General features: G+C 61.5%; 212 protein-coding genes, 1 tRNA gene, 5 pseudogenes and 3 riboswitches (2 of these 221 only partly in view). Of the genes and pseudogenes, 108 read left to right on the top strand and 110 right to left on the bottom strand.

The window, feature by feature from the left end; translation table 11 throughout:
* Positions 1-1,869, top strand: partial view of an OmpA family protein gene (locus N2A41_RS11575; protein WP_260110986.1) — the 3' portion only. 360 nt of this gene lie to the left of the window's left edge; the window shows 1,869 of its 2,229 coding nt (coding positions 361-2,229); its start codon lies beyond the left edge, outside the window; its stop codon occupies positions 1,867-1,869.
* 87 nt (positions 1,870-1,956) lie between these two features.
* On the opposite strand, the gene N2A41_RS11570 is transcribed toward N2A41_RS11575, so the two are convergent.
* Positions 1,957-2,715, bottom strand: a complete 759-nt coding sequence (locus N2A41_RS11570) for an alpha/beta fold hydrolase (protein ID WP_260110985.1) — start codon at positions 2,713-2,715, stop codon at positions 1,957-1,959.
* Between the two features lie 54 nt (positions 2,716-2,769).
* Positions 2,770-4,545 (bottom strand): cytochrome c biogenesis protein DipZ, encoded by a 1,776-nt coding sequence (locus N2A41_RS11565; RefSeq protein WP_260111044.1) that lies wholly within the window; start codon positions 4,543-4,545, stop codon positions 2,770-2,772.
* A 350-nt stretch (positions 4,546-4,895) separates the two neighbouring features.
* Between N2A41_RS11565 and N2A41_RS11560 the strand changes: the two genes are divergently transcribed.
* The 6 genes from N2A41_RS11560 (at position 4,896) to maiA (ending at position 9,619) form a co-directional block, all read left to right on the top strand.
* Positions 4,896-5,942, top strand: a complete 1,047-nt coding sequence (locus N2A41_RS11560) for an alpha/beta fold hydrolase (protein ID WP_260110984.1) — start codon at positions 4,896-4,898, stop codon at positions 5,940-5,942.
* 127 nt (positions 5,943-6,069) lie between these two features.
* Positions 6,070-6,810 carry a response regulator gene (locus N2A41_RS11555; protein WP_260110983.1) on the top strand — a complete coding sequence of 247 codons (741 nt, stop codon included), beginning with the start codon at positions 6,070-6,072 and terminating at the stop codon, positions 6,808-6,810.
* Positions 6,807-8,129 carry an ATP-binding protein gene (locus N2A41_RS11550; RefSeq protein ID WP_260110982.1) on the top strand — a complete coding sequence of 441 codons (1,323 nt, stop codon included), beginning with the start codon at positions 6,807-6,809 and terminating at the stop codon, positions 8,127-8,129. The genes N2A41_RS11555 and N2A41_RS11550 overlap by 4 nt, the downstream gene beginning before the upstream one ends.
* 190 nt (positions 8,130-8,319) lie before the next feature.
* Positions 8,320-8,736, top strand: a complete 417-nt coding sequence (locus tag N2A41_RS11545) for an organic hydroperoxide resistance protein (protein WP_260110981.1) — start codon at positions 8,320-8,322, stop codon at positions 8,734-8,736.
* Positions 8,737-8,802: 66 nt separating this feature from the next.
* Positions 8,803-8,964, top strand: coding sequence for a hypothetical protein (locus N2A41_RS11540; RefSeq protein ID WP_260110980.1), 162 nt, complete (start codon positions 8,803-8,805; stop codon positions 8,962-8,964).
* 19 nt (positions 8,965-8,983) lie between these two features.
* Positions 8,984-9,619: a maleylacetoacetate isomerase gene (maiA, locus tag N2A41_RS11535; RefSeq protein WP_260110979.1), complete on the top strand. Its 636-nt coding sequence runs from the start codon at positions 8,984-8,986 to the stop codon at positions 9,617-9,619.
* A 90-nt stretch (positions 9,620-9,709) separates the two neighbouring features.
* On the opposite strand, the gene N2A41_RS11530 is transcribed toward maiA, so the two are convergent.
* Both N2A41_RS11530 and N2A41_RS11525 read right to left on the bottom strand, forming a co-directional pair.
* Complete coding sequence (locus N2A41_RS11530; RefSeq protein WP_260110978.1) at positions 9,710-10,699, bottom strand: aldo/keto reductase; 990 nt, start codon at positions 10,697-10,699, stop codon at positions 9,710-9,712.
* 14 nt (positions 10,700-10,713) lie between these two features.
* Complete coding sequence (locus N2A41_RS11525; RefSeq protein WP_260110977.1) at positions 10,714-11,109, bottom strand: (R)-mandelonitrile lyase; 396 nt, start codon at positions 11,107-11,109, stop codon at positions 10,714-10,716.
* 120 nt (positions 11,110-11,229) lie between these two features.
* On the opposite strand from N2A41_RS11525, the gene N2A41_RS11520 reads away from it, so the two are divergent.
* From N2A41_RS11520 to N2A41_RS11510, 3 genes are all read left to right on the top strand, one after another.
* A complete protein-coding gene (locus N2A41_RS11520; protein WP_260110976.1) occupies positions 11,230-12,123 on the top strand; it encodes a LysR family transcriptional regulator in 894 nt (297 codons plus the stop codon).
* Between the two features lie 107 nt (positions 12,124-12,230).
* Positions 12,231-13,742, top strand: a complete 1,512-nt coding sequence (locus tag N2A41_RS11515; protein ID WP_017964592.1) for an ATPase domain-containing protein — start codon at positions 12,231-12,233, stop codon at positions 13,740-13,742.
* Positions 13,717-15,885 carry a hybrid sensor histidine kinase/response regulator gene (locus tag N2A41_RS11510; protein WP_260111043.1) on the top strand — a complete coding sequence of 723 codons (2,169 nt, stop codon included), beginning with the start codon at positions 13,717-13,719 and terminating at the stop codon, positions 15,883-15,885. The genes N2A41_RS11515 and N2A41_RS11510 overlap by 26 nt, the downstream gene beginning before the upstream one ends.
* On the opposite strand, the gene mobB is transcribed toward N2A41_RS11510, so the two are convergent.
* From mobB to N2A41_RS11495, 3 genes are read right to left on the bottom strand one after another with little or no spacing between them, the layout of a single operon-like run.
* Complete coding sequence (gene mobB, locus N2A41_RS11505; protein ID WP_260110975.1) at positions 15,817-16,338, bottom strand: molybdopterin-guanine dinucleotide biosynthesis protein B; 522 nt, start codon at positions 16,336-16,338, stop codon at positions 15,817-15,819. The genes N2A41_RS11510 and mobB overlap by 69 nt on opposite strands.
* On the bottom strand, positions 16,335-16,964 hold the full coding sequence (gene mobA / locus N2A41_RS11500) for a molybdenum cofactor guanylyltransferase MobA (protein WP_170255724.1): 630 nt from the start codon (positions 16,962-16,964) through the stop codon (positions 16,335-16,337). The genes mobB and mobA overlap by 4 nt, the downstream gene beginning before the upstream one ends.
* 26 nt (positions 16,965-16,990) lie before the next feature.
* Positions 16,991-17,899: a DMT family transporter gene (locus tag N2A41_RS11495; RefSeq protein WP_260110974.1), complete on the bottom strand. Its 909-nt coding sequence runs from the start codon at positions 17,897-17,899 to the stop codon at positions 16,991-16,993.
* A 338-nt stretch (positions 17,900-18,237) separates the two neighbouring features.
* Between N2A41_RS11495 and N2A41_RS11490 the strand changes: the two genes are divergently transcribed.
* Positions 18,238-19,005, top strand: coding sequence for an SDR family oxidoreductase (locus tag N2A41_RS11490; protein ID WP_260110973.1), 768 nt, complete (start codon positions 18,238-18,240; stop codon positions 19,003-19,005).
* Between the two features lie 377 nt (positions 19,006-19,382).
* Here the strand turns inward: N2A41_RS11490 and ribB are convergent, their stop codons facing one another.
* The 6 genes from ribB to N2A41_RS11460 form a co-directional block, all read right to left on the bottom strand.
* Positions 19,383-20,018, bottom strand: coding sequence for a 3,4-dihydroxy-2-butanone-4-phosphate synthase (ribB, locus tag N2A41_RS11485; RefSeq protein ID WP_260110972.1), 636 nt, complete (start codon positions 20,016-20,018; stop codon positions 19,383-19,385).
* A gap of 126 nt (positions 20,019-20,144) precedes the next feature.
* Positions 20,145-20,343: riboswitch (FMN riboswitch) on the bottom strand.
* Positions 20,344-20,520: 177 nt separating this feature from the next.
* Positions 20,521-21,303 carry a glucose 1-dehydrogenase gene (locus N2A41_RS11480; RefSeq protein ID WP_260110971.1) on the bottom strand — a complete coding sequence of 261 codons (783 nt, stop codon included), beginning with the start codon at positions 21,301-21,303 and terminating at the stop codon, positions 20,521-20,523.
* 263 nt (positions 21,304-21,566) lie between these two features.
* Positions 21,567-22,355: an SDR family oxidoreductase gene (locus N2A41_RS11475; RefSeq protein WP_170255729.1), complete on the bottom strand. Its 789-nt coding sequence runs from the start codon at positions 22,353-22,355 to the stop codon at positions 21,567-21,569.
* A gap of 22 nt (positions 22,356-22,377) precedes the next feature.
* Positions 22,378-23,856, bottom strand: a complete 1,479-nt coding sequence (locus N2A41_RS11470; protein WP_260110970.1) for a sugar ABC transporter ATP-binding protein — start codon at positions 23,854-23,856, stop codon at positions 22,378-22,380.
* A 28-nt stretch (positions 23,857-23,884) separates the two neighbouring features.
* Positions 23,885-24,814: a sugar ABC transporter substrate-binding protein gene (locus N2A41_RS11465; protein WP_003540275.1), complete on the bottom strand. Its 930-nt coding sequence runs from the start codon at positions 24,812-24,814 to the stop codon at positions 23,885-23,887.
* 118 nt (positions 24,815-24,932) lie between these two features.
* Complete coding sequence (locus N2A41_RS11460; RefSeq protein WP_260110969.1) at positions 24,933-25,913, bottom strand: ABC transporter permease; 981 nt, start codon at positions 25,911-25,913, stop codon at positions 24,933-24,935.
* 209 nt (positions 25,914-26,122) lie between these two features.
* Between N2A41_RS11460 and N2A41_RS11455 the strand changes: the two genes are divergently transcribed.
* The 4 genes from N2A41_RS11455 to N2A41_RS11440 all read left to right on the top strand — a co-directional run bounded on the left by N2A41_RS11455 (position 26,123) and on the right by N2A41_RS11440 (position 30,449).
* Positions 26,123-26,932 (top strand): transketolase, encoded by an 810-nt coding sequence (locus N2A41_RS11455; protein WP_260110968.1) that lies wholly within the window; start codon positions 26,123-26,125, stop codon positions 26,930-26,932.
* Complete coding sequence (locus tag N2A41_RS11450) at positions 26,932-27,888, top strand: transketolase family protein (RefSeq protein ID WP_260110967.1); 957 nt, start codon at positions 26,932-26,934, stop codon at positions 27,886-27,888. The genes N2A41_RS11455 and N2A41_RS11450 overlap by 1 nt, the downstream gene beginning before the upstream one ends.
* Before the next feature lie 122 nt (positions 27,889-28,010).
* A complete protein-coding gene (locus tag N2A41_RS11445; protein WP_260110966.1) occupies positions 28,011-29,477 on the top strand; it encodes an FGGY family carbohydrate kinase in 1,467 nt (488 codons plus the stop codon).
* A 21-nt stretch (positions 29,478-29,498) separates the two neighbouring features.
* On the top strand, positions 29,499-30,449 hold the full coding sequence (locus N2A41_RS11440) for a sugar-binding transcriptional regulator (RefSeq protein WP_017964577.1): 951 nt from the start codon (positions 29,499-29,501) through the stop codon (positions 30,447-30,449).
* 21 nt (positions 30,450-30,470) lie between these two features.
* Here N2A41_RS11440 and N2A41_RS11435 read toward each other — a convergent pair whose 3' ends face one another.
* The 3 genes and pseudogenes from N2A41_RS11435 to N2A41_RS11425 all read right to left on the bottom strand — a co-directional run bounded on the left by N2A41_RS11435 (position 30,471) and on the right by N2A41_RS11425 (position 33,429).
* Positions 30,471-31,223 (bottom strand): ABC transporter ATP-binding protein, encoded by a 753-nt coding sequence (locus tag N2A41_RS11435; protein WP_260110965.1) that lies wholly within the window; start codon positions 31,221-31,223, stop codon positions 30,471-30,473.
* Positions 31,217-32,286 (bottom strand): annotated as a pseudogene (locus N2A41_RS11430) (FecCD family ABC transporter permease). Before N2A41_RS11430 ends, N2A41_RS11435 begins: the two are co-directional and overlap by 7 nt.
* Positions 32,287-32,292: 6 nt before the next feature.
* Positions 32,293-33,429 carry an ABC transporter substrate-binding protein gene (locus N2A41_RS11425; RefSeq protein ID WP_260110964.1) on the bottom strand — a complete coding sequence of 379 codons (1,137 nt, stop codon included), beginning with the start codon at positions 33,427-33,429 and terminating at the stop codon, positions 32,293-32,295.
* 110 nt (positions 33,430-33,539) lie between these two features.
* Here N2A41_RS11425 and N2A41_RS11420 point away from each other — a divergent pair, with 110 nt between their 5' ends.
* Positions 33,540-34,325 (top strand): class I SAM-dependent methyltransferase, encoded by a 786-nt coding sequence (locus N2A41_RS11420; protein WP_222385196.1) that lies wholly within the window; start codon positions 33,540-33,542, stop codon positions 34,323-34,325.
* 297 nt (positions 34,326-34,622) lie between these two features.
* Here N2A41_RS11420 and moaA read toward each other — a convergent pair whose 3' ends face one another.
* Positions 34,623-35,669: a GTP 3',8-cyclase MoaA gene (gene moaA, locus N2A41_RS11415; RefSeq protein WP_222385194.1), complete on the bottom strand. Its 1,047-nt coding sequence runs from the start codon at positions 35,667-35,669 to the stop codon at positions 34,623-34,625.
* A gap of 136 nt (positions 35,670-35,805) precedes the next feature.
* Between moaA and N2A41_RS11410 the strand changes: the two genes are divergently transcribed.
* Together N2A41_RS11410 and N2A41_RS11405 are read left to right on the top strand one after the other, a co-directional pair.
* Positions 35,806-36,180, top strand: coding sequence for a gamma-butyrobetaine hydroxylase-like domain-containing protein (locus N2A41_RS11410; protein ID WP_222385192.1), 375 nt, complete (start codon positions 35,806-35,808; stop codon positions 36,178-36,180).
* A gap of 48 nt (positions 36,181-36,228) precedes the next feature.
* Complete coding sequence (locus N2A41_RS11405) at positions 36,229-37,419, top strand: low temperature requirement protein A (protein ID WP_222385191.1); 1,191 nt, start codon at positions 36,229-36,231, stop codon at positions 37,417-37,419.
* 3 nt (positions 37,420-37,422) lie between these two features.
* On the opposite strand, the gene N2A41_RS11400 is transcribed toward N2A41_RS11405, so the two are convergent.
* A complete protein-coding gene (locus N2A41_RS11400; protein WP_170261041.1) occupies positions 37,423-37,890 on the bottom strand; it encodes a MarR family winged helix-turn-helix transcriptional regulator in 468 nt (155 codons plus the stop codon).
* A 47-nt stretch (positions 37,891-37,937) separates the two neighbouring features.
* Here N2A41_RS11400 and N2A41_RS11395 point away from each other — a divergent pair, with 47 nt between their 5' ends.
* Positions 37,938-38,918 (top strand): alpha/beta hydrolase, encoded by a 981-nt coding sequence (locus N2A41_RS11395; protein ID WP_260110963.1) that lies wholly within the window; start codon positions 37,938-37,940, stop codon positions 38,916-38,918.
* A gap of 37 nt (positions 38,919-38,955) precedes the next feature.
* Positions 38,956-39,567, top strand: coding sequence for a pyridoxamine 5'-phosphate oxidase family protein (locus tag N2A41_RS11390; protein ID WP_170261038.1), 612 nt, complete (start codon positions 38,956-38,958; stop codon positions 39,565-39,567).
* A 343-nt stretch (positions 39,568-39,910) separates the two neighbouring features.
* Here N2A41_RS11390 and N2A41_RS11385 read toward each other — a convergent pair whose 3' ends face one another.
* Positions 39,911-40,978, bottom strand: coding sequence for a GGDEF domain-containing protein (locus N2A41_RS11385; protein WP_260110962.1), 1,068 nt, complete (start codon positions 40,976-40,978; stop codon positions 39,911-39,913).
* Positions 40,979-41,324: 346 nt separating this feature from the next.
* Positions 41,325-42,932, bottom strand: coding sequence for a fumarate hydratase (locus N2A41_RS11380; protein ID WP_260110961.1), 1,608 nt, complete (start codon positions 42,930-42,932; stop codon positions 41,325-41,327).
* Positions 42,933-43,138: 206 nt separating this feature from the next.
* On the opposite strand from N2A41_RS11380, the gene N2A41_RS11375 reads away from it, so the two are divergent.
* Positions 43,139-44,290, top strand: coding sequence for an acyltransferase family protein (locus N2A41_RS11375; protein WP_260110960.1), 1,152 nt, complete (start codon positions 43,139-43,141; stop codon positions 44,288-44,290).
* Positions 44,291-44,516: 226 nt separating this feature from the next.
* On the opposite strand, the gene fumC is transcribed toward N2A41_RS11375, so the two are convergent.
* Entirely contained in the window at positions 44,517-45,908 is a 1,392-nt protein-coding gene (fumC, locus tag N2A41_RS11370; protein WP_170261033.1) for a class II fumarate hydratase, read from the bottom strand.
* 61 nt (positions 45,909-45,969) lie between these two features.
* Between fumC and N2A41_RS11365 the strand changes: the two genes are divergently transcribed.
* Both N2A41_RS11365 and N2A41_RS11360 read left to right on the top strand, forming a co-directional pair.
* Positions 45,970-46,236, top strand: coding sequence for a hypothetical protein (locus N2A41_RS11365; protein WP_170281214.1), 267 nt, complete (start codon positions 45,970-45,972; stop codon positions 46,234-46,236).
* Positions 46,237-46,310: 74 nt separating this feature from the next.
* Entirely contained in the window at positions 46,311-48,224 is a 1,914-nt protein-coding gene (locus N2A41_RS11360) for a L,D-transpeptidase family protein (RefSeq protein WP_260110959.1), read from the top strand.
* Positions 48,225-48,534: 310 nt separating this feature from the next.
* On the opposite strand, the gene N2A41_RS11355 is transcribed toward N2A41_RS11360, so the two are convergent.
* Entirely contained in the window at positions 48,535-49,251 is a 717-nt protein-coding gene (locus N2A41_RS11355) for an HAD family hydrolase (protein ID WP_210254191.1), read from the bottom strand.
* Positions 49,252-49,516: 265 nt separating this feature from the next.
* Here N2A41_RS11355 and rpiA point away from each other — a divergent pair, with 265 nt between their 5' ends.
* The 3 genes from rpiA to N2A41_RS11340 all read left to right on the top strand — a co-directional run bounded on the left by rpiA (position 49,517) and on the right by N2A41_RS11340 (position 51,173).
* Positions 49,517-50,215 (top strand): ribose-5-phosphate isomerase RpiA, encoded by a 699-nt coding sequence (gene rpiA, locus N2A41_RS11350; RefSeq protein WP_017964560.1) that lies wholly within the window; start codon positions 49,517-49,519, stop codon positions 50,213-50,215.
* Between the two features lie 15 nt (positions 50,216-50,230).
* Positions 50,231-50,794: a DUF2059 domain-containing protein gene (locus tag N2A41_RS11345; protein WP_017964559.1), complete on the top strand. Its 564-nt coding sequence runs from the start codon at positions 50,231-50,233 to the stop codon at positions 50,792-50,794.
* Positions 50,795-50,888: 94 nt separating this feature from the next.
* Positions 50,889-51,173: an acylphosphatase gene (locus N2A41_RS11340; protein ID WP_222385182.1), complete on the top strand. Its 285-nt coding sequence runs from the start codon at positions 50,889-50,891 to the stop codon at positions 51,171-51,173.
* 170 nt (positions 51,174-51,343) lie between these two features.
* Here the strand turns inward: N2A41_RS11340 and N2A41_RS11335 are convergent, their stop codons facing one another.
* Positions 51,344-51,556: a hypothetical protein gene (locus tag N2A41_RS11335; protein ID WP_260058858.1), complete on the bottom strand. Its 213-nt coding sequence runs from the start codon at positions 51,554-51,556 to the stop codon at positions 51,344-51,346.
* A gap of 231 nt (positions 51,557-51,787) precedes the next feature.
* Here N2A41_RS11335 and gor point away from each other — a divergent pair, with 231 nt between their 5' ends.
* On the top strand, positions 51,788-53,173 hold the full coding sequence (gene gor / locus N2A41_RS11330; protein ID WP_260058857.1) for a glutathione-disulfide reductase: 1,386 nt from the start codon (positions 51,788-51,790) through the stop codon (positions 53,171-53,173).
* 175 nt (positions 53,174-53,348) lie between these two features.
* On the opposite strand, the gene N2A41_RS11325 is transcribed toward gor, so the two are convergent.
* Positions 53,349-54,632, bottom strand: coding sequence for a TadE/TadG family type IV pilus assembly protein (locus N2A41_RS11325; RefSeq protein WP_222385180.1), 1,284 nt, complete (start codon positions 54,630-54,632; stop codon positions 53,349-53,351).
* Positions 54,633-54,851: 219 nt separating this feature from the next.
* Between N2A41_RS11325 and N2A41_RS11320 the strand changes: the two genes are divergently transcribed.
* Positions 54,852-56,225 (top strand): class II 3-deoxy-7-phosphoheptulonate synthase, encoded by a 1,374-nt coding sequence (locus tag N2A41_RS11320; protein ID WP_017964553.1) that lies wholly within the window; start codon positions 54,852-54,854, stop codon positions 56,223-56,225.
* 239 nt (positions 56,226-56,464) lie between these two features.
* On the opposite strand, the gene N2A41_RS11315 is transcribed toward N2A41_RS11320, so the two are convergent.
* Positions 56,465-58,303 carry an ABC transporter ATP-binding protein gene (locus N2A41_RS11315; protein ID WP_260110958.1) on the bottom strand — a complete coding sequence of 613 codons (1,839 nt, stop codon included), beginning with the start codon at positions 58,301-58,303 and terminating at the stop codon, positions 56,465-56,467.
* 291 nt (positions 58,304-58,594) lie between these two features.
* On the opposite strand from N2A41_RS11315, the gene N2A41_RS11310 reads away from it, so the two are divergent.
* Positions 58,595-58,993 (top strand): GFA family protein, encoded by a 399-nt coding sequence (locus N2A41_RS11310; RefSeq protein WP_222385178.1) that lies wholly within the window; start codon positions 58,595-58,597, stop codon positions 58,991-58,993.
* Here N2A41_RS11310 and N2A41_RS11305 read toward each other — a convergent pair.
* The gene (locus N2A41_RS11305) at positions 58,990-59,520 is read right to left on the bottom strand and encodes a DUF1003 domain-containing protein (RefSeq protein WP_222279334.1); all 531 of its coding nucleotides are present in this window, start codon (positions 59,518-59,520) and stop codon (positions 58,990-58,992) included. The genes N2A41_RS11310 and N2A41_RS11305 overlap by 4 nt on opposite strands.
* A gap of 192 nt (positions 59,521-59,712) precedes the next feature.
* Between N2A41_RS11305 and N2A41_RS11300 the strand changes: the two genes are divergently transcribed.
* From N2A41_RS11300 to N2A41_RS11290, 3 genes are all read left to right on the top strand, one after another.
* Positions 59,713-61,392, top strand: coding sequence for an NAD+ synthase (locus N2A41_RS11300; protein WP_222385177.1), 1,680 nt, complete (start codon positions 59,713-59,715; stop codon positions 61,390-61,392).
* A 93-nt stretch (positions 61,393-61,485) separates the two neighbouring features.
* Positions 61,486-62,316, top strand: coding sequence for a TolB family protein (locus N2A41_RS11295; protein WP_260110957.1), 831 nt, complete (start codon positions 61,486-61,488; stop codon positions 62,314-62,316).
* Positions 62,317-63,217: 901 nt separating this feature from the next.
* A complete protein-coding gene (locus N2A41_RS11290) occupies positions 63,218-63,781 on the top strand; it encodes a hypothetical protein (protein WP_260110956.1) in 564 nt (187 codons plus the stop codon).
* A gap of 8 nt (positions 63,782-63,789) precedes the next feature.
* Here the strand turns inward: N2A41_RS11290 and N2A41_RS11285 are convergent, their stop codons facing one another.
* The 4 genes from N2A41_RS11285 to N2A41_RS11270 form a co-directional block, all read right to left on the bottom strand.
* A complete protein-coding gene (locus N2A41_RS11285) occupies positions 63,790-64,200 on the bottom strand; it encodes a hypothetical protein (RefSeq protein WP_260110955.1) in 411 nt (136 codons plus the stop codon).
* A gap of 165 nt (positions 64,201-64,365) precedes the next feature.
* Positions 64,366-65,433, bottom strand: a complete 1,068-nt coding sequence (locus N2A41_RS11280; RefSeq protein WP_260110954.1) for a 3-deoxy-7-phosphoheptulonate synthase — start codon at positions 65,431-65,433, stop codon at positions 64,366-64,368.
* Between the two features lie 401 nt (positions 65,434-65,834).
* The gene (locus N2A41_RS11275; protein WP_222385173.1) at positions 65,835-66,416 is read right to left on the bottom strand and encodes a hypothetical protein; all 582 of its coding nucleotides are present in this window, start codon (positions 66,414-66,416) and stop codon (positions 65,835-65,837) included.
* Positions 66,417-66,476: 60 nt separating this feature from the next.
* Positions 66,477-68,351, bottom strand: coding sequence for a methyl-accepting chemotaxis protein (locus tag N2A41_RS11270; protein ID WP_222385172.1), 1,875 nt, complete (start codon positions 68,349-68,351; stop codon positions 66,477-66,479).
* A 270-nt stretch (positions 68,352-68,621) separates the two neighbouring features.
* On the opposite strand from N2A41_RS11270, the gene N2A41_RS11265 reads away from it, so the two are divergent.
* Together N2A41_RS11265 and bluB are read left to right on the top strand one after the other, a co-directional pair.
* Complete coding sequence (locus tag N2A41_RS11265) at positions 68,622-68,780, top strand: hypothetical protein (RefSeq protein ID WP_222385171.1); 159 nt, start codon at positions 68,622-68,624, stop codon at positions 68,778-68,780.
* A riboswitch (cobalamin riboswitch) is annotated at positions 68,748-68,934 on the top strand. It overlaps the preceding gene by 33 nt.
* Before the next feature lie 42 nt (positions 68,935-68,976).
* Positions 68,977-69,666 (top strand): 5,6-dimethylbenzimidazole synthase, encoded by a 690-nt coding sequence (gene bluB, locus N2A41_RS11260; protein ID WP_170261020.1) that lies wholly within the window; start codon positions 68,977-68,979, stop codon positions 69,664-69,666.
* A 73-nt stretch (positions 69,667-69,739) separates the two neighbouring features.
* On the opposite strand, the gene N2A41_RS11255 is transcribed toward bluB, so the two are convergent.
* Positions 69,740-70,834, bottom strand: coding sequence for a DUF2865 domain-containing protein (locus tag N2A41_RS11255; protein ID WP_170261018.1), 1,095 nt, complete (start codon positions 70,832-70,834; stop codon positions 69,740-69,742).
* Between the two features lie 251 nt (positions 70,835-71,085).
* Between N2A41_RS11255 and N2A41_RS11250 the strand changes: the two are divergent.
* A pseudogene (locus N2A41_RS11250) lies at positions 71,086-71,620 on the top strand (ribonuclease H family protein).
* Positions 71,621-71,778: 158 nt separating this feature from the next.
* Here N2A41_RS11250 and N2A41_RS11245 read toward each other — a convergent pair.
* Positions 71,779-74,091 carry an NADP-dependent malic enzyme gene (locus N2A41_RS11245; protein WP_222385169.1) on the bottom strand — a complete coding sequence of 771 codons (2,313 nt, stop codon included), beginning with the start codon at positions 74,089-74,091 and terminating at the stop codon, positions 71,779-71,781.
* Positions 74,092-74,351: 260 nt separating this feature from the next.
* Between N2A41_RS11245 and N2A41_RS11240 the strand changes: the two genes are divergently transcribed.
* Positions 74,352-75,791 carry an FAD-binding oxidoreductase gene (locus N2A41_RS11240; RefSeq protein WP_260110953.1) on the top strand — a complete coding sequence of 480 codons (1,440 nt, stop codon included), beginning with the start codon at positions 74,352-74,354 and terminating at the stop codon, positions 75,789-75,791.
* A 130-nt stretch (positions 75,792-75,921) separates the two neighbouring features.
* On the opposite strand, the gene N2A41_RS11235 is transcribed toward N2A41_RS11240, so the two are convergent.
* Complete coding sequence (locus N2A41_RS11235) at positions 75,922-76,671, bottom strand: histidine phosphatase family protein (protein WP_170281297.1); 750 nt, start codon at positions 76,669-76,671, stop codon at positions 75,922-75,924.
* 210 nt (positions 76,672-76,881) lie between these two features.
* Between N2A41_RS11235 and N2A41_RS11230 the strand changes: the two genes are divergently transcribed.
* Positions 76,882-77,724 carry a UDP-2,3-diacylglucosamine diphosphatase gene (locus N2A41_RS11230; RefSeq protein WP_017964536.1) on the top strand — a complete coding sequence of 281 codons (843 nt, stop codon included), beginning with the start codon at positions 76,882-76,884 and terminating at the stop codon, positions 77,722-77,724.
* A 225-nt stretch (positions 77,725-77,949) separates the two neighbouring features.
* Positions 77,950-79,170, top strand: coding sequence for an MFS transporter (locus tag N2A41_RS11225; RefSeq protein WP_170281231.1), 1,221 nt, complete (start codon positions 77,950-77,952; stop codon positions 79,168-79,170).
* Here the strand turns inward: N2A41_RS11225 and dgcA are convergent.
* Complete coding sequence (dgcA, locus tag N2A41_RS11220) at positions 79,122-80,105, bottom strand: N-acetyl-D-Glu racemase DgcA (RefSeq protein ID WP_222294799.1); 984 nt, start codon at positions 80,103-80,105, stop codon at positions 79,122-79,124. The genes N2A41_RS11225 and dgcA overlap by 49 nt on opposite strands.
* A 102-nt stretch (positions 80,106-80,207) precedes the next feature.
* Between dgcA and N2A41_RS11215 the strand changes: the two genes are divergently transcribed.
* The 4 genes from N2A41_RS11215 to N2A41_RS11200 are packed head-to-tail and all read left to right on the top strand — an operon-like array spanning position 80,208 to position 84,242.
* Positions 80,208-81,377, top strand: a complete 1,170-nt coding sequence (locus tag N2A41_RS11215; protein WP_222385167.1) for an MlaE family lipid ABC transporter permease subunit — start codon at positions 80,208-80,210, stop codon at positions 81,375-81,377.
* A 1-nt stretch (position 81,378) separates the two neighbouring features.
* Entirely contained in the window at positions 81,379-82,224 is an 846-nt protein-coding gene (locus N2A41_RS11210) for an ABC transporter ATP-binding protein (protein ID WP_170255769.1), read from the top strand.
* 9 nt (positions 82,225-82,233) lie between these two features.
* Positions 82,234-83,604 carry an MlaD family protein gene (locus N2A41_RS11205; RefSeq protein WP_260110952.1) on the top strand — a complete coding sequence of 457 codons (1,371 nt, stop codon included), beginning with the start codon at positions 82,234-82,236 and terminating at the stop codon, positions 83,602-83,604.
* Between the two features lie 26 nt (positions 83,605-83,630).
* A complete protein-coding gene (locus N2A41_RS11200) occupies positions 83,631-84,242 on the top strand; it encodes an ABC-type transport auxiliary lipoprotein family protein (protein ID WP_017964530.1) in 612 nt (203 codons plus the stop codon).
* Between the two features lie 22 nt (positions 84,243-84,264).
* Here the strand turns inward: N2A41_RS11200 and N2A41_RS11195 are convergent, their stop codons facing one another.
* The gene (locus tag N2A41_RS11195) at positions 84,265-85,140 is read right to left on the bottom strand and encodes a D-alanyl-D-alanine carboxypeptidase family protein (RefSeq protein WP_170255771.1); all 876 of its coding nucleotides are present in this window, start codon (positions 85,138-85,140) and stop codon (positions 84,265-84,267) included.
* A 386-nt stretch (positions 85,141-85,526) separates the two neighbouring features.
* On the opposite strand from N2A41_RS11195, the gene N2A41_RS11190 reads away from it, so the two are divergent.
* Positions 85,527-86,276 carry an aminoacyl--tRNA ligase-related protein gene (locus N2A41_RS11190; RefSeq protein ID WP_222385166.1) on the top strand — a complete coding sequence of 250 codons (750 nt, stop codon included), beginning with the start codon at positions 85,527-85,529 and terminating at the stop codon, positions 86,274-86,276.
* Positions 86,277-86,330: 54 nt separating this feature from the next.
* On the opposite strand, the gene N2A41_RS11185 is transcribed toward N2A41_RS11190, so the two are convergent.
* Both N2A41_RS11185 and N2A41_RS11180 read right to left on the bottom strand, forming a co-directional pair.
* A complete protein-coding gene (locus N2A41_RS11185; protein ID WP_222385165.1) occupies positions 86,331-86,891 on the bottom strand; it encodes a cysteine hydrolase family protein in 561 nt (186 codons plus the stop codon).
* Between the two features lie 156 nt (positions 86,892-87,047).
* The gene (locus tag N2A41_RS11180; protein WP_260110951.1) at positions 87,048-94,028 is read right to left on the bottom strand and encodes a hypothetical protein; all 6,981 of its coding nucleotides are present in this window, start codon (positions 94,026-94,028) and stop codon (positions 87,048-87,050) included.
* A gap of 462 nt (positions 94,029-94,490) precedes the next feature.
* Between N2A41_RS11180 and N2A41_RS11175 the strand changes: the two genes are divergently transcribed.
* Both N2A41_RS11175 and N2A41_RS11170 read left to right on the top strand, forming a co-directional pair.
* A complete protein-coding gene (locus tag N2A41_RS11175; protein WP_017964526.1) occupies positions 94,491-94,874 on the top strand; it encodes an Hpt domain-containing protein in 384 nt (127 codons plus the stop codon).
* Positions 94,875-95,134: 260 nt separating this feature from the next.
* Positions 95,135-95,455, top strand: coding sequence for a 2Fe-2S iron-sulfur cluster-binding protein (locus N2A41_RS11170; protein ID WP_003540151.1), 321 nt, complete (start codon positions 95,135-95,137; stop codon positions 95,453-95,455).
* Between the two features lie 314 nt (positions 95,456-95,769).
* On the opposite strand, the gene N2A41_RS11165 is transcribed toward N2A41_RS11170, so the two are convergent.
* The gene (locus tag N2A41_RS11165; protein WP_260110950.1) at positions 95,770-96,396 is read right to left on the bottom strand and encodes a DUF922 domain-containing Zn-dependent protease; all 627 of its coding nucleotides are present in this window, start codon (positions 96,394-96,396) and stop codon (positions 95,770-95,772) included.
* A 101-nt stretch (positions 96,397-96,497) separates the two neighbouring features.
* On the opposite strand from N2A41_RS11165, the gene folP reads away from it, so the two are divergent.
* Genes folP through folK form a run of 3 tightly spaced genes read left to right on the top strand, consistent with a single transcriptional unit; the run spans position 96,498 to position 98,240 of the window.
* Positions 96,498-97,367 (top strand): dihydropteroate synthase, encoded by an 870-nt coding sequence (gene folP / locus N2A41_RS11160; protein WP_260110949.1) that lies wholly within the window; start codon positions 96,498-96,500, stop codon positions 97,365-97,367.
* Positions 97,364-97,729, top strand: a complete 366-nt coding sequence (gene folB / locus N2A41_RS11155) for a dihydroneopterin aldolase (RefSeq protein ID WP_017964523.1) — start codon at positions 97,364-97,366, stop codon at positions 97,727-97,729. Before folP ends, folB begins: the two co-directional genes overlap by 4 nt.
* A complete protein-coding gene (gene folK / locus N2A41_RS11150; RefSeq protein WP_017964522.1) occupies positions 97,722-98,240 on the top strand; it encodes a 2-amino-4-hydroxy-6-hydroxymethyldihydropteridine diphosphokinase in 519 nt (172 codons plus the stop codon). The genes folB and folK overlap by 8 nt, the downstream gene beginning before the upstream one ends.
* 68 nt (positions 98,241-98,308) lie before the next feature.
* On the opposite strand, the gene N2A41_RS11145 is transcribed toward folK, so the two are convergent.
* From N2A41_RS11145 to N2A41_RS11130, 4 genes are all read right to left on the bottom strand, one after another.
* Positions 98,309-98,860: a hypothetical protein gene (locus N2A41_RS11145; protein WP_017964521.1), complete on the bottom strand. Its 552-nt coding sequence runs from the start codon at positions 98,858-98,860 to the stop codon at positions 98,309-98,311.
* A 210-nt stretch (positions 98,861-99,070) separates the two neighbouring features.
* Entirely contained in the window at positions 99,071-100,150 is a 1,080-nt protein-coding gene (locus N2A41_RS11140) for a YcjF family protein (RefSeq protein ID WP_260110948.1), read from the bottom strand.
* A complete protein-coding gene (locus N2A41_RS11135) occupies positions 100,147-101,622 on the bottom strand; it encodes a YcjX family protein (RefSeq protein WP_260110947.1) in 1,476 nt (491 codons plus the stop codon). The genes N2A41_RS11140 and N2A41_RS11135 overlap by 4 nt, the downstream gene beginning before the upstream one ends.
* A gap of 75 nt (positions 101,623-101,697) precedes the next feature.
* Positions 101,698-102,192 (bottom strand): SixA phosphatase family protein, encoded by a 495-nt coding sequence (locus N2A41_RS11130; RefSeq protein WP_170255780.1) that lies wholly within the window; start codon positions 102,190-102,192, stop codon positions 101,698-101,700.
* A 276-nt stretch (positions 102,193-102,468) separates the two neighbouring features.
* Between N2A41_RS11130 and dksA the strand changes: the two genes are divergently transcribed.
* Complete coding sequence (gene dksA / locus N2A41_RS11125) at positions 102,469-102,888, top strand: RNA polymerase-binding protein DksA (RefSeq protein WP_017964517.1); 420 nt, start codon at positions 102,469-102,471, stop codon at positions 102,886-102,888.
* A gap of 141 nt (positions 102,889-103,029) precedes the next feature.
* Here the strand turns inward: dksA and N2A41_RS11120 are convergent, their stop codons facing one another.
* The gene (locus N2A41_RS11120; protein WP_260110946.1) at positions 103,030-103,665 is read right to left on the bottom strand and encodes a DUF1062 domain-containing protein; all 636 of its coding nucleotides are present in this window, start codon (positions 103,663-103,665) and stop codon (positions 103,030-103,032) included.
* A gap of 382 nt (positions 103,666-104,047) precedes the next feature.
* On the bottom strand, positions 104,048-105,118 hold the full coding sequence (locus tag N2A41_RS11115) for a flagellar biosynthetic protein FliO (protein ID WP_260110945.1): 1,071 nt from the start codon (positions 105,116-105,118) through the stop codon (positions 104,048-104,050).
* 299 nt (positions 105,119-105,417) lie between these two features.
* Between N2A41_RS11115 and cckA the strand changes: the two genes are divergently transcribed.
* On the top strand, positions 105,418-108,021 hold the full coding sequence (gene cckA, locus N2A41_RS11110) for a cell cycle histidine kinase CckA (RefSeq protein WP_260110944.1): 2,604 nt from the start codon (positions 105,418-105,420) through the stop codon (positions 108,019-108,021).
* Between the two features lie 265 nt (positions 108,022-108,286).
* Here cckA and N2A41_RS11105 read toward each other — a convergent pair whose 3' ends face one another.
* Both N2A41_RS11105 and N2A41_RS11100 read right to left on the bottom strand, forming a co-directional pair.
* Positions 108,287-109,213, bottom strand: coding sequence for a pseudouridine-5'-phosphate glycosidase (locus N2A41_RS11105; RefSeq protein ID WP_260110943.1), 927 nt, complete (start codon positions 109,211-109,213; stop codon positions 108,287-108,289).
* A gap of 86 nt (positions 109,214-109,299) precedes the next feature.
* Positions 109,300-110,244: a carbohydrate kinase family protein gene (locus tag N2A41_RS11100; RefSeq protein WP_260110942.1), complete on the bottom strand. Its 945-nt coding sequence runs from the start codon at positions 110,242-110,244 to the stop codon at positions 109,300-109,302.
* Between the two features lie 229 nt (positions 110,245-110,473).
* Between N2A41_RS11100 and recA the strand changes: the two genes are divergently transcribed.
* The 3 genes from recA (at position 110,474) to N2A41_RS11085 (ending at position 115,372) form a co-directional block, all read left to right on the top strand.
* Entirely contained in the window at positions 110,474-111,562 is a 1,089-nt protein-coding gene (recA, locus tag N2A41_RS11095; protein WP_003568997.1) for a recombinase RecA, read from the top strand.
* Between the two features lie 154 nt (positions 111,563-111,716).
* Positions 111,717-114,371, top strand: coding sequence for an alanine--tRNA ligase (gene alaS, locus N2A41_RS11090; protein WP_260110941.1), 2,655 nt, complete (start codon positions 111,717-111,719; stop codon positions 114,369-114,371).
* A gap of 149 nt (positions 114,372-114,520) precedes the next feature.
* Positions 114,521-115,372, top strand: coding sequence for an AraC family transcriptional regulator (locus tag N2A41_RS11085; RefSeq protein ID WP_260110940.1), 852 nt, complete (start codon positions 114,521-114,523; stop codon positions 115,370-115,372).
* Between the two features lie 46 nt (positions 115,373-115,418).
* Here N2A41_RS11085 and N2A41_RS11080 read toward each other — a convergent pair whose 3' ends face one another.
* From N2A41_RS11080 to N2A41_RS11070, 3 genes are all read right to left on the bottom strand, one after another.
* Positions 115,419-116,045, bottom strand: a complete 627-nt coding sequence (locus N2A41_RS11080) for a glutathione S-transferase family protein (RefSeq protein ID WP_017964509.1) — start codon at positions 116,043-116,045, stop codon at positions 115,419-115,421.
* 88 nt (positions 116,046-116,133) lie between these two features.
* A complete protein-coding gene (locus N2A41_RS11075) occupies positions 116,134-116,580 on the bottom strand; it encodes a GNAT family N-acetyltransferase (RefSeq protein WP_017964508.1) in 447 nt (148 codons plus the stop codon).
* A 71-nt stretch (positions 116,581-116,651) separates the two neighbouring features.
* Positions 116,652-117,863: an NADP-dependent isocitrate dehydrogenase gene (locus tag N2A41_RS11070; RefSeq protein ID WP_260110939.1), complete on the bottom strand. Its 1,212-nt coding sequence runs from the start codon at positions 117,861-117,863 to the stop codon at positions 116,652-116,654.
* A 187-nt stretch (positions 117,864-118,050) separates the two neighbouring features.
* Between N2A41_RS11070 and N2A41_RS11065 the strand changes: the two genes are divergently transcribed.
* The 10 genes from N2A41_RS11065 to N2A41_RS11020 all read left to right on the top strand — a co-directional run bounded on the left by N2A41_RS11065 (position 118,051) and on the right by N2A41_RS11020 (position 128,568).
* A complete protein-coding gene (locus N2A41_RS11065; protein ID WP_170281249.1) occupies positions 118,051-118,578 on the top strand; it encodes a hypothetical protein in 528 nt (175 codons plus the stop codon).
* 97 nt (positions 118,579-118,675) lie between these two features.
* Positions 118,676-120,715: an FUSC family protein gene (locus N2A41_RS11060; RefSeq protein ID WP_260110938.1), complete on the top strand. Its 2,040-nt coding sequence runs from the start codon at positions 118,676-118,678 to the stop codon at positions 120,713-120,715.
* Between the two features lie 4 nt (positions 120,716-120,719).
* Positions 120,720-121,550, top strand: coding sequence for an RNA methyltransferase (locus N2A41_RS11055; RefSeq protein ID WP_222385151.1), 831 nt, complete (start codon positions 120,720-120,722; stop codon positions 121,548-121,550).
* Positions 121,531-122,331, top strand: a complete 801-nt coding sequence (gene murI, locus N2A41_RS11050) for a glutamate racemase (protein WP_222385150.1) — start codon at positions 121,531-121,533, stop codon at positions 122,329-122,331. Before N2A41_RS11055 ends, murI begins: the two co-directional genes overlap by 20 nt.
* A 178-nt stretch (positions 122,332-122,509) precedes the next feature.
* Entirely contained in the window at positions 122,510-124,024 is a 1,515-nt protein-coding gene (locus N2A41_RS11045; RefSeq protein WP_260110937.1) for an ATP-binding protein, read from the top strand.
* Between the two features lie 224 nt (positions 124,025-124,248).
* Positions 124,249-124,866, top strand: coding sequence for a 30S ribosomal protein S4 (gene rpsD, locus N2A41_RS11040; RefSeq protein WP_017964499.1), 618 nt, complete (start codon positions 124,249-124,251; stop codon positions 124,864-124,866).
* A 102-nt stretch (positions 124,867-124,968) separates the two neighbouring features.
* Positions 124,969-125,898 (top strand): glutaminase, encoded by a 930-nt coding sequence (locus N2A41_RS11035; protein WP_260110936.1) that lies wholly within the window; start codon positions 124,969-124,971, stop codon positions 125,896-125,898.
* Positions 125,899-125,958: 60 nt separating this feature from the next.
* Positions 125,959-126,828 carry a tRNA 2-thiocytidine(32) synthetase TtcA gene (ttcA, locus tag N2A41_RS11030; protein WP_170255794.1) on the top strand — a complete coding sequence of 290 codons (870 nt, stop codon included), beginning with the start codon at positions 125,959-125,961 and terminating at the stop codon, positions 126,826-126,828.
* A 47-nt stretch (positions 126,829-126,875) separates the two neighbouring features.
* Positions 126,876-127,703 (top strand): inositol monophosphatase family protein, encoded by an 828-nt coding sequence (locus N2A41_RS11025; RefSeq protein WP_017964496.1) that lies wholly within the window; start codon positions 126,876-126,878, stop codon positions 127,701-127,703.
* Between the two features lie 40 nt (positions 127,704-127,743).
* Positions 127,744-128,568: an inositol monophosphatase family protein gene (locus N2A41_RS11020; protein ID WP_260110935.1), complete on the top strand. Its 825-nt coding sequence runs from the start codon at positions 127,744-127,746 to the stop codon at positions 128,566-128,568.
* 191 nt (positions 128,569-128,759) lie between these two features.
* Here the strand turns inward: N2A41_RS11020 and N2A41_RS11015 are convergent, their stop codons facing one another.
* From N2A41_RS11015 to N2A41_RS10995, 5 genes are all read right to left on the bottom strand, one after another.
* On the bottom strand, positions 128,760-130,040 hold the full coding sequence (locus N2A41_RS11015) for a multidrug effflux MFS transporter (RefSeq protein ID WP_222385145.1): 1,281 nt from the start codon (positions 130,038-130,040) through the stop codon (positions 128,760-128,762).
* Positions 130,041-130,076: 36 nt separating this feature from the next.
* Positions 130,077-131,282 carry a multidrug effflux MFS transporter gene (locus N2A41_RS11010; RefSeq protein ID WP_032985091.1) on the bottom strand — a complete coding sequence of 402 codons (1,206 nt, stop codon included), beginning with the start codon at positions 131,280-131,282 and terminating at the stop codon, positions 130,077-130,079.
* A 137-nt stretch (positions 131,283-131,419) separates the two neighbouring features.
* Positions 131,420-131,755, bottom strand: coding sequence for a Grx4 family monothiol glutaredoxin (gene grxD / locus N2A41_RS11005; protein WP_017964491.1), 336 nt, complete (start codon positions 131,753-131,755; stop codon positions 131,420-131,422).
* Between the two features lie 144 nt (positions 131,756-131,899).
* Positions 131,900-132,718 carry a c-type cytochrome gene (locus tag N2A41_RS11000; RefSeq protein WP_222385144.1) on the bottom strand — a complete coding sequence of 273 codons (819 nt, stop codon included), beginning with the start codon at positions 132,716-132,718 and terminating at the stop codon, positions 131,900-131,902.
* 66 nt (positions 132,719-132,784) lie between these two features.
* A complete protein-coding gene (locus N2A41_RS10995; RefSeq protein WP_260110934.1) occupies positions 132,785-133,015 on the bottom strand; it encodes a hypothetical protein in 231 nt (76 codons plus the stop codon).
* A gap of 166 nt (positions 133,016-133,181) precedes the next feature.
* On the opposite strand from N2A41_RS10995, the gene N2A41_RS10990 reads away from it, so the two are divergent.
* Positions 133,182-134,363, top strand: coding sequence for a hypothetical protein (locus N2A41_RS10990; protein WP_260110933.1), 1,182 nt, complete (start codon positions 133,182-133,184; stop codon positions 134,361-134,363).
* Positions 134,364-134,397: 34 nt separating this feature from the next.
* On the opposite strand, the gene N2A41_RS10985 is transcribed toward N2A41_RS10990, so the two are convergent.
* From N2A41_RS10985 to N2A41_RS10970, 4 genes are all read right to left on the bottom strand, one after another.
* The gene (locus N2A41_RS10985; protein WP_003540079.1) at positions 134,398-134,631 is read right to left on the bottom strand and encodes a BolA/IbaG family iron-sulfur metabolism protein; all 234 of its coding nucleotides are present in this window, start codon (positions 134,629-134,631) and stop codon (positions 134,398-134,400) included.
* 19 nt (positions 134,632-134,650) lie between these two features.
* Positions 134,651-136,885: a phosphoribosylformylglycinamidine synthase subunit PurL gene (gene purL, locus N2A41_RS10980; protein WP_260110932.1), complete on the bottom strand. Its 2,235-nt coding sequence runs from the start codon at positions 136,883-136,885 to the stop codon at positions 134,651-134,653.
* Positions 136,886-137,002: 117 nt separating this feature from the next.
* Positions 137,003-137,566: an acyloxyacyl hydrolase gene (locus N2A41_RS10975; protein WP_260110931.1), complete on the bottom strand. Its 564-nt coding sequence runs from the start codon at positions 137,564-137,566 to the stop codon at positions 137,003-137,005.
* 121 nt (positions 137,567-137,687) lie between these two features.
* The gene (locus N2A41_RS10970) at positions 137,688-139,106 is read right to left on the bottom strand and encodes an aminotransferase-like domain-containing protein (RefSeq protein ID WP_222385137.1); all 1,419 of its coding nucleotides are present in this window, start codon (positions 139,104-139,106) and stop codon (positions 137,688-137,690) included.
* An 81-nt stretch (positions 139,107-139,187) separates the two neighbouring features.
* Between N2A41_RS10970 and N2A41_RS10965 the strand changes: the two genes are divergently transcribed.
* The gene (locus N2A41_RS10965; RefSeq protein ID WP_260110930.1) at positions 139,188-139,445 is read left to right on the top strand and encodes a DUF1127 domain-containing protein; all 258 of its coding nucleotides are present in this window, start codon (positions 139,188-139,190) and stop codon (positions 139,443-139,445) included.
* 28 nt (positions 139,446-139,473) lie between these two features.
* Here the strand turns inward: N2A41_RS10965 and N2A41_RS10960 are convergent, their stop codons facing one another.
* From N2A41_RS10960 to N2A41_RS10930, 7 genes are all read right to left on the bottom strand, one after another.
* Positions 139,474-139,863: a hypothetical protein gene (locus N2A41_RS10960; protein WP_222385134.1), complete on the bottom strand. Its 390-nt coding sequence runs from the start codon at positions 139,861-139,863 to the stop codon at positions 139,474-139,476.
* An 84-nt stretch (positions 139,864-139,947) separates the two neighbouring features.
* Positions 139,948-140,619, bottom strand: a complete 672-nt coding sequence (purQ, locus tag N2A41_RS10955) for a phosphoribosylformylglycinamidine synthase subunit PurQ (protein ID WP_260110929.1) — start codon at positions 140,617-140,619, stop codon at positions 139,948-139,950.
* Complete coding sequence (locus N2A41_RS10950; RefSeq protein WP_260110928.1) at positions 140,616-141,170, bottom strand: RNA 2'-phosphotransferase; 555 nt, start codon at positions 141,168-141,170, stop codon at positions 140,616-140,618. The genes purQ and N2A41_RS10950 overlap by 4 nt, the downstream gene beginning before the upstream one ends.
* A gap of 44 nt (positions 141,171-141,214) precedes the next feature.
* Entirely contained in the window at positions 141,215-141,457 is a 243-nt protein-coding gene (gene purS, locus N2A41_RS10945) for a phosphoribosylformylglycinamidine synthase subunit PurS (RefSeq protein ID WP_012757626.1), read from the bottom strand.
* A 15-nt stretch (positions 141,458-141,472) separates the two neighbouring features.
* On the bottom strand, positions 141,473-142,237 hold the full coding sequence (gene purC / locus N2A41_RS10940; protein ID WP_003540062.1) for a phosphoribosylaminoimidazolesuccinocarboxamide synthase: 765 nt from the start codon (positions 142,235-142,237) through the stop codon (positions 141,473-141,475).
* Between the two features lie 294 nt (positions 142,238-142,531).
* Positions 142,532-144,829, bottom strand: a complete 2,298-nt coding sequence (locus N2A41_RS10935; protein WP_260110927.1) for a putative bifunctional diguanylate cyclase/phosphodiesterase — start codon at positions 144,827-144,829, stop codon at positions 142,532-142,534.
* Positions 144,830-144,925: 96 nt separating this feature from the next.
* On the bottom strand, positions 144,926-145,480 hold the full coding sequence (locus N2A41_RS10930) for an RBBP9/YdeN family alpha/beta hydrolase (protein WP_170261483.1): 555 nt from the start codon (positions 145,478-145,480) through the stop codon (positions 144,926-144,928).
* A gap of 176 nt (positions 145,481-145,656) precedes the next feature.
* Here N2A41_RS10930 and N2A41_RS10925 point away from each other — a divergent pair, with 176 nt between their 5' ends.
* From N2A41_RS10925 to N2A41_RS10915, 3 genes are all read left to right on the top strand, one after another.
* A complete protein-coding gene (locus N2A41_RS10925) occupies positions 145,657-146,463 on the top strand; it encodes a DUF2189 domain-containing protein (protein ID WP_260110926.1) in 807 nt (268 codons plus the stop codon).
* A gap of 152 nt (positions 146,464-146,615) precedes the next feature.
* A complete protein-coding gene (locus N2A41_RS10920) occupies positions 146,616-147,095 on the top strand; it encodes a low affinity iron permease family protein (protein WP_222385128.1) in 480 nt (159 codons plus the stop codon).
* Between the two features lie 48 nt (positions 147,096-147,143).
* Positions 147,144-147,566 carry a hypothetical protein gene (locus tag N2A41_RS10915; RefSeq protein ID WP_162117062.1) on the top strand — a complete coding sequence of 141 codons (423 nt, stop codon included), beginning with the start codon at positions 147,144-147,146 and terminating at the stop codon, positions 147,564-147,566.
* Between the two features lie 45 nt (positions 147,567-147,611).
* Here N2A41_RS10915 and purB read toward each other — a convergent pair whose 3' ends face one another.
* The 5 genes and pseudogenes from purB to N2A41_RS10890 form a co-directional block, all read right to left on the bottom strand.
* On the bottom strand, positions 147,612-148,919 hold the full coding sequence (purB, locus tag N2A41_RS10910; protein WP_260110925.1) for an adenylosuccinate lyase: 1,308 nt from the start codon (positions 148,917-148,919) through the stop codon (positions 147,612-147,614).
* A 62-nt stretch (positions 148,920-148,981) separates the two neighbouring features.
* Positions 148,982-149,482, bottom strand: coding sequence for a hypothetical protein (locus N2A41_RS10905; RefSeq protein ID WP_222385125.1), 501 nt, complete (start codon positions 149,480-149,482; stop codon positions 148,982-148,984).
* Between the two features lie 2 nt (positions 149,483-149,484).
* Positions 149,485-150,205: pseudogene (locus N2A41_RS10900) on the bottom strand (DUF2259 domain-containing protein).
* Entirely contained in the window at positions 150,202-150,879 is a 678-nt protein-coding gene (rpe, locus tag N2A41_RS10895) for a ribulose-phosphate 3-epimerase (RefSeq protein ID WP_260110924.1), read from the bottom strand. The pseudogene N2A41_RS10900 and the gene rpe overlap by 4 nt, the downstream one beginning before the upstream one ends.
* A gap of 67 nt (positions 150,880-150,946) precedes the next feature.
* Entirely contained in the window at positions 150,947-152,029 is a 1,083-nt protein-coding gene (locus N2A41_RS10890) for an ABC transporter substrate-binding protein (RefSeq protein WP_260110923.1), read from the bottom strand.
* 182 nt (positions 152,030-152,211) lie between these two features.
* On the opposite strand from N2A41_RS10890, the gene N2A41_RS10885 reads away from it, so the two are divergent.
* The gene (locus N2A41_RS10885; protein WP_260110922.1) at positions 152,212-152,706 is read left to right on the top strand and encodes a flavin reductase; all 495 of its coding nucleotides are present in this window, start codon (positions 152,212-152,214) and stop codon (positions 152,704-152,706) included.
* A gap of 34 nt (positions 152,707-152,740) precedes the next feature.
* Entirely contained in the window at positions 152,741-153,058 is a 318-nt protein-coding gene (locus N2A41_RS10880) for a TfoX/Sxy family protein (RefSeq protein ID WP_017964468.1), read from the top strand.
* Here N2A41_RS10880 and N2A41_RS10875 read toward each other — a convergent pair whose 3' ends face one another.
* From N2A41_RS10875 to N2A41_RS10855, 5 genes are all read right to left on the bottom strand, one after another.
* Complete coding sequence (locus N2A41_RS10875) at positions 153,059-153,484, bottom strand: NUDIX domain-containing protein (protein WP_260110921.1); 426 nt, start codon at positions 153,482-153,484, stop codon at positions 153,059-153,061. It abuts the gene before it with no gap.
* Between the two features lie 7 nt (positions 153,485-153,491).
* Complete coding sequence (locus tag N2A41_RS10870) at positions 153,492-155,057, bottom strand: DEAD/DEAH box helicase (protein WP_017964466.1); 1,566 nt, start codon at positions 155,055-155,057, stop codon at positions 153,492-153,494.
* A 139-nt stretch (positions 155,058-155,196) separates the two neighbouring features.
* Positions 155,197-156,516: a peptidoglycan DD-metalloendopeptidase family protein gene (locus N2A41_RS10865; protein WP_222385115.1), complete on the bottom strand. Its 1,320-nt coding sequence runs from the start codon at positions 156,514-156,516 to the stop codon at positions 155,197-155,199.
* Between the two features lie 104 nt (positions 156,517-156,620).
* A complete protein-coding gene (locus N2A41_RS10860; RefSeq protein WP_222385114.1) occupies positions 156,621-157,448 on the bottom strand; it encodes a ferritin-like domain-containing protein in 828 nt (275 codons plus the stop codon).
* Entirely contained in the window at positions 157,445-157,918 is a 474-nt protein-coding gene (locus tag N2A41_RS10855; RefSeq protein ID WP_170255815.1) for a peroxiredoxin, read from the bottom strand. The genes N2A41_RS10860 and N2A41_RS10855 overlap by 4 nt, the downstream gene beginning before the upstream one ends.
* A 124-nt stretch (positions 157,919-158,042) precedes the next feature.
* Between N2A41_RS10855 and N2A41_RS10850 the strand changes: the two genes are divergently transcribed.
* Positions 158,043-161,441, top strand: coding sequence for a YhdP family protein (locus N2A41_RS10850; RefSeq protein WP_260110920.1), 3,399 nt, complete (start codon positions 158,043-158,045; stop codon positions 161,439-161,441).
* A gap of 38 nt (positions 161,442-161,479) precedes the next feature.
* Here the strand turns inward: N2A41_RS10850 and N2A41_RS10845 are convergent, their stop codons facing one another.
* Positions 161,480-163,141, bottom strand: coding sequence for an alpha-amylase family protein (locus N2A41_RS10845; protein WP_260110919.1), 1,662 nt, complete (start codon positions 163,139-163,141; stop codon positions 161,480-161,482).
* A gap of 223 nt (positions 163,142-163,364) precedes the next feature.
* Here N2A41_RS10845 and N2A41_RS10840 point away from each other — a divergent pair, with 223 nt between their 5' ends.
* On the top strand, positions 163,365-163,685 hold the full coding sequence (locus N2A41_RS10840) for a hypothetical protein (RefSeq protein ID WP_162117076.1): 321 nt from the start codon (positions 163,365-163,367) through the stop codon (positions 163,683-163,685).
* 61 nt (positions 163,686-163,746) lie between these two features.
* Here the strand turns inward: N2A41_RS10840 and tyrS are convergent, their stop codons facing one another.
* Complete coding sequence (gene tyrS, locus N2A41_RS10835) at positions 163,747-165,003, bottom strand: tyrosine--tRNA ligase (protein WP_170261471.1); 1,257 nt, start codon at positions 165,001-165,003, stop codon at positions 163,747-163,749.
* A 133-nt stretch (positions 165,004-165,136) separates the two neighbouring features.
* Between tyrS and N2A41_RS10830 the strand changes: the two genes are divergently transcribed.
* Both N2A41_RS10830 and N2A41_RS10825 read left to right on the top strand, forming a co-directional pair.
* Positions 165,137-166,255, top strand: coding sequence for an anhydro-N-acetylmuramic acid kinase (locus tag N2A41_RS10830; RefSeq protein ID WP_260110918.1), 1,119 nt, complete (start codon positions 165,137-165,139; stop codon positions 166,253-166,255).
* Positions 166,252-166,536 (top strand): annotated as a pseudogene (locus N2A41_RS10825) (GNAT family N-acetyltransferase); the annotation flags it as partial. The gene N2A41_RS10830 and the pseudogene N2A41_RS10825, both read left to right, overlap by 4 nt.
* 46 nt (positions 166,537-166,582) lie before the next feature.
* Here the strand turns inward: N2A41_RS10825 and N2A41_RS10820 are convergent.
* Together N2A41_RS10820 and N2A41_RS10815 are read right to left on the bottom strand one after the other, a co-directional pair.
* Positions 166,583-167,758, bottom strand: coding sequence for an acyltransferase family protein (locus tag N2A41_RS10820; protein WP_260110917.1), 1,176 nt, complete (start codon positions 167,756-167,758; stop codon positions 166,583-166,585).
* A gap of 144 nt (positions 167,759-167,902) precedes the next feature.
* Complete coding sequence (locus tag N2A41_RS10815) at positions 167,903-168,580, bottom strand: alpha/beta hydrolase (protein ID WP_003559715.1); 678 nt, start codon at positions 168,578-168,580, stop codon at positions 167,903-167,905.
* 217 nt (positions 168,581-168,797) lie between these two features.
* On the opposite strand from N2A41_RS10815, the gene N2A41_RS10810 reads away from it, so the two are divergent.
* The 8 genes from N2A41_RS10810 to sufA all read left to right on the top strand — a co-directional run bounded on the left by N2A41_RS10810 (position 168,798) and on the right by sufA (position 176,150).
* Complete coding sequence (locus N2A41_RS10810) at positions 168,798-170,015, top strand: cysteine desulfurase family protein (protein WP_260110916.1); 1,218 nt, start codon at positions 168,798-168,800, stop codon at positions 170,013-170,015.
* A 93-nt stretch (positions 170,016-170,108) separates the two neighbouring features.
* Positions 170,109-171,578 carry a Fe-S cluster assembly protein SufB gene (gene sufB / locus N2A41_RS10805; protein ID WP_020050101.1) on the top strand — a complete coding sequence of 490 codons (1,470 nt, stop codon included), beginning with the start codon at positions 170,109-170,111 and terminating at the stop codon, positions 171,576-171,578.
* A gap of 64 nt (positions 171,579-171,642) precedes the next feature.
* Positions 171,643-171,867 (top strand): hypothetical protein, encoded by a 225-nt coding sequence (locus N2A41_RS10800; RefSeq protein ID WP_017964454.1) that lies wholly within the window; start codon positions 171,643-171,645, stop codon positions 171,865-171,867.
* Positions 171,868-171,962: 95 nt separating this feature from the next.
* Positions 171,963-172,718 (top strand): Fe-S cluster assembly ATPase SufC, encoded by a 756-nt coding sequence (gene sufC / locus N2A41_RS10795; RefSeq protein ID WP_020486090.1) that lies wholly within the window; start codon positions 171,963-171,965, stop codon positions 172,716-172,718.
* A 25-nt stretch (positions 172,719-172,743) separates the two neighbouring features.
* The gene (sufD, locus tag N2A41_RS10790; RefSeq protein ID WP_260110915.1) at positions 172,744-174,018 is read left to right on the top strand and encodes a Fe-S cluster assembly protein SufD; all 1,275 of its coding nucleotides are present in this window, start codon (positions 172,744-172,746) and stop codon (positions 174,016-174,018) included.
* 12 nt (positions 174,019-174,030) lie between these two features.
* Positions 174,031-175,272 (top strand): cysteine desulfurase, encoded by a 1,242-nt coding sequence (locus N2A41_RS10785; protein WP_260110914.1) that lies wholly within the window; start codon positions 174,031-174,033, stop codon positions 175,270-175,272.
* A gap of 12 nt (positions 175,273-175,284) precedes the next feature.
* On the top strand, positions 175,285-175,665 hold the full coding sequence (locus N2A41_RS10780) for an SUF system Fe-S cluster assembly protein (RefSeq protein ID WP_003559708.1): 381 nt from the start codon (positions 175,285-175,287) through the stop codon (positions 175,663-175,665).
* Between the two features lie 92 nt (positions 175,666-175,757).
* On the top strand, positions 175,758-176,150 hold the full coding sequence (sufA, locus tag N2A41_RS10775; protein WP_017964450.1) for a Fe-S cluster assembly scaffold SufA: 393 nt from the start codon (positions 175,758-175,760) through the stop codon (positions 176,148-176,150).
* A gap of 58 nt (positions 176,151-176,208) precedes the next feature.
* Here the strand turns inward: sufA and N2A41_RS10770 are convergent, their stop codons facing one another.
* The 5 genes from N2A41_RS10770 to gcvT all read right to left on the bottom strand — a co-directional run bounded on the left by N2A41_RS10770 (position 176,209) and on the right by gcvT (position 182,277).
* Entirely contained in the window at positions 176,209-176,514 is a 306-nt protein-coding gene (locus tag N2A41_RS10770; protein ID WP_260111129.1) for a flagellar basal body rod protein FlgC, read from the bottom strand.
* A gap of 166 nt (positions 176,515-176,680) precedes the next feature.
* On the bottom strand, positions 176,681-177,727 hold the full coding sequence (locus N2A41_RS10765; protein ID WP_260110913.1) for a glycoside hydrolase family 25 protein: 1,047 nt from the start codon (positions 177,725-177,727) through the stop codon (positions 176,681-176,683).
* Between the two features lie 163 nt (positions 177,728-177,890).
* Entirely contained in the window at positions 177,891-180,755 is a 2,865-nt protein-coding gene (gcvP, locus tag N2A41_RS10760; RefSeq protein ID WP_260110912.1) for an aminomethyl-transferring glycine dehydrogenase, read from the bottom strand.
* A complete protein-coding gene (gene gcvH / locus N2A41_RS10755) occupies positions 180,755-181,117 on the bottom strand; it encodes a glycine cleavage system protein GcvH (RefSeq protein WP_017964444.1) in 363 nt (120 codons plus the stop codon). Before gcvH ends, gcvP begins: the two co-directional genes overlap by 1 nt.
* Positions 181,118-181,140: 23 nt before the next feature.
* The gene (gene gcvT, locus N2A41_RS10750; protein ID WP_162117087.1) at positions 181,141-182,277 is read right to left on the bottom strand and encodes a glycine cleavage system aminomethyltransferase GcvT; all 1,137 of its coding nucleotides are present in this window, start codon (positions 182,275-182,277) and stop codon (positions 181,141-181,143) included.
* A 156-nt stretch (positions 182,278-182,433) separates the two neighbouring features.
* A riboswitch (glycine riboswitch) is annotated at positions 182,434-182,526 on the bottom strand.
* A gap of 157 nt (positions 182,527-182,683) precedes the next feature.
* Between gcvT and N2A41_RS10745 the strand changes: the two genes are divergently transcribed.
* Both N2A41_RS10745 and N2A41_RS10740 read left to right on the top strand, forming a co-directional pair.
* Positions 182,684-183,064, top strand: coding sequence for a hypothetical protein (locus tag N2A41_RS10745; protein ID WP_222385096.1), 381 nt, complete (start codon positions 182,684-182,686; stop codon positions 183,062-183,064).
* A gap of 73 nt (positions 183,065-183,137) precedes the next feature.
* Complete coding sequence (locus N2A41_RS10740) at positions 183,138-184,166, top strand: DUF1775 domain-containing protein (RefSeq protein ID WP_260110911.1); 1,029 nt, start codon at positions 183,138-183,140, stop codon at positions 184,164-184,166.
* Between the two features lie 123 nt (positions 184,167-184,289).
* Here N2A41_RS10740 and N2A41_RS10735 read toward each other — a convergent pair whose 3' ends face one another.
* Positions 184,290-184,556 (bottom strand): hypothetical protein, encoded by a 267-nt coding sequence (locus N2A41_RS10735; RefSeq protein ID WP_222385094.1) that lies wholly within the window; start codon positions 184,554-184,556, stop codon positions 184,290-184,292.
* A gap of 122 nt (positions 184,557-184,678) precedes the next feature.
* On the opposite strand from N2A41_RS10735, the gene crcB reads away from it, so the two are divergent.
* The 7 genes from crcB to N2A41_RS10700 all read left to right on the top strand — a co-directional run bounded on the left by crcB (position 184,679) and on the right by N2A41_RS10700 (position 190,283).
* The gene (gene crcB, locus N2A41_RS10730) at positions 184,679-185,056 is read left to right on the top strand and encodes a fluoride efflux transporter CrcB (protein WP_170278152.1); all 378 of its coding nucleotides are present in this window, start codon (positions 184,679-184,681) and stop codon (positions 185,054-185,056) included.
* Between the two features lie 94 nt (positions 185,057-185,150).
* The gene (locus N2A41_RS10725; protein WP_017964438.1) at positions 185,151-186,143 is read left to right on the top strand and encodes an RluA family pseudouridine synthase; all 993 of its coding nucleotides are present in this window, start codon (positions 185,151-185,153) and stop codon (positions 186,141-186,143) included.
* Positions 186,140-186,793, top strand: coding sequence for an HAD-IA family hydrolase (locus tag N2A41_RS10720; RefSeq protein ID WP_260110910.1), 654 nt, complete (start codon positions 186,140-186,142; stop codon positions 186,791-186,793). The genes N2A41_RS10725 and N2A41_RS10720 overlap by 4 nt, the downstream gene beginning before the upstream one ends.
* 9 nt (positions 186,794-186,802) lie before the next feature.
* On the top strand, positions 186,803-187,588 hold the full coding sequence (locus tag N2A41_RS10715) for an ATP12 family chaperone protein (protein WP_260110909.1): 786 nt from the start codon (positions 186,803-186,805) through the stop codon (positions 187,586-187,588).
* Positions 187,589-187,655: 67 nt separating this feature from the next.
* Entirely contained in the window at positions 187,656-188,117 is a 462-nt protein-coding gene (locus N2A41_RS10710) for a hypothetical protein (RefSeq protein WP_260110908.1), read from the top strand.
* 103 nt (positions 188,118-188,220) lie between these two features.
* Positions 188,221-189,753, top strand: a complete 1,533-nt coding sequence (locus N2A41_RS10705) for an acyl-CoA carboxylase subunit beta (protein WP_260110907.1) — start codon at positions 188,221-188,223, stop codon at positions 189,751-189,753.
* Positions 189,754-189,890: 137 nt separating this feature from the next.
* The gene (locus tag N2A41_RS10700; protein WP_003559672.1) at positions 189,891-190,283 is read left to right on the top strand and encodes a DoxX family protein; all 393 of its coding nucleotides are present in this window, start codon (positions 189,891-189,893) and stop codon (positions 190,281-190,283) included.
* Between the two features lie 42 nt (positions 190,284-190,325).
* Here the strand turns inward: N2A41_RS10700 and sugE are convergent, their stop codons facing one another.
* The 7 genes from sugE to N2A41_RS10660 form a co-directional block, all read right to left on the bottom strand.
* The gene (sugE, locus tag N2A41_RS10695) at positions 190,326-190,640 is read right to left on the bottom strand and encodes a quaternary ammonium compound efflux SMR transporter SugE (RefSeq protein WP_260110906.1); all 315 of its coding nucleotides are present in this window, start codon (positions 190,638-190,640) and stop codon (positions 190,326-190,328) included.
* 213 nt (positions 190,641-190,853) lie between these two features.
* Positions 190,854-191,321, bottom strand: a complete 468-nt coding sequence (locus N2A41_RS10690; RefSeq protein ID WP_017964432.1) for a YaiI/YqxD family protein — start codon at positions 191,319-191,321, stop codon at positions 190,854-190,856.
* 132 nt (positions 191,322-191,453) lie between these two features.
* Entirely contained in the window at positions 191,454-191,852 is a 399-nt protein-coding gene (locus N2A41_RS10685) for a hypothetical protein (RefSeq protein WP_222385090.1), read from the bottom strand.
* A gap of 426 nt (positions 191,853-192,278) precedes the next feature.
* Positions 192,279-194,288, bottom strand: coding sequence for an acetyl-CoA carboxylase biotin carboxylase subunit (locus N2A41_RS10675; protein ID WP_260110905.1), 2,010 nt, complete (start codon positions 194,286-194,288; stop codon positions 192,279-192,281).
* Between the two features lie 75 nt (positions 194,289-194,363).
* On the bottom strand, positions 194,364-195,068 hold the full coding sequence (locus N2A41_RS10670; protein WP_260110904.1) for a hypothetical protein: 705 nt from the start codon (positions 195,066-195,068) through the stop codon (positions 194,364-194,366).
* Between the two features lie 97 nt (positions 195,069-195,165).
* Entirely contained in the window at positions 195,166-196,116 is a 951-nt protein-coding gene (locus N2A41_RS10665; protein WP_017964428.1) for a DMT family transporter, read from the bottom strand.
* Positions 196,117-196,213: 97 nt separating this feature from the next.
* Positions 196,214-196,298: transfer RNA gene (locus tag N2A41_RS10660), tRNA-Leu, on the bottom strand.
* 182 nt (positions 196,299-196,480) lie between these two features.
* Here N2A41_RS10660 and lipB point away from each other — a divergent pair.
* Together lipB and N2A41_RS10650 are read left to right on the top strand one after the other, a co-directional pair.
* Entirely contained in the window at positions 196,481-197,200 is a 720-nt protein-coding gene (lipB, locus tag N2A41_RS10655) for a lipoyl(octanoyl) transferase LipB (RefSeq protein ID WP_260110903.1), read from the top strand.
* Between the two features lie 261 nt (positions 197,201-197,461).
* The gene (locus tag N2A41_RS10650; protein WP_222294846.1) at positions 197,462-198,106 is read left to right on the top strand and encodes a methyltransferase family protein; all 645 of its coding nucleotides are present in this window, start codon (positions 197,462-197,464) and stop codon (positions 198,104-198,106) included.
* Between the two features lie 95 nt (positions 198,107-198,201).
* Here the strand turns inward: N2A41_RS10650 and N2A41_RS10645 are convergent, their stop codons facing one another.
* The 3 genes from N2A41_RS10645 to N2A41_RS10635 all read right to left on the bottom strand — a co-directional run bounded on the left by N2A41_RS10645 (position 198,202) and on the right by N2A41_RS10635 (position 199,987).
* Entirely contained in the window at positions 198,202-198,567 is a 366-nt protein-coding gene (locus tag N2A41_RS10645) for a hypothetical protein (protein WP_222385086.1), read from the bottom strand.
* A 308-nt stretch (positions 198,568-198,875) separates the two neighbouring features.
* On the bottom strand, positions 198,876-199,394 hold the full coding sequence (locus tag N2A41_RS10640; RefSeq protein ID WP_260110902.1) for a BON domain-containing protein: 519 nt from the start codon (positions 199,392-199,394) through the stop codon (positions 198,876-198,878).
* Between the two features lie 98 nt (positions 199,395-199,492).
* Positions 199,493-199,987 (bottom strand): peptide deformylase, encoded by a 495-nt coding sequence (locus N2A41_RS10635; protein ID WP_260110901.1) that lies wholly within the window; start codon positions 199,985-199,987, stop codon positions 199,493-199,495.
* A gap of 242 nt (positions 199,988-200,229) precedes the next feature.
* Between N2A41_RS10635 and mgtE the strand changes: the two genes are divergently transcribed.
* Both mgtE and N2A41_RS10625 read left to right on the top strand, forming a co-directional pair.
* Entirely contained in the window at positions 200,230-201,645 is a 1,416-nt protein-coding gene (gene mgtE, locus N2A41_RS10630; protein ID WP_260110900.1) for a magnesium transporter, read from the top strand.
* Positions 201,646-201,708: 63 nt separating this feature from the next.
* Positions 201,709-202,101, top strand: coding sequence for a MerR family transcriptional regulator (locus N2A41_RS10625; protein WP_018072195.1), 393 nt, complete (start codon positions 201,709-201,711; stop codon positions 202,099-202,101).
* A 25-nt stretch (positions 202,102-202,126) separates the two neighbouring features.
* Here N2A41_RS10625 and N2A41_RS10620 read toward each other — a convergent pair whose 3' ends face one another.
* The 3 genes and pseudogenes from N2A41_RS10620 to rpiB form a co-directional block, all read right to left on the bottom strand.
* Positions 202,127-203,116, bottom strand: coding sequence for a heparan-alpha-glucosaminide N-acetyltransferase (locus N2A41_RS10620; RefSeq protein ID WP_260110899.1), 990 nt, complete (start codon positions 203,114-203,116; stop codon positions 202,127-202,129).
* Positions 203,116-203,880: a DUF599 domain-containing protein gene (locus tag N2A41_RS10615; protein ID WP_222385082.1), complete on the bottom strand. Its 765-nt coding sequence runs from the start codon at positions 203,878-203,880 to the stop codon at positions 203,116-203,118. The genes N2A41_RS10620 and N2A41_RS10615 overlap by 1 nt, the downstream gene beginning before the upstream one ends.
* 241 nt (positions 203,881-204,121) lie before the next feature.
* Positions 204,122-204,572: pseudogene (gene rpiB, locus N2A41_RS33320) on the bottom strand (ribose 5-phosphate isomerase B).
* 164 nt (positions 204,573-204,736) lie between these two features.
* On the opposite strand from rpiB, the gene N2A41_RS10600 reads away from it, so the two are divergent.
* Positions 204,737-205,936 carry an acyltransferase family protein gene (locus tag N2A41_RS10600; RefSeq protein ID WP_260110896.1) on the top strand — a complete coding sequence of 400 codons (1,200 nt, stop codon included), beginning with the start codon at positions 204,737-204,739 and terminating at the stop codon, positions 205,934-205,936.
* 38 nt (positions 205,937-205,974) lie between these two features.
* Here the strand turns inward: N2A41_RS10600 and N2A41_RS10595 are convergent, their stop codons facing one another.
* Positions 205,975-206,409: a VOC family protein gene (locus N2A41_RS10595; protein ID WP_222385080.1), complete on the bottom strand. Its 435-nt coding sequence runs from the start codon at positions 206,407-206,409 to the stop codon at positions 205,975-205,977.
* Between the two features lie 352 nt (positions 206,410-206,761).
* Between N2A41_RS10595 and N2A41_RS10590 the strand changes: the two genes are divergently transcribed.
* On the top strand, positions 206,762-208,165 hold the full coding sequence (locus N2A41_RS10590) for an L-serine ammonia-lyase (RefSeq protein ID WP_260110895.1): 1,404 nt from the start codon (positions 206,762-206,764) through the stop codon (positions 208,163-208,165).
* A gap of 169 nt (positions 208,166-208,334) precedes the next feature.
* A complete protein-coding gene (locus tag N2A41_RS10585; RefSeq protein WP_260110894.1) occupies positions 208,335-208,772 on the top strand; it encodes a DUF1489 family protein in 438 nt (145 codons plus the stop codon).
* Between the two features lie 90 nt (positions 208,773-208,862).
* Here N2A41_RS10585 and N2A41_RS10580 read toward each other — a convergent pair whose 3' ends face one another.
* The 7 genes from N2A41_RS10580 to N2A41_RS10550 all read right to left on the bottom strand — a co-directional run bounded on the left by N2A41_RS10580 (position 208,863) and on the right by N2A41_RS10550 (position 215,784).
* On the bottom strand, positions 208,863-209,138 hold the full coding sequence (locus N2A41_RS10580) for a hypothetical protein (protein ID WP_170261440.1): 276 nt from the start codon (positions 209,136-209,138) through the stop codon (positions 208,863-208,865).
* A 113-nt stretch (positions 209,139-209,251) separates the two neighbouring features.
* Positions 209,252-210,862: a D-alanyl-D-alanine carboxypeptidase gene (locus N2A41_RS10575; RefSeq protein WP_260110893.1), complete on the bottom strand. Its 1,611-nt coding sequence runs from the start codon at positions 210,860-210,862 to the stop codon at positions 209,252-209,254.
* 134 nt (positions 210,863-210,996) lie between these two features.
* Complete coding sequence (locus N2A41_RS10570) at positions 210,997-211,782, bottom strand: hypothetical protein (RefSeq protein ID WP_260110892.1); 786 nt, start codon at positions 211,780-211,782, stop codon at positions 210,997-210,999.
* A gap of 302 nt (positions 211,783-212,084) precedes the next feature.
* Positions 212,085-212,690, bottom strand: coding sequence for a transglutaminase-like cysteine peptidase (locus N2A41_RS10565; RefSeq protein ID WP_260110891.1), 606 nt, complete (start codon positions 212,688-212,690; stop codon positions 212,085-212,087).
* 364 nt (positions 212,691-213,054) lie between these two features.
* Positions 213,055-214,029, bottom strand: a complete 975-nt coding sequence (pip, locus tag N2A41_RS10560; RefSeq protein ID WP_260110890.1) for a prolyl aminopeptidase — start codon at positions 214,027-214,029, stop codon at positions 213,055-213,057.
* 374 nt (positions 214,030-214,403) lie between these two features.
* Positions 214,404-215,015: a PilZ domain-containing protein gene (locus N2A41_RS10555; RefSeq protein WP_017964411.1), complete on the bottom strand. Its 612-nt coding sequence runs from the start codon at positions 215,013-215,015 to the stop codon at positions 214,404-214,406.
* Positions 215,016-215,139: 124 nt separating this feature from the next.
* On the bottom strand, positions 215,140-215,784 hold the full coding sequence (locus N2A41_RS10550) for a PAS domain-containing protein (protein WP_222385073.1): 645 nt from the start codon (positions 215,782-215,784) through the stop codon (positions 215,140-215,142).
* Between the two features lie 262 nt (positions 215,785-216,046).
* On the opposite strand from N2A41_RS10550, the gene N2A41_RS10545 reads away from it, so the two are divergent.
* Together N2A41_RS10545 and N2A41_RS10540 are read left to right on the top strand one after the other, a co-directional pair.
* A complete protein-coding gene (locus tag N2A41_RS10545; RefSeq protein ID WP_162117111.1) occupies positions 216,047-216,838 on the top strand; it encodes a rhomboid family intramembrane serine protease in 792 nt (263 codons plus the stop codon).
* A gap of 91 nt (positions 216,839-216,929) precedes the next feature.
* A complete protein-coding gene (locus tag N2A41_RS10540; protein ID WP_260110889.1) occupies positions 216,930-217,364 on the top strand; it encodes a CBS domain-containing protein in 435 nt (144 codons plus the stop codon).
* A 69-nt stretch (positions 217,365-217,433) separates the two neighbouring features.
* Here N2A41_RS10540 and N2A41_RS10535 read toward each other — a convergent pair whose 3' ends face one another.
* The 3 genes from N2A41_RS10535 to folE all read right to left on the bottom strand — a co-directional run bounded on the left by N2A41_RS10535 (position 217,434) and on the right by folE (position 219,605).
* Entirely contained in the window at positions 217,434-218,396 is a 963-nt protein-coding gene (locus N2A41_RS10535) for a patatin-like phospholipase family protein (protein ID WP_017964407.1), read from the bottom strand.
* A 116-nt stretch (positions 218,397-218,512) separates the two neighbouring features.
* Positions 218,513-218,965 (bottom strand): phosphoribosyl-AMP cyclohydrolase, encoded by a 453-nt coding sequence (gene hisI / locus N2A41_RS10530; protein WP_017964406.1) that lies wholly within the window; start codon positions 218,963-218,965, stop codon positions 218,513-218,515.
* A 25-nt stretch (positions 218,966-218,990) separates the two neighbouring features.
* A complete protein-coding gene (gene folE, locus N2A41_RS10525) occupies positions 218,991-219,605 on the bottom strand; it encodes a GTP cyclohydrolase I FolE (protein WP_260110888.1) in 615 nt (204 codons plus the stop codon).
* Between the two features lie 306 nt (positions 219,606-219,911).
* On the opposite strand from folE, the gene N2A41_RS10520 reads away from it, so the two are divergent.
* The 5 genes from N2A41_RS10520 (at position 219,912) to thrS (ending at position 223,827) form a co-directional block, all read left to right on the top strand.
* Positions 219,912-220,358, top strand: coding sequence for an iron-sulfur cluster assembly scaffold protein (locus tag N2A41_RS10520; protein ID WP_260110887.1), 447 nt, complete (start codon positions 219,912-219,914; stop codon positions 220,356-220,358).
* Between the two features lie 5 nt (positions 220,359-220,363).
* Entirely contained in the window at positions 220,364-220,768 is a 405-nt protein-coding gene (yidD, locus tag N2A41_RS10515) for a membrane protein insertion efficiency factor YidD (protein ID WP_222294856.1), read from the top strand.
* The gene (locus N2A41_RS10510) at positions 220,765-221,193 is read left to right on the top strand and encodes a DUF2267 domain-containing protein (protein ID WP_260111128.1); all 429 of its coding nucleotides are present in this window, start codon (positions 220,765-220,767) and stop codon (positions 221,191-221,193) included. Before yidD ends, N2A41_RS10510 begins: the two co-directional genes overlap by 4 nt.
* Complete coding sequence (locus N2A41_RS10505) at positions 221,190-221,717, top strand: DUF1697 domain-containing protein (RefSeq protein ID WP_170282317.1); 528 nt, start codon at positions 221,190-221,192, stop codon at positions 221,715-221,717. The genes N2A41_RS10510 and N2A41_RS10505 overlap by 4 nt, the downstream gene beginning before the upstream one ends.
* A gap of 124 nt (positions 221,718-221,841) precedes the next feature.
* The gene (thrS, locus tag N2A41_RS10500) at positions 221,842-223,827 is read left to right on the top strand and encodes a threonine--tRNA ligase (protein WP_260110886.1); all 1,986 of its coding nucleotides are present in this window, start codon (positions 221,842-221,844) and stop codon (positions 223,825-223,827) included.
* Positions 223,828-223,987: 160 nt separating this feature from the next.
* Here thrS and N2A41_RS10495 read toward each other — a convergent pair whose 3' ends face one another.
* Complete coding sequence (locus tag N2A41_RS10495; RefSeq protein WP_260110885.1) at positions 223,988-225,085, bottom strand: hypothetical protein; 1,098 nt, start codon at positions 225,083-225,085, stop codon at positions 223,988-223,990.
* 114 nt (positions 225,086-225,199) lie between these two features.
* Between N2A41_RS10495 and N2A41_RS10490 the strand changes: the two genes are divergently transcribed.
* From N2A41_RS10490 to N2A41_RS10480, 3 genes are all read left to right on the top strand, one after another.
* Complete coding sequence (locus tag N2A41_RS10490; RefSeq protein WP_222294861.1) at positions 225,200-225,784, top strand: nitroreductase family protein; 585 nt, start codon at positions 225,200-225,202, stop codon at positions 225,782-225,784.
* A complete protein-coding gene (locus tag N2A41_RS10485; RefSeq protein ID WP_260110884.1) occupies positions 225,784-226,401 on the top strand; it encodes a flavin reductase family protein in 618 nt (205 codons plus the stop codon). Before N2A41_RS10490 ends, N2A41_RS10485 begins: the two co-directional genes overlap by 1 nt.
* 101 nt (positions 226,402-226,502) lie before the next feature.
* Positions 226,503-226,611, top strand: the 5' portion of a protein-coding gene (locus N2A41_RS10480; RefSeq protein WP_260110883.1) for a DUF2336 domain-containing protein. The gene runs 1,034 nt beyond the window's last position; only the first 109 of its 1,143 coding nucleotides appear in the window; it begins with the start codon at positions 226,503-226,505; its stop codon lies beyond the right edge, outside the window.

The following is a 226,611-nucleotide window of genomic DNA, read 5'->3' as shown; positions in this document are numbered from 1 at the left end:
GAAAAACCCGCCCCGCAGGCCGAAAGCAAACCCGAGCGGAAGGCCAAGCAGGAAGCCCAACCCGAGGCCAAGCCGGAGGCCGCGCCGCAGCAGGAGCAGCCGGTAACGCAGGAGAAGCCGAGAAAGCCGAAGAAGCAGGCCGAGCCGGAGGTTCAGCCGCAGCCCGAACAGCAGCCGGCGGCAAAGGAAGCGCAGCCGGAGACGGAGCAGGCGCAGCCGGAAGCCAAGCCGGAAGGCGGCAAGCGGGCCAAAGGGCAGGACAAGGCCCAAGGCAAGGATAAAGGCAAGGGCAAGGCCGAGACTGCGGCTCCCGAAGCCGTGACGCCGGCCGAGGAGCAGGCCAAACCCGAAGTCAAGCCGGAGGCAAAACCCGCCGCCGAAGCACCGGCTGAGAAGAAGCCGGGAAAGGGCGAAACGGCAGTACCCGCGGCTAAGCCGACCGAAGGCAAGGCAACTGAAGATAAGGCAACCGAAGGCAAGCCGACCGAAGGCAAGCCGACCGAAGATAAGGCGGCGGTACCAGAGGCCGCACCCGCCGAAAAGCCGAAGGACGGCACCGCGGCAAAGCCTGCCGGTCAACAGCCCGCCGGCGAACAGCCGGCTGCGCCCGCGACTGACACTGCGCAGCCACTGCCCGATGCCAAGGGCGGCCAGCAGGTGGAGCAGGCCATTCCGGCGCCGGAAAAGGTTTCACCCGAAGAGCTGGAGCGCCGCAAGAAGATTGCTGCGGATCCGGCCAAGAGCAACGAGACCGTCGTGCTGCCGGTCGAAAACGGTGCGGCGGTGCTCGACAGCGACAAGGATGCCGACCGCAGCAAGGGCCGGGAAGGGCGCCGCGACCGCGACAAGATGCGCGCCGAGACCCAGGAGGTGAAAATGCCGACCTCGGATGCGGATGCTCAGGCCGCCACCGGCGCCAAAGCGCCGGCGCCGGTCAAGCTCGAAGCGGTGACCAGCGAGAAGGGCAGAAAGCTTGAAGAGCGACCGCAATTCGTCCGTCCTGACGGCGCGCAGGTCAGCGACAGCCATGACGACAACCGCGTCATCATCCAGTACGCCAACAGGACGATCGTGCGCGGCGACGACGACAGGCGCTTCCTGCGCGACGGCGAGCGGCCGAGCTACGAGGAGCTTTCGGGCGACCGCTACCGCGAGACGATCACGCGGCCGGAGGGTTACCGCATCGTAACGATCCGCAACCGCTACGGCGACATCATTCAGCGGTCGCGCGTCGACGCCCGCGGGCGCGAGCATGTGCTCTATTATTCGCAGGACCTCTACGACGATCCGGACCGCGACTATTTCGAGGATCCGGGTGCCGACCTGCCGCCGATGCGGCTGCGCGTGCCACTCAACGATTACATCATCGATACTCGCAGTGACCCGGACCGGGATTATTACGAGTTCCTGAGCGAGCCGCCCGTCGAGCCGGTGGAGCGTGTCTACTCGCTTGACGAGGTGAAGTATTCGGCCCGTATTCGCGACAAGGTGCGCCGCATCGACCTCGACACGATCACCTTCGCGACCGGTAGCGCCGATATCCCGATGACGCAGGCGCGCACCCTGCGCAAGGTTGCCGACGCGATCAGCCAGGTGCTGAAAAAGGATCCGAGCGAAACCTTCCTGATTGAGGGTCATACGGATGCCGTCGGAACCGATCAGAGCAACCTAGTCCTCTCCGACCAGCGGGCGGAATCGGTCGCGAACGTCCTCTCCGACGTCTACGGCATCCCGCCGGAGAACTTGGCGACCCAGGGCTATGGCGAGCAATATCTGAAGGTCAACACGTCAGGCCCCGAACAGGAAAATCGCCGCGTCACCATCCGCCGCGTGACGGCGCTGGTTCGGCCGGTGGCTGCCAACCAGTAAATATCGTTGCCCCTCTCCATTAAGGGGAGGGGCATTCCGTCCTTGCGTCTCTTCTTCCGATCGGTGATCGGAAGTCAGATGTGCGGGTCACTCGCCAGCTTGCTTGGCGGCCGTTTCAATGGCGTCGGCGACCTTTTCCGGCTGCGATGCGAAGACGGCGTGGCTTGCCTTTATTTCAGTCACGTCGCTTCCGGCACGTTTTGCCATGTCGCGTTCCAGCTCGGGGTTGATGGAGCGATCCTCGGTGGCGACGATCGACCAGCTTTTCTTCGTCCTCCATGCCGGCTGAGTGATCTTGGCGGAGAATGCCTGCTCTGCGGCGAAGACCTGTGACTTTGCCATGAAATCGGCTTCGGCTTGCGGAAGGTCGGCTGCGAAATCCGCGGCGAAGGCGCCCGGATCGAGATAGAGATATTTGCCGTCCTTCGTTTCCTTTATATCCATGCTGCCCGCGGGCTTCGAGCTGGCGAGGCTGAGCAGGCTTTCGCCCTTGTCGGGCTGGAATGCCGCGACATAGACCAGGCCCGCGACGGCGGGATCGTTGCCGGCTTCTGTGATGACAATGCCGCCGTAGCTGTGGCCGACGAGCAGGACCGGTCCGTCCTGAAGGTCGAGGACCCGCTTGGTCGCCGCCACATCGTCGTCGAGCGAGGTGATGGGCTGCTGGACGATGGTGACGTTGAAGCCGCGCTTCTCGAGAATCTTCGTCGCCTTGCGCCATCCCGAGCCATCGGCCAGCGCGCCGTGGACGATCACGATGTTCTTGACCGCGGCAGCCTCTGCTGCGAACGCGATGGCGGTGGTGGCAAATGCAAGCGCTGCAGTGAAAAGAAGACGTTTGTACATGACTATCACTCCTTTGGTCATTGTTGATGATCGGGATATTGATGCGTTTCAGGTTCAGCCGAATGTGAAGGCGTAAGCCTGCACGCCGGGATCGAGGAAGCGGATCTCGAAGTTGCGGGCGGCGACCGTGCCGGACTGGCGGACGAGTTGATAAAGCCTCGTCGCGGTCACGGTGCCATTGCCGTCGGCATCGATGTCGGAGCCGTGGTCGGGTCCTGGCGCCTTGCTGTCGATCTTCACCTGGAAGCGGATCGGCTTGTCGCCGGCACCAGGGCCAAGAACGAGATGCAGATCGCGGGCGCTGAAGCGATAGGTGATGCCGCCGCCCGGCTGATCAAGCGTCGCCTGATCCCGGCCGACGATCCAGGTTCCGGACAGGCCCCAGCCATTGAGGCCGGGGTCGGCAATTGAATAGTTGTGCGCTATGTCTGCCTGCAGCCCTTCGGGAGAGGCGAAGTTCGCCGCCTGTTGGTAGCCGAGATAGGTTTCGCCGGAGCGGATATTGCCGAGATCAGGACCTGCTTCCACGCCCTTGGCGTCCGGCACGACCGGCGCACTTGCCGTCGTTTGGCTGCCGGCTTCGCGCAGAAGGTCCTGAATGGCCTTTTCGGTCCTGTTGTAATTGCCTTCGCCGAAATGGTGGTAGCGGATCTGGCCCTTGGCATCGATCAGGTAGGCGGCAGGCCAGTAACTGTTTTCGAAGGCGCGCCAAATGCTGTAGTCATTGTCGATCGCAACGGGATAGCCGATCTGGAAGTCGCCGATCGCCTTCTTGACGTTGTCGATCTTCTTCTCGAAGGCAAATTCCGGGGCGTGGACGCCGATCACCACGAGACCCTGATCCGCATATTTTTCGGCCCAGGCCCTGACATAGGGGATGGTACGAATGCAGTTGATGCAGGAATAGGTCCAGAAGTCGACGAGCACGACCTTGCCTCGCAGCTGTTCCGTGGTGAGAGGCTCAGAGTTCAGCCATTCGACCGCGCCGTCGAGCGAAGGGGCGGAGCCTTCGACGGGCAAGTCGCTACGAAAGGGCTTCTTCGCGTCAGCTGCGGCGATCATCACCTCGTTGCTCGCCAGCTCGGAAGATGGGCCACTGAGCGGCTTTGTATGCAGCCTGTCGAGCACGGCCTGTTCCAGCGATGCGGTGCTGGCATAGGAGAGCCGGGCGAGCAGGCTGGTATCGAGGCCGAGCGCGATGACGGCGACGCCCGCCAGCACGGCAGCGCCGAGTACCTGGCGAATCCGGTCGCCAAACCCGAGGGAGCGCTTCATGGCGGCAAAGAGCTTGCCGCCGACAATCAGGGCGACCGCAAGCGAACTCGCAGCACCAGCGGCATAAGCGATCAGCAGCAAGGTCGTTTGCAGATTGGCGCCCTGCAATGCAGCTCCGGTGAGCACGAGGCCAAGGATCGGACCGGCGCAGGGGCCCCACAGGAGGCCGGTGGCGACGCCCAGAAGAAGCGCGCTCTTCACTGTTGGGGTGCCGCGCCCGCCGCCGGTGGCGTTCATAAGATTGTTGCCAAGATCGACGACTGGCCGGGCAAGCGTGCTTGCGATGCGCGGAGAAAGCAAGCTCGCGCCAAAGAGCGCAAGCAGGACAATGGCGGCAAGGCGGCCATATTCGTTGGCGCGAATGGCCCAGCTGCCGCCGACTGCGGCCAGTGTGGCGACCAGCGCGAAGGTGGTGGCCATGCCCGCCAGCATCGGCAGCGTACTTCTGACGAAGGGCTGCCCGGCGCGGGCGAAGACGAAGGGGAGGATGGGGAGGATGCAAGGGCTGAGGATCGTCAGCGCGCCTCCGAGATAGGCAATGATCAGAAGTGTCATCATCGTTTCCTTTGAAACCGATTGATCGGGCTCTGGACGGCGATGGGGCCTGAACCAGCAACGGCGGGGATATGGCCGGTGTGAAGTATCCCCGATGTGTCCGGCTTTGCGGGAAAATGTACCGAAGTGTCGGGGTAGGGCGGCGGCGATACAAAGCGATACAAACTGCCGCAGTGGGGACGAAACGGCTGCGGCTAACGCGACCACTTGCTGAAGCAGCGCAATTGTATCGGAATGTATCCAGGCGGCCGGAAGCTACATCCGCATTCAAAAAACGGTTGCTTGCGACATATCGGGGATACAAGTAGAGCGCTTTTTCGCGACCGTGATCCATTCGACAGGAGAGACCGATGTCAGAGCAAGTCAATTATCACCGCCGCCGTTTCTTCGGCATGACGGCAGTCGCCCTTGCGGCGGTCGAGTTCGGCGTGGCCGGCACGGCCGCCGCCCAGTCGGCGCCCGCCGCATCCCTGCCTGATGTAAAGGCCGGAACCAACACGTCCTTCGAAGCGCTGAAACAGGTCAAGGCAGGTGTGCTCGACATCGGCTATGCCGAGGCGGGGAAGGCGAATGGCCCTGTCGTATTGCTGCTGCATGGTTGGCCCTATGACATCTACAGTTTCGTCGATGTCGCACCGCTGCTTGCCTCGGCAGGCTACAGGGTGATTGTGCCTTATCTGCGCGGTTACGGGACGACGCGCTTCCTGGACGACGGCACACCTCGCAACGGCCAGCCGTCAGCGCTCGCCGCCGATATGATCGCGCTTCTCGATGCGCTCGATATCGAGAAGGCCGTGATTGCCGGTTACGACTGGGGCGGGCGGACCGCCAATATCATGGCGGCGCTCTGGCCCGAGCGCTGCAAGGCGATGGTTTCGGTGAGCGGGTACCTGATCGGCAGCCAGGAGGCCAACAAGAAGCCGCTTCCACCGAAGGCCGAACTTGCCTGGTGGTACCAGTTCTATTTCGCCACCGAACGCGGTCGTCAGGGATACGAGAGCAACACCCATGATTTCGCAAAACTTATCTGGCAAACGGCATCGCCGAAGTGGAACTTCGACGATGCGACATTCGACAGATCGGCCGCTGCCTTCGACAATCCCGACCACGTCGCCATCGTCATTCACAATTATCGCTGGCGCCTGGGGCTTGTCGAAGGTGAGGCCAAGTACGATGCCTACGAGACGACGCTCGCCGCAACGCCTGTCATTTCGGTGCCGACCATCACCATGGAGGGCGATGCAAACGGCGCACCGCATCCCGAGCCTTCCGCTTATGCCGGAAAATTCTCCGGCAAATACGAGCATCGCACGATCGGCGGCGGCATCGGCCATAACCTGCCTCAGGAAGCGCCGCAGGCTTTTGCGCAGGCGGTCATAGACGTCGATCGCTTCTGAGATCGGCGGGGCCGGTCGCAGAGCCTCGTTGCTCCGGCCGGCGGAATATGCGTAGCTCGCGTCTGTCGCTTCGGCCGGGAACGAAGCGACCGGCGCGGCCGCCTCTATCGTTGGGGAATAGGGAAATATGGATCATGTCGATCATATCCTGATCGTCGATGACGATCGCGAAATCCGCGAGCTGGTATCGGGCTATCTTGAGAAGAACGGGTTGCGCACAAGCGTTGCCGCGGACGGGCGGCAGATGCGCAGTTTTCTCGAAGCCAATGCCGTTGACCTGATCGTGCTCGATGTGATGATGCCCGGTGACGACGGGCTGGTGCTCTGCCGCGAGCTTCGCGCCGGCCGGCACAAGGCGATCCCGATCCTGATGCTAACGGCTCGCACCGATGAGATGGACAGGGTCCTCGGGCTGGAAATGGGCGCCGACGACTATCTTCCCAAGCCCTTTGCTGCGCGTGAGCTTCTTGCCCGCGTCAAAGCAGTGCTGCGGCGGACGCGGATGCTGCCGCCCAACCTGCAGATCAGCGAGGCCGGACAGTTGCTGACTTTTGGTGCTTGGCAGCTCGATACGGTCGCGCGGCATCTCCTCGACAGGGAAGGGACGGCGATTGCGCTGAGCGGCGCCGAATACCGTCTGCTTCGCGTCTTCATCGATCATCCGCAGCGGGTTCTCAATCGCGACCAGCTTCTCAGCCTGACACAGGGTCGCGACGCCGATCTCTTTGATCGCTCGATCGATCTCCTGGTCAGCCGCCTTCGTCAGCGGCTGGGCGACGATGCGCGCGAACCGACCTACATCAAGACGGTGCGCAGCGAAGGCTATGTGTTTTCGGTTCCGGTCGAAATATCGGAGCCGCGCCAATGAAGGCAGCGATACCCTCGCTTTCGGGTCTGACGTGGCCGCGCACATTGCGATCGCGGATCTTCCTGATCCTGCTGATCGGGCTGGCGCTTGCCTACGGTCTGTCCTTCAGTGTGCTCTATATGGAGCGGTACATGTCGGCCAAGGCGGTGATGCTCGGCACGCTGGAAAACGACGTGGCAACATCGATTGCCGTTCTCGATCGGCTTCCGCCCGGCGAGCGTGGCGATCTGCTCGACCGGCTGAGCCGCGGCAACTATCGTTTCGTGCTCGGACCCGGCCTTCCCGGCGTGCCTGACACGTCAAGCAAAGGGGCGGAAATCTCAGGAAAGATTGAGGAGGCCATCGGGCACCGCTTTCCGATCCGGATCGAGCGAATTCCTGGCGATGTGAACCGACTGCAGGCACATCTGACGCTGAGCGACGGAAGCCCCTTGACGATCGACGTCACGCCGAAGGGCGTCATGCCGATCGCCGCGTGGCTGCCTTATGTCTTCGTCGTCCAGATGGCGCTGCTCATCCTCTGCACGTGGTTTGCGGTTCGCCAGGCGATCCGGCCGCTCGGCGAGCTTACCGCCGCCGCCGATGCCCTTGACCCGAACAAGGACGGCCCGGCTTTGAGTGAGGCGGGGCCGACCGAGGTCGCGCATGCGGCAAGGGCGTTCAACGCAATGCGGGAGAGGATCGCCCATTACCTCGAAGAGCGCGTCCAGATCCTGGCGGCAATCTCGCATGACCTGCAGACGCCGATCACCCGCATGCGGCTGCGCGCCGACATGGCAGAGGATTCGCCTGACAAAGAAAAGCTGGTGCATGATCTCGGCGAGATCCAGCGCCTCGTCCAGGACGGCATTGCCTATGCGCGCAGCGCGCACGGCAACGGCGAGAAGAGCGCCCGCATCGATCTCGCCTCGTTCATCGACAGCATAGCCTATGACTACCAGGATACTGGAAAGGCCGTCACCGTCGTCGGCCTGGTTCAGGGTGCTGCCTTTACCAAGCCGCATGCTCTTCGCCGTATCCTGTCGAACTTCATCGACAATGCGCTGAAGTTTGCCGGCGCCGCCGAGATCGGCGTCGAGCGCAACCCAGAAAACGATATCATCATCACTGTCATGGACCGCGGGCCTGGAATCCCCGACGATATGCTCAAGGCTGCCATGCAGCCATTCTTCCGGCTGGAGCAATCCCGAAACCGGGAGACCGGCGGCACCGGTCTCGGTCTTGCGATCGCCCAGCAGCTGACGGCCAAGATCGGTGGGTCGCTCAGGCTCTATAATCGCGCCGGCGGCGGTCTGGCGGCGGAAGTCACCATTCGTTGACGTCGGCGGTCACCGCAAAAATTCGAGATGTTGTATGCAAGGATGTCTTCGATATCGGATGCTACGTTTTGTGACATTTCGGGCAATTTCGGAAACATGGCGGATATATCCGTCGGTCAAACAACACTCCGTCAACCCGGCCGCGCACCGCGCCCAGTCGCGTCCAGCGACGCAACACAAGGAGTGTTCCATGACAAAGATCGATAAGGTTCTCTATACCGGCAAGACCCACACGACAGGCGGGCGCGACGGCGCGTCGCATAGCGATGACGGCCAGCTTGATATCAAGCTTTCGCCTCCGGGCAGCAACCGTGCCGGCACCAATCCGGAACAGCTTTTCGCCGCCGGCTGGTCTGCCTGCTTTATCGGCGCGATCGGCATTGCCGCCGGCAAGCTGAAGGTCAAGCTTCCTGCTGATGCCGCCGTCAACGCCGAGGTCGATCTCGGGGTGACCGACGGCGACTATTTCCTACAGGCTCGCCTCAAGGTCAGCCTGCCGGGCATGGAAGCGGATCTGGCAAGGGCGCTTGTGGATGAAGCGCACCGGACCTGCCCCTATTCGAAAGCAACCCGCGGCAATATCAATGTCGAATTGAGCATTGCCTGACAGATGGGATCGATCGCCAAAAGGAAACATGACGAGGCCGGTCGGGCCTCGTCAATGGAGGAGCCAATGAGACTGATGATCATCTGCATTCTGGGGGCGACGATTTTCGCAGCGCCCTGCATCTACGATGTAAGCTCACAGGAGCCGTCGCCGCTTGCCGGCCTCGTGACGGCGGCATCCGCAGCTTCATCCTCTGCGGAGCAGCCGCCGCTCCAGCTGCTCTTTTAGATCACCAGGGAGAAAGACAGTGAAACTCTATCAGAACGAAATTTCCTCGGCGACATCTCGAGTTCGCATCGCACTCGCCCTGAAAGGACTGACGGCCGAAGCGCTGCCGGTCAGCATCCTCGGCGAAGATTCCGAGAGCCGGCAAGCCGGATATCGCAGTATCAATCCGCAGGGGCTCGTGCCCGCCTTGCTGACGGATGGCGGCGTTCTCCTCACCCAGTCACTGGCGATCGTCGAATATCTCGATGAGCTTCAGCCTAGACCGCCATTGCTGCCTGATACAGCGGAAGATAGGGCGCTGGCGCGGTCGATCGCGCTTGCGATCACAGCCGAAATCCATGCGCTGTTGCCGCCACGCATCGGCCTGCATCTTCGCGCCACGTTCCAGGCTGATGCCGATGCCATCATCGCCTGGGATCGTCATTGGGTGGGCGAGGGAATGGCGGCTGTCGAGACGATGATCGCCGGTCGCAGGCAAGGGGTCTTCGCCGTCGGCGATCGCCCGAGCATTGCCGATATCTTCCTGTTCCCGCAGTCGATCGGCGCCCGTCGCCTCGGCTTCGATCTCACCCGATGGCCCAATATCGCCGAGATTGTCGCCAAGCTGGAGGCGATACCGGCTTTTCGGGATAATGCGCCGGCACCGAGACGATGATGCAATCGATGAAGAAGCGGCCGCAGGTGACTGTGGCCGCTCGCTTCTCGCTTTCGATGAGATATCGCTCTGACGGTCTTTCGGCCGCTTTCAGCGGTCGACCCTTGCCTGCAGATGCGCGGGATAACGATCGCCCTCCACCTTGATCGTGGCGAGTGCGCTTTGGATGCTACGGAGATCCTCGGCCGTCAGTTCCACCTCGGCCGCCTGGATATTCTCCTCGAGGCGATGCAGTTTGGTGGTGCCGGGGATCGGTACGATCCAGGGCTTCTGCGCCAGCAGCCATGCGAGAGCGACCTGGGCGGAGGTGGCCTTCTTGCGCGCGGCAATCTCCGCGAGGAGATCGACGAGCACCTGGTTGGCCTTTCGCGCCTCCTGGGAAAAGCGCGGCACGATGTTGCGGAAGTCTTTGCTGTCGAAGGTGGTGGTCTCGCTGATCGCGCCCGTGAGGAAGCCCTTGCCAAGTGGGCTGAAGGGCACGAAACCGATGCCAAGTTCTTCGAGTGTCGGCAGGATCTCCTGCTCGGGCTCGCGCCACCACGGTGAATATTCGCTCTGTAACGCCGCCACCGGCTGGACGGTATGGGCGCGGCGGATCGTCCGGGCGCCTGCTTCCGAGAGGCCGAAATGCTTGACTTTGCCTTCCGCGATCAGTGCCTTGACCGCGCCGGCGACATCCTCGATCGGAACATCGGGGTCGACGCGATGCTGGTAGAAGAGATCGATGACATCGGTCTTCAAACGCTTCAGCGCCTGGTCGGCCACCGCGCGGATCTGTTCCGGCCGGCTGTTCATGCCGCTTTGGCCGCCATTGGCATCGAAGTTGAAACCGAATTTCGTGGCGATCACCACCTCCTCACGGAAGGGGGAGAGCGCCTCTCCCAGAAGCTCTTCGTTCTTATAGGGGCCATAGGCCTCGGCCGTGTCGAAGAAGGTCACGCCGCGTTCGAACGCTCGCCGGATCAGTGCTGTCGCTTCCTGAATATCCGTCGCCGGGCCATAACCATAACTCAGCCCCATGCAGCCGAGACCGATGGCCGAGACTTGAAGTCCGCTCTTTCCGAGTTCACGCTTCTGCATAGACGTTTCCTTTTCTAACCTTCGTATTGCGTGTCGGTGACATGCTCCATCCAGTCGACGACCTTGCCGTCGAGCTGTTCCTGGATGGCGATATGGGTCATTCCCGTCGTCGGCGATGCGCCATGCCAATGGCGTTCACCCGGTGCGAACGAGACGACGTCGCCGGCGCGGATCTCCTCGACAGGGCCGCCTTCGCGCTGCACGCGACCGAAGCCCGATGTGACGATCAGTGTCTGGCCGAGCGGATGGGCGTGCCAGGCGGTGCGGGCTCCGGGCTCGAAGGTGACGCTGGCGCCAGCCGCGCGTGCCGGGCTGGTCACCGCAAACAGCGGGTCGACACGCACGCCGCCGGTAAACCAATCGGCTGGTCCCTTGGCTGAAGGCTGCGAACCGCTTCGCTTGATATCCATCTTTGTCGTCCTTTCGATGTCGGGGCGGACATGTCCACTCGAGTAGCAAGGTATTTAGCGCGTGCGCCTGGTCGAGATTAGATGGTATAAACGGCAAGAACCCATGAGAAAGTTTCATAAATGCCGCGCCCCGTCGTCAATGACCTCATCGCCTTCCTCGCCGTCGCGCGCGCTCAAAGCTTCACCAAAGCGGCGGGCAAGCTGGGTGTGTCGCAATCGGCACTCAGCCACACCATCCGCGGGCTCGAGGAGCGGCTTGGACTGCGATTGCTGACACGCACGACGCGCAGCGTCGCGCCGACGGAGGCCGGCGAACGCCTGCTCCTCTCCATCGGGCCGCGGCTCGACGAGATCGAGAGCGAGCTGGCTGCCTTGAGCGCGTTGCGGGAGAAACCGGCAGGCACGATTCGCATCAATGCCGGCGAGCATGCGGCGGATGCTGTCCTCTGGCCCGCCTTGGAAACGCTCTTGCCCGATTATCCCGATCTCAATGTCGAGATCATCGTCGACTACGGTCTGACTGACATCGTCGCCGAGCGTTACGATGCGGGGGTGCGGCTTGGAGAACAGGTGGCGAAAGACATGATCGCGGTGCGTGTCGGCCCCGACATGCGCATGGCCGTGGTCGGCGCTCCGGCCTATTTCGACACCAGGCCAAAGCCGATGACGCCGCAGGACCTCACGGATCACAATTGCATCAATCTGCGTCTGCCGACCTATGGCAGCGTTTATGCCTGGGAGTTCGAGAAGGACGAGCGCGAACTTAGGGTTCGCGTCGAAGGGCAATTGGTTTTCAACAATATAGCGCTGCGGCTGAACGCAGTACTGGCAGGCATGGGGCTCGCCTACATGCCGGAGGACTTGGTCGAGGCACATCTTGCCGACGGGCGGCTGGTGCGAGTCCTCGAAGATTGGTGCCCACCGTTTTCCGGCTATCATCTCTACTATCCGAGCCGCAGACATACGTCGCCGGCATTCGCCCTCGTCGTCGATGCGCTTCGATATCGGGGTTAGATCGCCGATCCCAGCCCCGGATCAGCACGTCGGGATCATACGAGCTTGACTATTTGACATTCCGTCGGTCGCCACTAATTCCCGGTATAAACCGAAGGAAACAATGAATGAATACTGCGATACCTGCCATGAAAGCCCGGACTGGAGTGTCCGGTTTGGACACAATTCTGGCAGGGGGCCTTTCGCCAGGGCACGTGTTTCTCCTGGAGGGAAATCCAGGGGCGGGCAAGACAACGATTGCGCTGCAGTTCCTGATCGAGGGTGCGCGGCTTGGCGAGCAGGGGCTCTACGTCACCCTTTCCGAAACCGAGAGTGAACTCCGCGCCGGTGCCGCATCGCACGGCATGGTGATCGACGGCAATATCGAGGTCTTCGAGGTCGTGCCTCCGGAAAGCCTGCTGGATGCCGACCAGCAGCAGAGCCTGCTTTATTCATCAGACCTAGAACTCGGAGAGACGACAAAGGAGATCTTTGCCGCTTTCGAGCGGATTAAGCCAAGTCGCGTGGTTCTCGACAGCCTGTCGGAGATAAGGCTTCTAGCTCAAAGCTCGCTGCGCTACCGCCGCCAGATCCTTGCGCTCAAACACTACTTTGCCCGGCAGGGGGCGACAGTCCTTTTGCTCGATGATCTGACGTCCGACGTGCTTGATAAAACTGTGCATAGCGTCGTTCACGGAGTCATCCATCTTGAGGAGATGGCGCCGAGCTATGGCGCTGAGCGCCGCCGCCTCAGGATCACGAAATACCGTGGGCAAGCTTTCCGCGGCGGTTTCCACGATTTCACCATTCAAACTGGCGGCGTCGTTGTCTTTCCACGTCTCGTCGCCGCCGAACATCGCTCGAGTTATGTCCGCGACGAGTTATCCTCAAATATTCCGGAACTGGACCTCCTATTAGGCGGTGGGTTGGAGAGAGGTTCCAGTACGCTTATCCTCGGTCCATCCGGTACCGGTAAGAGTACTTTCTCATTCCAATTCTTGGTCGCGGCTGTTGCGCGTGGCGAGAGAGCGGCGGCCTTCATCTTCGACGAAGAGCTTGGCCTGCTTTTTACGCGGCTCAAGGCGCTCGGAATCGATCTCGAGACGCTCAGGAGCAGCGGCCTAATTCACATTGAACAGCTCGACGCCGCTGAACTGTCACCAGGTGAATTCGCGCATCGCGTGCGCGAGTGCGTGGACGAGTCGAATGCCAAGACCGTCATCATCGATAGCATCAACGGCTATCAAGCATCCATGCCGGATGAAAATTCGCTGATCCTTCACATGCATGAGTTGCTTCAATATTTGAACAGGCAAGGCGCCAATACCTTCCTTACCGTTGCACAGCATGGGCTTGTCGGCGACATGAAGGCGCCTGTCGACGTGACCTATCTTGCGGACACAGTCATACTGCTGCGCTACTTCGAGGCTGCGGGGAAGGTGCGGCGAGCGGTCTCGGTGATCAAGAAGAGAACTGGGCTGCATGAGGATACAATCCGAGAGTATCGTATCAACAGTTCCGGGCTGACGTTCGGGGATCCTCTGGTCGGGTTCCAAGGTGTGCTTCGCGGCGTTCCCGAATTTGTTACCGGCGCAGAGCCACTCCTATCGACTGATGGCGGGGGTCGCGGCAATTCCTAACTCCGTAAAGCCGAAAGCATTGATCTATGCTCCCGCCGGACGCGATGCCCAGGTGGCGGTATCGCTAATCGAAGAAGCCGGCCTATCATCGATTGCGGCTGCCGACCTGAATGTCTTTGCCTCTTCACTGAAAGATGACATCGCACTTGGCGTGCTGACCGAAGAGGCCGTTCGCTGGAGCGATTTGAAGCCGATTGCCGCCTGGGTGTCCGCCCAGCCAAGCTGGTCGGATCTGCCATTCATCGTGCTTACCACGCGCGGCGGCGGGCCTGAACGAAATCCGGCCGCTGCGAGGCTTTCCGAGGTTCTCGGCAATGTCACCTTCCTGGAAAGGCCGTTCCATGCGACCTCCTTCATCAGTATTGCGCGGACCGCATTAAAAGGGCGCCTGCGCCAATATGAGGCTCGAGCTCAGCTCGAGGCTTTGGCCGAGGGCGAGCGACGGCTGCAGACGGCGCTTGCAGCCGGTCGTCTTGGGGCGTGGGAGCTGGAGCTATCCTCGATGGCCTTATCAGCCTCGGCCACCTGCAAAGCGGTTTTCGGCCGCAGTCCGGATGAGGACGTCACACGCGACGACCTCATCGCAAGCATCCACCCCGACGACCGGGATCTTGTGCTGGAACGCCTGCGCCGGACGATTGATACTGGACGTGACTATTCGATCGAGCACAGGACGATCTGGCCGGATGGATCGCTGCATTGGACCGAGGTCCATGCGCAGCTCTATTCCGACAGATATGGTTCCGCCAGGAAACTCGTCGGCGTCTGCTCCGATACTACCGCCCGCAAGACCATCGAGGAAAATCTAAGACGGCTCAATGAAAACCTCGAAGAGCGTGTGCGGGAACGGACCAAAGAAGTTAACGCCGCTCACCAAACGCTGCTCGAGGAAGTCGCCCAGCGTGAAAGGGCCGAGGAGCAGCTTCGCCAATCGCAAAAGATGGAGGCGATCGGCCAGTTGACCGGCGGCGTTGCCCACGATTTCAACAATCTGCTAATGGTCGTTCTTGGAAATCTGGAGCTGCTCGGCAAGCATGTTGCCGGAGATGCCAAGGCGACGCGTCTGGTCGATGGGGCGCTTCAGGGGGCGCGGCGCGGGGCGGCGTTGACGCAACGGCTGCTGGCTTTTGCCAGACAGCAGGATCTGCAGGTCAAGCCCGTCGATCTGACCGAGCTGGTCTCCGGCATGAAAGACCTGCTGCGGCGCTCGGTTGGATCCTCGATCAGCATCGAAATCAATGTGCCGACAAGCCTGCCGCCGGCACTGGTCGATGCGAACCAGCTCGAATTGGCGCTGCTCAACCTGGCGGTCAATGCCCGCGATGCGATGCCGGACGGAGGGACGCTGTCCATCTCGCTGCGCGAGGAAAATGTTGCCGGCGATAAGGGTGATCTCGGCGAGGGCCCCTATCTTGTTTTGGCGGTGGCCGACTGCGGCACCGGCATGGACGCGGAGACCCTGAAGAAGGCCGTCGATCCGTTCTTCTCGACCAAGGAACTCGGAAAGGGCACGGGCCTGGGCTTATCGATGATCCATGGACTTGCCGTTCAGCTCAATGGCGCACTTCGTCTGACAAGCGAGCTTGGGGTGGGAACGACTGCGGAATTGTGGCTTCCGGCGACGGCCTGGCGAACAGAGGTGCTGGCCGAGTCGGAGGTGACTGTTGAGCAAGCCGCATCCAGACTGAAGATCCTCTTGGTCGATGACGACGCCTTGATCGCCATGAGTTCGGTCGACATGCTTGAAGATCTCGGCCACGAGGTCGTCGACGCAAATTCCGGCTCGCAGGCACTGGACCTGATCAGCAGCGGTCAGCATTTCGACCTTGTCATCTCTGACTATTCGATGCCTGGTATGACCGGCGCGCAGCTTGCCCAGGCCGCGCGGGACATTTATCCGGCGTTGCCGATCGTGCTGGCGACAGGTTACGCCGATCTTCCCTCTGGCACCGATATCGATCTACCGAGATTGGCAAAGCCCTATAATCAGGCTCAGCTCGCCAAGGAAATCGCCAAGGCGATGGCACGCGAAACGGCTCCGCTTCCTAGATCCGGCGGCGGCGACGCAGGTGGTTCAAAGCCTCGCCTGTCCAAGGCCAACGATGTCAGTGATGAAATCGGCGATGGCGCCTGTGTCGTCTAGATCGAAGACCGGCAGGGCCGTATCGGTTACGGCATGGTCGGCGGCGATGGCGCAGATATGGGGATCGCTCGGCGCCAGCGGTTCACGATTTGCGGCCTCCAGGCGGCGGGCCTCGATCTTCGGGATCGGCTCACGCTTGTAGCCTTCGATCAGCACGAGGTCGCAGGGGTCGAGGCGGGCGAGGATTTCCTCGAACTGAGGTTCAGGCGCGCCGCGCAGCTCGTGCATGATGGCGTAGCGGGTGCCGGAGACGATGGTGACCTCGTGGGCGCCGGCCTGGCGGTGGCGGTAGCTGTCGGCCCCGACCTTGTCGATGTCGAAATCATGATGGGCGTGCTTGATCGTCGAGATCTTGTAGCCGCGGCGGGTGAACTCCGTCACCAGCCGGACGGCGAGACCCGTCTTGCCCGAGTTCTTCCAGCCGGCGATGCCGAAGATTTTCGGTGCGGTCATGCGCGAAGGGCCTCCAGCCAGCGTTCCGCCTCGACGAGATCGTCAGGCGTGTTGATGTTGAAGAAGGGATCGAGCAGGCTGGCACGGGTCGGATGCAGCGGAAACGCCACTTCCGTAACGTCATGCCGTAACAGGAAGTCGCGCACGCGGCGCTTCTCGTCAGTGGCGATCCAGGCTTCGAGATCGGCGGCCAGCGTCACTGGCCAGAGCCCGAAGACGGGATGGCTGCGGCCCTCGGAGGCGGCGATGGCGATCTGCGACGAGTGCTCGACCGCTGCCGCCAGCCGGGCGACGAGATCGGCCGGGAAGAACGGGCAATCCACCGAGACGGTGACGACATGGGTGATCGAGGGCAGGCTGGCGGCATAGACCATGGCCGCATGGATGCCGGCCATCGGTCCGGCCTTGCCGCGAATATAGTCGGGAACGACAGGCAGGTCCTCGGCGGCGGCATCGGCATTGACGGCAACGAGCAAAGCCTGCTGCGAGAGGCGGGTCAGCACATGGCGGAGCAGGCTCTCGGCCCCGAGCATCACGCCCGCCTTGTCGCGGCCCATGCGCTGCGAACGACCGCCGGCCAGCACAACGCCCGCTATATGAGATTTATCCAACGAGAATTCAGCCATCATCCTTCCTCAGCCATCATCTTGCTTCAGACGGGCGCGCGCGGCGCGGATTCCTGCGCGATCGGCGACACACGGCGCTTGGCCTCACGATAGAACGTATAGAGGCCGGAGGCGATGACGATCGCAGCCCCGACGAGCGTCCAGCTATCAGGCACTTCGGCGAAGAAGACGAAGCCGAGCAGAGAGGAGAAGATCAGGCTGGTATAGCGGAACGGCGCGACGAAGGAGATTTCGCCGGTGCGCATGGCGACGATGACCGACTGGTAGCCGACGAGCACCAGCACCGATGCGAGCACGAGATGCCCAAGGGCGTTAGCGCTGACCGGCTGCCAGCCGCCGAGCACCGGGATGAGGAGCGCGCCGAAGAAGGAGGCTGATATGGCGGTGATGACGGTTATCATCAGCGAGGGAATCTCCGGACTGATGCTCCGGGTGGCGAGATCGCGGCCAGCCGTCGTCAGCACAGCGCCGACGCAGAGGAGGGCGGCGGCGGTGAATCCATCAGGGCCGGGGCGGATGATGATCATCACGCCGACAAGGCCGACGAGGATCGCCGACCAGCGCCGCCAGCCGACCGGCTCGCCGAAGAAGAGCGCCGCCCCGAAGGTGACGACCAGCGGCAGCGACTGCAGGATCGCCGAGGCATTGGCGATCGGCATCATGCCGAGCGCGGTGATATAGGTGACGGCGGAGAGCGTCTCGCAGATAATCCTGAAGATGATCATCGGCTGCAGCATGATGCGCCAGGAACGCAGCGCGCCCATTTTCCAGGCGATCAGATAGACGAGCAGGCTGGTGAAGAGGCCGCGCAGGAACATGATTTCGCCGGCATTCATATAGGCGATCACCGATTTGGACAGAGCGTCGCTTGCGGAAAAGCCGGCCATCGCCATGCTCATATAGATGGCGCCCTCAGTATTGCGTGACCGCGGCATGAAGAGATTCCCGTTACCTGTGCGCTCCTTTTAGTCGCGAAGATGCATGGAGGGAATCGGATGAATGCCACACACAGCATAAATCGATGGTGCGGCGCACAATGGTGCTGACGTCGGCGCAGGCGCGTCGGTGGAGATCGCGACAAATCACCGTTTGATAAGGTGAATTCCGATACTTCCAGCGCAGCGATCAAGGTTCAAACCTGACCCGCGGCGGCTGTCGCTCAGACCGACATCATCGGTCGTAAGCGGTTTTTCTTTTCCTTCGCGGGAAACGGGTGGCTGCATCGCCTGATGTTTGAGATCTCTGGTGCCGCAACAACCCAGGAGAAACCGACATGACACTTCTGAACGGCAAGATCGCCATCATCACCGGCGCAAGCTCCGGCATCGGCCGCGCGGCGGCGAAACTCTTTGCGCGGGAAGGCGCCAAGCTCGTGGTCACCGGCCGGCGACAGGATGCGCTTGATGCCGTCATTGCCGAAATCGAGGCGGAAGGCGGGCAGGCCGTCGCCATATCAGGCGATGTCAGGGACGAGGCGCTGCAGGCAAGGCTTGTCGAGACGGCGGTCTCGCGCTTCGGCGGGCTCGATATCGCCTTCAACAATGCCGGCGTCATTGGCGAGATGGGGCCGGTGACAGGGCTTTCGCTGGAGGCATGGCGCGAGACGATCGAGACCAACCTCACCGCCGCCTTCCTCGGCGCCAAGCACCAGGCGGCGGCGATGGGAGCGCGCGGGGGATCGCTGATCTTCACCTCGACTTTCGTCGGCCACACCGCCGGCATGCCTGGTATGGCCGCTTATGCCGCCGGCAAGGCGGGGCTTATCGGCCTCGTGCAGGTGCTCGCCGCCGAACTCGGGAGGCAGAACGTCCGCGTCAACGCACTGCTGCCCGGCGGCACAGACACGCCGATGAGCATCACCAACGCGCCGGACGCCACGCCGGAACTGCTCGCCTTCGTGGAGGGACTGCATGCGCTGAAACGCATGGCGCAACCCGAAGAGATCGCCAATGCAGCGCTCTTCCTGGCCTCCGACATGTCGAGCTTCGTGACCGGCACGGCGATGCTGGCGGATGGCGGCGTTTCGATCAGCCGGACATAAGGCGGACGATCGGGCCGTTCATTTGCATTCGCTTGCGCTCAACGCATTCGCGGCTTTGCCGCTCACCCCCTCATCTGCCTGCCGGCATCTTCTCCCCGCTGGGGAGAAGGGGAGTCGTGGCAATGTCTTGCATTCTTGGGAGCCCAGTTGTGGAAATGACAGCCGTTCGGCTTGCTCCCGCTTCTCCCCGGTGGGGAGAAGATGCCCGTAGGGCAGATGAGGGGGGTGAGGAGCAGTCGCGACGAACGCCTTGAGCGCAAGCGAAAGGCAATGGCCTCAGCGGAGAATAACCCGGCGCACGCGTCCCATCCGTCGAGGCCCATTAGGCCCCTTCCGAATGAGGCGCTCTGCTGTTGGTGCCGCCTTGAGGGCTACGATCAGGCGACTTCGCGTATGTCTTTTGCCGCCTGGCGTTCGAGATAGGCAACCAGATCCTCGATGGTGACGAGGAGGAGGTTATGACGTTTGGCGAAGAGCGTGAGGTCGGGGAGGCGCGACATGGTTCCGTCGTCATTGGCGACTTCGCAGATGACGCCGGCCGGGGTCTTTCCGGCGAGGCGGGCGAGATCGACGGCGGCTTCGGTGTGTCCGGGGCGGCCGAGGACGCCGCGTGCGTTGGCGCGCAACGGGAAGATATGGCCGGGGCGGGCGAAATCGGCGGGCTTTGTGCGATCGTCGACCAGGGCGCGGACAGTCGCGGCGCGATCGGCTGCCGAGATGCCGGTCGTTGTGCCCTTGAGATAATCGACCGAGACCGTGAAGGCGGTTTTGTGCGATTCCGTATTGTTGGGCACCATCAGCGGGATATCGAGCGCGTCGAGGCGCTCGCCTTCCATGGCGACGCAGATGAGACCACGGGCATGGGTCATCATGAAGGCGATTGTTTCAGGAATGGCGGCGTCGGCGGCGACCACGATATCGCCCTCGTTTTCCCTGTCCTGGTCGTCGACGACGACGACCATCTCACCACGGGCAATGGCTGATATGGCATCTTCAATTCTTGCGATAGTCATGCTGTCTGGCCTTTCAAGGGTTATGTCAGCGGGCTGACATGGTCTGCTCGGCTCAATCCGTGAGCGAGCCTTCTTCCCTTGGGCGAACAAACGTCAGCCGACTCCGGGAGGGAGTGCGACTGCCCGTGTTGTCCTCTTCCATCCGGACTATACCGTCGGCTCCGGCATCTCACCGGATCTGCTGACCTTCAGGCAATTCAAAGTGCTACAGCGTCCTTTACGCGTCTGAAAGACGCGCGGCGCTGTAGTGCCGGAAGCGCTCGCGGGCTCCAGGATTGCTCCTGATACCGCCGGTGGGGAATTACACCCCGCCCTGAGAACATTTCGAAGATAGAACCAAAAACAGGCGGATGGCAAGGTCACTCGACCGGGCAAAAATGCAAAGCTGCCCTAACGCCGATGGACACACTGTTCACCCGGAGGCGACGACCGTGTCGCCTTCCGCGCTTGTTCCATGCATGTCGTTGTCCCAAAACCACTGCGCACTTCTAGCCGACCTGCATCAGGACATGATCAGGCCGCCGTCGACATTGATCGTCTGGCCGATGATATAGGCGGCGTCATCGCTGGCGAGGAAGGTCACCAGGCCAGCAACATCCTCGCCGGTGCCGGCCCGTTTCATCGGGATGCCCTCGACCCATTCCTTCATCAGTTCGCCGGGGGCGTAGTTGCCGAGCAGCTTGCCCCAGGCCTGGTCGTTATAGGCCCACATGTCGGTCTCGATAATGCCGGGGCAGAAGGCGTTGACGGTGATCTTCTCGGTCGCGACTTCCTTGGCCAGGCTCTGGGTGATGCCGACGACGCCCATTTTCGAGGCGGCATAATGCGGCGTGTAGATGAAGCCGTCGCGGGCCTGGCCGGAGGCGGTGTTGATAATGCGGCCGCCGCGCTTGTGCTTGCGCATTCTTGATATCGCCTCCTGGGCGCAGAGGAAGACGCCCTTGGTGTTGACGGCCATGACCTTGTCCCACTCGTTTTCGGTCAGATCCTCGACGCGGGCAATGGTGATGACGCCGGCATTCTGGATCGAGACGTCGACCGAGCCGAATTCCCTCTCGGCGGCATCGTAGAGGGCGGTGACGCTCGCCTTGTCGGTGACGTCGCCGATGAAGGAGACCGCCTTGCCGCCTTCGGCCCGGATCTGTTCGGCGACGCCGTGAACCAGGTCCTCGTTGGCCGAGACGACGAGATTGGCGCCCTCGCGCGCAAATCGTCTAGCGATGGCGGCGCCGATGCCGCGGCTACCCCCGGTAATGACGACGGTCTTCTGCTCAAAGCGTTTCATGCTCTTTCCTTGTCCATCGATAAACAGCAAATCTGGGTGCGACCTACCGTGCGATCATTATTGGATCTCAACCGCTTGTCGCGAATTCAGGCAGTCTTGAGCGCCGATGACGACCCGAGCCCTCATTCCGTTCGATCAGCGCGAAGGGCGGGCAGACGACGATATCGCACGCCGTCATACCCGTTAGTCCCTTCAGCGCCTCGATCTCAGCCAGGGAGGAAGCGAGACCGGTCACTTTCCAGCGGCGGCAATGAGCTTTCTCATCACCAGCAGCAGAAACCGCCGTCGACGAGAAGATCGACGCCGGTCACGAAACTTGCTGCATTCGACAGCAGGAACACCGCCGGACCGACCATCTCGTCGACTTTTGCCATGCGCTGCATCGGCGTCTGCTCTTCGAAGAGCTTGGTCTGGTGGACCATCTCCGGGCGGGTGTTCATGGGCGTTGCCGTGTATCCGGGGGAGATGGTGTTGACGCGAATGCCGCGGTCGACCCATTCCATCGCCATAGACTTCGACATATGGATCACGCCCGCCTTGGAGGCGTTATAGTGCGCTTGGTTCAGCCCCCGGTTTACGATCACACCCGACATGGAGGCGATGTTGACGATGGAGCCGCGTCCATTCTTCAGCATGGCGCGGGCCTCGGCCTGGCAGGAAAGAAAGATGCCTTTGAGGTTGATATCCATCAACGTCTGATATTGGTCCTCCTCCATCTCTTCCGCCGGGTTCGCGTTAGCGATGCCTGCAGCGTTCACAGCAAGCGTCAGCGCGCCGAGATCCGCTTCGGTCCTTGCTACGGCCTCTCCAAGGGAAGACTTGCTCGTGACATCCGCCGCGATCTGGATTGAGCGGCGGCCGGCGGCGCGAATATGTTCAGCCGTCTTGACCAGTCCGTCGTCGGTTCGGCGGTCGAGCAGCGCCACGTCGGCGCCGCATTGCGCAAGGCCGATGGCAATGCGCTGACCAATGCCGCTGCCGGCTCCGGTAACGATGGCAACCTGGCCGCTGAGATCGAAAAGCTTCGGGGCGTTCAGAGTGATGTCGGACACCGCTCTTCCTTTCTCTGTCTGTTTAGATGGTCGCTAGCTCCATGACCGAAACGTCATTAGCCTGGTCACGATTGAGAATCCCCGCCTGTTTGCCTTGCGCAAGCACGAGAATGCGATTGGAGACTCCGAGAACCTCTTCGAGGTCCGAGCTCACGACGATGACCGCGACGCCCTGTTTGGCAAGATTGACGATGATGTCGTAGATGCCCGCTCGGGCGCCGACGTCGATGCCCCTCGTCGGTTCGTCGAGCACGACGACCTTGGGATCGCGCATGAGCCACTTCGCGATCACGACCTTCTGCTGATTGCCGCCGGACAGGTCCGAGGCGTACTGTTCAGCACGGCCCTTTACGCCGAACTTGGCAACTGCTTTTTCTGCAAAGGAGCGCTTGACGCGCCGCGTGATCCAACCGCCGCCGAGTTTGTCAAGATTGGCATAGATAATGTTCTCGCTGATCCGGTGCCCGACGATCAGGCCCTGCTCCTTGCGGTCTTCCGGAACCATCACGATACCCTTGGCGATCGCGTCCGCTGGATCGCGCAGCCTGAGTTCCTCGCCTTCCAGCTTGATCGAACCAGCACTGATTGGATCTGCTCCCGAAATCGCACGCACCAGTTCGGTGCGGCCGGCGCCGACCAATCCGGCGATGCCCAGAATTTCCCCGGCCCGGACCTCGAAGGTAACGTCACGGAACGAGTTGTCCGGCGAGCTCAGCCCGGACACCTGGAGTACCGGGCGATTTGTCGGAACCGGAAGGGTAGGGAACAAGCGGTCAAGCGGGCGCCCGACCATGCTCTCGACAATCGTTCGCACCGGGGTCGCGCTGTCTGAGAATTCTTGCACGCGCTCGCCATCGCGAAGAACGACGATCCGGTCGGTTATTCGCTTGATCTCTTCCATGCGGTGGGAAATATAGACGATGCCGACGCCTTCTGAGCGAAGCTTCCGAACCTGTTCGAAAAGAGCTTCCGTCTCCGCGCCGCCAAGGGCGGCCGTCGGCTCATCGAGGATCAGGAGCTTTGCGTCGAGAGCCAGCGCCTTGGCAATCTCGATGAGTTGCTGATTTGCGGTGGAAAGGCCGGCGACCGTCCGCGTTGCAGGGATGTGAAGGTTCAAGCGAGCGAGCTGGTCCTGGGCCCGGCGAACCATCTGAGCGCGGTCGACGACGCCGTTCTTCATCGGCCAGCGTCCGATGAAGACGTTTTCCGCGATCGACAGCTGCGGCAGAAGCTGCAGCTCCTGGTGGATCAGGACAATGCCCTTGTCGATCGCTTCCCTTGGGGTGGCCGGGGCATAAGGCTGCCCCAGCCATGTCATTGATCCTTCGGACGGCGTGCGGGACCCGGCGATGATGCCCGATAGCGTTGACTTGCCCGCTCCGTTTTCACCGAGAAGTGCAACCACTTCGCCCGGATAGACGTCCAAGCTGACATTCTTCAGAACCTGGAGCGGCCCATACCATTTGGATATGCCTCTCAGGGAAAGAACTGGATCAGTCACGGCACACCTCCTCAAGACCTCGACTTCATTATGGATGGTTGGCGATGAAGCCTGCGACGTTTTCCTTGGTTGTCAGCGTGGCATCCAGGAGCTGGACCGGCGGCACCTTTTCCCCGGCAACGAGTTTGGCGGCGTTTTCAACCGCGTCGCGGCCCATCTTCTGCGTCTGCTGGGTCGCAGTTACGTTGAAGACGCCCTTGCTTAGCGCTTCGAGAGCTGCGGTGTCACCGTCAAAGCCGCCAACCACGATCTTCTGGGAAGGATTGGCGACCTTGATCGCCTGGGCGGCGCCAAGGGCGAGGCCGTCGGCCTGTGCGAACACGATGGAAACGTCAGGATTTGCCTGCAGCATATTCTGCATGATCTGGAAGCCTTCATCCTGGCTCCAGATGTTGGAGAACTGTTCGGCGACAACCTTGACGTCCGGATATGCCTTGAGAGATTCAGCGCAGCCCTTCGAGCGATCGACTTCCGGCGTCGTGCCCTTCTGGCCGTGGATGATGACCATCTTCCCCTTGCCGCCGGCTTCCTTCAGAATGTAGTCGCACACGGCCTTGGCAGACGCGACGGAATCCGTTGCAAGGAATGTATCGCCGGGTGCTCCCTCGGCATTGCGGTCGACGTTTACGACCGGGATGCCGGCGCTCTTGGCGAGCTTGACCGGAACGGTCGCAGCCGCCGCACCTGCCGGAATATAGATCAGCGCGTCGATTTTCTGAGTCAGAAGATCCTGGATCTGGTTGACCTGCGTCGGTCCGTCGCCCTTCGCGTCGACCGTGATGACTTCGATGCCGCGCTTCTTGGCTTCGGCTTCGACCGATTGCTTGATCTGGTTGAAGAAGTTTGCCTGAAGGTTGGCAACGGCCAGGCCGAGCTTCTTCAATTCCGCCGCGTGTACGGGGCCGAGCATGAGGCCGAGCAGTGCAGCAGACGCGAGCATGGTGCGCGCTATTTTCATTGTATTTTCCTCCGTTGTTTGATGGAACCCTCGGGTATGTCCTCCCCCTCGGGGTATTGATCCGACCCAAATTCTTGGAGCGGAATTCCGAGCCCGCCGACGCGGCGGACCCCGTTCATCAGGCGCGACGCCGACGAATAGTCTCCGCGCCGACCGCGAGCACGATGACGATGCCGATGATCACTTGCTGCAGGAACGGCGAGACGTTGAGAAGGTTGAGACCGTTGCGAAGCACACCGATGATAAGGACGCCGATCAGCGTTCCACCGATGCCGCCCGCGCCGCCGGAGAGCGACGTCCCGCCGATGACGACTGCAGCGATGGTGTCCAGTTCATAACCCAGACCACTGGACGGCTGGACGGAATCCAGCCGCGCGGCGAGCACGATGCCTGCGAGCCCCGCAAGGACGGCACTGACGACATAGACGGCTATCGTCACGAGCGGAACGTTGATACCGGCCAGGCGTGCGACTTCGGCGTTTCCGCCCACCGCATAGAGCATGCGACCTTCGGACCGGAAGTGCAGGAAAAGCCACGCGGCAAGAACAACCGCAAGCATGAGGAATACCGTGGCAGTCATGATGCCGAAATGGCGATCGATCGCTAGCATCATGAACCAGTCGGGGAAGCCGACGATTTGCTGGCCGTCCGTGATCATGTTTGCAACGCCGCGAGCCGCGGACATCATCGCAAGAGTAGCGATAAAGGCTGGAACCCTGAACTGCGTCACCAGAAGTCCGACGATCAGGCCTGATACCGCCGAGGCGAGCAGCGCAAAGGCGATCCCGACGGGCAACGGTAGACCGGCGACGTTGGCGGTCCAGCCCATGACCATCATCGCGAGAGCAAGTGCCGAGCCGACGGAAAGATCGATGCCGCCGATCAGGATGACGAAGGTCATTCCCACCGCCATGATGCCGAGAACAGTGATCTGGTCGAGGATGTTGAGGCCGTTTCGAACCGAAAGAAACGTGTCTGTGCTGAGGCTCAGAAAGACGCACAGCGCGAGCAGTCCCACGAGTGGGCCGGTAGCTCCCTTGAGCTTGCTCAGCCAGGCTCCGGACGAAAGCCTGTGTTCATTGATATCGAGCGCCACCATTGCTCCTCCCTATGCGTAGGCTTGTATCCGATATTTGCTCAGGGTAGAATAATTATTCATGCCTGCTGGAAAATTCATTAACAACTTGCTATCCGGCTGTCAATAAGCTTTCTTCGGGCGTGTGCTCTTAGGAACGTCTTAAGGGGCTTGACTAATCGGCTTGTTGTGCAAAAATATTGATGATTGAATATTTATGCATGGAGGAATTTGTGGATCCGAGAGAACTTGAGCGCATCGCCCGCCAGATCCGATTGCGCGATCTCCAGGCGGTCTTTGAAGCGGGCGCCGGCCATATTGGCGGGGAGATGTCGGTCATCGACATTTTGACGGCTCTCTATTTTCGCGTGCTGAAAGTCTGGCCGGATCAGCCCAAACATCCCGACCGCGACAGGTTCGTTCTTTCAAAAGGGCATACGGCATGCGCGCTGTATGTAACGCTGGCGAAACGCGGCTTTATCCCGGAGGATGAGATTTCCACCTTCTTGCAGCCGCATTCGAGGCTGAACGGGCATCCAAATTGCAACAAGGTTCCTGGCGTCGAAACGAATACCGGGCCGCTCGGCCACGGTCTTCCGGTCGCAGTAGGAATGGCGATAGCCGCCAAGCTCTCAGGGGCGAAATATCGCACCTATGTCGTCACCGGCGACGGTGAGATGCAGGAGGGCTCAAACTGGGAAGCGATCATGGCGGCAGCTCAGTTCAAGCTCGATAACTTGACGTTGATCATCGATCACAACAGGTTTCAGCAGGGCGCTGCATTGGCCGAAACCAATGATCTCGCCCCGCTTCGTCCGAAGCTTGAAGCGTTCGATTGGGAAGTCAGCGAAATCAACGGGAACAAGATGAGCGAAATCGTTCCGGCTCTCGAACACCGTGGGTCAAGACCACATTGCATCGTCGCCCATACCAACAAGGGCCATGGAATATCGTTCATGCAGGACCGGGTCGACTGGCACCACAAGGTACCGAGCAAGGAACAATACGAAATTGCATTGGCAGAATTGTCGGAGGCACTGTAATGAACGCGCCAATAAACCCACCCAAGCTCTACGATTGCCGCGACGCATTCGCTGCTACGCTTGAGCGGCTGGCAGCCGAAAACGAAACCATCGTTGCCGTCTGCAACGACTCCGTGGGTTCCTCCAAGCTCGGCGGCTTCAAGGCGAAGTATGCAGAGCGCCTCGTCAATGTCGGCATCGCAGAGCAGAACATGGTGGGGGTTGGAGCAGGCCTCGCCAACGGCGGACGCCTTCCGTTCGTGTGCGCCGCCGCTCCGTTTCTCACGGGACGGTCGCTGGAGCAGATCAAGGCCGATATTTCGTATTCGAATGCCAACGTCAAGCTGGTCGGCATTTCTTCCGGAATGGCGTATGGCGAACTCGGCCCGACCCATCACTCGATCGAAGACTTCGCCTGGCTGCGGGTTCTGCCCAATCTTCCGGTCATCGCCCCTTGTGACCGCATCGAAACAGCTGCTGCGGTTGAGTGGGCCGCGGGCTACAACGGCCCCTGTTTCCTGCGTCTGTCTCGTGTGGGTGTGCCGGATCTGCTTCCGGAGGGTCACAAGTTCGAACTTGGCAAGGCAAACCTCCTTCGCCAGGGTTCCGACGCCACCCTTATCGCGAACGGCACTTTGACTCATCGCATCTTGAAGGCTGCCGAGATCCTCGCAGAACGCGGCATCAACGCCAGGGTGCTCAATCTTGCAACGGTTCGTCCGATCGACGAGGACGCCATCATCGCCGCGGCGAAGGAAACCGGAGCGATCGTCACAGCCGAAGAGCATTCGATCTTTGGCGGGCTCGGTTCCGCGGTAGCCGAAGTGGTGGTCGACAATGCCCCGGTCCCGATGAAACGTCTCGGAGTTCCCGGCGTGTATGCCCCGACCGGTTCGGCAGAGTTCCTGCTCGACGAATTCGGAATGGCGCCGTCGGCAATCGCCGACGCCGCGCAGTCGCTGATCAGGCGCAAGTAAAATCGCGCGACTTTTGTTCTTATGCAATTCCGGACGGAAAACCGCTTGGCACTTTTCCTGGAATTGCTCTAGCCGGGACGCTTTTTGTCGCCTTGGCCGCCACCTGATCTGGGGAGGATAGAATGCGGGCAATTCTGGCAATCGACCAGGGTACGACCAATTCAAAGGCAGTTCTGGTTTCCGAAAACGGAGAAATCGTCGGCAGAGGTTCGGCTGCTGTCGGCATTTCCTATCCGAAGCCTGGTTGGGTCGAACAAGACCCACGCAGGCTCTACGCATCGGTCCGCGAAGCGATCGACGCCTGCCTGAAGGCCAGTCCCGATGTGGCTATCGAGGCGGTGGCCATTTCCAACCAGCGCGAATCTGTCACTGCCTGGGACGCCAAAAGGGGAGACGCGCTTGGACCGGTGGTAAGCTGGCAGTGCCGTCGTACGGCACAGGATTGCGAGCGTCTCATTGCCGAAGGCCACCTTGACCGTGTGCAGGCGCTCACAGGCCTGCCATTGGATCCTATGTTTCCGGGTTCGAAATTCCGATGGCTGCTCGACCGTATTCCGGCCGGGCGATCGGTGCGGCTGGGAACGGTCGACAGTTGGCTCGTCCACTGCCTGACCGGCGGGCGTCGGCATGTTTGCGATGCTTCCAATGCCGCCAGGAGCCAGTTGTTCGATCTCCAGGAGCAGAGATGGAGCGATGAACTTGGCGAGATCTTCGGCGTCGATATCGCGCTCTTACCCAAGGTGCTCGACAGTTCTGCCGATTTCGGCCGAACGCAAGGATTGCCTGGGGTGCCGGATGGCACTCCGATCATGGCGGCGATCGGAGACAGCCACGCAGCCCTGTTCGGTCATGGAGCATTCAAGCCGGGCGACGGAAAGGTGACCTTTGGAACCGGCTCTTCGGTCATGACGACGCTGCCGCGATTCATTCCCCCACGCAACGGCGTCACAACCACCGTCGCATGGCGTATCGAGGGAAAGCCGACTTTCGCTTTCGAAGGCAATATTCTCGTCTGCGCCGCCAGTCTTCCCTGGATGGCGGAGATTCTCGGCTTGGCGGATGTGGCGGCCCTTGTCGAACTTGCGGCGAGCGCTGAGCCGGGCGGACCTGGCTTCGTGCCGGCATTCGTGGGACTGGGCGCACCCTATTGGAAGTCCGACGCCCGTGCTCTGTTCTCCCAGATCAACTTCAATACGACACGTGCGCAAATGGCTCGGTCGGTCACAGACTCCATCGCTTTTCAGGTGCATGACGTGATCGCGGCCATGCGGGCACAGAGCGGCGGCGCGCTTGGCGCGCTCTATGTGGATGGCGGACCGAGCCAGAACCGCTTTCTGATGCAGTGTGTCTCGAACCTCATCGAACATCCGGTGATCCAATGCGAAGCACCCGAGGCGTCAGCTTTGGGCGCTGCTTACCTGGCGGGACTTTCGCTCGGCTTGTGGAGCAATCTCCAGACCGTCGCGGAGTTGCCGCGAAACACTCAAATCATTGAGCCGCAACCCGTGGATCGCGCGGTGCTTCTCGATACCTGGAATGATGCGCTTGCCCGCTCGACGGTCCGCGAAACAAAGGCTAAAGGTGAATAAAAATTCACTCTGGGAATAGCGATGACTCGCCTTAACGAACTCCGCCTGATTTCAAGGGTCGCCCAGATGTACCATATGGAGGGACGGCGACAGGCGGAGATCGCACAGCACCTTCGCCTGTCGCAGGCGACGGTGTCGCGGATGCTCAAGCGTGCAGAGGCTGAAGATATCGTGCGAACCAGCGTGATCCCTCCCGCCGGCACCTACAGCGAGCTCGAGGGCGCGCTTCGCGAGAAATACGATCTGCCGGAGGCGATCGTCGTTGAGTGCACGGAAGATCGGGACGGAGCGATCATGGCCCGTATCGGCGAGGCAGCGGCTCATCTCTTGGAGGTGACCCTTGCGCCAGGGGAGATCATCGGCGTTTCGAGTTGGAGCCAGACCATTTTCAAGATGGTCGAGAACATTCATCCTCAGAAGAGCGCTCAGGCGAAATACGTCGTCCAGACCCTTGGAGGCATGGGGGATCCTTCAGTGCAGACGCATGCGACGCAGCTTACCACGCGGCTTGCACGGCTGACCGGCGCCGAGCCGAAACTGCTTCCCGTGCAGGGCGTTACCTCGTCCAGAGAGGCAAAGCTTCTGATGCAGGCCGACCCGTTCGTCCGCGAGACGATTGACCTGTTCGGCAGCATAACGCTTGCGATAGTCGGAATCGGAGCAGTCGAACCGTCCGAACTTCTCGCACGGTCCGGCAACATCTTTTCGTCTCGCGAACTTTCCGATCTCGCGGAAGCGGGAGCTGTCGGCGATATTTCTCTTCGCTTCTTCGATAAGAACGGCAAGCCGGTCAAGACACCTCTGGACGACCGGGTCATAGGGCTTCCACTTGAGGATCTCGAACGAGTGGACCGGGTCATTGCTCTTGCCGGCGGGTCCAAAAAGACCGACGCGATTGCAGGCGCGCTCCGCGTGGGGGTCATCGACATGCTTGTTACGGACAAGTTTACCGCACAGCGATTGATCAGCTGATAAGGCAGACGGTTACCAGGCTCAATGCGCCGTCCCATCCACAATCACATGATCGTGATCCAGCGAGCATTTTTCCACCCGGGCCTCGACCCGGTAGATCTTGCGCAGCATCTCGGCGGTGACGACGTCGCGGGGGGTGCCGCAGGCGTGCATGCGGCCGTTGGCGATGACGAGGACCTTGTCGGCGAAGCGCAGGGCCTGATTGAGGTCGTGGATGGCGATCAGCACGATCATGCCCTTGGTGCGGGCCTGGCGGCGCATGAAGTCGAGGACCTCGACCTGGCGGTGGAGGTCGAGCGCGCTTGTGGGTTCGTCCATCAGCATGATCTCGGGTTCGCGCACCAGCGCCTGGGCGATCGAGACGAGCTGGCGCTGGCCACCGGAAAGCGCGCCGAGATCGCGGAAGGCAATGGCTGACATATCAAGCGCCTTCATGATCTTGTCGATGAAGCGCAAGTCGCTGTCGCTGACGGCCCAGGACTGGCCCTGCTTGCGGGCGAGCAGGATGGATTCATAGACCGTCAGCACCGCGTTGGCCGAGGTATCCTGCGGCATGTAGCTGATGGCGTTTTTCGTTTTCGAGCCTTCGACGACGACATGGCCCGGCCCTTTGAGCAGACCGGTGATGCGCTTGAAGAGCGTCGACTTGCCGGCGGCATTCGGGCCGATCACCGCGACGACCTCGCCCGATTTCATCACCGGCGTCGTCACGTCTTCGACGAAGAGTTTGCGGCCGTGATAGGCGCCGACCGATTGCAACTGAAGCGCTACCATGACCGGCTCCTGTTCGAGAGGATGAGCGAGAAGAAGAAGGGCACGCCGACCAGTGCGGTGATGATGCCGATCGGAAAGATGACGCCGGGGATGATCGACTTCGAGACGATCGAGGTCAGCGACATCAATAGCGCGCCCGACAGAATCGAGCCCGGCAGAAAAAAGCGCTGATCCTCGCCAAGAATCATGCGTGATATATGCGGCCCGACCAGGCCGACGAAACCGATGGTGCCGACGAAGCTGACGGGGACTGCGGCAAGCAGCGAGACCACCAGCATGGTCTGCAGCCGGATGCGGCGGACATTGACGCCGAAGCTTGCGGCCTTGTCCTCGCCAAGCCGGATCGCCGTCAGCGCCCAGGCGTTGCGAGCAAAGAGCGGCAGGGCGATCAACAGAACGGCGAGCGTCACCCAGATCTTCGGCCACGTGGCCTTGGTCAGGCTGCCCATCGTCCAGAAGACGACGGCCGACAGCGCCTGTTCGGAGGCGAGATATTGCAGGAAGGCGAGGGCCGCATTGAAGGTGAAAACGAGGGCAATGCCCAGCAGCACCACCGTCTGCACCGAGACGCCGCGGGCCTGCGAGACGAAATGGATGAAGAGCGTGGCGATCAGCGCCATGATGAAGGCATTGACCGGCAGGAGCAGACCGGCGGCCACCGGCAGAAGCGGAACGCTGGTGACGATCGCCAGAGCCGCGCCAAAGCTTGCCGCCGCCGAAATGCCAAGCGTGAAGGGGCTGGCGAGCGGATTGGCGAGGATCGTCTGCATCTGTGCGCCGGCGACGGAGAGCGAGGCGCCGACGACGATCGCCATCACCGCAACCGGCATGCGGATGTCCCAGACGACGGCCCGGACCTGATCCGAAACGGAGGAGGGGTCGAGGAGGGCGGCCACGACCTCACTTAGGGTGTAGCGGGCCGGGCCCCAGGCGAGATCGACGGCAACGACAGGCAGAGTGCTGTCGTCATGGTGGCGAGGATCAGCAGCTTGCGCCGGGCGAGGGCGCGGTAGCGCTCCCTCCCAGCTTCGGCTTCGATCGATAGTGCGGCGATCTCTGCCATTTCGGATTACCGACCCGCCTTGGCGTCGACCCAGTAACCCGGCTGGTAGGCGACCGGCAGAAATTTTTCGTGGAATTCCTTGAAGGTGGCATCCGGATCGAGATCGGCAAAGAGGTTGGGATGAAACCACTTGGCCAGCTGCTGAACGGCGACGAACTGATAGGGGCTGGTATAGAACTGGTGCCAGATCGCATGGACATTGCCGCCGGCAACCGCCCTGGAGCCGGTGAAAGCTGGGTTTTCCATCAGCGTGTTCAGCGACTTGCGGCTGTCGTCAAAGGTGGCGACGGCATTCGGGCCGACATTCACATAATCCTTGGCATTCTTGGTCTGGCTCCAGTTGGAGCCGGTGACGACGATGACATCTGGATTGGAGGCGACAACCTGCTCGGCATTGATCGAGCCGGTATAGCCCGGCAGGAAATCGGAGCCGAGATTGTGGCCGCCAGCCCAATCGACCATCAGGCCGAAATTATCGGGACCGAAGGTGCCGCAGCATTCCACGAGGCCGGCGGCGCGGTACATGAACACATTCGGCTTTGGCGGATTGGCCGCCTTCAGTCTGTCGGTGACGCGGGCCATCTGCTCTTTCCAGAAGCTGGCGACGGCTTCGGCGCGGTCCTCATGGCCGAAGATGTGGCCGAGGATCTTCAGGCTCGGCTCGGTGTTGGCGAGAATGTGCTCGCGGAAATCGATATAGACGATCTTCACGCCGATGCCGCTGAGCATCTCCTCGAGCTTCACCTCGTCGGCCGCCGTCTTGTTGCCGATCGGCAGCAGCAGCACATCGGGATGCAGCTTGACGACCGTCTCGGTCTGCAGCGTGCCGTCCGTCAGGTTGCCGAGGAAGGGCAGGTCCTTGCCCTTGGGGAACTTCTCGAGATAGGCATTGAAACCGTCCTTGTCGGTGGTCCAGAGATCGTTGCGCCAGCCGACGATCTTGGCGAAGGGATCTTCCTTTTCGATCGGCGCGACGGCGTAGAGCATGCGTCCTTCCCCAAGGATCACATGCTCGACCGGCTTGTCGAAGCTGACTTCGCGGCCTGCCACATCCTTGATGGTAAAGGACTGCGCCCAGGCCGAAAGCGGCATCAAGCCGGCAATCGCAGCTGCGGAAACTGCGAGCATTTTCACGAAATTCATCTGGAAATTCTCCTGACGTCTGAATAATGTCCGCAGGCATAAGAAATATGACTTTGTGAATCAAGTTATTTAGAGCATTTCCAAACGGATCCGATGCCGGGGCTCTCAAGATGAATTCGATGAATACAAATTACTCCATCCGCGACGAAATCCGCGATTTCTGGTCGGAGAGGGCGGCAACCTTCGACCAGAGCGTCGGCCATGAAATCTTTTCTGAAGGCGAGCGGAAGGGTTGGCAGCGGCTGATCCGAAAGCATCTTGGCGCGGGGCAGGGACGGGCAGCGCTCGATCTTGCCTGCGGCACCGCCGTGATCTCGCATCTGATGAACGATGTCGGCTTCAAAGTCACCGGGCTCGACTGGTCGGATGCGATGCTGGCGCAGGCGCGCGCCAAGGCGAAGAAGCGCGGCACCGATATCCGCTTCGTCGCCGGCGACGCCGAAAACACCATGGAGCCCAAGGACAGCTACGACGTCATCACCAACCGCCATCTCGTGTGGACGCTGGTCGACCCGGCTTCAGCCTTCAAGGAATGGTTCTCGGTATTGAAGCCGGGCGGCAAGGTGCTGATCCTCGACGGCAATATGGGTAAGGAAACCTGGGTCAAGGGCCTGCAGAAGCTCTGGACGAAGGTGACCGGCAAACTGCCGGCGAGCCACATGTCGCCGGAGATGATGGCGCGGCACCAGAAGATCCGCTCACGCGTGCATTTCTCCAGCCAGATGCCGGCCGAAGCAGTCGTCGATCTTCTGCGCCAAGCCGGTTTTACGGATATCGTCATCGACCGCAAACTCGCCGACATCCATTGGGCGCAGGCGCGCAAGATGCCGTTCCTGCGCGGGCTGGAGCGCATGGTGCAGGACCGGTTTGCGATTTGCGCGCGTAAGCCTTGGTGATGGGTTGGGTTAGCGCTGAAGGGCGAGGCGTGCTCCCTCTTCTCCCCAGCGGGGAGAAGGTGGCCCGCAGGGTCGGATGAGGGGGCCACTCGGCACAGCGTTGATTGCCCTTCGCTTGCGTTCAGCGCATTCGCGGCTTCGCCGCTCACCCCCTCATCTGCCCTGAAGGGCATCTTCTCCCCGCTGGGGAGAAGGGGGAGTCTGCCGCACTGTATCCCGGCCCTTCGCATTGCTCAGGGCGTTCGGCGCTGCAATCGATTCACTGGATCGATTGCTCCCGCTTTGCGGGACCGCTTCTCACCCTCCGGTGACACTCATATGCCTGGCCACTGCCGGGCGATTATGCGTGCGGTCGATGATGAAGTCGTGGCCTTTGGGTTTGCGGGTGATGGCCTCGTCGATGGCGGCGCGGAGGAGGGCGTCGTCTTCGGTGGCGCGGAGGCTCGCGCGGAGATCGGCGGCGTCGTTCTGGCCGAGGCACATGTAGAGCGTGCCGGTGCAGGTGAGGCGAACGCGATTGCAGCTTTCGCAGAAATTATGGGTCATCGGGGTGATGAAGCCGAGGCGGCCGCCGGTTTCTTCGACCCTGACGTAACGGGCCGGGCCGCCGGTCTGGTAATCGATGTCCGCAAGCGTGAACTGCTCTTCGAGATCGGCGCGCAGCTTTGAAAGCGGTAGGTACTGGTCGGTGCGGTCTTCTTCGATCTCGCCCATCGGCATGGTTTCGATGACAGTGAGATCCATGCCGCGGCCATGGGAGAAGCGCAGCAGCTCCGGCATCTCGGCATCGTTGAAATCCTTCAGCGCCACCGCGTTGAGCTTGATCTTCAGCCCGGCTTTTTGAGCCGCGTCGATGCCTTCCATGACCTTGGCGAAATCACCCCAGCGGGTGATCTTGCGGAACTTGTCGGGGTCGAGCGTATCGAGCGAAACATTGATGCGGCGCACACCGCAATCATAGAGCTCCTCCGCATTGCGAGCGAGCTGCGAACCGTTGGTGGTCAGCGTCAATTCGTCGAGGCCGGCACCGATCTTCTGGCCGAGCTGGCGAACCAGATACATGATGTTCTTGCGCACCAGCGGCTCGCCGCCGGTCAGCCTGATCTTGCTGACACCCTTGGCGATGAAGGCGGAACAGAGCCGGTCGAGCTCTTCCAGCGTCAAGAGATCCTTCTTAGGCAGGAAGGTCATGTTTTCCGCCATGCAATAGGTGCAGCGGAAATCGCAGCGGTCGGTGACGGAGACACGGAGATAGGTGACCGCCCGCCCGAAGGGGTCGATCATCGGGTGCGCACCTGCCACCAGCGGCGATGCATTACCTACCGTTCCAACTCTGGTATTCACCTGTATCTCCGTACTCTCATCAATGTGGGCATATGCTATTGTCGCGTCAAGGGAAACAGCCCGCGCGAGCATGCCAATTTCAGCTTGCGCCGAAAAAGATCAGCGCCTACTCCTCGCATGAGAAGAGGACAAAATGATGAGCGATATCTGGCCGACCGAACTTCGCGTCTCGAAAGACAGGCAGCGGCTGGTGGTAACCTTCGATGACGGTCAGAGCTTCGACCTGTCGGCTGAGCTCTTGCGCGTTCTGTCGCCCTCGGCCGAGGTGCAGGGCCACGGGCCAGGACAGAAGGTGACGGTGCCGGGCAAACGCAATGTCGCGATCATCTCGATGATGCCGACCGGCAATTACGCGGTCCGCATCGGCTTCGACGACATGCACGATACCGGCATCTACACCTGGAACTATCTGCGCGAACTCGGTGAACGGGGTGCTGAGCTATTTTCCGCCTATGAGGATGAGCTCCGCGAAAAGGGCATGAACCGCGATACGGCGGAAAAGCCGCGCTGAGCGCCGCTACACTTTCAATCCACGCATAATCCAGCCATCGGGGGCCATATGGCGAAGACGAACGGAAAGAACTGGCTGCGCGCCAAGGGCAGCGCCAGCGGCAGCAAGGTGACCTTTCTCGAACTGTTCTTCGACCTGGTCTTCGTCTTTTCGATCTCGCAGCTCTCGCATGCGCTCGCCGCCCACTACACGCCGCTCGGTGCCGCCGAAGCGGCGCTGATGACCTTCGCCGTCTGGTGGGTGTGGATCTTCACCGCCTGGGTGACGAACTGGCTCGATCCGGACAAAATGCCGGTGCGCGGCATGCTGGTGGCGCTGATGATGCTCGGGCTGCTGCTGTCTGCCTCCATCCCCGAGGCCTTCGGCGACAAGGGGTTGCTATTTGCCGGCGCCTATGTGGCGATGCAGGTCGGGCGCTCGCTGTTTACGACCTATGCGATGACGCGCGTCGACCGCCCCAACACGCTGAATTTCGTCCGCATCAGCACCTGGCTCGTGGTTGCCGGGGTCTTCTGGATTGCCGGCGGGCTGCTCGAGCATGAAGCCCGGCTGATCGCCTGGGTGATTGCGCTGGCGATCGAATATGCCGGGCCGGCCGCGGGCTTTGCCGTGCCCGGGCTCGGGCGCTCGACGGCGCGGGACTGGGACGTTTCCGGCGCGCATATGGCCGAACGCTGCGCGCTCTTTGTCATCATCTGCCTCGGCGAAGCGATCCTCGTTTCCGGCCGAACCTTTTCGGAGCTGCCGTTCTCCGGGCTGACCAGCGTCGTCTTCGTCACCGGCTTCGTCGGCACGGTCGCCATGTGGTGGCTCTATTTCCGCTTCGGCCACGGGCGCGCCGCCCACCGCATCGAGCATGAAGAGACGCCGGGCAGCTTGGCGCGTCTGGCCTTCACCTATGGCCATATCCCGATCCTTGCCGGCATTATCGTCCATGCAGTGGCGGTCGAGTTCATGTTCTCGCATCCGCATGAAACCGGCAATCTCGGTATCGCCGCGGCCGTGCTCGGCGGCTCCGGCCTGTTCCTGATCGGCAATCTCTGGTTCAAGGGCGCGACCAGCGGCCAGCTGCCGCTATCGCATCTTGCCGGCCTGGTCCTTCTGATCCTGCTCGCCTTCGCCGCACCCTTCATCGAGGTTTATCTGATGGGCATTCTGGCGACGCTCGTGCTGATTATCGTCGCCGCTTGGGAATATCGCTCGCTGACCGGTACGGCGGCGGCGCCGACGCTGCATTGAACATCAGTCCTCGTCACGCAGATCTTTCAGCAGCATGGTGATGATCCGCTCCATCGAATCGGCGGTCGCCGTGCATTGCTCTATCGGCTCGTCCGACAGAACGCGGTCGATGAGGCCGGTCTGGATTGCCATGGCTTCTTCACTCAGCTTTCGACCGTCCGGCGTCAAATAGAGGCGCAGCACGCGCTTGTCGCGCTCGTCATCGCGGCGGAGGATCAGACCGCGCTTCTCCATCTGCGGCAGCAGCATGCTCATATTGGAGCGGCCGACCAGCAGCTTGCGCGCCAGCTCCTGCTGGGAGATGCCCTCGAAACGATAGAGATTGACAAGGATATCGAGGTGCGGCGGCTTGATGTCGAGATCGGCAAGCGAGCGGGCAAGAGATTGTTGCATCAGCTGGCAGGCGCGAGCCACCGCGATCCAGCTGCGAAAACGCGGATGATCCCAGGGAAGGGATTGATTTTTGTTCATCGTTGTACTTTATTGTTCAGTGTTGAACAGTCTTTTGGAATCCCACTATGGCAAACTTTGCGCTTGACGTCACCCGCCTCGGGTTTTCGGCTCTGCAGGCGATTTCGCCCGATCTTGCAGGCAGAGCGGCGTTCCAGCTGTTTTGCCGGACGCCATCGGCAAAGCCGAAGGGAGCAAAGGCGAAGGCAGCGCATGCGGCGGGTGCGGCCCGGCTTGCCGGCGCCGAATGCTTCACCCTCAGGCTTGCCGGCGGGCGCCAAGCGCATGCCTACCGGCTGAACGGCGGAGCGAGAGGCAAGCGCCAGCGCTATCTGGTGACCCATGGCTGGGGATCGAGCGCGGCATATATGGCCGAACTCGTCTCGATGCTTGCGGCAACGGGCGCGGAGGTCGTGGCACTCGATTTTCCCGGCCACGGCCGTTCCGGCGGGCGCTTCCTGCATATGGGGCTCGCGGTCGAGACGATCGCGGCGGCAGAGGAGCGCTTCGGCGCCTTCGATGCGACGATCGGTCATTCCTTCGGCGGCGCGGCGCTCATGGTCTCGGCAGCGGAGCTGCTGCCTCGCGTGGCGCCTGTCAGCGGTGAGCGCCTGGTGCTGATCGGTGCGCCGAGCGAGATGGGCTGGCTGTTTGCCGACTTCGGCCGGATGGTCGGTCTTCGCTCTGCGGCGCAAGCGGCACTGGAGAACGAGGTCCACCGCGCCACCGGACGGAGGCTTGAAGACTTCGACGCCGGCGAAGCGGCGGGCGAGATCGGCCGCCCGGTGCTCGTCATCCATGCCGAGGACGACAAGGAGGTGTCGCCTCTCCATGCCAAGCGCTATGGCGCGGCGGGAAGGGGCGTTCGGCTGTTCTGGGCGAACGGCTTCGGCCACCGGCGCATCGTCGGCGCCGCGCCGGTTCTTGCCGCGATCGCGGCGTTTCTCGACGGCGATCGGGACGCTGGTGAAGCGCCTGATGAAAACATCAAAAAAGATGCGGAGATCATTCCGTTTTTTGAGCTTCCGGCAAGGCGCGCGGCATTGTAGCGTCCGTCGCGAAGATCAAGCCGCGGCGGGACGTCTCATGAAAATCATCAGCAGCATCGAAGAGCTCAATACGATCTATAGCGCCGGCCTGTCGCCAGCCTCCGTCACCAAGGTGACGAAGCAATTGACCCCGCTCTATCGTGAGATGATCGAGATCTCGCCGTTCGCGGCGCTTGCGACCGTCGGGCCGGAAGGGCTCGATTGTTCACCGCGCGGCGATCTTGGCGGCGTGGTGCGCGTCGCCGACGACGAGACGCTGCATCTGCCGGATTGGCGCGGCAACAACCGGGTCGATTCGCTCTCCAACATCGTGCGCGATCCAAGACTGGCGCTGATGTTCCTGATCCCCGGCTCGAACACGACGATGCGCATCAACGGCCGCGGCGTCGTCTCCGATGATGATGCGCTGCTTTCAAGTTTCGAGATGGACGGCAAACATCCGCGCACCGTCGTCGTGATTTCGATCGACGAGGTCTATTTCCAATGCGCGCGCGCCGTGATGCGGGCCGAGCTCTGGAATACCGAGCACTTCGCCGATCCAGCGAAGCTGCCGACGCCCGGGCAGATGCTGAAGGCTGCGACCGGCGATTTCGACCAGGAAACCTACGACCGGGAATGGCCGGGGCGGGCGGCAAAGACGATGTGGTAGAAAGCGTGCCGGTGGCTGCCGGCTTTTTACTCGGCGTCGCGGCGAACTCGTCCGTTTTCTCCCTCACGGATGAGCGAGGAATACGGCGCCGCCACAAGTCTCTTCTCCCCAGCGGGGAGAAGTGCCGGAGCGATAGCGAGGCGATGAGGGGGTGAGCGGCAAAGCCGCGAATGCGCTGAGCGCAAGCGAAGGCAACAATGAAGGGCATGCCGTGTGGCCCCCTCATCCGACCCTGCGGGCCACCTTCTCCCCGAGGGGAGAAGAGGGAGCAAGCCGCGCGAACTGGACAGCATCCCGCCGCCTCACCTTCCGGTGACAGTGTGCGTGCGGCGCTGGATCGCCGTCACGTCTTGTAGATCAGCCAGCTCTTGGTGAAATCCTTTTGCATGCCATCCTGATAGAGGATGGTGCAGTTGCGGCCGGCATTCTTGGCGCCGTAAAGGGCGATGTCGGTCTTGCTGTAGAGTTCGCCGGCATCATCGGCATTGGAGGCCATGCAGATGCCGATCGAGACGGTGACCGGGCCGTAATTCACCCGCGTGCGGGAATTCTTGAAGGGCGTCGTCTCCAGTGTGCGACGAATGCGCTCGGCGATCGCGGTGACTTCCTCGGGCGTGTTGCCATCGATGATGAGGGCGAATTCCTCGCCGCCGGTGCGGGCGACGAAGACGTCGCGGCGGACATTGCTGCGGATCACGGAGGCGACGGTGGCAAGCACTTTGTCGCCGACCGGATGGCCGTAGGTGTCGTTGATCTTCTTGAAATTGTCGATGTCGCAGAGCAGCAGCGCCGTCACCGGCCGCATGCTCGAATTGTCGAAGATGGCGGCGAGGCGGTCGTCGAAGGCGCGGCGGTTGGAAAGCCGCGTCAGCGAGTCGGTGTTGGCGATGCGCTTGTATTCGTCGAGTTCCTTGCGGACTTGATCCATCTCCTGCGAGCGCTGGACGACGTCCTCAACGGTACGTTCGCCATGCGCCATGGTGTCACCGGTCGCCTGGCTCAGGAGATCGATGGCGTTTTCGATCAGTTCGACGCTGGCATTGCTCTTGGAGGTGATGCGCTTGTGGGTCTCGCCGAGCAGCCTGGTATAGCTTTCGAGCGAGCTCTGCTCCTGCCTCAGGATCCGCAGCAGACCGTCGAGTTCGCCTGATATGCGCGTATGGGCATCGTCGAAGACGCGGGCCGGGCTGTGGGTGAAGTACTGCGCGCCGAGAGCATCGAGTTCGGCCTGGCTCACCTGGCCGCCGAAGGCCGCGAGTTCGCGGGTGAGAGCTGGATTAGAGCCGATATAGGCCTCGTAGAAGAGTTCGTAATTGCGCGGTATCGGCGCAACGCCCATGGAGCGCATGGCATAGGTGATCTGACCCGCAACGTCGGGAATTTGCACCTTGGGCGCGACAGCCGTATTCATCCGGCGAACTCCTCATATATTCAAAGGCAATATTCTATTTGTTAGCTTAAATTTCTTGGGAAAAGATTAAAGCGATATATACCAAAGATTACATGCGATAAATGCCGCATGGGGAAATACTTCGATCAGGCCTATGATTCTCCACGGAAAAACGTATCTTTATCGAGACAGTGCATACTCGTTGAGCGGGAGCGGCGTCTGAAAAACTTACAGTTCTTCTGTGCCGGAGAGCGTATTCATCTTGTCGACAGTTGGTTTTGGTCGTTTCGTATTGCAGCGGCGCAGAACATAAGCGCGTCGGATAAGGCGTCGGCTCGGTAAAGCAGGCGGCAACGTAGCCCGCCACTCACCCCAAATTTAGCTCCTGGAAAAAATCATTGCCCTTGTCGTCGATGACGATAAAGGCAGGGAAGTCTTCGACGTCAATCTTCCAGACGGCTTCCATGCCGAGCTCGGGATATTCGAACACTTCGACCTTGCGGATACAGTCCTGGGCAAGACGGGCGGCGGGGCCGCCGATCGAGCCGAGATAGAAGCCGCCATGTTTCTTGCAGGCCTCGCGCACGGCGCGCGAACGGTTGCCCTTGGCGAGCATTACCATCGAGCCGCCGAAGGACTGGAACTGGTCGACGTAGCTGTCCATGCGCCCGGCCGTCGTCGGGCCGAAGGAGCCGGAGGCGTAACCGGCCGGCGTCTTGGCGGGACCGGCATAATAGACCGGGTGGTTCTTCAGGTAATCCGGCATGCCTTCGCCCTTTTCCAGCCGCTCGCGGATCTTGGCATGAGCGAGGTCGCGGGCAACGATGATGGTGCCCGATAGCGACAGGCGCGTCTTGACGGGATGCCTGGAGAGCTCGGCGAGCACCTCGGCCATCGGCCGGTTGAGATCAATGCGCACCGTCGATTCCGACAGTTTGGCCTCATCGATCTCGGGCATGTATTTCGACGGGTCGGTTTCGAGCTGCTCGACGAAGATGCCGTCGCGGGTGATGCGGCCCTTGGCCTGACGGTCGGCGGAACAGGAGACTCCGAGGCCGATCGGCAGCGAGGCGCCGTGGCGGGGCAGGCGGATGACGCGCACGTCATGGCAGAAATACTTGCCGCCGAACTGGGCACCGACGCCCATCTGCTGCGTCAGCTTGTGGATTTCCTTCTCCATCTCGATGTCACGGAAGGCATGGCCGCTCTCGGACCCTTCGGTCGGCAGCTCGTCGAGATAGCGGGTGGAGGCGAGCTTGACCGTTTTCAGGTTCATCTCGGCCGAGGTGCCGCCGATGACGATCGCGAGATGATAGGGCGGACAGGCCGCCGTCCCTAACGTCAGGATCTTCTCCTTGAGGAAGTCGATCATCCGGTCGTGCGTCAAGAGCGAGGGCGTGCCCTGGTAGAGAAAGGTCTTGTTGGCCGAGCCACCGCCTTTGGCGACGAAGAGGAATTCATAGGCGTCGGTGCCTTCCTCGTAGATGTCGATCTGGGCCGGCAGATTGTTCTTCGTGTTCTTCTCCTCGAACATTTTGACCGGCGCGAGCTGCGAGTAGCGCAGGTTTTTCTTCTCATAGGCATCCATGACGCCGCGGGCGAGCGCTGCCGTATCCTCGCCTTCGGTCCACACCCTGCGGCCCTTCTTGCCCATGATGATCGCGGTGCCGGTGTCCTGGCACATGGGCAGCACGCCGCCAGCTGATATATTGGCGTTCTTCAGCAGGTCGTAGGCGACGAAACGGTCATTGTCCGTGGCCTCGGGGTCGTCGAGGATCGAGGCAAGCTGCTTCAGATGGCCGGGGCGCAGCAGGTGGTTGATATCGGCAAAGGCGGTTTCTGCAAGCAGGCGGATGCCTTCCGGCTCGACGGTCAGGATCTCCTGGCCTTTGAACGTATCGACCGAGACATGGTCGCCACTGATCTTGCGATAGGGGGTGGCATCCTTGCCGAGGGGGAAGAGATCGTCAGCCATCGAAGTGACCTTTCTGGTGGGGCGTCGCTAGATTGGAACCGGTCTAAATCCGCTGCGGGGCAAAAGCAATCGGGATGCGGGTTCGGGCGATTTCGGCGTCGCGGTAAGGGACGTGCCCTGCTGACCCTCGGACGCACTATATCGCGTCCTCGCAAGACCGGTTTGCGCGACAAGGATCAACTCTACGCCGTGTCCGGATATACCTCATGTTCGGCAGCAAAGCCTTGCCGCCTTTGATAGCGCACAGGGTTTTTCTTAAAAACTTAATTGAATTTGCAAATCCCTCGTGCAATGTTGCGGTGCACACAAGCGAGGTGGTTATGGTTTATTCCATACAGTATCTGCGAGCCATCGCAGCAATCGCCGTGACATTCTTTCATGTTGCGTTCATTTTTGGTTGGGATTTCGTTCCCATGGCGGCCGGAGTTGATCTGTTTTTTACAATCAGCGGCTTCATCATGTGGACCATATCGGATGCAAGGCCCACGACGTCCCTGCGATTCATCAAAAACCGTGTTCAGCGCGTTCTGCCCATTTACTGGATCTGCACGATTCTATTTTTGGTTGCGGCCACTGCCTCACCCAAGAACTACGACCATCTCACTTTCAATACTGTAGATATTATCCGGTCGTTGCTGTTTATTCCCTACTACGACAGCACCGGAATTGTTCAGCCAGTTCTCGTTCCGGGTTGGACACTGAATTTCGAGATGTTCTTTTATACGGCGTTTTGTCTTGCGCTGTTTTTGAAAGGACAGACTGCGCGTCTCCTGGCGATAGCGGGCTTTCTGATCGCTTGTGTTACGATCGGACTATTCACGCCAATGACTCCTTACTCCATCGTGTACGCCTCTCCGCTTCTGTTGGAGTTTCTAGCCGGCATTCTAATCGCGTTCGTTATGTGTAAGGCAGATATCAAATCGCCGACGTTGGCGGCAGCGTTGATTGTGGTGGGGCTCGCGGGTCTTGTCGCGTCTTCTGTCCTCGACAAGCCAACCGGCTTCATTCGGCTTCTTGCCTGGGGTGTGCCTTCGGCGTTTATTGTTTCAGGCGCCTTGATTGCAGAACGCGCGGCACTTGTCCCGAAGATCAAACGGTTGAAGATATTAGGTGACGCCTCTTATTCCCTCTATCTCACTCATATGATTACGATTGGCATCGCGAAGCTTGCAATCTATCTCATCGGCGCCGAGCGCTGGGCCGCGCCGCTTTCCGTGCGTATCTCATTGCTTATCGCGACGACAATATTCTGCGTCCTTGTTGGATTGGCTTTCTACTTCGCCGTTGAGAAGAAAATCGCGCAGTTCCTAAAAGCGCCGAGGAGAAGAAAGGTTGCGGCATATACGCCCGCCGAATAGGGTTTGAGGTGCGCATCGTCATAACGGCGAGATCTCAGGTTCCGGGCGATGCCGGCATTATTGGTTGGAATTGGAACCGATTGGCCATTCGTCCAGAGATTGACGCGGAGCGCGAAGGGAAATGAATGGTGTGCCGTGCGCGCCCACATCCGACCCTTCGGGCCACCTTCTCCCCGATGGGGAGAAGAGGGGAGCAAGATGAGGGGCATACGGCCCCACGGCCTTCTTATTTCGGCCCGATCATCGTCTCAGGCCGGACGATCGCGTCATATTCTTCCGACGTCACCAGGCCGCTGGCGAGGGCTTCTTCCTTCAGCGTCGTGCCGTTCTTGTGCGCTGTCTTGGCGATCTTGGCGGCTGCGTCGTAGCCGATCTTCGGGGCAAGTGCGGTCACCAGCATCAGCGAGCGTTCGAGGCCGGCCTTGATATTCTCTTCGCGTGCCTCGATGCCGACCACGCAATTGTCGGTGAAGGAGACGGCGGCGTCGGCGAGCAACTGCACCGACTGCAGGAAATTATAGGCCATCATCGGATTGTAGACGTTGAGCTCGAAATGGCCCTGGCTGTCAGCGAAGGTCAGCGCCGCGTTGTTGCCGAAGATATGGATGCAGACCTGCGTCAGCGCCTCACACTGGGTCGGATTGACCTTGCCGGGCATGATCGAGGAGCCGGGCTCGTTTTCCGGCAAGGCCAGCTCGCCGAGGCCGGCGCGCGGGCCGGAACCGAGCAGGCGGATATCGTTGGCGATCTTGAAGAGGGCGGCAGCAGCCGCATTGATGGCGCCATGGGAAAAGACCATGCTGTCATGCGAGGCGAGCGCCTCGAACTTGTTCGGCGCGGTGACAAAGGGCATGCCTGTGATGGCAGCGATCTCTTCGGCGACCTTTTCGGCAAAACCGACCGGCGCGTTGAGGCCGGTGCCAACGGCAGTGCCGCCTTGGGCGAGTTCGCAGAGGTCGGGCAGGGTCATTTCGATGCGCTTGATGGCGGAGCCGACCTGAGCGGCATATCCCGAAAATTCCTGGCCGAGCGTCAACGGCGTCGCATCCTGGGTGTGGGTGCGGCCGATCTTGATGATGTGGCTGAACTCGGTGACCTTCATGTCGAGGGCGGCATGCAGGTGCTTCAGGGCTGGCAGCAGGTGATGGGCGATCTGCTCGGCGCAGGCGATGTGCATGGCCGTCGGATAGGTGTCGTTGGATGACTGGCTCATATTGACGTGGTCGTTCGGATGCACCGGCTTCTTGGAACCCATGACGCCGCCAAGCATTTCTATTGCACGATTGGAGATTACTTCGTTGGCATTCATATTGGACTGTGTGCCCGAACCGGTCTGCCAGACGACCAGCGGAAAGTGGTCGTTCAGCTTGCCGTCGATCACCTCCTGGGCGGCGTCGCCGATCGCTTTGCCGAGGGCAGGATCGAGTTGGCCGAGCGACACGTTGGCGCGGGCGGCTGCCTGTTTGACGATGCCGAGCGCACGCACGATCGACAGCGGCTGCTTTTCCCAGCCAATCTTGAAATTGCCGAGCGAACGCTCGGCCTGGGCGCCCCAATATCGGTCGGCCGCGACGTCGATCGGGCCAAAAGTATCGGTTTCAGTGCGGGTTGCGGTCATCGGCCTTGCCTTCCCTTTGGCTGCTGTTTTCGGGCATTTCCGAAAGATGAGGTCTTATAGGTTGGAAAGCCCGGTAAGAAAACTGCACGTCGTGCAAAATATTGAAAGCGGAAGTCATGTTTGCCCTGGCCTGGCGGCGTGCTTTTTCGGCCACTTTGGATATTTTATGCGCCGCGGCGTTTTCGCTGCACTGGTCTGCCGGGATAAATTCGGTAAAAAATTAACTAATAATTTCATAATTTTGTGTGAACTGCTGCGCGGCGCCGTGCAGGATCTCCGTCACATAGAATTGAGTCCGCCGGCGCTGGCGGCGCAGGCCGGTTTCTGATCAATGAGCCGGACGTTGCTTGAGTTTCGCGGGATTTGAGCTGAGAACAGCATGACACCGGGACTGGAATATATATGACCTTCGTTTTTAAAAGCGCGGTATCCGCGTTGACAATTTCCTGCGGCGTGGCTGTGATGGGCGCCGCTCCCGCGCATGCTTACACACTGATGGATATGCTGCGCGGCGACAGGCAGCGGACCCAGAGCACCATCTTCATGGACCAAATGCCGCCCGGCCGTGTAGGCCAGCGCGGCGGCATCGGCGGATCGCTCGGCGGGCTCGACCCTGAGGCGCCGCTGCCGAAGGTGAGCGGTCCGCGTTATTATACCTACAAAACCGAGACGCTGCAGTTCGTCGATACGGGCAAGTTCGCCGATCCCGTCGTCACCGGCGCAGTCGCCGATGTTTCGGGCAGCGGCGATTCCAGCGCCGAACCCGCCGTACAGCGCCGCTTCCTGGCGCAGGCCAAGGTGCGCGCCAATGCCGACGTCGCAAAGGCCCTCGAAGCCTATTACGGCGACAGCCGCAATCCGCTCGTCTGGGTCGAGGGCAACCGGATCAACGACCGCGCCAAGTCGGCGATGTCAGTTCTTGCCGATGCGGCCGTCGTCGGCCTCGACCCAGAAGATTACGCCGTCCAGGCTCCTGATATCGACCCGGCCAATCCCGATCCCGCCTTCCGCGACCGGGCGCTGACACAGTTCGAACTCGAACTCTCCGCCAAAGTGCTCGCCTTTGTGCAGGATACGGTGCGCGGCCGCATCGATCCGAACAAGATCTCCGGCTATCACGACTTCCAGCGCAAGGTGGTCAATCTGGCCCCGGTGCTGAAGCTTGCCCGCATGAGCCCCGATGTCGATGCCTACATCGCCAGTCGCTCGCCTGATAGCCCGCAGTTCCTGGCGCTCAGGGCGGAGCTTGCAAAGCTTCGCGCCGTCGATGGCGGCAATGAGGAGCGAATCGTCGTTTCGCTCGACAATTTGCTGAGGCCTGGCGACAGCTCGCCCGAGATTGCCAATATCGTCAAGGCGATCGGCAAGCACGGCTCCGAAACGTTGAGGACCGATCATGCGGCAACGCTTGCTGCTTACGCAGGCAGCAGCGACTATTCGCCTGAGATCGTTTCGCTGGTCGAGGACTTCCAGAAGGAGCGCGGGCTGAAGCCCGATGGCGTTATCGGCCAGGCGACCGTGCGCGCCATGACCGGCGGCGACACCAATGCCTCGAAGATCGACAAGCTCGTCGTCGCCATGGAGCAAGCGCGCTGGCTGCCGGAAGATCTTGGTTCCCGCTACGTCATGATCAACCAGCCCGCCTACATGGTCTACTACCACAATGACGGCAAGGAACAGCTGTCGATGCGCGTGGTGGTCGGCGGCAAGAACAACCAGACCTATTTCTTCGACGACGAGATCGAGACGGTGGAATTCAACCCTTTCTGGGGCGTGCCGCAGTCGATCATCATCAACGAGATGCTGCCGAAGCTGCGCTCGGATCCGAATTATCTCGACCAACTCGGTTATGAAGTCGAGGTGAACGGCCATGCCGTCGCCTCTTCAAGCGTCGACTGGTACGGCTCGACCGATAACGTCTCGGTGCGCCAGCCGCCGAGCAGCGACAATGCGCTCGGCGAACTCAAGATCCTGTTCCCGAACAGCCACGCGATCTACATGCACGACACGCCGTCGAAGAGCTTCTTCAAGCGCGACATGCGGGCGCTGAGCCACGGTTGCGTGCGCCTTGCCGATCCGCGTGCGATGGCGGCTGCCGTGCTCAGCACGACGGTCGACGATGTCGCCAAGCAGATCGCCAGCGGGCAGAACCATGCGGTGCGCGTGCCGCAGAAGATCCCGGTCTACGTCTCCTACTTCACGGCTTGGCCGAATAAGGACGGCGTGGTGGAATATTTCGACGACGTCTACGGCCGCGACGCTTATGTCGACAAGGCCTTCGACGCGACGACGAAGGCGCGTGGGGCGCAGATCTGACGCTAGTTTCTATGGAATTTTGCGGGCGGTCTTCGGGCCGCTCGTTTTGTTTTTTGGCCGCGAGCACAGAAACAAAGTAGAAAGGGCGTACCGTGTGGCACCCCCCTCTGCCCTGCCGGGCATCTCCCCCACAAGGGGGGAGATCGGCAAGCGGCCCGACCTCCGGCCCGTCTTCCGCTTCGCCGGTTGCGACGATGATTGTTTGGAGAAGCCGGCGCGCCCATCCAATCTCCCCACCTGTGGGGGAGATGCCCGGCAGGGCAGAGGGTGCCACACTGTAAGCCAGCAGAAAGTAAGGAACGGCTAGGCCTCAGACGGCAACCTTCTCGGCGTATTCCCGTAACAGCCTTTCCACCAGTTCCGATGTCAGCTCATCGAAATGGGTGATGATAACATCCGGATCGAGGCTCGAAACCGGCACGTCGGAATAACCGAACGGCACGGCAATCGAGGGGACGCCGGCATTCTTGGCCACGGCGATGTCGTTGATGCTGTCGCCAATCATCACCGTGCGCGCGATGTCGCCACCGGCGCGTTCGATGGTGCCGGTGAGGTGGCGGGCGTCGGGCTTGCGCACGGGGAAGGTGTCGCCGCCTGATATCGCGTCGAAATATTGGGTGAGGTCGAGCTTTTCGAGCAGGCCGAGCGCCAGGCTCTCCATCTTGTTGGTGCAGACGGCGAGGCGGTAACCCTTTGATTTCAGCCGGTCCATCGCGGCGACTAGGCCCGGATAGGGCTCGGTGCGGCCGGGCATGTTGCCGGCATAATGGGCGATGAAGCGCTCCATCAGTGCCGGCAGGGCGTCGCCTTCAAGCGGATGGCCGCGCAGCCGGCAGGCGCGCTCTATCATCACGCGCGCGCCCTGGCCGACGAGATGGGTGAGGTCGTCGTAGCTGACCGGTTCGAGATCAAGGGCCGAGATCGTATGGTTCAGGCTCTCGACCAGGTCCACATGGGTATCGAGGAGGGTGCCGTCGAGATCGAAGACGACAAGCGCTGGGGGAGCGGGGGCAGGGGTCAAGGGCATGTCTCTTTGAGCGATGGTCGGCTTGAGGAGCGATGGATCGTCCTGGGGAACGATGGATCGTCCTGGGGAACGATGGATCGTCCCTGGGAACGATGGATCGTCCCTGAGGTAGGCGATCGCGCGGCGGAAAGCAACGTCCGGCGATGGCTGGGAAGGCCGCAGGCCTCTGTTTCGGCTTTTCATTTTCCGTGATGATTTTGACTTTCGTTTGCCAGGCGAGCCGTGTAAACAGCACATCCAACGCAATATCAGGAGCTGGCGGCGCATGGATGCCCGCGAAATGAAGATCAAGGCCGCCGAGGCCGCACTCGCCCATGTCGAAAGCGGGATGCGTCTCGGAATCGGCACCGGCAGCACGGCGGAAGAATTCGTTCGCCTGCTGGCGGAGAAGGTCGCGGGCGGCTTCAGGGTCGAAGGCGTCCCGACGTCCGAACGAACCGCGCGACTCTGCGTCGAACTCGGCGTGCCGCTGAAGTCGCTCGACGAGCTGCCGGCGCTCGACCTGACGATCGATGGCGCCGACGAGGTCGATACGGGGCTCAGGCTGATCAAGGGCGGCGGCGGTGCGCTGCTGCGCGAAAAGATCGTCGCAGCCGCCTCCGAGCGGATGATCGTCATTGCCGACGAGAGCAAGCTTGTGGAAATGCTCGGCGCCTTCGCGCTGCCGATCGAGGTCAATCCGTTCGGGCTCGTCTCGACGCGCATCGCGATCGAAAAGGTCTCGGCCCGGCTCGGTCTCTCGGGTGAACTTAATCTGCGCCAGTCGGGTGACGGAGAGTTTACCACGGATGGCGGCCATCACATCATCGATGCATCTTTTGGCCGCATTCCTGATGCAGAGGCGCTTTCGAGCGAGCTGAATTCCATACCCGGCGTCGTCGAACACGGGCTCTTTATCAATATGGCGGCACTTGCGATCATTGCCGGTCCTGCGGGTGTGCGTACACTGCAGGCAAACAGATAACAGGAGCATATACTCATGATGAACATTGCAGGTCTTGGCCGTCTCGCCGCTGCGACCGTCGTTCTTTCCGGGCTTGCCTTCGGCTCCGCCGTTAAGGCGCAGGAAGTCTCCGAGGAGCAGTTGAAGGCGTCTCGCGCGGCGATCGACGCCATTGGCGCCACTGCCCAATTCGACAATATCCTGCCCGGTCTCGCCGAGCGCCTGAAGGCCGGCCTGATCCAGGATTCGCCGAATTACCAGGACATCATTTCGTCGACGGTCGACGCGCAGGCGCTTGCGTTGGCGCCGCGCCGCGGCGATCTGGAGAAGGAGGCGGCGCTCACCTACGCCAAGACCTTCACCGTCGATGAGCTGAAGGCGATCGCTGACTTCTATAATTCCGACGTCGGCAAGAAGCTGCTGCGCGACGGTCCGGTCGCTTCGCGCGAGACGGCGAAGGCTGCCGACATCTGGGCGCAGGGCATTTCCCGCGACCTGGAAAAGCAGAGCAACGCCGAGCTTTCCAAGGTCATCAAGGCGCCGCCGCCGGCAACCGACAGCCCCGCCGCTCCGGCTCCCGCACCGGCTGCCCAGCAGTAAGGCTTGCCCATCAAATTTGCGAAAGCCCGGCATTGTCCGGGCTTTTTTGCTATGATGCGGCAAATGCTGCCGGCGAGGTTTCAGGTGATTGCAGATGTCCGATCATGACAAGGCTGTCCGAGTGCGGATATCCGGCAAGGTCCAGGGTGTCGGTTTTCGCTATTGGACACGCGATGAGGCGGTACGGCTCGGTTTGACCGGCTGGGTTCGCAATGAAGAGGACGGGGCGGTCGTCGCTGTGATCGCAGGACCCGACAGCGCCATCTCGACGATGATCGAGCGTTTCAGGCGCGGGCCTTCGGGGGCGTCGGTTTCGGGCGTCGAGACGGAAGCAGCCCAGCTTGAAAAGATCCCGACGGATTTCCGCATTACCCGCTGACAGCAACAATCGCTAGAGCATGATGCCGAAAGGTGTGTGCGGTTTTCGGACGACATCATGCTCTACTTCTTTGATGTAGATCAGGATTCAGATTTCAGGCCGATCGGGCCTAAAATCATCCCGATCTAGGCATATGCAATTGGCATCGGATGTGCGCCGGAACTCAGTCCCTAGGCGTTCGGGTTCTTTGCAAGTTGCCACACACCCTCCTCATCCGGCTCCACGCGCTTGTTGCCGCGGTAGAAGATCGGCAGTCTCGTCTTCTTGTCGATCGAGAAACGGCTTGGCGTGTATTTTTCGTCCTCATGGCCCTGAATGGCGAGGCCGAGCGCTTCCTTGAATTTGCCAGCCTTGCACAGGTTGGTGAAGAGAGTTTGATCCATTCTTTGCTCCGGCATTCTTTTCCATCCCATGGATTGCCTGCCAGCCTCGGCTGACCGGGTCAACCATAAACAGACGGTGACTGGGTCAACCGCAGACGGTGACTGGGGCAGCCGTTTTACAATGAAGATTCAGCGGTGGGAACGGGATGACGCACGAGCGGGCTTTTGTTTTCGTGATGATCGCCCCTATATCAGGGACATCCTTCCTACGATTCCCTTCCGGAGCTCCTCATGTCTTCCTACGACTACGACCTCTTCGTCATCGGCGGCGGCTCCGGAGGCGTGCGCGGCGCGCGTGTCGCCGCCTCGCTCGGCAAGAAGGTGGCGATTGCCGAAGAATACCGCTACGGCGGCACCTGCGTGATCCGCGGCTGCGTGCCGAAGAAGCTCTTCGTCTATGCCTCGCAGTTCCACGAGCATTTCGAGGATGCAGCGGGCTTCGGCTGGACGGTTGGCCAAAGCAGCTTCGACTGGAAGAAGCTGGTGGCGGCCAAGGATGTTGAAATCGCCCGTCTGGAAGGCCTCTACAAGAAAGGTCTCGCCGGCGCCAATGCCGAAATCCTGGAAACGCGCGCAGAGCTCGTGGATGCCCATACGGTCCGGCTGCTGAAGACTGGACAGACGGTGACGGCCAAGACGATCGTGATCGCCACCGGCGGACGGCCTAACCCGCATGCAGCCCTTCCCGGTCACGAACTCTGCATCTCCTCCAACGAGGCCTTTCATCTCGAAGAGCTGCCGAAATCGATCGTCATCGCCGGCGGCGGCTATATTGCCGTCGAATTCGCCAATATTTTCCATGGCCTCGGCGTCGAGACGACGCTGATCTATCGCGGCGCCGAGATCCTGTCGCGCTTCGACGAGGATCTGAGACGCGGGCTGCACGAGGCTATGGTCGCCAAGGGCATCCGCATCCTCTGCCACGACACGCTGCAGAAGGTTTCGAAGGGTGAGAACGGGCTCATTCTGGAGACGCTGAACAACGGCACGCTGCAGGCCGGCGTCGTCATGCTGGCGCTCGGGCGCGATCCGAACACCGAAGGCCTCGGCCTCGAGGCGGCCGGCGTCGCCGTCAACGAACGCGGCGCCGTTATTGTCGATGAATATTCCCGCACCAATGTCGAAAACATCTATGCGCTCGGCGACGTCACCAACCGGGTACAGCTGACGCCAGTGGCGATCCACGAGGCGATGTGCTTCATCGAGACCGAATACAAGAACAATCCGACCCGGCCGGACTACGAGCTGATCCCGACCGCCGTCTTCTCGCAGCCGGAGATCGGCACTGTCGGCCTCTCGGAAGAGGATGCGGGCAAACGTTACGGCGAGCTCGAGGTTTACCGCGCCCAGTTCCGGCCGCTGAAGGCAACGCTTTCCGGCCGGGCCGAGCGGATGATTATGAAGCTGATCGTCGATGCGGCGAGCCGCAAGGTGGTGGGCGCCCATATCCTCGGCCACGACGCCGGCGAGATGGCGCAGTTGCTCGGCATCACGCTGAAGGCCGGCTGCACTAAAGACGATTTCGACCGTACCATGGCGCTGCATCCGACCGCCGCCGAAGAGCTCGTGACCATGTATGCGCCGAGCTATCGGATCCGCGACGGCAAGCGGCTTTGACCCGCGGCGGGCTTTAGCTCTTTGTTTTATGCATGTCGTTGACCCGAAACAGCAGCACACTTCCGGCGACATGCATTAGGTGCGCCGTGCGTCCTTTCGAACGCACATAGGACGCTCTAACTTTCTGAATCTACGCATCGGCCCGAAAATCGATTTCGATTTTCGGGCCGATGCGCTAGCTGGTGATGCGCGGCGCTCGGATGACCTTCAGGAAAAGCGCCTTCATCGCATCGGCGATACCTTGGGTCGGCGTCACCTCGAAATAGAGGCCGGGCGAAGCGCATGCCTGCATCTTCGTCGGAATCTCGTTCTGGAAGGGGCTGATCCATTTGTTGTACCAATCGTTGCTCGGTAATGGCAGGTAGGTGGTGTAGAGCACGGCGATCTTGACACCGCGATCCTTCAACGGCTTGCAGAAGGAGGTGTCGATCGGTTCCTGACAGCGGCCGCCGGTCGTCTTCTTGGTGCATGTCGACGGCTTGTAACTGTCGCCGACGCCATCGGAAACGAAGAACAAGATCTTTTCGGGGCTGATATTCGACGTGCCGTCACCGGCCGGATCGATGATGGTATTCATCTGGGTCAGGGCGCTATCGAAGCTCGTGAGTTGGTCCTGGTTGTAGTTCTGGTAGGGAATGGTCATCAGATCGACGGCGTCGGTGTAGTTCTTCACCTTCGTCAGGTCGGATGTGGGGCTGGAGATCGTCGTCAGCTTGGCGTCTTCGGCCTTGGTGCCGAAAGTATAGACGCCCATGCGGAACTGGTCGCTGCTGACGCGTTCGGTCTTGGCCGTATCGGTCAACGCCTGAGTTGCCTGGCGCACGACGTCGATGCGCATGGCGACGCCGAGGCTCTTGGCGATAGTGTAGTTGTTGGTGCTCTGGTCCATCTGATGGCAGGCAAAGGCGCAGCCTGTTTTGGCCTGCAGCTTGGAAACATCGGTCGCGGTTGCGCCGACGCCCATGGAAGGCGTGTTATCGAGCAGGATGTAGAAATCCATGAAGGCGGCGGTTTGATATTCGGCCGTCGCAACGCCAGAGATCGTGATCGAGTCCCGGCCGAGGATGCGCATGAAGGTGGTGGGCACCGTCGCGCTGAAGGAAACCTGCGAGTTCAGCTTGTTGGCAGTCTTGATGACGTCGATGCCGAGATCGACATGAACGTCGGTCAGCTCGCCGGACATTTGAGACATGAAAATGCTACGGGCGTCGTCTTTGCCGAGCGAGATCGTGCCGTTGCTGCTCATGGTCATGGCGGCTGCGACCGCGCCGGATTTCTCGGCGATCGAACCGACGGCTGCGGCATCGGCGGCGGTATAAAGCTGTGTCCTCAGGCTGAGCGCATGGGCGAAATCCACGGCCATGCCGGCCGCGCCGAAGAGCGGCACCACCAGCAGCGCCGTCATGATGCCAAAATTGCCCGAGCGGTCCGATATGAACCCGGGCGGAAGGATCGCCATGCCATGTCCCCGATGTTGAAACTCTTTGCGGTTCTACATTGAAAGTCTAAAATATGGGGAAATCGACATGGTATATGCGGGTTTAACCAGACAGCGGCGAGCGGCGGCGGTGAGGCGACAACTGTCGGCGATTGGTCTTTGCAAGCCGGATCTAAAGGTCTATAAGCCGCCGCATATTGAGAGCATCCTGAGGTATGGATGTGAGAACAGGTGAGTGAGATGGCAGACAATTGGACCCCGAGCAGCTGGCGGCAAAAACCGATCCTGCAGGTTCCCGACTATCCCGACGCGGCCGCTTTGGCGGCAACGGAAGCCACGCTCGCCAGCTATCCGCCACTTGTCTTTGCAGGTGAAGCGCGCCGCCTGAAGAAGCATCTCGCCAATGTCGCCGAAGGCAACGGCTTCCTGCTGCAGGGCGGCGACTGTGCCGAGAGCTTCGCCGAGCACGGTGCCGACAATATTCGCGATTTCTTCCGGGCTTTCCTGCAGATGGCGGTCGTGCTGACCTTCGGCGCGCAACTGCCGGTTGTGAAGGTCGGCCGCATCGCCGGCCAGTTCGCCAAGCCGCGTTCGTCGAATGTCGAGAAGCAGGGCGACGTCACGCTGCCGGCCTATCGCGGTGACATCATCAACGGCATCGAATTCACCGAGGAGTCGCGCATTCCGAACCCAGAGCGCCAGGCCATGGCTTATCGCCAGTCGGCGGCGACGCTGAACTTGCTGCGCGCCTTTGCGATGGGCGGTTACGCCAACCTCGAAAACGTGCACCAGTGGATGCTCGGCTTCGTCAAGGACAGCCCGCAGGGCGAGCGCTACCGCAAGCTTGCCGACCGCATCAGCGAAACCATGGATTTCATGAAGGCGATCGGCATCACCTCGGAAAACCATCCGGCTCTGCGCGAGACCGATTTCTTCACCAGCCACGAGGCGCTGCTGCTCGGCTACGAAGAAGCGCTGACCCGTGTCGATTCCACCTCGGGCGACTGGTATGCGACGTCCGGCCACATGATCTGGATCGGCGACCGCACGCGCCAGGCGGACCATGCGCATGTCGAATATTGCCGCGGCATCAAGAACCCGATCGGCCTGAAATGCGGCCCGTCGCTGCAGGCCGACGACCTGCTGCAACTGATCGACATCCTGAATCCTGCCAACGAGGCCGGACGCTTGACGTTGATCTGCCGCTTCGGCCATGAGAAGGTCGCCGACAGCCTGCCGAAGCTCATTCGCGCCGTCGAGCGCGAGGGCCGCAAGGTCGTCTGGTCCTGCGATCCGATGCACGGCAACACGATCACGCTCAACAACTACAAGACCCGTCCCTTCGAGCGGATCCTGTCGGAAGTCGAAAGCTTCTTCCAGATCCACCGCGCCGAAGGCTCGCATCCGGGCGGCATCCATATCGAGATGACCGGCAAGGATGTGACCGAGTGCACCGGCGGCGCCCGCGCGGTCTCCGCAGAAGACCTGCAGGACCGCTACCACACGCATTGCGATCCGCGCCTCAACGCCGACCAGGCGCTCGAGCTTGCCTTCCTGCTTGCCGAGCGCATGAAGGGCGGGCGCGACGAAAAGCGCATGGTCGCCAACGGCTGAGATCAGTCTGAAATGAATGACAAAAAACCCGGCGCGATGCCGGGTTTTTGTTGATAGCTGCCCCTCTAGCCCTCTCCCCGTAAACGGGGCGAGGGGACGTACCAAACGCAGCGTCGAGTTTGGGGGAAGCGGGCGCGGCATGTCCCTTCGCCCGTTTACGGGGGTCCGAAGGACGGGTCGAGACCCGTGGCTCGACCCTGGTCGGTGCCGGCAGGCGTATGAGGGGCTGACACAGACGCTCATATACTCGCCTGGACGCTGTGCAGGTTGGCGTAGACGCCGTCTTGCGCCATCAGCTCGTCATGGGTGCCCTGTTCGACGATGCCATCAGCCGTCAGGACCAGGATGCGGTCGGCGTGGCGGACGGTCGACAGGCGGTGAGCGATGACCAGGGTGGTTCGCCCGCTTGCCAGGCTGAGCAGTGCCTGCTGCACCGCCCGTTCGCTTTCGTTGTCGAGCGCGCTGGTCGCTTCGTCGAAGATCAGAATCTGGGGATTCTTGAGGAAGGCACGGGCAATGGTGAGGCGCTGTCGCTGACCGCCCGAGAGCTTGACGCCGCGCTGGCCGATATCGGTGTCATAGCCCTGAGGCAGGGCGATGATGAAGTCGTGCGCATTGGCCGCGCGCGCGGCCGCTTCCAGTTCGGCATCGCTGGCCTCCGGCCGGCCGTAGCGCAGGTTTTCCGCCACCGTGCCGGCAAAGAGGTAGACATCCTGCTGCACCACGCCGACATGGCGGCGGAGCGAAGTCAGCGTCACGTCGCGGATATCGGTGCCATCGATACGGATCGCGCCAGCCTCGACATCGTAGAAGCGCGGTATCAGCGAACAAAGCGTGCTCTTGCCGACCCCCGAGGGGCCGACCAGGGCGACGAACTCCCCGGGGGCGATGGTGAGCGATAGCTGCTCGAGCACCCGCGGGCCATCGCCCTCGTAGCCGAAGGCGACGTCGGAAAAACGGATCTCGCCCGTTGGCGCCGGCATCGGACGGGCGGCCGGCCGGTCCGTGATATCGGGGGCGATCTCCAGGATCTCCATGGCCCTGATGAAACCGGTGTAGCCCTCCTGCCAGAGGCGCACGAAATTGGCGAGCCGCTGCACCGGATCGACCAGCACGGCGACACAGAGCAGAAAGGTCAGCATATCGGAGACGGTCAGTTCCGCCGTCAGGATGCGCAGGCCACCGATGACGATAACGATTATGGTGATGAGCTGGGCGAAAGTTTCGGTGCCGACCGAAAACCAGGCCTCGCTGCGATAGCCCTCGGCGCGGCTTTGCAGGAAGCGCCGGTTCTGCTCGGCGAAACGTTCCTTCTCCAGCGCCTCGTTGGCAAAGGACTGGACGACGCGAATTCCCGAAAGAGCATCCTCGACGCGCTCGTTGACGGCGGCGACCTGCCGTTTGCTGGCTTCGAGCGCGCGGTTCATCCGCCGGTTGAAATAGAGCGCATAGGCCACCGCCACCGGGGTGAGCAACAGGATCAGGGCCGCCAATGGCGGATCGATGAAGAACAGCACCAGCATGGCGCCACCATATTTGAGCACGGCAATGGAAAGATCCTCGGGGCCGTGGTGAAAGAGCTCGCCCAGCCACAGGCTGTCATTGGTGATGCGGCTCATCAACTGGCCGGTGCGCTGCTGGTCGTAGAAGCTGAACGAGAGCTTCTGGCAGTGCTCGAAGAGTTCCTGCCGCACCATGGCCTCGATGCGGGCGCCCATCACGTGGCCGCGATAGTCGACGAAGAAGATGGCAACGATCTGGACCGCCAGAACGGCCAACATGATGCCGCCCATCGCAAGGATTTGTGCGAAGGCCTGCGGCGCATCGGGCAGAGCGAGAAGACGGCTCGTGACGATGTTGGCGCAGAGCGGCAAGGCAACCGCCGTGCCAGCGACGAGGATGGCACAAAGCAGATCCGCCAGCAGCAAAGGCAGATGCGGGCGATAGTAGGAGAGGAATTTGCGCATGCGCGACCAGCGCCGCCTGCGGTCTGCGGCATTCGCGTCGTCGCGGAAGAGTTTCGGGAAGCGATTATGAGGTCGCGAGCTTTTCCTCGCGCGAGAGAACGAAATGTTCATGAAGCTGAATGTCCTTGTGGGGGATGTTTTGTTCGGACAGGATCGCTCTCATGTCAGTCTCCCGAGGGTCGGATGAATTGCTCCATAAGTATCGCCGACAATGGTGGTCGATTCAATGCTGTGATGCGAAGAGCCCTGCGGGTGTTGTCGACCAGCAACAGGGGTAATCGCTCCGGCCAAATATGCACAAGGTCGACGACCCTCAAGATTTTTGATGATTTCGTTGAACGGAATGGATTTGACGCCGCGGGCGATCGGCGGCAACATCCCGTCATAAACGGGAGGGCGACCATGACCGAACGGCATACAGGCGGCTGCCTTTGCCGCGCCGTGCGATTTTCGACGACGACGAAGCCAGGACCTGTCGTCGGTTGTCACTGCTCGCAATGCCGCCGGCAGACGGGGTTTTACTACGCTGCGGTCAACGTGGCCCGCGCGGCTCTTTCGGTTGATGGCACTGAGGCGGTCCGCTGGTACCGGTCGAGCGAAGAGGCGCAGCGCGGCTTCTGCTCCAATTGCGGCTCCGCGCTGTTCTGGCAGGCGGACGGATCGGCGGAAGTTTCGGTCATGGCAGGCGCCTTCGACACGCCGAGCGGCCTGGCCTTCGGCCATCATATCTACTGTGCCGACAAGGGCGATTTCTACGAGATAACAGATGGCCTGCCGCAATATGCGGTGAATCCGGTTTAGCCCTTGGCAGCGAATTCGGCGCTGAGGCGGGCAACGTCCTCGCGCAGCGCCGTCAGTTCGGTCAGCACGCGCATGTCGATCTTCTGGTGCAGAGAGAGCACTTCGAGCTCGGCCTTGAGATTGACCTCGTAATCCTTGGCGGCCTCGAAGCGGTCGCGTTCGGCCTGGCGGTTCTGCGACATCATGATGATCGGCGCCTGGATGGCGGCGAGCATCGACAGGATCAGGTTCAGGAAGACGAAGGGATAAGGGTCGAAGGCGCCGCTCACCAGAATGATGGTGTTGATCACCGTCCAGGCGGTGAGGAAGACGAAGAAGGCGATGATAAAAGACCAGGAGCCGCCGATGCGGGCGATGCTGTCGGCGATACGCTCGCCGAAGGAGGCCTCGGCTGAGAAGGCGGCGTTGACGTCGGTCGAGATGACCTTGCGTTGGTGCGCTTTCGCCAGCACGCGCTTTTCGACGTCGCCGAGTTCGTCGGCCGGTTTGTCGAAATGATGGTGCACGAATTCCGAGAGATTAGACATGGCCTGTTTCCGATACCCGTTATCGATGCGGTCGCTTCCGGCGCAAGTATTCCGCTCCGGAGGTAAATTGCAATGCGCATCAATGCCGCGTGGCGCCATGCGCAATCCGTTCATAAAAATTTCGTCACCGCGGGGCGCCGCTTTTGGCACCAACATGTTGCGGTCGCGAAAGGCGCAGGCTAAACAAATGACATGACAGAGGAAAACGCCCTTTCTGATATTTTCCGCATCGCCATCGGCCAGCTCAATCCGACGGTCGGCGATGTCGCCGGCAATCTCGCCAAGGCGCGCGAGGCGCGTTTTGACGCGGGACGGGAGGGCGCGCATCTGCTCGTCCTGACGGAGCTTTTCATCTCCGGCTATCCGCCTGAAGATCTGGTGCTGAAGCCCGCCTTCATTCGCGCCTGCTGGAAGGCGGTCGAGACTCTCGCGGCCGATACCGCCGATGGCGGGCCGGGCGTCATCATCGGCTTTCCCCGGCAGGACGAGACCGGCCGCTACAATTCGGTCGCCGTGCTCGACGCCGGCAAGGTGATCGCGGTGCGCGACAAGATCGACCTGCCGAATTACGGCGAGTTCGACGAGAAGCGCGTCTTCGACCAGGGCGCCATGCCGGGGCCGGTGAATTTCCGCGGCGTGCGCATCGGCATTCCGATCTGCGAGGATATCTGGGGCGATCTCGGCGTCTGCGAGACGCTGGCCGAAAGCGGGGCCGCGATCCTGCTGTCGCCGAACGGTTCTCCCTATTATCGCGGCAAGGTCGATATCCGCCATCAGGTGGTGCTGAAGCAGGTGATCGAGACCGGACTGCCGCTGATCTATGCCGCCCAGCTCGGCGGCCAGGACGAACTCGTCTTCGACGGGGCGAGCTTCGCCTTCAATTCCGACAAGTCGCTTGCCTTCCAGATGAGCCAGTTCGAGACGGCGCTAGCGGTGACGACATGGAAGCGCGGCGAAAGCGGCTGGCATTGCGACGAAGGGCCGATGGCGCATATCCCTGAAAGCGAGGAGGCCGATTACCGCGCCTGCCTGCTCGGCTTTCGCGACTACGTCAACAAGAACGGCTTCAAAACCGTGGTGCTCGGCCTTTCCGGCGGCATCGACTCGGCGATCTGTGCGGCAATCGCCGTCGATGCGCTGGGCGAGGAGCGGGTGCGCACCGTCATGCTGCCCTATCGCTATACTTCCGAGGATTCGCTGAAGGATGCGGCCGATTGCGCCAAGGCGCTCGGCTGCCGCTACGACATCGTGCCGATCGAACAGCCGGTGACGGGTTTCAGCAGTGCGCTCGCCAGCCTTTTCGAAGGCACGGGCAGCGGCATCACCGAGGAGAACCTGCAGAGCCGGGCGCGCGGCGTCATCCTGATGGCCATCTCGAACAAGTTCGGCTCGATGGTGGTGACGACGGGCAACAAGTCGGAAATGTCGGTTGGCTACGCCACGCTTTACGGCGACATGAACGGCGGCTTCAACCCGATCAAGGACCTCTACAAGATGCAGGTCTATGCGCTTTCCCGCTGGCGCAACGAAAACGTGCCGCCGGATGCGCTGGGGCCGTCGGGCGAGGTGATCCCGCAGAATATCATCGACAAGGCGCCGTCGGCCGAACTGCGGCCCGACCAGAAGGATCAGGATTCGCTGCCGCCCTATCCCGTGCTCGACGATATCCTCGAATGCCTGGTCGAGAAGGAGATGGCGGTCGAGGAGATCGTCGCGGGCGGCCATGATGTCGCGACCGTTCACCGGGTCGAGCATCTGCTCTATCTCGCCGAATACAAGCGCCGGCAATCGGCGCCCGGCGTGAAGATCACCAAAAAGAATTTCGGCCGGGACCGACGTTATCCGATCACCAACCGTTTTCGGGATCGCTAACGCAATCGAGATCGCTGACGGCAGCAATTCAAAGCGTTACGGCGTCCTGCGTCTGGAAAGATGCGCGGCGTTGCAAGATTTTCGGGAGGAAACATGCGCAGCTCGGTTGAGATCTACAATGTCAGGACGGGCAGGGCCCGCGAGGTCTGGCAGACGGACAGGCTGGTGGAGGCGCCGAACTTCTCGCCGGATGGTTCCTACCTGCTCATGAACGGCGACGGGCTGCTCTATCGCCTCCCGCTCGATGGCGGCGACGTGGTCACGGTCGATACCGGCTTTGCCGTCAACTGCAACAATGATCACGGCATTTCGCCCGATGGGACTGAAATTGTCATCTCCGACAAGAGCGAATTCGGCAAGTCGGCGATCTATCTCCTGCCGATCGAAGGCGGCACGCCGCGGCTCATCACGCAGAACCTGCCATCCTACTGGCATGGCTGGTCGCCGGACGGGCGCCAGCTTGCCTATTGCGGCATCCGCGACGACCTCTTCGATATCTACACCATCTCCGTCGATGGCGGCGCCGAAACGCGGCTGACGCATGGCGAGGGACGCAATGACGGGCCGGACTGGTCGGCTGACGGCCAATGGATCTACTTCAATTCCAGCCGCACCGGGCTGATGCAGATCTGGCGCATCCATCCCGATGGCACCGGGCTCGAGCAGGTGACATCGGACAATCAGGGCAATTGGTTCGCCCATCCATCGCCTGCCAATGACAAGGTGCTGATCCTGTCCTACGACCCTTCGGTGTTCGACCATCCGCGCGATCTCGACGTACGGCTGCGGCTGATGGACATGGATGGCGGCAATCTGAAGACGCTGTTCGAGCTTTTCGGCGGGCAGGGCACGATCAATGTGCCCTGCTGGTCTCCTGATGGCGAGGAATTCGCCTATGCCAGGTATTTTCCGGTGAGATATTGAGACTGACGCACCGCCATTTTATGATGGGGTGGTGGGTATTTGATGATATCGAGAGACCGCCTACTCGAACACTTTGCTTGGAATCGTTTCAGAAACGGGCTGTCTTTTAACGCCAGCTGCGGCCACCAGCAGCAAAGCCGAATACAGCTGTCACTGCGAGCGATTTGACGGTCTCTAGCAATCCCCACCATGTCATCATGCCGTTTTGGTAAGTGATGTGGTCACCAGCATAAGCCTCGTCAGGGCCGAAAAATACAACTAGGCACATCCAGGGGAAGGTCGCAACAAAGGCTCCAACCATCGCGCAATTTGCAAGGGGCGGCCCTACACGTCGCCTGAAGTAGCATAGCAATGGAATCCCCAACACAGCAGTTGGCGGATACGCACCAATGAGCGCGACGGCCTGAGTTGTTCGGATAACGCGCTCGGTCATATCCGGCAGGCCCTGATACAGTGGGCTGTAAACAGCGTATGCGAAGGACGCGATTTAGGGAACTACGATCAACGCAATCGTTACTCTCCACCAAGGTGGAGATGGAAGAGTTTTTACAGGCATGCGTCCCCTATCGAAAAAGTTTATTCGGCAGGATTTCACGTCACAGTGTGAGTAACAACGTCGCGCCCGGCCTCATCTTCGAATTGCTGATGCGCACGCTTTTGAGGGGTGGGTGATTGGGGCTCCCAAGTTTGATTGCAGTAGCTGCCTCTAGTTTCGTGTAACTTGCCGAAGCGGACGGGGTATTCTATTTCAAGATGAGCTGTGGCATTTATTCATCTTCCTAATTGTGGGGGAAATATTGTGACCTGAATATCAGCGCTATTCTGGCTGGTAACGACGCCCAATGCTCCAACCCGCTCTTTTGGCATCCGCGAACATGAGGATGAACCTGGAGGTATAGACTTGCTGGCTGTCTTGAGATGCGCGTGGACGCTGCGTGGTTTCACGGTCGCCGGCCCCTTGGTGGCAATGGGTTTCACGCTCGCAGGTTGTTCATATCTTTTTGTCCGTGGCGTCGAGGGAAGCTACCTCGCAACGGGTACTCCGGTGCTCGGAAAGGTGACTGCGAGGGACGAGAGTGAGGAGATGGGGGGGACGATTGAGATCGGCTCGGCCGAAAGGCAGCAATGCAAGGGTCGCTACAGCGTATCGCAGGTGAAGACGAATTTCTGGAAGCTTGAGACCGGCGAGCGAACCTACCGCGGGAAGATCTACTGTCTGGATGGTCGAGCAGGGGCGTTTGAACTCATATCGAAGGATAAGGGGAAAACCGGCTCGATTACCGGCGAAATCAATGGCGAGGCATTTCAACTCGATATGTTCGGATCGAAGAGCCGTGAGTGCATGACGGAAGAATGCAGATGGGGCTTGAAGTGGACTTACGAAAAAGAGCGCGACGACATGCGTACCTATTACAGGGTCGCGACTGAACACGAGCCCGATTCAATGCATCCATGGCTCTATTAAATCTACTCCTATTCCGCGTGCCGGTGATCCGGTCCCGAGCTCCGCCCATGATGGCGGGGCGGTGGGTTAGTAACCCCACGCTGCTTGGGGATCGGCGACTTCGCGGATGATTGGACGAGAAATCTGATATTGGCCTTGGTTCCAATCAGCCTACCGGTACCAACAGCAGCGCCATAGTAATTGTTATAGCCGACCTCGCTGTTGGCAATTGCGGCGAACTTAGCGCCCATCGCGAGCGGCATTGCGGCCAGCGCCACGAATGCGACGACAGGCCCGAGCACCGGCGTAGTGGTGACGATCGATTGAGCACCGTTGATAGCCGTCTCCACGAAGGTATTTTCCGACCAAGCCGGCTCCGACGACAAATGACGTGCCCGCGAAATATGCGCCTGTGTCGGCCCATCTGGTCGCTCCATCATCAGACACCTGCATTTGGCGGCTGTGGCTCGTTGGGATGAATGGGCATGAACTGGCGGTCACAGCCAGCGGCAGTGTCGCCATCGGCGTACCGTGAGATAACCGGGTTGCCCCCACCGCCCTGTAATGGGCGGCGGGTTTCTGCCCGCTGCGTTTAATGCTGACTATCAGGCTGCGACGGCTGCCTTGCGCCGGGCGCGGGCGGACTGCGCCAGGTCTTCCAGCGTCGCCACCGACATATCCCAGTCGATACAGCCGTCGGTGATGGACTGGCCGTAAACCAGCGGCTTGCCGGGAACGAGGTCCTGGCGGCCAGCGACGAGGTTGCTTTCGATCATCATGCCCTTGATGTCGCTATTTCCGGAGGCAATCTGGGTGGCAACGGATCTGACGACGAGCGGCTGGTTCATCGGGTCCTTGCCGCTGTTGGCATGGCTGGCATCGATGAGGATGCGCGGGGCCACGCCGAGCTTGACGGCTTCGCTCGTGACGGATTCGACATCGGCCGTCTCATAGTTTGGCCGCTTACCGCCGCGCAGGATGATGTGGCAGTCCTCATTGCCTGTCGTCGAGGCGATTGCTGCCTGTCCGTCTTTGGTCACTGCCGGGAAGTGATGCGGCTGCGAGGCGGCGAGGATGGCGTCGAGCGCGACGCGCACACCACCATCGGTGCCGTTCTTGAAGCCGATCGGGCAGGAAAGGCCGGAGGCAAGCTGGCGGTGGACCTGGCTTTCGGTCGTGCGCGCACCGATCGCGCCCCAACTGACGAGATCGGCGATGTATTGCGGCGTGATGGTGTCGAGGAATTCGCAGCCGGCCGGAAGGCCCATGGCATTGATATCGAGCAGCAGGCGTCTCGCAATCCTCAGCCCTTCCTCGATGCGGTAGCTGCCGTCGAGATGCGGGTCGTTCATCAGGCCCTTCCAGCCGACGGTCGTGCGGGGTTTTTCGAAGTAGACGCGCATGACGATCTCGAGATCGCCGGCGAAGCGGCGGCGCTGTTCCGCCAGCCGTTCGGCATATTCCCTGGCGGCAACGGGATCGTGGATGGAGCAGGGGCCGATGACGACGATCAGCCGGTCGTCTTCGCCCTGCAGGATCTTATGGATCGCATCACGGTTACTGGTCACGGTCTTACTGACATCAGCATTGCGGGGAATTTCCGCGATGATATCGGCGGGTTTGGTCAGCGGGGTGATTTCGACGATACGCAGATCGTCAATGGTATCAGACACGGTATGGCTCCTGTTTGGTCATACCGGCGGAACAAAAAAACCGCCAGGTAGACTAGCGGCTGTTCGGGTTGTCGTCGCGTCGAATTCAGTTACGCATGGACCCGCATCCGCTGAGAGTAGCGGTACCAATAAAATCGCGAGGCGCAGATTGATGTGATCGACATGAGAGGTATGTAGTGTCACGGCCACGCGTTGTCACGCAGAATTTTCTGCCTGAAAATCCGGCGTTCCCCGAGATGGCAACGGCTTCTGCGGAAGGGAGACCCCCCGGCGAGGCAAGAAGCGCGTCGCACTCGATCTCGTGCAGGCGACGCGCTCTAAGCTTTGTTTAAACCTGTCGCCCTAAAGATGCTTCCGGGCGACGGTCGTTCGCACTGTTCCAGAAGACTCAGTTCCTGAGATCACAGGGCGTCGACGTTCACGCCGACGGTGATGGCGCCGATCGGTGTTCCCTTGTCGTCTGATATCGTGACGCTTGCCTGCGACTGCAGTGTCTGGGTCGACTCATCCTTTTCGATCTCGTCGACGAAGACGGCGTCCTTGCCGGCTCCGAAGGACTTCTGGAACTTGGCCTCGTCGCCCTGCCAGTAATCCGATGTGGTGTCGCTTTGACCGACATTCAGGCCTTTTGTATCCATGACGAAGATTTCCGTGATCTTGCCGCCGGAAGCCTCCTTCTTCCCCTGAAGGAATTTCGACAGTGCGTTGTTGAGCACACCATCGATCATCGAGTGGTCTGAGCCATCGACTTCGGCACGCCACTTCTTGTCAAGGGCGTCGACATCAGCAGCATTGAGATTGGCGTTGGCAGCGTTCTGCGCCTTGATAGCCTCGATGATGGCGGGGTCGTTAAGCCAGGGCTTTACATCGCTTGTCACGTAGTCGGAGATCGGGGCAAGCTTGGCATCCTGTGCCATGGATACGCCCACGGGCATGGCAAATGCGGTGCAGGCCAAAAGAAATGCGGGCACGATTTTCTTCATAAGCGTTTCCTTCCTGATTATAGGTTGCTGAGAACTAAGGCTTATCGGATGCAGGCGACGTCAAAACTCCTCCCAGGCACCGGGAGCAGCGGCAACGGCGGCATTGCCTGCATGACGCTGCATGACGGCTCTGGGCTCGGGACGAGCTTGGCGGGCGGCTTGAACGGGTTTGGGCTGGCTGGCGGTAGACCCACCGACCACGAACCTGCCGGCCGAGTCCTGCAGCAGGCGTCCTTGCGACAGCAGTTCGTGGCAAGCCGCGTTGGTTTCCTCGACCATTGCCGCGTTCTGCTGTGTCGTCTGATCCATCTGGTTGATTGCGCTGTTGATTTCCTGCAGGCCCGTCGCCTGTTCGCGATAGGATTGGACGATGGAAGCGATGCTATCGCTGATGCGGTTGATCTGCTCCTCGATCTTCAGCAGGGCGTCACCGGTTTCGTTCACCAGCCCGACGCCCGCGGCAACTTCCTGGCCGGATACGTTGATCAGGTTCTTGATTTCCTTTGCGGCATTTGCCGACCGCTGAGCGAGTTCACGCACTTCCTGCGCGACAACAGCAAAACCCTTGCCGGCCTCGCCGGCGCGCGCCGCCTCGACACCGGCGTTCAGCGCCAGCAGGTTCGTCTGGAAGGCGATTTCGTCGATGACGCCGATAATGCGGCCGATCTGGCTCGAGGAGGTTTGAATCCGGTCCATCGCGCCGATTGCATCGCGCACCACCGTCGCCGAGACATGAGCGCTCCGCTTTGTCTCCTCGACCAACTGCCCGGCATTTTCAGCCCGTTGCGACGATGTTCTGACCGTGGTGGTCACCTCATCCAGTGCCGCAGCGGTCTGTTCCAATGCTGCTGCCTGTTGCTCGGTCCGCCTGGCGAGTTGATCCGCGGAGTTCGCCAGCTCGCTGGAGCCGGTTTCAACCGCCACGGAAGCGGTCTTTATCTCTGTCAGAGCGGCCGCGACCGCATCGACCATGTTGTTAAAATCCTGCCGCAATTTATCGAATTCGGGACCGAGATCGGCCAATTGTATCGAGAAATCGCCGGCGGCAAGCTTTTCCAATGCATTTGCGAGAGAGGTCATGACCAGCCGCTGGGTGTTGCTGGCTTCTTCGGTGAACAATACATTGCGCGCCCGTTCGGCGTCGAGCGAAGCGCTCTGCTCGGCAGCGGCCTGCTCTCTCTCGACCTTCGCAATCGCCTCGTGGCGGAAGACTTCCAACGCGCGTGCCAGAAAGCCGATCTCGTCGCCATTTTCCCTGTAGGTGACGGGAGAGGCCAGGTCGCCTTTCTGCAACGCGCTGATTCTCTCACTGAGGATCCTGATGGGCCGGCCAACGAGGCTGCGCATGGCGAGAAGGAAGGCAACGACGGCTATGGCGGTGATCGCGGACTGCGTGAGCAGCGAAATGAGAACTTTCTGCCTGACTTCGGAAGCGATTTTTTCGACGGACCAGTTCGTGACGACGTAACCGGTGGCCTTGCCCGACTTATCCAGCGGGAGCGGCGCGATGATCGTCACGACGCCGGCAGATATTCTACCGTCATCGATGGTCGTCTTTTCCGGTTTCGCGCTCAGGCTCTTCGCCAGATCGGTTGGTGCCGGCAAACCACTGACGCCATCGCGCGCCCAGGTATCGACGGCGGCAGGTTCGGCGTTGAATGCGGCAAACTGCACGAGATCGAGCGAGGGGTCGTCGCGGTAGAGCGAATAAGCCTCTCGAACGGCGTTCGCCTTCCCCCATTTCACGCCGCCCGCTGCCAGAGAGGCAAATTGCTCGGCATCCTTGGACCAGTTCGCCTTGGCGCCATCGATCAAGGCCCGGGTTTCGTACATCCAGGTATAGGTGGCGAAAGCGGAAATGCCGCAGAGGTTCACGGCAACGATAATCGCCGCCAGCTTGGCGGTCAGAGGCATCGTTTTCAAAAATTGGAACATTCCGCGGCGGCCTAGAATTGCGGCTCAGTCGGACATGTTCCGGACTGGCGTATCAATACGGGCATCGACGCTGACGGTCACATCATGAGCCCTCATGCCCATGTCCTGATAGCAACCCAAAACGCGTAAACGCAGTGTGTATTTGATGTGTGAATAAATCATAAAGTAGAATGGTGCTGGGGTACATGCGGGTCGTTTCACCCTGGCGCCTGCGGGCGCCAAGCCCAGCGAACCGGCGGGTACTGTCGTATCGTGCTGGACGGTGGAGGGATGGAGATACGCTGGGCAACGGCATTGATCGCGGTTGCCTGGCTGCTGTCGGCGTCATCGACATCGCCGAAGGCCATGCAGCGTGTCGGCGGCGTGCGGGCCGCCTTGCCGCCGCCGCGCTTTCCTGAAATAGATGCGCCGTCAGGTGCCCGCCGGTAAGGCGGGAGAATCGGGAATCCGGTGCAAAGCCGGAACGTGCCCAACGCTGTAAGGCCGACGTTTGCCGCTTATCACGCCACTGGCTTCTTGCCGGGAAGGCTGCGGCAGACGGATGACGCCCAGTCAGAAGACCGGCCTGGCTAGATAGACCGATCCGCGCGGACGGCGGGGCGGTTGCGTTGTTGGGGATTTGACGATGCGACCCTTTGATGAGGATGCCCTTTCGGCGGCGTCCGGTTTTTCCTTGGCCGAACGCGAGGCCGTCTATCATGCGATCATGACGCGGCGCGACGTTCGCAGCCAGTTCCTGCCTGATCCCTTGCCAGACGATGTCGTGGAGCGTCTGTTGACGGCCGCCCATCACGCGCCGTCGGTTGGTTTCATGCAGCCGTGGAATTTCATTCTGGTGAAAAGCCCGACTGTGCGGGCGCGCGTCCGGAATGCCTTTGCCAGCGCCAACGAGGAGGCGGCGCTGATGTTCGAAGGCGAACGGCGGCAGGCATATCGTTCGCTTAAGCTCGAAGGCATTACGGAGGCGCCGCTCGGGATCTGCGTGACCTGCGATCCCACCCGCGGCGGCAGCGTGGTGCTGGGGCGTACGCACAATCCGAGGATGGATAGCTATTCCACAGTCTGCGCCATCCAGAACCTCTGGCTTGCCGCGCGGGCGGAAGGGGTCGGCGTCGGCTGGGTCAGCATCTTTCATGAAGGCGACCTGAAGAGCATTCTCGGCATACCCGAGCATATCGAGGTGGTCGCCTGGCTCTGTGCCGGTTTCGTCGATCGGCTCTATGACGAGCCGGAACTCTCCGTCAAAGGCTGGCGGCAGCGGCTGCCGCTTGAGGAACTCGTCTTTCATGATGGATGGGGACGAAGCGAGCCCTAAATAAAGTGCGTCGCATCGAAGACGCATGTCGTAGTCCCAAAACCGCCGCGCGGTTTGGGTGGCTTGATTGATATCACTGCTGTTGTTGTGGTTGCGGGCCCGGCGTTGCCGGATTGGTGAGGTCGATCGAGCCCTGATCGCCGGCGAGAAACTGGGGGCCGACCTGACGGACGCGGTTCTGCGTCGGATCGTAGGGGCGCTCGGGAACGGATGGTTGCGGCGCAGCTGCGGCATCCTTCGCCGGGGGATTGGTGCGGATAGTGGTAATGGAGCTCTGCTGCGGTGGTTCGCTCACCACCTGCTTGCCGCGCATCTCCTCATAATAGGCGGTGAGATTGCAGGCGCAGGAGGACTTTTCCCCGGGCGTGCGGTTCTTGTAGGCAAAGGCATTTTTCATGGCGCTGTAGGGCGTGCCCGTTGCGACCGAGATCATGTTCGAGGCTTCGGTGCTCGTCACGTCACGATAGAACAGTTCGGTCTCGATGCCCGGGCACATCTTGGCGCAGGTCTGTGCGTCGCGGCCGAAATCGACCGATGTGGCGTTCGAACTGATCGGAAAGAAGCCGCCGTCACAGCTGCGCACGCACATGGTGCTGACCGGCGAGAGCATTTCGGCCCGCGGCACGCCGTAACGCGGATCGACCTCTTCACCGCCGCCGAGCGGAATAAAGGTGTCGGTGCGCATCGCCTGTTCTTCGACGCTCGGGGCGAGGTCGTCGGCGCTGCGATCGCTCGGGGCATAGAAGTTTTCGCTGTTGCAGCCATTGCGGTCGAGAGCGGCGGTCAGCTCGCGGCGCGCGTCCTCATTGCCGTCGGTCTGGTTGCGCAGCTCGTCACGGCGGTCCTGGAGATAGCGGATGTTGTCGATCATCCGGGCTTCGGACTGCGACAGCTCGGCGCAATAATCGGCATTTTCGCCGCCGATGACGACCATGCTGCCCGAGGTGCAGCCGTTGCCGCGCAGCTCGTTGCGGACCTTGCGCAGCTCGAGGTTCTGCTCGGCCATGGCGCTGGCATATTGGCGCGCTTCCGGACCGTTGGTATTGCCGATCGACCGCGGCAGGTCGGCGAGGCGGCCACGCAGATCCTCACAGATAGTAATGGACTGCCCGGCAGCGGGCGCTGCGAAGACAAGGAAGAGGGCAAGAGACAGGTTTCGGCGTTTCACGGCGTCGCCCCGGAATGAGCAAAGAATCGATCGGTCACTGTCGGCGTCCATCCGCCGCGCCTTGTCTCTTAGCTTGTTTCTCTTAATAAGCTTGGAGATATTCCTAGCGTATTTTCGGGATTTTATCCAGCGGACAGCCAAAGACCCAGTGTTCGATTATGAAGAAGCTGCCGATGGTAATCAACGAGGCCAAGTGCCCACTCCAATCTCCTGGGGCGCTTGAGAAACGTACTCATATCCGGACGCTGAAAATGACAGGAATTGCCAATGAACTCAGCTCCCGCAACGATAGTCGGGCTGCCGGAAACCCAACACGGCTTCCACGTCTTCGTGGACGGCTGTTATGAACCCGGTCCTGGGCACGGAGGTTGGGCATTCGTCGTTTATTGCGATGCCGCGGAAATTGCGTCCGGCTTCGGTGGCGCGGAAGATTCCGCCAATAATTCGATGGAAGTGATGGCCGTCCTCAAGGCTGTGGTTTGGATCAACAGCGAGGCAAGCGGCGAGCCCGTGACCATCTGGTCGGATTCCATCTACGCCATCAAAGGCTGCAACAGCTGGCGACATATCTGGAAGAACAACGGCTGGAAGAAAAGCAGCCCGAATGGGAATGCGCGAAGGCGAACGATCGCCAATGCGGAACTCTGGAAGGCGGTCGATCTTCAACTATCCCAGAATGGCCTGGTGACCATTGCCTGGTGCAAAGGCCATTCCGGCATTGCCGGCAACGAGCGCGCGGATGCGCTCGCGGATAAAGGACGTCTGTCGATACGGAGTGCCTGGTAGGGCATCAGGACATGTGTCGGAGCGGCTTCAGGGGCCGCTCGTACTATCCCACGCCCCGGGCCTCATATCTGCTCGATATCAACCGGCTGCAGATGCTCGGGACAAGCCCGAGCATGACGAAAGAGGCGTTGCCGGCTTTGTCGGCAGTCTGAGCCGGCTCAAGCCGGTTGCGATGCCTCGACGACGGCGAGTGCCGCCATATTGACGACGCCGCGGGAGGTGACCGAGGGGGCGAGAATGTGGGCGGGCAGGGCGGTGCCGAGCAGGATCGGGCCGACATGCAGGCCGTCGGTCATCGACTTGACCACACCGAGGGTGATGTTGGCGGCGTCGAGGTTCGGGAAGACCAGGAGGTTCGCCTCGTCGTGCAGGGTCGTGTCCGGCATGACGCGCTTGCGCAGCGCTTCGGTGATGGCGCTTTCGCCGTGCATCTCGCCGTCGACCTCGAGGTCGGGCGCGGCTTCGCGCACGAGCTGCAGGGCGTTGCGCATCTTCGTGGCGCTTTCGGACTCACGCGAGCCGAAGTTGGAATGCGAGACTAGCGCGGCGCGCGGCGTGAGGCCGAAACGGCGGATTTCCTCGGCCGCCAGCACCGTCGCCTCGGCAACCTCCTCGGCAGTCGGATTGAAGGTGACGTAGGTGTCGGTGAAGAAGGTGGCGCCGCGCTGCGAAATCATCAGGCTGAGTGCGGAGAAATCGCGGACATTCTTGCGCTTGCCGATGATCTGGCGGACGTCGCGCAGGTGCTTCTCGTAGCGGCCTTCGAGGCCGCAGATCAGCGCATCGGCCTCGCCGCGCCTCAGCGCCAGCGCGCCGATGACGGTGGTGTTGGTGCGTACGATCGTGCGGGCCGCTTCCGGGATGACGCCGCGGCGGCCGACGAGGGAGAAATAGAGATCGACATATTCGCGGAAGCGCGGATCGTCTTCCGGGTTGATGACCTCGAAATCCTGCAACGGCCGAATGCGCAAGCCGTAGCGCTTCAGGCGCGTCTCAATGACTTGCGGGCGGCCAATCAGGATCGGTTCGGCAAGGCCTTCCTCAAGCAGCACCTGGGCGGCGCGGAGCACGCGCTCGTCCTCACCTTCGGAGAAGATGACACGCTTGCGCTCTGCAGCCTTGGCCGCGGTGAAGATCGGCTTCATGACGAAGCCGGAGCGGAAGACGAAGCGGTTCAACTGGTCGAGATAGGCGTCGAAATCCTGGATCGGGCGGCGCGCGACGCCGCTCTGTTCGGCGGCCTTGGCAACGGCAGGCGCGATGCGCAGGATCAGGCGCGGATCGAAGGGCGAGGGGATCAGGTAGTCGGGGCCGAAGACCGGAGTTTCACCGGAATAGGCGCGGGCGGCGACATCGGACGGCTCTTCGCGGGCAAGGGCTGCGATGGCGCGCACCGCCGCCATCTTCATTTCCTCGTTGATCGTCTCAGCGCCGCAATCGAGCGCGCCGCGAAAGATATAGGGAAAGCAGAGGACGTTGTTGACCTGGTTGGCGAAATCCGAACGGCCGGTGCAGATCATTGCGTCGGGGCGGGCGGCACGGGCGAGATCGGGCATGATCTCCGGCGTCGGATTGGCGAGCGCCATGATCAGCGGCTTGTCGGCCATCTGCGCCAGCAGCTCGGGTTTCAGCACGCCGGCGGCCGAAAGGCCCAAAAAGACGTCGGCGCCGCCGATGTTTTCGGCGAGCGTGCGCGTATCGCTCTTCTGGGCGTAGATGGATTTCCATTCGTCCATCAGCTCGACCCGGCCCTCATAGACCAGGCCTTCTAGATCGTGGACCCAGATGTTTTCGCGCTTCGCCCCGAGAATGACCAGCAGGTTGAGGCAGGCAAGGGCGGCAGCACCGGCGCCGGAGGCGACGATCTTGATGTCGGCGATGTCCTTGCCGGCGAGTTCCAGCCCGTTCAGGATCGCGGCGGCAACGATGATCGCCGTGCCGTGCTGGTCGTCGTGGAAGACCGGGATTTTCATCTTCTCGCGCAGGCGCCGCTCGACCTCGAAACATTCCGGCGCCTTGATGTCCTCAAGATTGATGCCGCCGAAAGTCGGCTCCAGCGAGGCGATGGTCGAAACCATCTGGTCGACGGCTGCGGCGTCGATCTCGATGTCGAAGACGTCGATGCCGGCGAATTTCTTGAAGAGCACGGCCTTGCCCTCCATGACCGGCTTGGAGGCAAGCGGGCCGATATTGCCGAGGCCGAGCACGGCGGTGCCGTTGGAGATGACGGCGACGAGATTGGCGCGCGAGGTATATTCGGCCGCCATTTCGGGATTGTCGCGGATGGCAAGGCAAGGGGCGGCAACGCCCGGCGAATAGGCGAGCGCCAGGTCGCGCTGGTTGCCGAGCGGCTTGGTCGCCTGGATCTCCAGCTTGCCGGGGCGGGGATAGCGGTGGAAGAAAAGCGCCTGCTCGTCGAGATCGCCGCTCGTCAAGTTCTTTTCCGTCTTCGATTTTTCCAGGTGATCCATCGCCGCCTCCGTGCACGTCTTTTGAGCTCCCTCCATACATCAATCGGCTACGGGCGACAGTATGGAAATGCGGGGTGGCTCAAGTTTTCGCAAAGGGTCAAATGGCACACCCGCTCTGCCCGCGAATCAGAGGGGTCGTCGGACCAATTCGATTGCGATCGTTTCAGTTAGCTAATCCTTCTGGAAGCTTGTCTGGCCGCGGCAACGGGCGCAAAATGCCGGCCGCGACGGTGCGGGGCGCCGGTCGCATGGAGGAAACCATGGACAATTTGAACCTGACGACCCTGCAAAGGGGTCAGACGATGGTCAATGACGTGGCCATCGATGCCTTTGCCGCCGGATTTCGCGGCAGTCTTCTGACCAGTAAGGACGTGGATTACAACGAGGCGCGGGCGATCTGGAATGCAATGATCGATCGCCGGCCGGGGCTGATCGCGCGCTGCGCAGGTGCTGCGGATGTCGTGCGGGCGGTGCGGTTTGCGCGTGACAATAATCTGCTCGTTTCGGTGCGCGGCGGCGGCCACGGCATCGCCGGCAATGCCGTCTGCGAGGGTGGCGTCGTCATCGACCTGTCGGCGATGAAATCGGTGCGGGTCGATCCGCAGACGCGGCGCGCCAGGATCGAGCCGGGCGCAACACTTGCCGATGTCGACAAGGAAACGCTGGCCTTCGGGCTGGCGCTGCCGACGGGCATCAATTCGACCACCGGCATCGCCGGGTTGACGTTGGGCGGTGGCTTCGGCTGGCTGACCCGCAAATTCGGGCTGACGATCGACAATCTGCTTTCGGTAGATGTGGTGACGGCCGACGGCGAGTTGGTCAAGGCGAGCGAGACGGAAAAACCCGACCTCTTCTGGGCGCTACGCGGCGGCGGCGGCAATTTCGGCGTCGTGACCTCGTTCGAGTTCAAGCTTAACCCTCTCACCACGGAGGTTCTCGCCGGGCTGGTCGTACATCCCTTCGCCGATGCGGAAACGGTGCTCAAGGAGTACCGGCAGGCGCTGGAGGCGGCACCTGACGAACTGACCTGCTGGGTGGTGATGCGCCAGGCGCCGCCGCTGCCGTTCCTTCCCGCCGAATGGCACGGAAAGGAAATCGTCGTGCTGGCGATGTGTTATTGCGGAGACATCGCAGCGGGAGAAAAGGCGACGGCCAGATTACGTGCGATCGGAAATCCGATTGCCGACGTCGTCGGCCCGGTGCCGTTCGCCGGCTGGCAGCAGGCGTTCGACCCGTTGCTCACGCCAGGTGCGCGCAATTACTGGAAGAGCCAGGATTTCGCCTCGCTTTCGGATCCGGCGATCGACGTCCTGCTCAATGCCGTGCGCAAGCTGCCCGGCCCGGAATGCGAGATCTTCATCGGCCATGTCGGCGGTGCGGCCGGGCGTGTTCCGACCGAAGCCACCGCGTTTCCGCAGCGCAGCTCGCATTTCGTCATGAATGTGCATGCGCGCTGGCGGGAAGCCGGGATGGACGGAAGCTGCACCGGCTGGGCGCGTGAGCTTTTCGAGGCAACCAAGCCGCATTCGGTCGGTACCGCCTATATCAACTTCATGCCGGAAGACGAAACCGATCGGGTCGAAATAGCATACGGGACCAACTACCACCGCCTTGCCGAAATCAAGCTGCGCTACGATCCGAACAACCTGTTCCGCATGAACCAGAACGTCAAACCCGTGGCGGCCGTGCGCGCCGCCTGACGGGGTGGCGAAATCAAGGCATTGAATCACTCCGTCGCGCGCTTGCTCAACGCGCGGCGGCACGATGTTCTGGCGCTCGTAGCATAATGTCCTTGGCCGGTGACATGCCGATCGTTTCGGTCCGGCGTCGCTACCTGCCGGGCTTCGGCGTGATCGTCACGTCCGCGCCATAGGCATCGCGCAGTTCGCCTTCCTGTCCCGGCTGCCGGTCGGCGGCCTGATGCAGCAGGATCGACTCGTATCCTTGCGAGCGCGTCCCCTCGATCAGGGTGATATCGGCGTTTCCGGGATTGTCGGAGTGCTCGAACCATTCGACAGGGCGGTGCAGGAAATTCATTTCGACCGCCCGGTTGGTGACGCCATGACCGACGATCACGACGTTGTGGTCGCTATTTTCGGCATCGTGCATGACGGTCTGGAGGAACAGGCGCACCCGCTGGGCCACATCCGCCCGGCTTTCGCCATCCGGCGGCCGTGCGTAGAACTTGCCGCTGTTGCTGCGCAGCCTCGCCCATCTTTCGAACTCTTCGGGAAACTTCCGCTTCTGTTCGGCGCGGTCGTAGATTTCGGTGAAGAGACCGAAATCCTGTTCGCGCAGCAGATAGTCTTCCCTGATATCGCCGATGAAGCTTGCCGGCAGGGCTTCGAGCAGCGCATCCTTGCTCTGCCGCGTCCTCAGAAAGGGCGAATACCAGATATGCAGCTTGCCGAAACCCGCGCTCGGCAGTGCTTGCAGATAGGAGGCGATCACGCCGCCTGCTTCGAGCGCCTGCCGATGGCCCCACTGCGTCAGCGGCACATTGTGATCGCCGAATTGGCGGTAGGCCTGTTCGTTGATGTTGCCGAGGGATTCGCCGTGGCGAACGAGAAAGAGACGCATCAGCCATCCCGCATTGTCGGATATGGAATCGCCGTCATCATGAACGCCCTGAATGCGCACGGCAACCTCGTCAGTGGGCTTGGCGGCGACGGGCGTGCTGCACGCGCGGCGACGGCCAGGCGGCCGCGCGGAATGGACGGGTTGCAGGGCTTTTCCCCAGCTTGTCATCTTCCTGAAACACGAGTCTGGTTTTGGAAGGCTAGATGAAAGATGGGACATGAGCGGCAGCTCGTGAAAGACATGATGGAACCCAGACATTTCCGCACGCTCTTCATTTCCGATGTCCATCTCGGCTCGAAGGCCGCGAAGGCCGACTTCCTGCTGGATTTCCTGCGCCACCACGAGGCCGATACGATCGTGCTCGTCGGCGACATCGTCGACGGTTGGCGCCTGAAGCGCAGCTGGTACTGGCCGCAGGTCTGCAACGATGTCGTCCAGAAGCTGTTGCGCAAGGCGCGCAAGGGCACGCGCGTCGTCTATATTCCCGGCAATCACGACGAATTCCTGCGCGCCTTCCCGGGCATGCATTTCGGCGGCATCGAAGTCGTCGAGCGCATGATGCTTGACGGCGCCGACGGCAAGAAATACCTGATCCTGCACGGCGACGAGTTCGACATCGTCGTCCGCAACGCCCGACTGCTGGCCTATCTCGGCGACTGGGCCTATGACACGGCGATCCGCATCAACGTCATCCTGGCGGCGGTGCGCCGCCGGCTTGGCATGCCCTACTGGTCATTCTCGGCCTGGGCGAAGCTGCAGGTCAAACATGCGGTCAATTTCATCGGTGAATTCGAGCGCGTCGTGGCCGAGGAAGCCCGCAAAAACGGCGCCGACGGGGTGATCTGCGGACATATCCACCATGCCATCATCCAGGACATGGACGGCATCCGCTACATCAATACCGGCGATTGGGTGGAAAGCTGCACGGCGGTCGCCGAGCACGAGGATGGCACGTTCGAACTGATCACCTGGCGGGCGCTTGCCAGTAGCGTGCCGGCGCTTGCCGCCATCGAAATGCATGATGAGGGCGAACTGGCCCCGCAGGCCGCTTGATTCTGGCGGCGGCGCATCCGCGTTTGCGCTTTACAGCGCCGCGCGTCTTTTCAGACGCGTATAGGACGCCGCAAACACTTAAAATAAAACAGTAGGTATTTGGCCGTTACCGTTTGGCGACAGGCCTTGTTTATTTTCTAAAACGTTTCAGAACGGTTATTTCTCGCAATAGTCGCCTCCAGGGTGGTGTGTTAGGACAGCGTCCAGTTTCCTGCAGGTCCACCTATGATTCCCGCTCAAAATTCCCCGACGGGTGAGGGAGCGCCGCCGCGTTTCCGGCTGCTCAGCGCGCTTTCCTATTGCGCGCCGCTGCTCGTCAACGGCATCGTCCTGCCGTTCTTTCCCGTCTGGCTCGCAACCCACAGCTTCAGCGACCACGAAATCGGCATCATCCTTGCCATACCGATGGTGGTTCGCGTGCTGGTGGCGCCTGTCGTCGCCATGATCGCCGACCGCTTGAAGGAGCGCGCCGACGTGCTGCTTTGGTCGGGCGGCATGTCGCTGCTGACGGCGATCGCGCTCTTCTGGACGACGACCTTCTGGCCCGTGGCGATCATCTATGCGCTGCAGGGCGCCACCTTCGCGCCCTATGTGCCTATCGTCGAATCGATCGTCATCTCAGGTGTGCGCCGCTGGGGGCTCGATTACGGGTCGATGCGCGTGTGGGGCTCGATCGCCTTCATCGTCTCGACGCTGGTTGGTGGCCAGATGATCAGCCGATGGGGCGGCGGGATGGTGCTTGATGTCATGGTGTTCGGCTTTATCATGACCGTTGTCATGGCGATCTTCTGTCCGCGCATCGGGCCGACGCGGCGCCGCGGCCAGCCGATCAACATTCCGGCCGCCACCGGCAGCGGCCTGCGCGAGCCGCACCTGCTGCTGCTTTTGATCGGCGTCGCCATCCAGCAGTCGAGCCATGCGGTGCTCAACGCTTTTTCCTCGATCTACTGGCATCAGCTCGGCTTCTCCGGCACTGAGGTCGGGCTGCTCTGGAGCGCCGGCGTCGCTTCGGAAGTGACGGTGTTCTTCCTGTCGAAGCGTCTCAACCGTCGCTTCGACGCCTGGACGCTGATCCGCTTCGGCTGCGCCATCAGCGTCTGCCGCTGGATCCTGTTTCCGATGAATACCGGTTTTGCCGGTTTCTTCCTGCTGCAATGTTTCCACGGCTTTACCTACGCCTTCGTGCATACCGGCGTGCAGCGGCGGATCATGGCGACGGTTCAGGAAACGCAGGAATCATCAGCGCAGGGCGCCTATTTCTTCTATGTCGGCATGGCGATGGCGCTGATGACCCTGGCGTCGGGTTATCTCTACGCCTGGCTCGGCGTTGTCAGCTATTACGTCATGGCGCTGATCGCGTTTTCCGGCCTCTGCCTCGTCATCTCAGCCTATTACCTTCAACCCCAGAGGGTGCTTTCGGGCGGAAAGACCAGCGAAGCGGCGTAGCGCAGGCCGGGTTCGCGGTCGCGGGCCAGCAGCAACGGGCCGTCGAGATCGACGAAATCGGCATTTTGGGCGAGCAGAACGGCGGGCGCCATGGCAAGCGAGGTACCGACCATGCAGCCGATCATGATGCTGAATCCGAGCCGTTCGGCCTCGACCTTCATCGACAGCGCCTCCGTCAGTCCGCCGGTCTTGTCGAGCTTGATATTGATCGCGTCGTAGCGGTCGGCGAGGCTCGCGAGATCGCCGGTATGGTGGACGCTCTCGTCGGCGCAGACGAGGAGCGGGCGGTTGATTTCGGCGAGCAGCCCATCGCGGCCAGCCGGCAGCGGCTGCTCGACGAGGGCGATGCCTGCTTCTGCGGCAATATGGAGATGACGCTCCAACACGGCCTCCGGCCAGCCCTCATTGGCGTCGAGAATGATGGCGGCGTCGGGCGCGGCGACGCGGACGGCGCGGATGCGGCTTTCATCGTCGCCGGTGCCGACCTTGACCTTCAGCAGGGCGCGGCCGGCATGCTCGCGCGCCTGGGCGGCCATCACCTCCGGCGTGCCGAGCGAGATGGTGTAAGCGGTGGTGAGCGGCTGCGGAGCGGCAATGCCGAGGCGGGCGGCGACGCTGTCTCCTGTCTGTTTTGCCTGGAGATCCCAGAGGGCACAATCGACGGCGTTGCGGGCCGCGCCCGGCGGCATGGCCGATAGCAGGTCGCTGCGCGAAATGCCGGCCTCGATCAGCGGTCGCGCCGCGTCGATCTGGGCGAAAACGCTCTGCATGGTCTCGCCGTAGCGGCGGTAAGGCACGCATTCGCCGCGCCCCTGCGCACCCTTTTCGACAAGCGTGCAGGTGATCACTTCGGCCTCGGTCTTTGCCCCGCGCGAGATAGTGAAGGTCCCGGCAATCGGAAAGGAATTCATCTGGATATCGAGGGTGCGCGGCATTATTGCTCTCCTACGAGCATGGAAATTGCACGGTGCTTCTGTATATTGACGCGCCGGGCGACGAACGATCTGCTTCGCGAGTCGGCAATGTCGCTATAAGCCTTGAAAGACACAAGTATCTTGAACGCCGAGAATCGCAACGCCGCCTCCCTTGATGTGGACGACCAGGCTGATGGCTCGGGACAGCGTGTGCGTCTTCAAGGAAATTGGCGCAGCGCCTACATCCATCTGGTGCTGCGCGATTTCGAAAAGCTGCTGCAGAAAAAGACCGGTGACTTGACCGTAGACCTCTCGGACGTTTCGGATATTGACACCGCCGGCATCTGGCTGCTGTGCCGGCTGAAGAAACAAGAAGAGGCGAGCGGCCGGGTGGTTCGCTTCGAAGGCACCAATCCGCATATCGACGAAATGCTGGAGATGTTTTCCGAGGAGCCGGCCAAGCCCGAGCCGGAGCAGACGGAGAAAGTCTCGCTTATTGCGCGCATCTTCGCGCCGATCGGCAAAATGACCTATGAGATCTGGGACAATTTCGCTGCCGCCATGTATATCCTCGGCTCGGCGGTGCGCGGCGCCCAGATGAAATTCGGCCGCGGCAGCGGCGTTTCACCGGCCTCAATCGTCAACCAGATCGACCATATGGGCGTTCGCGCCGTCCCGATCATCCTGCTGATGTCGTTTCTGATCGGGGCGATCATTGCCCAGCAGGGCGCCTTTCAGCTGCGCTACTTCGGCGCTGAGGTTTTTGTCGTCGATCTCGTCGGCATCCTGCAATTGCGCGAAATCGGCGTGCTTCTGACCTCGATCATGATCGCCGGCCGCTCGGGCAGCGCGATCACCGCCGAAATCGGCTCGATGAAGATGCGCGAGGAGATCGACGCGCTGAAGGTGATGGGGCTGAACCCGATCGGCGTGCTGATCTTCCCGCGGCTGGTGGCGCTGACCATTGCGCTGCCGCTTTTGACGGTGCTGGCAAATTTCGCTTCGCTGGGAGGGGCTGCCGCTGTCGCCTGGGGCTATTCCGGCATCACCTTCGCCAACTTCCTGTCGCGCCTGCACGAGGCGGTGACGCTGTCGACCGTGCTGTCGGGCATGATCAAGGCGCCGTTCATGGCGCTGGTCATCGGCATCGTCGCCGCCGTCGAGGGGCTGAAGGTGGGCGGCAGCGCGGAATCGCTCGGCCAGCATGTCACGGCCTCGGTGGTGAAGGCGATTTTCGTCGTCATCCTGATGGACGGGCTTTTTGCGATGTTCTATGCAGCGATCGACTTCTAGCATGGCGAATCGCGTGGACGAGAAACCGATCGATACGGAAGACAAGGACGAAAGGGACATCGTGCTGTCGGCGCGCGACGTCACCGTCGGCTTCGGCTCCAAGGTCGTGCTCGACAATCTGAACCTCAATATCTACCGCGGCGAGATCCTCGGCTTCGTCGGCGCGTCGGGCACCGGCAAATCGGTGCTGATGCGCACGGTGCTCCGGCTGCTGCCGCGCCGCTCCGGCACGATCAAGATCCTCGGCCAGAATTTCGACGAACTCGACGAGCCGCAGCGCAACGCGCTCGACATGCGGCTCGGCGTGCTGTTCCAGCAGGGAGCACTGTTTTCGTCGCTGACGGTCAAGGAAAACATCCAGGTGCCGATGCGCGAATATCTCGACTTGCCGACCTCGCTGATGGATGAGCTGGCGCATCTGAAGATCCGTATGGTCGGGCTTGCAGCCGATGCCGCCGACAAATATCCCTCCGAACTGTCTGGCGGCATGATCAAGCGCGCAGCCCTTGCGCGCGCGCTCTCACTCGATCCGGAACTGGTCTTCCTGGACGAGCCAACCTCCGGCCTCGACCCGATCGGCGCGGCCGAATTCGACGAACTGATCGCCAGCCTGCGCAATAGTCTGGGATTGACCGTGTATATGGTCACGCACGACCTCGACAGCCTGTTTTCGGTCTGCGACCGTATTGCCGTGCTCGGAAAGAAGCGAGTAATGGTGGAAGGCACGATCGACGACATGCTGGCCTATGACGATCCGTGGGTGCAGGCCTATTTCAAGGGCAAACGCGCGCGGTCGATCGTGCCGCAGAACGCTACTGCCGCGCGGCACGACAGCAGCGGAAAGTGACCGGATAAGATGGAAACCAAAGCCAATTACACGATTGTCGGTTTTTTCACCGTGCTGGTGATCGCGGCTGCCTTCGGCTTCGTCTACTGGATGGCCGAATATGGCCGCGGCGGCCCGATGACGGAACTGATCGTGCGTATTCCGGGCTCGGCCAACGGCCTCAGCGTCGGCTCGCCGGTGCGCTTCAACGGCATCCAGATCGGCTCGGTGCAGACTTTATCGATCGATGCCGACGATCCGCAATATTCACTGGCCTTCACCCAGGTGCGCACCGATGCGCCGATCTACCCCTCGACCAAGGCCGCCCTTGAAATCCAGGGCTTGACGGGCGCCGCCTATATCGAACTGTCAGGCGGCCGGAAGGGCGAGGAAAGCATCCTCCAGCATGCGATCGACAACGGCAAACGCGCCGTCATCGTCGCCGACCAGTCAAGCGTCACCAATCTTCTGGCAACCGCCGACAAGATCCTCGATCGTGCCAACGACGCGGTTGGTGAACTTCAGGGTTTCATCGAAGATTCGCGCGGGCCGCTGACCGAGACTTTCAAGAATGCCGAGACGTTCTCGGATGCGCTTGCCAAGAATTCCGGCAATATCGACTCCTTCCTGCAGAGCGTGGGTGAACTCTCCAATACGGTGAAGGCGGTCTCCGGTCGTGTCGATTCGACGCTGCAAGCGGTCGAAAAGCTGGTCAAGGCGGTCGATGCACAGAAGATCGACAACATCGTCTCCAATGCCGAGAGGATTACCGCCAATGTCGCCGATGCTTCGGGCGACCTCAAGGGCGCGATCCAGAAGTTCGACGAGACGGCCACCACCTTCAACGATTTCGGCAAGCAGGCGCAGGCGACACTCGACCGCGTCGATACGCTCGTTGCCCAGATCGATCCCCAGAAGGTGAAGGGTTCGGTCGACGATATCGCGCAGGCGACCAAGGATGCGCGCGTCGCCGTCGCCTCGATCCGCGATGTCGCCAACACGGTTTCCGCGCGTCAGAAAGATATCGACCAGACGATCCAGGACGTGTCGCAGCTTTCCAACAAGCTGAATTCGGCCTCGACCCGCATCGACGGCATTCTCATCAAGGTCGATGCGCTGCTCGGCACCGACAATACGCAATCGCTGTTCACTGAGGCGCGCGATACGCTGGAATCCTTCAAGAAGGTGGCGGACAACCTGAATTCGCGCATCGGGCCGATCGCCGACAATCTGCAGAAATTCTCGAGCGGCGGCTTGCGCGACGTGCAGACTCTCGTCAACGACATGCGCGGAACCGTGAGCAATCTGAACGACACGATCACCAACTTCGACCGCAATCCGCAACGCCTGATCTTCGGCGGGGAAACGGTCAAGCAATATGACGGCCGGACGCGGCGTTAAACTGGGGAAGTCAGGGGTAGCCGAATATGGTCGCATCGCATCTGTCGTCACGCCGTTCTTGGATCAGGGGAACGGTGATCGCACTGCCGCTGACGGCGCTGATCCTTTCCGGGTGCGGCACCGCGGCCAAGAACGATACCTATGACCTGTCCGCCGCCGTCGACGGGGGTGGACCCGCAGCCAAATCCCGCCAGATCTTGATCGCCAGCCCGACGGCGCTGAGAGCGCTCGACAGCGAGCAGATCGTTATCCGTGTTTCGCCGTCAGAAATCCAATATCTCTCGAAGGCGCAGTGGGGCGACAAGCTGCCGCGCATAGTGCAGTCGAAACTGGTGGAAGCCTTCGAGAACTCCGGCAAGCTCGGCGGCGTCGGCATGCCGGGGCAGGGGCTGGCGATCGACTACCAAGTCGTTACCGATATCCGCTCCTTCGAGATCGATGCTTCGAACGGCAACCAGGCGGTGGTCGAGATCTCCGCCAAGATCCTCAACGACCGCAACGGCTCGGTGCGCGCCCAGAAGGTGTTCCGCGCCATGGCGCCGGCCGGCGGCGGCAATGACGGCTTCGTCAAGGGCCTCGACCGCGCCTTCTCCACGGTCGCCAGCGAAATCGTCAGCTGGACGCTGAAGACCATCTAAGCTTGCGGGCTAAGCTTTCGGGCTACTTCGTCGGTTGCGAATCCGTCATCGTCGTTCCCGGCTGGCTGCCGGGTGTCGTGGAAGCTGTGGCGGTCGATGACGACGACAGAGCGCTGTCCAGCAGGCTTGCCATCTTGTCGTCGCGTATGCTCGCGGTCTTTTCGCCCATGACGACGCCGACCACGCGGCGGCCATCCTTCAACGCCGAGGTCACGACATTGTAGCCCGATGCGTCGGTGTAGCCGGTCTTGATGCCGTCGACGCCGTCATAGCGATACATGAGGTTGTTGTGGCCGCGCAGCTTCATGCCGCGGAACTGGAAGCCGCGCATCGAGAAGAGCTTGAACTCCTCGGGAAAGTCCCGCATCAGCGAAACGCCGAGTGTCGCCATATCACGCGCCGTGGTGACTTGCTCAGGATCGGGAAGGCCCGACGGATTCTTGAAGACCGTGTCCTTCATGCCGAGCTGGCGTGCCTTGTCGGTCATCGCCTTGGCGAAAGCCTGTTCGGAGCCGCCAAGCTGCTCGGCGATCGCCACAGCAGCGTCGTTGGCGGACAGCACCACAATTCCTTCGACCGCTTCGCGCAGCGTCACCTTACGGCCGGCCCCGACAGCGAGCTTGAAGGGCTCCTTGCTCTCGGCATTTTCCGACATTGTGAGCTTCTGGTCCCAGTTGAGGCGTCCATCATGCAGGGCCTCGAAGGCGAGATAGAGCGTCATCATTTTGGTCAGTGACGCCGGATAGTTCAGATCGTCCTGATTCGAACCTTCGAGGACCTGGCCGGACTGCGCATCGACGACGAAACTTGCCTGGCCGGCCTCAGCCAGCGTGACGGCGCCCATCAGGAAAGCAGAGGAGAGCGCGGTGGCAAGGAGCCTGGATGTCGTCTTGGTCATCAATGTTGCTGTCTCTATCGGTTGGTTATGAGCTTGAACGCAAGGGGATTAAAAAGGTTTGTGACGGAATGAAGGAACGGGGGCAACAAAAAAGGGTCATCCACAGATGATCCCTTTTGTCTCGCCATGTCCTTCGACCGACGTCCGGCTCGCTGCGGCCGTTTGACAATGTCCGGCTGGGCACGTAGAGAATTTCGCCATGAGCACGAAGCGCGCGCCCATCTCCCGTCATATCAGCACCTGCCCGCAGGTTGCGATCTTGCGCGCTTTTGACGAACGAGGTCTCCGCGTCCTGCTGTGACGTACGGGCGCTATCGGCGTCCGGCGCGCTGCTGGACGTAAAGCCCCTCACCACGTCAATCAAGGCTGCCAGGGAGACAGGCACCGTGCTCAATATTTATCATGTCAATTCGCTCGTCCATTGGGAGGAGCGCGAGATCCATCTGCGCGATCATATGATCGGCTTCTTCTCACAAGAAGTCCGCAGTTTTCTCAGATCCGTCAATCCGGCCTGGGATGTCAGGAGGGTCGAGGCGCCGGCGCTAATGCCGCGGTCACTTGTTTCAAGCGCCTATTCGAAAGCCGATATCTGGGTCCAGGAGCAGCTCTCCACCAGCGATACCGCGCTGGTGCTGAGACCGGAGACCACGCCGTCGACCTACATCTATATGCAGCATATTCTCGGCAATCACTCCAAGACACGGCTGCCGCTCTGCGTCTGGCAAGCCGGCAGATCCTATCGTCGCGAGCAGGAACAGCCGACCAAACACATGCGGCTGAAGGAATTCTGGCAGCTTGAATTCCAATGCGCCTTTACGGCCGATAGCGGTAACGACTATCACGCCGCATGCCTAGAGCCGGTCCGTCGGATGGTCGCATCGCTGATCCATCTGCCGACGCGGATCGTACCTTCCGACCGGCTGCCGGGCTATTCCGAGGTGACGATGGATATCGAGGTCGACAATGGCGACAAGTGGATGGAGGTCTGCTCGATCTCGCGACGCACGGATTTTCCGCAGCCTTACCGGTCGCAGCCGAAGAAGGGAGCTGCCTTCGACCACGACGTGCTCGTGCTTGAGATCGCGATCGGTCTCGATCGGTGCATTTATAACTGGAGCATAGCCGCCGATCGGTGAGATATCGGAATCCGGTGCTGCCAGGCGGTCCCGGTTCTCATGTGGTCTGAGAATTTATGAAAACTCGATCTCGGCGGCGGGGCGGATTTCTACCGTTGCCTTGCCGGCATCGAAACCATCGAGCGTTTCATTGTGATGGGCAATGATCTCGGAGAAGGTGAAGGTCGCTGTGTCGCCGGTCATGTGACCATCGGCAATCAACGTCACATCATATCCGAGCGACACGGCTCGCCTGACTGTCGTGTCGACACAGAATTGCGACATGCATCCACCGACGACGAGGTGAGTGATTGATCGCTCGTGCAGGCATTCGGCAAGATCGGTCTCGAAGAAGGAGTCGGCGCTTTTCTTGCGCACAACGACCTCGGCCTGCCTTGGCGCGATCTCGTCGCGCAGGGCCCAACCCGGCGTGCCGACCGCCAACCGATGGCCAACGTCGCCGTCATGCTGAACGAGCACGACCTGCGCGCCCGCCTGCCGAGCTTTTTCTTGCAACACTGCCAAGCGCGCAACGGTCTCGTCGAGTGCGGTATCGACGTAAGGCTGCCGCTCAGGCGAGGCTTTGCCGGCGAGGATCGCGTTCTGCACGTCGATGATCAGAAGGGCCTTGGTCATTTCGGGGAGGTTTCCGTAACTGGACGGTGGATGGTTTCGTTCGGAATGCTTTGCTTTTGTATATCTGCAGAGAGGCCTGGTCACGCTCGCAATATAGAACGAAAGCCGCCTGACACGTGTTCAAGCGGCTTTCCAAACCGCAGGTCCCAGTCAGGCTCAGCCGAGCCTGCCTGCGGCATGAGCGAGCATGGTGTAGACCTTGCCCGTATCCGAGGTGAGGTAGGACTGCGTCACCGTCCGGTTCGGGTCGGTGCGGGCGACGTCGGCGAGCAGCTTTTCGAAATCACCGATATAGCGGTCGACGGCGGTGCGGAATTCCGGTTCGCGGTCGTATTTGCGCTTGATCTCGTCGAAAGTCTGCTGGCCCTTCAGCGTATAGAGGCGACGAGTGAAGACGTCGCGCTCGCCGCGCTGATAACGGCGCCAGAGATCGACCGAGGCGTCGTGGTCGATGGCGCGAGCGATATCGACCGAGAGCGAGTTCAGCGATTCGACGACGTGCCGCGGATTGCGGCTATCGCTGTTGCTGCGCGTCGCAGGGGCGGCGGTTTCCGCTTGGCGGGCCGGGGCGCGGGCAGGCGCTTCGTCGGCGGCCTCGTCACGCGATGCGCCGCGCAGGAGATCGCTGATCCAGCCGCCGCCTTCGGCGCGCGCCGGTTCCTGGCGGGCTGGCTCCTGGCGAGCGGGGGCAGGCTGCGGCGCGGCGCGCGGAGGGGCGGCAGCCGGCGCAGACGGTGCAATCGTTCCGCGCAGGCCCGTCGCTTCAAGCGGCGGCGGCGCTGCCGGCTGCGGCGGCTGGGCTGCGACCGGCTGGGTGGGACGCGGGGCCGGCTGCGCCTGAGCAAGCGTGCGGGTGACAGGTTCGGAGATCTCAAGCTGCTGGCTGGAGCGGCCGACGAGCTGGGAGATATCCTGCAACGCCTTGATCTGCTCGGCGACCGCCCGGCGCATGGCCGAGGCGCTTTCCTTGGCTTCCTCGGGAAGATCGAAGGCGCCGCGCTTCAGTTCGGCACGGGTCGCGTCGAGTTCACTGCGGATGTCGGCGGCAGAGCGGCGGATATCTTCGGTGGCGCCGGAGAAGCGGCCGACTGCATCGTCGATCGCCTCGCGCAGCGCTTCCCGCATGTGCTGGGCGGCACCGTCGGAGGCGCGGCCGGCTTCGCCGAGCATGCGCTCGACGTCCGACAGCGAGGCGGTGAGACCGCCGCGAATGCGATTGGAGAGATCGCCGGAACGGCGTTCGACATTGGCGAAAGTGCCGTCGATCGTCGTATTGGCCTCGTCGCCGGCGCGGGTGATCGCCTCGCGCATCGTTTCTGCCGCTTCCTGGGCGCGCTTCTCGGTTTCGGTGAGAATGCGGCCAATGTCAGCAAAGGAGGATTGCACGCCTTGGCGCAAATTGCCGGTGACCTGGCTGGAGCGCTGTTCTGCCCGCTCGAACACGGTCTCGATCATGCCGCCGAGGCCTTGCATGGTCTTTTCGATCTCGGCGGAGCGCTGGACGAGGCCGACAGAGAGTGTCTGCAGCGCGCTCTCGCGTTCCTCGAGCGTCGAGGCGAGGTTGGACTGGGCGGCGCCGAGAAGCTGCGAGGCCTGGGTCAGGACCTTGGAGTGTTCGTCGAAGCGGCCGATGATGCCGCCGACCTGCGCCAGCGTCTGGCCCGAGATGTCGGAGAGGCGGTCGATCTTGCCTTCGAGAAGCCTGGTGGAGGCGGAGACCATCTCGGCGGCCTTGGTGGCGGAGTCGGCAAACCGCGTAGTGGTATCGCCGAGACGACCGTCGACGCTGGTCAGCTGCTCGGCGGCGCGGTTCATCATCATCGCCATCGCCGCGCTGCTTTCCGACATGCGCTGGACGAGGCCGTTGACGTTGCCGACCAGGCTGTTTTCGATGGCGCTGACGGCATTGGCGACATTCTCGGTGCGGGCGGCAACTGCGCTGGCGAGCGCTTCGTTTTCGGCGCGCAGACGGTCGGCGCTGAGGTTGGCTGCGGCGGTGATGCGGGCGGCGGCCTGCTCGCCGGCATCAGTGTAGCGGTCGATGATCGGGCGGGCCGTCTCGTCGAGGATGCGCGTCAATTCGACCGAACGGCCTGATAACATCGAGTTGAGGTCGCGGGTGCGCTCCTCGAGCGTCGAGCGGATCGAGTTGCCGCGCGCTTCGAGCGCCCGGTCGATCTCGGAGAACGTCGTATCGATCTCGCGGGCTCGCTCCTCGAGATTGGTGCGAATGGCGCTGCTGCGCGCTTCGAGCGCCCGGTCGACATCCGCCATGGTTGCGGAAATCTCACTGCCGGCGCCCGTGAGCGTCGAGCGGATGGCGTTGCCGCGTGACTCCAGAGACTGGCTGGCATCCGACAGCACCTTGGAGATGGCATTGACTTGCGTGCCGACGATGGTCTCAGCCTCGGCGACTTTGTTGACGATGGCGTTGCCGGCTTCCGAGAAGGTTTGGGCAACGGCAGCGGCCTGGCTTGCCAGCCGGTTCTGAGCTTCGGCGACGCGGGTGACGATCTGCGACGAGCGCTCATCCATGGTGCGGGTGAATTCGTCGCTTTTCACATTGAGATCCTCGGCGAATTGCTGGCCTGTCTTGCCAAGCAGTTCGGTGGTTCTCGTCGCTTCGCCTTCCATTCCCTGGGCCGCGTCGGCAACCGCACTGCGCAGCGTCGAGGCGAGACCAGCGGCCTTGCCTTCGATGGTCCGGTTGACGGCATCGAGGCCGACGGTCAACGCACGGTCCATGGTGGAGAGGCGTTCCTCGATGCGTTCATTGCCGCGGTCGAGCGTTTCGGCGAGGCTCGCGGTTCGGCCATCGATAGCGCCGGTCAGGCTGGTGGTGCGGCTGTCCAGCGTCTCGGCCAGATTGGCGGTGCGGCTGTCGATCGCCTGAGTGAGGTTTGCGGCGCTGCCTTCGAGCGTCGCCGAGATGCGCTGTGTGGCGTCGTCGCTGAGCGCGCCGAGACGAGAGACGCCGTCGGCAAGCACGCCGGACAGCTGGCCGCTGGCCGCTTCGACCTTTTCGGCAACACCGCCGACGCCGTCGCGGATGCGGGTCTCGATCGCCGCAAGACCGGCTTCCACACGCGATCCGGTTTCATCAAAACGGCCCGTCAGGTTTTCGACCGACCGATCGAGACGGGTGGACAAATCCTGGGTGGAGCTCGAAATCGCACTTGCCGCCTCCTGGAAGCGGCCGGCGATCTGGCCGGCGCCGGCATGCATGCGATCTTCCAATCTCTGGGCGCCGGCATCGATCGCCTGGCGGATTGCGGCTTCACGGTGCTCCAGCGACAATTCGAGCATGCCGACGCTCGTCGCCACCGAGGTGCCGATGCTGGTCGCCTGTTCGGCCAGCGTATCGCTGATCAGCGCATGGGCCTGGTTCAGCGATAGGTCTATGGCGTTGGCGCGGTCTTCGAGCGTCGTGCGGATGCGCTCATGGGCCGAGGCAAGCCCGCCCTCGATGCGCGCCGCGGCTTCGTCGGCGAGGCCGCCGAGCCGTGTATGTGCATCGGTCAGACGGCCTTCAATGCGGCCGGTCAAGCCGCCGACGAGATCCTCGAAGCGGGTGCCGCCGGCATCGAGAACACCCGAGAGGGCGGCGCTATGCTCGGAAAGCGCATTTTCGAGCCGCTGCTGATTGTCGGTATAGGCGGTGCGGATCGCATCGGTCTTGTCGGAGAAGGCACCGGCGACTCGTGCCTCGGCACCGGAGACGGCCTCCATGATGGCGTTGCTGCGGGCTTCGAGCACGCTGTCGAAGCGGCTCTGGTTATCGTCGAGCGAAATGGCGAGCGCCATGGTCTTTTCGTCGAGCGTATCGGTGAGCCGGTCGTGGGTTGCCGTCACGGCGCCGATGATCGCGGCGGTGCGGTGCCCCAAGGCTTCCTCGAGGCGGGCCTGGCCTTCGCTCAGCGAAGTGGCGAGGGCGGCGGCCTTCTGGTCGAGTACACCGTTCAGGCCAACATGCGTGCCGGAAACCGCATTGGTGATCGCATCGGCGCCTGTTGTCAGCGTCTCCTCGAGACGGCTCTGGCTCTCGTTCAGCGAGATGGCAAGCGCCATCGCCCGATCGTCAAGTGTCTCGGACAGGCGGTCGTGGGTGGCAGAGACCGCATTCAGGAAGGATTCCGAGCGGCTCTCCAGCGTATCCTGCAGGCGGCTCTGGCCCTCGTTCAGGGAGGCGGCGATCGCCGTCGCCTTTTCGTCGAGCGTTTCCGAGAGACGGTCGTGCGTGCCAGACACGGCCTTGAGGAAGGCCTCGGAGCGTGCTTCCAGCGTGTCTTCGATCCGCGACTGGCTCTCGTTGAGCGAGATGGCGAGCGTCATCGCCTTCTCGTCCAGCGTCTCGGACAGACGGTCATGCGTGCCGGAGACCGCATTCACCAAGGCTGCCGATCGGGTTTCCAGCGTGTCTTCGATCCGCGTCTGGGTTTCGTTGAGCGAGATGGCGAGTGCCATCGCCTTTTCGTCCAGCGTCTCGGAGAGGCGATCATGGGTGCCGGAGACGGCGTTCAGCAGGGCCGCGGAGCGGGTTTCGAGCGTATTCTCGATACGGGCATGGCCTTCGCTCAGCGAGGTGGCAAAAGCTGCCGCCTTGCCGTCCAGCGTCTCGGAGAGACGGTCATGGGTGCCTGAGACGGCGTTCAGCAGAGAGGCTGAACGGGTTTCAAGCGTCTCCTCGATACGGGCCTGGCTCTCGTTCAAGGACATGGCCAGCGCCATCGCCTTCTCGTCGAGCGTCTCGGCAAGACGGTCGCGCGTGCCGGATACGGTGTTCAACAGTGCCTCGGCGCGTGTTCCAAGCGCATCCTCGATGCGGGCATGGCGCTCGTCGAGCGAGGTCGTCAGGGCCGCCGCCTTGCTGTCCAGCGTTTCCGACAAACGATCATGCGTGCCAGACACGGCGTTGAGTAAGGCCTCGGAGCGCGTCTCAAGTGTATCCTCGATGCGGGCATGGCTCTCGTTCAGAGAGATGGCAAGCGCCATCGACTTTTCATCGAGCGTCTCGGCAAGACGGTCATGGGTGCCGGAGACGGCATTGATGATGGCGTCGGAGCGGGTTGCCAGCGTTTCCTCGAAGCGGCTGTGATGGGTGGTCAGCGCCTCGACCAGTGCGCCGCCGCGCTCTGCCATGACGCTGTCGATGCGGCCGTGGGCCGTGCCGAGCGCCTCGCTGATTTCGGCCGCACGCGCAGCAAGCACGCCGCTGAGCTCCTCGGCGCGACCGCCGAAGGCAGCGGTCACCTGTTCTGTGCCAGCGGCAACGGCAGTCGTCAGATCAGTGGTGGTGGTGCGCAGCGTGTCGCGGAATTCGGCCGAGCGCGTCTGAAGGTTGTTCTGCAGTTCGGAGGTGCCTGATGCAAGGGTCAGCGCGATTTCAGAAGTCGCGCTCTGCAGCGCAGAGGTCAGTTCACCGGTGCGGCTGGTGAGTGCCGTGGTGATTTCATCTGCGCGGCTGCCGAGCGTGCTTTCCAGCACTTCGTGGCCGGTGGCGAGCGCGGTGGCGAGCGCCAGCGACTGGTCTGATAGCGACGAACCAAGCCGGTCGATGCCGGAATTCAGGATGCCGTCGATCGAATCCGAGCCGCCGGTCAGCGTCTCGTTGATACGAGCGAGGCTTTCCATCAGCTTGGTGTCGAGCGAGCCGGTTCGCTTGTCGAAGGCGCTGGTGAACTCGGCGACGCGTTCGTCGAAGGCGGTCGACAGTTGGGCGACGGTCGTCTGCAGCCGCTCCTCGAAGAAGCCGGAGCGCACGTCGAGATCCATGACGGCGTCGTCGGCGGTGGTCTGCAGGCTCTGGCGGAAGCTTGCGCCTTTTTCGTCGAGCGCGCTGTTCAGCTTCGACAGCACGTCGTCAAGCGTGCCGCCGATGGTACGTTCGCCTGACGTCAGGCTCTCGTTGATCTCGCGGGTGCGGGCGATCAGGATCTCGTTGAGCTGGTGCGTGCGCTCGCTCAGCGCCGCATTCAGCTTCTCGGTGCTGCTGTCCATGGTCGAGGCGCGCGTTTCGAACTGGCTGAGCAGTCTTTCGCCATGGTCGTTGAGATTGACGGAGAGCGCTTCGAGGCGGTTGTCGAATTCTGTGGCGAGCGCAAAACCCGATGCGTTCAGGGTCTGCAGCAGGGTATCTGTCTTGGCAGAGAGCAGGCTGCCCATCGACTGCAGGGCGCTGTCCGATTTTTCCAGGATCGTCGCGGCGCGCGTATCGATCAGCGAGGCGAAGGCTTCGCCGGATGTGGCAAGCCGCACCGCGATCTCTTCGGTCGCCAGCGACAGCTCTTCCTTCAGCTGGTCGTGCACACTGCCGATCGAGGTGCGGATACGATCGGCATGGTTGACGATCGCCTCACGCTCGGAGCCGAGTTCGTGGACGAGGCCGCGCACGCGCAACTCGTTGTCGGCATAGGAACGTTCAAGCGCATTGACTTCGGAATGGACGAGCGTTTCCAGCTCGGAGGCACGCGCGATGGTGCGCTCGATGCCCTCGTTCATGGCCGAGACCTCACGGCGCACGGCCTGGCCGACGGTCATGATGCGCTCGGAGGCGATGGTTTCCGGCTCTGCCAGGCGCAATGCCACCTCTGCCATGGAACGGGCGGCGTTGCGCATGTCCTGGGCGCGGGAGATCATGATGGCGAAGGCGTAGAACATCATCACGGGAACGATGATGCCGACGAGGCCGGCGATGACGCCGGGCAGGGCGACGAGGTCGGCGAGCGAACGGATCTGCCAGATCTGCGGAGCATAAAGCAGCGACATCAGGCCGAGGCCGGCCATGACCCAAAGCACGGAAAACAAGGTGGCGGTGCGCACCGCCGAGCGGCTGGAGGCGCCGTCAAAGGATTTCAGGATCGAGGCGGGCGTATTGCGGCTGGCATCGTTGGCGGGCGTGAAGGCCGGACCCCTGGAAGTCTGCTCGCCGGCGGCACCGCGGCGGCTGCGGCGCTGCGCTTCGTCCTGAGCCTGCTGATTACGCGCATTCGATGGATCAGACACATTAGCCTCCGGGGCCTGGGGCGCGTCGCCGCGGCGAGACGGTACGTTATCCTTGCTAAAGTCGATCTGGAGCGCCTCGTCCAATGCCTTGAACGCCTTGTCCTCAATTGACTCGTTGTATTTGTTGTTCGCCATTCGGGTATGCCTCGTTACTGTCAGCCGGCCCAACCGCGCATCCCTGGCTTCCGCCTCACCCGGGAACAACTTTGCCGTTCCAGCCTTCCATCCCAACGAAGGACGGATAAGCATGTCATTTCAGAGTAGATAGCCGCTTTTTCAAACGGAAGGTATCAAAACACTACCATTATCCACTCGCTCGGCAAAGGCGCGTACCATAAACCCGCTCCACCAGTATCGTAGTGACACATCTGAGGTCCTCACACAATTAATGAAGGCTTGAGATTCACGGCTCGTTAACCCGTTGTTAACATCTTTGAATCCGAGGCATCGCTTAAAAACCAATAATTTAGGGATATTTAACGGACGTTAACCATATGGCGAGATTTCCGCCCTGAATGTGCCCGAATTTAACGTGATGGCCACTCTCCGGACGCAGAACTGTTGCAACTGCGGACGATAGAGACGGGAGAATTGGCAATGGCAGCCCAGATGGCAGCATTGAACATCGTATTCGAGGCGCCGGATAATGCAAAGGGACCGTGTCCTTCGAAGGTCCGGCCGATCGATCTGGTCCATCTCGCTAAGCAGACGATGGGCGACAAGACGTTGGAAATCGAAGTCCTTCAGATGTTTGCGCGCCAGGCCCGTGCCTGCCTCCAGGATATTGCAAGCGGCGAAACCATCCGTATTGGCGCAGCCGCGCACCGGCTGAAAGGTGCGGCAAGCTCCGTCGGCGCGTTCCGCGTGTCGCAGACGGCGGAAGCCGTCGAGGAAACCGGCGGTGATGCCGGCGCGACGGCAGCGCTCGGCGCTGCCGTTATCGACGCCGAGAATTTCATCCTGAAGCTCTGCCGCGGCTGATCTCTAGGTCTTCACCGACGCATGTCGCTGTGCCAAAACCGCCGCATATTTTTGGGCGATATGCATGAGGTACCGTTCGAACGAGGCCCGTTGTTCCATTGCGGAACCACGGGTCTTTTTGCGACGTCCCTGATGACGCTTTGAAGACGGCGGGCGAAGGCCCGATCTGCGAGGCTGTCGCGGATTTCCCAATGTTGACTGACGCGTCGAATTGTCGGAAGAAAATCCGCCCATCCACCTGAAGACCGGAAATAGTTCTGATGCCCAAACTTACCATCGTCGCCTTCGACGGCACGCGCTTCGACCTCGACGTCGACCAAGGCTCCACCGTGATGGAGAATGCCGTGCGCAATTCGGTGCCCGGCATCGAGGCCGAATGCGGCGGCGCCTGCGCCTGCGCGACCTGTCATGTCTATGTCGACGAGGAGTGGACGGAGAAGGTCGGCCAGCCGGAAGCGATGGAAGAGGACATGCTCGACTTCGCCTTCGATGTACGCCCGACCTCGCGGCTGTCCTGCCAGATCCGGATGAAGGCCGTCTATGACGGGCTCGTGGTGCACGTGCCGGAACGCCAGGCCTGAAGCGCAGCGCTTCAAACGTCGCCGAAAAATTCGATATCAAAAAAGACGCCTCGCGCGCTAGAGCGAGCGAGGCGAGGCGGGCGCATTACCTACGGATGAGGGAGGAACATCCGCGGCTTCGGAACGCGCCAGGAGAACCCAGCGATGAAAGTGCAGATGCCGTACCTGAACTTTCGAATGTGTTCATATTAATGCGTTCCGGTTGAGTCTGCCAGGATGAAAAATGACCATTCAATCGCTGGGGAGGGTGCAAGTTTCGCACAAGTTTCGTTGTGCAGCTAAGGTTTTCCGCTCGCAACAAGACTGAAAAAGCCTTATTTTGCGCTGGCTCGACCATTGATTCGATTGTTCAGCAACCTCAACATGCGCTTCTGAAAATTGACCGCCTCGACCCGGTCGAATCGCGCCTGCTGCCGGTCGTGCTCCTCTATACCGCGAGCTGATTCGCCGGAGACGAGTTCCTGCATGGCTTCGCAGCTGCGCTGCTGCGGCAGCGCCCGGATGGCGCGCTCCATGGCGCGGGCCTGATCACGGGCGATCTCGGCATGGCGCTCCTCGTGGCGCTTGATATCGCTCGACAGAGCGTCCCAGATCATCGACAGCTCCTTGCTGGCGCCCTTGCGGCTGCTCCAGCGCGGCAGGATGATCTGGGTGTGAACCGTGACCTTGACGCTGCCGACGCGGCAGCGCCCGTTATCCTGAATGTAGGTTGCCTCGCCGCCGAAGCGGATCTTCGTGGCGCCGGGATGACGCGCCGAAGAGCCGCTCGCTGTCGGCCCGCGCCGGCTGAGTTCGCGGTCGAGCTCATCCGCGGTTTTGCCGCGAATGTCGAAATAAGAATAGCTTTTCGATGCGATCACTTCGGCTGCCACGGGGCTGCAGAGGGAAAGAGCAATGGAAAAGGCGATAGGAAGGACCATATAACGCACTGCAAGCGGCATTCTGAACGCAACCCGTGTTGAAATCGACGGGAGCTTGGGGCATAGCCACCACAAGCGCAATATCGGATGGCGCTTTTTTCGTCTCCAATGGGATAAGTCTGGTGACAGGGCTCGAAGGCAGATTGTGGCGTGTCGGCCATGGCCGAGAGATCGAACTCGGCCGTCGTTCGATGATCATGGCGATCATCAACGTGACGCCGGACTCCTTCTCCGACGGCGGACGCTTTGAAACCGTCGATGCAGCAGTCGAACAGGCGTTGCGGGCGGTGAGCGAGGGTGCCGGGATTGTCGATATCGGCGGTGAATCGACCCGGCCGAACGCAGCAACCGTCAGCCCTTCCGAGGAGCAGGCGCGCGTGCTGCCCGTCATAGAGGCGCTGCGCGGCCGTACCAAGGCGCTGATTTCCATCGACACCTATCGCGCCGAGACGGCGCGGCTGGCAATCAGTGCCGGCGCCCACATCGTCAACGACGTCTTCGGGCTGCAGAAGGAGCCCGATATCGCCGATATAGCCGCGGTGACCGGAGCCGGACTCTGTATCATGCACACCGGTCGCGACAGGGTAAAACTTGTCGATGTGATCGCCGACCAAGTGCATTTCCTCGAGCGGTCGCTTGCGATCGCCGCTTCGTCAGGCGTCAACAGCGATCGCATCGTGCTCGATCCGGGCTTCGGCTTCGCCAAGGAGACTGCGGAAGAAAACCTGGAACTGATGGCGCGGTTTTCCGAACTTTCCCGCTTCGGTCTGCCGCTGCTCGCCGGTACGTCGCGCAAACGTTTCCTCGGCGCGGTGACGGGGCGTGAGGCACAGGACAGGGATGCAGCGACGGCTGCGACCAGCGCACTGCTCAGACTTCAAGGGGCTGCGGTTTTCCGCGTGCACAATGTCGCAATCAACAGGGATGCGCTTGATATCGCCGATGCTATGCTCAATGCGCGCCAGGAATTCGAGAGGAAGCGGCCGACATGACCACCTACACGATTACGCTGCAGAACTGCGCCTTCTTCGCGCGCCACGGCGTGCATGACGAGGAGGAATTCCTTGGTCAGCGCTTCTTCGTCGATGCCGAGCTCGATGTCGTCGCCGGCGAGGCGCTGGAAAGCGATTCGATCAACGATACCGTCAATTACGGTGTCGCCTTCACCGTGATCGAGCAGATCGTCACGGGCAAACGGCGCTACCTGATCGAAGCACTGGCGCTCGACATCGCCAAGGGGCTCTGCGAGACATTCCCGCAGGTGCGGCGGGCGAAGATCACGGTGCGCAAGCCGAACGCGCCGGTCCCTGGCGTGCTCGATTTCGTGCAGGTGAGCGTTGAGCATTTTGCCTGAGGCCGCACTGCAATCCGCCACACTCGGTCTCGGCGGCAATATCGGCGATCCCGTAAAGGCGATGGCGGCGGCGCTGCAGAGGCTGGACGGACGGGACGACTGTCGGGTTACGGCGGTCTCGCGGCTCTATCGCACGCCGCCCTGGGGCAAGACGGACCAATCCTTCTTCTTCAACGCCTGCGCCGCCGTCGAGACCAGGCTGGCGCCTGAGGCTTTGCTCGATGTCTGCCTGTCGATCGAACGCGAAATGAAACGCGAGCGCATCGAGCGCTGGGGGCCGCGCACGCTCGATATCGACGTGCTGACCTATGGCGATGTGGTCCAGGACGCGCCGCGGCTGGAACTGCCGCATCCGCGCATGACCGATCGCGGTTTCGTGCTGATGCCGCTTGCCGATATAGCGCCGGGTCTGCTCGTGAGGGGCAGGGCGGTGAGTGAGTGGTTGTCGGATGCGGAGGTGACCGGAATCGAGGTCGCAGACGATAGTCGCGACTGGTGGCTGAGCGCCTGAAGCAAGGGGACCTGAAACGCAAAACGGCGGAAACCCGCCGCTTCAGGAAAATCCGCTGTGGGATTTGCCTACTCGATGGAACCGACGGCCATCTCGTCGACCTGGCGGGTCAGCGTCAGGCCGATGACCGGCACCATCTGACTTTCGACCTTGACCGAAACGGTGACGTTCATCGTCTTGTCGTCGCGCACGCGGGCGATCATTGCGCCATTCAGCTTGGCGCGGTTGATGCCGACGACGACGGTATCCTCGGAGACGGCGCCGGAGACGACGTCAAGGCCCTTGCCGGCGGCGCCGTCGAGGAACTTGCCCTTGTAGGTCGAGCCCGACTGCGAGATGACGGCGGTCATCGGCTGCTTGAAGACGCCGACGCGGCAGGTGCCGTCGAGTTTGATGCCGGCGCTGCTGTCGCCTGTGGGCTCACCGATCAGGTTGCAGGTGAATTTCGTGCCCTTATATTTGCCGGCGACGATTTCGCCGGGGCCCTTCCATGAGCCGGCGACGGAATCGAAGAAGGCCTTGTCACGGGTTGCAGCAGTGGCTGCCGGAGCGACATCTGCGACGGGAGACAATGCCGCGGCGGCCAAGCCGCATACGATGAGAAACTTGCGCGAATACATGGATTTTCCTTGGCAAACACCACTCACGAACTGGCTGCAAGTTTTGCCGAAGAATGGTTAATCCTTCCTTTCAATTGTGCCGAAATACGAGGCAGCGTACGGCTTTCGTGCGGCATCGATTTTAAACTCCCGTCACTACATTATTGAATCTGTTGAAACTTCTCTGGCATTACGCAAGGGGAGTCGAAAGCTGCGGAATCGCTGTTTCGTTCAAGGATTGTTGCCGCGCGGCGACATGGACGGGGTGAGATCGCCGATGAAATCACCGATTCCCGGCCGCTTCAGGGCGCGGAAGGCGAGCGGACGACAGAGATCCATCGCAGCGATTCCGATGCGGGCGGTCATCAGGCCGTTGATGACGCCTTCGCCCAGCCGCGCTGAGAGCTTGGAGGCCAGTCCATGGCCGAGCACCTGCTGCACCAGGTTATCGCCGACGGCGATCGAGCCGGTGACGGCCAGATGCGCCAGCACGTCGCGCAGCAGGCGGAACATGCCGAGCGTGCCGGGACGGCCGCCGTAAAGCTCGGCCATGGCGCGAATGAGGCGCACGGCCTCATAGAGCACGTAGAGCAGGTCGACCACGGCGCGCGGGCTGACGGCGGTGACGATCGAGACGCGCTTGGAGGCATTGACGATCAGGGCGCGGGCTTTGCGGTCGAGCGGAGCGAGCAGTTCGCGCTCGGCCAGCGCGATCAGATGCGGGGGATCGATGACCTCGCCCTCGGTCGCCTTCAGCGTCGCACGGCCCTTCGATGTCTCGGGATCTGCCGAGAGCAGCGCAGTCAGCTGGGCGACGACGGCGCGCGCCTTGGCCGGCCGCGTCTCGATGATCGCCGCCTCGGCTTCGGCCTTGATCTTCTGGACGGCGGTAAGGCGCATCATGCCGATGGTTTCGCGGATGGCGAGGGCGAGTACGGCGAGAATGCCGACCGCCAGCACGGCAAGGGCCGCATAACCCAGCCAGTCGGCGCGGGTGAAGAGATCGCGGATCAGGCTATCGGTCCAGAGGCCGATGGCGAGCGACAGCAGGATGCCGAAGGCGCCGGCGGCGATCTTGCCGAAGGAGGTCCGCCGCTTGCGCGGCGCTGCAACGGGGACCGCGCTCAGATCCTTGTCGGGATTGAGGAAGGGATCGTCCTCATCAGGCGTCACGACGATATGCTCCGAGAAGCTTTCCGGCTTGCGCCGCTCACCTCCTTGCCGGCCGTTGTCACGCCGCTCGGTGGCTTCGTCCTCATAGCTGAAGGCGGCGGGCGCGCGGCGCGGCGGATCGGACGGGGGCTTGCTCATGCGAGACGGTCTCCGAACAGAAACTGCATGGCACGGTCGAGGCGAATATGCGGCACCGACAGCTTGATGCCGCCGCCGGTTTCCTCAAGATGCGGCGGGCGGAACCTGACGACATTGACATCGGGCAGCTGCACACCGGTTACACGCGAGGCGATGAGGTCGAACAGGCTTTCCGGATCCTCCGGCAGGTCGCCGGGAAAGATCGCGGTCTTTCTCTGGCCGTCAAAGCGCTCGCCGGCAATGGCTTCGCCCTCCATCGGCGTGCCGACGATGACCGGCAGTTCATGGCCGTCACGCTTGACGGTCGCCTCGCGGGTGGCCCGCACGGAGGCAAGCGCCATGACGTCGATGCCGGCGCCGGCGATGCCGATGCGGTCGATGGCGCGGTCCACCAGGCGGCGGGTCAGCGCGTCGAGCCGGTCGTGGCTTTCATGGTGGAGATGATCGGCCTTGGTGGCGGCAACCAGTACGCGGTCGATGCGCCGCCCGAGCAGGGAGGAGAGCAGCGAATTGGTGCCGGGGCGGAAGCAGGCAAGCACATCGGTCAGCGCGCGCTCCAAATCCTGCACGGCTTCGGGGCCGCGGTTCATCGCCTGCAGCGCATCGACCAGGACGATCTGGCGGTCGAGGCGGGCGAAATGCTCGCGGAAGAAGGGTTTGACGACGACGGATTTATAGGCCTCGTAGCGCCGCTCCATCATCGTCCAGAGCGAACCGCGGCCGGCACGTCCGTCCGGCGGCAGAGCCAGCGGCGCAAAGGTCAATGCCGGCGAGCCGTCGAGATCGCCGGGCAGGAGCAGGCGGCCAGGCGGCAGGGTGGAAAGCGAGCGTTCGTCGGCCTTGCAGGCTTTGAGATAATCGGCAAAAGCGGCGGCGAGGTCGCGGGCGATCATCTCGTCGGCGCCGGCATGGATGTCAGTGGCGCGCGTCAGCGCCAGCCATGGGCGCGACAGCTCGGAGCGGACGCCGGTTTCGGCAAGTGCCAACGTTTCCTCGCTGAAGGTGCGGTAATTCTTGCCGAGCAGCGGCAGGTCGAGCAACCATTCGCCGGGATAATCGACGATATCGATCGACAGGCGGCCGGGCGAAAACAACCGGTTCCAGCCGCTGGCGCTCTGATAATCCAGCGTGATGCGCAGCTCGGAGATGGCGCGGGTCGAATCCGGCCAGATACGGTCCTTCACCAGCGCGCGGATATGGTCCTCGTACTGGAAGCGCGGCACGGCATCATCCGGCTGCGGTTCCAGCCGCACCGCCGAGACGCGGCCGGATTGGACCGGCTCGAACAGCGGCAGTCGGCCGCCATGCAGCAGATTGTGAACCAATGAGGAGATGAAGACCGTCTTGCCGGAGCGGGAGAGCCCGGTAACGCCGAGGCGCACGGTCGGATTGACGAGGCCGCTCGCCCGGTCGGCGAGATTATCGAAGGCGATGCGGGCGTCATCGGCAAAGGATGTCAGTCGTGGCGGCAAGGCGCGATTCCGGTTGGTGACTGACGGCAATATAGGAAGGGCGCGCCGCCCGCGAAAGAAGCGGCGCGAAAGTCTTCAGACGACCACGAAATCGGTGAGGCGCCAGACTGCGGCGGAAGCGTCGTAATCGACGACGGCAAGGCCTGCCGTCGGGAAGCCGCCGGGAAGCGCGCCTGCCATAGCCTCGTGACCGATCAGCGCCTCCAGCGCCTGCTCCATTGTCGGATTGTGGCCGACCAGCATGACAGCAGCCTCGTCCTGCGAATCGATGATCTCGAGATAGTTGTCGACCGTGGCGTTATAGAGCGCGTCGACATAACGAACTTCGAGCGTAAGGCCCATCGCCCGGTACACCGCATCGGCGGTATCGCGACAGCGCAGCGCCGTAGAACTGATCAGAAGATCGGGACGGTAGCCCTTGTCGGCGGTCTTATCGGCGATGATTTCGGCATCGCCGAAGCCCTTTTCGTTGAGCGGCCGGTCGAAATCGCGCTGCCCGGGTTCGGCCCCGGCGGCCTCGGCGTGACGCAGCAGATAGACGCGGTTGGGCGGAGGCAGGGGTACGGTCATGGGAAAATCCAACATCCAGCGGGCCTTTTCAGTAGCGGTTGCAATCGGCCGGCGTCAACCGTCAGCGCTGCTCCAGCTGCCCAAAACGCGGCCGATAACACGGCGTTTTGAAGGCGAAGCAAAAAACGCAGGCCCGAATAATGATGAGAAAATAGTCTGTTAGCCGAAAACTGTGACAGATTTAAAAATCTGTTTACCTGTCGTATTTGGCTTGAATCGCGGCTAGCGCTTGGGATATACACCCCGCCAGATGAGATGTTCTTCAGGAGAATCGCGTTGAGTGAGAAGATCGATCTTAGCAATTACGTTCCCTCGGAAGAGGAAGAGTTCATGAACGTAAACCAGCGTGCCTATTTCAGGGCCAAGCTGGTTGCATGGAGAAATGATATCCTTAGAGAAGCGCGCGAGACACTCGACCATCTGGCCGAGGAAAGCGCAAACCATCCTGATCTCGCTGACCGAGCGTCGTCGGAAACAGATCGGGCGATCGAACTTCGCGCCCGTGACCGGCAGCGAAAGCTGATTTCCAAAATCGATGCGGCACTGCAGCGCATCGAAGACGGCACCTACGGCTATTGCGAGGAAACCGGCGAACCGATCGGCCTCAAGCGCCTCGACGCCCGCCCGATCGCGACACTGTCGATCGAGGCGCAGGAGCGTCACGAACGCCGCGAAAAAGTCTATCGCGACGAATGAGAGTTTTCATGCAGGCATGAGAGCAGAATAGGCGCCGCGATCGGATCGCGGCGCTTTTTCGTTTATCCATTGTCCGCGCGTGTTGGAGAACAAGCCGCAAAGGTCCCGAGATTCGAGCCTTTGTGGCGGCGGGTTTGACGACTACAGCGGATCTCCCGACGCCAGAGGCTTCCACGATTGCTCTCGGTCAGCTTCCGTGGCGAGGTCAATCAACACCAGGGTGCCATTCCTGATCCGCCGCCGCATGACGTCTGCTCGATCAGGATCTGTCCGAACCATGCCTTCATCGTGAAGAGCCTGCAGCCGCGAGCGTGAAATCTTCAGCTCGGACGCCAGCAGGCGGTCAAGGCGTATGCTCGTTGGAAACGGGACCAACAGTTCGATTGTCAATCTCGTCCAATGTGCAGTTTCGCGCTGCATCTCCTTCGCGATTTCAAATTCGACAAATTCGTCCACACGCTTCGATCTGCGTCGGAGAGCATCGAGGTTGAAGGTTTCTGCCCTGATCCAATCCGGATCGTTGGACTGCAGCGCAGCAAGGACGCCAGGATCGATGTCGCGAACATTCTGGCGCTCGAGGATTGGTCGATTCCATGTCCTTTCACAGGTCAGGCATTTGTAGATAAGCCAAGCGTCAAGCTTGCGACCGTTGGCGTTGAGCCGGATCTTGCCGCTGGATTGGAAAGCTCTCAGGCCTCCGCATCCGCCGCATGCAATCCAAGGCTGGGGAGCTGTCTTGGGAACAACGGTCCATCGGACCCGAAGTGTATTGCACATACCGTCTTGGTCTTCCGTTCGGAAGTCCACCAGGATGGTGCTTGAGAAAACCCCTACGGGCGCGGTGTGGCGATGTTGTGGGCGGCTGAAGAGCTGAGACAGCGGAGCTGCACATGGCACATTGTAACAATGCCAGACCGGTCTCTCGCCACCACCCGATGAACGTGTTCATACGCCGTCAGCGTGTCGCTGTCCGGCAGTACGGGTGAAACTGGAGTGAGACCGGTATTTACTTAGGCAAAGTATGACCTCGACGCGCCAATGCTCTTCAACCGAAGCGATAACAAATTATCAGCACAAGATGGAGCCCCCTGACACATCGGGAACTGAAAGTCGCCGCATTGCGGCTTTTATGCAACTTGAAGCCGGACTGCGTTTCCGCTCACTTGTCGCGGTTGACGCTCATCTCGCCGAAGATGCGGGCGACTTCCTTTTGCAGATCGGTATCGGCGCCGGTGATCGGGGCCATTTCCGGATCGCGGCGCGGCAGGTTTCCGGGTTGCGGCGCTCCGTGCCGGGGCGCCTGGTTTGCCGGCGCCGGCACGATGCGTTCAGCCGTCAGATTGTTCGACATTTCCTGTTCCAGCACCCGCTGGAAATCAAGACGGCTCGCTGCTGCCGACTGCGTAGCCGAATCGTCTTCGGCGCTACCAGGTGCGGCGCGTGCGGCCGCCGGCATCTCCTGGACAGGCGGGGCGGAGACCTCGGGTTCGATGCGGTGCTGCGGCAGCACGCGCTGACGGGCGGCTTCGAGGATCTCGGCGGCACTTGAGGTATCGTGGAACGGTGCGGGCTGCGCCGCTGGGGGAGCGGCGGGACGCTCCGGCGGGCGCGGCTGGGGCGGGGCAGCACGCAGATTGTCGCGTTCGACGGCCGACAGCGGAGCAGTCACCGGCTCTGCCGGAAGAGGGCTCGTGACCACCGGCGGTGCCACGGCCGGCTGGACAGGCGGTTGGGTCGACGGCTCTGGGCGCGGGCGCGGCTCTGGCGAAGCCGGCGCAGCGAAAGAGGGCTCGGCGGCGGGCTCGACGCGGGCTGCGACCGGTGGGCGCGGTGGCGAAACCGGTGGCGTTTCCTGTGGCATTTCCGGCGGCGCGACGGATATCGGCCGCTGCTCGACGGGTTGCGGGCGGCTGGCGCCGTCCGGCTGTTCGGCCGCTGCCGGCAGGATACGGCTTTCGATGACGATATCGCTCGGGCCGCCGATCATGATCAGGTGCTCGACGTCGTCGCGGCGCACCAGCACCAGCCGGCGACGGGCATCGACGGCTGCGGCATCCAGCACCTGCAGGCGCGGCTGGCGATTGCGGCCGCCGCGCACGAAGGGCGAGGGCGCCCGGCTGCGGATCACCCAGAGCACGATGATGAGCACGAGAAGCGCCAGACCGACGCCACCGGCCGCAAGCAGGAAACGGCTGCCATAAGCTCCGACAACATCATCCAACATAGTCACTTACTCCATTTCGCATTCGGCACATATTGACGACTTTTCCGTTCCTTAGGCAAGGGCCGCCGGTGCTGTCCAGTCACGGGAGAACGCGATTTCGTGTTCCGCTGCTTGGCACCCGGCGACCTTGCGCACGGGTGGCAGCGTTGGCTTCCGGGGCAGATGGCGCTGTTGCCTGTGAATTCAAGCAGTCTTGCCGGCTAGCGGTGTTTTTGCCGACGCGGCAAATTGCTAAGAAGGTAAAGAGTGCCTGATTCCTGCTTCGTGTTCGTGCTACGAAGCAGGAGGGCTTATGTGAGGAATATATGACGAAACCGCGTCAGGCCGACGACTATAACGCACCGCTTGTGGATCGTGGGGGGCGTTCTGGCACGGTCTTGCGCATTCTTCTGCTGGCGCTCGTGCTGATCGCGGCTGCCGGCGCCTTCGTTTTCTTCAAAAAATCGCTCGACAACGAGGTCGTGCTTGGCGGTCTCGGCGTGCTCGCCATGGTCGGCATCTTCTTCCTGGTATCCTCGGTCATCGGCTTCATCGAGGTGATGCCGCAGCGCCAATCCGACAGCCTGGCGCGCGCTTTCCTCAACAGCCATCCCGATGGTACACTGATCACCGACGAAAAGGGCCGGATCATCTATGCCAATGCCGCCTATGGCGCGCTGACCGGCGCGCGCAAGGCGACCGAGGTGCAGACGCTGGAAACGTTGCTGTCGCGCCACCGCGAATCCAACGAGGCGCTCTACAGGCTGGTCAACGGCCTGCGCGAGGGCAAGGAAGGCCGGGAGGAATTTCGCCTGCTGCGCGCCGTCGGGCCTGGCGGCAACAGCTCCGGCGCGCATTGGTACCGGCTGAAGGCGCGGCTGCTGCGGCCGGAGGAGAACGGCGGCAAACCGCTGCAGATCTGGCAGATCACCGACATCACCACTGAGCGCGACGACCAGGAGCGCTTCTTCAAGGAATTGCAGAACGCGATCGATTATCTCGACCACGCGCCGGCCGGCTTCTTTTCCGCCGGCAGGAAGGGTGAGATCTTCTACCTGAATGCGACGCTTGCCGAATGGCTGGGCCTTGACCTCACCAAATTCGTACCGGGCTCGATGACGATCGGCGACGTCGTGGCGGGCGAGGGACTGGCGCTGATCCAGTCGGTGCAGGCCGAACCGGGTCTCAAGAAGACCGTGACGCTCGATCTCGACCTGCGCAAGAGCAACGGCCAGAGCCTGCCGGTGCAGATCGTCCATAGCGTCACCTCGATGCGCGACGGCGCGCCCGGCGAAAGCCGGACGATCGTTTTGGCGCGTGAAAAGAGCGATGCCGCCGGCCAGTCCGCTTCGGCCGCCGCCATGCGCTTCACGCGCTTCTTCAACAATACGCCGATGGCGATCGCCTCGGTCGACGGCAACGGGCGCATCTTGCGGACCAATGCGCCGTTCCTGAAGATGTTCTCCGCCGTGGTTTCGCGCGATGATCTCGAAAAGGCGCCGCATCTTGAAACCATCGTGCAGGAGAGCGACCGGCCGCAGCTGGCCGCGGCGCTGGCGGCGGCCAAGGACCGGCAGGGCGACATCGCGCCCCTCGACACCCGCACGCCGACCGACGAGGCGCGCTATTTCCGCTTCTATGTCAATGCCGTCATCGACCAGAGCGACGAGGCGCCCGAGGAGGCGGCGATCGTCTATGCCGTCGAGGTGACCGAGCAGAAGGCGCTGGAAGCGCAGATGGCGCAGACGCAGAAGATGAATGCTGTGGGAACGCTTGCCGGCGGCATCGCGCATGATTTCAACAACGTGCTGACGGCGATCCTGCTTTCCGCCGACCACCTGTTGCTGCAGGCGCGGCCGGCCGATGCCAGCTTTGCAGACCTGATAGAGATCAAGCGCAACGCCAACCGCGCCGCCGTGCTGGTGCGCCAGCTGCTCGCCTTCTCGCGCAAGCAGACGATGCGGCCTTCAGTGCTGAACCTCACCGATGTCGTCGGCGACTTGCGCATGCTGGTCGACCGGCTGCTTTCCGGCACCAATGTCAAGCTCGACGTGCAATATGGCCGCGACCTCTGGCCTGTCAAAACAGACCTTTCGCAGTTCGAGCAGGTGCTGATCAATCTCTGCGTCAATGCCCGCGACGCAATGCCCGACGGCGGCACGCTGACACTCCGCACCCGTAATCTGACCGCCGCCGAGGTCTCGGCTTTCAACTATTCCTACATGCCGGCCGAGGACATGGTGCTGGTCGAAGTCGCCGATAACGGCACCGGCATCGCGCCTGAGATCATGGACAAGATCTTCGAGCCCTTCTTCACCACCAAGGATGTCGGCAAGGGCACGGGACTTGGCCTCGCCATGGTCTACGGCATCGTCAAACAGTCGGGGGGCTATATCCAGCCGGAATCCGAAGTCGGCAAGGGGACAACCTTCCGCGTCTTCCTGCCGCGCCACATCCCGGAGCCGGCAGTGGCGGCAGAAGCGGGTTCGATCGACGGCGCCATCGCCGGGGCCGACGTGGTGCCGCTGCCGGTGTCGCCGCAGCAGCCGGAAGACCTGACCGGATCGGCCGTCATCCTTCTCGTCGAAGACGAGGAGGCGGTGCGCCGCGGCGGCAAACGCATGCTGGAAACGCGCGGCTATACCGTGCACGAGGCGGGCTCGGGCGTCGAGGCGCTGGCCATCTTGGAAGAACTCGACGGCAAGGTCGACATCGTCGTCTCCGACGTCGTCATGCCCGAAATGGACGGCCCGACGCTGCTGCGCGAGCTGCGCAAGACCTATCCCGACATGAAGTTCATCTTCGTCTCGGGTTATGCCGAAGATGCCTTCGCCCGCAATCTGCCGCCGGAGGCGAAATTCGGATTTTTGCCGAAGCCGTTTTCACTGAAGCAGCTAGCTGTTGTGGTCAAGGAGACGTTGGACGGGTGAGGGGCGGTGGGCGTCGGAGGGCACGTTGTGCCGTGCCGCACCCCCCTCTGCCCTGCCGGGCATCTCCCCCACAAGGAGGGAGATCGGCTGGGCGCGCCGGCTTCCCCAAGCAAATATTCATTGCAGCTCGGCGAGACGTTGATGTGATGCGAAGATCTCGCAGCTTGTCGTCTCCCCACTTGTGGGGGAGATGCCCGGCAGGGCAGAGGGGGCTTACACGGCATGCCCGTTTTGAAGGCGATGCTGGCCCCAGCCCCATCACCGCTCATTCACCCAGCGCCACCGCAATCTCAGCCGCAAGCCGCGCATTATTCTCAATCAACGCAATATTGGTCTTGAGGCTCTGGCCGTCGGTCAGGTCGAAAATGGTCGAGAGCAGATAGGGTGTGACCGCCTTGCCGGTCACTTCGTCGCGTTCGGCGCTATCAAGCGCCCGCTCGATATAGATATCCATCTCCTCGCGCGCGATCTCGTCGGCCTCCGGCACGGGGTTGGCAACGAGCATGCCGCCGTCGACGCCGAGCTGCTCGCGCACCGTCTGGAAATTGGCGATGGCGGCCGGGCTGTTCAGCGACAGCGGGCTGCGGATGCCCGAGGAGCGCGACCAGAAGGCGGGGAATTCCTCGCTCTCATAGGTGACGACAGGCACGCCGCGGGTTTCCAGCACTTCCAGCGTCTTCGGAATGTCGAGGATCGCCTTGGCGCCGGCACAGACGACGATGACGCCGGTGCGGGCGAGTTCCTCGAGATCTGCTGATATATCGAAGCTTTCCTCGGCGCCGCGATGCACGCCGCCGATGCCGCCTGTGGCAAAGACGCGGATGCCGGCGCGCGCCGCCGCGATCATCGTCGCCGCAACTGTGGTGGCGCCGGTGCGGCGCTCGGCGATGGCGAAGGCGAGATCGGCGCGCGACACCTTCATCACTTCGGTCGCCTTGGCGAGTTGCTCCAGTTCTCCGGCTTCAAGGCCAATATGCAGCGTGCCGTGAATGACGGCGATCGTTGCCGGCACCGCACCCTGTTCGCGGATGATCGCCTCGACGCTGCGGGCCATCTCGATATTGCCGGGATATGGCATGCCGTGGGTAATGATCGTCGATTCCAGTGCCACCAGTGGCGCGCCGCGCTGCTTGGCGCTGGCGACTTCCTTCGAATAGGCGATCGGCAGAAGAGGGGAGATGGGCTTGGTCATGGTCTTGTCCTGTGATCGACAGAGCATGATGTCGAGGTGCGAGCGGTTTTCGGACGACATCATGCTCAACTATTTAATTGGCCGCTTCAATGCAGAATTCTGACCTTCGGAACAAGGGCAAGCGCCTCATTCAGCAGATCGGGCGTCAGATTTTCGTTGACGGCATGCCGCGACTGGACGGTCAGGGTGGCGGCTGCGGTGCCGTGACGAACGGCTTCTTCGAGCGGCAGGCCTGATATCAAGGCGGCGAGCGTGCCGGCCGCAAGACTGTCGCCGGCACCCGTGACATCGGCGACGGTGTCGGCGATCGGCGGCTGCAGTGTTACGGCGCGGCCCTCGCAAAGTGCGACGAGCTCGCGCTGACCGCGAGTAACGACGGCGTTCCGGACGCCGATCTCGTTCAGCAAAGGTGGCCAGCCGGCGGCGTCTTCCGGCAGTGCACCGGCAAGGGCGGCGGCTTCAGCCTCATTCAGGAACAGGTAGTCGATATTCCTGATGCAGGGTTTCAGCCTGACGACCTTGGCCGGCGAGATGGCGATTGCCGCAACGGGCTTGCCTAGCGAATGCGCCTTTGCGACGATCGCCGCGACCGTCTCTTCCGGCAGGTTGGCGTCGAAGAGGATGAAATCATGCGCGGCGAAGGCCTCTCGCACCCAGCGGATGGAGAGACGCCGCGGCACGAAGAAGCGGTAAAGATCCATGTCGGCAAGGGCGATCACCAGATTGCCGTCCTTCTCTATGATCGCCGTGTAGCTCGGCGTCTTGCGGTCGAGGAAGACGAAGGGCCGGTCGTCGATGCCGGCGAAATCGGCAGCTTCTCCGACCGTCTCGCCCATCGGATCGCCGCCGCGCGGCGAGATCATAGTCACCTGAAAACCGAGCCTTGAGAGGTTGCGCGCCGCATTGAAGCCGCCGCCGCCCGGCTCCTCGAACCATGTGCCGGGATTGCTGGCGCCAGGCGCCGTCTCGCCGGAGATGCGGCCGCGCCGGTCGATATGGGCGCCGCCGAGAACAAGAATCTTTTTCTTCATCCGATCCGCTCTCCCGATGCCCGAAGGACGAATCGATACAGCGCGCCCTTCCGCGGCCGAGTCGGCATTTCTGGCCTAAGCCGTTGCTTTTTATCGATAAAACAAATGCAGAACACGTGTCGTTTTACCTTTTTCTTTCAACTGTTTGATCGCCTATTGCGAGAATGGAACAAATGGAGTACAAACTCGACATTGCTAGAGCGGCTTCAATAACCTAAAGGTGGATGGGATGTCTCAGAATTCATTGCGGCTGGTAGAGGACAAATCGGTGGACAAAAGCAAGGCGCTTGAAGCGGCACTCTCACAGATAGAGCGGTCGTTCGGCAAGGGCTCGATCATGAAGCTCGGCTCCAACGAGAACGTTGTCGAGATCGAGACGATCTCGACCGGCTCGCTTGGCCTCGATATCGCGCTCGGCGTCGGTGGCCTGCCGAGGGGCCGCATCATCGAAATCTACGGACCGGAAAGCTCCGGTAAGACGACGCTTGCACTGCAGACGATTGCCGAAGCGCAGAAGAAGGGCGGCATCTGCGCCTTCGTCGATGCCGAACATGCGCTCGATCCCGTCTATGCCCGCAAGCTTGGCGTCGACCTGCAGAACCTGCTGATCTCGCAGCCCGATACCGGCGAGCAGGCGCTCGAAATCACCGATACGCTGGTGCGCTCCGGCGCGGTCGACGTTCTCGTCGTCGACTCCGTCGCGGCCCTGACGCCGCGCGCCGAAATCGAAGGCGAGATGGGCGACAGCCTTCCCGGCCTGCAGGCACGACTGATGAGCCAGGCGCTGCGCAAGCTCACCGCTTCGATCTCGAAGTCGAACACCATGGTGATCTTCATCAACCAGATCCGCATGAAGATCGGCGTCATGTTCGGTTCGCCGGAAACGACGACGGGCGGCAATGCGCTGAAATTCTATGCCTCCGTGCGCCTCGACATCCGGCGCATCGGCGCGGTCAAGGAGCGCGAAGAGGTGATCGGCAACCAGACCCGCGTCAAGGTCGTCAAGAACAAGATGGCGCCGCCCTTCAAGCAGGTCGAGTTCGACATCATGTACGGCGAGGGTGTTTCCAAGACCGGCGAACTGGTCGATCTCGGCGTCAAGGCCGGCATCGTCGAAAAGTCGGGCGCCTGGTTCTCCTATAACAGCCAGCGCCTCGGCCAGGGCCGCGAAAACGCCAAGACCTTCCTGCGCGACAATCCGGATCTCGCCCGCGAGATTGAACTGTCGCTGCGTCAGAATGCCGGCCTGATTGCCGACCGCTTCCTGCAGAATGGCGGACCGGACCCGGATGATGGCGACTCCGCCGCGGAAATGTGATTTTCACGCTCGGTTCTTTCAAACATCAAAGCCGGCCGCATTCCCTGATGAGAATGCGGCCGGCTTTGTTTGTCTGCTGGACAGTGGCGGAGGCGAACGTTAAAAGCCGATGGATTTGTATTTACCTGCCTCCGGCAGCATTGAAGGGCATAGCATGAGCGGCGTGAACGATATCCGGTCGACCTTCCTCGACTATTTCAAGAAGAACGGCCACGAGATCGTTCCGTCGAGCCCGCTCGTGCCGCGCAACGACCCGACGCTGATGTTCACCAATGCCGGCATGGTGCAGTTCAAGAACGTCTTCACCGGCCTCGAAAAGCGTCCCTATTCGACGGCGACGTCTTCGCAGAAATGCGTGCGAGCCGGCGGCAAGCACAACGACCTAGACAATGTCGGCTATACTGCACGCCACCTGACCTTCTTCGAGATGCTCGGCAACTTCTCCTTCGGCGACTATTTCAAGGAGAATGCGATCGAGCTTGCCTGGAAGCTCGTCACCGAAGGCTTCGACCTTCCGAAGAACCGCCTGCTGGTGACCGTCTATTCCGAGGACGAAGAAGCTGCGACGCTGTGGAAGAAGATCGCCGGCTTTTCCGACGACAAGATCATCCGCATCCCGACATCCGACAATTTCTGGCAGATGGGCGATACCGGCCCCTGCGGCCCGTGCTCGGAAATCTTCATCGACCAGGGTGAGAATGTTTGGGGCGGCCCTCCGGGCTCCCCGGAGGAAGATGGCGACCGGTTCCTGGAGTTCTGGAACCTCGTCTTCATGCAGTTCGAGCAGACCGAACCCGGCGTTCGCAACCCGCTGCCCCGCCCGTCGATCGATACGGGCATGGGCCTGGAGCGTATGGCCGCCGTTCTGCAGGGCGTTCAGAGCGTGTTCGACACCGATCTCTTCCGCACGTTGATCGGCACCATCGAGGACACGATGGGCGTCAAGGCGGAAGGCAGCGCCAGCCACCGCGTCATCGCCGACCACCTACGTTCCTCGGCCTTCCTGATCGCCGATGGCGTGCTTCCGTCGAATGAGGGCCGTGGTTATGTACTGCGCCGCATCATGCGCCGCGCCATGCGCCATGCACAGCTGCTCGGCGCCAAGGAACCGCTGGTCTACAAGCTGCTGCCGACGCTGGTGCAGCAGATGGGCCGCGCCTATCCGGAACTGGTGCGCGCCGAGGCGTTGATCTCGGAAACGCTGAAGCTGGAGGAAAACCGCTTCCGCAAGACGTTGGAACGCGGCCTGTCGCTTCTGTCGGACGCGACGACGGATCTTTCCAAGGGCGACATGCTGGATGGTGAGACCGCCTTCAAGCTCTACGATACCTATGGCTTCCCGCTCGATCTGACACAGGATGCACTGCGTGCCCGTGAGATCGGCGTCGACATTTCCGGCTTCACCGATGCGATGCAGCGCCAGAAGGCCGAAGCCCGCTCGCATTGGGCCGGTTCCGGCGAGAAGGCGACGGAAACCGTCTGGTTCGAGCTTAGGGAAAAACACGGTGCAACCGAATTCCTGGGCTACGACACTGAAACGGCTGAAGGCGTCGTGCAGGCGATCGTCAAAGAAGGCGCGGTTTCGACCGAGGCCAAGGCCGGCGACAAGGTCCAAATCGTCGTCAACCAGACGCCGTTCTACGGCGAATCCGGCGGACAGATGGGTGATACCGGCGTGATCTCGTCCGACCACGGCAAGATCGAGATTTCAGATACGCAGAAGAGGGGCGAAGGCCTGTTCGTGCATCAGGGTACTGTCGTCGACGGTGTGGTCAGGGACGGCGACGCCGTCGTGCTGACGGTCGATCATGCCCGCCGGTCGCGGCTGCGCGCCAACCACTCTGCGACCCACCTGCTGCATGAGGCGCTGCGCGAAGTGCTCGGTACTCATGTGGCGCAGAAGGGTTCGCTGGTGGCGCCCGAGCGCCTGCGTTTCGACGTTTCGCATCCGAAGCCGATGTCGGCCGAGGAACTGAAGATCGTCGAGGACATGGCAAACGAGATCGTGCTGCAGAATTCGCCGGTTACCACGAGGCTAATGAGCGTCGACGATGCGATCGCCGAAGGCGCGATGGCGCTGTTCGGCGAGAAATACGGCGACGAGGTCCGTGTCGTTGCGATGGGCGAGGGCGTGCGCGGCGCCAAGGCCGGCAAGCCCTATTCGATCGAACTCTGCGGCGGCACGCATGTCGGGGCCACCGGCCAGATCGGCCTGATCCGCGTTCTCGGCGAAAGCGCCGTCGGCGCCGGCGTCCGTCGCATCGAGGCCGTCACCGGCGAGTCGGCACGCGAATATCTGGCCGAACAGGACGAACGCGTGAAGGCGCTCGCCGCCTCGCTGAAGGTGCAGCCCGGCGAAGTGCTGTCGCGTGTCGAAGCGCTGATGGACGAGCGCCGCAAGCTCGAAAAGGAACTGGCTGACGCCAAGCGCAAGCTCGCCATGGGTGGCGGGCAGGGCGGCTCGGTCGATGCCGTGCGCGAAGTCGCCGGCATCAAGTTCCTCGGCAAGGCGATTTCGGGCGTCGATCCCAAGGATTTGAAAGGTCTTGCCGATGACGGCAAGACCAGCATCGGATCGGGCGTCGTCACGCTGATCGGCGTTTCCGACGACGGCAAGGCAAGTGCCGTCGTCGCGGTAACGCCGGATCTGGTGCAGCGCTACAGCGCCGTCGATCTCGTCCGCATCGCCTCGGCCGCCCTCGGCGGCAAGGGTGGCGGCGGCCGCCCGGACATGGCGCAGGCCGGCGGCCCCGACGGCTCGAAGGCCGACGAAGCGATCGAGGCGGTTGCCGTGGCACTTGCCGGCTGAACTGCCGGTTCACCAGTGATTTTCGAAAGGCGGAGGCTCGGCTTCCGCTTTTTTCGTTCTCTGATTCAAAGCCCAGAGCCAATTTCCGCAGGATTTGTCAAATCGGACTATGGTTCTCTCAAGCCGATCGATTTGCACGAGGTTCCGACATGAATGGCGAAACGGCATGGGTACTTTATGAAAACCGTCTGAGACGGGTTTCGGCCTATATTCACGACCACCTCGACGAGGAACTGGATATGGAGCGGCTTGCCGAGATCGCCTGCATGTCGAGCTATCACTGGCACAGGATCTACCGGGCGATCTACGGTGAGACGCTGGCGGCCACCGTCAAGCGGCTCAGGCTGCATCACGCGGCGGGCGAGATCGTCCGCACGGAGCTTGCCGTCAGCGAAATTGCGAAGCGATCAGGCTATCCCAATCTCCAATCCTTCAATCGTATCTTCAAGTCGGTCTACGGCATGCCGCCGGCGCGCTATCGGAAAGGGGGAAGCCACACAGCCTTTGAACCCTCACCCAACGGAAAGACCAAAGTCATGTTAGACGTTACCATACGTGAGATCGGACCGATCGAGCTGATCGGTGTGCTTCATACCGGTTCCTACATGCATATCGACAAAGCCTTCGAGACGCTGTTCGGCACGCTTTACGCCCGCGGCCTTGCCAAGCCCGAGATGCGGATGATCGGCATCTATCTCGACGATCCCGATATCGTGCCGGAGGAAAAGCTGCGCTCGATCGCCTGCGTCACCGGCGCTGCCGACGTGCCGGCGGCGGCGCCGTTCGAGCGGCGCACGATCGACGGCGGCGATTATGCGGTGCTGCGCCACAAGGGTCCCTATGCCAATATGCCCAAGTCTTATCAATGGCTCTTTGCAGAATGGCTGCCGAAATCCGGTCGGCAGCTGAAGGACAGGGTCATGTTCGAGGAGTATCTCAACAATCCGCGCGAGGTGCCGCCGACCGAGCTTCTGACGGACATTCACATGCCGCTTGTCTGACGGCGGATATCCCCGGCGCGGTCTGGCAGCCGCGCCGGTTTCAGGGTCAAGCGGCCTGCATCGTCTTGCCTGCCTCGTTGTCCAACTCATTCGCGCGCTTGTAGGCCTCACGCTCGCTGATGCGGCCGAAATAGTCGACGAAGGCCTGGCGCTTTTCGATGCTGCCGAAACCAAGGCCCCAGCCGATATGGGCGCCGACATAGACGTCGGCGGCGGTGAAGCGCTCGCCGGCGACATAGGTCGAGCCCGAGACCGCCATTTCAAGCGTGTTCATGACATCGCCGAAACCGCCGCAGCCGGCCATGCGAAGGCGTTCCTTCGGAATTTCGAAGCCGAGCGCCTTCATCGTCACCGCCGATTCGAGCGGACCGGCGGCAAAGAACATCCAGCGGTAATAGCGGGCGCGCTCCTCCGGCCTCGGCGCCAGGGCCTTTTCGGGGAAGGTCTCGGCGAGATAGGCGCAGATCGCCGCGCATTCGGTGACGATGGTATCGCCGTGGCGGATTGCCGGCACCTTGCCCATCGGATTGACCGCGAGATATTCCGGCGCCTTCATGGTCTCGCCGAAGGTCAGGAGTTCGGTGCGATAGGGCTGGCCGATCTCCTCCAGCATCCAGCGCGCGATGCGGCCGCGCGACATCGGGTTCGTATAGAATACCAAATCTTCAGTCATGAGATCCTCCTCGTGTTCCCGTTATTCTGCGGCCTTGCCGTTCCCCGGAATCAATAGTGCGGCGGGGCCCTTGTGCAACCCCAGGCCTTTAAAGCGTCTTGCGGTACTGGATGAAACCCGAGCGCTCGGCGATCCTGTCGTAGAGCCGGCGGGCCGTTGCATTCGTTTCGTGCGTCATCCAATAGAGTCGGCCTGCACCGTTTGCGCGGGCAAGATCGGCGACGGCCTCGATCAATGCGGCACCGGTGCCGAGCCCGCGGTGGCTGTTGTCGACATAGAGATCTTGCAGATAGCAGGTCCATTGCGGCAGCCAGCAGGAGCGGTGAAAGATGGCATGGACGATGCCGACAAGATGGCCGTCTTCGTCGAAGGCGCCCAGCGCATGCATCGGTTCGTCAGGATCGTGGAAACGAGCCCAGGTGAGATCGGTGGTTTCGGGCGGGATGACCACTTCGTAGAAGCGCTGATAGGCCTCCCACAAGGGTTCCCAAGCGGCGCGGTCCGAGGATTCGAGCGGTCGCAGGATGGCCGTCATCGGTTCATTCTCCCAAAATGAAAACGGCGGGGAAATCCCCGCCGCTTCGATGTTATCTCGGAAAGGCCGGCTTACGCCATGGCATTCTGCAGGTTCTGGTCGATCTTGTCGAGGAAGGCAGTGGTCGAGAGCCACGGCTGGTCGGGGCCGATCAGCAGCGCCAGGTCCTTGGTCATGAAACCGGATTCGACGGTGTCGACGCAAACCTTTTCGAGCGTCGCGGCGAAGCGGGCAAGCTCGGCATTGTCGTCGAGCTTGGCGCGATGCGCCAGGCCACGGGTCCAGGCGAAGATCGAGGCGATCGAGTTCGTCGAGGTTTCCTGGCCCTTCTGGTGCTGGCGGTAGTGGCGGGTAACCGTGCCGTGAGCGGCTTCGGCTTCGACCGTCTTGCCGTCGGGCGTCAGCAGAACCGAGGTCATTAGGCCGAGCGAGCCGAAGCCCTGAGCGACGGTGTCGGACTGGACGTCGCCGTCATAGTTCTTGCAGGCCCAGACGTAACCGCCCGACCACTTGAGCGCCGAGGCGACCATGTCGTCGATCAGGCGGTGTTCGTAAGTGATGCCGGCTTCCTTGAACTGATCCTTGAATTCGCTCTCGTAGACTTCCTCGAAGATGTCCTTGAAGCGGCCGTCATAGGCCTTGAGGATGGTGTTCTTGGTCGACAGATATACCGGCCACTTGCGCATCAGGCCGTACATCATCGAAGCACGCGCGAATTCGCGGATCGATTCGTCGAGGTTGTACATGGCCATGGCAACGCCGGCGCCCGGTGCGTTGAAGACTTCCTTCTCGATGACGGTGCCGTCTTCGCCGACGAACTTGATCGTCAGCTTGCCCTTGCCGGGGAACTTGAAATCGGTGGCGCGGTACTGGTCGCCGAACGCGTGGCGGCCGACGACGATCGGCTTGGTCCAGCCGGGAACCAGGCGCGGCACGTTCTTGCAGATGATCGGCTCGCGGAAGATGACGCCGCCGAGGATGTTGCGGATCGTGCCGTTCGGGCTCTTCCACATTTCCTTGAGGTTGAATTCCTTGACGCGGGCTTCGTCCGGCGTGATCGTCGCGCACTTGATGCCGACGCCGTGCTTCTTGATGGCGTTGGCGGCGTCGACGGTGACCTGGTCGTTGGTGGCGTCGCGGTTTTCGACCGAGAGGTCGAAATAGTCGATATCGAGGTCAAGGTACGGATGGATCAGCTTATCCTTGATGAGCTGCCAGATGATGCGCGTCATTTCATCGCCATCGAGATCGGCGACGGGATTGGCGACCTTGATCTTGTTCATGTATCTGCCTCGTTCGAGCTTGGATGGGGACATGGTCCCAGGTGGGTGACGTGATGAGGAGGGCTATAGCATTGTGAACCGGGAACGCAAAGCTGCAACCGGTTTCGGAATGCGTTTTTGCCGCCATTGCCAAGTGTCAGATTTCGGCTAGTCTCCGGCCCAACTGCTGCCCCCGGAATATTCGACCATGAAGACAATCGCCGTTGTAATCGCAAGCCTTATCGCTTTTTCCGGCAACGGTCACGCCGCCGACATCATTGCTCCCGTGAAGGAGATCATGGAGGCGACCAAGAGCAACTGGGCCGACAACAACAGCGACTGGACCGACATCTTCGATGCGGGCCGGCTCGACCATCTCTACAGCCGTGATTTCGTCGCGAAATACCAGGCGGCGGCGCAGTTTCCCGCCATCGACGACGACGGCATTTCGCCCTTCGACTACGACGTCATCGTCAATGGCCAGGATGCCTGCCCGCTGGAGGATCTGACGATGGTCGCGGCACCGCCGGTCAACGGGGTGGCCGAGGTGACGGTGCGCTTCCGAAAATCCGCCTGCTCGGATGCGCCCGATGCCAAAGATTATACGACTGTTCATTTCCTCGTGGTCGAAGAAGGCAGCAAACCCGTCATCGACGATATCGTCACCGAGAATATCGAAACGCAGGCGCGCGATTCCCTCAAGACGACAATGGCGCTGATTGCCAAGGGCCAATAGGCGCGCGACATTCGCAAGCACTGGGATTCGATCTCGGGCGGTTTGATTTCCGCTCCTGCGGCGGTATCTGTTGATCCCTGGGCGGCATGAGGGGCTTTTGCATTTGTTTTCCGGTTTTCAGTTCCGCGACTGGTTGCTTGCCAACGATCCGGCGCTCTCGCGTCTGCGCATGGCCTCGCGGGTAACGTTGACGATCGTTTTCTCCTTCTTGATTCTCCTTGCCATCCAGATGTTCATCCTGCCGCTGCCGACGGCAGCTTTCGGCCTTGGCATCGTGCTGTCGATCGAGGGCGGGGTGGCGGTTCGCGACAAGGGCAATACGCGCCAACTGGTGACGCGGCTCTTCGGTTGCGTCGCAAGCGTTGGCGTCGTCGCCATCGCGGCGGGCCTTGAGGATCGGCGTTTTCTCTCCGATCTCGTTTTCCTGGTGGTGATCGCGCTCGCCTCGGCCGGCCGCGTGTTCGGGCCGCGCGGTTTTGCGATCGGCATGTTCGCCTTCACTTCCTATTTCATGGGATCTTATTTCCGGCCTTCTCTTGCCGAACTGCCTGATGTGGCGATCGGCCCCGTCGTTTCGGTGCTCTTCGGGCACCTGGTGAGAGCTGTGCTCCTGCCGGATGATTGGCGGCGCGACCTGCTGCGCTCGCTCGAAAGCGTGCGCGGCCGGATCAACCAGATACTCTTCAAGCTCGCCGCCCTAGCCGGTGACGCCGAGATCGGCGAAGCCGACAGGCAGGAGCTGCGCCAGCTGGAAGACCGGTTGAAGGAAGTGGTGCTGATGGCCGAAACCTTCATTCCGCGCCCGGCCGGCGGGGTTTTCGATGCCACCGCCGATCCCGCCGCGGAGCTGGCGATCCGGCTCTTCGATGCGCATCTTGCCGCCGAGAGTGCGATCGTGCTGAGCTTCCAGAGCCAGCCGCCCTTCGCACTCGTCCATGCGGTGATCGAGGCGGATGCGGCCGAGCTTGCAGCCTATAGCGCCATGGCGGAAGCCATCAGGGACGAGCCGCAAGGCGAAACCGTGCGGGCGCTTCTCTGGCTCGGCGAGGCGCGGCAGCAGCTAACGCAGGCGATCGGCGAGGGGCAGACCTCCGGCTTTGCCGGCATCGATGCCGTCAGGGACACTGCGCAGTCTGAAAAGATCGACTTTTCCTTTGCCAATCCGCTGCTGCGGTCGGCGCTGCAGATCACGCTCGCCTCGGCGCTCGCCATGGGCTTCGGTCTGCTTCTGTCGCGCGAACGCTGGTTCTGGGCGGTGCTTTCCTCCTTCCTCGTTTTCACCAACACCAATTCGCGCGGCGACACGGCGATGAAGGCGCTGTCGCGCTCGCTCGGCACGGTGTTCGGCATCGCGATCGGCCTTGTGCTGGCGACGCTGATTTCGGGGCAGCTGGCGATCGCCATTCCGGTTGCGGCCGTCTGCATTTTCCTCGCCTTCTATTTCCTGCAGGTTTCCTACGCGACGATGACCTTCTTCATCTCGATCGTGCTTTGCCTGGTCTATGGCATGACCGGCGTGCTGACGCTCGACCTGCTGCAGCTGCGCATCGGGGAGACCATGATCGGCGCGGTGGCCGGAACGGCAGTCGCCTTCCTGGTCTTTCCGGCCCGCACCCGGGGTGCGCTCGATGCGGCACTTGCCCGCTGGTTCCAGGCGCTGGAGGACCTGCTGAACGCGATCGGTGAGGGCAAGAGCGGCTTCGAGTTGATCGCCCTGTCACAGAAGATCGATGCCTGCTACCGCGACGTGACGGTGGCCGCCAAGCCGCTCGGCTCGTCCTGGTCGGTGGTGACGCGGCCGGGCCAGATCCGCCAGACGCTGGCGATCTTCCTCTCCTGCACTTATTGGTCGCGCATCCTGGCGAAGAGTTCCACAGCGCCGGCCGAGGCCGACGCACTGAAGAGGCTGATCGCGACGGATCTGGCGCTGATGAAAGATGCGGCCGCGCAAGGCTCGACCGCTTTCTTCATCGAGCGCAAGGCATCGCGGACGACAGGACGGCATCTGCCGCTGTCGCGCGAGGGCACCAGGCTGGGGCTCGAAATGATCGGTTCGGCGCTGGAAAGGCTCTATCCGCAGGCTGACGTCTTGCCGTTTGCACCGGGCGAGGTTATTGCGCGCTCGAAACAGGGATAGAACCATGGCAGGCACGAACAGCGAGCGTCAACTTCTGGCCGAAGGGCCGGCCATCATTCTGGTCGAGCCGCAGATGGGCGAGAATATCGGCATGGTGGCGCGTGCCATGGCGAATTTCGGCCTTGCAGAACTGCGCCTCGTCAATCCGCGCGACGGCTGGCCGAACGAGAAAGCCTTGGCGACTGCCTCCAAGGCCGATCACGTCATCGAGGCGACAAAGGTCTACGATACGCTGGAGCAGGCGGTCGCCGACCTCAATTTCGTCTATGCGACGACGGCGCGCGAGCGCGACGGTTACAAACCGGTGCGTTCGCCTGTCATCGCCGCCGAGACGCTCCGGGCGAGGTTTCGCGCTGGCGAGGGCACCGGCATCCTCTTCGGGCGCGAGCGCTGGGGGCTGACCAACGAGGAGGTGGCGCTTGCCGACGAGATCGTCACCTTTCCCGTCAATCCGGCCTTCGCCTCGCTGAACATCGCCCAGGCGGTGCTGCTGATGTCCTATGAATGGATGAAATCAGGCATGGAGGATCTCGGCGCCGTGCCCTTCCAGGCGATGGGGCAGACACCTTCGACCAAGGAACAGCTGTTCGGCCTGTTCGACCAGCTGGAGGAGGCGCTCGATGTGCGCGGTTATTTCCACCCTGCCGGGAAAAAGCCGAAAATGGTCGACAATCTACGCGCTGTTCTATCCCGCCGGGCTTTCACGGAGCAGGAAATCAGCGTGCTGCGCGGCGTCATCTCCTCCCTCGACCGCTTCTCGCGCAAGAGCCCGCGCGGTGGCCGGTTCCCCATAGCGGCCAAGGAAACACCGCCCGATGACAGCGCCGACGCATGAGCTGAAACCCGTCCTCGTCTTCGATTCCGGCATCGGCGGGCTCACCGTCTTGCGCGAGGCGCGTGTGCTGATGCCGGAACGCGGTTTCATCTATGTCGCCGACGATGCCGGCTTTCCCTATGGCGGCTGGGAGGAACAGGCGCTGAAGGAACGGATCATCGGGCTTTTCGGCCGGCTGCTCGAAGAGCACGATCCCGAAGTCTGCATCATCGCCTGCAACACCGCCTTCACGCTGGTTGGCGCCGATCTCCGCGCCGCTTTTCCCCAGATGACCTTCGTCGGCACCGTGCCGGCGATCAAGCCGGCGGCGGAGCGTACGCGCTCCGGCCTCGTCTCGGTGCTCGCGACGCCGGGCACAGTCAAGCGCGCCTATACCCGCGATCTCATCCAGTCCTTCGCCCAGCAATGCCATGTGCGGCTCGTCGGCTCGGAGAACCTTGCGCGCATGGCGGAAGCCTATATTCGCGGCGACGCCGTCTCCGACGACGCCGTGCTTGCCGAAATCGACCAGTGTTTCGTCGAGAAGGACGGCCGAAAGACCGATATCGTCGTGCTCGCCTGCACGCATTATCCCTTCATGGCCAATCTTTTCCGGCGGCTTGCGCCCTGGCCGGTCGACTGGCTCGACCCCGCCGAAGCGATCGCGCGGCGCGCCCGCACGCTGGTGCCGCTGGTTGCAGACGCTGTGCATCCCGACAATGTTGACTTCGCGGTGCTCACCTCGGGCGATCCCGATTTTGCGACCCGGCGGCTGATGCAGGGATTCGGCTTGAGGGCGTAGCTCGGCGAAGAAGCGCGATCACGGCGCTGGATCAGTTTCTCGGATGAAGCCAGGAATTGTCCTGTGGGTTGGCGAAATCCAGTCCTGAAAAACCGCGCATTCTTTGATAGACGGGGCGATGCCGTTTCGGAAGAATGGCGCTTCATTCATGTGAGTCTCTTCGTCGCGAGGATATGCATTGCAGGTTGGCATCGATATGGGATTGGCGTCCGGCAGCCCGGCGACGCTCGATATCGAGGAGCTGCTGGCGACCCGTCTGCTCGTGCAGGGCAATTCCGGATCGGGCAAGTCGCATCTACTGCGCCGCCTGCTCGAGCAGTCGGCGCAATGGGTGCAGCAGGTCATCATCGATCCAGAGGGTGATTTCGTCACCCTCAGCGACAGGTTCGGCCATGTCGTGGTAGATGGTGAACGCACAGAAGGGGAGTTGGCGGGCATCGCCAACCGCATCCGTCAGCATCGCGTTTCCTGCGTGCTGACGCTCGAAGGCCTCGATCTCGAAGACCAGATGCGCGCCGCCGCCGCCTTCCTCAACGGCATGTTCGATGCCGATCGCGAATACTGGTATCCGGTTCTCGTCGTGGTCGACGAGGCGCAGATGTTTGCGCCGTCGGTCGGCGGCGATGTCTCGGAAGATGCGCGCAAGATGTCGCTCGGCGCGATGACCAATCTGATGTGCCGCGGGCGTAAACGCGGCCTTGCCGGCGTGATCGCGACGCAGCGGCTTGCCAAGCTCGCCAAGAACGTCGCCGCTGAGGCCTCGAACTTCCTGATGGGCCGCACCTTTCTCGATATCGACATGGCGCGCGCTGCCGACCTGCTCGGCATGGACCGGCGCCAGGCCGAGATGTTCCGCGACCTGAAGCGCGGCAATTTCGTCGCCCTCGGACCGGCGCTATCGCGCCGGCCGCTGCCGATTCAGATCGGCGCGGTGGAGACCTCGGCGCGCTCTTCCAGCCCGAAGCTGATGCCGCTGCCGGATGCGCCTCAGGATGTCGAGGATCTGATCTTCACGCCCGATCCGGAGGAATTCCAGCGGCCGCTGGTGCGCCGTGCCCCGCCGGCGCCGCGGCCGACGACCGATATTCTGGCCGAACTCTCGCGCTCGACGCCGGCGGCATCGGCGGTACCTGCCGAGGCGAGGGCGAGCCAGGCGGAAGTCTCCGCCGAGGAGCGGAAGGAGCGCCTGGCTGGCGTGCTTGCCGAAATCCTCGACGATCCCACCTCCGCCTTCCGTACCGATTCGGTGCTCTACCAGGATTTTCTGGTAAGGCTGCGCATGCGTCGCGTGCCGGGACCGCCGATCGCGCTGCCGGATTTCCGCCGGCGTGTGGCGATCTCACGTTCCGGCGTCGACGCAACGACAGCTGCGACCGATGCCTGGGCGACGGCGCTGTCGCTGTCTTCAGGTGTCACCGACGACCTGCAGGGCGTCTTCCTGATGCTCGCCAAGGCCGCCGTCTGCGGCGAGCCGTGCCCGTCGGACGCCCGCATAGCCCGCGCCTACGGCACCCACTCCGCCCGTCGCGCGCGGCGCCTGCTCGGCTATTTCGAGGAGCAGGGCATCATCGTCGTGCACGCCGATTTTTCCGGCAAGCGTATCGTCGCTTTCCCGGACATGGACTGCCAGACGGCGCCGGGCGACGCCAACGCGCCTGATGCTGGCGGGGACCAACCGCTGGCGGCGGAATAGTGGCGCTTTCCGGGTTTGCCGCTGTTGACATTTTCATGACGGCCCTCTAAAGACCGCCGCAAGCACCGGGCAGCAATGTCCGGTGTTTCATTTGACATGTCCCGTGGATCGTTTCTGTTCGCTAACCGGAACATCCTGTCGGATCTCGGCAGAGATCAGAGGAGGGCGTGTTTCCTTCGTGCGGTTTGGCAACAAGCCGTCTTAAACCTTTGAAAGGAAATACGATGAGCAAGCGCGAATCGTCCAAGTACAAAATTGACCGCCGTATGGGCGAAAACATCTGGGGCCGTCCGAAGTCCCCGGTGAACCGCCGCGAATACGGCCCGGGCCAGCACGGCCAGCGCCGCAAGGGCAAGCTTTCGGACTTCGGTGTGCAGCTGCGCGCCAAGCAGAAGCTCAAGGGCTACTACGGTGACCTGCGCGAAAAGCAGTTCCGCGCGATCTTCGCCGAAGCCGACCGCCGCAAGGGCGACACCTCTGAAAACCTGATCGGCCTCTTGGAATCGCGCCTCGACGCGATCGTCTATCGCGCCAAGTTCGTTCCGACGGTCTTTGCTGCCCGTCAGTTCGTCAACCATGGCCACGTCTCGGTCAACGGCGTGCGCGTCAACATCGGTTCCTACCGCTGCAAGGCCGGCGACGTCATCGAGGTTCGCGAAAAGTCGAAGCAGCTGGTGATCGTTCTGGAAGCCGTCAGCCTCGCCGAGCGCGACGTTCCCGACTACATCGAAGTCGATCACCATAAGATGGTCGCAACCTTCGGCCGCGTTCCGACACTCAGCGACGTTCCGTTCCCGGTCGTCATGGAACCGCACCTGGTCGTCGAATTCTATTCGCGTTAATGCATTCGTCTCGCAGTCGAAACCGATTGCGAGACAACAGCATGCGTCGATATACGGAAAGCCGCTCTTTCGAGCGGCTTTTTTGCGAGCTGGAGAGAAGCAATGGCAGATTTGCAGGCGACCCTCGATAGCATCTACGCCGATATCCAGCCGCGGATCGGCGAGGGCAAGGTCGCGGACTATATTCCCGAGCTCGCCAAGGTCGACCCGAAGCAGTTCGGCATGGCGATCGTCACCGTCGACGGCAGGGTCTATCGTGTCGGCGATGCCGATACCGTCTTCTCGATCCAGAGCATATCGAAGGTCTTCATGCTGACGCTGGCGCTCGGCAAGGTCGGCGAGGGGCTGTGGAAGCGCGTCGGGCGCGAACCTTCCGGATCGGCTTTCAACTCTATCGTCCAGCTCGAACACGAGAGCGGCATCCCCCGCAACCCATTTATCAATGCCGGCGCCATCGCCGTCAGCGACGTCGTCATGGCCGGCCATGCGCCGCGCGAGGCAATCGGCGAACTGCTGCGTTTCGTGCGCTATCTCGCCGATGACGAGTCGATCACCATCGACGACAAGGTGGCGCGCTCGGAAACGCAGACGGGATACCGCAATTTCGCGCTTGCCAACTTCATGCGCGCTTACCGCAATCTCGACCATCCCGTCGATCACGTGCTCGGCGTTTATTTCCATCAATGCGCCTTGTCGATGAGCTGCGAGCAGCTGGCCCGCGCCGGGCTGTTCCTGGCGGCGCGCGGCAGCAATCCGACGACCGGCCATTCGGTGGTCTCGCCGAAGCGGGCGCGTCGCATCAATGCGCTGATGCTGACCTGCGGTCATTACGACGGCTCGGGCGACTTCGCCTATCATGTCGGCCTGCCCGGCAAGAGCGGCGTCGGCGGCGGCATCTTCGCGGTGGCGCCTGGCATCGCCTCGATCGCGGTGTGGTCGCCGGGGCTGAACAAGGTCGGCAATTCGCAGCTCGGCGCAGCGGCGTTGGAAATGCTCGCAGCGCGCACCGGCTGGTCGGTTTTCGGCGATTGACGCTGTGTTGCCAGGCGGGTTTCTGCTAGAGCAAATGTGGAATTTCTGTAGGACGAAGCAATGAATATCGCAGCCAACATCGCCGATGATTTGGAAACCGGCGAAGCCGACACCAGCGGCCATGCGCTGTTTGCCGATGCGCCGCGTTCCGTCTCTTTCAACAAGCTGCGCAAGCGGCTGCTGCGGCAGGTGCGCCAGGCCTTCGACGATTTCGATATGCTGAAGGGCCAGAAGCGCTGGCTGGTCGGCCTTTCCGGCGGCAAGGATTCCTACGGGCTGCTCGCGCTGCTGCTCGATCTCAAATGGCGCGGGCTGTTGCCGGTCGAACTCATCGCCTGCAATCTCGACCAGGGCCAGCCGAACTTCCCGAAACACGTGCTGCCGGACTATCTCACCAAGATCGGCGTTCAGCACCGGATCGAGTATCGCGATACCTATTCGATCGTGAAGGAGAAGGTGCCTGAAGGCGCCACCTATTGTTCGCTCTGTTCGCGGCTGCGCCGCGGCAATCTCTATCGTGTCGCGCGGGAAGAGGGTTGCGATGCGCTGGTGCTCGGTCATCACCGCGAGGACATTCTCGAAACCTTCTTCATGAATTTCTTCCATGGCGGCCGGCTCGCCTCGATGCCGGCGAAGCTTCTGAACGACGAGGGCGATCTGATGGTGCTGCGGCCGCTGGCCTATGCAGCTGAGGACGACCTCGCGAAATTCGCCGTCGCCATGCAGTTTCCGATCATCCCCTGCGATCTCTGCGGTTCGCAGGACGGGCTGCAGCGCAATGCGATGAAGGACATGCTCGCCGATATCGAGCGGCGGATGCCGGGCCGCAAGGATACGATGCTGCGGGCGCTTTCGCATGTGAACCCGTCGCATCTGCTCGACCCGAAACTCTTCGACTTTTCCACCCTTGGTGTCACCGATCCTTCATGAAAAGCCAGCTAAGCAGGCTGCTCATTATATGACGGACAGGATTTCGCATGACTATTTCAGATCAGGATATTCTCTTTCTCGGCGATTGCGTCAGGGAGGCGGCGCGCGCCGAAATCATGCCGCGTTTCCGCAATCTCGACGCTGCCGATGTTTCGGAAAAGACGTCGGCAATCGATCTGGTGACGCAGGCTGACCTGCTTGCCGAACAGCGGATCACCGCGGCGCTGAGAGAGCGCTTTCCCGCAGCACTCATCGTCGGCGAGGAGGCTTATGACGCCGACCGGTCCGTCGTGCCGGCCCTTGCCGATGCCGAGCTCGCCTTCGTCATCGACCCTGTCGACGGGACGTTCAATTTCGCCGCCGGGCTTCCTGTCTTCGGGACCATGTTGGCGGTGACCGTCAGGGGCGAAACGGTCGCCGGCATTATTCACGATCCAGTTCTCGGCGACACAGTGACCGCGATCAGGGGGGCAGGCGCCTTTCTGAAACGTCGGGACGGGCAGTCGACAAAGCTGAAGGTCGCCGAGCCTGCTAGCCTGAACCAGATGGTCGGTGGCCTGTCATGGAGCCACATGGACGAACCGGATCGCGCCCGTATCTGCGCCAACATGGCGAAGATCCGCATGACCTTCGCCTTCAACTGCTCGGCCTACGAATATTGGATGGTCACTTCCGGCAAGATGCATTTCATCGGCCATGCGAAGCTGATGCCCTGGGACCACTTGGCCGGCGTGCTCGCGCATCAGGAGGCCGGCGGCCATACGGCGAAATTCGACGGCACGCCCTATCGCCCCGGCGAGACGACGGGTGGCATCATCTCTGCGCCCGACCGGGAGAGCTGGCAGCTCATCCGGCGCGAGATCGTCGGCATCTGATTCAAGCTTCTCCTGAGAGACCTGAGCGTGAGGATTTGACATGACTTCGATTGTCGACGTGACCGTTCTTGCCGATCTGCTGCGCCGCGCGGCGAAGGCGGAGATTCTGCCGCGCTTTCGCCGGCTCGGCCAGAACGACGTGCGCGCCAAGAGCGAGGCGACCGATCTCGTCACCGAGGCCGATGAGCAGGCGGAACGGATGATCAAGGCGGAAGCTGCCCAACTCTGGCCGAGCGCGCTGTTCCTCGGCGAAGAATCGGTCGCGGCCGATCCTGATTTGCTTGGCAGCCTCGAGCATGCCGATCTCGCGATCGTCGTCGATCCGGTCGACGGCACCTTCAATTTCGCCGCCGGCATCCCGGCCTTCGGCGTCATGGCATCCGTCATCTCCGGCGGCGAGACGATTGCCGGCATCATCTATGATCCGATGGGCGACGACTGGGTGATGGCGGAAAAGGGCGGCGGTGCCTGGCTGCGGCGGCCTGATGGCGGTGCCGAGCGGCTGTCGGTCGCAGCGCCCGTCGAACTGGAGCACATGGTCGGCATGGCCTCGACTGGCTACTTGCCGAAGGAAAAGCGCGCCGAGGTGCTCGCCAACCTCGCCAAGGTGCGCTTCCTCACCAATTACCGCTGCGCCGCCCACGAATACCGCACCTTTGCCGGCGGTCATGTGCATTACCTCATGTACAACAAGCTGATGCCCTGGGATCACCTTGCCGGCACGTTGATCTCGCAGGAGGCAGGCGCCTATGCGGCGCGCTTCGACGGCTCGGCCTACCTGCCGCATCATCTCGATGGCGGGCTGCTGATTACCCCCGACAAGGCCTCCTGGGACGTGCTGCGGCGTGAGGTCTTTACGGTCTGAACCATGCCGTTTCGGTGAGCTTCAGACTGCTGAGACAGTCGGCCAGTTCCTCTTTCGTCATGCTCGGGCTTGTCCCGAGCATCTGCGGTCAGTTTGATATGTAGCAGATCCTCGGCACAAGGCCGAGGATGACGCCGAATGGGAGCGAGGTTCTCAACAAACTAATCCGCCGGGTCCAGCACTCTTCGCATTCAAAAATGGGCAGCACCCGGATCGATCTGCGGGCTGTCGCCGGGGTGGGTGAACAGCTTGCCGTTTTCCGCCCAGAGGGTGGCGGCGATCGTCACCGTGCCGAAGAGCGCGAAGCCGCCGAAGAGCGGCTGCACCGTGCCGTTGAACATCTGGCCGACCAGGCCGCCGAGGATGGCGCCGGCCGTCGTCGAAACGAAGCCGGTGATGGCGGTTGCCGTGCCGGCGAGATTGCCCATCGGCTCGAGGCTGATGGCGGTGAAATTGGTGGCGATCACGGCAAACATCATCAATACGATGGAGAAGATGCCGTAGGCGACGGCGAAATCCGGCTTGCCGGCCAGTGCGAGGAAAAAGCCGATGGCCGACAGCGCCGTGAAGATCAGCAGGGCAGCGTGCGAGATGCGGCGCATGCCGAATTTGCGCACGAAGAAGCCGTTGGCGAAATTGGCGACGGCGATGCCGCCGGCGGTGGCCGCAAAGGCGATCGGCAGCCAGTCGCCAAGGCCATAGACCTCGCCGAACACCTGCTGCACCGAGATCACATAAGCGCTGATGACGCCGGTAAACATGGTGAGGCCGATCATATAGCCGCAGGTGATGCGGTTTGTGAGCACGGTCTTGAAGCCATCGACGACAGAGCCGACCGACAGCGGCAGCCGTTCTTCCGGCGGCAGCGATTCCTTCAGCCGCAGGAGAGCCCAGACGAACAGGACGGTGGCGATGATGCCGAGCAGGATGAAAATCCAGTGCCAGTTGGCATAGAGGATGATGAGCTGGCCGACGGAGGGGGCAACGATCGGCACGATCATGAAGACGATCATCACATAGGACATGACGCGGGCCATTTCGCGGCCACCGAAGCAGTCGCGTACCATGGCCATGGTCGTTATGCGCACAGCAGCACCGCCCACACCCTGAATGAAGCGCATGACGAGCAGCATTTCGAAGCTGCCGGTTGCTGCGGCGGCAAACATTCCGACAACATAGCAGGCGAGGCCGCCGAGCAGGATGTTGCGGCGGCCGAACGTATCCGAAAGGCTGCCGAAGAAGATCTGTGAGACGCCGAATCCCAAGAAAAACACGCCGATGATCAGCTGCGCGTCGTTGGTATTGGTGACGCCGAGAGAATTGCCGATATTGGGCAAAGCCGGCAGCATGCTGTCGATTGCCATGGCGACGCTGGCGGTCATGATGGCGATGGTGACGACGAATTCGCCAAAGCCCATGCCGATGCGGCCGGAGCCCTGGTTTTCCTGGTGCGGTTTATGCGACGGCGTCATGTAATTGAGATTCCGAATGCGAGGGAGGCCGGCCGTTCAGACGGCCGGGTTCTGCTGTTGGAAGAGGCGGCCCTTCTCGGCGATCAGCACAAAGACAAGGCCAATGATCGACACAAAGAAATAACCCGCGACCATCGGCAGCGCGGTGCCGTCGAAGGCCTGGCCGATGCCGGCGCCGATGAGGGCGCCGCCGACCGTGCTCATGAATCCGAGGACCGAGGAGGCGGTGCCGGCGACGTGGCCGAGCGGCTCCATGGCGAGCGAATTGAAGTTTGACCCGATCCAGCCGAACTGGAACATGGCAAGGCCGAAGAACGAGATGAACAGTGCGAAGGGCATCGGCTCAGTGCTGGCCATCTGGACGATCAGCCAGATGGCGTTGATGGCGATGAAGCCGATGAGCGAGCCGTGCGACAGCCGGCGCATGCCGAGCTTGCCGACAAAGCGTGAATTGAAGAAGGACGACAGCGACATGAAGATCGCCACGCCGGCGAAGGCGAAGGGGAAATAGACGCCGAGATCGTAAATGCCGACATAGACCTGCTGGGCCGAATTGATGAAGCCGAACAGCGCGCCAAAGATGAAGGTGCTGGCGATGGTGTAGCAGAGCGCGACGCGATTGGTCAGCACCAGCTTGAAGGCGCCGAAGATCGAGCGGGCGGTGAAGGGACGGACATTGGCGGGATGCAATGTTTCCGGCAGGCGGAGATAGGCCCAGACGGCAATACCAGTCGCCATGGTGGCTATGAAGAGGAAGATCAGGTGCCAGTTGCCGAAGAACATGACGATCTGGCCGGTGCCGGGCGCAATGACCGGTACGATCATGAAGACCATCATGATCAGCGACATGACTTCGGCCATCTGCCGGCCGCCATAGATATCGCGAACGATGGAGACGGTGATGACGCGGGTTGCGGCCGAACCGACGCCCTGCACGAAGCGCAGGGCGAGCAACCCTGCAAAGGACGGCACGAAGACGATACTGATGGCGGACAGGATATAGATGACGAGACCGATCAAAAGCGGCGTGCGGCGACCGAAACGGTCAGAGAGCGGCCCGTAGAACAGCTGGGCACAGCCGAAGCCGAGCAGATAGGTGGAGACGACGAATTGCCGGTGATTTTCGCTCTCGACGCCGAGGCTGGCGCCGATCTGCTGCAAGGCCGGCAGCATGATGTCGATCGCCAGAGAGTTGACGGCCATCAGGAAGGCGGCGAGCGCGATAAATTCTCGCTTGCCCATGGGCAGGCGGCCCGCGGACACGGCTTGTGATGAATCTGTCACAATGAAATTCCCATAAACAGGCTAAGGCGCTGCTTGCCGCAGCGCCTCGGACTCAAGATACAGATTTGGAAACCGGGCGGACGCCCGGTGACCGGTCAGGAGGCGGCGCGCACCGCGATGCCGTTTTCCTGGAGGTGCTGCTGCAGTTCACCAGCCTGGAACATTTCCCGGACGATGTCGCAGCCGCCGACGAACTCGCCCTTTATGTAAAGCTGCGGGATTGTCGGCCAGCTGGAGTATTCCTTGATGCCCTGGCGGATTTCCGAATCGGCGAGCACGTTGACGCTCTTGTAGTCGACGCCGATGTAATCGAGAATTTGCACGACCTGGCCGGAGAAACCACACTGCGGAAACTGCGGCGTGCCCTTCATGAAGAGGACGACGTCGTTGCTCTTGATTTCGTTGTCGATGAATTCGTGAATACCGCTCATGGGACCTAATCCTTTCAACAGGCGGGTTAAAGGCCCACCGTTTCAATCGTTGCCTTTAAATAGCATGCGACAGCAGGAATTCCAGCCGCCCGAACCAAAAAAAGACCAATTCGGGCAGGCCGTTGCCGGGTTGTTGCCGTCGCGTTACGGTTGGTGGGCGAGATAGATCTGAATCTGCTCGATTTCAGCATCGGTGAAGTGGCTGAAATCCCATTGTGAAACCTGCGTCATCACGCCGAGATCGCGGTCGCCGACACCCTTGCCGGTGCGCAGCAGCGTCTTGAAATCGGCAGCCGAATAGGATTGCGCCAGGGGCTTAAGCGCCGGTGCCAGGAACGCTTCCGACTGCTTTGCCGTATCGAGATTGTGGCAATGGCTGCAGTCGGTCCTGAAGGCATATTCGCCGATATCGGCCGGACGCGTGGCGGCAGGGGTGATGACGGCGGGCACCAGATCGGCTTCGAAGGGGATTTTGTCGAGCGCCAGGCCGATTCGCCCGAGCGGTCCCCATTGCGTCGTTCCCACCAACGCGTCGGGAAGCTGCTTCAGACTGCGCAGCCAGGCAATGATCGCCGCCATGTCGTCATCGGTGATATTGGCGAAGTTGCTTGCCGGCATGATGAAGACACCGGTGCCGTCTTTCTTGATGCCGTGGCGGATGAGGCGCACGAGTTCAGCATCGCTGTACATGGGCACGAAGCGGGTCAGGTTCGGCGCGACGATGCGGCCGACGCCCGGCTCGTCGATGAGCACGTTGCCGGCATCGTGATGACAGCCGCCGCACATCAGCGTACGGGCGCGGCGTTCGGCTTCTTCCGCAGACAGCGTCGTCTTGACGGTGAAATCGGCCGCTGCGACGTCATAGGTCCTGGAGAGACGCATCTCCGACAGGGCGTATACGCCGGCAACGGCGATGAGACAGATCGCGACGATGGCCGCGAGAATGATTTTCACGATGCGCATCGTCGCTTCATGCCCCCAATAGCGCCGCAGAACTCGTCCGAAAACTGCTCACATTTTCATTGCACCTCAACTACGGCGTTGACGGCTGCGGCCGGCGGCGGTGCGGCGCTTGCTGACTTGTTTGCGGGGAGGCTTGGGTTTGGCCGAGATCGTCTTGCGCGCAGCTGTGGTCGTCGCGGCGGGGCGTGTCTTACGCCTCCTGCGCTTCGTCGTGGCGCGGCCGGTGGTTTTCTTCAGGATCTCCTTCAGCACGCTGTCGACGACGCCCGATATCAATTCTTTGACTAGGTCGGCCACAAAACCCCTCCGTTCGTGGTGGAATCGACATGGATGCTATTGAATTCCGGAAGAGTTCGGTTAGCAAGACGGCTTCGAGATCATAGCTGCCTTTTTTGCCGATATCAGCGGCACAGCAGCCGGATCGCAGCAACATGCCGGCCATTTGCCCGGCCGGAAGAGCGGAATGAAACTGATCGAGAAGCGGGTCGTCCTGCATTTCCCGGGCTTCGAGCCGCTTGACGGCGTTGCTCACAGGGCGCGCTACGAGCGTTCGGCGAGGCAGAGTGCAGCCGTTTGGGGCTATTCGGTGGAGACAGGGGCAGCGGACGGGAGGAGCGATCCGGTCAGTTTCGTGGTCACGACGGGTGAGAAGGCTACAGCGCCGGAGGCAGGGGCCGGATCCCCCGGCTGGCAGACGAAGAGCCGGATCCATATGGTCGATCACGATGCACTGGTGCGCAGACTGCGTGCCGGCAACACGCTGAGCCAGATCATAGCGGGCTTCCGAAGCTGCGCCGAGATCATGCTCGAAGGCGGGATGCGGGGCTATTTCCGCCATGCCTGGCGCTTCGGCCTGTTCTTCCTTTTCCCGTTCCTGCTGACCGCGCTGGCGATCGCGCTGACGGCGCAGATCGCCATCCTGCCCTATGCTCTTAGCTTTTCGTCGTGGCACATGCTCTGGAGCGGGCCGCTGGCGCTTTGTTTCTTCATCTTCGCCTTCCTGCCGTTTTCCGAGCGTTTCCATACGCTGCATCTCTTTGCCGATTGGAAAATGGCCGTGGCGCTCGGCCGTATGGACCGGGCCGATTTCAACAGCTGGCTGGAAGACCGGGCCGCTGGCGTGCGCAAGGCGCTTGACGAAGAGGTGGACGAATATGTGATTTCCTCGCACAGCATGGGATCGAGCGTCGCCGCCCATGTCGTCGGCATATTGCTGGAAAGAGAGCCGGAGATATTCAAAGGCAAGCGCGTGGTGTTTGCCACCCTCGGCAGCGCCATCCTGCAATGTGCGCTCATGTCATCGGCAAAGCTGCTTCGCGCCCGTGTCGGGCTGATCGCCCGCTGTCCCGAGATTTCCTGGCTCGATGTGCAGTGCCTGACGGATTCGATCAATTTCTACAAGGTGCCGGTCGTCGCCGTCTCCGGCCATGCGGATGCGCCTCAGGCGAAGATGATCCTGATCCGCGTCAAGCAGATGCTGACGCGCGAGCACTACCGCAAGATCCGCACGGACCAGCTGCGCGTCCACCGGCAATATGTGCTTGGGCCGGATTTGCAGGCGCCCTTCGACTTCACACTTTTGACATCCGGGCCGATGCCGGCCTCGGTCTTTGCCGATCCCGACGAAAAGAGAATGGCCGGCTGAGGGCCGGGCATCGTCCGTCCGGATTGCGTCGGCTCTATTCCGGCGCCGAGGTCTGCAGCGCCAGCGCATGCAACACGCCGCCCATATTGCCCTTCAGCGCCTCGTAGACCATCTGGTGCTGTTGCACGCGGCTCTTGCCGCGAAAGGCTTCGGCGACGACTTCGGCGGCGTAGTGATCGCCATCGCCCGCCAGATCGCGGATCGTCACTTTGGCACCGGGAATCCCAGCCTTGATCATGTCTTCGATATCGCCGGGTTTCATGGCCATGATCGTTACTCCTTGCGCATCATTCCGCAGCGGCAAGTTCGCCGCGGCCTTCCATGAAGTCAGGGAACCATGATTCATGGGCATCGCGCAATTGCTGAATCGGCAGCGAGATGAGATCGCCGACGACGAGCGCCGTTCCTCCGACCGTGCCGAGGCGGCGGAAAGGAACGCCGCCACCTTCTGCATTGACGCAGACGAAATCGGCAACATCGGCAGGCAAGGTGAGGATGTAGCGCGCCTGATCCTCACCGAAGAGCAGCGCATGTGGTGCACCTCTGCCTTCGCTCAGATCGATCGTCAGGCCTTTGCCCGAGGCCATCGCCATTTCGGCGAGCGCCACGGCAAGGCCACCCGAGGAGATGTCGTGGCAAGCGGTCGCCTGGCCGTTGCGGATGACGGAGCGAACGAAATCGCCATTGCGGCGCTCGGCAAACAGATCCACCTCCGGTGCCGGACCTTCGCGGCTGGAAAGCACGTCTCTCACATAGACGGACTGGCCGAGATGGCTGCCGTCGACGCCGATCATGATCACCTTGTCGCCGTCGTTGGCAGTGCCGATACGAGCCATCTTGCGCCAGTCCGGCAGCAGGCCGACGCCTGCGATCGTCGGGGTCGGCAGAATGGCGACGCCGTTGGTCTCGTTGTAAAGCGAGACGTTGCCTGACACGATCGGGAAATCCAGCGCGCGGCAGGCCTCGCCGATGCCCTTCACGGCCTCGACGAGCTGGCCCATGATCTCGGGCTTTTCGGGATTGCCGAAGTTCAGATTGTCGGTAGCGGCGAGCGGTTCGGCGCCTGTCGCGGTGATGTTGCGCCAGCATTCGGCGACCGCCTGCTTGCCGCCTTCGAAGGGGTCTGCCTCGACATAACGCGGGGTGACGTCGGAGGAGAAAGCGAGCGCCTTGGAGGGATGGCCGTCGACGCGCACGACCCCGGCATCGCCGCCCGGAAGCTGCAGCGAATTGCCCTGGATCAGCGTGTCGTATTGCTCATAGACCCAACGGCGGCTCGACTGGTTGGCGGAGCCGACGAGTTGCAGCAACGCCTGGCCATAATCCTCGGGTGCGGCGACAAGATTGGCGGGCAGGGGGGCATGCTTGCGGGATTCGCGCCAGGGGCGATCATATTCCGGCGCCTGGTCGCCCAGATCCTTGATCGGCAGGTTGGCGACTTCCTCGCCCTGGTGCATGACGCGGAAGCGCAGATCGTCGGTCGTCCAGCCGACGATGGCAAAATCGAGGCCCCACTTGACGAAGATCGCCTTGGCTTCCGCTTCCTTCTCCGGCTGCAGCACCATGAGCATGCGCTCCTGGCTTTCCGACAGCATCATCTCGTAGGCCGTCATCCTCTCTTCGCGGACAGGCACCTTGTCGAGTTCGAGCAGGATGCCGAGATCGCCCTTGGCGCCCATCTCGACGGCCGAGCAGGTGAGGCCGGCCGCACCCATGTCCTGGATGGCGATGACGGCGCCGGTCTGCATCAGCTCGAGGCAGGCTTCCAGCAGGCACTTCTCGGTGAAGGGGTCGCCGACCTGAACGGTCGGGCGCTTCTCGTCGATCGATTCGTCGAATTCGGCCGACGCCATCGTCGCACCGCCGACGCCGTCACGGCCGGTCTTGGCGCCGAGATAGACGACCGGAAGACCGACGCCCTTGGCTTCGGACAGGAAGATGGCGTTGGACTTCGCAATACCGGCGGCAAAGGCGTTGACGAGGATGTTGCCGTTGTAGCGGGCGTCGAATTCGACCTCGCCGCCGACCGTCGGCACGCCGAAGGAATTGCCGTAGCCGCCGACGCCGGAGACGACGCCGGAGACGAGGTGGCGGGTCTTCGGATGATCCGGTTCGCCGAAGCGCAGCGCGTTCATCGCGGCGATCGGGCGCGCGCCCATGGTGAAAACGTCGCGCAGGATGCCACCGACGCCGGTCGCAGCCCCCTGATAGGGCTCGATATAGGAGGGGTGGTTGTGGCTCTCCATCTTGAAGACGACGCAATCGCCGTCATCGATGTCGACCACGCCGGCATTTTCGCCCGGGCCCTGGATGACGCGCGGCCCCTTGGTCGGCAGCGTGCGCAACCATTTCTTCGAGGATTTGTAGGAGCAGTGCTCGTTCCACATGGCCGAGAAGATGCCGAGCTCGGTAAACGTCGGCTCGCGGCCGATCAGATCCAGAATGCGCTGGTACTCGTCCGGCTTCAGGCCATGGCTTGCGATGAGTTCCGGCGTGATCGGGATGGTGTTTGGAATGGTCATGAGCGGAAAATCCCTGGCGCGTTTTGCGCTGTCTTTAGCTTATGTAGCGGCGACGCGCGACAGGAAAATGCCCGCCGTCAACAGAGGGCGGGCAGACTTATCCAAAAGAGCAACCACTCAGAACTTGTAGCCGACCTGCAAGCCGGCGCGCGTCATGCCGTCGTTCGGCCCGTTGCAGAGATCGGCATGCGAGGAATGGGCGAACTGGGCCATGACATTCCAGTGGGTGTTGAAACGATAGCCGGCGCCCAGATATTCGTGGAAGAGGACGCGACAGCCGAGTTCCGGGCCGTCATCATCGCCCTCGAGATCGCCGGTATGGATGACGCCGCCGAAGCCGGCTTCGGCAAAGAGCTTCTCGTTGAAATCGACCGTCCAGGTGAAACCGGTGAAGAACTGAGTGGCTTCGCCCGACGTGCCGATCGAGGTGCCGAGATGGACGCGGGGATGCAGCAATTGTTGCTGCCAGCCGACCGCCGTGTCGTAGCCGAAAGGATCGAAGAGAGCGGTAATTTCGGGAAAGACGCCGTCTTCCCTGGAGTGGCCCGATTGCACCGAGGCCGAAGCGCCGAAACGTAATTCATCAAATATCTGCTCGCCTGCACTTGCCGAGCCGGCCACCACTGCCACTGACGCTATACCCAACAATAGCAGAGCGACTTTTCCGAAGTCGATCGTCATATGCTGTCCTTTGATTCCCTCATCTGAGGGGATGACAAGAGGTAGCATGACGGTTCGAGGGGTAAAGCGGCAGGATCTGGGCGCGATGTTTTTTTAGACTACGACGTGTATTTGCAACACATCATATTTCGCCATCATAGGCGGAGCCGCCATTTTCCAGCAGCCGGCGCAGGATCATCAGTCCCGAGATCAATTCCTGCCCTGTCTTCGGCGAGGAGAAACCGACGCGAACGCGATGATAGGGCCTCTCTCCGCGCGCCGCCTTGAACTCGTCCTCGTCGTCGACGAGCACGCCATCGCGGAAGGCGGCATTCTTGAAGGTGCCCGACATCCAGGGCTCCGGCAGTTTCAGCCAGAGGAAGGGCGCGTGCGGGTGCGATTCGAAATCGAAGCCCTGCAACTGTTCGCGGGCGAGCCGGACCCGCCGGGAGAGTTCCTCGACACTTGCCTTGCGGATCTCGTGCGCCATTCCGCTTTCGACAAGGCGCGCGCAGGTCTCCGCCAGGATGAAGGGCAGGCCGCCGGTGATCATCCTGTGCGTCACTTTGATGCGCTGGGCAAAATGCGGCGGGCAGGCGACCCAGCCGCCGCGCACGCCAGCGGCGACCGCTTTCGACAGGCCGTTGACGAGGAAGGTGCGATCAGGCGCAATCGAGGCGAGCAGCGGCGTGTCGTCGTCGGCCATGCCGCCGTAGAGGTCGTCCTCGATCAGCCAGACGCCGTGCTTCCTGGCGATTATAGCGATTGCAGCGCGCCGGTCATAGGGCATGATCGCCAGCGTCGGATTGTGGACGGTCGGCATCAGGAAGGCGATCTTCGGATGCTGCTGCTGGCAGAGCCGCTCGAAATCCTCGGGGATCACGCCGAGCTCATCGGAATCGACCGTCAGCGTGCGGCGGCCGAGAAGGCGGGCGCTACGGCTGACCTGGGTATAGGTGAGATCCTCGAAGACGATCTTGTCGCCCGGCGCCGAGACGGCGGCGACGACTGATATCGCCGCCGCATGAGCGCCGAGAGTCGGCACGATGTTTTCAGCGTCCGGCGTCCAGCCGCTGCGGGCAAGCCACAGGCGGCCGGCCTCAAACCAGTTGCGCGGGAAACTCCGGGAATAGGAAGAGATTTCGGATAGATGCTGCACGCCGATCTCGGCAAGGATGCCCGCTATGACCTTGCCCTGGCCGAGATCCGGCGCGGCTGTCGTGTCGAAGCGGATCTTGTTGGCCGGCGCATCCTGGATGCGGGTGCCGCCGAGCGAGACGGTCAGCGGATCGATTTGCTCTCCGGGCGGCGTCTCAGAGCGGTTCAGCACATAGGTGCCGCGCCCCACTTCGCCGGCGACCAGGCCGCGCTCATGTACCAGCGCATAGGCACGGCCGATCGTGCCGATCGTCACGCCGATATCATAGGCGAGGTTGCGCTGCGGCGGCAATTTGCTGCCGGCGGGCAAGGCGCCGCTTGATATGGCGGATTCGATGCTGTCGGCAAGCCGGAGATAGACCGGACCGGAACCGCGGGAAATATCAGGAAGCCAATTTGTCATGGTGACAATTGTATATGTTGGCACATTGTATGGGTCAAGCGTATGAGTCAATTCCAATGGCACGCCGAGAGGATTCCTGGAATGTCTGCCTTACCTGAGATCAAAATGCCGATTGTACCGATTGTCTCTTACGAAGACAGGAGACAGATCGTCCTCCCCGACGCGCCTGCCGAGGCGACGACGCGCCTGGACCGGATCTGGGCCGCAGTTCTTCTCTGGCATCAGAAGCGGGAAGGCCGGCGTGCGCTGAGAGGGCTGACGGCGACCGAACTCAAGGATATCGGGGTGTCGCAGTCAGATGCAGCGCGCGAAGTCGGCAAGTCGTTCTTTTGGGACTGAAACGTGCTTTCGGAACTGACCGGGTCGGTCAGTTGCAGGCCTTGTTGCCACCTGACCAGCGGTTAAGGTCGGTGGTGATGCGGCCGGCGACCGGTTCCGACATCATCGGACCGAAGGCCTGCAGGCGCGACGGGCTTCCCTCGGCCTGCACGACGAGCAGCGGCCGGCTCTCCGGGCTGCCCTTGTGGACAAGCAGGATGCGCGGCCGGCCGGAGAAGGAATTGAGCTCCGGCGCGAGCTTATAGGCTGCAAAGGCCGGATCGCCCGATTTGAACCAGCAGGCATTGGCGCCGAGCGCCACGCGTTCCATGGTCGGCAGCGCGGCGCGGTTCGGGCCTGTCGGCGCCGGCGTCTGGCAGGCTGCGACCATGGTTGCGACAGCGGTAAACAGGGCGGCGTTTGCGAGGCGAGGGCGCATCAATCGTGCTCCAGATCCGGACGGAGGATTTTTGGGTGCATGCCGTTGCCCACGACCGCTGTGTGTTTTGGGCAAGGCACTGGCTCAGGCGGCGATGACGTCGAGCGCCGAGGCGAAGAGGCCACGGCCGTCCGAGCCGCCATGGGCAGCTTCGATCAGGTTCTCGGGATGCGGCATCATGCCGAGCACATTGCCCTTTTCATTCATGACAGCGGCGATGTCGTTGATCGAGCCGTTCGGATTGGTGCCCTCGGCATAACGGAACACCACCTGGCCATTGCCTTCGATCGCGGCCAGCGTCGCTTCCTCGGCGAAATAATTGCCGTCGTGATGGGCAACCGGGCAGCGGATGACCTGGCCCTGCGCGTAGGCGCGGGTGAAGTCCGTCTCGGCGTTGACGACTTCGAGCTTGATCTCACGGCAGACGAATTTCAGCGAGGAATTGCGCATCAGCGCGCCGGGCAGCAGGCCGGCCTCGACGAGGATCTGGAAGCCGTTGCAAACGCCGAGCACCTTCACGCCCTTTGTAGCCTTGTCGATGATCGCCTGCATGACCGGCATGCGGGCGGCGATCGCGCCGCAACGCAGGTAATCGCCATAAGAGAAGCCGCCGGGGATGACGATCAGATCGACGTCGGGGATCTCTGTTTCCGTCTGCCAGATCGTCACCGGCTGCTTGCCGGAGATCTTGGTCAGGGCGGCGATCATGTCGCGGTCACGGTTGAGGCCCGGAAGTTGAACGACGGCTGATTTCATGGGGTCCCTGCGTCTAACGAAAGATACTGAACTGGAATGCTTTCGGCGAGCCATACTCCATTGTCGGAGACAAAGAAAGAATGACCCTCTGAAAACATGCGGGCCGCGTCCACACGCAGGATGAGATGTTCACCCTTACGGCGGGCTGCGACCATTTTTGCCGTTTCGACATCCGCCGACAGATGAACGTGGTGCCGCTGCATCTTCTTCAAGCCTTCGCGCTCGATCGACTGCCAATTCGTCAGAGACGTGCCGTGAGAAAGAGCGGCGGGCGGTTCAACCTGGTTCAATGCGAGATCGACGTCGACGCTATGACCTTGGTTTGCGCGAATTCTGCCATCGGCGATCGTGAAACGCTTCTTCGGATTGTTGTCGACAATCTCGATAATATCGGCGCGGGAAACATTGTATTTCGACGCCAACACCTTTTCGAGCTCATCGAACGACACCCAACCCTCGCTATCAAGCGTCAAACCCGCGGCATCAGGCGCATGACGTAAAACATAGCTCATATACTTGGAGACTTCCGTCTCCAGCTTTGCTTTCATCATGACGCCAAATCCTCAAAGTCCACCGGACGACGGGTCTGTGATCGTCAGTCGATCGCGATTGCGTAGTTCTCGATCACCGTGTTGGCGAGCAATTTTTCGCACATGGCCTTGAGGTCGGCCTCGGCCTTGCCCTTGTCGGCTCCTTCCAGCTCCAGGTCGAAGACCTTGCCCTGTCTTACATGGCCGACGCCCGAGAAGCCGAGGGCGCCAAGCGCACCCTCGATAGCCTTGCCCTGCGGATCGAGAACGCCGTTTTTCAGCGTGACGGTGACACGAGCCTTGATCACTTTGTCTTTCCTGCCTTACTTGACGAGAACCGGGCCGGTGCCGCGCACAGGCTCGTTTTCATTGATGATGCCGAGACGGCGCGCAACTTCGGAATAGGCTTCGAGCAGCCCGCCGAGGTCGCGGCGGAAGCGATCCTTATCCATCTTCTCGTGGGTTTCGATATCCCAGAGCCGGCAGCTGTCCGGCGAGATTTCGTCGGCGAGGATGATGCGCATCATATCGCCTTCGAAGAGGCGGCCGCATTCGATCTTGAAATCGACGAGCTGGATGCCGACGCCGAGGAAGAGGCCGGTCATGAAGTCGTTCACGCGGATGGCAAGCGCCATGATGTCATCGAGTTCAGCGGGGTTTGCCCAGCCGAAGGCGGTGATGTGCTCTTCGGAGACCATCGGATCGTCGAGCGCGTCGGACTTGTAATAGAATTCGATGATCGAGCGCGGCAGCACGACGCCTTCGTCGATGCCAAGGCGCTTGGCGAGAGAACCGGCCGCGACATTGCGCACGACGATCTCCAGCGGGATCATCTCTACTTCCTTGATCAACTGCTCGCGCATGTTGAGCCGGCGGATAAAATGAGTAGGGATGCCGATCTTGTTCAGATGGCTGAAGATATATTCGCAGATGCGGTTGTTGAGGACGCCCTTGCCATCGATGACTTCGTGCTTCTTCTTGTTGAAGGCGGTGGCATCGTCCTTGAAGAACTGGATCAAAGTGCCCGGTTCCGGGCCTTCATACAGAATCTTTGCCTTGCCCTCGTAGATACGGCGGCGACGGTTCATCGTGGTCATTCTCTATTGTTGGCGCTCTTGGGATAGCGCGAGTGGATCGATCTCGTGGCGTCCCCTTAAAGGAAAAGAGAGGGTTTCACAATCCGCCTGTCGCTCCTTCCCTGGTTTCCAGATTTCGTGGCCCCGGTTTCCAGATTTCGTGGCCCCGGTTTCCAGATTTCGCGGTCCCGGTTTCCGATTTTACGGAATACTGCCAAGAGAATCGAATGAATTCGCGAGAGGAGTTTAGCGCCTTTTCCTCTACGGTGGAATGAAGGCGAAATGGCGGGCCGCTTATGCAGGTTTTTATTTGGCGGCTCTGCCTGGCAGCGCGCGGCGAAGCTGCGTCTGCAGCGCGCGAGCGGCGGTTTGCCCGTGGCGCCAGCTTCCGGCGCGGATGAAGGAGGGGATCTGCATGGCCGGCATCGGCCGGGCGAGCGCGTAGCCCTGCAGCGTGTCACAGTCGAGTTCTTCGAGAATCCGGATATGATCCGCCGTTTCGACACCCTCGGCGATGACGAGGATATCAAGCGAGCGGCCGATATCGATGATCGAGCCGACGAGTTTGCGCTGCTCGGCCGATTGCGGCAGCATGCGGATCAGCTCGCGGTCGATCTTCAGCGTCTTCGGGCTCAATCGCAGCAGGCTGACGATCGAGGCATGGCCAGTACCGAAATCGTCGATCTGGATGTCGATGCCGAGCTTGCGCAGCTTTTTCAGGTTGGCGGCCACCGCCTCGTCGCAATCGTCGAGCGAGATCGATTCCAGCAGTTCGAAGGAGAATGTGCCGGGCTTGATCTTCAAGGCGCGAAGCTTCTTGCCCAGATCGGGATCGGCGAGCCGCCTGGCGGAGACGTTGACCGATATCTTCGGAATCGGTAGCCCGTCCTTCAGCCACGCCTTCCGGTCGGCAATGGCGCGCTCCAAGATGAGGGCGTCGATAGTCGAGACGACGTCGAGATCCTCGGCGATATCGAGGAAGCGGTCGGGCGTCAGCAGCCCGTGCACCGGGTGCTGCCAGCGGGCAAGCGTTTCGACACCGGTGACATCCAGCGTGCGGGCATCGAACTGCAGCTGGTAGAAGGGCACGAATTCGTTGCATTCGAGGCCGACCAGGATCTCGTCGGCGAGATGCTTGGCGGAAATGATATCGCGGCGGGCCGAGGCCGAGAAGAATTCGAAGCGATTGCGGCCGAGGCCCTTGGCGCGATAGAGGGCGATATCGGCGTCGAGCAGTATCTGCTTGGCGTCGAGCTTCGGTCCGCTGTCGATGGCGATGCCGACGCTGGCGCCGAAACGGCAGTCGTGCCCCTCATATCTGACCGGTTTGCGCAATTCGCGGATAAGACGTTCGGCAAGGCCGCCGATCTTCTTCGACGCGGGATCGACGGCGCAGAGGATGACGAATTCATCACCGCCAATGCGAGCGACAAAATCGGCGGCGCGGACGGAATTCCTCAGCACGCTGGCGGCATGCTGCAGCATGGCGTCGCCGGCCCGATGGCCGAGCGTGTCGTTGATCTGCTTGAAGCGGTCGAGATCGATATGCAGGATCGCCAGTGCCGCGCCCTTGGCCTGGCATTCGGCCGAACGCTCGCCCAGCATCTTGTCGAGATAGCGGCGGTTCGGAAGGCCGGTGAGGTAATCGTGCAGCGCCAAGTGCTCGATGCTCTCCTTGGCGGCTTCGAGCTCGCGGTTGCGCGCCTCGGCCAGATCCTTGGCGCGCTGCAGCTCGTTGCGGAGCGCGACTTCCTCGGTGACGTCCCAGTTGGCGCCAATCAGCTTGCGGTGGCCGTTGCCATCGATGAAGAAGGCCGAGCGGGCGCGGATGACACGTTCGACGCCGTCGCCGCGGATGATGCGGTATTCCTGCTGGAAATCGCGGCCGCTTTCGACGCTGCGATCGGATAAGCCAAGCACGCGCTCGCGATCGTCGGGATGCAGGCTTTTCGCCCAGGCGTCGCTGGCGATCTGGCGCGAGGCGCCCTGCAGCCCGTAAATGGCGATAAGGCGATCGTCCCATTCGACGCTATCATGCTCGATATCGGCCTCGAAGACGCCGATGCGGGAAACCTCCAGCGCCAGATCGAGCCGGCGCGACAAACGCGACAGCGTCTCCTCGGCCTGCTTGCGGGCGGTGATATCCGTATCCGTGCCGATGATGCGCGTCGGCACGCCGTTCTCGTCCCATTCGACGCAGGCGCCGCGACACTCGATCCAGACCCAGTGACCGTCCTTGTGACGCTCGCGATATTCGAAGATCTGGTAATCGGGATCGCCGGCGTTCTGTCGGTCAATAGCGTGGACGACGAAATCGCGATCGTCGGGATGGACGAGCTGCAGCCAGGCGTCGTAATCGCCGTCGGCTTGCTCGTCGGGCGCCATGCCGCGAATGGTTTTCCATGTCGGCGAGTAATATTTCGTGTCGAGACGGTAATTGTGATCCCATACGCCAAGGCCGGAGCCAACGAGCGCATGGTTCCAGCGGCTTTCGCGCTCGGCCGGATCGGAATCGTCGGCTGCTCCATTGCCGATGCCTGTCTCGGCCGCTGCGGCATAGCCGTGCGGATCACCGGTCTCTGGATGGGCTTTCTTCACGGGCATTCTCGCTTACTTCACCTCGGTGCAGTCTGCTGTCATTCCATTAAGAAAGACTTAGAAAGCACTTGCTCAACAAGCGGGATGGCGCCTTTTCCTCGATTAGGCAGGGAGCCGGCCGAGGAACTGGGCAAAGACCATGGTGCCTTCGGGCCATGGGCCGTGACCAGAATCGGCATTGATATGACCGGCCTCGCCGGCATCGACGAGGAAGGAGCCCCAGCTGCTGGCGACATCGTCGGCATGATCGTAGCTGCCGAACGGATCGTTGCGGCTGGCGACGGTGATCGACGGGAAGGGCAGCGGGTCGCGCGGATAGGGGCCGAATGTCATCAGGTGTTTCGGGCGGATGTCGGGATTGGCGACATCGGGCGGGGCGACGAGAAAGGCGCCGGCCACGGGCTTGCGGAAATGCGGGATGGCGTGGATCACCGAGGGTACGCCCAGCGAGTGGGCGACGAGAACGACCGGACGGGTCGAGGCGTTCACCTCCTCGGCGATGCGGGCGATCCAGTCCTCGCGCACCGGCTTCGTCCATTCGGCCTGTTCGACGCGCCGCGCCGTGCTGAGCTTTGCCTCCCAGCGGCTCTGCCAGTGGCCCGGGCCGGAATTGGTGTAACCGGGGATGATGAGGATATCTGCGTCTGAGGCTTTCATGATGCCGCCGATGTGAGAAAGCTGGTCCAAGATGTCAAGAGGGGAATGTCAAGGGAGGGAGCGACACGGGCCGTGAAAGTTGCTATATTCCTCCAGTGCCGGTTGCGGATTTCGTGTCGGCTTGCCCGCCGATGCTGTCCGCCGCCGATCAGGTCTCGGCTGAGGAGGAGAAAGCCATGGCGGCATTTCACGTCATGACGGGTGCAAGCGAAAGCTTCGCGCGGCCCGTTGTCAATCGCATCGGTATCGCTGACGTTTTCGACGCGCTGAAGCGCGGATATGAAGATTTCATGGAGAAACCGTCCCATTATGTGTTCCTGTGCCTGATGTACCCGATCGCCGGCGTCTTCCTGACGCTATGGACCTCGGGCGCCAACCTTTTACCGATGGTCTTCCCGCTGATGGCGGGTTTCGTGCTGATCGGCCCGATCGCGGCGATCGGCCTCTATGAGATCAGCCGCCGGCGCGAGGTCGGCCTCGACGCGTCGTGGACGCATGCACTCGAGGTGCGCCATTCGCCGGCGCTGCCGTCGATTGTGGCGGTCGGGCTGATGCTCTTGGGCCTCTTCGTCGTCTGGCTGGTGACGGCGCAGACGCTCTACATCAACCTGCTCGGCGAGGTCTTTCCGCGCAGCATGGCGGATTTCTTCCGCCAGGTCTTCGGCACGTCAGAGGGCATGCAGCTGATCATCTGGGGCAATCTCATCGGCTTCGTCTTTGCGCTCGTCGTGCTGGCGATAACCGTCATCACCTTTCCACTGCTGCTCGACCGCGATGTCGGGGCGGTGGCGGCCGTCACAGCGTCGATCCGCGCGACGATTCTCAATCCGGTGCCGGTGCTGCTCTGGGGCCTGATCGTCGCCGCGCTGCTCGTCATCGGCACGATCCCGGTCTTTGCCGGGCTTGCGCTCGTCATCCCGATCCTCGGCCATGCGACCTGGCATCTCTATCGCAAGCTGATTGCGCGGGAAGCGACCGCATAACCACGGCCTTGCCTGCGGCGAATTCCGGACCCCCGGGGGAATATCGGATCCCTGGGGGAACCTCGAACCTGCCTCGGAGTTTGTTTAGCCGAGAGCGTGATGTCGTCGACATCATGGTCCGGAGGCCTCGAGGGAGGATTGCAGAGGTGACGATGAAGCATCTGTTCGCCCAGTTCGCAACAAAGGTATCGGAATGGGCGGGCAAACCCGTCATCTTCATCCTGGCACTGATCGTGGTCGTTATCTGGGCGGCACTCGGCCCCTTCTTCGACTATTCGGAAACCTGGCAGCTGATCATCAATACCGGCACGACGATCATCACCTTCCTGATGGTTTTCGTGCTGCAGAACGCCCAGACGCGCGACACGCGGGCGATCCAGGCCAAGCTCAACGAAATCATCCTGACCAGCCATGCCGAGAACCGTTTCATCGGCATCGAGAATCTCGAGGAGGAGGAGCTGAAGCACCTCAACCACCTAGTCGCCAAGGCCGCAAAGGGCAGGGGCGAGACGGAGGCCTGCAGGACATCGGAGGCAGCGAATGCGGCACCGCCGAAAAAGGCGGATGCACCTAAGCGCTCTGTGGCTGCCAAGGCGTCGAAGCAGAAGCAGCGGCCACTTGAGAAAAATTGAATCGCTAAATACAGTTCCAAGACGATGAGTTCGTATTGCGTAGGGGAGATGGTCGATTCCGAACTAAGAGAGCCCCAGACTGAGCTGTTCTTTCAGGCCTATCTGCTTGGAATAACGGTTGGTCATCTGCCATTTTTCTTCGGAGATCTGGCCATGGGCACTTTGATCGCGAAGTTTATTTTTTCGCTTCCCTTCATTTTTATATTGTTTATTTCCTATCGTATTAAATATATCGAAATGAATTCGCGGCCGTGTTTCTGGGCGTTTATTGTTTTTATTGGCACGCTGTCTTTGATTGCAGCAGTGTTTCTGTCGTTGTCTGGTTTCGGAGAAAAAGAGCTCGTCTTTTTGTTGTTCGTTTTGGCCTACTGCCTTCCTTCTGTCCTCGTCGCCTGTATCGCTTTCCCAATTATGTTGAGGCTGCGGGTAAGGAGAAACCAGCTAATAAATAACAACAGCGAGATATGTTGAAGACGGCGCCGAGCAGGGGCGCCGTCACTGCGTTGACCGCGACCCTCAAGCCGTCCCAAAGACCCGGCGGAAGATCGTATTGACATGCTTGGTATGATAGCCGAGGTCGAACTTCTCCCGAATATCCTCTTCCGACAGTGCAGCGCGGACCTCCGCATCCGCCAGCAGCTCTTCCAGAAAATCCTTGCCCTGTTCCCAGACCTTCATGGCGTTGCGCTGCACGAGGCGATAGGCATCCTCGCGGGAGGTGCCGGCCTGGGTCAGCGCCAGCAGGACGCGCTGCGAGTGGACGAGGCCGTGGAATTTGTTGAGGTTCTTTTCCATATTTTCGGGATAGACCAGCAGCTTTTCGATGACGCCGGCGAGCCGCGAAAGTGCGAAATCCAGCGTCACGGTGGCATCGGGGCCGATCATGCGCTCGACCGAGGAGTGGGAGATATCGCGCTCGTGCCAGAGGGCGACGTTTTCCATTGCCGGCATGGCGTAGGAGCGGACCATGCGGGCGAGGCCGGTCAGGTTTTCGGTCAGAACCGGGTTGCGCTTGTGCGGCATGGCAGAGGAGCCCTTCTGGCCAGGCGAGAAATATTCCTCGGCTTCCAGCACCTCGGTGCGCTGCAGGTGGCGGATCTCGGTTGCCAGCCGCTCGATCGACGAGGCGACGACGCCGAGCGTGGCGAAATACATCGCGTGGCGGTCGCGCGGGATGACCTGTGTCGAGACCGGCTCGGCCTTCAAGCCGAGCGCTTCGGCGACATGTTCTTCGACGCGCGGATCGATATTGGCGAAGGTGCCGACGGCGCCCGATATGGCGCAGGTCGCGACTTCCTCGCGGGCGGCGACGAGGCGCTGGCGGCAGCGCTCGAATTCGGCATAGGCGAGCGCCAGCTTGGCGCCGAAGGTGGTGGGCTCGGCATGGATGCCGTGCGAACGGCCGATGGTGACGGTGTCCTTGTGTTCGAAGGCGCGGTTTTTCAGTGCTTCGAGCAGCCGGTCGATATCGGCAAGCAGGATGTCGGTGGCGCGGACCAGCTGAACGTTGAAGCAGGTGTCGAGCACGTCGGACGAGGTCATGCCCTGGTGGACGAAGCGCGCATCCGGGCCGACGATCTCGGCGAGATGGGTGAGGAAGGCGATGACGTCATGCTTGGTGACAGCCTCGATCTCATCGATGCGGTCGACATCGAAGGTGGCGGCGCCGCCTTTCTCCCAGATCGTCTTTGCCGCCGATTTCGGGATGACGCCGAGTTCGGCCAGCGCGTCGCAGGCATGCGCCTCGATCTCGAACCAGATGCGGAACTTGGTTTCGGGAGACCAGATGGCGACCATTTCGGGCCGAGAATAACGCGGGATCATGGGCGGCTGCCTTCACTTCGAGAGGTTTGTTAGCGCCCCTGTAGCAAAGACGGGCGGCAATCTCAACGCATGCGTTTGGCAAGATGATAGCTGCTTGCGACAAGACAGACGAGGCCGAGCGGCAGGAAGAGGCGCAGGCCGATCACCAGGAACTGGTAGACGGCGCTGATACTGGTGAAGACGAACTGGAAGGCCCAGACGATACTGCCGAAGGGCGCGTGCCAGCGCGAATAGAAGATCCGGTATTCCATGGCGAAGAGGAAGGCGGTCATCAGGATCGTAGCTGCGGTCAACGTCACGAAAAAAGCGGCAAAACGCGCTTCCGGCGGCCTGCCATAGGCAAGGAAGCGGGCAACCGGCAGGGCGAACGGCCAGGCCAACAGGCCGCCGGCGAAATAAAGTGCTGTCACCTCGGCAAGGCGGCCCGTCTGCAGGCCGTTGCGCAGATAAAGGCCGAGCATGGCGGCGGCGAGCATCTGCATACCCCAAAGCAACGCGCCGGCGATCAGATCGGGGTAGGGCGGCCATGCAGCTCTTAGACGATCTATCCGGGGGCGATCCATGCTTAGGGATGAACAGGAACGGCGATCCAGCGGCCGTTCCTTGTCGCATCGAAGGCCAGGACGAGGGCGATGTGAACCTGGTTTCCGCCTTCCGGCTGATAGACCACCGCGCCGCCGATCCGGTATTCGACCGAGCACGTGCGCTCGGCCGGAACCGTGGTGGCCTGGCGCGCCGCCTGCCGGTTCGGAGCGCCTTCCTTTTCGATCATCTGCAGGCTGAAGCCGATGACGCGTTTATCGATCGCGGCGCAATCCTTCGGCGTCGGCACCGGCATCTCGCCGAGCGAGAGCGTATAGGGCGCCTTCGGCGGACCGTCGGTCGCAAGCGTCGTGTAGCGGATCGTCTTCGAAGGCGAGCCGAGTTCGGTCGGTGGATTGAAGGCGGCGATCAGGCCGGGATTGGTCAACAGATCGTATTTGTCCATCTGGCTGCGCGCCGCCGTCAGGTTCTGCCGCCGCGCCTTGGAGAGATTGGCGTCCTTATCGGTCAGTTCGGTGCGGAAGGGTGTGCCCTCGAGATAGTGGCCGTCTTCGGTATCGACGAAATAAGTGTTGGAGTAGGGGGACGCTCTGCTTGATGCCGAATTCCTGGAATCCGAAAACCTTGCCGTCAGCGGAAAAACCGATCGGCTGGATATTGGCGATGTCGCCGGCAAGTGACAGGCCGGGCAGGCAGGCAAATGCTGCGGCAATTATGCCGCCGATGATGAGACGCTTCTTCATGCTCGTGCCCCTTCGGCTGCCTGACGCAGATCGGCGACGGTCCGGCGGTAATCCTCGACCGTATCGCCCTTGAAAATTGCCGAGCCGGCGACGAGGACGTTGCCGCCCGCCCGCGCGATATCAGGCGCCGTTTCCATCGTGACGCCGCCGTCGACCTCGAGTTCGATCGGCCGATCACCGATCAGTGACTTCGCCGCCGCGATCTTCTTCGCCATCGCCGGAATGAACTTCTGCCCGCCGAAACCGGGATTGACCGACATGATCAGGATGAGGTCGACATCGTCGAGCACGTTCTCGATGGCGCTGAGCGGTGTCGCCGGATTGATCGTCACGCCGACCTTCTTGCCGAGGTTGCGGACAGTCTGCAGCGAGCGGTGCAGATGCGGTCCGGCTTCGGTATGGACGGTGATGCGGTCGCAGCCGGCCTTGGCGAAGGCTTCGAGATAGTCGTCGACCTGCGAGATCATCAGGTGGCAGTCGAACGTGGCTGATGTATAGGAGCGCAACGACTTGATGACATCGGGGCCGAAGGAGATGTTCGGCACGAAATGCCCGTCCATCACGTCGAGATGGATCCAGTCGGCGCCGGCGGCCGTCACGTCGCGCACCTCCTCGCCGAGCCTGGCGAAATCCGCTGCGAGGATCGAGGGGGCAATGCGAATGGGCAGCGTCATCAAAACTACTCCGTATAGGGCGCGCCATTTCACTGCGGCGCCAGAATTCAAAGCTGGCGGCCGCTGCTCATTGCGTCGGCGCCGCAGGTGGAAAAAAGCCGTTGCCCCGCCATTCGAGCAGGCGGTAGGGATTTTGCGAAAGTTCATGCGCACCGGTGAAGGCAATAGCGCCGACCGGCGTCTGGAATGTCGTGCCGAGAAGCGTCTCCTGGAGGGGCTTGCCCGCCGCAACGGCGGCTTGCCCGGCCTGGCCGGCAATGAGGGCGGCGGCCAGCGACGGCAGGACATAACCTTCCGGCTCGACGCCTTTGGCATGCAGCGCGCCGGCAGCAGCCGTGCCTTCCGGCAGGGTAGCGTATTCGGGCAGGGCGACGGCGCGCACGCCTGAATTCAGCGGCAGCGGCTGGTCGGCAGCGCGCATGGCATCGCCGCTGAGGATGGAAAGCTGGATGTTCTCGGCCTTGGCGTCGCGGGCGATGACGGCGACGTCGTTGCGGTCGCCGCCGATGAAGACCCTGGTGGCGCCGGCCCGTTTCAGGCGGCGGACCAGGGCAATCTGCTGCTCCTGTCCCGGACGGTAGGTATCGGTAAAGACCGGCTTCAGGCCGTTCTGCTCCAGCGCATTGCGCACCGATTCCGTCAGTTCGCGGCCATGAATGGTGCCGTCCTCGATCAGGGCGATCGGATCGGCGGCCCAGTCCTTCAGGATCACCTCAATGATCTTTGCTGCCTCGGCGCCGTCGGCGGGCGCCGCCCGGAAGAGCGGCCAGCCGTTCTTCAATGCATCCTCCATCAGGATGCGGGAGCGCACGGAGACGGTGATCGCGGGAATGCTGGCGTCCTTCAGCTTCGGCAGCGCGCCTTCGAGCGTTTCGCTGCAGAGAAAGCCGATCGCGACCTGCACCTTGGCGCTGACAAGCGCGTCGGCAACCGCAGCACCGCTATTGTCTTCGCAGGTCTCGTTGATGGCGACCAGAGTATTTCCCGACTGCTGGATCTCGAAGCCGGCGCCCGCGGCAATCTGGGCGCCGAGGAGGGCGAGCGGGCCGTTCTGAGGAGCGACGACGCCGATCGTCACGCCCGCCGCATGGCTTTCAGCCGCCGCTCCCAGCAGCGCCAGAAAAGCTGCTATGCCACGCAGGTTGATCATGAAAGGCGGACATCCCTAGCCATCGTCCATGCCCTTTTATCCGCAAGGCCGCGATCGTCAAAGAAAAACAAGCGCAACACGGCGCTTTTCACCGGTCCTATTGTAGAAAAGGTAACCGATGCTAGCCATATTGGCGCGATGGCAAGACAATCCAGGCATAAAGCGCGCGCACGGAGAAGCAGGTGTTGAACAGGCAGCATATCGACCCTGGCCTTTATCGCGACGCCATGAGCCGTTATGCCGGCCATGTACAGCTCGTGACGACGGCGATGGAAGGCGTGCGCCGCGGCGTTACCATTACCGCCGCCTGCTCGGTCTCCGACAATCCGGCCTCGGTGCTGATTTGCCTCAACAACACCAATCCGAAGAACGAGATCTTCTTCCGCAGCGGCGTCTTCGTGCTCAACACGCTTGGCGCCCATCACCAGGCCGTTGCCGACGCTTTCTCCGGGCGCACTGTGCTTACCAATGACGACCGCTTCGCCAGCGCCCATTTCGACACACTCGTCACCGGCGCGCCGGTTCTCTTCGATGCGCTCGCCGCCTTCGATTGCCGGGTGACCGACATTAAGGAAATGCCGACGCACAATGTCGTCTTCGGTGAGGTCGCGGCTGTCCGCTTCAGCGAAAAACACCCGGCGCTGATCTATATGAACCGGGATTATCACGCGTTGTGATTTCCGCAGCGATCGAGATTTCAGGGGATAGAGGATGGACAATGCCGGGATCGAGGAAATGTTTCAGGGGCTCGGGCCAGTCACGATCAAGCGCATGTTCGGCGGTAAAGGCATCTATCATCTCGGACGGATTATCGCGCTTGAAGTGCGCGACGAAATGCTGTTGAAGGCCGACGAGACGAGCGCGCCTGAATTTGCCGCCGCCGGAGCCACGCAATGGACCTATGAGGGCAAGAAGGGCAAGCCGGTAAAAATGCCCTACTGGTCGATCCCCGACGAGGCCTATGACGATCCCGATCTGATGGCGAAATGGGTGCGGCTTGCCTATGAGGCGTCGCTTCGCGCCGAATAGCTATTCGCCCCGTGCTGCAGCCGGCAAGGCTGCTATGGCGGCCTTGGTGAAGGCCGACAGCGGCTCGGGCAAATCGGTCAGGGGAAACCAGCCGAAATCCGAAAGCTTGTCCGGTTCGGTGAGTTGCGGCTCGCCCTCGATGTCGCGGGTGACATAGAGCAGAGAGATCCAGTGCTGGCGGTCGACGTCCATGATCTGCTCGGTCATGCCGAGCCGTTCGATACGGCCGATCACGAGGCCGGTTTCTTCCTCGGCCTCGCGGCGAGCGGCTTGCTCCGCCGGCTCCATGTGATCGACCTTGCCGCCGACAATATTCCAGTAGCCGGCTTCAGGTGCGCGCAAGCGCTTGTAGAGAAGGATTTTGGCGCCGCGCAGAATTACCAGGCCGACGCCGAAGCCCGGAAAATCAAGGCCGGGCCTGCCCATTGGATGTTCAGACCTTGGCGCTGCCGGCGATCAGCATGAAGGCCGGGATATCGTCGCCGAAGCCGACCGGGGTCGGGCCGTCGTCGTGATCGCGATGACGGCGGCGGTCGCGGCTGTCATCATTTGCCGGGTAAGGCCGACTGTTACGCGCATTGTTCTGCGGCTTCTGCTCTGCTTTGCGCTCGTTCTTCACGATGTCGGCCTTTACTGGTGCTGCTTCAATCACGTCGACGCCATTATCCTGTATGTCGTTGTCAGATTTATGACTCGCGGCGGCGCGATTGCCGCGTCCGCGTCCACGATCCTTGTCGCCATTCTCTCTCGGCGCACGATCTCGGCCTGCACCATCTCTGGCGCCACGCTCGCGGCTGTTGCGGCGCGGACGTTCGCTGTCCCGGCTGTCTTCTGCCGGCGGCGGCAGCGACGTCAGGTCACCGCTCAGCCATTCGACCTTTTCGCCGATCAGCTTCTCGATGGCATCGACGAACTTCGTGTCGCGCTTGGTGACGAGCGTAAAGGCGGCACCCGAGCGGCCGGCACGGCCGGTGCGGCCGATGCGGTGGACGTAATCCTCGGAATGGATCGGTACGTCGAAATTGAAGACGTGGCTGACATCAGGGATATCGAGGCCGCGGGCAGCGACGTCGGAAGCGACCAGAAGCTGGAGGTTGCCGTCACGGAAGCTCTGCAGCGTCATCGTGCGGGAACGCTGGTCCATGTCGCCATGCAGGGCGCCGACCGAGAAGCCGTGGCGTTCGAGCGATCGGAAGAGATCGGCGACATCCTTCTTGCGGTTGCAAAAGATGATGGCGTTCTTGAGCTCGGTCTGGGCGCGGACGAGTTCGCGCAGGACGGCGCGCTTTTCGTAATCCTTGCCGTGCGAGGCGACGAAACGCTGCGTCACGGTCGCTGCGGCGGAAGCCGGCTTTGCGACCTCGATGCGCTCGGGATTCTGCAGGAAGCGGTCCGCGAGCTTCTGGATCTCCGACGGCATGGTTGCCGAGAAGAACAGCGTCTGGCGGGTGAACGGGATCATCTTGGCGATGCGTTCGATATCGGGGATGAAACCCATGTCGAGCATGCGGTCGGCCTCGTCGATGACGAGGATCTCGACGCCGCTCATCAGGAGCTTGCCGCGCTCGAAATGGTCGAGCAGGCGGCCGGGCGTGCAGATCAGCACATCGGCGCCGCGCTCGAGCTTGCGGTCCTGGTCTTCGAAGGAAACGCCACCGATCAGGAGGGCGACGTTGAGGCGGTGGTTCTTGCCGTATTTCTCGAAATTCTCGGCGACCTGAGCGGCGAGTTCGCGCGTCGGTTCGAGAATCAGCGTGCGGGGCATGCGCGCACGCGCACGGCCCTTTTCGAGAAGCGACAGCATCGGCAGCACGAAGGATGCCGTCTTGCCAGTGCCGGTCTGCGCGATGCCGCAAATATCGCGGCGCTCGAGCGCAAACGGGATGGCTCCCGCCTGAATGGGCGTGGGAATCGTGTAGCCCGCATCCGTAACAGCGGATAGCACTTTTTGGCTCAAGCCAAGGTCAGCAAATGTCGTCAAAGGGAAAACTGTTTCCATTCAGGTTCGGCCGAACTCTGAACGAGTCGGCGGGATTGCATGCCGCAATGCAGCGCGACATAGCCCCGAATGGCCGGCAAGTCAAGAATTAGAGACGCCGCACCCATTGCAGAGTGAAGCGTTGGTTACCGGGCAGGAGTTACTTGATATAGGTGGCGAGTTTAAGGCCGGCATTCATGAAATATACTGGATCGACGGCATTGCCGTCCTGTCGCACTTCATAGTGCAGGTGGGTGCCCGTCGAGCGGCCGGTGCTGCCGGCAAGGCCGATGACGTCGTTGCTATCGACTGTGTCGCCGACCTTGACCAGAACCTCAGACATATGCCCGTAGCGCGTCGAGATGCCGTTGCCGTGATCGACCTCGACCATGTTGCCGTAGCCGCCGGTCCAGCCGGCCGAAATCACCTTGCCGGGCGCCGTCGGGCGGATCCTTTCGCCCGGCGAAAAGCGGAAGTCGATGCCGGAATGGAGCGCGAGGCGGCCGAGGAACGGATCACGGCGGTTTCCGAAGGGGCTGGTCACGTCCTTGCCGATAGCGGGATTGCGGAACGGCAGGGATTCGGCGGTGCTGCGCACTGCCTCGAGCCGGGTCAGTGCGCCGTCGAGCGCAACCAGCGAATTGTTGAAGCCGTCGTTGCTTTCAGGCTCGACATAGGGGCCGCCGACCGCATCGTCATCGTCTTTCTCGGCAGCGCTCTCGGGCATCGGAATCTTGAAGCGGGTCAGCACGGTCTCGATGGCGTTGGCGGCATTGCCGGCATCGCTCGTCAGCTGTTCGACCCGGCTGCGCTGATCCTGTTCGACATCTTTCAGCGATAGCGTCACCTTGGAGAAGATGCGGTCGGCACGGTCGCCGACCGTATCAGTGGCCGGCACATAGGCGAGCGTCGAATTGTCCGGTGTCGCATCGGCGGGCGCGCCGCTCGCCAGTTGTTTCTCGATCGCCTCGACGCCGCCACGGTTAAGCGATGCACGCTTGTCCTTGCTATCGGGCGCATAAGACTGAACCGGGGAAGTCGGCGCGGGCAGGGCGCCGTCTTTTTCCGTCAGGCCGGAGCTTTCGGCCCGGTCGAGCAGATTGTCGAGTTTGCCATGGCGCGAGGTGAGCGCCATTTGCTGCTCCATCAGCTTGTCGACTTTGTCTTCGACCACCTGCTGATCGAGAAGCTGGCGGGAGGTGATGCGGTCGACCTGCGCGCGGAGGGCGGCGATGCGGTCTTCATAGTCGTGCTGCATGCGCGCCTGGCGGGCCATGGTGGCGCCGATCAGATCGTCGCGCAGCACGAGATAGGACGTGGCCAGGAGATAGCCGATCGAGAAGACGCCGACGAAGCAGAGGGTCAGCGCAGCCATCCACGGCCGGACCGTCATATGGCGGACCTTGTCGCCGCTTGCCAGGATGAGGATATGTTCCTGCGCCCGTCTGCCGAATACCCGGTGCTGATGTCCGCTGTTCACGCAGGCTCTCCCGATTGATGCTCTACGCCTCTTTCGGAAATTAGACACCGTTATGGTTAATGAATGCTTTCATTGTCGCCGGCGCATCATAAATTTCAGTGACTTCAAGCGTGGCTGATCGATGCGAGCGAGCGGTAGAAGGACGGCGTCAGCCCAGCCTCGGCGCGGGCAAGATCGTTGAAAGGCGGCTTCAGCGGTCCGCGGAAATTCGCCCGCACCAGCTCCTGGAAGGCTTTTGCAGGGTCGCGCTTCTCGCGGGCGCAGAGGAAGCGGAACCATTTGGCGCCGACGGCGACATGGCCTTTCTCGTCGTTGTAGATGACGTCGAGGACATCGGCACTTTCGAGATCGCCGGTCTGGCGCATCTTCGCCTGCAGCGACGGCGTGACGTCGAGGCCGCGGGCCTCCAGGATCAACGGCACGACGGCGAGCCTTGCCGTCAGATCGTTGCGGGTCGAATGGGCGGCCTGCCAGAGCCCGTCATGGGCGGGCAGATCGCCGTAATCGGCGCCGAGATCGTTGAGCCTGGCGCGCACCATGCGGAAATGCTTCGCCTCCTCGAAGGCGACCTGCATCCAGCCGTCGAAAAAGGAATTCGGCACCTGCTCGGTCGCGAATCGCGCGACGATGTCGAGCGCCAGATCGACGGCGTTGAGTTCGATATGGGCGATGGCGTGGAGCAGCGCGATCCGCCCTTTGAGCGTATGCAGCGAGCGCTTCTCCACCTGGGTCGGCGGCGTCAGCACCGGTTTCTCGGGACGGCCGGGCCTGTCGGGCAGCGCCGCATCGAGCGGCGAGCGCAGCGACACCCGGCGGGTGAACCAGCGGGTGGCGCTTTCCTGCGCAAGTGCCGTCTTGCGGTCGAGATCGGCCGAACAGATCGCATCGATGGCGCCGCCGCGCAGCGAGGTTATCGTGAGATCGCCGGTCACGCCGCCAGGTTCCTCACGGCCTCGAGCACGGTTTCTGCATGGCCCTGCACCTTCACCTTCTGCCAGATGGTGGCGATCGTGCCGTCCTGGCGGATCAGGAAAGTGGTACGCTCGACACCCATGAAGTTGCGGCCATACATGCTCTTTTCCTTCCAGACGCCATAGGCCTGCAGCGTCGTCTTTTCCTCGTCCGAGGCGAGCGCCACCGAAAGACGGTGCTTCTTGATGAACTTGTCATGGCAGGCGGCCGAATCGGGCGACATGCCGATGACGGCGGCACCCGCCGCTTCGAACTCGGCTGCCAACGCGGTGAAAGCCAGTGATTCGGCGGTGCAGCCCGTGGTGTCGTCCTTGGGGTAGAAGAACAGCACGAGCGGTTTGCCGTGGAATTCGGCCAGCGAAACGCGGCCGCCGCCGTCGCGGGGAAGGTTGAAATCAGGGGCAGAGACGCCGATGCTGGGAACCGCCATTGGGAAAACCTTTCTTTTGCCGGGTTTGTGGATGACACTTACTCTCCCCGAATTATATAGTGGACGGATACCCGTCCAGCATGGCCGGGTTCAATTCTTCAGTTAAGGGAGAGCCCAAGGGCGCATGTCAGCCATCCGCGGCGAAAAGGTCACGTTTCGCAAGAAGGATATCGTTGCGCTGGACCGCTTGCCGTCCGCCCAGGCCGAGGATCCGATCATCGTTCATTGCCCGCCGCCGCGTTCGCCGATGCGCCGCACGGTGAAGCTGAGCTCAGGATTTCTGGGACTGATCCTGCTTATTCTTGCTGCCATCGTTTTCACCGTCGAGAGCGGCCTATTCGACAAGCCGCTGTCGCAGCAGGCGCAGGCGGCGCTGAATGGCGTGGCCGGACCGCGCTACCGCGCCGAGGTCGGTTCCACCGTCATCCGCTTCACCTCGGATTTCCGGCTGGCGCTTGAAGCGCGCAACGTCAACATGATCGACCAGGAGAGCGGCCAGCACCTGTCGACGACGGGTTCGGTGCGCCTGGGGCTCGATCCGCTGCAGCTTTTCCGCGGCCGGATCGCAGTGACGGACATCGAAGCGGAGGATATCGCGCTCGATACCGCGCTTTTGCCCTCCGGCAATCCCGTCAAGCTCGATGATCTGCGCATCGACGCCGTGCCGGCGGCGATGGAGAAAATCTTCTCGCAGTTCGACATGTTCGATAGCATCGTGACGCGCGGCTCGACGAATTCGATGCGCATCTCCGGCATCGACATCAAGCTTGCCGATACCGCCAACGGTCCGCTGTCGCTGGTCATCGACAATCTCGTCTTTGCCCATGCCGGCCCATCCTCGCTGCAACTGACCGGCGAAGTCGCGCTGAACGGCGAAGTGGCGGAGCTCGATGTGCTGGCCGAGAAGGAAGACGGTCACGTGTCGAAGGTCGTTGCGACGCTGAAGCATGCCGACCTCACGCCCTTCGGGCTGAAACGCAACGATCAGGGCGCAATACGGCAGGGGCTCAGCGCCTTTGCCGACCTCACGGTGTCGGCCACCAGAGGGCGCGATGGCGTGCAGCCGGCGCTTGCGGCGACGCTCGACATCGATCCCGGCCTGATCTATGCCGACGGCGATCCGCAGGAGCTGTCGGGCGGGCAAATCAATCTCGTCTATGATTTCGCCAAGCAGACGATCGAGATCGCCCGATCGAACGCCCGGTTCGGCGCGACGACGCTTCCCATCAATGGTGCGCTGATCGATCTCGACAAGCTCGAGTCGCAGGCCGGCAAGGGCTTCGGCATCGACCTGCTCGTCAGCGGCGGCACGGCAGCCCCCGGCGGCTCCGGCGAGCCGACGCTCTCCTTCGACGTCCAGGCGACGGGGCGCTACATGGTCGCCGGCCGTGAATTCCAGTTTCCCAACATAACCGCTTCCAGCCCGCTCGGTGCGCTCTACGGGTCCCTGCACGTCAAACTCGGCGACAAATCGCCGGAAATCAGCTTCGCCGGCCAGTCGGCGCAGTTGCAGACGACAGCGATCAAGCAGCTCTGGCCGTTCTGGATGGCGCCCAAGGTGCGCACCTGGGTGCACGGCAATCTCTTTGGCGGCACCGTCACCAACGCCACCATATCGGTCTTCATTCCCTTCGGCAGGCTGGATGAGGCAGCCGGCGGCAAGGGATTGAAACTCGATGCCAACCAGATCCGCATCGGCTTCGACATTGCGGGAGCGCGGATGAATGTCGCCGGCGACATTCCGCCGATCCGCGACACGTCAGCGCATTTCGACCTGAGCGGCCCGGTTGCGACGATCGCGATCAAGAACGGCACGTCCTATTTCCCGTCCGGCCGGTCCGTCGGTCTCGGGCAGGGGACGTTCATCTTGCCCGCCACCTACGATAAGCCGCTGATGGCCGATATCGATCTCGCGGTGTCCGGCCCGGCGGATGCCGTCGGCGAACTTCTGACCTACAGGCCGATCCGGGTGCTGCAGCGCGCCGGCTTTACGCCCGACGATCTCAAGGGCCGGATCGAGGCGAATGTGAAGGCCCATTTCGGCCTGCTCTCCTCGCAAAACCCGCCGCCTGCCGAATGGACAGCGGCAATGAAGCTCACCGACGTCGATCTTGCCAAGCCGTTTTCCGGCCGAATGATCAGCAATCTCGACGGCACGCTGAACGGCAATCCGAAACGGATCACGCTCGACGCCAAGGCCCAGATCGACGGTGTCCCGGCCGATATCGATCTTACCGAACCGGTCGAGGCATCCGATACAGCGGCGCGGCAGCGGGTGATCACCGCGACGCTTTCCGAGGACCAGCGCAACAAGCTGATACCCGGCCTTTCCGGCATCGTCGCCGGCAGCGTGAAGATGGTGCTGACGCGGATCGACGACGACCGGCAGGACGTCCAGCTCGACCTCACCAAGTCGCTGCTCGAATTGCCTTGGATCGGCTGGTCTAAAGGCAGCGGCATCGCCGCCACGGCCGAGTTCGAAACGTCAGGCCCGGCCGACAATACCCAGATCATGAACTTCCGCCTGAAGGGCGACGGTTTCGGTGCCAGCGGATCGTTGAACATCGGCAAGGGCGGGCTGATCTCGGCCGATTTCGATAGCGTCAAGCTCTCCTCGCTCGACGATTTCGCCCTGTCGGTGAAACGCAGCAAGGGCAATTTCGGCGTCTCGGTCTCCGGCGACAGCGCCGATGCGCGGCCAGTCATCCAGCGGTTGAAATCGGGCTCGGGTGACGATGGTGATGGGGATGCCGGCGACACCGGCGTATTGGTGCGCGCCAGGCTGAAAAACGTCATCGGCTTCAACGACGAGAAAGTCGGCAATTTCCAGGCGCAAATATCACTGCGGGGCGACAAGCTGCAGACGCTCAATTTTTCCGCCGTTACCGATAGCGGCGAGGCGGTGGTCAGCCAGATGCAGGACGGCGGCGTCATCAACATCACCAGCGGCGATGCCGGCGCGGTATCGCGTTTCGCCGATCTCTACCAGCACATGCAGGGCGGCCTGCTCAATCTGGCGATCCGGCTGGGGGCGGAGGGCGGCTGGGACGGCTCCCTCGATGTGCGCCGCTTCGCGATCGTCAACGAACAACGGCTGCGCTCGATTGTCTCGACGCCCGTTGGAAGTGAGCAGCGCAGCCTCAACGAGGCCGTCAAGCGCGATATCGATACCTCGTCGCAGCGCTTCCAGCGCGGCTTTGCCCGTGTCGTTTCGCGCAATGGCATGGTCGGCATCGAAAACGGCGTGCTGCGAGGCGACCAGATCGGCGCAACCTTCCAGGGCATCGTGCGCGACCGCAAGGGCAACATGGACATGACCGGCACCTTCATGCCGGCCTACGGCCTCAACCGCCTCTTTGCCGAACTGCCGTTGATCGGCGTTATCCTCGGCAATGGCAGCGACCGCGGCCTCATCGGCATCACCTTCAAGCTGACAGGCAAGTTCGACCAGCCGAACCTGCAGATCAACCCGCTGTCGATCATCGCGCCCGGTGTTTTCCGGCAGATTTTTGAGTTCCAGTGAAAGGAAGCAGTCATGGCAGAGGTTGTGGCGTGACGTAGCTAAATCTCTCTCCGCCTGAGGAGATAGTCGAGACCGCCGACGCGATACCAGCGATAAGCGTAGGCATCGAGCACGACGATATGAAATCCTTTCCCGTTTGCCTTGCTGCTCGCGCCATCGGCAATATCGATCAACTGTCGTCCGTCTTCACCGATGTCGGGATCGAAGGTCACTTCCGTCGGCTGCGGGTGCAGGTTGTGCAGGATCAACACCGAATTGCCGCGCCAGTCATAACGAAGCGCCAGCACGCCATCGTTGCCGGTGTCGATCACCGAAAAATCGCCCCAGCCGATCTCAGGGGCTTCTTTGCGCATCCGGATCATCCGCTCGGTCCAATTCAGCAGCGAATTGGGATCGCGCCGCTGTGCAGCAACATTGACATGCTGGAAACCGTAGGGGCCGTCCTTGATGACCGGCGAGATCGGCTTTTGACTTTTGGTGAAACCGCCCTCCGGTTCGGTCGACCACTGCATCGGGGTGCGTGCGCAATTACGCTCCGGCAGACAAAGGTCATCGCCCATGCCGATTTCGTCGCCGTAGCGGATGACAGGCGTTCCAGGCAGCGAAAACAATAGGCTGTAGGCCATTTCGATCCTGCGGCGGTCGCCACCGAGCATCGGCGCCAAGCGACGACGAATGCCTCTGTCGTAGAGCTGCATGTCCTTTTCAGCTCCGAAGGCTGCAAATACCGCGCCGCGTTGTTTTTCCGTCAGCCGGCCGAGATCCAGTTCATCATGGTTGCGGAGGAAGAGGCCCCATTGCGCGGTCGCTGGGCGCGGCTTTGTGGCGTCCAGGGCCTTCTTGAGCGGGCGCGTATCGGCGCTGGCGAAGGCATAAAACAGCGCTTGATTGACCTGGAAATTGAACATCATCTGCATGCGGTCACCGTCATCGCCGAAATATTCGAAATTGTCCTTCGGCAGGATATTGGCCTCCGCCAGAATGATTGAATCGCCCAGGCGCCACTGCAGGAATTCGCGAAATTTCCTCAGCATGTCGAACTGCTCTACAGGCTTGGTAACGTCGGCGCCTTTCGTCGCGATGATGAAGGGAGCGGCATCCATCCTGAAACCGGAGACGCCGAGCTGAATCCAGAAGCCGATGATCTTGAGGATTTCCGCCTGCACCTCGGGGTTCGACGTATTGAGATCGGGCTGATGATCGTAGAAGCGGTGAAAATAATAGGCCTTGGCTTTGTCGTCATGGGTCCAGGTCGTCTTCTGGACGCCGGGGAAAACCATGCCCTGATCGGCATTCGCCGGCTTTTTCTCGGACCAGACGTACCAGTCGCGATAGCGCGAGCGCGGATCGCTCCTGGCGTCCTGGAACCAGGGATGGTCCTTGGACGTATGATTGATCACCAGATCGATCAGCACCCGGATACCGCGCTGCTTGGCGCCGTGGGTGAATTCGACGAAATCGCCGAGCGAGCCATAACGCGGGTCAACATTGTAATAGTCGGAGACGTCGTAACCATCATCGCGACCGGGCGAGGCCTGGAACGGCATGAGCCAGATCGCCGTCACGCCAAGGCCGGAGAGATAGTCGAGACGCCGCATCAGGCCTTGAAAATCACCCACGCCGTCACCGTTCGCATCCATGAAGGTCTCGACGGACAGGCAGTAGATGACAGCGTTTTTATACCAGAGGTCGTTGATCATGCCGGCGCTCCAATCCACAGGTCGCAAATCCCGGCGGGCGGAAAAGGTTCCGACAAAGTATTCGTTATGCGGGTCGTGGCGCTTCGCAGTAGAGAAATGCGTGGGCTCCGCCACGACAAAGCCAATTCCAAGCCAGGCTGAAAAATCCGGCATTGATGCTTTGCCTATTTTAGGAAAATCTGATGTACTATACTGTCCCGGCCAGGAAGCAACGGCCGGTGCAATGTCGGAGGATGCCATGCAGTGCGCCCGGACAGTTTCTTTCGCATCGGCCGCGATGATGGCCGTCACGATTGCCGACGTGTCGCTTTCCGCGGAAAAGGGCGTACGGCTGAAATCGCAGGAGGCGGTCATCCGTTCCGACCACGTCCTGATGGTCCCTCTGGACGCGGAAATGACGCCGCCGATCTTCTCGATCAGCTGGTGGTCGCGGGTGAAGCCCGCTTCAAGCGTCGATCCACCCGGCTATCTTCTTAAGAAACCAGACGAGATGACCCGAAATGCCGGCGTTGAGCTGAATGATCTTGCTCGTCGACCCGAATAGTGAGGCAAAGAAGAAGCCGGCGCAGGCGCCGGCTTTGATATCGGTTCGGAATTGAAGCCGCTTACGCCGCGCGGCGGATCAGGATGTGCTTCTTCTTGCCGAGCGAAAGCTTGATGACGCCGTCGGTCGTGATTTCGCCGCTGCCGATCATCTTGCGCTCGTCGCTGACCGCCTCGTCGTTGATGCGGACGGCGCCGCCCTGGACGTGACGGCGGGCTTCGCCGTTCGATGAGGCAAGGCCGGCGCGAACGATCAGCGACAGCAGGCCGATGCCGGCGTCGAGCTCGGAGGCGGGCACGTCGACCGACGGCAGGTTTTCCGAGAGGCCGCCTTCCTCGAAAGTCTTGCGCGCCGTTTCGGCGGCCTGTTCAGCGGCCTCGCGACCGTGCAGGATTGCCGTTACCTCGGTCGCAAGGATCTTCTTGACCTCGTTGATCTCCGAACCGCCGAGTGCCGAGAGACGGGCGATTTCATCCATCGGCAGCGTGGTGTAGAGCTTCAGGAAGCGCGAGACGTCGGCATCCTCGGTGTTGCGCCAGTACTGCCAGAAATCGTAAGCCGAGAGCATGTCAGCATTCAGCCAGACAGCGCCCGTCGCCGACTTGCCCATCTTGGCGCCCGACGATGTCGTCAGCAGCGGCGATGTCAGCGCATAGAGCTGCGGTGTGCCCATGCGGTGACCGAGATCGATGCCGTTGACGATATTGCCCCACTGGTCCGAACCGCCCATCTGCAGGCGGCAGTCGTAGCGCTTGGCAAGCTCGACGAAGTCGTAGGCCTGGAGGATCATGTAGTTGAATTCCAGGAAGGACAGTGACTGTTCGCGGTCGAGACGCGTCTTGACGCTGTCGAAGGACAGCATGCGGTTGACCGAGAAGTGCTTGCCGACGTCGCGCAGGAATTCGAGATAGTTCAGCGAGCGCAGCCATTCGGCATTGTTGATCATCAGCGCGTCCTTGGGACCGTCGCCGTAGTTCAGGTAGTTGGAGAAGACGCGCTTGATCGAGGCGATGTTGCCTTCGATCGTATCGACGGTCATGAGCTGGCGCGCTTCTTCCTTGAAGGAGGGATCGCCGACCATGCCGGTGCCGCCGCCCATCAGCGAGATGGCGCGGTGACCGGTCTTCTGCATCCAGTGCAGCATCATGATCTGGATCAGCGAGCCGGCATGCAGGCTGGGCGCCGTCGGATCGAAGCCGATATAGGCCGTCACGGTTTCCTTCGCGAACAGGTTATCGAGGCCGCTTTCATCGGAGACCTGATGAATGAAGCCGCGCTCTTTCAGCGTGCGGAGGAAATCGGACTTGAACTCGGACATGGCCTTCGTCTCTTGATATCTGCGCCGCACCCCATGCGGGCTTGACGCAAGTTCGTTGTTGTTGATCTGTCGCGGCGCGTTTAGCACTGTTTTTATAAAAGTGCATCCGGGAATCGCATGGGAGGCAAGCCTCATGGATGTCATCAGGACCGCGATCGGGCTGATGAGCGGCACGTCGATGGACGGAATCGACGTCGCGCTGATCAGGACCGACGGCCGCGGCTTCATCGAGCGCGGGCCGTTCATGGGCATGCCCTATGATGCGGATTTTCGCGGGCATCTCAAACGGGCGCTGGAACTGTCGCGTCCACTCAGTGAGAGAAGCCAGCGACCGGCTGAGCTCCGCGATATCGAGCTTGAACTGACGTTGAGGCATGCAATTGCCGTTACGGCATTCATGGAGCGTTTCGGGCTTTCTGCCGATGCCGTCGATGTTCTCGGCTTCCATGGCCAGACGGTGCTTCACCGGCCTGACGAGGGATTGACGATCCAGATCGGCGATGGGCCGGAACTTGCGAAGAGAACCGGCATATCGGTGGTCTACGACATGCGCGCCAACGATATGGTTCATGGCGGGCAGGGCGCACCGCTGGTGCCGGCCTATCACGCCGCACTTGCGGGAAAATTCCAGCAGCAGGGCCAGGCGGTGTGCTTCGTCAATATCGGCGGCATCTCCAATCTGACCTTTATCGGCACCGACGGACGGATATCGGCGTTCGACAGCGGGCCGGGCAATACGCTGATCGACCAGTGGGTGGAGATGCAGACCGGCAGAACCTATGATCCCCGCGGCGAAATCGGCGGACGCGGCAAGGTCGTGGCCAGCCTGGCGGAGCGTTATCTGCAAAGCCCGTTCTTCCGCGGCAATGTTCGCCGTTCGCTGGACCGCGGCGATTTCGCGCCGCTTCGACCCGAGGAGGCGAGCCTTGAAGACGGCGCCCGGACGCTGGCGCATGTCGCGGCTGCCTCGATCATCAAATCCGCCGGCTTCCTGCCCGAGACCCCAGCGATCTATATCGTCTGCGGCGGCGGGCGTCTGAACGCCACCGTGATGGCGGAGTTCTCGGCCATGGCCGAAGGCCTAGGCTCTAGAGTATTGAGCGCCGAGGAGGCAGGCTTCGACGGCGATGCGATGGAAGCCGAGGCCTGGGCCTATCTCGCCGTCCGGTCGCTGGACGGGCTGCCGCTGACATTTCCCGGCACGACGGGGGTGGCCGCCCCGGTCAGCGGCGGCGTCATCGTGGAGGCATGATGTCGGAGACGGTCATTCTCAAGACTTCCCGGATGCGCTTCGTCATGTGGGACGAAGGCGATGCTGCCCTGGTGCAGCAGCTGCATTCGACGATGGCGACGACCCGCTATCTGTCCGGTAGCGCGCCGTGGAGCCTTGACAAGGCTGAGGAGCGGCTGCGCGGCTGGTTCGAGGAGCAGGCGCGCGACGGCACGACCAAATACAAGCTCCTGGCCGAAGACGGTCGATTTCTCGGCCGTGCCGGGATTTCAAAGTTCAGGAACGAGCAATTCGAACTCGGCTAGACACGGCTTTCGAACTCACCGCCGATATGCGGCCGGCAAAGCCCTAACTCTTTACGGCGACCGGCCGGACATGGGATTCGCGCCCAGCCTGATTGCCGTCCTCGACGCCCCTGACCTGGGCGATGAACGAGAACTTCTTGCGAAGGCCAAGAATGGGCTTCTCGATGAAGTGCCAGGACAGCACTGCAACGGCGAGAGCCGATGGCAGGCCGACGAGATAGAGTGCCAGCGCACCATATTTCGGATAGAGGAAAACCGACGGGAACGAGCTGATCCAGATCTGCAAAAACGGATCGTGGTAGAGATAGACGCCGTAGGAATAGTCGCCTTTCCTGAAAAAGGCCGGGATGGGCACCTCGGACAGGCCGACGAAGACGGTGATGTAAACGAGAGAGGTGATGACCAGGGGCCGGTTCATCACCGACTCCGTCGCCCGGCTGTCCAGGGTGAGGATAGCAACGATGCAAACCAGGCAGGCGGCGGCGAACAGCCAGCGGGAATGCGGAATGACCGCTTTGAACTGAAAGGCGACGATGCCCATCATGAAGGCCGTTATCAGCTGGGAACCTCGGCTCATGAACAGGAAGCTAGCGGTCGGTTTGATTGTATCAGGCAACAGATAGGGCATCTTCTGCACAATAAGGCCGATGACGATGTAAGCGATCGTCACCGCGAGCAGCTTGTAGCGCGTCTTGACGATGGCGGTGATCATCAGGAACGACATGATGATGTAGCAGAAGATTTCCCAGGGAACCGTCCAGAGAGCGCCGTTGACGCGCTGGCTCGGATTATCCTGGAAGACGCCCGGCAGCTCGTAATGGATCCAGCCGACGATATTCAGGAAGTATTTGAAAAACCGCTGATCGGTAAAATATTCGGCGTGGTACACGACCGTAATGATCGGCCCGATAATCAACGAGCAGACGACGATATCGACCGCAAGGGCCGGGACGATGCGCAAGCCTCGGTTGATCAGGAAATTGCGGAGGCTCAGGCGCTGTGCGCTGCCGGCGATCAGAAATCCGCTCAAAGCGAAGAACATCGGAACAAGAGCGTATTCAGTAAACCAGAATACCGACCCCCTGATGAAGTCAGTGTTCTCGGTTAACAAAAAGGAATGGGTCAATACGATGGAAAAGGCGAGCCCTATTCGAAGAAAATCGAACCCCGGACCAATACCCCTATACTTATCCAGGACTTCCCCGAACGACTTGGTCATTGCGGACCTCGCTTTTGTTAGGATCGCGAGGACCCTACCGCACTGCAATATGGATTGCAACTCGATAGGTGATCTGTTCTGGCACATCCGGCCCGGTTGTGTTCCGGGCCGTCACGGCATCGATGACGCCTGGATTTCGTGGTGTCAGCGGATCCGCTTGGCGGCCGGTTCCGGCACCAGTTCGCCGTTGAGGCGCCGGTCGAGATAGTCCTCGCATTCGCCCATCAGCGTTTCCACCTGGCCGTTGAAGAAGTGGTTGGCGTTGGCAACTGTGCGATGGGTAATGAGGATGCCCTTCTGGGTCTTCAGTTTCTCCACAAGGCCATTGACATCCTTTTCCGGCGCCACCTTGTCGGCCTCACCGTTGATGATCAGGCCGGAAGACGGGCAGGGCGCCAGGAAGGAGAAGTCGTAGGTGTTCGGCTGCGGGGCGATCGACATGAAGCCTTCGATCTCCGGCCGGCGCATCAACAACTGCATGCCGATCCAGGAGCCGAAGGAATAACCGGCGACCCAGCAGGTCTTGGAATCGGGATGCAGGCTCTGCACCCAGTCGAGCGCCGAGGCGGCATCCGAGAGTTCGCCGGCGCCGTGGTCGAATTCACCCTGGCTGCGGCCGATGCCCCGGAAGTTGAAGCGCAGCGTCGTGAACCCGCGCTTCTGGAACATGTAGAAGAGCTGATAGACGATCTGATTGTTCATCGTGCCGCCGAACTGCGGATGCGGATGCAGAATCAGGGCGATGGGCGCGCTTTTTTCCTTGGAGGGCTGGTAGCGGCCTTCAAGACGGCCGGCTGGGCCGTTGAAAATAACTTCGGGCATTGGTACTCCGGGTTTTATTTCGCGTTCGCGCTGCGTTGGACGACAACATGACTTGACTAGTGTTATCAGCTTTTCTAAAACGCAGTTTAGAACAATTCGAAACTTGCATGGCGATCCACGCATCGTGGAACGTGTCATAAGGCAAGCCCGGCGGAAATTTCAAGAAAAATGAACCGCGGCCGCTGAAGCAAGCTCGTCAAGCGCAGGACTGAAGATCATGGCGCCGCCACGCCTTTATCTCGACTGGAATGCCACAGCGCCGCTGCACCCCGCAGCACGCGCGGCGATCATGCGCGCCATGGACGTGTTTGGCAATCCGAACAGTGTGCACGGAGAGGGTCGCGCGGCGCGTGCCGCCATCGAAGGCGCACGACGCAAGGTGGCGGCATTTGCCGGCACAGATGCCGGCAATGTGGTCTTTACCAGCGGCGCGACCGAGGCCGCCAATCTGGTGCTGACGCCGGATTTCCGCATGGGCCGCACGCCGCTTCGGCTTGGCCATCTCTATTTTTCGGCAATCGAACATCCGGCGGTGCGCGAAGGCGGCCGCTTCGCCAGGGAGAGTATGACGGAGATCCCGGTGACGGAAGCCGGCATCGTCGATCTCAATGCGCTCGGCCTCCTGCTCGATGCGCAGGACAAGGCCGCCGGCCTGCCGATGGTCGCCGTCATGCTCGTCAACAATGAGACCGGCATCGTCCAGCCGGTTGAGGCGGCGGCAAGGATCGTCCACGCCCATGGCGGCCTCTTCGTCGTCGATGCCGTCCAGGCTGCCGGCCGCATCGCGCTTGACATCGAAAAGATCGGCGCCGATTTCATGATTGTTTCCTCGCACAAGATCGGCGGGCCGAAGGGAGCGGGCGCGCTCATTGCGCGCGGTGAGGCGCTGATGCCCAGGCCGCTGATCCAGGGTGGCGGGCAGGAGCGGGGTCACCGCTCAGGGACACAGAATTCGCTGGCGCTGATCGGCTTCGGCGCAGCGGCAGAAGCCGCGGCCGACGAACTCGAGGCGCGCAATGCGGCCATCGGTGCGCTACGCGAGCGCTTGGAAGCCGGCATGCGTGAGGCGGCAGCCGATGTGATGATCCACGGCGAGGGCGGCGAGCGAGTCGCCAATACGGTCTTCTTCACTCTGCCGGGGCTGAAGGCCGAGACCGGACAGATCGCTTTCGATCTCGAAGGCGTTGCCCTTTCGGCAGGCTCGGCCTGCTCATCCGGCCGGCTCGGCGAAAGCCATGTGCTGACGGCGATGGGCCGTGACGCCAAGCTCGGGGCACTGCGCATCTCGCTTGGCTTTTCGACAACGGAAGAGGATATCGACAGGGCGATTGCGGCTTTCGCGAAGATCGCCAACCGACGCAGGTCGGCTGGCGAGGCCGTTTGCCCCGTGCCAAAACTTGCGGAAACGCAAATTTCCGCTTGCCAATCGGGCTGAAAAGTCCCTTTTGGCCTCTTACATAAAGGGCAAGACAATTGCCTAAACGCTACAAGCTGCCGGACCTTGTATCCGGCGAGATTGGAGAATGAGATGGCTGCCGTGCAGGAAACAATCGACCGGGTGCGCCTGATCGATGTGGATCAGTACAAATACGGTTTCGAGACCGTCATCGAGATGGACAAGGCGCCGAAAGGCCTGTCCGAGGACATCATCCGCTTCATTTCGGCCAAGAAGCAGGAGCCGGAATGGATGCTGGAATGGCGTCTCGAGGCCTATCGGCGCTGGCTGACGCTGGAAGAGCCGACTTGGGCGCGAGTCAACTATCCGAAGATCGATTTCAACGACATCTATTATTATGCGGCGCCGAAAAGCACGCCGGGTCCAAAGTCGCTCGACGACGTCGATCCGGAGCTGTTGAAGGTCTATGAAAAGCTCGGCATCCCGCTGCGTGAGCAGGAGATCCTTGCCGGCGTCGAGAAACCGAAGATCGCCGTCGACGCCGTTTTCGACAGCGTCTCGGTCGTTACCACGTTCAAGGCAGAGCTGAAGAAGGCCGGCGTTATCTTCATGTCGATCTCGGAAGCCATCCGCGAATATCCGGAACTGGTGAAGAAGTATCTCGGTTCCGTCGTTCCGACCAGCGACAACTACTATGCGACGCTCAATTCGGCGGTCTTTACCGACGGTTCCTTCGTCTTCGTGCCGAAGGGCGTTCGTTGCCCGATGGAGCTGTCGACCTATTTCCGCATCAATGAGAAGGGCACCGGCCAGTTCGAGCGCACGCTGATCATCGCGGAAGAGGGTGCCTACGTCTCCTATCTCGAAGGCTGCACGGCGCCGCAGCGCGACGAAAACCAGCTGCATGCCGCGGTGGTCGAGCTGGTTGCGCTCGACGATGCCGAGATCAAGTATTCGACGGTGCAGAACTGGTATCCCGGCGACAAGAACGGCAAGGGCGGCATCTACAATTTCGTCACCAAGCGCGGCGATTGCCGCGGCGACCGCTCGAAGATTTCCTGGACGCAGGTCGAGACCGGCTCGGCGATCACCTGGAAATATCCGTCCTGCATCCTGCGTGGCGACGACAGCCGCGGCGAGTTCTATTCGATCGCCGTGTCCAACGGCCATCAGCAGATCGACAGCGGCACCAAGATGATCCATCTCGGCAAGAACACGTCGAGCCGCATCGTTTCCAAGGGTATCGCCGCCGGTGTTTCCAACAATACCTATCGCGGCCAGGTCTCTGCTCATCGCAAGGCGTCGAACGCGCGCAACTTTACCCAGTGCGATTCGCTGCTGATCGGCGACAAGTGCGGCGCCCATACCGTGCCCTATATCGAGGCGAAGAATTCGACGGCGCAGTTCGAGCACGAAGCGACGACCTCGAAGATCTCCGAGGACCAGCTGTTCTACTGCCTGCAGCGCGGCATCCCGACCGAGGCGGCGATCGCTCTGATCGTCAACGGCTTCGTCAAGGAAGTCCTGCAGGAGCTGCCGATGGAATTCGCCGTCGAGGCGCAGAAGCTGATCAGCATCTCGCTGGAAGGCAGCGTGGGTTAAACACGGTCTCCGTCATCCTCGGGCTTGTCCCGAGGATCACAGCGCGCAACAACTGAGGGCTGAGATGACCGAAATGACCAAGGAGTTCGTTGTTGCTCGCCTAGCAAATATGCGCGGGGAGATATTATCGAAGATACAGCCCCAGGAGCAAAGAGACGAGACAGAAACCCCGCCGGAGCAGCCTTACGTGTTTCTCCGGCAGCGCGTGGAAAAACCAGGGGAGGTTATTCTGTCTGTCGGAGAATTTATTGAATGTCTTCAGGATGTAGCAGACGCGGTTTCGCTGTGATCTGTTTTTGGCGATAGCGCCAAGCATCATGTCGACGCCCTTAGAAATTACGCGAGGCTCTGATGAGCTACGCAGAGAAAACCCAGGAACCAAAGATGCTTGAAATCAGAAATCTCCATGCCCGCATCGCCGAAGACGGCACCGAGATCATCCGTGGTCTGGACCTGACGGTGAAGGCCGGCGAAGTTGCTGCCATCATGGGGCCGAACGGCTCCGGCAAGTCGACCCTATCCTACGTCCTTTCCGGCCGCAGCGATTACGAAGTCACCGAGGGCGACATTCTCTACAATGGCGAGAGCATTCTTGAGCTTGATCCCTCCGAGCGCGCCGCCAAAGGCATCTTCCTCGCCTTCCAGTATCCGGTCGAAATCCCGGGCGTTGCCACCATGCAGTTCCTCAAGGTGGCGATGAACGAGCAGCGCAAGGCGCGCGGCGAGGACGAGCTGACGACGCCGGATTTCATGCGCCGCGTCAAGGATGCTGCCGGCAAGCTGCAGATCAATACCGAAATGCTGAAGCGGCCGCTGAATGTCGGCTTCTCCGGCGGCGAGAAGAAGCGCGCCGAGATTCTGCAGATGGCGCTGCTCGAACCGAAGCTCTGCGTGCTCGACGAAACCGATTCCGGCCTCGATATCGACGCGCTGAAGATCGTCGCCGACGGCGTCAACGCGCTGCGTTCACCGGACCGCGCCGTTGTGGTCATCACCCATTACCAGCGTCTGCTCGACTATATCGTGCCGGATACCGTCCATGTGCTCTACAAGGGCCAGGTGATCAAGTCGGGCGACAAGACGCTGGCGCATGAGTTGGAAGCCAACGGCTATGCCGACATCATCGGTGCGGCAGCCTGAGTTTCGGGCGGAAAGGACGACGTCCATGAACATGCAGACGACAAGCCGCCTGACCGCGGCCGAGGCGGCTCTGATCGAGGCCTTTAACCAGCAGATCGGTGAGCTGCCGGGCAATGGTGCGGTAACAGCACTGCGGGACCGGCTTCTCGACGATCTGAAGAAAGCCGGCCTGCCGACGCGCCGGATCGAGGCCTGGCACTATACCGACCTCAAGAATCTTTTGCGCACTGTCCCGTCGCAGGCGGGTGATGCCGGCTCGGACGCTTTGGAGCCGATCATTGCTGATGCCACGGTGCTGGCGATGATTCAGGGCCATTCCAACCAGAAGGCTGCCGCTGACGGTCTTGGCGTTTCGCCCTATTCCGAACGTCTGCTCGACGGCTCCGCCGCGGACGGCCTGAATGCGCTCGGCAGCGACGACGCGGTCGGCCGCATCAATGGCAGCTTCGTGCGCGACGGCTATGTCATCGACGTGCCTGCTGAGACCGAGCTTGAAAACCCGCTCGAAATCCAGTTCATCCATGCGGGCGGGCAGACGCATACGCGTCTTCCTATTTCCTTCGGCGCCAACGTCAAGGCGACCGTCATCGAACGTCACCTTGCGGTGACTGACGACGCAGCCTTTTTGTCTCACGTCAGTGACATCATTGTCGGCGAGGGCGCGGAGCTGACCTGGATCATATTGCAGCAGCAGGGAGCCGACGATACGCATCTCGGCCAGATCCGCATCGATCTCGGCGCTGATGCCAAGCTTCGGCTTTTCGTCATCAATGCCGGCGGCAAGCTGGTGCGCCAGGAGCTCAACATCAAGGTGACGGGCGAGGGCGCCGATCTGACGCTGCGCGGCATCAATCTGCTCGGCGGCGACACGCATACCGACGTGACGATGGTGCTCGGTCACGACGTGCCGAATACCGGCTCGACCGAAGTGATCCGCAATGTCGTCTTCGACCGCGCCAAAGGCGTGTTCCAGGGCATGATCAGAGTGGCGCCCGATGCGCAGAAGACCGATGCCAAGATGGCCTGCAACACGCTGCTGATGTCCGACGATGCCGAATTCTCGGTCAAGCCCGAACTCGAAATCTTCGCCGACGACGTGCAGTGCGGCCACGGCGCGACGGTGACCGATATCGACGCCAACCATCTCTATTACATGATGGCGCGCGGCATTCCGGAGAACAAGGCGCGGGCGATGCTCGTCAACGCTTTCGTCGCCGAAATCGTCGAGGAACTGGAAGATGAGGACCTGGTCGAGGCGCTGGAAGGCGTGATTTCGGCGTGGCTCGAAAAGCACGCCTGATCGGATATATCAATGGACAAGATAGTGCCGGCCACGCAATACGACGTCGAAGCCATCCGCCGGGATTTTCCGATCCTGACGGAGAAGGTGCACGGCAAGCCGCTGGTCTATCTCGACAACGGCGCATCGGCGCAGAAGCCGCAGGTGGTGATCGACGCCATCTCGCATACCTATTCGCATGAATACGCCAATGTGCATCGCGGCCTGCACTATCTCTCGAATGCGGCCACGGACGCCTATGAAGCAGCGCGCGAGAAGGTGCGCCGTTTCCTCAACGCCCCCTCGGTCAACGACATCGTCTTCACCAAGAATTCGACGGAAGCGATCAACACCGTCGCCTATGGCTGGGGCATGCCGAAGATCGGCGAAGACGACGAGATCGTGCTGACGATCATGGAGCACCATTCCAACATCGTGCCCTGGCACTTCATTAGAGAGCGGCAGGGCGCCAAGCTCGTCTGGGTCCCTGTGGATGACGAAGGTGCCTTCCATATCGAGGATTTCGAGAAGAGCCTGACGGAGCGCACCAAGCTCGTTGCCATCACCCATATGTCGAATGCGCTCGGCACCATCGTTCCCGTCAAGGAAGTCTGCCGGATCGCGCACGAACGCGGCATCCCGGTGCTGATCGACGGCAGCCAGGGCGCCGTGCATCTGCCTGTCGACGTGCAGGATATCGATTGCGACTGGTACGTCATGACCGGTCACAAACTCTACGGCCCGTCGGGCATCGGCGTGCTCTACGGCAAGAAGGAGCGGCTTTTCGAGATGCGGCCGTTCCAGGGCGGCGGGGAGATGATCTTCGAAGTCGCCGAGGATATGGTCACTTATAACGACCCGCCGCATCGCTTCGAGGCCGGCACGCCGCCGATCGTGCAGGCGATCGGGCTCGGTTATGCGCTCGACTACATGGAGAAGGTTGGCCGCGAGGCGATCGCCCGCCATGAGGCCGATCTTGCCGCCTATGCGATCGAGCGGCTGAAATCCGTTAATTCGCTGCGTGTCTTTGGGACGGCGCCCGACAAGGGAAGCATCTTTTCCTTCGAGCTTGCCGGTATCCATGCCCATGACGTCTCGATGGTGATCGACCGGCAGGGTATTGCGGTCAGGGCCGGCACGCATTGCGCCATGCCGCTCTTGAAACGCTTCGGCGTCACCTCCACATGCCGTGCATCCTTCGGCATGTACAATACCCGCGCCGAGGTCGATGCCCTGGCCGATGCGCTTGAATATGCGCGCAAGTTCTTTGCTTGAGGAGTGTCCGTGATGAGCCTGGACGAAAGCGAACAGAAGATCGACGTGCGCGAAGGCATCGTGCATTCCAGCATTCCGGCCGATGAACTGGCGCGGCTGAGCGACGACGTCATCAGCGCGCTGAAGACCGTCTACGATCCGGAAATTCCAGCCGACATCTTCGAGCTGGGTCTGATCTACAAGATCGACATCGAAGACGACCGGATGGTGAAGATCATGATGACGCTGACCGCACCCGGGTGCCCGGTTGCCGGCGAGATGCCCGGCTGGGTCGAAAATGCCGTCGGCGCCGTCGAAGGCGTGTCCGGCGTCGAGGTAGCCATGACCTTCGATCCGCCGTGGACGCCGGATCGTATGTCCGAAGAGGCGCAGGTCGCCGTCGGCTGGTACTGAGAGGATCGGTATTGATCCGTTTACCTTGGACGACTACATTTGAATCACGATGCACCGGATCTTGACCCCGGTTGCGGAAGGAGAATGAGCCGATGGGCTTTGCAATCATGAGCATGACGGACGGTGCCGCGGCCCGCGTCAAGGCGATCGTCGAGAACTCAGGATCGGATGCCAAAGGCATTCGCGTCGGCATCAAGAAGGGCGGCTGCGCCGGGATGGAATATACCATTGACCTGGTGACTGAGCCCAATGCCAAGGACGATTTGATCGAGCGCGACGGCGCCAAAGTCTGGGTTGAGCCGTCGGCAGCCCTTTATCTGCTCGGCACCGAAATGGGTTTCGAGACGACGACGCTGCGCTCCGGCTTTACCTTCACCAATCCGAACCAGACCTCGGCCTGCGGCTGCGGTGAATCCGTCGAACTGAAGCCTGCCGATCTGGCGGCCCTTGCCGCCCAGCGCCAGGGCGAGCCGGCGCATTCCTGACAACTTCAGAGCTGCGGAATATTCTCCGCCAGCAACTCTCCGATGAAATCGGGCGTGTTCAGTCGCGCTTGATGCTCATCAGCATTTCCCACATGTCGGCGCCGGTTTCGAAGACAACCGCGTTTGCCCTATAGCTCTGTTCGGCTTCAATCAGATCAGCCAGTTCGGTGGCCGGATCGACATTTGACGCGGTCGGGTTGATGACGGCCTGGACGCCGGCTTGCACAACGGAGGTGAGGCTGGTGTTCAGCCTGGCATAGCCCGGCGTGCTGCTGTTGGCGATGTTGTTGGCAATTGCGCCGACACGCGTCGTCTGTGCTCGCATCCCCGAAAGAGCAGTGCTCGTAATTCCCAACATGCTCATCAGCCGTTTCCCCAGAACTGGATGAAATTTTTTTACATGCAAGGGCTTAGGGAATGCTGAAGGCGTTGCGTTAGCAAAGACCCATAGCTGAGCGCGTCTTGCCATCCATCTGTTCCGGATTGGCACGGAAGGATATCGGAGGGACGCAGAGCCATGGACAGCGTCGCTATCGCGTCGCCACCCAGTCGTGCCAATCGTTTTCGTTGCCGTTGAACACGTTGAGGTCGATCTTGCCGTCAACGCCTTCGGAAAGGCCGGAGCCGGAATACTGCCAGAACAGCCACTTGCGGCCGGGGTACACATTGGAGGGATGAGCGGCCACCGAGCGCAGCCAGAAGGGATAGTCGAGCATTTGGCCCTTCAAATTATCGCGGTAGAAGTCCGGCGCCGTGTAGATGATTGGGCGTTGGCCGTAATGGCGTTCCAGCTTGTCCATGAAAACCTGCATCTTTTCCCGGACGCGGGCGGGGGAAATGCGCCGCTTGCAGCTCGATTCGCCGTTCCATTCGACGTCGATAACAGGCGGAAGGGCATTTGCTTCCCTGGGCACGTTGCGGATGAACCAGTCGGCCTGTTCGCCGGCGGTCCGGCACCAATAAAAGAAATGATAGGCGCCGTGTTTCAGGCCGGCTTCCTTGGCCCGGCGCCAGTTCTTCTTGAACATCGGATCAAGATGGTCGCCGCCGTCCGTGGCCTTGATGTAGACGAAATTGGCGCCTTGCCTGCGCAGCGTCTCCCAGTCGATCTCGCCCTGCCAGCGCGACACGTCGACGCCGTGCACGGCAAGCTTTCGCGGCGAGGTGGAGCCGAAGTTGATGGGCTTGGCATCACGGAAGCGGTGGCCGTAAATCTGCCCGCGTGTCGGCGATCTCGCGGCGACATCGGGCATTGCATCGCCCGCGGGATTGGCCGGCATCAGCAGGGCGACCGGCTTCTCCGTCGGCAGCGGCATCCCGACCGGCCTGTCTGCGGGCACGAGCGCCTGCGGCTCGGGAACTTGTCCTGCCCAGCTCAACGCCTGCTGTGGCGGGCTTGCCTGCGGCGCAGGATCACCAACAGCGGCGGCAGGGATCGGGCCGCTCGGCTGCGCGATGGCATTGGTCGTTTCCGGCGATGGCACGTTGCCCAGCACATCTTCGGCGCCAGAACTGGCAGCGCATCCCGACAGGAGCAGGGCGGCGAGGAGGATTGCTGGCACTGCCGAGGGACGCATGAGAACCTGCACGCAAAACAAGGGACCAGCGGTGATCCATGTTGATGGAAGCCGCCTTTCTGAATTGCTAACAGAGACTTGCTAAGAAAGGTTAAATTTGATCCTTCTGCCCCAGAAGCGGCAAGCCCCTCCCAACTCGTGGGAAGGGCTTGCCGAATGGCTGCTACTCCGCCGCCTCGGCGTAGCTTTCCACCGGCGGGCAGGTGCAGATCAGGTTGCGGTCGCCATAGACGTTGTCGACGCGGTTGACCGGCGACCAGTATTTGTCGACGCGGAAGGCGCCGGGCGGGAAGCAGGCCTGATCGCGGCTGTAAGGACGATCCCATTCGCCGACGAGATCTTCCACCGTGTGCGGGGCGTTCTTCAGCGGGTTGTTCACCTTGTCCATGCGGCCATCCTCGATGGCGCGGGCTTCCTCGCGGATCGCCAGCATCGCCTCGCAGAAACGGTCGAGTTCGGCCTTGGTCTCGCTTTCCGTCGGCTCGATCATCAGCGTGCCGGCGACCGGCCAGCTCATGGTTGGCGCGTGAAAGCCGCAGTCGATCAGGCGCTTGGCGACGTCGTCGACCGTGACGCCCGCGCTGTCGACCAGTGGGCGGGTGTCGATGATGCATTCATGCGCGACGCGGCCGGTCTCCGATTTGTAGAGCACGTCATAGGCGCCCTTCAACCGGGCGGCGATATAGTTGGCGTTGAGGATCGCCACCTTGGTTGCCTGCGTCAGGCCTTCGCCGCCCATCATCAGGCAATAGCTCCAGGAGATCGGCAGGATCGAGGCCGAGCCGAAGGCGGCGGCTGAAACCGCACCCGAACGCCCGTCGGTTTCGGGATGGCCGGGCAGATAGGGTGCCAGATGCGCCTTGACGCCGATCGGGCCCATGCCGGGTCCGCCGCCGCCATGCGGAATGCAAAAGGTCTTGTGCAGGTTGAGATGCGAAACGTCGGAGCCGATGTCACCGGGGCGGGACAGGCCGACCATGGCATTCATGTTGGCGCCGTCAAGATAGACCTGGCCGCCATGCTCATGCACGAGATCGCAGATCTCCTTGACGGTCTCCTCGAAGACGCCATGCGTCGAAGGGTAGGTGATCATGCAGCAGGCGAGGTTCTCGGCGTGCTGCTCCGCCTTGGCGCGGAAATCGTCAAGATCGATATCGCCGTTTTCGCGCACCTTGACGACGACCACCTTCATGCCGGCCATCTGGGCCGAGGCCGGGTTGGTGCCGTGTGCCGAGGTCGGGATCAGGCAGACGTCGCGATGGCTATCGCCATTGGCGATATGATAGTTGCGGATGGTCAGCAGGCCGGCATATTCGCCCTGCGCGCCGGAATTCGGCTGCATGGAGAAGGCGTCGTAGCCGGTGACGGCGCAGAGCTTTTCGATCAGGTCGTCGATCATCTCGCGGTAGCCGAGTGCCTGATCAGCCGGCACGAAGGGATGGATGTCGGAAAATTCCGGCCAGGTGATCGGCAGCATTTCCGCCGTCGCGTTGAGTTTCATCGTGCAGGAGCCGAGCGGGATCATCGAGCGGTCGAGCGCCAAGTCGCGATCGGAAAGCCGGCGGATATAACGCGTCATCTCGCTTTCGGCGCGGTTCATGTGGAAGATCGGATGGGCGAGGTAATCGCTGGTTCTGAGCAGGCCCTTCGGCAGGCGATAGGAGGGCTCGAAATCGGCAATGGTGAAATTGCCGCCGAAGGCGCGCCAGACGGCTTCGAGCGTCGCCGGCCGGGTGCGTTCGTCGAGGCTCATGCCGATTTTCGTTTCGCCGACCTTGCGCAGATTGACGCCTTCGGCGACGGCGGCACGCATGATCAGACCCTGCATGTGGCCGACGTCGACGGTGATGGTGTCGAAGAAGGTGTCGGGTTCGACCTTGTAACCGAGCTTTTCCAGCCCCTTGGCCATCAGCACGGCCTTCTGGTGCACCTGCTGGGCGATCGCCTTGATGCCCTTCGGGCCGTGGAAGACGGCATACATCGAGGCCATGACGGCAAGCAGCACCTGGGCGGTGCAGATGTTCGACGTCGCCTTCTCGCGGCGGATATGCTGTTCGCGGGTCTGCAGCGACAGGCGATAGGCGCGATTGCCGCGGGCATCGACGGAAACGCCGACGAGGCGGCCGGGCATGGAGCGCTTGATGGTATCCTTGACCGACATATAGGCTGCATGCGGGCCGCCGTAGCCAACCGTGACACCGAAGCGCTGCGAGGAGCCGACGGCGATATCGGCACCCATTTCGCCGGGCGATTTCAGCAGCGTCAGCGCCAGGATATCAGCGGCGACCACGGCAATGGCGCCGGTCTGGTGCAGGCGCGAGATCAGGCCAGTGAAATCATGCACGTGACCGTGCGTGCCGGGATACTGGAAGATCGCGCCGAAGACGTCGACGGGATCGAGATCGGTGAAGGGATTGCCGACGATGACGCTCCAGCCGAGCGGCTCGGCGCGGGTGCGGATGAGGGAGATGGTCTGCGGATGGCAGTCTGCATCGACGAAGAAGGCCTTCGCTTTCGACTTGGCGACGCGCTCGGCGATCGCCATGCCTTCGGCGGCGGCGGTTGCCTCGTCGAGCAGCGAGGCGTTGGCGACGTCGAGGCCGGTCAGGTCGCAGATCATCGTCTGGTAGTTCAACAGCGCTTCCAGGCGGCCCTGGCTGATCTCCGGCTGATAAGGCGTATAGGCGGTGTACCAGGCGGGGTTTTCCAGGATGTTGCGCTGGATGACCGGCGGCGTGATGGTGCCGTAGTAACCCTGGCCGATCAGCGAGACCAGCACCTTGTTCTTGTTGGCGGTCTCGCGCAGCTTGTCGAGCGCCTCGCGCTCGGTCATCGGCGCGCCCCAGACGAGCGGCTCCTTCTGGCGGATCGAGGGCGGCAACGTCGCGTCGATCAGGCCGTCGAGGCTGTTATAGCCGATCACCTTCAGCATGTCGGTCATCTCGGCCGGCGAGGGGCCGATATGACGGCGATTGGCGAAATCGTAGGGCTGATAGTCGGTGAACTGGAATTCTGTCGGCGTCGTCATTACGCAGTGAGCTCCTTGTAGGCCGCCTCGTCGAGCAGGCCATCGGCGTCGGCAGCATTTGCAAGCTTCAGCTTGAAAAACCAGCCGGCGCCCTGAGGATCGGAATTGACCAGCGACGGATCTGCAACGATGGCCGGATTGACCTCGGTGATCTCGCCATCAAGCGGACAATAGACGTCGGAAGCAGCCTTGACGGATTCAACGGTTGCGGCATTGCCGTTCTTGGAGAAGGTCGCGCCGACTTCCGGCAACTCGACGAAAACCAGGTCGCCGAGTTGATCGACGGCATAGTTGGTGATGCCGACCGTCGCAACGCCGCCTTCGATCTTCAGCCATTCGTGTTCTTCGGTAAATTTCAGCATTGTTCGTCCTCTCTGGAAAAGGTTTAGCGTTTGTAGGTCGGTGTGACGAAGGGCAGGGCGCTGACGGTGATCGGCAGATATTTGCCGCGCACCTCGGCGTAGACGAGCGTGCCTGGCGCAGCGTGGGAGACCGGCACGTATCCCATGGCGACGGGGCCTTCGACGCTGGGACCGAAGCCGCCCGAAGTGACTTCGCCGATTTCGACCTTGCCCTCAGCATCGGCATAGAGCTTGGCATGGCCGCGCACCGGCGCCTTGCCTTCCGGCTTCAGGCCGACGCGGCGGCGCGCGGCGCCGTTTTCGAGTTCGGACAGGATGCGGCCGGAGCCCGGGAAGCCGCCGGCGCGCGCACCGTTGCCGCGCCTTGCCTTCTGCATGGCCCATTCCAGCGCTGCCTCGACCGGCGAGGTGGTCGTATCGATGTCGTTGCCATAGAGGCAGAGACCGGCTTCGAGGCGCAGCGAATCGCGGGCGCCGAGGCCGATCGGCTGGACATCGGGATGTTCGAGCAACCGCATGGTGACATCTTCGGCCTTGTCTGATGGAATCGAGATCTCGAAGCCGTCCTCGCCGCTATAGCCGGAGCGCGAGACCAGACAGGAAACATCGTGCAGGCGGCAGTGGCGCACGTCCATGAATTTCATTGCCGCGACATCGGCCCAGAGTTCGGCAAGAACCTCGACCGCGCGTGGTCCCTGAAGCGCGATCAACGCGCGGTCGAGGACGGTGACATCACACTGGTCGCCGATATGGGCCTTGAGATGGGCTACATCAGCTTCCTTGCAGGCGGCATTGACGACGACGAAAAGGTGGTCGTCGAGATGGGTGATCATCAGGTCGTCGAGAATGCAGCCGGTATCGTCGGTGAAGAAGCCGTAGCGCTGGCGGCCTTCGGCAAGGCCAAGGATATCGACCGGCACCAGGCTTTCGAGCGCTAGCGCCGCATCTTCGTAGCTGCCCGATTTCGCCTTCACGATGACCTGGCCCATATGGGAGACATCGAAGAGACCGGCTTCGGCGCGGGTGTGAAGATGTTCCTTCATCACGCCGGCGGGATATTGCACCGGCATGTCATAGCCCGCGAACGGCACCATGCGGGCGCCAAGCGAAAGATGCAGGGCATGCAGCGGGGTTTTCTTCAGGGCAGCAGTATCGTCCAAAAGACGCCTCCGGGGTTTGCGCCTTCCCCAGAAGGCGCGGGCTCAAATCTGAAGGCGCGGTTGCGCACTTCTCTCCTGAGCCCCCTCTGTCCCTGTGCCTGAGATTGTTATCCCTTCGGCGAGCGTTTCGAGAACGCTTCTCTCCAGAGTTCCGTCTGCCCCTTGCTGGTCCTTTTGCCTGAGAGTTTCCGGGGCGGTTGCTCCTTCGGCACCGGCAAAAAACGCACCGGCTTCTCCCAACAAGGTTGGCGCAATTATCCGGTGGGTGCAGCACTTGGCAAGACCAAATGTCGTGACCGGGCAAATTTTTGTCGTCTTATTCCCAGCAAGCGTTGATCTCAGGCAAATCTGCTTTTGCATTCCGTGCTAAAACCGGCTATCGCGGCCTTCTGTTGAAGGGGATCTCATGCGGCAGACCGGACTGAAAGCGACGCTCTTCCTGCGCATGCTTTGCGCATTGAGCCTGCTTTTGCTCGGCCTTGCCCATCAGGCGCCGCAGGCTGTCGCTGCCGAAGGCTACGATGCCGCGGCCTATGTGCTGCCCGACGGCACCTTCGCCTCGCTCTGCGTCACCGTCAAGGATGCCGACGGCAAGACCATTGCCTTCAAGCCGAATTGCGAAGCCTGCCGGCTGTCGGTCTCCACCATCCTGCCGACGCCGGATGCGGACTCTTGGCTCGAGCGCGAACTCGCTGCGCTGATCAACGCGCCGATCGAAACATCGGCCGTTTCAGGCGCAAGCGCCGTCTGGCGGCCGAATTCGCGCGCGCCTCCCATTCTCGTCTGATCTTCCTCCACCGCCTATGATTCAGCATGCCGGTCCGCCCGAGAAAATACCGCGGCCGGCGAGGAGATATCCGATGAAGACCATCAAGACTTTTGGCAAGACCTTCGGCAAAACGCTAGGGCTTGCCGCCCTTCTTTCCGCAACCGCCATTGCCGGCGCCGAGGCCCATGTGAGCTTCCTCGACAAGCAAGCGACGCAGGACAGCACCATTCTCGCCACGCTGCAGGTGCCGCACGGCTGCGACGGCAAGGCGACCACGGAAGTGCGGGTCAAGCTGCCGGAAGGCTTCGTCTTCGCCAAACCGCAACCGAAAGCCGGCTGGGAGCTCGAGGTGATCAAGGGCGACTATCAGAAGACCTACGACAATCACGGCGACAGGGTGAACAAGGGCGCGATCGAAGTGCGCTGGAAGAACGGCAATCTCGCCGACGATTTCTACGACACTTTCGTCATCCAGGGGAAAGTATCAGGCGTCGAGGCCGGCACCTCGCTCGCCTTTCCGGTGACACAGATGTGCGGCGATATGGTCACGGCCTGGGACCAGGTGGCAAAAGAAGGCGGCGATGCGCATGGGCTGAAAAGCCCGGCACCGCTTTTGAAGGTCATGGCCGGCGAAGACCACGGTCACGACCATGAGGATATGGCCGGCATGGACATGTCCGGTATGAACATGAGCGGGACGGCGGGCATGGGCGCTGCTACACCGGTTGTCGAAACGGTCAAGGCCGGCGATCTCGAAATCTCCGGCGGGTTCGCCAAGGCAATGCTGCCCGGCCAGCCGGTCGGCGGCGGCTTTTTCACAGTGAAAAACAACGGCAAGACGGACGATCGCTTGCTGTCCGTGACGTCGCCTGTATCAGGCGAGGTTCAGATCCACGAGATGGAGACCAAGGATAACGTCATGCGGATGCGCCAGCTGAAGGACGGTGTCGCCATCGCCGCGGGCGAGACGATCAAGCTTGAGCCCGGCACCCTGCATCTGATGTTCCAGAAGGTGAAGACGCCGTTCAAGCAGGGCGACACGGTGCCTGTGACGCTGACCTTCGAAAAGGCCGGCAAAGTCGATCTGGTCCTGCAGGTGCTCTCCGCCCAGGGCAAGTGAGAGGCCATTCAAAGTGCTACAGCGTCCTTTGCGCGTCTGAAAAGACGCGCGGCGCTGTCGTTAAATCAGAAAAGCCCGCGACTGTAACCGCAGTCGCGGGCTGTCGTTTGGAAGGCGATCGCCTCAGAAGTCTTCGTAGGATCGCAGCGCCTGTTTCAGGCCGGCCTGCGGCTGGCGGTTGCCCTTGGCCATCAGGTCGAGTGCCACTTCGGTCGACTGGATGATGCTGGAGGGCTCGTCTATTTCCTCAGTGCCTTCGGGCTTCAACTGCCGGTCGGCAACGCGCCGTGCGTCGCGCGCCGCAGTGCTCGTCGCGACACGCTGCGGGATTCGCAGCGACTCGAAAGCAATGGCGGCGGTATTGGCCGATACGGACAGGAGCTGGGTCATGCCAGTCACCGTATCGGCGTGATCTTGGTGCCTTCATAAGAAAATCATTGGCATTTTACAAAATGGTAAGAATTCATATGAGCTCGATTGGAATCACTTTCACAACGCGGTAAATCCGGCTCATGATCCAGGCTCTCCTTGTCGCCTTCGGCGGCGCTATCGGTTCCGTTCTCAGGTATTATGTCGGCCGGTGGGCGCTGAAACTGATGGGGCCCGCATTCCCCTGGGGCACGCTTACCGTCAATGTCGTCGGCTGCTTCGTCATCGGCGTCTTCGCAGAACTGATCGCGCGGAAATTCAACGCCTCGGTGGAATTGCGCCTCCTGCTGATCACCGGCTTCCTTGGCGGCTTCACTACCTTCTCGGCCTTCTCGCTGGACGCCATCTCGCTGTTCGAGCGCGGCGAGACCGTCGCCGGCGGTATTTATATTGCTGCGAGCGTCGGATTTTCAATGGCGGCCGTCATAGCCGGGCTCGCCACCATGCGCGCTTTGGCCTGATTTCGATTCCGGTTTCCGTTTTGCGTGAAAATGCTCTAAAGGCTGCGGCAAGAACGCCGGCTCGGCCTGCGCTGCAATTTCCGAAAGATTTCTTATGGCTGGCATAGAACATATCAAGATTGAACCTGACGAAGCGGGCATGCGGCTCGATCGCTGGTTCAAGGTGCACTTTCCGGGGCTCGGCTTCGGTCCGCTGCAGAAGCTATTGCGCTCCGGCCAGGTGCGCGTCGACGGCGGACGTGTCAAATCGGATGCGCGCGTGCAGCCCGGCCAGACGGTGCGCGTGCCGCCGCTCGACGTCGATGCGAAGCTGAAATCCGGACCGATCGCCGGCAAGGATCTCAAGCATTCGACGGATTTCGAGCTGCTGTCGCGCATGGTGCTGCATGAGGACGAAAAGGTAATCGTGCTCAACAAGCCTCCTGGTCTTGCGGTGCAGGGCGGCTCGGGTGTGGCCAGGCATATCGACCAGATGCTCGAAGCCTGGACCAGCCCGAAGGGCGAGAAGCCGCGGCTCGTTCACCGTCTCGACCGCGACACATCGGGTGTTCTCGTCATCGCCCGCACACGCGGCGCAGCACAGAAACTGACAGCCGCCTTCCGCGAGCGCGATACCAAGAAGACCTACTGGGCGCTGGTCAAGGGTGTGCCGCGCAAACACGAGGACAAGATCTCGACCTGGCTTGTCAAGGAGCCGACGATCGACGGCGACCGCATGCGGATCGCCAAACACGGCGAGGACGGAGCAGATCACGCCGTTTCCTTCTATCGCGTGCTCGAAACCGCCGCCCAGAACCTCGCCTGGTTGGAGATGGAACCCTATACCGGCCGTACCCATCAGCTGCGTGTGCACGCGCTGCATATCGGCCATCCGATCATCGGCGACCCGAAATATTTCGACGACGATCCGAATTGGGATTTTCCAGGCGGCGTCCAGAAGAAGCTGCATCTGCACGCACGTCGCATCGACATCCCGCACCCCTCCGGCGGGCGCCTGCGCGTCACCGCGCCGCTGCCGTCGCATATGGTGCAGACCTGGAACCTTCTCGGCCTCGACCTCGCCGGTGCCGAAAGGGACGCCGAATGAAACTGGCGCTTTTTGATTGCGACGGCACACTGGTCGATAGCGCCGGTCTGATCCACGAAACCATGCGCAGGACCTTCGACAAGTTCGGCAAGCCGGAACCGCGCTTTGAAGACACCAAGGCCATTATCGGCCTGTCCCTCGATATCGCGATTGCCCGCATGCTGGGCAGGCCACATGTTGAGCAGGAAGACGTCGACATGACGGCGCATTACAAATCGCTGTTCTCGATCGTGCGTCAGGATATCGATTACAAAGAGCCGCTGTTTCCCGGCATCGGCGAGATGATCGATGCGATCATCGGGCGCGACGACCTGCTGATCGGCGCGGTCACGGGTAAATCCCGCCGCGGGCTCAATCTCGTGATGGAGACGCATGGTTTCGACAAGCATTTCATCGTCGCACGCACCGCCGACGATTGCCCCTCCAAACCGCATCCGGCCATGGTGACGGAATGCTGCGATGAAACCGGCATGAATGCTGCCGACACCATTGTCATCGGCGATGCGGTTTACGATATGCAGATGGCAAAGGCTGCCGGCGCCAAGGCGATCGGCGTTGCCTGGGGCTATGCCAGCGTGGATGAGCTGATCGCCAACGGCGCTGATGCGATCGCCTACCATCCGAACGAGATATTGCGTCATTTTTCCTGAGGTGAGCCCATGCGCGATTTGCTGAACGACCTTTCCGAAGGCCTGAGCCATCCCGATCCCATCCGCCGCGCGCAGATCCAGATGAAGAAGCCGCTGCCGAAGCGTTTCTATACCGATGTCGCCGTTGCCGAGCACGAGGGCGGTTTTGCGATTACGCTCGACGGCAAGATGGTGCGCACACCGGCGCGGCAGGTTCTCGCCGTGCCGACCGAGGCGCTGGCGCGGCTTGTCGCTGCCGAATGGCAGGCGCAGGGCGAGGAGATCAATCCTATGAGCATGCCGGTGACGCGGCTCGTCAACACCGCACTCGACGGCGTTGCCGCCAATGCGCAGGCGATCTTCGAAGATATTCTGCGCTTTTCCGCCAGCGACCTCATCTGCTACCGCGCCGAGGAGCCGGAACTGCTGGTCGAGCGCCAAGCCGAGCGCTGGGATCCGGTGATCGACTGGGCGGCGAATGATCTCGGCGCCCGGTTCATCCTCGTCGAAGGGGTGATGCCGCATGAGCAGCCGCGCGAGGCGACGGCCGCCTTCGCCGTCACACTCGCGAGATATGATAACCCGATGGCACTTGCCGCGCTCCACACAGTCACCACGCTGACCGGCTCGGCGATCCTGGCGCTCGCCTTGGCCGAGGGCCGGGTGACGGTGGAGGAGGCCTGGTCGCTGGCCCATCTCGACGAAGACTGGACGATCGAGCATTGGGGCAGCGACGAGGAAGCCGAGCAGCGGCGTGCCAAGCGCTTTGCCGAGTTCAAAGCCGCAGCGGATGTTTTTTTCGCCCTAAGCGCCTGAAACATATTGCCTTCCAATGCATTATGACGAAGTCTGCGACTCCAACGGGGTGGTGCGGGATTTTGCAATGAATTGGCTGAGGTCGTGTTTTTGCCGGGCGACACTCATCTGTGTCGCGCTCACGGCCTGCGGCAGCCTCTCGGCCACCAAGCCGGCGGCGCCGGTCTATGATGTGCGCAGCGCCGTCGTTCTCTCCGGCCCTAACATGCCGGCCGAGCTGCTTTCCGGCGTCAACGATCGCGTCAACGCGGCGATCAACGCTACCGTGCGCGACACCGTGCTGCCGCGGGTGGTGCTGACGATCCGCGTGGTTTCCGTCCAGAAGGGCCTCGGCTTCCAGAAGGACCGCAACGTCGCCAAGATCAGCATCGATGCGGCCTCGGTCGAAGACGGCTCGGTCATCGCCGTCAGTGCCTTCGACGTGACCAGCATCGCCGCCGATCCCAAGCTTGCCGACGAGATTCTGGCCGATGACGTCGCGGCAAGGATACGCTCGGTTTTCTCACTCAGCGGGCGCGGCGCTAAATAATTGGAGCATGATGTTGCCCGAAAACCGCTCACACTCTTCGGCATCTTGCTCTAGCGCATAATCTAACCGCCGGATTGCCGCCCGCAGCGGCGAGGGAGATCGCATGAAGGAAATTCTCGAGGAACTGGAACGGCGCCGGGGCATTGCCCGCCTCGGCGGCGGCGAGGCGCGTATCGACGCCCAGCATAAGCGCGGCAAGCTGACGGCGCGCGAGCGCATCGACCTCTTCCTCGACGAAGGCTCGTTTGAGGAGTTCGACATGTTCGTCGAACACCGCTCCACCGATTTCGGCATGGATAAGAGCCGTATTGCCGGCGACGGCGTCGTCACCGGCTGGGGCACGGTCAACGGCCGAACGGTGTTCGTCTTTGCCAAGGACTTCACCGTGTTCGGCGGCTCGCTATCGGAAGCGCATGCCGAGAAGATCATGAAGGTGCAGGACATGGCGCTGAAGAACCGCGCGCCGATCGTGGGTATTTATGATGCGGGCGGCGCCCGTATCCAAGAGGGCGTGGCGGCTCTCGGCGGTTATGCGGAGGTATTCCAGCGCAATGTGCTCGCCTCCGGCGTCGTACCGCAGATCTCGGTGATCATGGGTCCCTGCGCCGGCGGCGATGTCTATTCGCCTGCCATGACCGATTTCATCTTCATGGTGCGGGACACCTCCTACATGTTCGTTACCGGTCCCGATGTGGTGAAAACCGTCACCAACGAGACGGTGACGGCGGAAGAACTCGGGGGCGCTATCGTGCATACGGTTCGCTCGTCGATTGCCGACGGCGCCTACGACAATGATGTCGAAACCTTGCTGCAGGTGCGCCGGCTGATCGATTTCCTGCCGCTTTCGAATACCGCGCCGCTGCCCGAGATCGAATGCTATCAGTCGGTGACGGAGGTCGACATGTCGCTCGATACGCTGGTGCCGGCGAGCTCCAACAAGCCTTACGACATCAAGGAACTGATCCGGAAGGTGGCGGACGAGGGGGATTTCTTCGAGATCCAGGCGAGCTTTGCCAAAAACATTGTCTGCGGCTTCGGCCGCGTCGAAGGCTCCACCGTCGGTGTCGTCGCCAACCAGCCGATGGTGCTGGCCGGCGTTCTCGACAGCGACGCCTCGCGCAAGGCGGCCCGGTTCGTGCGCTTCTGCGATTGCTTCAACATTCCGATCGTCACCTTCGTCGACGTGCCGGGCTTCCTGCCAGGGACGGCGCAGGAATATGGCGGCCTCATCAAGCACGGCGCCAAGCTGCTCTTTGCCTATGCCGAGGCGACGGTGCCGAAGCTCACCGTCATCACCCGCAAGGCCTTCGGCGGCGCCTATGACGTGATGGCGTCAAAGCATCTTCGCGGCGACCTCAACTATGCCTGGCCGACGGCGCAGATCGCCGTGATGGGCGCCAGGGGTGCTGTCGAGATCATCTTCCGCAAGGATATCGCCGATCCCGAAAAGATCGCCGCGCATACGAAAATGTATGAGGACCGGTTCCTCTCGCCCTTCGTCGCCGCCGAGCGCGGTTATGTCGATGAGGTGATCATGCCGCACTCGACCCGCCGGCGGCTGGCGCGCGGTCTAAAGATGCTGCGCAACAAGGATCTCGCCAATCCGTGGAAGAAACACGACAACATTCCGCTTTGACGGCTGGCCGACGAATAAAACTGTCCGCTCAGGTGTTTAGCTGTCGAAAAAGTGAACGGCCGTCAGCGATCCGTGTGTTCAATCCCTGCGGAGGACAGGCTAACGCTCGACTCTCATTGTTTTAAAGGAGAGGTTTAATGTCAACTTTCGAGCGTCTTTCTGCCTATCGCCCCTATGGGCTGGCCGCTCTCAGAATCATCACCGCGCTGCTGTTCATCGAACACGGCACGATGAAGCTTTTCGCTTTCCCGGCTGCGCAGATGGCCGGCCCGTTGCCGCCGCTGATGCTTTTCGCCGCCCTTCTTGAGCTGATCGGCGGTATCCTCATTCTCGTCGGCCTGCTGACGCGGCCTGTCGCCTTCCTGCTGGCCGGCGAAATGGCGGTCGCCTATTTCATGGCGCATGCCCCGAACAGCTTCTTCCCGGCCGTCAACCAGGGCGACGCCGCGATCCTGTTCTGCTTCGTTTTCCTCTACCTGTTCTTCTCCGGTCCCGGCGCTTTTGCCGTCGATAACCGCAAAGCAGCCTGAACGATACACTGAGGGGCGTCGGCGACGCCCCTCAACCTCACATCAGGCGGTAAGCTTGAGACCGGCGATGCCGGCGACGATCAGCGTGATGCAGGCAAGGCGGGAGACACTTGCCGGATCACCAAGCAGCCAGATGCCGAGACATACGGTGCCGACCGTGCCTATGCCGGTCCAGACCGCATAGGCAGTGCCGATCGGCAGATGCTTCACCGCCAGGCCGAGCAGCACGATGCTGATGACCATCGATATGACGGTCAGCGCCGTCGGCAGCGGCCGGGTGAAGCCACCGGTATATTTAAGGCCGATTGCCCAACCACATTCGAAAAGACCGGCGAGAAATAGCAGAAACCAGGCCATGCGACTCTCCTTGTTGAAGAGCGAGGCCGTCCCCGCGACAGTTGCATCCTGGAGGATGCCGCAGTCGTCTGCGATGAAGCCTATATGCGTGAGGAAGCGGCGGTGTTCAAGATCGGAATCGGCACAGCTGCCATGCCGGCCGCTTCTTGCCGCTTACAGCGCCGCGCGTCTTTCAGACGTGCAAAGGACGCTATCGCACCTTTAGTTGCTGCATCACGGCTGCCCGTCAGCCTCCGCGGCAAGGCTTTTGGCGCGGCGGCAGAGGCGATCGAAGGTTTCGAGGAAGCGTGAGCGGTCTTTCGGGCTGAAGGCGGCGTTGTAGCCCTTGCTCTCGCCGGTTTCGCGCAGGTGCGCGCCGAGATCGCGCATGGCGCTTGCCATGCCGATATTGGTCTCGTCGAAGACGCGCCCTGTGGGTCCGCTGACGAAGGCGCCGGTCGCGACGCAGCGCACGGCGAGCGGCACATCGGCGGTGACAACGACGTCGCCCGTGCCGGCGCGTTCAGCGATCCAGTTGTCGGCGGCATCGAAGGCGTTGGAGACGATGATGTTGCGGATCATCGGATCGCGCGAGGGGCGCAGGCCGGAATTGGCAACGAAGGTAACTTCGAGGCCGTGGCGTTCGGCTACCTTCAGGATTTCCGGCTTTACCGGGCAGGCATCGGCGTCGACATAGATCAAAGGCTGTTTACCTCACTCAGAGCACGAGGCCGAAAAGTGTGCGGTTTTCGCAAGACATCATGCTCTAATTCTTTGATTTAGATCCGGACCTAAAAACTTCCGGATCCAATGCCGACGCCTGATACGCGCGGTTTACTCACGAGTCCAGATTTCGCTCGAAACCTTTTCCGAGCCGCCATAGGTCCAGACACCCTGCCAGCTGCCGTCCGGCTGCTCGAAATACATGGCGATGCCGAAATTCTCCTTGGAGACGTAACCGACGGAGATCGCCGTGTCCTCGTCGCTTGCCGGACCCATTTCGAAACGATCGCCACTGAATTTTGCGCCGAGGCCGGTGCCGATCGACTCGTTCTTGCCGATCATCCAGTCGACGATATAAGTCTCGCCGTTGCGAAGCACCTTGACGGTGCCCCGATACTCGCTGCCGTCCTCGCTGGTGCCGGCGACCTTGTAGGAACCTGTGGGGTCCGCAAGTGCGATGGCGGGCAGTAACACAAATGCGCAAGCCGAAATAACAGTCCGAAAGATCATAGGGTCCCCTTTGCCAAAGCATGAGTGCCAAGCACCGAAGCGGTAACACGAAAGGGCTTCACACTTGGTGAAGCCCTTTGCAGATCCGGCCAGTTATTTTTGGGGTAGCGGGCAGTTTTACTTCAAGCCCGCAGTCTTTATGGCAGTGTTTAGTACAAGACCACGCAGCGGATGCTCTTGCCCTGGTGCATCAGCTCGATGCTTCTGTTGATGTCTTCAAGCGGCGTCGTTGTGGGTGATTATCGGCTCGGTTTGGCTCTTACCTCGCAAGTATCAGGCGACGATCTTCGGCAGTCGGTCGGTGACAAGATGGAGGTCTCCTGGCCGGCGCCGGCCTGCCGATGACCACTGACTTGGCCAAGCCCCGACGCGAAGGTCGACGAACTCGGCTCAAGCGAAAACAGCCATTCGCCCGGTCTCTTCCTCTCAGGCGAATTCCATGATCACGGCATCGACGGCCAGGCTTTCGCCGGCCGCGGCATTGATCTTCGAGACGACGAGATCGCGGTCGGCGCGCAGCACGTTCTCCATCTTCATCGCTTCGACGATCGCAAGCGTCTCACCGGCCTTGACCTCCTGGCCCTCGGCAACTGCGATGGCGACGACGAGGCCGGGCATCGGGCAGAGCAGGAGCTTGGAGGTATCGGGCGGCAGCTTTACCGGCATCAGCCTGTCGAGTTCGGCATGACGCGGCGAAAAGGCCTTGGCAATCACCGAAAGCCCCTGCCAGTCGATACGCAACCCGTTTAGAACGGGGCGAATCTGCGCGGCAATGTCGCGACCTCCGACCTTGCCGCTCCAGACTGGGTCGCCCGGTCTCCAATCGGTGACAACGCTGTTGTTCTCGCCCTCGATCGCGATGTCCATATCGAAGGGGATGGTGACGAGACCATCGAGCAATCGTGCCGCGACGTACTTGTCGCCGATCTTGACCATCCAATCTTCGCGCAACGCGCCCGATGCGGCGCGCAGGCGATCGGCGAAACGTTCGCGGCGGTTCGTCTCAATCAGCGAAGCGGAGAGGGCAATGCTCGCAAGCACGGCTTCTTCCGCCGGGTCCGGTTTCATCGGCGCAAAACCATCGGGATATTCCTCGGCGATGAAGCCGGTGGACAGCCGGCCTTCGCGCCAGCGCGGATGTTTCATCAGCGCCGACAGGAAAGGAACATTGTGCTCGATGCCATCGACGACGAAGCCGTCGAGCGCCCGGCCCATGGCGTCGATCGCCTCAAGCCGTGTCGGCGCCCAGGTGCAGAGCTTGGCGATCATCGGATCGTAATACATCGAAATCTCGGCACCCTCGAAGACGCCGGTATCGTTGCGGAGGACGACATTGCCGGTCCTGCCTTCCGCCGGCGGGCGGTAACTTGTCAGGCGGCCGATCGAGGGCAGGAAGTTGCGGTAGGGATCTTCGGCATAGAGCCGGCTCTCGATCGCCCAGCCGTCGAGCCTGACATCCTCCTGGGTGAGGGGAAGGGGCTCTCCCGCTGCGACCCGGATCATCTGCTCGACAAGATCGATGCCGGTGATGAGTTCGGTTACGGGATGTTCGACCTGCAGGCGGGTGTTCATTTCGAGGAAATAGAAATTGCGGTCGTGGTCGACGATGAATTCGACCGTGCCGGCGCTCTGGTAGTCGACGGCCTTGGCCAGCGCCACCGATTGCTCGCCCATCGCTTTGCGGGTGGCATCATCGAGGAAGGGCGAGGGCGCCTCTTCCGCCACCTTCTGGTTCCGCCGCTGGATCGAGCATTCGCGTTCGCCGAGGTAGACGACATTGCCATGCGCGTCGGCCAGCACCTGGATCTCGATATGGCGGGGTTCGACGACGAACTTCTCGATGAAGACGCGGTCGTCGCCGAAGGAGCTTTTCGCCTCGGAGCGGGCACGCTCGAAGCCGTCGCGCACTTCTGCCTGGTTCCATGCAATGCGCATGCCCTTGCCGCCGCCACCAGCCGATGCCTTGATCATGACGGGATAACCGATCCCGCCAGCGATCACCTCCGCATGGGCCGCATCCTCGATGATGCCAAGATGGCCAGGCACTGTGGATACACCGGCGGCATTGGCGAATTTCTTCGATTCGATCTTGTCGCCCATCGCCATGATGGCCTTCGGCTTCGGGCCGATGAAGACGATGCCCTGTTTTTCCAGTTCGGCGCAGAAGGAGGCGCGTTCGGACAGGAAGCCGTAACCGGGATGCACCGCCTCGGCGCCCGTCGCCTTGCAGGCCGCGATGATCTTTTCGGCAGCCAGATAACTCTCCGACGCTGCGGCCGGGCCGATATGAACAGCCTCGTCGGCCATCTCGACATGCAGCGCGTCCCGATCCGCATCCGAATAGACCGCGACGGTCAGAATGCCCATGCGGCGCGCAGTCTTGATCACGCGGCAGGCGATTTCGCCGCGATTCGCGATCAGGATTTTCTTGAACATCGAGACTCCACCCAGAAATGCATTCCGGAGTTTTACGCATAAAACACCGGAACGCACAATCAGGCTTGCGGAGCGTCAAGCGACAGCGGCTTCCGAGACGGGTTCCTCGTCGACGATGCGCAGCCAGCGGCTGCGCCGCGGCTCGGCATAGTCGCGCAGCTTGACGGCGGCCATGATCCCCGCCCAGTGCGGATGATTGGCGCAGGCCAGAGTTGCCTGCTCGATCTGCTGGAGCACACCATATTCGACCGACGAGACGGGGATAACGCCGCCTTCGGCGACGCTTCTAAAGATGCGCATCGTGAAATCGATGTCCTGGCGGGTGATGCCCCGGCGATCGACGGCACGCGACAGCTTGTAGCCACCGATATTGTCGGTGATCGCCAGGCGGAGCTGATCGAGGGCGAGCGCTCTCAACTCGCCCGGGACATCGGCCGAGATCTCCATGACGTGAAGAATGAGCTCGAGTTCCAGCGCCGAGTTGACGACACTATCGGTCGTAAACATGCGCATGATCCAGGCGACGTTGATTTCATCAAGCGAGCCTTGCGGATAGGTATAATGAACGATGAAGCCGGCGAGCTGCTCCACGAAAAAAGCGTTCCAAGCGGCACATTTTTCAGGGCAGGAATTATTGAGCGCCAACATCGCCACGACATCGTCGGATGTCCGGATGCCCTCCGGAAAAGCATGTTTGCGCAGCAGCACTATATCTTCGGCCGTCAGCCGATGCTTGCCGGCCACCACACAGGCCGGAAAAGCGAGACGAAATTCGCTCATGTTTTAACTCCAGGCTTCATCATGAAACCGGAGACAATTTTAGCGCCGGCGAATTGACGATCCCTCAAGAAGAGGAGTTAACCCGACATTCCCGAGGTCAGGAAGATTTTAACGATTGCGCCTGCAGCCGCTCGCGCCAGATGATGAAGAGGCCAGAGGCAACGATGATGAAGATGCCGATCCATTTGGAAAAGCTCGGGAAATCGTTGAACAGCGCATAACCGAGAACGGTCGCCGAGATGATCTCGAAGTACTGGAACGGCGCAAGCAGCGACAGCGGCGCGAGCCGGAAAGCCCGGACCACCAGCATATGCGCATATCCCGAGATCGAGCCGAGGGCGAGAAGCAGGACAAGGCCGAGCATGGAGGAGGGCAGGGAGACGGTAAAATCGGCATTGCCGGAACTGCTGCCGACGAGAAGGGCAGCCGCCATGAAGACCGTTCCGCCGATGCCGGCCATTGTCTGCATGGTCAGCGGCGAATCGGCCTCGCCGATGGCGCGGTTGAGGAAGAGATAGAGCGAGAACAGAAAGGCGCAGGCGACCGGCAGCAGCGCCTTCAAGCCGAAAATTTCGTAGCTTGGCTGAATGACGATCATGGCGCCGGCGAAACCGACGACGATCGCTGTCCAGCGCCGCCAGCCGACCTTGTCGCCGAGAAACAGCGCCGACAGGGCGGTCAGCATGAAGGGCTCGACGAAATAGATGGCGAAGACATCGGCGAGCGGCATGTATTTGACGGCGACGAAGAACAGCAGGCTTGCAGCACCGTGCAGCACACCGCGCAGCAGGTTCATCCATGGCCGTTTGGCCGAGAGCGCCTTCAGCCCGAAAAGGGCGAAAAGAATCGGCAGGGTGCAGGCAATCTGGAAGAAGAATCGGTAGAAGGTCACCTGACCCGGCGACATCGCCTCGAAGGTCGCCATATATTTGGCGATCGCATCCATGGTCGGCAGGATGAGCATGGCGCCGGACATGATGGCCATGCCCTGCAGGGGATTTTGATGGGACGCTGACATGGCCGCTGATTCTTGCGAGGATGACGCCATCAACCATGAGAAGGCCGGGCGATCAAGCCGAGCAATCGCAAATGGCTTCGAGGTGAAAACGAAATCTTCGCTTAGAAAGCGTTTCCCTGAAGGGAAATGGTGCGGTCGAGAAGACTCGAACTTCCACGGGTTGCCCCACAGCGACCTCAACGCTGCGCGTCTACCAATTCCGCCACGACCGCATCGTGGTAGGTGCCGATTTGCGTCGGCGGGGCAGCATGTAGCAAAAGCATCTGGGGTGCACAAGGGCGATATGACAGTTTTTTTGAAAACCGGTCACAGCATTTGAATTGGCCCCGAAACGGGTCCATATAGCTGTCCGGCCGCCCCTATTTCACAGGCATTTCGGGGAGAGCGGCAAGGAATGGCCATGCTTCGCACCGATCTCGAATTCTCCATGCTTCCCCAACTCGGCACGCGGCCGGTCCGTTGGCGCATCGCCGATGGCCTCATTCCCTATGAGGAGGCGGTGGAGACGATGGAGCGCGAGGTGGCGGTGATATCAGATGGCGGTGATGAGCTCGTCTGGCTCGTCGAACATCCGCCGCTCTATACTGCCGGCACCAGCGCCAATAAGAGGGACCTCGTCCAGCCGGACCGTTTTCCGGTCTTTGCGACCGGGCGTGGCGGTGAATACACCTATCATGGGCCCGGCCAGCGCGTCGCCTATGTCATGCTCGATCTGAAGAGGCGGCGTCAGGACGTGCGCGCCTTCGTTGCCGCCCTTGAAGATGTCGTCATCCGCACGCTCGACATGATGAATGTGCGCGGTGAGCGACGTGAAGATCGCGTCGGCGTCTGGGTGCGCCGGCCGGAAAAGCCATTGCTGGCCGATGGGACGATGGCCGAGGACAAGATCGCCGCCCTCGGCATAAGACTGCGGAAATGGGTGACCTTCCACGGACTGTCGCTCAACGTCGATCCCGATCTCGATCATTTCGGCGGCATCGTGCCCTGCGGGATATCGGCCTATGGCGTGACCAGCCTCGTCGATCTTGGCTTGCCGGTGATGGTGGCTGATGTCGATATCCGGCTGCGCACCGCCTTCGAAGCGGTTTTCGGCGAAACGACCGGCGAGACCTGACTGATCGCGGCGACCGGGGCAATTTGTATCGGAAAGAAAGGCTGGTTTCGGCTGTTTCTAGGGGAACAATGCTTCGTGGAAGCTTTGGCGGTCGCGTGGCGTTGAGGTCGCTGTCGAGGAACCCTTGGACGTTCGAGTCTTTCTACCGTCAGGCTCGGCAATCGCTTCACCATCAGATCTGAGCCAGCGTTTTAACCGATAATTAGCGGCGGAAATATATATAGGACATCACAGCAGTGTGAATATGGAAGTCCGAGGACAATGAGAAAAAAAGCAGCGGCAAGTTGGTCGTTCCTCGATGTGTATTTCGTTGTCGATATTATCGAGAAGGTTCTCATCGGTTATTTCTTCGTTGGGATCGTCATGCGGGTCCTGCCGCAGATGCAGGACGATCGCGCGATCATCGACTGCCTGCTGATCGTTTCGGAGGGAGCTGCCGCATTCCTCATCCTGACCCGCCGGCCGACGAGAAATGCGTCGCTACGCTTCTTCGACTGGACGGTTACCGCCATTGGCACGATCTTTCCGCTGCTTGCCGCGCCCTCCGCGACACAGCCGCTAGCGCCGCTCGCATTCTGCGGGACGGTGATGGCGCTCGGTTTCATCTTGCAGATATCGGCAAAGCTGACATTGCGGCGAAGCTTCGGCCTGGTGCCGGCCAATCGCGGCGTCAAGATCGGCGGGCCTTACAAATTTATCCGCCACCCGATGTATGCGGGATATCTGATGACACACATCGGCTTCTTCCTGGCTCATCCGAGCCTTTGGAATTTCGCCATCTATGCGACGGCCCTGGCCGCACAATGTTTCCGCCTCCTGGCGGAAGAAGGTCTGCTCAAGCAGGATCCTGCTTACGAGGCTTTCATGGCCACGACCCGTTACCGGCTCGTTCCATTGGCATTCTAAGACGACATAAAGATGGATTGAAAAGAAAGGGCCGGTTTCCGGCCCTTTCTTTTGTCGGATCCCTTTCTTTAATCGGATCCAGGTCTTCTATCGGTTCAATGCGTCGCGCGGCATGCTTCGGTGCGGGAGGCGCCGCTGTCGGCACCTTTGGTGTGGGAGCCCTTCGGGCCGATCATGCTGTGGCATGGGGGCAGCGGCGTGATGCTGGCCGTTGCGGTCTTGTCGACGGCAGGGGCTGCCATGGCGCTCGGTGCAAAACCATCGCTGTCATTGGTATAGTCGCTGGAATAGGCCGGGGCCTTGCGGCTGCTGTAGTGGACCGGGGCCGGTTTCGACGTCGGGCTCGGCGCGAAGCCGTCGCTGTCGTTGGTGTAGTCATCGGAATAGGTCGGCTGGGCGAAGGCAGCGCCTGCAAGGCTGACGGCGAACAGGGAAGCGGCAAGGGTAAATTTGATGCGCATGGGTCTATCTCCTCAATCTGTTGTTGAATTCCACAACATAAACTAACCCTCGGCAAACACGAGTTCGCGCCCCAATTCAGGCAATTTTGTGATAAAAAGGCGACGCAGCCGCGACCTTTTGTCCAAATGAAATCACGGTGTTATCAACGAAATTGACGTTCGCGTTACAAAACCTGCCTAAGTAAAACGGCAAAATACGGTACCTCAAAAGCCGTATCGGGCTACAATCTGAAATTGTTAACTTTTGGTAATGTAACAGGCGGGCGGGAGGCATCGGCGCCTTCCGCCGATTGTCCGTATGCGTGACGCTAGTCCTCGTTCGGGATATGCGCGTCGACACCGGTCAGCTGCAGTTTGTTGCGCACATGATGGACACCGTCGACCGAAAGCGCGGCGAGTTCGACCTTGCGGGCGATGCCGATCGTTTCCACCGAACCTTCCAGGGTGACGACGTGACCGTCTGCATGAACCTCGATGCTGTCGATATCGACATCAGGGATGTTTTCGAGATTGTCGTTCACCCGCGCTTCCAGCTCGTCACTTTCATCGCGTTCGATCGTATCGGCGCGCAGCGAATCCTTCAGGCGGTTCTCGTTGCCGTCCTCATCCGTGCCGTCTATCCGGAAGCCCTTGTTGGGATCGCTGTCGAAATTGGCCGCAGTCTCGCCGTAAGGGCCATTATCCGGGCCGCCGGTGCCGGCGCCGCTGTCATCGGCATAGGGCCAGCCGTCATCGAGGTTGCGTTCTTCGAGGTCGCGATAATCCTCTTCACGGGAAAGCTCAGGCTTTTCCCGGGAAATCGGGGTTTTGTCACCGATCCTTGCCATTGCAGTCGCTCCTTTCTTGCTTTTGCTGGAAACGCCGGCAGCGGCGAATGGTTCGGTGCGGACGGCGATTTGTCAGCCGTGATTGTCAGTTGTGATTGTTAACTCTCGGCCCTCTCCCATTTCTTCACGAGACGGTCGCGCTTCAGCCGCGAGAGGCGCTGCAGCCAGAAAATGCCATCGAGCTGGTCGACTTCGTGCTGGATGCAGATGGCAAGGAAATCTTCGGCACCGTCCTCGTGCACGGCGCCCTCGGCATCCTGATAGCGGAAGCGGATTGCTCGCGGGCGCGTCACCTCGTCGGTCGCGCCAGGCATGGATACGCTGCCTTCGGTATGGCTCACCGTCTCCTTCGAAAACCAGGTGATATGAGGATTGACATAGAGGCGCACGCCGTCGGCCTTGTCGAGTTCCAGCACCGTGACACGGCTGAAGACACCGATATGGGCGGCAGTGATGCCGACGCCGGGGGCTGCGCGCATCGTCGCCAGCAGATCGTCGGCAAGCGTGGCGAGCGAGGAATCGAAGGCCGTCACCGGCGCGCAGACAGTCTTCAGGCCCGGATGTGGATAGCGCAGAATCGGACGGATGGGCATGGGGCAGGCTTCCTCTGCTTGGACGGGTGAGGAAACTATCGCCGGCCGCGGGCCTTGTCATTACGAAGCGCGGTTTGCCGCTTTACGACACCGGTGCTTTGGGCTAGCAGGGGCCAAGAATTCCGGCCGCGGGAGCCTCGCGCTGGATTCACTTATCCGCTTGTTGATAATGTGTTTTCGGCCAACATTTGCGAATGCGGCGCGGCAGTCGTTGAAATTCGAACCAGATGCGAGGGCGGCAGATGACGACGACCGATGGGGAAGACCGCATTCGCAGGCGTCCTGATGACGAGGAAGCCGATATCTACGACGAGGACGGCAATGTCCGCGGCGATTTCCTGGCGCTTGTCGGCGCCGCAATCGCCGATCGCGACACGCTGTTCCTGCGCCAGAATGTCGCCCGGCTGCACGAATCCGAAATAGGCGATCTGCTGGAGGCGATCCAGCCGGATCAGCGCCTGGCGCTGGTACGCCTGCTCGGCGACGATTTCGACATGACGGCGCTGACCGAAGTCGACGAGGCGATCCGCCGCGAGATCGTCGACCAGATGCCGAACGACCAGATCGCCGCCGCGATCGGCGAGCTCGATTCGGACGACGCCGTCTACATTCTCGAAGACCTCGATAAGGAAGACCGGGAAGAAATTCTCGCCCAGCTGCCGTTCACCGAGCGGGTGCGGCTGCGCCGGGCGCTCGATTATCCCGAAAGTTCGGCCGGGCGCCGCATGCAGACGGAATTCGTCGCCGTGCCGCCGTTCTGGACTGTGGGACAGACGATCGACTACATGCGCGACGAGGAGGATCTGCCCTATTCCTTCTCGCAGATCTTCGTCATCGACCCGACCTTCAAGCTGCTCGGCGCCGTTGATCTCGATCAGATCCTGCGCACCAAGCGGCAGACGAAAATCGAGCAGATCATGCGCGAGACGAACCATCCGGTTCCAGCCGAGATGGATCAGGAGGAGGCTGCCCAGCTCTTCGAGCAGTACGACCTTCTCTCGGCCGCCGTCGTTGATGAGAACGGCCGGCTGGTCGGCGTGTTGACCATCGACGACGTCGTCGACGTCATCCACGAGGAGGCGGACGAGGACATCAAGCGCCTCGGCGGCGTCGGCGACGAAGAGCTTTCGGACAATGTGCTCTCGACGGTGCGTTCGCGCTTCCTGTGGCTTTTGATCAACCTTGGCACGGCGATGCTGTCGGCCAGTGTCATCGGGCTGTTTGACGGCTCGATCGAGAAGATGATTGCGCTTGCCGTGCTGATGCCGATCGTCGCCTCGATGGGCGGCAATGCCGGCACGCAGACGATGACGGTGACGGTGCGCGCGCTCGCGACCCGCGATCTCGACATCTACAATGCCGGCCGCATCATCCGCAGGGAGGCGGGCGTCGGCATCCTGAACGGCATCGTCTTCGCGACGATCATGGGCGCCATCGCCGGGATCTGGTTCCAAAGTTACCAGCTCGGTGCGGTGATCGCAGCGGCGATGGTCATCAACCTGATGGCAGCCGCTCTTGCCGGCATCCTTCTGCCGCTGCTGCTCGACAAGATGGGCGCCGACCCGGCGATCGCCTCTTCCGTCTTCGTCACGACAGTGACCGATTGTACCGGCTTCTTCGCCTTTCTCGGCATCGCTACCTGGTGGTTCGGCATCTGAACGGCCAAAAATTGACTATTACGTAAAAGTCAATATTATCGTCTGTCCGACGACGGGGAACACATGCCGGTGAACAAATATTATAGCATAACGGAACTGACGCGCGAATTCGGGGTCTCGACGCGCACGCTCCGCTTCTACGAGGACGAGGGACTGATCCATCCGGAGCGGCGCGGGCGCACCCGTCTGTTCCGGCAGGCCGACCGGCGCCTCATCGGGGAAATCCTCCGTGGCCGGCGCATCGGTTTCACCATCGCAGAAATCCGCGAGATCATACAGGTCTACAAGGAGCCGCCGGGCGAACTCGGCCAGCTGAAGCTCCTGATGAAGCGCGTCGACGAGAAGCGCGACGACCTGCGCCAGAAGCGCAAGGATATCGACGACACGCTGGCGGAACTCGACTCTATCGAAGAGACCTGCCTCGGCCGCCTCGCCGAAATCGGCGTCACCACCTGAAAAGCGGCTACGGGGTTGCCAACCTCTATTGTGCCTCGGCGCTGCATTCGGCGGCGATCGTCTGGACCCGCTCGTCGTTCCGAATATCGATCTTTCCCGCCTGCAACGGCGTGAACAGGGCTTGGGCCTGCAATTTGTCCAGCGTGCACTGGCAGAAGCCACGGCAAAGCGCTTCGTCTTGCTGCATGACGCAAGAGGCGTTGCATTGCCTTAGGTAAGTCGCGAGCGGATCCGGCGCCTGCGGCGGGACGACGAGGGAAAGCCCATAGGCGATGCCGATCAACACCGGCTGATGGATGAGATAGAAAGCAAGGCTGTGGCGGCCGAGCCTTGCCGGCCACCAGGAACCGGTGCCAATGGCGGCAAGCCGCTGGGGCAGCCTGGTTTTGATGGCGATCGAGGCGATACTCAATCCAGCGAGGAAGGGCACTGCCCAGGGAAATAGCGGGACGTAGTCGTTAGAGCGTTCCGGCGTAACGGCAAGGCCGATCCAAGCGAGATATCTGGGATCGAAGAAGGATGAGCGAAGCAGGCCGGGCGGCCCGAAATTATCGGTGATCCAGGCGGCAAAGAGCGCGAGCGTGGCGATGAGCGTGAAGGCGAGCGGCAACCTCAAAAAAACGACGCCGATAAGCGTGAGCACCGCGATACAATGCAGGATGCCGAAATAGATCCACTCGTTCGGCATCGCGATGCGCGTGGCGATCGAGATCAGCGCGGCTGCCGCGGCAATCATGCCGAAGCGCTTCCAGTAGGAGGGCCAGCGAATCTCGGGCGTGCTCGAGAGCACCAGGCTGATGCCGACGATGAAGAGAAAGGTCATGGCGATCGCCCGGGCATAGATCTTCAGCCAGCCGGTTTCGGCCGTGCCCGGCGCGAGATAGCCCATGAACTCCATGTCCCAGCTGAAATGGTAGCTCGCCATGGCGATCAGCGCGACGCCGCGCGCCGTATCCAATAGACCGATGCGCGGCGGTTTTACCGCCGCATCGGCTTTCGTTGCCGGCAATATCATCAAAGTCCCTCGGGCAAATGATTTCCGCCGCTCGACGGACTATCGCGGCCAATAGCAGAAAGGTGGAGATTTGATGGCGGACCGGCATCCATGATCGCCAGTCGCGCCTGCGAGAAAAATTGCCGGCGTGTCAGCACGAAGATGACGATCGCCGTCGTCATCATGAAGACATAGGGGTTGATGAACCAGCCGAGATAGCCGATCGACAGGAAGATCGCCCTGAGCCCCTCGTTGAAATTGCTGCCGGCAATAACGTTCATGCGGATGACGCGTTCGGCCGCCCGCTCGGCGGCGATGACGTCGCGCTCGCTGTCGCGCATCATCGGGATCGAGCCGAAGAGAATTGTGCAGTAGTTGAACAGTCGATAGGACCAGCCGAATTTGAAGAAGGCGTAGCCGAAAAGCGCTGCCAGCCCACCGACCTTCATCTCGAAGACGGCATGGCCGCCATGGAAGACGAAGGGCAGGTCGGCGAAGACGGCATCGACCTTCTCCGTCGCGCCGAGCAAAGCAAAGCAGCTGCCGATCGCGAAGATCGAGGTCGAGGCAAAGAAGGCGGTGCCGTTCTGCAGGCCGGCCATGATCTGCGTGTCGATCATCTTCAGGTCGCGGCGCAGCGAATTGTAGATCCACTCCCGGCGCCGTTCGGTCATCGCATGGGTCAGGCTGGTGCGTCCGAAGAAGGTGCGGCCGTGCAGCAGCCAGGAATAGCCCATCCAGACAAAGGCAAAGAAAGTCAGAGCGATATAATCCGCCGTCGTCATCAGTGATTCGGTCTCCGCATGAACGCGACCACTATGCCGCAAGTCGGATTATGCTGCATGGCCGAGTTCGGCGGCTTTACGCGAGTTTGGCCATGCGGCAGTTCGGCATAATCGAGCCGTCGGGAAACGACAAGGCTTGGCGGATAGCCGACCGGCATCTTCTGGGCCTAAATGAAGCAATGCGGTGATCCGTCAGCCTGGGGATTAGGGATGGAACCCAAAGAACGAGAAAAGGACGGCGCTACCCCTCCCGCGCCTCAATCATCCCCACCCGCGTCGCATGCCGGCCGCCCTCGAAACGAGCGGTCGGGAATGCATCGACGATATCGAGCGCCAGCCCTTCGCCCACCACGCGCACGCCAATCGAAAGCATATTGGCATCGTTGTGCTGGCGGATCATGCGGGCTGAGAACGGGTCTGCGCAGACGCCGCAACGGATGCCCTTTACCTTGTTCGCCGCCATCATGATGCCTTGGCTGCTACCGCATAAAATGATGCCCAAAGCGGCAATCGCCGGAGGCGACAAGACGCGCCGCCGCTTGGCCGTGGTGAGGATAGTGTGTGCTCTCCGGCGTTTTCGGTCCGATATCGACCGCTATCCAGCCTTGCGCCGCGATATGACCGGCAATAGCCTGCCGGAGCTGAATGGCGGCGTGGTCGCTGGAGAGGGCGATGCGGTTGGTGGCTGTCATGGAGAAGTGGTTCCGTTTTCCAAAGCAATTTGCCGTCTTGACGATGCATGCTCGCGCCGCACCAGTCTAGAGGTGCGCGAGCAGGGCGTCGTGTTAACCGCTTGTAAAGTCGTGATGGCCAATTGTTCAGGACTGAACCTGAACTCCGAATTCACAAGTGACCCATGAGTCGGCCGGATTACATCCCGAGTCTCGATGGCCTGCGCGGTGTCGCTGCGCTTCTGGTCGTTGGAGCCCATATTGGCCTTATCTTTCCGATCACAGCTCCGCATCTCGTGACGATGGGCGACGAAGCTGTCGGTCTATTTTTTGCTCTCAGCGGCTTCCTGATGGCTCATCTCTACGGCTCACGGCCGGTTACGAGAGAAAATGTGCTGGATTTTCTGGTGAGCCGCTTTGCCCGCATCTATCCGGTTTACCTGGCGGCTGTCATTCTCGTGGCGATGCTGTCGAGCATGCAAAATCTGGATTTTATTCAGCCGATCGTTAGTGGCACGGACTTTGTACGTCATATCTTTCTTCTCGGCTCGAGTGGTGTTTTCTGGTCGATACCACCCGAGATCCAGTTCTATCTGCTCTTTCCTGTCCTGTGGCTTTGCTTGGCCCAGCCGCACCGCTATAGCGGCATAATTGTGGGCCTCACCGTGGCCGTCGTCGTGGATGGCCTGGGAGGATTGCCAGGCCCGGGAATCCTGCTCGTCTCCAAGCTCCCTTACTTTCTGTTCGGCGCACTTGCCGGAATGATGCATTCCTACTGGAACAGCTGGATTCCATCTGCCCTCACAGGCATTTTAACGCTCTTCGCTCTGGCGGTGTTTTTCACTTACCGGCATATCTTGCCCGGCTTTTCCCCGGAATTTTGGAGCCTGCAAAGTGCGGTGGCCGCGGCCGTCATTGTCGGGCTCGTCGCTCGACAGCCTCCCATCGCAGCCCGTGTCCTGGCAGCTGGGCCGGTACGGTTTTTCGGAAAGATCAGCTTTTCACTTTACCTTTTCCATGTGCCCGTCATGTTCCTGGCGCGTCTGACTTTTGATGCATTGATGCCGGAACCGGCGCTCATCATGGTGACGCTTTTCGTTGCGGCAGTCGGGGCATGGTTCATCCACGAGACGATCGAGGTTCCAGGCCGACGGTGGCTGGTCCAGCTATGGCAGGATAGTCGCTCGCGTCTGGTTTGGCGCGAAACTCCAGTTGGCCAAATGAACCGCGCTATCCTCGACCTGCAGGAGATCGAAAAACGCCTGCTGAACGGGGCAACGTCAAACATGGTCGATCAACGACAGATCTCGACGACGTCCACCCCACCGGATGGAGCTGACGGCACGGTCATTCAAGATGATCGTAACGAGAAGCTTCGCGCATAGCGCAGTTGCCGCTCGTCGTCATTGACTTCGTATTGCGCTCAGAGTTCTTGGGCCAGTCCGATGAGAAGCCCTTCAGGCCCGCGGATGTAGCAGAGCCGATACGTGTCTTGATAGTCCACGACTTCGCCTACGAGCTGCGCGCCGCGCTTGCGCAGCCTATCAAGCGTCTCATTGATGTCGTCAACGGCGAACATGACGCGGAGGTAGCCGAGCGCGTTGACCGGGGCGTTGCGGTGATCTGCGACGACAGGCGGCGTGAGAAAGCGAGAGAGCTCGAGCCGGCTATGGCCATCCGGTGTGCGCATCATGGCAATCTCGACATGCTGATTGCCCAGTCCAGTGACACGTCCGGCCCACTCTCCTTCGATCGTGGCCCGCCCTTCCAGCTCGAGGCCGAGCTCGCGAAAGAAATCAATCGTCACTCCGAGGTCTTCGACGACGATTCCTACGTTGTCCATCCGTTTGAGCGCCATGTGTCCAATCTCCCAATCTGCAAGGTGTCGTCTAGCATCGACGTCAGCAGGACATTGGGAGGCGATGCAGACTGTCAAGATAAGGCAACCGGTTCTTTCTCCGCCTGGGCTTCATTGAATGCAGCAATGATTGGTAAGACGGGCCGCTTGGTTTAGCGCATGACCCCAAAATCGGATTCGATTTTCGGAGGGGATTATGCGCACACTCAAACTGCCAGCGCGTCCTACGGGACACGCGGCGCTCCAGTGTGCGGCCGGAATGTCGCACCGGCTCCACGCGATGTCGGTGTGCTGCACGGATTCGAAACCGACCTCGCTTAAGCTTGCATCCTCATATTCAGAAGGCGCACCCATGTTTCTCTCGGTATTCGATGTCTTCAAGATCGGTGTCGGGCCGTCGAGTTCACACACGATGGGTCCGATGTCGGCCGCCAACCGCTTTCTCGAGCTGATCCTGTCGAACGAATGGCCGCGCCCGTCATCGGGCGCACAGGTCACGGCCATCAAGGTCAGCCTGCACGGCTCGCTCGCCCATACCGGCATCGGCCACGGCACGGGCAGGGCTGTCATTCTCGGGTTGATGGGCGAGGCGCCCGACAGCGTCGATCCCGACCGGATGGACGGCATCGTCGACACAGTGGAGCGCACCGACCGCATCACGCCGGATGGGCATCCCGCGTATCAGTTCCAGCCGAAAACCGACTTGGTCTTCGACAAGAAACAGCCATTGCCCGGCCATGCAAACGGCATGGTCTTTTCCGCCTTTGACAGAGACGGCCGGCTGCTCGTCAAGCGCGTCTATTATTCGGTCGGCGGCGGCTTCGTCGTCACCGACACCGAGCTGGAACAGATGCGAGCGAAGAAGAACGCGGCCGGCGGAACGCGCGTATCCTATCCGTTCTCCACCGCCAAGCAGATGCTCGAAATGGCGGAGCGCTCCGGGCTGTCGATCGCGCAGATGAAGCGGGCGAACGAGGAGAGCCAGCGCTCACGCGAGGAGCTCGATCAGGGGCTCGACCGCATCTGGGAGGCGATGCGGTCCTGCATCGAGCGTGGCCTCAAGGTCGATGGCATCATGCCCGGCGGCCTCAACGTCAAGCGCCGCGCCCGCAGGATTCACGACAAGCTGGAGGAGGAGTGGCGCAGCAACCGCGTCAACCCGCTGCTCGCCAACGATTGGCTGAGCGTCTATGCGATGGCCGTCAACGAGGAGAATGCAGCCGGCGGGCGTGTCGTCACGGCGCCGACCAACGGGGCGGCCGGCGTCATTCCGGCAACGATCCGCTACTATGAGCATTTCCACGAGGACTGGGACCAGAACGGCATCCGCGACTACCTGCTGACGGCCGCTGCCATCGGCGGCATCATCAAGCACAATGCCTCGATCTCGGGCGCCGAGGTCGGCTGTCAGGGCGAGGTCGGCTCGGCTGCGGCGATGGCCGCCGCTGGCCTTGCCGCCGTCATGGGGGGCACGCCGGAGCAGATCGAAAACGCTGCCGAGATTGCGCTCGAACATCATCTCGGCATGACCTGCGATCCGGTCGCGGGCCTGGTGCAGGTTCCCTGCATCGAGCGCAACGCGCTCGGCGCGGTCAAGGCGGTCACCGCGGCATCGCTTGCCGTCAAGGGCGACGGCCAGCATTTCGTGCCGCTCGATGCCTGTATCGAGACGATGCGCCAGACCGGCCACGACATGAGCGAGAAATACAAGGAGACCTCGACCGGAGGTCTTGCGGTCAACGTCGTTGAATGCTGAGTTTGTGGACGCTTGACGTTACAGCACCATGCGTCCTTTCAGACGCGCAAAGGACGCTTGTAACACTTTGAACTGCTGCATAATTTCATCCTTAGATCGATTCCGGTCTAAGAATAAAATTGTGCTCGAGGTGCTTGACGCTCGCTGCCAAAAGGATTTCAACGGCGGCATGGCATTGCATCTCATCAAACTCTGCGTCGGCGCCGACTCGATCGACGATCTGCGCGAATGGGTGGCGGAACGCTCACTGCGCGCCATTGCCGCCGGCCTCGAGCCGCATTCGGTGCATACGACGCGCATGGCGCCGAAACGCATGGAGGAACTGCTTGACGGCGGCTCGCTCTACTGGGTGATCAAGGGGCAGGTGCAGGCCAGGCAGAAGCTGCTCGGCATCGAGACCTTCACGGACGGCGAGGGCATCTCGCGCTGCCGCCTGATGCTCGGCCCGGAGGTCATCGAGACGGCCGTGCAGCCGAAACGTCCCTTCCAGGGCTGGCGTTATTACAGTGAAGATGACGTACCGCGCGACCTGACAAGTCTTGGCGCCGGCATTGCCGAAATGCCCGCTGATCTTCGCCGCGAACTCACGGACCTTGGTCTGCTCTAATCCCCGGAAATCGAAGCGGACTTCCGGAAAGGTTTATGCGTGGGTTGAAGGTGACGGCGTGCCCCGTTCGGGCACGCGGCACTCCGCAGCTCAGCGCAGGCGCAGCTGCACCGGCGCGCTGCCGCCGGGGGATGTCACATGCAGGTGGATGCGGGCTTCGGGTTGGGAGTAGCGCCAGGCGCGCGCACCATGGCACAGCAGCAGATTGATAAGATCCCGGGTCTTCGGAGACTTCGCCTTCGGTCGTTGCAGGCCAATCTCGGCAAGGCGCAAAGCCGCCTCGTGCAGCGGATGCAGAGATGAGCGCCCCTTGGCCGCCATGCGGCGGTCTGAAGGCATTCCTGGAAAATTCTCATTAATCGCCATTGTTTTCCCCGTACGCAATACTGATCGAGTTCAAGAATGGTGGCCGGAAACGCAAACACCGATTCCGGCCGTCACCAATGCCGCCGGCGATTTTGCAGGCAGCATCGAATAGCTCATTGGGCAGCCGCCCAGCACTTGATGCCGGCCTTCTTCAAGGCCTTGCAGGCGTTGACGGCATCGCGCTGATCGTCGAAGCCGCCAAAGCGAGCGCGGTAAAGCTGATCACCACCAGCGGCGTAGGCGACCGCGAAGGGCTTCGCCGAGGCCAGCGCTCTACCGCCCTTGCTCTTGGCGCTCTCTAGGAGATCCATGGCCATCTGCCGGTTCGGCGAGACGCCGACCTGCACAACCCAGCCGCTGGGACCATCGCTGGTTGAAGCGGCGCCAGTCGAAGTGGGAGAAGTGGGAGTGGTCGAGGCGGTGGTGACCTCATCGACCGAGGTATCGCCCTGTTCCGGCGGCATATAGGCGGGCGCCGGCGTCGGCACGGCGACCGATGCCTGCTGCTTGAAGGTCATCGTCTTGACTTTGGTCGGCGCCGGCATCGGCTGGGCTACCAGCGGATTGTCGGATTTCGACTGAGCGGTCTCGGCGTAGGCAACCTCGGTCTCGGCGACCTGATAACGCGCATCCGGCAGCGGGCCTTTGTGCGGCAGGCTGAGATCGGCGGCTGCGGCCGAAACTGGCGGCTGCGCTGCGGTGATCGTCTTTGCGATCTGCTGTTGGGCCATTTGCGGCTGAACTTTCTGCTGGACCTTCTGCGGCTGGACCGGAGCGGGTGTCTCGATCATCGCCGGGGCAGGGGCTGCCTGGGCAATCAGCGCCGACGACCCGCCGCGGCTCGATGCCTTCGGCAGATAGGTGGCGATCAGATTGCGCATCTGGGCATCGCGGGCGGGCGTCGAGGCGCCGCCGAGCACGACGCCGACGATCGACTTGCCGTCTACCTGCACCGAGCTCACCAAATTGAAACCGGCAGCGCGCGTGTAACCAGTCTTGATCCCGTCGACGCCGCGCACCGAACCGACCAGGCGGTTGTGGCTGCGGATCGTGCGGCTGCCGAACTTGAAGGCGCGAGTGGAGAAATAGCCGTAATATTGCGGGAAATGCTGGCGAAGGGCGATGCCGAGGCGAGCCTGATCGCGCGCCGTCGTCATCTGCGCCGTATTCGGCAGGCCGTTGGCGTTGCGATAGGTGGTGCGCGTCATGCCAAGCGCATGCGCCTTGGCGGTCATCAGCTGGGCGAAACGATCCTCGCTGCCGCCGCCCAGCATTTCGCCGAGCGCGGTTGCGGCATCATTGGCCGACAGGGTAACGAGACCGAGAATGCCCTGCTCGACGGTGATCGTGCCGCCGGCGCGGACGCCGAGCTTGGTGGGCGCCTGGGCTGCCGCATGAGCGGAGAAGGGGACGGGCGTATCGAGGCGAATGCGGCCCTGCTCCAATGCCTCGAAGGTCATGTAGATGGTCATCATCTTGGTCAGGGAGGCGGGGTATTGCAGCCGGTCGGCATTCTCGCTGTAGAGAACGTTGCCGGTCTTGGCGTCGACGACGATGCCTGCATATTTCGAATTCGCCGCTTCTGCGTCGGCATTTACCGAATCGACCAGGACGATCGTGACGGCCACCGAAAGGATCGCCAGCAGCTTTGCCAGAAAATTGCCGGATCGGGACGATGATACGGAGGAGGCTGACCTTGACACTATTCCACTCTTCTCTTGCATTTCAGATATTTTGCATTTCAGATTTTGGCAGGAACCGCACACCTCCCGCCGCACAGCTCGTCTTCTAAAATTACCGGTTGGGCGTTACCAATCCGTTTATGATGAATCGTTTATTTCGCTGTCAGGGGAGCATTTTAGGGTGTTGTCGCAGAACGGTTCACAAGACGCGTTTCCACAAAGGTGCGGATAGCGGCATCAATATGTTCCCAGTCGTCGAGATGGCTGCTCGAAAAGCGGTAGAGAACGCTGAGATCCCTGCCGACCTTGATATCGCGTTGACAATCTCCGCTCGCCGCCTTGTCCGGGGCTGAAGGCAAAATGCAGCGCACGACGTAATTCGGCCCGCCCTCGACGGGCGCCGTCAGCAGTACCTCGTCGCCATAACCCGCATCGGCGCGAAGACGATGCAGCGTCAGGCGGTTGCGGAAGGGCTCGGCCGGTCCTTCGATCAGATGCGAATAGATCGGTTCCAGCCGCCCGGACATGTCGCGCGACATGGTGCTCTGGGTAACCTGCAGGAAGATCAGCCCGGAGGATTGGGCGACATCGTCGAATCGAAGGTGGTTTTCCTTGCCGTAACCCTGCATCTCAGGCCAGGCGAGGTAGAGATCGACGCGTTCGGCGGCGCCTTCATGCCTCTGGCTAGGAAAGCGGATGGCGTTCTCGGGGAATTTCACGGTGTCGCGGCCGATGGCCAGCATGATTTCAACCGTGCTGTCGGTGTTGCCGGCAAGCGAGATGTGGCGGCCGAACCAACGGCCGCCGATGCTGATGGCAACTGTCAGGACCGCCAGAACAGCGATCGCCGCCATCGTGCGGAGGAGAAATCCCATGGAAAAAAGCGGCTGCTCGTCGGGTGCGCTGTGCGCGGCATGGCTCATGGCGGTTCTTCGCGTTTCGGTCCGCCGCAGGAAGAACATGAGCCGCCGGTGCCGATGATGAATCTCACCGCCATGATCGAGCCGGCAAGGTTAACAATTCGCTAAGATACTGGTGAGGTAAGGCTTTAAAAGAGGGCGAGCCGTTCCCGGGACAGCGGGAACGGCTCTTGGGCACCGGTCGGGACGGGATGCGGGGACTGACCGGGCCGCAGGCTGCAGCCGACTAGAACAGGATGATTTTAGGCCGCTCGGCCGAAAAATCTGAATCCTGTTCTTGAGCATGATGTCGTCCGAAAACCGCTCACGCTTTTCGGCATCATGATCTAGCCGGCAGGCTGTTCTTACTTGACGCTACCGACCGCGACAGCGCGGCCGTCTTGAAGCTTTGACCAGCGGGCCGGATCGTCGGCGGACTGGCGCTTCAAATAGGTGTATTCTGTATCCGACCACAGCAGCACCTTGTTGCGCATGTTGTCGAGGATGAAGTCGCCGTGATCGGTGCGAACCGTCAGTACGGCATGGCCTTCGCCATTCGGCTGCAGCACGACGGTGATCAGCGTATCGGACGGCGAGAAACCGTCGTCGATCAGCATCTTGCGCTTCAGCAGGGCGTAATCCTCGCAATCGCCGACGGTGCGCGGATAGGCCCAGTGCTCCTCGACACCGTAGATCTGCTCGTCCGTCATCGGCTGGATCGTCGAATTGACGGTGTAGTTGACCTTGAGAATTTCCTTCCAGCGATCCTCGGTGAGGATGGCCGGTCCGGCATCGCCGCCGACTTCGACACATTCTGTCGGATTCGCCTTGCAGAATTCGTAATGCCCGATCGGCGGGCTGGCATTGCCTGCCAGGGCCATGCTGGCGGGCATCGCCTGTCCCGAGCCCACCATAGCCGTCATAATGGCACCGGCCAGAAGGCCGCCTTTCAGGATATTCGCGCTTGTCATTGCCGTCTCCCCGTAAGTTGAGGTGACAATGGCACAGACGTTTTTATCTCACGGAAAATTACGCAATAGAATTAAAGGCTTAGTTGATTCAAATGCCGATAAAACTTGGCTAAAAACAAACTTGAATGCGAGTAAAATTCGATGCGGATTTGTCTCGAATTCGATTAAAACTGTAATGCACGCAACAAGGCTTTCGCCCGCGAAAAGGTTGCGTTGCCGTCCTCATGTTAAGGATTTTCGTTAAGCCGGATAACTTCCGGCGGCCGGCCGGCGACGTGCGGTCGACCGTCGACGCAGCCGGAATCGACCGATTCGACCGGTTCAAAAGCAGAATGTCGCTCAGATCGCCGATTCCGACGGGAAATTATTTTTGAGGAAAATCGCGAAATCGATCGGTGGCGGCGACGATCGCCGCGCTCATATCGGGATTTCCGGTGGAATGGGCAGCATGCGGAAGGATGCTGAGCTCGCTTTGCGGCCAGGCGCGGGCGAGTTCCCAGGCAGTGACAAGCGGCGCCTCGATGTCGAACCTTCCCTGCAGCAGGATGCCGGGAATGCCGGTGAGCCGCGTGGCATTCTTCAAAAGTTGGGCGTCCTCCAGCCAGGCGCCGTTGCTGAAGTAGTGGGTGATGATGCGGGCGCGCGTCAGTAAATAGGTGGGGTCGGCCCAGCGGCGCAGTAGGCCTTGGGGATCGGCGAGCAGAATCGAGGCCGCCTCCCAACCATGCCAGTCGCGCGCCGCCTTGAGGCGCGTTTCCGGGTCCGGATCGTTGAGGAGACGATGATAGGCGGCCACCATGTCCTCGTCTACTCCCTGAATCGCTGGGGCAGCCGCCTGGCGGAAACGGTGCCATTCTTCCGGAAAGAGCGGCGCCATGCGCCGATAGAGCCAGTCGATTTCCGAGAGGCGAGTGGTGGTCACGCCTGCGATGACGATCGCCGCGACCCGCTCCGGATGAGTTTCGGCATAGGCGAGCGCCAGCGTCGAGCCCCAGGAATTGCCGAAAAGGAGCCAGGTGTCGATGCCGAGACCGGCGCGCAGCCGTTCGATATCGGCAACGAGATGCCAGGTGGTGTTGAGGGAGAGATCGGTTTGCGGATCGGCAGCGCTCGGCAGGCTGCGGCCGCAATTGCGCTGATCGAACAGAATGATTCGATAGGCATCGGGATCGAAATAGCACCTCGCCATGGTCGAACAGCCGGAGCCAGGGCCGCCGTGCAGCACCAGTGCCGGGCGGCCCGTCGGATTGCCGCAGGCCTCCCAATAGATCAGATTGCCGTCGCCCGTATCAAGCAAGCCGTGATCATAGGTTTCGATTTCGGGATAGAGAACTGACATGGGCCACCTGCGATCGAGCCGGGCCTTATCCGTCATATCCGTGACGAACGAATGACGAGCGAGGGCGAGGCATTTTCGAACGCAAAATCACTGCACATTTTGGGCAACCTCACCGAGTGCAGATCGGTGTCGCAGCTTGTTCCACTCATAATACTATCTGCCGACTGGGTGGAACGACTTGCGACAGGATTTCGCGCCTGCTTTCCAAAGCCAGATTCGTTGCCGCTTGCAAATCTCTTGCCGTGACGTGCAGGCCTTTCAACACGACCTGACAGAGTGTGCGCCGGACCTGGCAATCGCGTTCGATGAACGTCCGTCGAAAATTGCGCCCCGCCGCGGAACCCCCGGAAAGGCAGCGCCATCTTCCGCAGCTTTTAAAGGAATTCGCGCAGCGTCTCGCGGGACTGGATCGACAGGAATTCGATTGCCACACCTTCGACGAAGTGGCGTACGACGCGACCGCGCATGTTGCCGAGCCGCACCGCCGTTCCGATCGAAGGGCGCATTTCGACGTCGACGGCAGCGCCCGACAGCGAAAGGTCCATGATGCGGCAGAAATAACGCGTGCCGTCCTCGAGCGTCAGCTCGGTCTTCGTGTCACGTGGGGTCAGGCGGTCGTGGCGCCGATCTTCCGGCAGGCCGAGTTCATGCTTGTTGGCAAGCCAGGTGAGCTGGGCCGCGAGCTTCTCGCGTTTCCGGTCGGTGGCGTTGATCGACATGGTGAAGCCGCGGCCATCGATCGTCTGGACATAACCTTCGACACGGCCGAGATGGTCGATATAGGCGACGACGCGTTCGTTGGCGCGCGGCCGGCCGGGGCAGGTGACGTACATGTCGCCAGGCGACATGTCGATCACCATGCATTCGAATTCCTCGTAGTTCGCAAGCATCAGCCGGCCCTGCATATTGATGGGCACGCGCTGGAAAACGCCCTGTTCAGGGCGCGGCGCAGGTCGTTGCGTCTGAGCTGGCTGGAACGAGTGCATCAAAGGGCTTCTTCATGAAAATCGCAGAGACCGATCTTTACCTGCAATCCATTAACAGAAGGTTGTTTCGCGCCGTCCCGACATAGCGGAAAACGAGTATATCCGGTGTCCTAAAATGGGACCCTCAGCGCGCCTCCACGCTCAGCAGCTGCGACACCATGCGGCGCATGACCTGGCCGAAATGGATGCTTTTGCCAGCGACGATCTTGTTGATCGGTCGCAGCTCGGCCGGTGCTGCATTGGCGAACTTTCCGGGGAGCAGGCGGCTGCGGTCGAGCGCCAGGAATTCGAGCGGTACGATCTCCAGCCAGCTCGCCGCCGCTGTCGGCGCGATCGCGCCGAGCAGCCGGTCGCAGGCCCCGTCCGGCGAACGCAGCGGCATCATGATAATCTCGAAGGAGGCCTGATGACCGACGGTGCTATAGCCGGTGGCGTTGAACAGGGCCGGCATGGCATGATCCATGACGCCCATCGCCGTGCGTTCGATGTCCTTGTGCTGACCATTTGCCCAGAGAGACGAAAAACGTTCGCTGCGCAGATCACGCCCGAAGAGATCGCAGATGCGGGTGCCGGCCAGCCGGAAACCGATGTCTCCGCCGTCGCGCCTCTCAAGAATGAACAGATTCTGGAGCAGGTGGGGGACGGCGGAGGGCTCGACCTGTGATTTCAGCGGCGCATCGGCAGCGCCGCGGATACGGTTCCAGTAGTCAAAAATTTCGATGGTCGTTTGCACACGCATTTCACACCAACCTGTCTCATTCCGGAGCATTTTCGGGCAGTCATTGCCCGTACAGACTCTACCTTGCGGATTTCATGCCAAATCACGGCGGTTAAGGTTAAGAGATGGTTTCGGTTGAGATGCAGTGCCTGTCGTGACATTGTCCCGCATCGCTTCGACTTTCGGAGTTCAGCACAACCTGCCCGGGCCCAAGTCTTTCCTTGAGCTCCCGGTCCGCCGCCCGGCACTTCGGGCGGCTTTTTTTTTAACAGGCGCTCCTGTATGGCTGTGGCCTCAACGAGGCAAAACACAGATGAATGAGCAGACGGCCGAGCCGCATAAGGCGCCAGAACCTCCCGAGGTCCAGCCACCGGCACGGCCACCGCGCGAACCGGTCTTTAATCTTCCACCGGCACTGCTCTTCAGCCTTTGCCTGCTTGGTATCATCTATGCGGTGCAGGAGCTCCTGCTGTCCGACGATGCGCTGAACTGGCTGTTCTTCACCTTCGGCTTCGTTCCCGCCCGTTATGTGATTCCGCTGTCGCAGCAGGGACCGGAGCTGTTCTGGACGCCGGTCACCTATTCGCTGCTGCACGGCAGCGTCCAGCATATCCTCTTCAACGCTTTCTGGCTGATGGCCTTCGGCGCGCCGGTCGTGCGCCGCATCGGGACGCTACGCTTCGTGCTCTTCTGGGTCTTTTCCGCCATTGCATCAGCCGCCCTGCACGCGGTCCTGAACTGGGGGGACGTGTCGCTGCTGATCGGCGCGTCGGGCGTCATCTCCGGGCTGATGGGCGCCGCCTGCCGATTCGCCTTTCCGGCCGAACGACGGCCGATGGCACCGGCGCATCTCAATCCCCGGCTTTCCATCGTCGAGGCGCTGAAGAGCCGCACCGTCATCATCTTCATGCTGCTCTGGCTGGTCGGCAATGCGCTGATCGCCGTCGGCATCCCTCTCGTCGGCGATAGCGACCAGCCGATTGCCTGGGACGCACATATCGGCGGCTTCGTCTTCGGCTTCCTGCTGTTTTCGCTGTTCGATCGGGCGCCGCGCCCGCCTGTGATGGAACCCGCCGGAATGGAGAAGGATATGTTGCAATCCTGAGCCGGGCAGTGCACGATCTACCTATCCGCGATGGGGGGAGAAACCGCCGCGGATGCCTGTGACAAGTGTTTCACGGACATAGGAGGTTCGAATGACCAGTTCAGTCAAAGCAATCCTCGACCTGAAGGGCAGGGACGTCGTCACCGCCGGGCCGAACGCCACCGTCGCCGAGGCGGCCGCCATCCTCAGCAAGAAGAAGATCGGCGCCATCGTCGTCGTCGGCATGGAGAACCGGATTTCAGGCATGTTCACCGAGCGCGATCTCGTGCATGCGATCGCCAAACACGGCAAGGACGGCTTGGACCAGGCGCTGGCCAAGGTCATGACCGCGAAGGTCTACCGCTGCCATGAGGAGACGACCGTCAACGAGCTTATGGAGCTGATGACCAGCCGCCGTTTCCGTCACGTGCCGGTGGAAAGCAACGGCAAGCTTGCCGGCATCATTTCGATTGGCGACGTGGTGAAATCGCGCATCGCCGAAGTCGAGCGTGAGGCCGAGGAAATCAAGGCCTATATCGCCGGCTGAGGTTTTCGCCGGCCATGCTCGACCGATGTCGTTGTCGCAAAACCGCTGCAGGCTTGTGGACGGCCTGCATCAGGGGTGGCTGGCGTAGACTTCCTGCATGCGCTTGATCTCGGGGAGCCTGGCTCTGGCTTCCTCGTAGCCGCGTTCGATCGCCTCGCCAGCCCGGTGAAATTCGGAAAGGCCGATATAGCTGAGACGCGGCTGCAGCGAAATATCAGGCGGGTCGCCGGCAAGGCGGGCGCGGGCAATCCTGTCCTGGATGATGTTGAAGGCCTGCACCATGACGCCGGTCATGCCGAGGCGCGCATAGGGCGCTTCTTCCTGTTTCTGCACTTCCTGGGCCGACAGGCTGGCATTGTGCCGGACGACGGCCGAGCGGCCGTAGAGATCGTAATTGAGATTGACGGCGACGACGAGCGGCTGCTCGTAGGCGCGGCAGACGGAGACGGGGACGGGATTGACGAGTGCGCCGTCGACCAGCGTGCGGTGATTGCTGCGCACCGGCTCGAAAATGCCAGGCAGGGCATAGGAGGCGCGCAGCGCCGTAATCAGCGAACCATTGGCGATCCAGACCTCGTGACCGGTATTGACCTCGGCCGCGACCGCAACGAACGGCCGATCGAGATCCTCGACGTTCAGGCCTTCGAGATGTTCCTGCATGCGCTTGGTCAGCCGCATGCCGCCGAACAGGCCACTGCCGCCGATGGTGAGATCAAGGAGACTTGCGATGCGGCGCATTGTCAGCGAGCGCGCGAAGCTTTCGAGTTCATCGAGTTTGCCGGCGAGATAACAGCCACCGACCAGCGCGCCGATCGAGGTGCCGGCAATCATGCCGATCTCGACCCTTGCCTCGTCGAGTGCGCGCAGCACACCGATATGGGCCCAGCCGCGGGCAGCGCCGCCGCCGAGTGCCAGCGCGATCTTGATTTTCTTTTGAGGCGCCGGAGGTGGGAGCATCTCGAGCGTCGTCGACATATCGGAACCGGAACCCTCGCCTTCAGAGCTTTGACGATGCAGACTCCAGCTCAGCATGGCGCTCTCCCCTCCCAGCAGAACACTTGGTTCCCGATAGTGTGCCCGATCAGTTTCCAAATGGTATATAGAAGCTGTTTCTGGCGCAATAAGGAGCAAATGCCGGGAAATTCTGGCTATTTTCCGTAGACATCCTGCGGATCGAAATGAAGCTCGTCGTCGACGATATCAAGCATCGGCTTTCCGTCTCGAAGCGTGATCGTCCGGTAGAAACAGGAGCGGCGGCCGGTGTGACAGGTGGCGTCGTGGCCGGCGACCTCGACCTTCAGCCAGATAGCGTCCTGATCGCAATCTGTGCGGATTTCTTTGACCGTCTGGAGATTGCCCGAGGTCTCGCCCTTCTTCCAGAGCTTGCCGCGCGAACGGCTGAAATAATGCGCCGTGCCGGTCTGGATGGTCAGCGCCAGCGCCTGGGCATTCATATGCGCCACCATCAACAGCTCGCCATCGCCGGCGTCGGTGACGATCGCGGTGATCAGGCCACGGTCGTCGAAACGCGGCGTGAAATCGCCGGCGTCTTCCAGCGCCGACTTGTCCTCGGATGGTTGATTGAAGATCAGTTGACTCATCGCGGCCCTCCTGAGGGAGCCGGTATCAGCGGCTCCGCACCATGGTCATGAAACGGGCCTGATCGGCCGGCTCAGTCTTGAACGTTCCCGTAAACATCGTCGTCAACGTGGTCGAGCCCTGCTTCTGAACGCCGCGCATCGCCATGCACATATGTTCGGCCTCGATCAGCACTGCGACACCGCGCGGATTCAGCGTATCGTCGATTGCCCGGGCGATCTGGGCGGTCATCGTTTCCTGGGTCTGCAACCGACGGCCATAGATCTCGACGACACGGGCAATCTTCGACAGGCCGAGCACACGCCCGTCCGGCATGTAGGCAACGTGGGCCTTGCCGATGATCGGCACCATGTGGTGTTCGCAATGCGAGTAGAACGGAATATCCTTGACGAGGACCATGTCGTCGTAACCGGCGACCTCCTCGAAGGTGCGGCCGAGCACGTCTTCCGCCGCCATGTCGTAACCGGAAAAAAGCTCGCGGTACGATTTGACGACGCGGGCCGGCGTTTCGAGCAGGCCTTCACGCGTCGGGTCGTCGCCGGCCCAGCGCAACAGAACGCGAACGGCTTCCTCCGCCTCCTGCTGGGAGGGGCGATCCGAGTCGCGGTTCGTCTGCGGAAAGTTTTTTACGATTGCGTCCATGAACAATGGTCTCCTGGTCCGCACCGCGGACCCATCTGTCGGAATCGCCACTGGTCATCCCATGCGGGAATTCATGCACCTTTGGCAGGCTCCGGGGCTTTCAGGGCACATTCAGCCCGTCCGGCACGGTTTCCCAATCAAACTTACACGAGGCCATTGCATTTTCATGGCCTTCGAACGACATACATATAGGAAGACGGCCATTATATGTAAGTATCCTCAGACGACACGGTGTGTTTTTTGTTTTGACGACAATAACACCCCTGCAGAGGCCGATCCGCAGCGATCTTGGAGCGGAAATCCAGTATGGATGACATCTACAACAGCAAAATCCTCGAATTCGCCGGCAATATTCCGCTGACCGGAACGCTTGATGATGCCGATGCGAGCGCCCAGGCCCATTCCAAGCTCTGCGGCTCGAAGGTGCGGATCTGGCTGAAGATGGACGGGGATACCGTGACCGGCTTTGCCCATGAGGTGAAGGCCTGCGCGCTCGGACAGGCCTCGTCCTCGATCATGGCCCGCCATGTCGTCGGCGCCACATCGGGCGAATTGCGCCAGGCGCGCCAGGACATGCTTGCCATGTTGAAGGCGGACGGGGCCGGGCCTCAGGGACGCTTCGAAGACATGCGTTATCTGCTGCCGGTGCGCGACTACAGGGCCCGCCATGCCTCGACGATGCTGACCTTCGATGCGGTCGTCGATGCGATCGGGCAGATCGAGGCGAAACGGGCGGAAGTTGTCGAGGCATAACCGAGATGTGCGAATTCTGCGCCCCGCAGGCTGACGATGAGGATGACGGCGGCGCCGCCGGACCCGAAAAGCCGCGCGAAAAGGCCGCACGCACCTCCCGCAACTATGCCGGTCCGTTCCGCAAGACCCCCGACCGTCTGCTCGGCATGGGGCTCGTCCGCCTCTACCAGCTGACGCTGTCCGGCTTCATCGGCAATTCCTGCCGCCATATCCCGACCTGCTCCGAATATGGCTACGAGTCGATCGCCCGCCACGGCCTTTGGGCCGGCGGCTGGATGACGCTGTTTCGCGTCGGCCGCTGCGGCCCGGGCGGCACCAGCGGCCTCGACCAGGTGCCGGAGATGCTCGGCGACAGCTTCCGCTGGTGGACGCCGTGGCGTTATCTCGCCCTCGGACGCAAGAGAGGCTGACCGCCGTGACGATGCCCGGCGAATACAGGCGTGCATCGGAAGACTTTGACCATTATCTCGATGATATCAGAGCCGATACGCTGATCGACAGCCGAAATGTGGTCTACATCATGACCCAAGGGGTCTTTCAGACGTTCCGCCGCCGCCTCGATGTGGCAGACGCGCTCCGGTTCGCCGATGTGCTGCCGCCGGTGCTGCGTGCGATCTTCGTCGCCGACTGGAATCCCGACGAGGCCAAACGGTCCTTCGAGGATCGTGCGCCGATGACGCGGGAGGTGCAGTCACTGCGCGGTGACCATAACTTTTCCCCCGACACAGCCATCCGAGACGTGGCGATGGCTGTGCGAAAACATGTCGACGCCGCCGCATTCGACAGAGTGCTGAAGACCTTGCCCGACGGCGCAGAGGAGTTCTGGCAGCCATGAGCACCTTCATCGCCCTTCTGCACAGCATTGTCCTGGCGCCCGACCGCCGCGTCGTCATGCAGGATTTGCGCGCACTTGCCGAAGAGCTCGGTTATCGCGAGCCGCGCACGCTGGTTTCCACAGGCAATCTCGTCTTCGAGGCCGACGAGATGCGGCCGCACGAACTCGAAGTAGCCCTCGAGGAGGGGTTTGAAGAAAAGTTCGGCAAACATGTCGATATCATCGTGCGCAGCGACTGCACCTGGATGGCGCTTTGCAGCACCAATCCCTTCAAGGACGGCAATGGTGACCAGGTCATCGTCCGGGTGATGCGCCTGCCGGTCGACCCCAAGAAGGTGGAGGCGCTGAAACCGCTGATGACGGAGGGACAGCGCATCGCCGTCGTCGGCGGCGATCTCTGGATCGATTTCGCCGGCAAGCCGAGCCAGTCCAAGCTGCTTTCGGCGCTGACCACCAAGCGGCTCGGCGTCGGTACGATGCGCAACTGGAACACCGTGCGTGGGCTGACTGAAATGATCATATAGCCCGGGCTTCGTCTTTACTCAGACAGCAAATCTGGCTATCAGGCGGCTGCGCATTCAGCTCCGCGGAGGCGCTTTCATGTCAACCACCCGCATTCGTTGGCGGGACTGGACAAGGAGAATTTCGATGTCCCAAGCTATTTCCCTGACATTTCCCGATGGTTCCGTGCGCGGCTACGATGCCGGCGCAACCGGCCGGGATGTCGCTGAATCCATTTCCAAGTCGCTCGCCAAGAAGGCAGTGGCCGTTGCTATCGACGGCACCGTGCGCGACCTTTCCGACCCCGTGACGACGGGCAGAATTGAGATCATCACCCGCAATGACGACCGCGCGCTGGAACTCATCCGCCACGACGCGGCGCATGTCATGGCGGAAGCCGTTCAGGAGCTGTGGCCCGGCACCCAGGTGACGATCGGCCCGGTCATCGAAAACGGTTTCTACTACGACTTCGCCAAGAACGAGCCCTTCACACTCGACGATCTGCCGAAGATCGAAAAGAAGATGAAGGAGATCATCGCCCGCAACGCCGCCTTCACCAAGCAGGTCTGGTCGCGCGAAAAGGCGAAACAGGTCTTCGCCGACAAGGGCGAGCAGTACAAGGTCGAACTCGTCGACGCGATCCCGGAAGGGCAGGATCTCAAGATCTATTACCAGGGTGACTGGTTCGACCTCTGCCGCGGTCCGCACATGGCCTCGACCGGTCAGATCGGCAACGCCTTCAAGCTCTTGAAGGTGGCCGGCGCCTATTGGCGCGGCGACAGCAACAATCCGATGCTGAGCCGCATCTACGGCACGGCCTTCGCCGAACAGTCGGAGCTCGACAACTATCTGCATATGCTTGCCGAAGCCGAAAAGCGCGATCACCGCCGCCTCGGCCGCGAGATGGATCTCTTCCATTTCCAGGAAGAGGGGCCGGGCGTCGTGTTCTGGCACGGCAAGGGTTGGCGTGTATTCCAGACGCTGGTCGCCTATATGCGCCGCCGGCTTGCCGGTGATTATCAGGAAGTCAACGCGCCGCAGGTGCTCGACAAGTCGTTGTGGGAGACCTCCGGTCACTGGGGCTGGTACCGCGACAACATGTTCAAGGTGACGGTCGCCGGCGACGACACCGACGACGACCGCGTCTTCGCACTGAAGCCGATGAACTGCCCCGGCCATATCCAGATCTTCAAGCACGGGCTGAAATCCTACCGCGAGCTGCCGATCCGGCTTGCCGAATTCGGCAATGTCCACCGTTACGAACCGTCGGGCGCGTTGCACGGGCTGATGCGCGTGCGCGGCTTCACGCAGGACGATGCCCACATCTTCTGCACCGACGAGCAGATGGCCGCCGAATGCCTGAAGATCAACGATCTGATCCTTTCGGTCTACAAGGATTTCGGCTTCGACGAAGTCACCATCAAGCTCTCGACAAGGCCGGACAAGCGCGTCGGTTCGGACGAGCTCTGGGACCGTGCCGAAGACGTGATGATGGGCGTGCTGGAGACGATCCAGCAGCAGTCCAACAACATCAAAACCGGCATCCTGCCGGGCGAGGGCGCTTTCTACGGGCCGAAGTTCGAATATACGCTGAAGGATGCGATCGGCCGTGAATGGCAGTGCGGCACGACGCAGGTCGACTTCAACCTACCGGAACGTTTTGGCGCCTTCTACATCGACAGCAACTCCGAAAAGACGCAGCCGGTGATGATCCACCGCGCCATCTGCGGCTCGATGGAACGCTTCCTCGGCATCCTGATCGAGAACTTCGCCGGCCACATGCCGCTCTGGGTATCACCGCTTCAGGTGGTGGTCGCAACGATTACCTCGGAAGCCGATGCCTACGGGCTTGAAGTGGCCGAGGCGCTGCGCGAGGCCGGTCTCAACGTCGAGACCGACTTCCGTAACGAGAAGATCAACTACAAGGTCCGCGAGCATTCGGTCACCAAGGTTCCTGTCATCATCGTCTGCGGCAGGAAGGAAGCCGAGGAGCGCACGGTCAACATCCGTCGCCTCGGCAGCCAGGAACAGGTTTCGATGGAGCTTGACGCTGCCGTCGAGAGCCTTGCCCTTGAAGCGACACCGCCCGACATTCGTCGCAAGGCCGAAGAAAAAAAAGCCAAGGCGGCCTGAAATAAGCCGGATTTGACAGCGCCGGGCGTGGCGCTGTCAGAAATCCGATATGCAACCGCAATATAGCCACCGTGAACGTACGACGCCGTCTTCTCGATGGTGTCGCCGTGCTGCGTCGTCATGAGACGCAGCTGATCAAACGAAACCAGTAAAGCTAAAATCAATCGAGGCTGGTGTCGTCGCCGCCCTGCGGCACGAGCTGTTCGTAGGAGGGCAGTGGCGCCACCGGGGCCGGCTGGACGCCTGGCGGGGGCGGCGTGCCGACTGGCACTTGTTGCACCGTGCGGGCAGCATCCACCGGTGGCTGCGGCTGCTGGTCCTTCATCAGAACCTCGACATCGGTGTTCCTGCCGGCGACGACGGTGAAATCGCGCTGGTAGATCTTGTCCTTGTTACGGGCGACGGCGGAATATCCGCCTTCGGCGAGGACCATGGTCGGGAAGGCACTGACACTTTCGCCGACGCTGTCGCCGGCCGCGGTCAGAATTGACCATGCCGTATCGGCGATCGCCTCGCCGCCGGCATCGGAGACCAGCTTGAAGGTGATCTGCGCGGCGCGATGCTGAATCGTCGCCTCGGTCAGCTTGCCGGCCTCGACCTGGATGTCGGCGCGGATCACGGCGTTGACGCTGCCATATTCGGAAACGATGTGATAGGTGCCGGCATTGAGGCGGACGATGGTATTCGGCGAGACATCGGCCATGACGAGGCCGCGCTCGCCATCGTCGCGCACTTCCGAAGAATAGATCGAGAAGCTCAACTGGTCGGGGCGGATGCGGGCGTCGGTGCCGGAGACGGCATTGAGCAGCAGGCCGCCGGCATCGAGCACCATCACCTGCTTGTCGACCTCGCCTTCAGCGGGCACGGTCAATTTCTTGGTGACGCCGGCGCGGCCGAAAGAGACGTTGACGAAATAATCACCGGGGGCGAGCTGGAAGGCGGCAGGTCCGCCCTTGGCGCTGGCGATCAGCGGCAGCTTGCCGTCGGCTCCGGCGATCGGGCTGAAGACGTACCAGGAGAGGCCTTCCTCAACCGGCGCGCCGTCCGCCGTCAGCTTGGCCTCCATCGGGACGTCGTGCAGCTTGACCCCTTCGGGCACCGTGCCGGGCGCGATGAAGGCATCGAGCTTCGGCATCTTCGGCGTCGATTCAAGCTGTTTGAATCCCTTGAAGGCATCTTGAGCGCCGGCGCCGAGGGGCATCAATACCATCAGGGCAATGGCAAGGCCGATGCGTGCAAAAGGCAAAATGCCAAACATCTGTTTCGTGAACCGATTGACTTCTGAAATCGCAAAGGCCACTTCAAGACCAACGCGGTGGCAAATTCAAGACCCACCCTTTGCAGCAGCATAAATAATGAGAGCCTCTCCCGCATGAAATCCGATATCAAGCTGATCGACTACCTCGCCGTGCGCCGCTCCATCCCCGCTTTCCAGATGTGCGAACCAGGCCCCGAGAAGGCCGAGATCGAGGAAATCCTGCGTCTTGCCTCGCGTGTTCCCGATCACGGCAAGATCGCCCCCTGGCGCTTCATCGTCTATCGCGGAGAGCAGCGCGTGCGTCTCGGCGAGGAGCTTCTGACGCTGGCACTTCATTCAAAACCCGACCTTTCCGAAGAGATGATCGAGGTCGAGCGCAGCCGTTTCACCCGCGCGCCCGTGGTCGTCGCCGTCGTCAGCAAGGCGGGGCCGCATATCAAGATCCCGGAATGGGAGCAGTTGATGTCGGCAGGCGCGCTTTGCTTCAATGTCATTCTCGCCGCCAACGCCAACGGTTATGTCGCCAACTGGCTGACGGAGTGGTTCGCCTATGACAAGCGCGCCTATCCGCTGCTTGGCGTCCGGCCTGATGAAAGGGTGGCGGGCTTCATCCATATCGGCTCGACGACATTTCCGGCAATCGAGCGGCCTCGGCCGGAGCTTGGCGACACCGTGACCTGGGTCGGCGGAGACGATTGATGTTCTATACCACCGATAGCAACCGGCATGGGCTTGCGCATGATCCTTTCAAGGCGATCGTGTCGCCGCGCCCGATCGGCTGGATCGGTAGCAAGGGCAGGGACGGCTCGATCAATCTCGCGCCTTATTCTTTTTTCAATGCCGTTGCCGATCGGCCGAAGCTGGTGATGTTTTCTTCCGCCGGAAGCAAGCACAGCCAGCGCAATGCGGCCGAGACCGGCGTCTTCACCTGCAATTTCGTCAGCCGCGATCTCGCCGAGAAGATGAACCTTTCCTCGGCGGCGCTGGCCTACGGCGACAGCGAATTCGATTTCGCCGGCCTGACGCCGAAGCAGGCCGAACTGATCGACGCGCCCTATGTCGGCGAGGCTTTCGCGGTGCTCGAATGCAAGATGACCGAAATCATCGAGCCGAAGACGCTATCGGGCGCGCCGTCCGAAAACGTCCTGGTCTTCGGCGAAGTGATAGGCATCCGCATCGACGAAGCGATCGTCAGGGACGGCCGCCTCGACATGTCGATCGCCCGACCTCTCGCCCGCATGGGCTATATGGATTACAGCGAAGGCAGCGATGTTTTCGAGATGGTCCGGCCGCAACTGCCGCCAATTGAAGGCTAACCGCAAGGTATACAAAGGCTTAAGAAATATGATGAACCAATCTTAAACCTTTTGCCGCTACGGTCGCAGCAGTGAATAGAGCGCGAAAGAATCGCGTTGAAGTGCTGGGGCGTCGTGTGATCGTAGAAGCTTTTCTTCGTTGGGTCGAAACGGCCAAGACAGGCGACCGGGCCCGGGCCGCAAGCGCTCTCGGGCGAGCCTATCTGCAGT

The sequence above is a fragment of the Rhizobium sp. SRDI969 genome (assembly GCF_025152725.1).
Classification (GTDB): domain Bacteria; phylum Pseudomonadota; class Alphaproteobacteria; order Rhizobiales; family Rhizobiaceae; genus Rhizobium; species Rhizobium leguminosarum_I.
Note: the sequence above shows the minus strand (reverse complement) of the source record. Positions and strands in the feature narration are given on the sequence as shown.

Bases quoted from the DNA above. Each gene is read 5' to 3' on its own strand.
- N2A41_RS11570 (WP_260110985.1), bottom strand. From the start codon at position 2,715: ATGTACAAACGTCTTCTTTTCACTGCAGCGCTTGCATTTGCCACCACC.
- N2A41_RS11565 (WP_260111044.1), bottom strand. From the start codon at position 4,545: ATGACACTTCTGATCATTGCCTATCTCGGAGGCGCGCTGACGATCCTC.
- N2A41_RS11560 (WP_260110984.1), top strand. From the start codon at position 4,896: ATGTCAGAGCAAGTCAATTATCACCGCCGCCGTTTCTTCGGCATGACG.
- N2A41_RS11555 (WP_260110983.1), top strand. From the start codon at position 6,070: ATGGATCATGTCGATCATATCCTGATCGTCGATGACGATCGCGAAATC.
- N2A41_RS11550 (WP_260110982.1), top strand. From the start codon at position 6,807: ATGAAGGCAGCGATACCCTCGCTTTCGGGTCTGACGTGGCCGCGCACA.
- N2A41_RS11545 (WP_260110981.1), top strand. From the start codon at position 8,320: ATGACAAAGATCGATAAGGTTCTCTATACCGGCAAGACCCACACGACA.
- N2A41_RS11540 (WP_260110980.1), top strand. From the start codon at position 8,803: ATGAGACTGATGATCATCTGCATTCTGGGGGCGACGATTTTCGCAGCG.
- N2A41_RS11530 (WP_260110978.1), bottom strand. From the start codon at position 10,699: ATGCAGAAGCGTGAACTCGGAAAGAGCGGACTTCAAGTCTCGGCCATC.
- N2A41_RS11525 (WP_260110977.1), bottom strand. From the start codon at position 11,109: ATGGATATCAAGCGAAGCGGTTCGCAGCCTTCAGCCAAGGGACCAGCC.
- N2A41_RS11520 (WP_260110976.1), top strand. From the start codon at position 11,230: ATGCCGCGCCCCGTCGTCAATGACCTCATCGCCTTCCTCGCCGTCGCG.
- N2A41_RS11515 (WP_017964592.1), top strand. From the start codon at position 12,231: ATGAATACTGCGATACCTGCCATGAAAGCCCGGACTGGAGTGTCCGGT.
- N2A41_RS11510 (WP_260111043.1), top strand. From the start codon at position 13,717: ATGGCGGGGGTCGCGGCAATTCCTAACTCCGTAAAGCCGAAAGCATTG.
- mobB (WP_260110975.1), bottom strand. From the start codon at position 16,338: ATGACCGCACCGAAAATCTTCGGCATCGCCGGCTGGAAGAACTCGGGC.
- mobA (WP_170255724.1), bottom strand. From the start codon at position 16,964: ATGGCTGAATTCTCGTTGGATAAATCTCATATAGCGGGCGTTGTGCTG.
- N2A41_RS11495 (WP_260110974.1), bottom strand. From the start codon at position 17,899: ATGCCGCGGTCACGCAATACTGAGGGCGCCATCTATATGAGCATGGCG.
- N2A41_RS11490 (WP_260110973.1), top strand. From the start codon at position 18,238: ATGACACTTCTGAACGGCAAGATCGCCATCATCACCGGCGCAAGCTCC.
- ribB (WP_260110972.1), bottom strand. From the start codon at position 20,018: ATGACTATCGCAAGAATTGAAGATGCCATATCAGCCATTGCCCGTGGT.
- N2A41_RS11480 (WP_260110971.1), bottom strand. From the start codon at position 21,303: ATGAAACGCTTTGAGCAGAAGACCGTCGTCATTACCGGGGGTAGCCGC.
- N2A41_RS11465 (WP_003540275.1), bottom strand. From the start codon at position 24,814: ATGAAAATAGCGCGCACCATGCTCGCGTCTGCTGCACTGCTCGGCCTC.
- N2A41_RS11460 (WP_260110969.1), bottom strand. From the start codon at position 25,913: ATGGTGGCGCTCGATATCAATGAACACAGGCTTTCGTCCGGAGCCTGG.
- N2A41_RS11450 (WP_260110967.1), top strand. From the start codon at position 26,932: ATGAACGCGCCAATAAACCCACCCAAGCTCTACGATTGCCGCGACGCA.
- N2A41_RS11445 (WP_260110966.1), top strand. From the start codon at position 28,011: ATGCGGGCAATTCTGGCAATCGACCAGGGTACGACCAATTCAAAGGCA.
- N2A41_RS11440 (WP_017964577.1), top strand. From the start codon at position 29,499: ATGACTCGCCTTAACGAACTCCGCCTGATTTCAAGGGTCGCCCAGATG.
- N2A41_RS11435 (WP_260110965.1), bottom strand. From the start codon at position 31,223: ATGGTAGCGCTTCAGTTGCAATCGGTCGGCGCCTATCACGGCCGCAAA.
- N2A41_RS11425 (WP_260110964.1), bottom strand. From the start codon at position 33,429: ATGAATTTCGTGAAAATGCTCGCAGTTTCCGCAGCTGCGATTGCCGGC.
- N2A41_RS11420 (WP_222385196.1), top strand. From the start codon at position 33,540: ATGAATTCGATGAATACAAATTACTCCATCCGCGACGAAATCCGCGAT.
- N2A41_RS11410 (WP_222385192.1), top strand. From the start codon at position 35,806: ATGAGCGATATCTGGCCGACCGAACTTCGCGTCTCGAAAGACAGGCAG.
- N2A41_RS11405 (WP_222385191.1), top strand. From the start codon at position 36,229: ATGGCGAAGACGAACGGAAAGAACTGGCTGCGCGCCAAGGGCAGCGCC.
- N2A41_RS11400 (WP_170261041.1), bottom strand. From the start codon at position 37,890: ATGAACAAAAATCAATCCCTTCCCTGGGATCATCCGCGTTTTCGCAGC.
- N2A41_RS11395 (WP_260110963.1), top strand. From the start codon at position 37,938: ATGGCAAACTTTGCGCTTGACGTCACCCGCCTCGGGTTTTCGGCTCTG.
- N2A41_RS11390 (WP_170261038.1), top strand. From the start codon at position 38,956: ATGAAAATCATCAGCAGCATCGAAGAGCTCAATACGATCTATAGCGCC.
- N2A41_RS11385 (WP_260110962.1), bottom strand. From the start codon at position 40,978: ATGAATACGGCTGTCGCGCCCAAGGTGCAAATTCCCGACGTTGCGGGT.
- N2A41_RS11380 (WP_260110961.1), bottom strand. From the start codon at position 42,932: ATGGCTGACGATCTCTTCCCCCTCGGCAAGGATGCCACCCCCTATCGC.
- N2A41_RS11375 (WP_260110960.1), top strand. From the start codon at position 43,139: ATGTTCGGCAGCAAAGCCTTGCCGCCTTTGATAGCGCACAGGGTTTTT.
- fumC (WP_170261033.1), bottom strand. From the start codon at position 45,908: ATGACCGCAACCCGCACTGAAACCGATACTTTTGGCCCGATCGACGTC.
- N2A41_RS11360 (WP_260110959.1), top strand. From the start codon at position 46,311: ATGACCTTCGTTTTTAAAAGCGCGGTATCCGCGTTGACAATTTCCTGC.
- N2A41_RS11355 (WP_210254191.1), bottom strand. From the start codon at position 49,251: ATGCCCTTGACCCCTGCCCCCGCTCCCCCAGCGCTTGTCGTCTTCGAT.
- rpiA (WP_017964560.1), top strand. From the start codon at position 49,517: ATGGATGCCCGCGAAATGAAGATCAAGGCCGCCGAGGCCGCACTCGCC.
- N2A41_RS11345 (WP_017964559.1), top strand. From the start codon at position 50,231: ATGATGAACATTGCAGGTCTTGGCCGTCTCGCCGCTGCGACCGTCGTT.
- N2A41_RS11340 (WP_222385182.1), top strand. From the start codon at position 50,889: ATGTCCGATCATGACAAGGCTGTCCGAGTGCGGATATCCGGCAAGGTC.
- N2A41_RS11335 (WP_260058858.1), bottom strand. From the start codon at position 51,556: ATGGATCAAACTCTCTTCACCAACCTGTGCAAGGCTGGCAAATTCAAG.
- gor (WP_260058857.1), top strand. From the start codon at position 51,788: ATGTCTTCCTACGACTACGACCTCTTCGTCATCGGCGGCGGCTCCGGA.
- N2A41_RS11325 (WP_222385180.1), bottom strand. From the start codon at position 54,632: ATGGCGATCCTTCCGCCCGGGTTCATATCGGACCGCTCGGGCAATTTT.
- N2A41_RS11320 (WP_017964553.1), top strand. From the start codon at position 54,852: ATGGCAGACAATTGGACCCCGAGCAGCTGGCGGCAAAAACCGATCCTG.
- N2A41_RS11315 (WP_260110958.1), bottom strand. From the start codon at position 58,303: ATGAACATTTCGTTCTCTCGCGCGAGGAAAAGCTCGCGACCTCATAAT.
- N2A41_RS11310 (WP_222385178.1), top strand. From the start codon at position 58,595: ATGACCGAACGGCATACAGGCGGCTGCCTTTGCCGCGCCGTGCGATTT.
- N2A41_RS11305 (WP_222279334.1), bottom strand. From the start codon at position 59,520: ATGTCTAATCTCTCGGAATTCGTGCACCATCATTTCGACAAACCGGCC.
- N2A41_RS11300 (WP_222385177.1), top strand. From the start codon at position 59,713: ATGACAGAGGAAAACGCCCTTTCTGATATTTTCCGCATCGCCATCGGC.
- N2A41_RS11295 (WP_260110957.1), top strand. From the start codon at position 61,486: ATGCGCAGCTCGGTTGAGATCTACAATGTCAGGACGGGCAGGGCCCGC.
- N2A41_RS11285 (WP_260110955.1), bottom strand. From the start codon at position 64,200: ATGATGGAGCGACCAGATGGGCCGACACAGGCGCATATTTCGCGGGCA.
- N2A41_RS11275 (WP_222385173.1), bottom strand. From the start codon at position 66,416: ATGAAGAAAATCGTGCCCGCATTTCTTTTGGCCTGCACCGCATTTGCC.
- N2A41_RS11270 (WP_222385172.1), bottom strand. From the start codon at position 68,351: ATGTTCCAATTTTTGAAAACGATGCCTCTGACCGCCAAGCTGGCGGCG.
- N2A41_RS11265 (WP_222385171.1), top strand. From the start codon at position 68,622: ATGGAGATACGCTGGGCAACGGCATTGATCGCGGTTGCCTGGCTGCTG.
- bluB (WP_170261020.1), top strand. From the start codon at position 68,977: ATGCGACCCTTTGATGAGGATGCCCTTTCGGCGGCGTCCGGTTTTTCC.
- N2A41_RS11245 (WP_222385169.1), bottom strand. From the start codon at position 74,091: ATGGATCACCTGGAAAAATCGAAGACGGAAAAGAACTTGACGAGCGGC.
- N2A41_RS11240 (WP_260110953.1), top strand. From the start codon at position 74,352: ATGGACAATTTGAACCTGACGACCCTGCAAAGGGGTCAGACGATGGTC.
- N2A41_RS11235 (WP_170281297.1), bottom strand. From the start codon at position 76,671: ATGCGTCTCTTTCTCGTTCGCCACGGCGAATCCCTCGGCAACATCAAC.
- N2A41_RS11230 (WP_017964536.1), top strand. From the start codon at position 76,882: ATGGGACATGAGCGGCAGCTCGTGAAAGACATGATGGAACCCAGACAT.
- N2A41_RS11225 (WP_170281231.1), top strand. From the start codon at position 77,950: ATGATTCCCGCTCAAAATTCCCCGACGGGTGAGGGAGCGCCGCCGCGT.
- dgcA (WP_222294799.1), bottom strand. From the start codon at position 80,105: ATGCCGCGCACCCTCGATATCCAGATGAATTCCTTTCCGATTGCCGGG.
- N2A41_RS11210 (WP_170255769.1), top strand. From the start codon at position 81,379: ATGGCGAATCGCGTGGACGAGAAACCGATCGATACGGAAGACAAGGAC.
- N2A41_RS11205 (WP_260110952.1), top strand. From the start codon at position 82,234: ATGGAAACCAAAGCCAATTACACGATTGTCGGTTTTTTCACCGTGCTG.
- N2A41_RS11200 (WP_017964530.1), top strand. From the start codon at position 83,631: ATGGTCGCATCGCATCTGTCGTCACGCCGTTCTTGGATCAGGGGAACG.
- N2A41_RS11195 (WP_170255771.1), bottom strand. From the start codon at position 85,140: ATGACCAAGACGACATCCAGGCTCCTTGCCACCGCGCTCTCCTCTGCT.
- N2A41_RS11185 (WP_222385165.1), bottom strand. From the start codon at position 86,891: ATGACCAAGGCCCTTCTGATCATCGACGTGCAGAACGCGATCCTCGCC.
- N2A41_RS11180 (WP_260110951.1), bottom strand. From the start codon at position 94,028: ATGGCGAACAACAAATACAACGAGTCAATTGAGGACAAGGCGTTCAAG.
- N2A41_RS11175 (WP_017964526.1), top strand. From the start codon at position 94,491: ATGGCAGCCCAGATGGCAGCATTGAACATCGTATTCGAGGCGCCGGAT.
- N2A41_RS11170 (WP_003540151.1), top strand. From the start codon at position 95,135: ATGCCCAAACTTACCATCGTCGCCTTCGACGGCACGCGCTTCGACCTC.
- N2A41_RS11165 (WP_260110950.1), bottom strand. From the start codon at position 96,396: ATGCCGCTTGCAGTGCGTTATATGGTCCTTCCTATCGCCTTTTCCATT.
- folB (WP_017964523.1), top strand. From the start codon at position 97,364: ATGACCACCTACACGATTACGCTGCAGAACTGCGCCTTCTTCGCGCGC.
- N2A41_RS11145 (WP_017964521.1), bottom strand. From the start codon at position 98,860: ATGTATTCGCGCAAGTTTCTCATCGTATGCGGCTTGGCCGCCGCGGCA.
- N2A41_RS11140 (WP_260110948.1), bottom strand. From the start codon at position 100,150: ATGAGCAAGCCCCCGTCCGATCCGCCGCGCCGCGCGCCCGCCGCCTTC.
- N2A41_RS11130 (WP_170255780.1), bottom strand. From the start codon at position 102,192: ATGACCGTACCCCTGCCTCCGCCCAACCGCGTCTATCTGCTGCGTCAC.
- N2A41_RS11120 (WP_260110946.1), bottom strand. From the start codon at position 103,665: ATGTGCAATACACTTCGGGTCCGATGGACCGTTGTTCCCAAGACAGCT.
- cckA (WP_260110944.1), top strand. From the start codon at position 105,418: ATGACGAAACCGCGTCAGGCCGACGACTATAACGCACCGCTTGTGGAT.
- N2A41_RS11105 (WP_260110943.1), bottom strand. From the start codon at position 109,213: ATGACCAAGCCCATCTCCCCTCTTCTGCCGATCGCCTATTCGAAGGAA.
- N2A41_RS11100 (WP_260110942.1), bottom strand. From the start codon at position 110,244: ATGAAGAAAAAGATTCTTGTTCTCGGCGGCGCCCATATCGACCGGCGC.
- recA (WP_003568997.1), top strand. From the start codon at position 110,474: ATGTCTCAGAATTCATTGCGGCTGGTAGAGGACAAATCGGTGGACAAA.
- alaS (WP_260110941.1), top strand. From the start codon at position 111,717: ATGAGCGGCGTGAACGATATCCGGTCGACCTTCCTCGACTATTTCAAG.
- N2A41_RS11085 (WP_260110940.1), top strand. From the start codon at position 114,521: ATGAATGGCGAAACGGCATGGGTACTTTATGAAAACCGTCTGAGACGG.
- N2A41_RS11080 (WP_017964509.1), bottom strand. From the start codon at position 116,045: ATGACTGAAGATTTGGTATTCTATACGAACCCGATGTCGCGCGGCCGC.
- N2A41_RS11075 (WP_017964508.1), bottom strand. From the start codon at position 116,580: ATGACGGCCATCCTGCGACCGCTCGAATCCTCGGACCGCGCCGCTTGG.
- N2A41_RS11070 (WP_260110939.1), bottom strand. From the start codon at position 117,863: ATGAACAAGATCAAGGTCGCCAATCCCGTCGCCGATCTCGATGGCGAT.
- N2A41_RS11065 (WP_170281249.1), top strand. From the start codon at position 118,051: ATGAAGACAATCGCCGTTGTAATCGCAAGCCTTATCGCTTTTTCCGGC.
- N2A41_RS11055 (WP_222385151.1), top strand. From the start codon at position 120,720: ATGGCAGGCACGAACAGCGAGCGTCAACTTCTGGCCGAAGGGCCGGCC.
- murI (WP_222385150.1), top strand. From the start codon at position 121,531: ATGACAGCGCCGACGCATGAGCTGAAACCCGTCCTCGTCTTCGATTCC.
- rpsD (WP_017964499.1), top strand. From the start codon at position 124,249: ATGAGCAAGCGCGAATCGTCCAAGTACAAAATTGACCGCCGTATGGGC.
- N2A41_RS11035 (WP_260110936.1), top strand. From the start codon at position 124,969: ATGGCAGATTTGCAGGCGACCCTCGATAGCATCTACGCCGATATCCAG.
- ttcA (WP_170255794.1), top strand. From the start codon at position 125,959: ATGAATATCGCAGCCAACATCGCCGATGATTTGGAAACCGGCGAAGCC.
- N2A41_RS11025 (WP_017964496.1), top strand. From the start codon at position 126,876: ATGACTATTTCAGATCAGGATATTCTCTTTCTCGGCGATTGCGTCAGG.
- N2A41_RS11020 (WP_260110935.1), top strand. From the start codon at position 127,744: ATGACTTCGATTGTCGACGTGACCGTTCTTGCCGATCTGCTGCGCCGC.
- N2A41_RS11015 (WP_222385145.1), bottom strand. From the start codon at position 130,040: ATGACGCCGTCGCATAAACCGCACCAGGAAAACCAGGGCTCCGGCCGC.
- N2A41_RS11010 (WP_032985091.1), bottom strand. From the start codon at position 131,282: ATGGGCAAGCGAGAATTTATCGCGCTCGCCGCCTTCCTGATGGCCGTC.
- grxD (WP_017964491.1), bottom strand. From the start codon at position 131,755: ATGAGCGGTATTCACGAATTCATCGACAACGAAATCAAGAGCAACGAC.
- N2A41_RS11000 (WP_222385144.1), bottom strand. From the start codon at position 132,718: ATGCGCATCGTGAAAATCATTCTCGCGGCCATCGTCGCGATCTGTCTC.
- N2A41_RS10990 (WP_260110933.1), top strand. From the start codon at position 133,182: ATGAAACTGATCGAGAAGCGGGTCGTCCTGCATTTCCCGGGCTTCGAG.
- N2A41_RS10985 (WP_003540079.1), bottom strand. From the start codon at position 134,631: ATGGCCATGAAACCCGGCGATATCGAAGACATGATCAAGGCTGGGATT.
- purL (WP_260110932.1), bottom strand. From the start codon at position 136,885: ATGACCATTCCAAACACCATCCCGATCACGCCGGAACTCATCGCAAGC.
- N2A41_RS10975 (WP_260110931.1), bottom strand. From the start codon at position 137,566: ATGACGATCGACTTCGGAAAAGTCGCTCTGCTATTGTTGGGTATAGCG.
- N2A41_RS10970 (WP_222385137.1), bottom strand. From the start codon at position 139,106: ATGACAAATTGGCTTCCTGATATTTCCCGCGGTTCCGGTCCGGTCTAT.
- N2A41_RS10965 (WP_260110930.1), top strand. From the start codon at position 139,188: ATGTCTGCCTTACCTGAGATCAAAATGCCGATTGTACCGATTGTCTCT.
- N2A41_RS10960 (WP_222385134.1), bottom strand. From the start codon at position 139,863: ATGCGCCCTCGCCTCGCAAACGCCGCCCTGTTTACCGCTGTCGCAACC.
- purQ (WP_260110929.1), bottom strand. From the start codon at position 140,619: ATGAAATCAGCCGTCGTTCAACTTCCGGGCCTCAACCGTGACCGCGAC.
- N2A41_RS10950 (WP_260110928.1), bottom strand. From the start codon at position 141,170: ATGATGAAAGCAAAGCTGGAGACGGAAGTCTCCAAGTATATGAGCTAT.
- purC (WP_003540062.1), bottom strand. From the start codon at position 142,237: ATGAACCGTCGCCGCCGTATCTACGAGGGCAAGGCAAAGATTCTGTAT.
- N2A41_RS10935 (WP_260110927.1), bottom strand. From the start codon at position 144,829: ATGCCCGTGAAGAAAGCCCATCCAGAGACCGGTGATCCGCACGGCTAT.
- N2A41_RS10930 (WP_170261483.1), bottom strand. From the start codon at position 145,480: ATGAAAGCCTCAGACGCAGATATCCTCATCATCCCCGGTTACACCAAT.
- N2A41_RS10925 (WP_260110926.1), top strand. From the start codon at position 145,657: ATGGCGGCATTTCACGTCATGACGGGTGCAAGCGAAAGCTTCGCGCGG.
- N2A41_RS10920 (WP_222385128.1), top strand. From the start codon at position 146,616: ATGAAGCATCTGTTCGCCCAGTTCGCAACAAAGGTATCGGAATGGGCG.
- N2A41_RS10915 (WP_162117062.1), top strand. From the start codon at position 147,144: ATGGTCGATTCCGAACTAAGAGAGCCCCAGACTGAGCTGTTCTTTCAG.
- purB (WP_260110925.1), bottom strand. From the start codon at position 148,919: ATGATCCCGCGTTATTCTCGGCCCGAAATGGTCGCCATCTGGTCTCCC.
- N2A41_RS10905 (WP_222385125.1), bottom strand. From the start codon at position 149,482: ATGGATCGCCCCCGGATAGATCGTCTAAGAGCTGCATGGCCGCCCTAC.
- rpe (WP_260110924.1), bottom strand. From the start codon at position 150,879: ATGACGCTGCCCATTCGCATTGCCCCCTCGATCCTCGCAGCGGATTTC.
- N2A41_RS10890 (WP_260110923.1), bottom strand. From the start codon at position 152,029: ATGATCAACCTGCGTGGCATAGCAGCTTTTCTGGCGCTGCTGGGAGCG.
- N2A41_RS10880 (WP_017964468.1), top strand. From the start codon at position 152,741: ATGGACAATGCCGGGATCGAGGAAATGTTTCAGGGGCTCGGGCCAGTC.
- N2A41_RS10875 (WP_260110921.1), bottom strand. From the start codon at position 153,484: ATGGGCAGGCCCGGCCTTGATTTTCCGGGCTTCGGCGTCGGCCTGGTA.
- N2A41_RS10870 (WP_017964466.1), bottom strand. From the start codon at position 155,057: ATGGAAACAGTTTTCCCTTTGACGACATTTGCTGACCTTGGCTTGAGC.
- N2A41_RS10855 (WP_170255815.1), bottom strand. From the start codon at position 157,918: ATGGCGGTTCCCAGCATCGGCGTCTCTGCCCCTGATTTCAACCTTCCC.
- N2A41_RS10850 (WP_260110920.1), top strand. From the start codon at position 158,043: ATGTCAGCCATCCGCGGCGAAAAGGTCACGTTTCGCAAGAAGGATATC.
- N2A41_RS10845 (WP_260110919.1), bottom strand. From the start codon at position 163,141: ATGATCAACGACCTCTGGTATAAAAACGCTGTCATCTACTGCCTGTCC.
- N2A41_RS10840 (WP_162117076.1), top strand. From the start codon at position 163,365: ATGTCGGAGGATGCCATGCAGTGCGCCCGGACAGTTTCTTTCGCATCG.
- tyrS (WP_170261471.1), bottom strand. From the start codon at position 165,003: ATGTCCGAGTTCAAGTCCGATTTCCTCCGCACGCTGAAAGAGCGCGGC.
- N2A41_RS10830 (WP_260110918.1), top strand. From the start codon at position 165,137: ATGGATGTCATCAGGACCGCGATCGGGCTGATGAGCGGCACGTCGATG.
- N2A41_RS10820 (WP_260110917.1), bottom strand. From the start codon at position 167,758: ATGACCAAGTCGTTCGGGGAAGTCCTGGATAAGTATAGGGGTATTGGT.
- N2A41_RS10815 (WP_003559715.1), bottom strand. From the start codon at position 168,580: ATGCCCGAAGTTATTTTCAACGGCCCAGCCGGCCGTCTTGAAGGCCGC.
- N2A41_RS10810 (WP_260110916.1), top strand. From the start codon at position 168,798: ATGGCGCCGCCACGCCTTTATCTCGACTGGAATGCCACAGCGCCGCTG.
- sufB (WP_020050101.1), top strand. From the start codon at position 170,109: ATGGCTGCCGTGCAGGAAACAATCGACCGGGTGCGCCTGATCGATGTG.
- N2A41_RS10800 (WP_017964454.1), top strand. From the start codon at position 171,643: ATGACCGAAATGACCAAGGAGTTCGTTGTTGCTCGCCTAGCAAATATG.
- sufC (WP_020486090.1), top strand. From the start codon at position 171,963: ATGCTTGAAATCAGAAATCTCCATGCCCGCATCGCCGAAGACGGCACC.
- sufD (WP_260110915.1), top strand. From the start codon at position 172,744: ATGAACATGCAGACGACAAGCCGCCTGACCGCGGCCGAGGCGGCTCTG.
- N2A41_RS10785 (WP_260110914.1), top strand. From the start codon at position 174,031: ATGGACAAGATAGTGCCGGCCACGCAATACGACGTCGAAGCCATCCGC.
- N2A41_RS10780 (WP_003559708.1), top strand. From the start codon at position 175,285: ATGAGCCTGGACGAAAGCGAACAGAAGATCGACGTGCGCGAAGGCATC.
- sufA (WP_017964450.1), top strand. From the start codon at position 175,758: ATGGGCTTTGCAATCATGAGCATGACGGACGGTGCCGCGGCCCGCGTC.
- N2A41_RS10770 (WP_260111129.1), bottom strand. From the start codon at position 176,514: ATGAGCATGTTGGGAATTACGAGCACTGCTCTTTCGGGGATGCGAGCA.
- N2A41_RS10765 (WP_260110913.1), bottom strand. From the start codon at position 177,727: ATGCGTCCCTCGGCAGTGCCAGCAATCCTCCTCGCCGCCCTGCTCCTG.
- gcvP (WP_260110912.1), bottom strand. From the start codon at position 180,755: ATGACGACGCCGACAGAATTCCAGTTCACCGACTATCAGCCCTACGAT.
- gcvH (WP_017964444.1), bottom strand. From the start codon at position 181,117: ATGCTGAAATTTACCGAAGAACACGAATGGCTGAAGATCGAAGGCGGC.
- N2A41_RS10745 (WP_222385096.1), top strand. From the start codon at position 182,684: ATGCGGCAGACCGGACTGAAAGCGACGCTCTTCCTGCGCATGCTTTGC.
- N2A41_RS10740 (WP_260110911.1), top strand. From the start codon at position 183,138: ATGAAGACCATCAAGACTTTTGGCAAGACCTTCGGCAAAACGCTAGGG.
- N2A41_RS10735 (WP_222385094.1), bottom strand. From the start codon at position 184,556: ATGACCCAGCTCCTGTCCGTATCGGCCAATACCGCCGCCATTGCTTTC.
- crcB (WP_170278152.1), top strand. From the start codon at position 184,679: ATGATCCAGGCTCTCCTTGTCGCCTTCGGCGGCGCTATCGGTTCCGTT.
- N2A41_RS10725 (WP_017964438.1), top strand. From the start codon at position 185,151: ATGGCTGGCATAGAACATATCAAGATTGAACCTGACGAAGCGGGCATG.
- N2A41_RS10720 (WP_260110910.1), top strand. From the start codon at position 186,140: ATGAAACTGGCGCTTTTTGATTGCGACGGCACACTGGTCGATAGCGCC.
- N2A41_RS10715 (WP_260110909.1), top strand. From the start codon at position 186,803: ATGCGCGATTTGCTGAACGACCTTTCCGAAGGCCTGAGCCATCCCGAT.
- N2A41_RS10710 (WP_260110908.1), top strand. From the start codon at position 187,656: ATGAATTGGCTGAGGTCGTGTTTTTGCCGGGCGACACTCATCTGTGTC.
- N2A41_RS10705 (WP_260110907.1), top strand. From the start codon at position 188,221: ATGAAGGAAATTCTCGAGGAACTGGAACGGCGCCGGGGCATTGCCCGC.
- N2A41_RS10700 (WP_003559672.1), top strand. From the start codon at position 189,891: ATGTCAACTTTCGAGCGTCTTTCTGCCTATCGCCCCTATGGGCTGGCC.
- sugE (WP_260110906.1), bottom strand. From the start codon at position 190,640: ATGGCCTGGTTTCTGCTATTTCTCGCCGGTCTTTTCGAATGTGGTTGG.
- N2A41_RS10685 (WP_222385090.1), bottom strand. From the start codon at position 191,852: ATGATCTTTCGGACTGTTATTTCGGCTTGCGCATTTGTGTTACTGCCC.
- N2A41_RS10675 (WP_260110905.1), bottom strand. From the start codon at position 194,288: ATGTTCAAGAAAATCCTGATCGCGAATCGCGGCGAAATCGCCTGCCGC.
- N2A41_RS10670 (WP_260110904.1), bottom strand. From the start codon at position 195,068: ATGAGCGAATTTCGTCTCGCTTTTCCGGCCTGTGTGGTGGCCGGCAAG.
- N2A41_RS10665 (WP_017964428.1), bottom strand. From the start codon at position 196,116: ATGGCGTCATCCTCGCAAGAATCAGCGGCCATGTCAGCGTCCCATCAA.
- lipB (WP_260110903.1), top strand. From the start codon at position 196,481: ATGGCCATGCTTCGCACCGATCTCGAATTCTCCATGCTTCCCCAACTC.
- N2A41_RS10650 (WP_222294846.1), top strand. From the start codon at position 197,462: ATGAGAAAAAAAGCAGCGGCAAGTTGGTCGTTCCTCGATGTGTATTTC.
- N2A41_RS10645 (WP_222385086.1), bottom strand. From the start codon at position 198,567: ATGCGCATCAAATTTACCCTTGCCGCTTCCCTGTTCGCCGTCAGCCTT.
- N2A41_RS10640 (WP_260110902.1), bottom strand. From the start codon at position 199,394: ATGGCAAGGATCGGTGACAAAACCCCGATTTCCCGGGAAAAGCCTGAG.
- N2A41_RS10635 (WP_260110901.1), bottom strand. From the start codon at position 199,987: ATGCCCATCCGTCCGATTCTGCGCTATCCACATCCGGGCCTGAAGACT.
- mgtE (WP_260110900.1), top strand. From the start codon at position 200,230: ATGACGACGACCGATGGGGAAGACCGCATTCGCAGGCGTCCTGATGAC.
- N2A41_RS10625 (WP_018072195.1), top strand. From the start codon at position 201,709: ATGCCGGTGAACAAATATTATAGCATAACGGAACTGACGCGCGAATTC.
- N2A41_RS10620 (WP_260110899.1), bottom strand. From the start codon at position 203,116: ATGATATTGCCGGCAACGAAAGCCGATGCGGCGGTAAAACCGCCGCGC.
- N2A41_RS10615 (WP_222385082.1), bottom strand. From the start codon at position 203,880: ATGACGACGGCGGATTATATCGCTCTGACTTTCTTTGCCTTTGTCTGG.
- N2A41_RS10600 (WP_260110896.1), top strand. From the start codon at position 204,737: ATGAGTCGGCCGGATTACATCCCGAGTCTCGATGGCCTGCGCGGTGTC.
- N2A41_RS10595 (WP_222385080.1), bottom strand. From the start codon at position 206,409: ATGGCGCTCAAACGGATGGACAACGTAGGAATCGTCGTCGAAGACCTC.
- N2A41_RS10590 (WP_260110895.1), top strand. From the start codon at position 206,762: ATGTTTCTCTCGGTATTCGATGTCTTCAAGATCGGTGTCGGGCCGTCG.
- N2A41_RS10585 (WP_260110894.1), top strand. From the start codon at position 208,335: ATGGCATTGCATCTCATCAAACTCTGCGTCGGCGCCGACTCGATCGAC.
- N2A41_RS10580 (WP_170261440.1), bottom strand. From the start codon at position 209,138: ATGGCGATTAATGAGAATTTTCCAGGAATGCCTTCAGACCGCCGCATG.
- N2A41_RS10575 (WP_260110893.1), bottom strand. From the start codon at position 210,862: ATGCAAGAGAAGAGTGGAATAGTGTCAAGGTCAGCCTCCTCCGTATCA.
- N2A41_RS10570 (WP_260110892.1), bottom strand. From the start codon at position 211,782: ATGTTCTTCCTGCGGCGGACCGAAACGCGAAGAACCGCCATGAGCCAT.
- N2A41_RS10565 (WP_260110891.1), bottom strand. From the start codon at position 212,690: ATGACAAGCGCGAATATCCTGAAAGGCGGCCTTCTGGCCGGTGCCATT.
- pip (WP_260110890.1), bottom strand. From the start codon at position 214,029: ATGTCAGTTCTCTATCCCGAAATCGAAACCTATGATCACGGCTTGCTT.
- N2A41_RS10555 (WP_017964411.1), bottom strand. From the start codon at position 215,015: ATGCACTCGTTCCAGCCAGCTCAGACGCAACGACCTGCGCCGCGCCCT.
- N2A41_RS10550 (WP_222385073.1), bottom strand. From the start codon at position 215,784: ATGCTCCGGAATGAGACAGGTTGGTGTGAAATGCGTGTGCAAACGACC.
- N2A41_RS10545 (WP_162117111.1), top strand. From the start codon at position 216,047: ATGAATGAGCAGACGGCCGAGCCGCATAAGGCGCCAGAACCTCCCGAG.
- N2A41_RS10540 (WP_260110889.1), top strand. From the start codon at position 216,930: ATGACCAGTTCAGTCAAAGCAATCCTCGACCTGAAGGGCAGGGACGTC.
- N2A41_RS10535 (WP_017964407.1), bottom strand. From the start codon at position 218,396: ATGCTGAGCTGGAGTCTGCATCGTCAAAGCTCTGAAGGCGAGGGTTCC.
- hisI (WP_017964406.1), bottom strand. From the start codon at position 218,965: ATGAGTCAACTGATCTTCAATCAACCATCCGAGGACAAGTCGGCGCTG.
- folE (WP_260110888.1), bottom strand. From the start codon at position 219,605: ATGGACGCAATCGTAAAAAACTTTCCGCAGACGAACCGCGACTCGGAT.
- N2A41_RS10520 (WP_260110887.1), top strand. From the start codon at position 219,912: ATGGATGACATCTACAACAGCAAAATCCTCGAATTCGCCGGCAATATT.
- yidD (WP_222294856.1), top strand. From the start codon at position 220,364: ATGTGCGAATTCTGCGCCCCGCAGGCTGACGATGAGGATGACGGCGGC.
- N2A41_RS10505 (WP_170282317.1), top strand. From the start codon at position 221,190: ATGAGCACCTTCATCGCCCTTCTGCACAGCATTGTCCTGGCGCCCGAC.
- thrS (WP_260110886.1), top strand. From the start codon at position 221,842: ATGTCCCAAGCTATTTCCCTGACATTTCCCGATGGTTCCGTGCGCGGC.
- N2A41_RS10495 (WP_260110885.1), bottom strand. From the start codon at position 225,085: ATGTTTGGCATTTTGCCTTTTGCACGCATCGGCCTTGCCATTGCCCTG.
- N2A41_RS10490 (WP_222294861.1), top strand. From the start codon at position 225,200: ATGAAATCCGATATCAAGCTGATCGACTACCTCGCCGTGCGCCGCTCC.
- N2A41_RS10485 (WP_260110884.1), top strand. From the start codon at position 225,784: ATGTTCTATACCACCGATAGCAACCGGCATGGGCTTGCGCATGATCCT.